We start from the raw sequence: 225,601 nt of genomic DNA on the forward strand, positions 1-225,601 counted from the left end.
GGAGGCGACGTTCCGGGCGAACGCGGATGTGGACGGCGGCGCGACGTTCCTGGCGGCCGACGGCATGTCCGGTGTGCCGACGGGCACGGTGGATCTGGTCCTGACCAACCCGCCGTTCCACACGCACCGCGCGAGGACCGACGCGACGGCTTGGCGCATGTTCAACGGGTCACGCACGGCACTACGGCGCGGTGGCGAACTCTGGGTGGTCGCCAACCGGCACCTCGGCTATCACGTGAAGCTGCGCCGGCTGTTCGGCAACTGCGAGGTCGCCGCGAGCGACCCCAAGTTCGTCGTCCTGCGCGCCGTCAAGCGCTGACTGTCGACGGATCGGCTCGACGACTCCTCCCGAGGTTGCCGCCCAGACCGCAGCAGCCGCTCGGGTTCCTGTACTGCTGGTGGCGGCGCTCCGCTCCCGGCACCAAGTCCTCAGGACTGGAAATCGTTGGAGAGGTTGATCCGGATCTCCGTGTTCCGGTATCCGGCGCGCAGGAACGCGGCCGCCATCGGCGCGTTGCCCACGTCGGTGGTGGCGGTGATGCGCGACTCTCCGTTGGCCGCGTGCATGCGGGTGATCTCGGCGAGAATCTCGTCCACGTATCCGCGCCCCCGGAACTCCGGGACCACCCCGAGATACCCCACGTTCACGCTGTACGGCGTCGCCGAGGGGATCGCCATGCCCGCCACCTCGCCCTCGTGCGTACAGGCGATCCGCCACCACTCCCGCTTGCCCGGCGCTCCGAGATAGAAGTCCATCTCCTCGCGCGCGGCCGCGTCCACGCCCTTGGCCGCCACGCTCGTCCGGGTATGGAAGTCCAGGCTGCCCTCGGCGATTCGCGTGAACACCGCCAGGAACTCCTCGTCGGACGCCTCGGCGAACCGCAGCGCCCCGGCCGCCGGGGGCACTCCGTCGGCCGGGGCCCACTCGAACTGCAGCCGCTCCACCTCCCCGGTGAGACCGGCCGCGTGTGCTGCCGCCCGCCGCCATTCCACGGCCGCCGAGGTGGCCGGATCGTCACGCCAGCCGCCGGCCGCCTTGATCGCGTACTGCACCGGCCGCGGGAACACTGCCAGCGCGGCCCTGATCAGTTCGGCGGCGACCTCGGTGCGCTCACCCACCGCGGGATCCACGTCGAGGCAGTCGAGCGCGACCGGGTACGCGCTGTCCCTCGGCCCCCACCACAGCGCCCGTCCGACGACCCGGTCACCGACCTCGGCGATCCACGTCCACTCCGGCCGGTACATGTTCTCGGCCAGTTCTGCGAGGTAACGGTCGGCGGCGATCCAGCCGACGGGCTCGGTCACGACCCACTCGGTCACCCGGTCGAGCTCCGCGGGGACGATCGCACGGTAGGAAATCACCTGAAGAGGTTAGCGGACCTTTTGTCGCACCCAAGGCTGAATGTCCGATGCCAACTACTGGTCCTCGTGACGTGAATCACCGTCACCGGTGCCTCATCGCTGTCACAGAAGCCGGCCCGATTCCGTCATATGAGTAGGCAAGGTTAGGGGGCCATCATGCGTTCGTTGTCAGCCAGACGCCGCTCGTTCCAGTTCTCCCACTGGTCTTTCATGTTCGCGGAGATCGCCGTCTGGTCGTTCGTCGTTCTGGTGGTGACCGGGGCTGTGCTGATGGTGTTCTACGACCCCGGCATGTCCCAGGTGACCTATGACGGTTCGTACGGCCCGCTGCGGGGGCTCTTCGTCAGCAAGGCCTTCGACTCCACCATGCATGTGAGCCTGGAGGTGCGCGGCGGCCTGCTCATCCGCCAGGTCCACCACTGGGCGGCGCTCGTCTTCGTGGCGGCCGTCGTGTTGCAGCTGCTGCGCATGTTCCTCACCGGCGCCTTCCGCCGTCCGCGCACCGGGCAGTGGCTGATCTGGGTGACGCTGCTGGCGCTCGGCATGGCCGCGGGCGAGACCGGCAACGCTCTGCCTGACGACATGCTGTCGGGTGGGAGCCTGTGGCTGATCGTGTCGGTGGTGCAGTCCATCCCCGTGGTGGGGACCTGGGTGCTGTCGCTGCTGTTCGGCCCGGACTTTCCCGGCGACAGGGTCATCCCGGTCATGTACGCCGGGCACCTGCTGATCCCGATCGTCATGGCCGCGCTGCTGATCGCCCGGGAACGGCTGGTGCGGCGGCACGGCCACTCCCGGTTCGCCGCCTCGCTCCCCACGCGGCGGAGCGCACGCCCGACGATGGCGGTCGCGACGACGGGCATGCTGATCATTCTCGGGTTCGGGTTCCAGATCGCCCCTGTCTGGCTGTACGGCCCTGCCAGGCCCACACAGATCTCGGCGGGCTCGGTGCCGGACTGGTACATGGGGTTCCTCGACGGCGCCCTCCGCATCATGCCCGGGTGGGAACTCACCATCGGGAACCACACACTCAGCCTCGCGGTCCTCGTCCCCACCCTGGTGATACCCGGCCTCTTCTTCACCGCCCTGGCGGCCTACCCGACGGCCGAGCGCTTCCTCGCCTCCCGACGCGGCCGCCGCGACACGCTGGGCCGCCCCAGGACCAGGAGCCGTACAGCTCACGAGACGCCCGCGCATGACGTGCTCGACCGGCCACATGAGACGCCGGTGAAGACGGCCGTCGCCGTCGCGGGCATCACGTTCTACGGCCTGCTGTGGGCAGCCGCGGCCAACGACCAGATCGCCCACCAGTTCGACCTCACCGTCGACGCCGTGACGATCCTCTTCAGGTACGCCGTGGTCATCGGCCCCGTCATCGCCTTCGTGGTCACCCGGTGGATCTGCCTCGCGCTCCAGGAGACAGATCACGACGTGGCCGAGCACGGAGTGGAGACGGGGATCATCACGCGGTCCCCGGACGGCGGATTCCACGAACGGCTGGTGCCGGCGCGGCAGGAGCGGCGAGAGCCGGCCATCACCTCAGGGAGATGACGGTGGGGCGAGACGCTGCCGGGTGTGCGGTTGGTGCTGGGCACGGTCACCAGGGCTTTCTGGCGCCGGTAGAAGTCCCCGGACGACCTCTCCCCGGCTCAGGATCAGGAGGTCTCGCAGTCGGCTGCCCGCCAGGCGTCTGGGGCGCGGTAGTGGTTGCGGTGCCCTGCTTGAAGGACCGCGCGTAACCGGGCGAGCCCCTCGATGCCCGGCGGGAGATCCAGTCGCTGCAAGAGAGCACGGGCCGCATGGGGCTCAAGGTCGCCATGGAAGTCGTGGTAGCTGCTGAGCAGGCCTTGGAACAGAGCGGGATGGAGGGCCGGTACTTCCACGACTGCCTGGTAGACGGGGTGTTTGAGCGGCCAGGGCACGGGACCGGAGATCTCCAGAACTCGTTGGGCACGCCGAAACAGTGGATCTTGAGTCAACGCGTGCAGCCGATCCTCGGTCCGCAACTCCTCGATGTCGTTGCCCAGCACTTCGGCGAAGGCGACCTCCACTGTGCCGCGGTCCTCGAACCAGTCGACCCACAGCGAATAGGTGACCGGCTCGGGCGACTCCGAAGCCTCCAACCGCCGACGGTAGGCGTCCCACAGGAGTTCAGCTCGCAGATCTTGCGCAGCGACTACGGCGAAGCGAATCTCGCACGTCACCCAGTAGTCGTCGAGAAGGTCCAGGAGGCCGAGGGCGAGTCGTAGCCGGCCGGTCGCGTCGAGGTCAGGGTCCTCCAGCGCCACGCTTGTCCACGTGTGGGCCACGTCGTTGGCCGTGAGCGGTTCTTCCCCCGATGTTTCGTCGCTCGCCCATACGCCTTCCCGGACCTGGGTGACGCCTACTTCTGCCAGCCAACACCGCGCGTCCTCTGCCGCCTCGTCATCCACAGTCCAGAGTGTCGGCCATCCGGAATGACGGGTGCGTACGAGGGTGGGGAGGCGTGCCGCCTACCTTGCGCATGCCCTCTCTCGTAATGAAGCGCCTTCAAAGCCCGACAATCTTGACGGTTTTCCCGCAGAGCTTGCTCATGTCGTCTTCGTCAGAGGTGAGGATGAGAACCGGTTTCATCGCACGGAGCGCCGTAGCGGCCACGACAGCGTCGATGGCGTACTTATGGCCGTGAAGCCGACTGCCGCGCAGCAACTCAATCGCACGCGAACAGATCTCCTCGGTCACCGGCTCGACCCTCAGCCGTGACAGGTACCACTTGAGGCGTTCAGTTTTCACACGTACGTCTTGAGCCTCGATCGGCGTCATCGCACTGACGACGACCCGAAAGTCGTTGTCCTGCGCCTCCCGTACGATCGCGGTCACCCGCCGGTCGGCCTCACACCACTTGACGAGCCCCTCGCAGTCCAGGACGACGGTGCCCGCACTCAGCTTTCTTCGTGCGCGCGCCACCCGTCCTCCTCCAGCAGCTCGGGTGCGGACTTCACACTGCGGAACAGCTCAGCCGCCTCATCGCGAAACGCCTGCGGGATCGGCCCCGAGGCTGCCTCGTTCGCCTGCAGTGCCTCCTCCAGCAGATCACGCTCAATCTGACGTTCCACGGCCGCATCCACGTACGCGGAGAATCCGCGCGCTCCAACACGCTCCCTGACCGCCCGGATGTTCCCCGAGCGCAGGGAGACGCTTACCTTGGCCGCCGGACCATCCCCCGGCCCGAAGTCCCGCTCAGGCATGCTCATACGCCTAGTTTACTACTCGAAGTAGCAATCCATTCTGATGTTGAGCCTACTCCTCTGCAATCGTCAGCCCGATCGCACAGAACCACTCGGACGGGTCACCCAGCTTGACGTCGGTGCCGCCGATCCCGCAGTAGCCGTCCGGGCTTCGGAGACGCCACGCCGCAAGCGCCTCCGGCTGGTTGTTCAGGAAATCCCATCTCTCCGCCTGCAACGGAGTCAGGATTTTTCCGAACGCCGAGGGACTGGGGAGCACCATGGAGGCCAGGTGGCTCTGCGGGCCGGCGAACTCCCCAACGGCACGGCAGTACAGGGGCTGTGATCTTCGCCGAAGACCGCCTCGCCCGGCGTCCTGGGACTACGAGCGCTTCGTCGAAGCGATCACGTACCAGGACGGCCGAGTGTTCGCCGACGCGCGCGGCGCGACGGACCTCTACAGCGACGAGTCCAGACGCCGGACGTTCTCGACCCTCAAGATAGTGCGGTTCCCGCCGCTACGCGGCGGGCTTGACCCTGTAGGAAGATTGTCGCCGTGACTACTCTCCGCGCCCGGAAGGGCGGTGGCCAGGACGGCTCCAGCTCTGCCGACTGAGCCACTGCTCGTAGTCAGCACGAATCATGTCCCGCCCAGCTGGCCGGCCGTCACGATCGTCCAAGAACCCTTCAAGCGTGTCGAAGAGAGTCCTCACAACGACTGTGTTCCGCTCGTCGTCCATCCGATCGCGGCAAAAGCGCAAGCTCTCGCCGGGCAACGCCAGCATGAACACCAGCGCCTCCCAGACGAGGTTGTCACCGCCGTCCACGCGCACGACCAACCATTCCCTGAAGCCGTCGAGGAAGGTGTGACCGCTGCCCGCGTGGAAGCCGGCAATGTACGTCGTGAACAACCGATACGAGCCGTCCAGCCCGTACGCCCCAGGCCGCCTGCGCACGTCCTCCAAGTGCTCCCGGGGCGTCCGTAAGAGCACTGCTCAGGCCTCGCCAGAGGTCAGGCCGACCGGACAGGAGACGCCCGTTCCGCCGATCCCGCAGTAGCCGTTCGGGTTTTTGAAAAAGTACTGCTGGTGGTAGCGCTTCGCTTCAGGTCGCAAGTCAGAGCGCTTCCGGAAGAAGGAGCAGCGCGCTGGTGTGGTTCGGCCGGACCACCGTGAAGTGACGGCGGTCAAGTGTGGCCACCTCTGAGATCTTGAGCCGTTCGGTAACCGCGATCACGGACGCGTCCACTGCGCCCAGGGGAAGGCTCGCGTACATCTCGACCAAGGCGCTCATGCGATCCAGATCTGACGCGATGAGATCCACAAGCGTCAGTCCCGCCCCGAAACTCCGCAAGAAAGCCGCTTCCGCCTTACCGCCCTGTCGCCTTTCGACCAACTGGCAGACTTCTACGACGACAGAGGACGGGACCAGCAATGGACCAGGGTGCGTCCTCAGCAAGCGTCCGCATACGTCGTGGTGCTTGTCTTCGTGGTTGAGCGCCGCAACCAGTGGGCCTGTGTCAAGGACGATCACAGGCAGTGATTGTCCTCCGACTTCAAGATCTCTTCGCTGCGTTCGGCAAAATCCGGCTCAGCCGCCAGCATGCCAATGAATGGCAGGTCGCGGACGGCCGGCGGCTCATCGAGCTGATCTTTGACCAAGCGCAGCAGAGGCGCGACCTTCTCGTCGGGGAGCCGGTCCACCAGGTGATGAAGTTCCTCGCGCATCACGCTCATGACATCAGTGTATAGACAAGGCTTCCCAGGAGCCCGGGACACCTTGTCAACATCTCAGCGATGTGCTCAAGCCTCGCCGGAGGTCAGACCCACCGGGCAGGAGACCCCGGTGCCGCCGATCCCGCAGTAGCCTCCGGGGTTCTTGAAGAGGTACTGCTGGTGATACTCCTCCGCGAGGAAGAACGGGCCCGCCTCGGCCAGCTCCGTCGTGATGTCCCCGTACCCCGCCTCCGACAGCACCTTCTGGTACGACTCCCGCGACCCCTCCGCCGCCTTCCGCTGCTCCGGCGAGTGGTAGTAGATGGCCGAGCGGTACTGCGTCCCGACGTCGTTGCCCTGGCGCATGCCCTGGGTCGGGTCGTGGGCCTCCCAGAAGACCTTCAGGAGGTCCTCGTACGACACCTTCGACGGGTCGTACACGACCCTGACGGCCTCCGTGTGGCCCGTGCGGCCGCTGCAGACCTCCTCATACGTCGGGTTGGGCGTGTAGCCGCCCTGGTAGCCGACGGCCGTGGTGATGACGCCGGGCGTCTGCCAGAACGTGCGCTCCGCGCCCCAGAAGCAGCCCAGGCCGAAGTCGGCGACCTGCGCGCCCTCCGGGTACGGCGGGGCGATCGGGGCGTCGAGGACCGCGTGCCGGGCCGGGGCCGGCGTCTCCTCCGGGCGCCCCGGCAGGGCGTCCTCCGGCCGGACCATGCTCGTCTTGTTGCCGCCGAACAACCAACCCATGGTGCACCTCCGCAGACTCTGCCTACGATACAGAACGCCTAACGCTTAAGGGTCGCTACATAGTCCCGCATAGCGATACACATTTGTGTTTAAAGGTGGTAAGGCGCGACTATGGGGGACATGCCTGACGTTCGCCGCGGTGTGCTGTTCGGAGTCGCCGCCTACACGATGTGGGGGCTCTTCCCCCTGTACTGGCCTCTCCTCAGGCCCTCCGGAGCCGTCGAGATCCTCGCCCACCGCATGGTCTGGTCGCTGGTCGCGGTCGTGGCGGTGCTCGCGGTGCGCCGTCACTGGTCGTGGATCAGGACGATGGCCCGCCAGCCGCGCAAGCTCGGCCTCCTCGCCCTCGCCGCCGCGATCGTCACGGTCAACTGGGGCGTCTACATCTACGCCGTCAACGCCGGCCACGTCGTCGAGAGCGCCCTCGGCTACTTCATCAACCCCCTGGTCAGCGTGCTGTTCGGGGTGGTGCTGCTGCGTGAGCGGCTGCGGCCGCTGCAGTGGGCGGCCGTGGGGTTCGGCGCGCTGGCCGTCCTCGTGCTGACCATCGACTACGGCCGGCTGCCCTGGATCGCGCTCACGCTCGCCGTCTCGTTCGGCGTGTACGGGCTGATCAAGAAGCAGGCGAACGTGGGCGCGGCCGAGAGCCTGACCATCGAGACCCTGGTCCTGCTCCTGCCGGCCTTCGGCTACCTCGTGTACCTGGAGACGGCCGGGCAGGCGACGTTCGGCCACACCGGGACCGGGCACGCGGCGCTGCTCGCGGGCGCCGGCATCATCACCGCCGTGCCGCTGCTGTGCTTCACGGCCGCCGCCATCCGGGTGCCGCTGAGCACGCTCGGCCTGCTCCAGTACATCGCGCCGGTCCTGCAGTTCCTGTGCGGGGTGCTGGTCGCGAAGGAGACGATGCCGGCCAGCCGCTGGATCGGCTTCTCGATCGTGTGGCTGGCCCTGGCCGTCTTCACCTACGACAGCATCCGTACGGCCCGCGCCACCCACCTCCGCAACCGGGAGGCGCGGCCCGTCACGGCTCAGCCGGAGCGCTCCGCCACGTAGTCGCACAGCGCCATGAACGCGGCCTTGGCCGGGATGTCCGGCAGGGCGGAGATGTCGTCGCGGGCCCGGTCCACCCAGGCCACCAGCTCGTCCCGGGCCCGCACCATCGCCGGATGCTCCCGCAGCAGCGTCAGCGCCTCCTCCACGTCCGCCTCGGCCACCGGGCCGGACAGCAGCTCCATCAGCCGCGACGGCGTGCCGGAGGCGAGCGCGTACAGGGACGGCAGCGTGTGGACGCCCTCGCGCAGGTCGGTGCCGGGCGTCTTGCCGGACTCGGTGGAGGTGGAGGCCACGTCCAGCAGGTCGTCGCCGAGCTGCCAGGCCACGCCGATCGCCTCGCAGGCCCGGCTGAGCCGCTCCTCCACGTCGGCGGGCGCGCCCGACAGCAGGGCGCCGAAGCGGCCCGAGGCGGCGATCAGCGATCCGGTCTTGTCGGCCAGGACGCTGATGTAGTGCGCGACGGGGTCGTCGTCGCCGCGCGGCCCGATCGTCTCGCGGATCTGTCCCTGCACCAGCCGCGAGAACGTCTGCGCCTGGATGCGGATCAGCTCCGGTCCGAGGTCGGCCAGGATGTCGGACGCCTGGGCGAACAGGTAGTCGCCCGTGAGGATGGCCACGGTGTTGTCCCACCGGGCGTTGGCCGACGGGGAGCCCCGGCGGACCGGGGCCTCGTCCATGACGTCGTCGTGGTAGAGCGACCCGAGGTGGGTCAGCTCGATGACCACGGCGCCGGGCACGACGCCCGGCGCCGACGGGTCGCCGAACTGGGCCGCCAGCAGCAGCATCAGCGTGCGGAAGCGCTTGCCGCCCGCCTCGATGAGGTGCTTGGACGCCTCCGTGACGAAGGCGTCCTCGCTCTCCACCGACGAGCGCAGGAGCTTCTCCACGGCGGCCAGGCCGGTGGCCACGTCCTGCGCCAGCCGCTCGTCCTCAATGGGAAGGTCAACAACGGGAGGCGCGGACATGGCATATCCCCTTATCGGATGAACAGGTTGGCCGCGGCCTCGTTGGCCACGTCCAGCATGGGCTGCGGGAAGATCCCCACTCCTACCGTAACGAGCACCGCCACGGCGATGACGGCCACGGTGCCCATACTCGGCTGGGCGATCGACGGGCCGTCGGCCGCCGGCTCGCTGAAGAACATCAGCACGATGACGCGGACGTAGAAGAACGCGGCCACCGCCGAGGCGACGACGCCCAGCACGACCAGCCCGGTCATCCAGCCGCCCATGGAGTCGCCCCGCTCGGAGCCGCTGGCCAGGGCCGCCGCGAACACCGCGTACTTCCCGAAGAAGCCGCTCGTCAGCGGGATGCCGGCGAAGGCGAGCAGGAAGAAGGCGAAGATGCCCGCCAGCAGCGGCGACCGCTTGCCCAGGCCCGCCCAGCGCGACAGGTGGCCCGCCTCGCCTCCGGGGTCCCGGATCATCGTGACGACCGCGAACGCGCCGACCGTCGTGAAGCTGTAGACCAGCAGGTAGAACAGGATGGCCGACAGCGAGCCGGAGTTCTGCTGGCTCTTGTCGAACGTGGCCATGACGCCGATGAGCAGGAACCCGGCGTGCGCGATCGAGGAGTAGGCCAGCATCCGCTTGATGTCGGTCTGCGTGATCGCCAGCACCGCACCCACGATCATGGTGAGGGCCGCGACGGCCCACATGACCGGGCGCCAGTTCCAGTCGAGGTTGCCCAGGCCGACCCAGAACACCCGCAGCACGGCGCCCATGGCCGCGACCAGCGTGCCCGAGGCCATGAGGGCGGTGATCGGGGTCGGTGCGCCCTGGTAGACGTCGGGCTTCCACGCCTGGAACGGCGCCGCGCCGATCTTGAACAGCAGGCCGACGCCCAGCATCGCGAACCCGATCAGCAGCAGCGGGTCGAGCAGCGAGCCGCCGGCCAGCGCCTTGTTGATGCCCGGCAGCGACACGGTGCCGGCGTAGCCGTAGAGCATGGCCGTGCCGTACAGGAAGAACGCCGAGGAGAACGCGCCCAGCAGGAAGTACTTCATCGACGCCTCCTGCGACAGCAGGCGGCGCCGGCGGGCCAGGCCGCACAGCAGGTACAGCGGCAGCGACATGACCTCGAGGCCGACGAACATGGTCAGCAGGTCGTGGGCGGCGGGGAACAGCATCATGCCGCCCACCGCGAACAGCAGCAGCGGGTAGACCTCGGTGTGGCCGCCGCCGCTGGCCTCGGCCTCCTCCTCGTCGGAGCTGCCGGGCACCGCCGCCGCCGAGGCGACGAAGTGACCCTCGTCGTTGACGAGCAGCACGCACACGAACGACAGGACCAGGATGATGCCCCAGATGAACAGCGAAGGCCCGTCGACGGCGACCGCGCCCATGGCCACCGCCGCGCTGGGCGTGCCACGCATGATCACCTGGACGAGCACCAGGGCGAACGCGCCGCCCAGGGAGATCAGCGTGAGCGGTACCTGCATCACCTTGCGCAGGTAGCGGGGCGCGAACGCCTCCACGAGCACGCCGAGCACCGCCGCGCCGAAGACCAGCAGCATCGGCGCCAGCGTGCCGTACTCGATCGTCGGCGCCTGCATGATGTCACTCACTGACCGGCCCCCTTCTCAGCGATAGCCGGGTTGTCCACCTTGACGTTGACCAGCGTCTGGGTCACCGCCGGGTTGATCACGTCGAGCAGCGGCTTGGGGAAGAAGCCGAAGCCGATGATCAGCGCGACCAGCGGCGCGAGCACGACGATCTCGCGCACGTTCAGGTCCTTGAACGCCTTGACCGGCTCGGCGGTGGGCCCGTTGAGCGTCCGCTGCACCATCCACAGGATGTAGACGGCCGCCAGGATGACCGCCACCGCGGACACGACGGCCGCGACGGTCAGCGCCCCGGACCCGTGGGCCGAGCTGGAGTACGTACCGGTCATGACCATGAACTCGCTGACGAAGGACGACAGTCCCGGCAGCGAGAGCCCGGCCAGACCGGCGATCAGGAAGAAGCCGGCGAGCAGCGGAGCCACCTTCTGCACCCCGCCGTAGTCGGCGATGTGCGGCGAGCCGCGCCGGGCGATGAGGAACCCGGCGGCCAGGAACAGCGCGCCGGTCGCGAAGCCGTGGTTGACCATGTACAGCGTGGCGCCCGACTGGGCGACCTGCGACATGGCGAACACGCCCATCACGATGAAGCCGAAGTGCGAGATCGACGTGTAGGCGATGAGCCGCTTCATGTCGGTCTGCCCGATCGCCACGATCGCGCCGTAGATGATGCTGATGACCGCGAGCACCACGATCGGCATCGTGAACGCCTTGGCCGCGTCGGGGAACAGCTCCAGGCAGAAGCGGAGCATCCCGAACGTGCCCACCTTGTCCAGCACGCCCACGAGCAGGACGGCCGCGCCGGCCGGGGCCTGGGCGGCGGCGTCGGGCAGCCAGGTGTGGACCGGCCACAGCGGCGCCTTGATGGCGAAGGCGATGAAGAAGCCGGCGAACAGCCACTTCTGCGTCGCCGGGTCCTGGATGGCGCCGACGAGCTCGGGGAACATGAAGGTGCTCTTGCCCGCGACCACGTACAGCCCGATGACCGCGACCAGCATGAGCAGGCCGCCGAACAGCGAGTAGAGCAGGAACTTGACGGCCGCGTACGACCGCTGCGCCCCGCCGTACGACCCGATCATGAAGTACATCGGGATGAGCATGGCCTCGAAGAACACGTAGAACAGGAAGATGTCGGTCGCCGCGAAGACGCCGATCATCATCGCCTCGAGGACGAGCAGCAGCGAGAAGTACGTCTTGACCGACCGCTTCGGCGTGATCAGCGTGCCGTCGGCGGAGCGGACACCGTCGGCGTCGTGCCACGAGGCCAGCACCACGATCGGCACCAGCACCGCGGACAGCACGATGAGCACCAGCGCGATGCCGTCGACGCCGACCCCGAAGTGGACGCCGAAGCTCGGGATCCAGTCGTAGACCGCGGCGAACTTGAACCGCTCGCCCTTGGCCGACGGGAACTGGAACGCCATGACCAGCGTCAGCACCAGCACGACCAGCGAGACCGCCAGCGTGACCTGCTTGGCGACCTGGTCGGCGCCCTTGGGCAGCAGGGCCACCACGACGGCCCCCAGCACGGGCACCGCCAGGAGTATGGGGAGCCAGAGTGACGACATCAGATGTTCCCAACGAGGAGCAGGGCGCCGGTCAGCAGGGCGGCACCGATCAGGATGGACAACGCGTAGGTTCTGGCGAAGCCCGTCTGGATCCGCCGCAGGCGGCCCGAGGTCCCGCCGATGCCCGCGGCCAGCCCGTTGACGACTCCGTCGATGCCGCGGTTGTCGAAGAACACCGCGATCCGGGTGAGCCACTGACCGGGCCGCATGAACAGCGACTCGTTCAACGCGTCACCGTACAGGTCGCGCCGGGCGAACGTGGTGAGGAACGAGCCGCGCGGCTGGACGGCGGGCACCTCGGCCCGGCCGTACCGCACCCAGGCGAACGCGGCGCCGACCGCCACCAGCGCCAGCGTGGCGAGGCCGGGAACACTGGCGAAGTGGAACGTGGGCAGCTCTTCGGGACGCCCGACCGCGGGCGCGAGCCACAGCATCAGCCTGTTGCTCAGGATGAGGTAGCCACCGAGGAAGATCGAGCCGATCGACAGGATGATCAGCGGCCACGTCATGACGGCCGGCGACTCGTGCGGGTGCGCGTCCTCCGCCCACCGCTTCTCACCGAAGAACGTCATGAAGATCATCCGGGACATGTAGAAGCCCGTGATGCCCGCACCCGCGACGGCCAGCCAGCCGAGCACCTGGTTGTGCTCCACGGCCGTCTCGATGATGCCGTCCTTGGTGAAGTAGCCGGACAGCAGCGGGAACCCGATGATCGCCAGGTAGCCGATGATGAACGTGACGAAGGTGACGGGCATGTACTTGCGCAGCCCGCCGTACTTCCGCATGTCCACCTCGTCGTTCATGCCGTGCATGACCGAGCCGGCGCCGAGGAACATGTCGGCCTTGAAGAAGCCGTGCGTGATCAGGTGGCCGATGGCGAAGGCGTAGCCCGCCGGGCCGAGGCCCGCGCCGAGCATCATGTAGCCGATCTGCGACATCGTCGAGCCGGCCAGGCCCTTCTTGATGTCGTCCTTCGCGCAACCGATGATCGCACCGGCGAGCAGCGTGGCCGCGCCGACGATCGCGACGGCCAGCGCCTGCGCCGACCCCTCGGGGAAGAAGAACGCGCCCGAGCGGACGACCAGGTAGACGCCGGCGGTGACCATGGTGGCGGCGTGGATGAGGGCCGAGACCGGGGTCGGGCCCTCCATCGCGTCGAGCAGCCAGGACTGCAGCGGGAGCTGCGCCGACTTGCCGCACGCGCCGAGGAGCAGCAGCAGGCCGACCGCGGTGAGCGTGCCCTGCGACATGCTCCCGACCTTCTCGGTCAGGTCGCCGAAGGCGAACGTGCCGGTCGCGGTCCAGATGATGAACATGCCGACGAGCAGCCCGAAGTCACCGACGCGGTTGACGACGAACGCCTTCTTGGCGGCGACCGCGGCCGACGGCTTGAACTGCCAGAAGCCGATCAGCAGGTACGAGGCCAGGCCCACGCCCTCCCAGCCGATGAACAGGCCGACGTAGTTGTCGGCCAGCACCAGCAGGAGCATCGCGGAGACGAACAGGTTCAGGTACGCGAAGAACCTGCGCCGGTCGGGGTCGTGCGACATGTAGCCGATCGAGTAGATGTGGATCAGCGATCCGACACCCGTGATCAGCAGCGCGAAGCTGATCGACAGCGGGTCGACGAGCAGCCCCATGTCGACCATGCCGGGGATGAACTCGTACAGGCGCACGGCCTGACGCCGTTGCTCGGCGGGCAGGCCGATCATGTCGAAGAACGCCAGCACCGCCACGACGAACGAGGCGAGGGACATGGCCACGCCCAGCAGATGGCCCCACCGGTCGGTCTTGCGCCCGAGGATCAGCAGGATCGCCGCGCCCAGGAGCGGGAAGGCGATCATGAGCCACGAGACGCCGATCACGCCGCCGGTGGTGTGCTGGACGATCTCAGCGGGAGATTCCACCAGTCACCTCTTAGTACTTCAGCAGGTTGGCGTCGTCTACGGACGCGGACCTGCGGGTTCGGAAGATCGTCACGATGATTGCCAGGCCGACGACGACCTCGGCCGCGGCCACCACCATCACGAAGAACGCGATGATCTGGCCTTCGAGGTTGCCGTTCTGGCGGGCGAAGGTGACGAACGCGAGGTTGCAGGCGTTGAGCATGAGCTCGACGCACATGAACACCACGATCGCGTTGCGCCGGATGAGCACGCCCATCGCACCGATGGCGAACAGCAGGCCCGAGAGGACCAGGTAGTGCGTGGTCACTTGGAGTCCTCCTCGGCCTTGTGCTGGGTGGCCTCGGCCAGGCGCGGGTCGTCGGGGAGGTGGCCCTCCTCGACGTCGTAGCGCGCGATGTAGCGGTTGACCGAGTCCCCCGCGACGGTCCCGTCGGGCAGCAGCGCCGGCATGTCGATGGCGTTGTTGCGCGCGTACGTGCCGGGGCCGGGCAGCGGGGACGGCCGGTCGCCGCGGAAGCGGGCCCGGGACAGGTCCTTCTGCGTGGCCTTCTCGGTGAGCCGCTCGCGGTGCGCCAGCACCATCGCGCCGAGCGCGGCGGTGATCAGCAGCGCCGAGGTGATCTCGAACGCGAACACGTACTTGGTGAACAGCAACAGCGCCAGCGACCGGATGTAGCCGGCCGTGCCGACCGCGCCCTCCAGGCCCGCCTGCGGCGCGAAGACCGCGTTGCCGAAGGCCAGGATCACCAGCACGGCGAACCCGATGGCCGCGATCGCCGCCCAGAACCGCTGGCCCTTGATCGTCTCGACCAGCGAGTCGGACGAGTCGACGCCGACCAGCATGAGCACGAACAGGAACAGCATCATGACGGCGCCGGTGTAAACGATGATCTGCACCGCCGCCAGGAACGGCGCGTCCTGCACCGCGTACAGGACGGCCAGGCAGAGCATCACGGTGCCGAGCATCAGCGCCGAGTAGACGGCCTTCCGGTTGAAGACCATGCCGAGCGCCGCGCCGACGGATACGACGGCGAGCACCCAGAACGTGACGGTCTCACCCATTGGTCCGTCCCAGCCGGTAGTAGTCCTCTTCGGTCTCGCCGAGCCGCATGGGGTGCGGAGGCTGCTCCATGCCCTGGGTGAGCGGCGCGAGGAGCATCTCCTTGGTGTAGATGAGGCTCTCGCGGCTGGTGTCGGCCAGCTCGTACTCGTTGGTCATCGTGAGCGCCCGCGTGGGGCACGCCTCGATGCAGAGACCGCACAGGATGCACCGCAGGTAGTTGATCTGGTACGTGCGCCCGTAACGCTCGCCCGGGGAGAAGCGCTCCTCCTCGGTGTTGTCCGCGCCTTCGACGAAGATGGCGTCGGCCGGACACGCCCAGGCGCACAGCTCGCAGCCGACGCACTTCTCCAGGCCGTCGGGCCACCGGTTGAGCTGGTGACGGCCGTGGAAGCGCGGAGCCGTCGGCCGCTTCACCTCCGGGTAGTTGACCGTGACAGGCTTCTTGAACATCGTGTGGAAGGTGACCCCGAAGCCCTTGACGGGGTTCAGCCAATCAGTTAGTCCCACTGGGAATCTCCTTGTGCTGCACCCCGTGGTAGTGCGGCAGATCGAGCGGCGGCACCGGGAAGCCACCTGCCGCCGGTTCGCTGGTCAGCTCCTCGAACTCGGCCTCCACCTGGGCCTTCTTCGCTTCCCTGCGCCGCTGGTTGACGGTGTCGAACCGGAGCCAGATGGCGATGGCCCCGATGACGATGACCACGCCGAGCCCGATGGACGGCATCGAGGTGTCCTTGTTGACCACCACGTTGCGGACCGCCGCGACGATGAGGATCCAGGCCAGGTTGACCGGGATCAGCACCTTCCAGCCCAGGGACATGAGCTGGTCGTAGCGCACGCGCGGCAGGGAGGCCCGTACCCACACGATGAAGCAGAACGTGAGCACGAACTTGATGAAGAACCACAGGACCGGCCACCAGCCCTGGTTGGCCCCCTCCCAAAGGGAGATGGGCCAGGGCGCCCGCCAGCCGCCGAGGAACAGCGTCACCGCGATGCCGGAGGCGGTGAACGTGTGAAGGTACTCGCCCATCATGATCAGGGCGAACTTCAGGGAGGAGGAGTACTCGGTCTGGAAGCCGCCGACCAGCTCGCCCTCGCCCTCGGGCAGGTCGAACGGGATGCGGGCGGCCTCGCCGAACATGCAGACCACGTACACGAGGAACGACGGGATCAGCAGGACCGCGTACCAGGTCTGCTCCTGCGCCTTGACGATCTCCGAGGTGGACAGCGTCCCGGCGAACAGGAAGACGCCCACGAAGGACAGCCCCATCGCGATCTCGTACGAGACCACCTGCGCCGCCGACCGCAGACCACCGAGCAGCGCGTACGGCGAGCGGGACGACCAGCCGGCGAGCACCACGCCGTAGACCGAGATGGCGCCCATGGCCAGCATGAACAGCACGGCCACCGGCAGGTCCACGAGCTGCAGCGGCGTCTGCACGCCGAACAGGTTGACCACCGGCCCGATGGGCACGATCGAGAAGGCCAGGAACGCCGGGACCACCATGATGACCGGGGCGAGCAGGTAGAGCACCTTGTCCACGGTCCGCGGGAAGAGGTCCTCCTTCAGGCCCATCTTCAGGCCGTCGGCCACGGACTGGAGCAGACCGAACTTGCCGGCCCGGTTGGGGCCGTAGCGGTTCTGCATCCGCGAGATGAGCTTGCGCTCGAACCAGACGCCGAACAGGACGCCCAGCATCAGGAAGACGAAGAGCAGCACGGCCTTGATGATGGTGATCCAGAGCGGGTCCTTGCCGAAGTCGGCGAGGGTCGGATCGGCCGCGAGAACGTGGTTCATGAGGCGCTCCCGATGGTGACGATGTCGCCGGCCACCGCGCGCAGGTCGCGGGTGACCGAGCAGCCGCCGGAGTTCGCCGGCACCCAGATCACGCGGTCGGGCAGGTCCGCGACGCGGACCGGCAGCGTGACCGGGTTCGGGCCGGGGCCGCCGACGACGAGCTTGTCGCCGTCCACGACGCCGATCTCCGCCGCCGTGCTCTCCGAGACCAGCGCCTCGGCGGCGCGGGCGGTGCCCGCGAGGTAGGGCTCGCCGTCCTGCAGCCGGCCTTCGTCCAGCAGCAGGTGCCAGGTCGCCAGCACCGCCTGGCCGGCCGCCGGGGCGGCCTGCGAGCGGGTGGAGACTCCGGGGGCGGCGACGCGGGTGCCGCGCCAGGCGCCGATGGCGCTCAGCTCGCGCCGGACGGTCTTGGCGTCCGGCAGGCCGAGGTGCACATCCATGCGGTCGGCGAGGTTGCCGAGGACGACCAGCTCGCTCTGCAGGCCGGGCACCTTGAGCGGCGCCTCGAACGAGCGTCCGCGGCCCTCCCAGTTGACGAACGTGCCGCCCTTCTCCTGCACGGCGGCGACCGGCAGGACGACGTCGGCCCGGTCGGTGACCGCGCTGGCACGGATCTCCAGGCTGACGATGAACGGCGTGCGCTCCAGGGCGTCCAGCGCGGCGGCCGGGTCGGCCAGGTCGTAGGGGTCGACCCCGGCGACGACGAGCGCGTCGAGGTCGCCCTGCGCGGCGGCGGCCAGGATGCCGGCCGTGTCGCGGCCGGGGACGGCGGGCAGCGAGGCGACGTTCCACGCCCGGGCGATCTCCGCCCTGGCGCTCTCGTCCTCGACCGGCCGGCCGATCGGCAGCAGGTTGGGCAGCGCGCCCGCCTCGACCGCGCCGCGCTCACCGGCCCGGCGCGGCACCCAGGCCAGCCGGGCGCCGGAGGCGGCGCTGAGCCGGAGGAGGGCGGACAGGGCGCCCGGGACGGTGGCGAGCCGCTCACCGGCGAGCACGACCGTGCCCTCGGGGAGGCTGCCGACCAGGTCGCCGATCGCGTCGGCCTCGCCGCCCGGCGCGGTGCGGATGAGCGTGCCGCCCATCTTGGCCAGGCCCGGGGTGGCGAACGGCGCGATGGCGGTGACCTTGAGGCCGCGCTTCGTCCACGCCTTGCGCAGGCGCAGGAAGACGATCGGCGACTCCTCCTCGGGCTCGAACCCGACGAGCAGCACGCCGGGCGCGCTCTCCAGGTCGGCGTAGGAGATCTCGATGCCCCGACCGGCGACCGCGTGGGCCAGGAACGCCGCCTCCTCGGCGGAGTGCGGCCGGGCGCGGAAGTCGACGTCGTTGGTGCCGAGGGCGACGCGGGCGAACTTGGAGTAGCCGTACGCCTCCTCGACCGTCACGCGCCCGCCGACGAGGACGCCGGCCCTGCCGCGGGCGGCGGCCAGGCCCTGGGCGGCGACACTCAGCGCCTCCGGCCACGAGGCGGGCACGAGCACGCCCTCCTCGTTGCGGACCAACGGGGTCTTGAGGCGGTCGGGCTGCGTGGCGTAGGTGAACGCCCAGCGGCCCTTGTCGCAGTTCCACTCCTCGTTGACCTGCGGGTCGTTGCCGGCGAGGCGGCGGGTGACCCGGCCGCGCCGGTGGTCGGTGCGCAGCGAGCAGCCGGACGCGCAGTGCTCGCACGCGCTCGGCGTGGAGACCAGGTCGAACGGCCGCGCCCGGAACCGGTAGGCGGCGCCGGTCAGCGCGCCGACCGGGCAGATCTGCACGGTGTTGCCGGAGAAGTAGGACTGGAACGGCGCGCCGTCGGCGACGCCCACCTGCTCCTTGGCGCCGCGCTCGAAGAACTCGATGAACGGGTCGCCGGCGATCTGGTCGGAGAAGCGGATGCAGCGGGCGCACTGGACGCACCGCTCACGGTCGAGCAGCACCTGCGTGGACAGCGGGAGCGGCTTGGGGAAGGTCCGCTTGTGCTCGTGGAAGCGGGACTCGCCCTGGCCGTTGGACATGGCCTGGTTCTGCAGGGGGCACTCGCCGCCCTTGTCGCAGACCGGGCAGTCCAGCGGGTGGTTGAGCAGCAGGAACTCCATCGCCGCGCGCTGCGCCTTCTCGGCGACCGGCGAGGTGAGCTGGGTCTGCACCACCATGCCCTCGGCGACCTCGATCGCGCACGACGGCTGCGGCTTGGGGAAGCCGCGACCGTTGCCCGCGTCGGGGATGTCCACGAGGCACTGGCGGCAGTTGGCCGCGGGGTCGAGCAGCGGGTGGTCGCAGAAGCGCGGGATCTGGATGCCCAGCAGCTCGGCCGCCCTGATGATCAGGGTGCCCTTGGGGACGCTGACCTGGAACCCGTCGATCGACAGGGTCACCAGGGTGGTCTCTACGGCGGTTGTTGTCACTGGTCACCCCAGAGAGTGGACTTCTTCGCGTCGAACGGGCAGCCGCCGACCTCGAAGTGCTTGAGGTACTCGTCGCGGAAGTACTTCACCGAGGAGTGAATCGGGCTGGTCGCGCCGTCGCCGAGGGCGCAGAAGGAGCGGCCCAGGATGTTGTCGGCGATGTCGGTGATGGTGACCAGGTCGTCCTCGGTGCCCTGTCCGGCTTCGAGCCGCTTGAGCACCTGCTTGAGCCAGTAGGTGCCCTCGCGGCACGGCGTGCACTTGCCGCACGACTCGTGGGCGTAGAACTCGGTCCAGCGCAGCACGGTGCGGACCACGCAGGTGGTCTCGTCGAAGATCTGCAGCGCGCGGGTGCCGAGCATGGATCCCTTGGCGCCGACCGCCTCGAAGTCGAGCGGCACGTCCAGGTGCTCGTCGGTGAAGATCGGCGTGGAGGAGCCGCCGGGGGTCCAGAACTTGATCTGGTGCCCCTCGCGGATGCCGCCCGCCATGTCGAGCAGCTCCCGCAGGGTGATGCCCAGCGGCGCCTCGTACTGGCCGGGCCGGGTGACGTGGCCGCTCAGCGAGAAGATGCCGAAGCCCTTGGACTTCTCGGTGCCCATCCCGGCGAACCAGTCGGCCCCGTTGGCGATGATCGAGGGAACACTCGCCACGGACTCCACGTTGTTCACGACAGTAGGCGAGGCGTACAGGCCCGCCACGGCCGGGAACGGAGGCTTGAGTCGAGGTTGGCCCCGGAAGCCTTCGAGCGAGTCGAGCAGCGCCGTCTCCTCGCCGCAGATGTACGCCCCGGCGCCGCTGTGCACGACGAGCTCCAGGTCGTAGCCGGAGCCGAAGATGTCGGTGCCCAGGTAGCCCTTCTCGTACGCCTCGCGCACGGCCGCGTGCAGCCGGCGGATGACGTGCAGCACCTCGCCGCGCACGTAGATGAAGGCGTGGTTGGCGCGGATGGCGTAGGCCGTGATGATGACGCCCTCGACCAGCGAGTGCGGGTTGGCCATCATGAGCGGGATGTCCTTGCAGGTGCCCGGCTCCGACTCGTCGGCGTTGACGACGAGGTAGTGCGGCTTGCCGTCGCCCTGCGGGATGAAGCCCCACTTCATGCCGGTCGGGAAGCCCGCGCCGCCGCGGCCGCGCAGGCCGGAGTCCTTGACGGCCTGGATGACCGCGTCGGGGTCCATGCCGAGCGCCTTCTTGGCCGCCTCGTACGGGCCGTAGCCGTCGAGGGTGAAGGAGTCGGGACGGTCCCAGTTGGCGGTCAGGACGGGAGTCAGGGTGACGCTCATGCCTCTGGGGCCTTCCATCCGTTGGCCTTGGCGACCTTCAGGCCCTCCAGCGAGGCGCCGGCGGCCGACGGGCCCTCGCCCGCGAGGTCGTCGGGCAGGCCGGCGAGCACGCGCGAGGCCTCCTTGAAGGTGCACAGCTTCTTCGGGCCCCGGGTCGGCCGCACGTCCTTGCCGTCACGCAGGTCGTCCACGAGCTGCTTGGCGGAGTCGGGCGTCTGGTTGTCGAAGAACTCCCAGTTGACCATCATGACCGGGGCGAAGTCGCAGGCGGCGTTGCACTCCAGGCGCTCCAGCGAGACCTTGCCGTCGGAGGTGGTCTCCTCGTGACCGACGCCGACGTGCTCGCTCAGCTCCTCCCAGATCTGGTCGCCGCCCATGACCGCGCACAGCGAGTTGATGCACACGCCGACGTGGTAGTCGCCGGCGGGCCTGCGCTTGTACATGGTGTAGAAGGTGGAGACGCCGACGACCTCGGCCTTGCTGAGGCCCAGCATCTCCGCGCAGAACTCCTGGCCGGCGTCGGAGACGTAGCCGTCCTCCGACTGCACCAGGTGGAGCAGCGGCAGCAGGGCGGAGCGCGCCTTGGGGTAGCGGCCGATGATCTCCTTGGCGTCCCGCTCGAGACGCTCACGGACTTCCGGTGAATAAGTCACCGGTCCACACCTCCCATGACGGGGTCGATAGAAGCCACCGCGGCGATGACGTCGGCGATCTGGCCGCCCTCCGCCATCGCGGGGAAGCCCTGCAGGTTGCAGAAGGACGGCTCGCGGAAGTGCACGCGGTAGGGGCGGGTGCCCCCGTCGCTGATCACGTGGGCGCCGAGTTCGCCCTTCGGCGACTCGATCGAGGCGTACGCCTGCCCGGCCGGCACCCGGAAGCCCTCGGTCACCAGCTTGAAGTGGTGGATGAGGGCCTCCATGGAGCTGCCCATGATGTGCGCGATGTGATCGGGCGAGTTGCCGAAGCCGTCGGGGCCGAGCGCGAGCTGCGCGGGCCAGCCGATCTTCTTGTCCTCGATCATCACGGGGTCGCCCTTGAGCGGGCCGGCGATGCGGTCGAGGGCCTGCTCGACGATCTTGAGCGACTCCTCCATCTCGCGCATGCGCACGAGATAGCGGGAGTACACGTCGGCGCCGCGCTCGGTGGCCACCTCGAACTCGTAGGTCTCGTACCCGCAGTAGGGCTGCGACTTGCGCAGGTCCCACGGCAGGCCGGCGGCGCGCAGGATCGGCCCGGTGATGCCGAGGGCCATGCAGCCGGTCAGGTCGAGGTAGGCGACGTCGCGGGTGCGGCTGAGGTAGACCGGGTTGGCGTCGAGGAGCTTGCGGATGTCCTTGATCCGCTTGGGCATCTCCTTGAGGAACTCGCCGACCTTGTCGACCGCGCCCGCGGGCAGGTCCACGCTCACGCCGCCGGGGCGGATGTAGGCGTGGTTCATCCGCAGACCGGTGATGTACTCGAAGAGATCCATGATCATCTCACGGTCGCGGTAGCCGAAGAGGAACGGCGTGGTCGCGCCCAGCTCCATGCCGAACGTGCCCATCGCGACCAGGTGCGAGGAGATGCGGTTGAGCTCCATCATCATGACCCGGATGGCCTGGGCCCGGTCCGGGATGCGGTCCTCGATGCCGAGGAGCTTCTCCACGCCCAGGCAGTACGCCGTCTCGTTGAAGATCGGCGACAGGTAGTCCATGCGGGTGACGAACGTGGTGCCCTGGGTCCACGTCCGGTATTCCATGTTCTTCTCGATGCCGGTGTGGAGGTAGCCGATGACGCCGCGCGCCTCGGTGACCGTCTCACCGTCGAGGGTCAGGACCAGGCGGAGCACGCCGTGCGTGGACGGGTGCTGCGGGCCCATGTTGACGACCAGGCGCTCGGTGTCGGAGTCGCGCACCCCGGCGGTGACGATCTCGTCCCAGTCGGCGCCGGAGACCGAGTAGACCTTGCCCTCGGTCGCCTCGTCGTAGCCAGTGGTCACGAGTATGCCCTCCTGTGGTCCGGCGAAGGCACCGTGGCGCCGCGGTACTCGACCGGGATGCCGCCGAGCGGGTAGTCCTTGCGCTGCGGGTGGCCGTCCCAGTCGTCCGGCATCATGATCCGGGTCAGCGCGGGGTGGCCGTCGAAGACGATGCCGAAGAAGTCGTACGTCTCACGCTCGTGCCAGTCGTGGCCCGGGTAGACGCCGACCGTCGAGGGGATGTGCGGGTCGGAGTCGGGGCAGCTCACCTCGACCCGGACGCGCCGGTTGTGCGTGATCGAGCACAGGTGCAGGACGGCGTGCAGCTCCTCGCCCGCCAGGTGCGGGTAGTGGACGCCGGACACGCCGAGCGACAGCTCGAAGCGCAGGGCCGGGTCGTCGCGCAGCTTCTGGCAGACCTCGACGAGGCGCTCGCGCTTGACGTGCAGGGTCAGCTCGCCCCGGTCGACCACCACGCGCTCGATCGCGTCGTCGAGGGCCAGGGTGTCGACGATCTCGTCGAAGTAGCTCCCGTACGGGCGGGGCGTGGACAGCTGCGGCGCCCGCCGCACCACCAGGCCGCCGTAGCCGGAGGTGTCACCCGAGTCGGACGTGCCGAACATGCCGCGCCGGACGACCGGCGCCTCGGGCACCTCCGGAGCCGCCGGGACCTCGGCCCCGGGGACCTCGGGGAGGTTGTCTGGGGAGGTCACTTGGCAGCCCCCTGGTCGATCAGCGGAAGCTGGCGCAGGGCCCGCAGTTCGAGCTCGTCGATCTGCTTGGCCCGGTGCGCGCCGAACTTCATGTTCTGGATCTTGTCGTGTAGCTTGACGATCGCGTCGATCAGCATCTCCGGCCGGGGCGGGCAGCCCGGCAGGTAGATGTCGACCGGCACGACGTGGTCGACGCCCTGCACGATCGCGTAGTTGTTGAACATGCCGCCGCTGGAGGCGCACACGCCCATCGCGATGACCCACTTCGGCTCGGCCATCTGGTCGTAGATCTGCCGCAGCACCGGGGCCATCTTCTGCGACACGCGACCCGCGACGATCATCAGGTCGGCCTGGCGGGGAGACGCCGAAGCGCGCTCCATGCCGAAGCGCGCCAGGTCGTAGTGGGGGCCACCGGTGGCCATCAGCTCGATGGCGCAGCAGGCGAGGCCGAAGGTGGCCGGCCACACGGAGTTCTTGCGCGCCCATCCCGCGGCCTGCTCGACCGTGCTGAGGATGAAGCCGCTGGGGAGTTTCTCTTCAAGTCCCATTTTCAGTCCCAGTCCAGACCCTTGCGGCGCCACACGTACGCGTAGGCCGCGAGCACGGTGACGATGAACAGCAGCATCTCGACCAGCGCGAAGATGCCGAGGCCCGAGGCGAGCACACGGCCGTCGTCGCCGTGCAGCGGGGCGAACGACACGGCCCACGGGTAGAGGAAGATGATCTCGATGTCGAACACGATGAAGAGCATCGCGGTCACCATGTACTTGAGCGGGAACCGTCCGCCACCGACCGGCTGGGGCGTCGGCTCGATGCCGCATTCGTAGGCGTCAAGCTTGGCGCGGTTCCAGCGCTTGGGTCCGGTGAAGGGGGCGATGGCGACCGAGAAGATCGCGAAGCCCCCCGCGAGAACGGCGAGCACCAGGATGGGCACGTAAAGGTCCATCGCTACGCCTCCTCTGGAGTCGCCGCGCGCGCGGGCGCGCAGCCTGGTCTATGGATGTGCCGGGTGTGTGCGGGATTCATGCTGGCGGCGCGACCTTCGAGAGTGCGTTGATGATCTTGTCTGACGCATTGCCCCGCCGGTCGGTGAGATTACCAAGGAGTTTGAGCGCGAAGCGCATCAGCCTCGGGTGCGGCAGACCATGGCGGGTGCCGAAGCTCATGACGCCGGGTTTGCCGATGGCCTCGACGAACCACCGGCCAAGGGTGAAGTACCCGCCGTAGGCGTCCTTCAGCACGTCAGGATAGGCGCGCAGGGTGCGCTCGCGCTGGGCGGGCGTCGTGTCCCTGCGCAGGGCCCGCTCGATGACCTCGGCCGCGATCTCGCCGGTCTCCATGGCGTACGCGATGCCCTCGCCGTTGAACGGGTTGATCGCGCCGCCGGAGTCGCCGACCAGGACGAGGCCGCGCGTGTAGTGGGGCTGCCGGTTGAAGGCCATGGGGAGCGCGGCGCCGCGGATGGGGGCCGTCATGTTCTCCTCGGTGAAGCCCCACTCGGCGGGCATCGCCCTGCACCACCGCTTGAGCAGGTCGCGGTAGTCGATGTTCTTGAACTGGGCGCTGGTGTTGAGCAGCCCGAGGCCGACGTTGGCGGTGCCGTCGCCGACGCCGAACACCCAGCCGTAGCCGGGCAGCAGCGTCTCGTCGTCCCAGAGCTCCAGCCAGGTCTCCAGGTAGTCGTCGTCGTGGCGGGGGCTGGTGAAGTAGGTGCGCACGGCCACGCCCATCGGGCGGTCCTCGCGCTTGTGCAGCCCCATGCCGAGGGCCAGCCGGGTGCTGTTGCCGTCGGCGGCCACCACGATCCGGGACCGGTAGGTGGCGCCGTCCTTGGTCGTCACCCCGACCACGTGGCCGCTGCGGTCGTCGAGGACCGGGCCGCTGACGTTGACGCCCTCCATCAGCCGCGCCCCGGCCTTGACGGCGTTGGCGGCGACGATCTGGTCGAAGTCCTGCCGGGTGCGCACGAGGCCGAAGTCGGGGAAGCGCTCCAGCTGGGGCCAGTCGAGCTCGAAACGCAGGCCGCCGCCGACGACCCGCAGGCCCTTGTTGCGCACCCAGCCGGGGGCGTCGATGTCGATGCCCATGTTCATCAGCTGCTTGACCGCGCGGGGCGTCAGCCCGTCGCCGCAGACCTTCTCCCGGGGGAAGGTGGTCTTCTCCAGAAGCAGCACGTCGAGCCCGGCCCGGGCGAGGTGGAAAGCGGTGGCGGAACCGGCGGGACCGGCGCCGACGACGATGACGTCGGCATCGTCGTCAGGCTTTCTGGCTGTGGGCACGGTCACTGGACTGTTCCTGTCCTACACGCTCGAAGGCCTCGGGGTGTCTGGCGCCTTCGTTCCTTTGTGAACCCCTTCACAAACTTGTCGGCCCGCAGTCTAACGCTTTTCCGGTACATAGTGGCAGTCGGGGCCTGCCGCTTTGACCAAACCGTCGCCGGAAGCGAATTTCGCTCAACCCCGTCCCGGCGTGTCCCGCATCGTGGACCCGGCTCAGGCCGGTTTGAACCCCCGGTGGATGGCCACGATCCCCAGGTCCAGGTTGCGCCAGGCCACCCGCCCCCAGCCGGCCCCCTGCATCGTGCGGGCCAGGGTCGCCTGGTCGGGCCAGTCCCTGATCGACTCGGCGAGGTAGTCGTAGGAGGCGCCGTTGGAGCCGAAGACGCGGGCCACCACGGGAAGAAGCCGCATCAGGTACTGGCGGTAGACGAGATCGAAGGCCGGCACCGTCACGCGGGAGAACTCCAGCACCACGAGGCGCCCGCCCGGCCTGGTGACCCGCAGCATCTCGCGCAGCGCCTGGGCGGTGTCGTGGACGTTGCGCAGCGCCACCGAGATGGTCACCGCGTCGAAGGAGTCGTCGGCGAAGGGCAGCCGCATCGCGTCGCCCGCGACGAACGGCACGCCCGGCCCGCTCAGCGCGTTGCCCCCGCGCCTGCGCACACCGGTGTGGAGCATGCCCAGCGAGAAGTCGCAGGCGATCGCGCGCGCTCCCAGCGTGGTGAAGGTGTCGGTCGAGGTGCCCGTGCCGGCGCCGAGGTCGAGGACCAGCTCGCCGGGTCCCGCGTCGACAGCGTGGGCGACGGCCTTGCGCCACAGGCGCACCTGGCCCAGCGTGAGCACATCGTTGACGAGGTCGTAGCGCCGGGCGGTGCGATCGAACATCGCGGCGACCTGGTCCGGCTGCTTGTCCAACTGAGCACGCGTCATGGGACCAAGCCTATGGCCACGGCGACAAGCAACGGAAAGTAAGCGTATGACCACGAAGAGTCTGCTAAAACTTGGCGAATGTTTTCCCGAGTCACACTCGCGGCGCTCCTCGCGACCGCCCCCGTCGCGCACGCCCGGGTGGTGTCGGCCGACCCGGTCGACACCACGCCGCACGTCCTCGACGGCATCGTGAACGCGATCGCGCTGGTCGGCGGCACCGTGGTGGTGGGGGGCTCGTTCACCGAGGTCTCCGGCGCCGACCGGTCCGGCACGGTGGCGCGCGACAACCTGTTCGCCTACGACCTGGCCACCGGGCGGATCCTGCCCGGCTTCGCGCCGGAGGTCGACGGCCCCGTCCACGCCCTGGCCGCCGGCGACGACGGCACGGTCTACGTGGGCGGCGACTTCCCCGAGGTCGACGGCGCCCCCCTGGGGCCGCTGGCGCGGCTCAGGCTGGCCGACGGCTCGGCGGTGCCGGGCTTCGCGCCGCGGGTCACGGGCGGCATGGTCACCACGCTGGCCCGGCGCGGCTCCCAGGTGTACGCCGGAGGCGACTTCACCGGGCCCCGCACGGCGCTGGCGCGGCTGGACGCCGTCACCGGGGCGGCCGACCCGCGCTTCGCGATCACACCGGGGGCTCCGCTGACGCCCAAGGTGAAGGTCACCGCGCTGGCCGCGTCGGCCGACCGGCTGGTGGTCGACGGCAGCTTCACCACCCTGGGCGGGCGCTCACGGCCCCAGCTCGGGCTGATCGACGTCGCCGGCGCCACGGCCCGGGTCGCACCCTGGCGGACCACCGCGTACGCGCCCGCGTGCATGCGTGCGTTCCCCTCGTACGTGCGGGGGCTCGACGTCTCACCGGACGGCCGCTACTTCGTGGTCGTCACCACGGGAGGACCGCGCAGCGGCCGGCTGTGCGACTCGGCCGCCAGGTTCGAGACGTACGCGACGGCCTCCGAGGTGCGGCCCACCTGGGTCAACAGCACCGGCGGCGACTCGCTCTACGCGGTGTCGGTCACCGGGGCGGCCGTCTACGTGGGCGGCCACCAGCGCTGGATGAACAATCCCGGCGGCCACGACTCGGCCGGACCGGGCGCGGTGCCCCGTGAGGGGATCGCGGCCATTCATCCGATGACAGGTAAGGCGCTCAGTTGGAATCCCGGGCGGGAGCGCGGCATCGGGGTGAAGGCGTTTCTGGCCCACCCCGGCGGACTACTGGTTGGTAGCGACACGACGAGACTCGGACGGGAGTACCATGCCCGGATTGGCATGTTCCCCCTGCCCTAGTCGTCGTGCGGCTTCGGCCGGTTGATCTTGTTGGACAGGCGCGTGCTCATGGCGTCTCGCTGCTTGGACAGCACCACCAGGCTTGCGAAGCCGCTGACGAAGAAAGACGCCAGCAGCAGCAAGAAGATGTTTTGCAGGCCGAGCAGGTACAGCAGACCCATGGTCACGATAAACAGACCGATCCGCGACGCGGTGTAAACGAGAACGGGACGCACACGTCGAGGTTACTCGCCGGCTAGTGCGGTCGCTCTTCGCATCCGGCGCGAGCGCTGCTACTGTTCCCAGTCAGGGAGTTTCGTAAAGAAACACCCACGAGAGCCCCAAAGAGGCTCTATCATATAACAATCGGGCAGTCAGCTGATAACAACCCGTGATCTTTGTCGAAAACCACGGATAAATCAGGCTTCGCTCGACACACTTGTTACCTGTCCGCCCGCTGGCAGGAAGCGGGATGCGAGGGGGAGAGATTGGTGGAGAGTAGCAGCGAGCGTCTGCTGACCCCAGGAGAGGTTGCCGCCCTCTTCCGGGTAGACCCAAAGACGGTTACGCGCTGGGCTGCGGCAGGCCGCATCAGCAGTATCCGCACCCCCGGAGGGCACCGGCGCTTCCGCGAGTCGGAAGTGCACGCCCTTCTGCGAGGCGAGGACGTCCTTACGGCCGATCGGCCGGCAGGCGAGTCCCCGCGCGTCTGACGTTCCGTCTTCGGTGATCCTGCGCGCCAGGATCACCGCGGCGGGATGCCGTTCTGGATAGGTACGGCACGCCGGGCGCCAACCGCTGACCGTGGCTGGCGCCTGTCCAGGACCGTCCTCCCCGGCCACCGGCCGCGCGGCTAGGTCTCCTCCTGCTCCATCCTGGCCCGCCCCGCGTTCTCCGCCCCGACTTGCTCCGCCCGGCCCGCGTTCTCGGCCCCCAGCTGCTCCGCCCGGGTCCGCCCCGCGTTCTCCGCCCCCAGCTGCTCCGCCCGGTACGCCAGGAACTCCCGCTCCAGCTCGTCGTTGCCCGCCTGCCACCTGCCGCGCCGCTCGGCCAGCTCGTCCTCGGTCAGCGACTCCGGCAGCCACCGGTCGTAGTCGGGGTCGCCGGGTTCGAGGTCCACGTACGCGTTCGCGATGAGGCGCCCGTCTTCGCTGGTCAGGGTCCGCGGCACGCGCAGGGTCCCGTCAGCGAGCCGGATGACGTACATGGCTGATCACCTAGATTCCGTAGCGCCGGTTGAAGAACAGCATGACGTCGAGCGCCATCCGCGTGTCGCCGTTCAGCATGTCGACGAGCGCCGGGCGCTGCCGCGAGGCGATCGCGGCGAAGGCGTCGGCGAAGAACTCCTTGCGGCCGAGGCCGCCTCCCTGCCGGTGGAAGGCCGAGGCCAGCAGCGGCGTGGCCTGCTCGTACAGGGCCACGAACTCCGCCGAGTCGGACACCCAGTCACCGTACGTCGAGTCGATGTCGTCGATGGCGTGACCCACCTCGTGCATCATCACGTCCGGCGTCGGCGACGGCCGGTCCCCCACCACGATCTTCCGGTCGCCGTACGCGCCGGCGCAGATGTCCCAGGTGGCGCGGCCCGAGGGCAGTGGGGCGCCGCGCAGGTAGCCCATGTCGTCGAGGTCCGGGACGCCGCCGTGGCCGACGTAGATGCCCTCCAGGCCGTCGGCCAGCAGGTCCTTGAGCCGTTCCGGGAGCCTGGCGAGGCTCTCCACGGCCCGGATCACCTCCGGCGTCGGCGGGCCGAGCCGGGCGTCCCACTGGCGGTGCAGGACCGCCTCCAGCCTGCCGCAGTGACGCAGCCCGTCGCCCAGGGACGGGGCGTCAGGCCGATTCGGCTGGGCCCTGGGCGGCAGGTCGTCGAGCTCGAAGTCGTACCAGGTGTACTGGGGGCGCTCCACCACGGCGGCGGGCAACCGCTCGGGCGCCTCCCACCTGCGCCGCCGCTCCCACAGGCGGGACGTCTCGCCCTGCCCCGGCGGCGCCCGGTGCGCCTCGCGAGCCGCCCTGTCACGCTCCAGACGGTCCCGCTCCAGCCGGTCACGTAAGGAGCGGCTCTCGGGCCCGCGGGAGGACTCGCGTGGCGACTCCTGTACCGGGCGGTCCGGGCGGCGGAGGGACGGGGCGCCGTAGGCCCAGAAGGAGCGGTCGGCGTCCGGGGGCGCCTCGCTGCGCCGGGAGAAGAGGTACGAGCCACGCCGCCACCAACGACCCCGCCGATGGCGGCCCTTGTCGTTAGAAAAGGCCATCGCACCTCTCCACGCGCACCTCTCCACGCCGTGGCGCCCGCGCGAGCCGCCGGACGGCCGTGGGGCGCCGCCCGGCGAGGGGCTCCGCCGAATCTGTTCCACGGTACGACGCGGATCATCGCGAGTCACCCGAAATGGTGCATGTGGCTGACACGATCACGTCGCAGATGGCTTACAGTTCGGGCATGGCAGGTGTCGTAATCGGCCTGGCGCTGCTGGCCTTCTGGCTCTACTCGCTGTTCGACCTCATCACCACCCCCGAGGAGGAGGTCAGGAACGTCCCCAAGACCCTCTGGCTGCTGATCGTCGTGCTGGTGCCCTTCGCGGGCGGGCTGTTCTGGATGCTGCTCGGCCGCCCCCAGAGCGCGCGTACGGCGGAGCGGGCGCCCCGGCGGCGGCCCGACGCGGCTCCCGCCCCCATCCCCAAGGGCCCCGACGACGACCCCGATTTCCTGCGCGAGCTCGACCGCCGCATGCGCGGCGACGACTGACCGCCTGACGGCTGACCGGCTCAGTGATCGGCCGGCTCAGTGATCGGCCGGCTGATTCATCGGCCGGCCGGCTGACGGGCCGGTCGGCGCCCCCGCGAAGCGAAGGCACCCCCCTCCCGCCCGCCCCTCCGGCTCACGAACTCACGTCGGCGTAGCTGTGCAGCCCGCTGATGAAGATGTTCACGCCGATGAGGTTGAACAGCAGGCAGGCGAACGCGATGAGCTGCACGATCGTCGCCGCCCGGCCGCGCCAGCCCGCCGTGACCCGCGCGTGCAGGTAGGCAGCGTAGGCGACCCAGGTGATGAACGCCCAGACCTCCTTGGGGTCCCAGCCCCAGTAGCGGCCCCACGCCTTGTCGGCCCACAGCGCGCCGGCGATGACGGCGAACGTCCACACCGGGAACGCCAGGACGATCACCCGGTGCGCCACCCGCTCCAGGTCGGCCCGCGACGGCAGCCGTGACAGGCCGTCGCCGCGCACCAGGTAGAGGATGCCCGCGACGCCCGCGAGGATGAACAGGCCGCTCGCCAGGATCGCCGCCGTGACGTGGATGGCCACCCAGTACGAGTTGAGCGCCGGCACCACCGGGCCCGCGGCCGTGTAGAGGACCTTGACCGCGAAGCCGAGCCCCAGCGTCGCCGTCACCATGACGAACGCGCCGAGGAAGCGCGCGTTCTGCCGGAACTGGATGGCGAGGAACGTGGTCACCGCGGCGAAGCAGATCGCCACCACGAACTCGTACATGTTGCCCCACGGCCACCGGCCCACGGACAGGCCGCGGGTGACGATGGCGGCGAGGTTGGCCGCCCAGCCCAGCCAGCCCAGCCCGAGCGCGGCGACGCCCGCCTTGGGCGCCCAGCTCGGCGGCTCCACCCCGGCGGGTACGGCCGCGTCCGCGTCGCCGGTGTCGCCGCCGCCCACGGTGACGGGCACCTTGGCGCGGGCGGCCGGAGCGTCGGCCCGGGCCCGCCCGAAGGCCAGCTCCAGCGCGAAGCCGACCATGGAGAACAGGTAGAGCAGCACCGCGGCGACGACGAAGAGGTCGCTCACCTCGGCCAGTCGGTCAGCGGACATCCTTGTCTCCAGCAGATAGAACCTTCACGATGTCGTCGAACTCCTCGGCGAAGCCCGCGGCGGAGCCCTCGGTGCGGGTCAGGCCGCCCACCTCGACCGCGCCCTTCTCGCCGGAACCGTCCGTGCCGCCGATCCGCACCCACACCCTGCGGCGGCGCATCGTCAGCGACGCCGCGATGGACACCGTCGCGAGGGCGGCGGCCAGCAGCGCGGGCACCCGGCCGGGGTCGTAGGCGACCTGGAGGGTGATCCATTCCTTGACCCCGGTGAACTGCAGCTTGCCGGCGCCGTTCGGCAGGTCGAGCGACTGGCCCACGGGCAGCGGCTTCGGCACGGAGGTGCCCATGACGAGCGGCTTGAGCTTCTTCATGAGGTCCTGCGGCGCCAGCTGGTACACCGACTGGGGGCGGCCGGAGCGCACGCCGAAGTCGCCGGTGAACGCGCCGAGCACCTGCACCTCGGGCTGGAGCTCGCCGGGGAAGGCGGAGGCGTAGGTGCCGTCGGTCAGCGGCACGCTCGTCGGCAGGAACCTCAGCAGGAAGCCGAGCTGCCCGGGCCGGGCGTCGGGCGCCTTGACCACGCAGCCCGAGGTGAGGGTGGGCTTGTGCTCGATGAGGCACGGCACCGGCCCGTCGAAGGCGACCTGCCCCTGGCCGTCGGTGACCTTGAAGACGGGCGCGTAGCCGTGCCCGATGAGGTACGTCTGCGTGCCGTTGATCTCCAGCGGCTCGTTGACCTTCAGCTCGTAGTCGCGCGCCGGCGCCGTCGGCGAGTCGTTGACCCGCAGGTACGCCGAGTAGTCGAGCTCCTGGCCGCGCTTGTCGCCCTGGACCTGGTAGGTCGCCCTGAAATCTTTCAGCTCGAACGAGAACGGCTCCAGCGACTCGGCCGACACCTCGCGGCCCGGGATGAACCGGTCGTAGTTGGCGACGGTGTTGGCGAAGCCGTCGCCCTCGACGACGAGCACGTTGCCCCGGTAGCCGTACAGGGAGCCCATGCCGACCGCGACGAGCAGGCCGAGCAGCGAGATGTGGAAGAGCAGGTTGCCCGTCTCCCGCAGGTAGCCCTTCTCGGCGGCCACCCACCCGTCGCCGGTCTCGACCCGGAAGCGGCGGGCGCGCAGCCGCCGGGCCGCCTCCTCGACCGTCAGGTCGCCGGCGAAGGCGGCGTGGTGCGGCAGCCGCGCCAGGTTGCGCGGCGCGGCGGGCGGCCGGCGGCGCACCTCACGGAAGTAGGTGGCGGTGCGCGGAATGATGCAGCCCACCAGCGAGGTGAACAGCAGCAGGTAGATCGCGGCGAACCAGACCGAGGTGAAGACGTCGAAGAGCTGGAAGCGGTCGTACCACTCGGCGAGGGCCGGGTTCTGCTGGAAGAGCCGCGCGACCTTGTCGGGCTCGACGCCGCGCTGCGGCACCAGCGAGCCGGGCACCGAGGCGAGCGCGAACAGGAACAGCAGGATGAGGGCCGTCTTCATGGAGGTGAGCGTGCGCCAGGCCCAGCGCGCCCAGCCCAGCGCGCCGAAGCCGGCGGGCCGCGGCGCCTGCTCCTTCTCCAGCTCCTTGACCGCCATCAGATCACCGGCCTGAACCCGCCGACGAGCCCCTGCATGCTTGCGATCATCTCTCCCCACAGGCCGGTCACGAGCAGCAGCCCGACGGCGACCATCATGCCGCCGCCGATCCGGGTGATCAGCCGGCTGTGCCGGCGGACGGCGCGGAACGTGCGCAGCGCCTTGCTGTAGGCCAGGGCGGCGGCCACGAACGGCAGCCCCAGCCCCAGCGCGTACGCCACGGCGAGCAGGGCGCCCCGGGACGCGCTGCCCTCGTTGAGCCCGAGCGCCAGCACCACGGCCAGCGTCGGGCCGATGCACGGCGTCCAGCCCAGCCCGAACACCACCCCGAGCAGCGGCGCGCCGGCCAGCCCCGCGGCCGGCAGCCGGTGGATGCGCACATCGCGCATGAGCCCGGGCAGCACGCCCAGGAAAGCCAGCCCGAGCAGGATCGTGACGACGCCGAGCACCCGCGTGATGACGTCAGCGTTGACCATCATCATCGAGCCGAGCCCGCCGAACAGCGCCCCCCCGGCGACGAACACCACCGCGAACCCGGCCACGAACAGCGCCGTGCCCAGCACGAGCCGCCCCCGCTTCGGGTCGGCGCTCATGCCGGTCACGTACGACAGGTAGCCCGGCACCAGCGGCAGCACGCACGGCGACAGGAACGACACGACCCCCGCGAGGACCGCGATCGGCACGGCCAGCAGCAGCGAGCCGGAGGCGACGACGTCACTCATCGCGCACCTTGGTCACGGTGTCCATCAGGTCCTGGTAGCGCACGGCGCCGAGCGCGCGGGCGGCGATGCGGCCCTGCTCGTCGATCACCAGCGTGGACGGGATGGCGGCGGGCGGGACCGTGCCCTGGAAGGCCAGCGCCACCTTGCCCGGCTGGTCGAAGATGCTCGGGTAGCCGGTCTGCTCGGTGCGCTCGAAGGCCAGCGCGTCGGCCTGGCGGTCCTTGAAGTCGATGCCGACGAACTCGACGCCCGAGCCCTTGGTCTTGGCGGCGACGTCCTTGAGCACCGGCGCCTCGGCCCGGCAGGGCCCGCACCAGGACGCCCAGAAGTTGAGCACCACGACCTTGCCCTTGTGCGCGGCGAGGGAGGCGGTGCCGCCGTCGAGCGTCTGCCCCTGGATCGCGGGCGCGGCCTTGCGCTCGGCGGCGGCGAACACCTGCATCGTGCCGTCGCCGGCGACGAAGCGCGTGTCGCCCGCCTGGGGCTGCCCGTTCTGGCTGCCGGCGCAGCCCGTGGCCGTTACGGCCAGGACGGCCACGAGGGCGAGCGGGCCGGCGGAACCGATGGAGACGGACTTCGCGCGCACGGGGAAGATCTCCTTGCACTACAAGCGGTAGAGCTTGCAACTCTACCGGCGGGGCCGGCCGCCCAGGACGCTGGGGCGCCGCGAGAGGATCAGGCCCCCGGGATCGTCGGCCCCTTGACGAGCGAGCCGGCCGGCTCGCTGTAGCCGACGCTGACCAGGCGGTTGCCCTCGAACGTGAATGTGGTGAGGCTGGCCAGCGCGCACTGCCTGCGCCGCGGGTCGTGCCAGAGTCTGCGGCGCCCCTCGGCCGCCATCCGGATCGCCCAGATGGGGAGCTGGTGGCTCACCAGGACCGCCTCGTGGCCGCGGGCCGCGTCCCTGGCCTCCTCCACGATCGAGCGCATCCGCTTGATGATCACGGGGTACGGCTCGCCCCAGGACGGGCGCATGGGGTTCCAGAAGTAGCGGTAGTTGCGCGGGTTGCGGAGGATCGTCAGCCCCTGCCCGACCATGCGGCCTTCGAGCAGGTTGGCGGCCTCGATCAGCCGCTCGTCGGTCGTGACCTCCAGGCCGAGCGTCGCCGCCAGGGGTGCCACGGTCTCCTGGGCGCGCTCCAGCGGGGAGCAGTAGAGGGCGACGATGTCACGTGAGGCCACCGCCTTGGCGACGGTCTCGGCCATCAGCCGTCCGGTGTCGGACAGGTGGTATCCGGGGAGCCGGCCGTAGAGGATGCCGTTGGGGTTGTGCACCTCGCCGTGACGCATCAGGTGGACGACGGTGGTTTCAGCCATGATGAGCCACAGCCTATCCGCTCCGCCCTTGACGCCGGCAGCGTGGTTCCCGGCGTTTCAGACGGTGGCCCAGGCGTTCTCGTGGGTGCGGCTGGCGTGGGTCAGGGCGTCCACCGCGGCCCTGATGGCGGGGCGGCGGGCCGCGTCCGTGCGCCAGATCGCGTAGATCCGCCGCGACTGCCGGGGCAGCAGCGGCACGACGGTGGCCCCTTCGGGCACGAGGTCCCGGCCCAGCCTGGGGATGATCGCGCACCCGAGGCCGGCCGCGACGAGGGCCATCTGCGTCGGGTACTCGTCGGCCATGCAGGAGATGTCCGGCTCCAGGTCGGCGCTGCGCAGCGTGAAGACGAGCCAGTCGTGGCAGACCGTGCCGGGCGAGGAGCTGATCCACTGCTCTCCGCTCAGCGCGGCCAGCTCGATCTCCCTGCTGCCCGCGAGCGGGTGGCCGCTGGGCAGCACCACGTCGGCGATGTCGTCGAGCAGCGTCGCCTTGGACAGCCCGTCGGGGATGGCCATCGGGCGGTTCATCCAGTCCTGGATGACGCCGAGGTCCAGCTCGCCCCGCGCCACCTCGCGCACCACGCGCTCGGGCTCGCGCTCGTTGAGCACGACCTGGAGGTCGGGGTGGCGGGCGCGCAGTCCCGTGAGCGCGCCGGGCATGAGCCCGCGGGTCGCCGTGGGGAAGGCTCCCATCTGCAGGCGGCCCACGACCGCGCCGCGCAGCGCCTCGAAGTCGGCCTCGGCGGTCTCCACGAGGGCGAGGATGCGCTCGGCGTGCTCGGCCAGCAGGCCCGCGGCGTCGGTGAGCCGCACCCCCCGGCCGTTGCGCTCCACCAGGCGGGCGCCGGTCTCGCGTTCGAGCTTGGCGATCTGCTGGGACACCGCCGAGGGCGTGACCATGAGGGCGTCGGCCGCCGCGCCCACCGATCCGTAGACGTGGACGGCGTGCAGAGCCTTGAGCCGGTTCAGGTCCAACATGTAAGCCAGCCTAAAGGGTTTAGCGTAGAAAGTCTCGCTTGTCCTTCACTCTGTAGCGTTGGAAAATATATGCATGCGAATCCTTAAGCAGAAGAAGCAGTCCGCCCCCTCGTTCTCCTACCTCCAGACCCTGGCCGAGCAGGCCAAGGAGCAGCGCGTCCGCTACCGGAAGCCGCGCGCTGCGTGACCCCGCGTCACCTGGCGCTCGCCATCGGCCTCGCGGCCGTATGGGGCGTCAACTTCGTGGTGATGCAGGTGGGCCTGCGGCACTTCCCGCCGCTGCTGTACGCCGGGCTCAGGTTCGCCCTCGCCGGGTACCCCGCCCTGCTCCTCGTGGGGCGGCCCCAGGTGCCGTGGCGCTGGGTCGCCGGCGTCGCCGCGGCCATCGGGGTCGGGCAGTTCGGCCTGCTGCTTATGGGCATGCGGGCCGGGATGCCCGCCGGGTTGACCTCCCTGGTCCTTCAGGCCCAGGTGGTCTTCACCGTGATCTTCGCGGTGCTGCTGCTGGGCGAGCGGCTCACCGCGCGGCGCGCGACCGGCCTGGCCGTGGCCTTCGCCGGGCTCGCCCTGGTCGCCTTCGACTTCGGCCTCTCGGGGCCCGCCGGCGCCTTCGCCCTGTGCGTGGCGGCCGCGGCGGCCTGGGGCCTCGGCAACGTCATCCAGCGCAAGGCCGCGCCGCCCGACTCGCTGCGGTTCATGGTGTGGGTGAGCGCCCTGTCGGCGCCCCCACTGCTCGCGCTGTCCCTCCTCGTGGAGGGCCCGCCGCGCCTCGCCGTCCCGGCGGAGGGCTGGCTGTCCCTGGCGTACGTGGCCTTCGTGTCCACGCTGGGCGGATTCGGCGTGTGGGGCTACCTGCTGCGCCGCTACGACGCCTCGACCGTCGCGCCGTACACACTGCTCGTGCCCGTCTTCGGCCTGTCGTCCGCGGCCCTGCTGACGGGCGAGCCGCTGTCGTGGCCCAAGCTGGCCGCCGGGGCGCTGATCGTGGCGGGCGTCCTGTACGCCGGGAGCCGCCCCCGTTCCCGGGGGCACGCCTCCCTGTCGCCGGCGCCCTCCGCGCTGCGGACGCCGGCGCCACGCCCCTGACCCCCGCTCGGCCGAGCCGGCCGGGGTCCCGCGGCGGGGTCATGCCGTACGGGCACGGTCCCAGGTCTCGCTGGTCCTGAAGTACGTGTCGTAGAGCTCCTGGACCTCCAGCAGGCTCTCCGGCGGCACCTTGCCGTACGCGATGCGCTCCAGGTGGCGGAAGTACTCGAACCGCTCGACGCCCGGCGTGATGACGATGAGCAGGTCCGCGTCCTCGCCCGGCGCGGCGGCGAAGGCGTGCGCGACGTTCGGCGGCACGACGACCAGGTCACCGCGCTCGGCCGTCACGACCTGCTCGCCGGACAGGAGCTGGGCGGTGCCGTCCAGCACGTAGAACAGCTCGGCCGATCCGGCGTGGTGGTGCGGCTTGGCGCCGTCGGCGCCGTCGGCCAGCGTGACGCGCTGGGTGGACAGCGCGCCGCCGGTGGAGCCGCTGTCGGCCAGCAGGCGGATGGTGGTCGGGGCCCGGCCGATCACCTCGGCCTCGGCGGAGCGGACGATCACGGACTCGCTGAAGCTGGGGACGACGAGAGACATCTGGGGACTCCTTGCGTGGCGTAGGGGGGTTGCGACTCAGACGAGGAAGAGCAGGACGGCGCTGACGAGCACGGCCACGGCGGTGGCGAAGTGGATGCCGAAGGCCACCGCCTTGGTGCCGCCGTGACGCAGGACGATGACGGTGTCCACCAGCGGCAGGAGCGCGACCACGAGCATGAACCACGCCTCGGCGCGGACTCCCACGAAGAACAGCAGGGCCAGACCCACGAGGCCGTAGGTGGCGTCACGCATGCCCTTGATCGTCAGGTAGGCGGAGTCGCCGTCCTTGGCCGGGACGCCGTAACCCGCGGCGGCGGCCTGGGGCTGCGTGAGGAAGCGGATGCCGATGAAGAGGATGAGCAGGTCGAGGACGACAGCGAGCCCGTAGGCGATGGGGGTGAGCACGGCGATCTCCGTTCGATACGCTTTCTAGCGGCGCTAGCAACGAGATCGACACTATCAGAGCGTAGACAGAAACGCTAGCGGCGCTAGAGTCGAGGTATGTCGATTCGGACGCGCCGAGAGCGCGAGCGTGCGGAACGCGAGCGGCTGATCATCGAAGCGGCCCGGGAGATCGTCGAGACCGAGGGATGGGCGGCGGTGACCACGCGCCGCCTCGCCGAGCGCGTCGAGTACAGCCAGCCGGTGCTCTACAGCCACTTCAAGGGCAAGGACGCCATCATGGCCGCGGTCGCCGTGGAGGGGTTCGCCGACCTGGCCGCGGCGTTGCGCGCGGCCCGCGCCACGGCCCGCGAGCCCACGCGGGCCCTCGCCGCCGTCGCCTCCGCCTACTCCGCGTTCGCCGAGCAGCGGCCCGCGCTGTACGACGCCATGTTCAGCCAGGCCGTGGACCTGCCGTTCGCCACGCTTGAGGCGCCGGCCGCCCTGCACGCCACCTTCGACGAGCTGCTCGAAGCCGTCCGGCCCGTGGCGGGCGACGACGACCCGGGCCTGCTGGTGGAGACGCTGTGGAGCGGCCTGCACGGGCTGGCGACGCTCACGCGGGGCGGCAGGCTGCCCTGCGAGCAGCATCCCCAGCGGGTCGCCCTCTTCCTGCGCCGCTTCACCCGCTGAGACCCCGCGCGGGCGCGGTCGGCAACAAATGCCCTTTACGGGTTAGGCGGCCATTCATTCGCCGACAGCGGCCTTCGCGAATATGGTCGGCAATCAAGGTCATCTGAGCCTAAGATGCCCTTCATGCGTTTAACCCCCCTTGTTGTGGCATGCACGCTTTTCTCCCTTCTGCTGTCCGGAACGGCTCAGGCATCCGTTTACCCCATCAGGGACCCGGACCTCACCAAGAACAAGCTGTACGCCACCGGCGACCTCGAACCGAGCCGATGCCGCGAGCGGGACGTCAAGCGCAACGACGTCCCCTCCGCCAAGCGGTACCTCACGACCGTGCTGAACTGCCTCAACGCCTCCTGGGAGGCTCATTTCGAGCGCGCCGGCCTGCCGTTCAGGAAAGCCCGGATCGGATTCATCACCAAGCCGCGGCGATACTGCGGGCACGCCTGGGGCAAGTACACCGCGGCGACATACTGCGGCGCCGAGCGGCGCTTCGTCGTCCTCCTCGATGACGACACCCTCGACGATCCCTGGGACCTGTTCCTGTTCCAGGTGGCCGCGCATGAATACGGCCACCATATTCAGAACATCACCGGTATGGACGCGGCGTTCGACCGCTACCCGTACAAGGGGAAGAAAGAGCTGAACGAGCAGATCCGGCGCTACGAGCTCCAGGCCGAGTGCCTGGGCGGCGCGTTCGTCGGCAGCGTCTGGGCGTCCCTGGACCGCACGGAGGACGACTGGAAGGACCTCCTGTACGTGACCCGGCAGAGCGGCGACGAGTGGACCAAGGCCGCCGACCACGGCAAGGGCCGCAACATGGCCGCCTGGCTCGACAAGGGCTTCCGCGCCGCCTCGCCGCAGGCGTGCAACACCTGGACGGCACCGAGTTCCAAGGTCTCCTGACCGGCCGCCCCCGATGATCGCCTGCGACGCTCCGTCGGCGGGCGCCGAGAAGAGCCCCACCCGCGGGTCGCGACGCAGGTTGCGGGCCCTTCGGTAGCCGGACCGGGCGAGGGCTACCGGGTGGCGGCGGCGGCCTTGGCGGCGACGGGCAGGGCCTCGGCCACCCGGCCCACGGCCTCCTCGTCGTGCGACGCCGACAGGAACCACGCCTCGTACGCCGACGGCGGCAGGTAGACCCCCTGGTCCAGCATCGCGTGGAAGAAGGCGCGGTAGGCGGCGACGTCCTGGGTGCGGGCCTGGTCGAAGTCCGTCACGTCGGCGTCGGTGAAGAAGATCGAGAACAGGTTGCCGGCCCGCTGCAGCCGGTGCGGCACGCCCTCGGCGGCCAGCGCCTCCGAGGCCGCCCGGCCGACCTCCAGGGCCGCGGCGTCGACCCTGGCGTAGACGGCCTCGTCGAGGAGGCGCAGCGTGGCCAGGCCGGCGGCGACGGCCAGCGGGTTGCCCGACAGCGTGCCCGCCTGGTAGACGGGCCCCTCCGGCGCGAGGTGGGCCATGACGTCGGCCCGGCCGCCGAAGGCCGCCGCCGGCAGCCCGCCGCCCATGACCTTCCCGAAGGTCATCAGGTCGGCCTCGACCGGGTCCAGGCCGTACCAGCCGGCGGGTGAGACGCGGAAGCCGGTGAGGACCTCGTCGACGATGAGCAGCGCCCCGTGGGCGGTGCACAGCTCGCGCAGCCGCGCGTTGAAGCCGTCGCGCGGCGGGACGACGCCCATGTTGGCGGGGCACGCCTCGGTGATGACGCAGGCGATCTCGGCCGCCGCGAACGCCGCCTCCACCGCCTCGATGTCGTTGTACGGCAGCACGATGGTGTCGGCGGCCGACGCCCCCGTGACGCCCGGCGTGTCCGGCAGCCCGAACGTCACGACGCCCGAGCCGGCCGCGGCGAGCAGCGCGTCGACGTGCCCGTGGTAGCAGCCCGCGAACTTGATGATCTTGGAGCGGCCGGTGAAACCGCGGGCCAGGCGCACGGCGCTCATCGTCGCCTCCGTGCCGGAGCTGACCAGGCGGACGCGCTCGACCGGGCCGACCCGGCCGACGATCTCCTCGGCCAGCTCGACCTCGCCCTCGGTGGCCGTGCCGTACCCGAAGCCGTGCGAGACCGCCTCCGACACCGCCTCCACGACGGCCGGATGGCGGTGGCCGAGGATCATCGGCCCCCAGGAGCAGACGAGGTCCACGTAGCGGTTGCCGTCGACGTCGGTGACGTAGGGGCCCTCGCCGGACGCCATGAATCGCGGGGTCCCGCCGACCGCGCCGAACGCGCGGACCGGCGAGTTGACGCCTCCCGGCACGAGGGCGCGGGCGCGGTTGAACAGGTCCTCGGACTTCTGTGTACGGCTCACGCGCTCCAGGTTAGCCGTGGGGGGCGGTGGTGCCAGCCCCGGCAGGCCCGTCTCCTCGTACCCCGAAATATGTAGACGTGATCGGCCGGTGAGAGGAGGACACCAGCGCAGCGCGTCCGCGACGATCGGCACCGTGACCACGCCCGCATCCCGCCTCTCACCCACCGGCCTGTTCACCGGCCTGGCCCTGGCTGCCTTCGCCGCGGCGTACGCCGGGCTGATCGCGACCGGCCACACCGGCGTGACCCCCTCCGCGGACCCCGGCGCGTCCCGGCTCTCCCTGTGGGGCGCCGCGCTGCCGCCGCTCGCGGCGATGGCGCTGGCCCGCCTGGTGCCGCCGAGAAGGGAGCCGCCGGCGCCGCTGGCCGAGCTGCGCAGGGACCGGCTGCTCAAGGAGGCGTGGGCGCTCGTGGCCGCGGCCGTGCTCTTCGCGTGCGTGGCCCCGATCGCGCGCGGCGGCCTGGACCTGCTGTATCCGCCGGTCAAGGTCCTGCTGCTGCTCGTCGTCCCGCTGGTCGTCTTCCGGGTGTTCCGCGGGGACGGCCCGAAGGCCAGGGCGATCCCCGCGCCGGTCACCTGGCTCGCGCCGCTGCCCGCGATCGTCGCGTGGTTCCTGCTGGCGCAGGTCAGCCCGCTCGCCGTGCCCCTGAGCCAGAACCTGCCCGACCCGGTCACCCTCGCCGTGGCCTCGCTCGTCACGCTGCTCACCGCGAGCGTGCTGGAGGAGATCTTCTACCGGGGCTGGCTGCAGACCCGACTGGAGGCGCTGTACGGCCGGTGGCCGGCCGTCATGGCGTCGTCCCTGCTGTTCGCGTCCCTGCACACCAGCCACATCCCGCCCGCGGCGCCCGCGCTCGGCGTGGCGACCATCGTGGCCTTCCAGGGCGTGTTCGGGCTCATGCAGGGCTACCTGTGGGCGCGCTACCGCAACATCTGGGCGGTCATCCTGATCCACACGCTGGTCAATCTGGTGTACGTGCCGATCCTGCTGGGCCGCTGACCCGCTCGCGGCGTTGCCGACGCTACGTTCAACGGAATAACGTCCCCTCATGCCCAGAGGAACCTCGGAAGTCAGCGAGCCGATGTACTTCGTGCTCGCCGCGCTGCGCGGCGGCCCGCTGCACGGACACGCCATCAGCAAGTCGATCAAGGATCTGTCGGGGGGCCGGGTCCAGCCCTCGGTCGGCACCCTCTACGGCATCCTGGAGCGGCTCAACGAGCGCGGCGTCATCACCGTGGACCGCGAGGAGACGGTCAACGGCCGCAACCGGCGCTATTTCAGGATCACCGACGAGGGTCAGGCGCTGGTGGAGGCCGAGGCCAGGCGGATGCAGGCGGCCGCCTCCCTCGTGCTGCGGCCGTCCGGCGCATGACGGCGTTGGAGCGGCGTTACCGCAGGCTGCTGCTCGCCTATCCCAGGAAGTACCGCGCGGCGCACGGTGACGAGCTGCTGGACGTCCTGCTGGAGTCCGCCGGGCCCGGCCGCTCGTACCCGGAGCTCCGGGAGACGTGGGGCCTGCTCGTGGGCGGCGTCCGCAGCCGGATCGTCCACCAGGCGACGGGCAGCGCGTGGGCGGACGGACTGCATCTGGGCGTCACGGCCGTGGCCGCGACGAACCTGGCGGCGCTGCTGCCGTACGTGGGCTCGCTGCCGGCGTGGACGCTGCTGTCGGCGCTGGCGCTGCTGGCGACCCTGCGCGGACGGGTGCGCGCGGCGATCCCGCTCACCGCTGTCGTCGCCGTCAAGGCGGTCGCGATCGCGGGCGGCCGGGCGATGCTCGACCTCACCCTGCTGCCGGTCTCCCCGTCATGGCTCGCCGACCGGGGCCTGTTCGCGTCGAGCAGCCCGTTCGTGGTGGGAGCGGGATACGCGGTCGCGCTGTCCGGCCTGGTGGTGCTCGCCTGGCGCGGGCAACCGCTGAGGGCCAGGTCATGGTGGTGGTGGGCCGCGGTCGTGGCCGTCGCCTGGGCCGGGCCGCAGTGGCTTCCTGAGGACAACACGGTCCCGCTCAGCCTGAGCCGGGTGGCGGTGGAGCTGGCGGCGCTCGGGCTGGCCGCGACGGGCGCGTACCTGGCCCGCGACCTGCGCTGGGCACTGGCCTCGGGCGTCTACCTGCCGGTCGCCTCCGGCGAGCTGATCCTGCACGTGAACGGGCTGACCAGGCAGCACATCGCGTACTGGGGCCTGCTGGTCCTGCTGACCCTGGTCTCCGCCCTCGCCCCGTACCGGCAGCGGAGGCATTGCCTGGATTGACCATACTCCGTTTAACGGAGTATGGTCCTCGCCATGCTCACACGATCCCGTCCGGCTCTCGCCGTGCTCGGCGTGGCCGCGCTGGCGGTCCTCGGCGGCTGCGGGAGCGCCGCCGAGAGCGCCCGCCCCGCCCCGTCGAGCACGCCAGGCGCCGCGTCTCCCATGGACAAGCGACACCAGCTCGAAGCGGCCAAGGCCGACTGCATGAAGCAGCAGGGCTTCAAGTACGTCCCACACGTGACGTCGCAGGGGCCGGACACCGAGGAGTCGCGCAAGCGCACCTCCGGCGACTACCAGGCGCTGCGGAAATACCGCGAAAAATACGGTTTTGGGGTGTTCGCCATGCACGTCTACCCCAAGGAGATGGGCAACCCGCAGGTCAAGCCCGACGACGCCGAGATCGACCCCAACATGAAGATCCAGTCCGGGCTCTCCGAGGCGCAGACGAAGGCTTACCGGAAGGCCAAGGACACCTGCATGACCACGGCGGTCGGCCAGGTGCTCGGCCTGAAGGTGAAGTCCGAGATGGATCTGTACAACGCCCAGAACCGGGCCATGAACCGAGCGCTCAAGGGCGCGATCAACGGTGACCCCGACATGGTGGAGCTGGCCGCCGCCATGGCCACGTGCCTGAAGGGCAAGGGCTACACCGTCGGCGACACCTCGCCGGTCGCCATGAACGAAAGCGGCCAGAAGGCGTTCCTCGCCCAGGAGGACAGGCTGGGGCGCGAGCAGCTCGACGACGTGCCCGACGTCGCTCCTCCGGCGAAGGACGGTGAGCTGCCGATGACGTACGCGCCGACGCTCACCCCCGAGCAGGCCAGGCCGTACCTCGCCAAGGAGATCAAAGCGGCCCTCGACGACCTGGAGTGCGGCAAGGACTTCTACCGGGCGTACATGCCGAAGCAGGCCGCGATCGTCCAGCGGATCAGCGACCAGTACGGCACGTGACGCGCCCGTGAAGTCCCCCCGCAAGCTCCTCGCCGGCGTCCTCACCGGCGTCGTGGTCGTCGCCGGCGCCGGTTGGGCGGTCAGCACCCGGCTGCGCTCCCCCGCCGACGAGGCGGCCCGCCGCGCCGCGCCGAACCCCTCGCTCGTCACCGCCGCCGTCGAGCGCCGCAAGCTCGTCAGCACCGTCGTGGTCAGCGGCACCCTGGAGTACGGCTCGCCGCTGCCGATCAGCCTCGCCGGAGTGGTCGGCGGCACCGCCGAGCTGCAGCGGGTCACCCGGGCTCCCCGGCAGGGCCGGCTGGCCGAGGGCGCGGTGCTGATGGAGGTCAACGGCCGGCCGGTGTTCGCGCTGCGCGGGTCCGTGCCCATGCACCGCACGATGGCGCCCGGCACGAAGGGCGACGACGTCGAGCAGTTGCAGCGGGCGCTGCGCAGGCTCGGGTACGGCGCGCGGGTCTCGGGCGTCTTCGACCGGGCGACCGCCGCCGCGGTGACCAGGATGTACGCCAGGAAGGGGTACGAGGCCCAGCGGCCCACGCTCGCCGACCGGCAGGCGTACGACACGCTGCGCCGCGCCGTGCAGACGGCGGAGGAGACGCTCGCGACCGAGAAGCAGGCGCTCGACCAGGGACGTGACGTCCTGCCGCTGAAGCTCAAGGTCCGCAACGCCGAGGCGGACCTGACGTCGGCGCAGAGCGCGCTGAAGGCGGCCACGGGGCGGCGGCTGACGCCCGAGGACGACGCCAGGCTGGCGGCGGCCGACGCGGCCGTGCGCGCCGCGGAGGAGAAGCTGCTGGAGGCCCGGCAGGCGCTCGCCGCGGCCAGGAGCCGGCCCACCGGAGCCCCGACCGGCGCCCCGTCGGGCACCCCGACCGGCACTCCCGCGGCCACGCCGCAGCCCACCACCGCACTCACCCAGCCCCCCGCCGACACGTCGCTGCCGGAGCTGAGGGTGGCCAACGCCGAAGCCGATCTGGCGGCGGCCCGCGAGGCCCATGGCCGGATCCTGGAGGAGGCCGGGCTGACCCGCGAGACGAAGGCGGAGGAGCTGCGCAAGGCCGTGCGCGTCGCGAAGGAGACGCTGGCCACGGCCCGGCAGGCGCTGCGCCAGGCCAGGCAGCTCTCCCCCACCAGGCTCAAGGTGTCCAACGCCCGGAAGGACGTGGCGGCGGCCCGGGGGATGCTGGCCGAGTTCGCCCGCACGTACGGCACCTCCGTCCCGCCCGGCGAGGTGGTGTTCCTGCCGAGGCTGCCCGCCCAGGTGCGGAAGACGTCGGTGAAGGCCGGGCAGCAGATCGAGAAGGAGGTCGCCACGGTGACGGGCTCGACCTTCACGGTGACGGGCTCGGTCGAGGCCGCCGAGTCCGGCCTGCTGCGCGCGGGCATGGAGGCGGCCGTCGAGCTCGACACGGGCAGGACGTACCCGGCGACGCTCACCGCGGTCGGCGAGGAGGCGAAGCAGCCCGGCAAGGAGGCGCCGGCGGACGGCGCGCAGCCGGTGCTGCTGACGCCGGCCTCGGCGAAGGGGCTCAAGGGCCTGTCGGGCACCGCGGTCACGGCCAGGGTGACGGTCGGCGCGACCGGCGAGCCGGTGCTGGTCGTGCCGGTGGCCGCCGTGACCACGTCGGCCGACGGCAGGGCCCGCGTACGGGTCGAGTACGCGACCGACCGGACCAGGGACGTGGAGGTGCGCACGGGCCTGACCGCCGACGGCGACGTCGAGGTCACCGGCGCGCTCAAGGAGGGCGACCGGGTGGTGGTGGGCGTTGCCTGAGCAGGTCAGCGAGCAGCCGGGCAGCAAGCAGCCGGCCATCGAGCAGCCGGTCATCGAGCTGGCGGGCGTGTGCCGGGACTTCCCGGCGCAGCCGCCGGTCCGCGCCCTGTCGGACGTCTCGCTCCGGGTCGGCCGGGGCGACCACCTGGCGATCATCGGCGCCTCCGGGTCGGGCAAGTCCACGCTGCTCAACGTGCTGGGCCTGCTCGACCGGCCCACCTCGGGCAGCTACCGGCTGGACGGCACGGAGACCACGACGCTGCGGGAGGCGGCCAGGACCAGGCTGCGCGGCGAGCGCCTCGGCTTCGTCTTCCAGGCGTTCCATCTGCTCGCCCACCGCAGCGTCCTGGAGAACGTCATGCTCGCCGAGATCTACACCAGGCGGCCGCGCGAAGGCCGGCGAGACCGGGCCCTGGCGGCGCTGGAGCGTGTCGGCCTCGGGCACCGGGTGGACTTCCCGCCCGGCCGCGTGTCCGGGGGCGAGCGCCAGCGCACGGCCATCGCCAGGGCCCTCATGGCCGAGCCGTCGCTGCTGCTGTGCGACGAGCCGACGGGCAACCTCGACAGCCGCAACACCGAGGCCGTGCTGGACCTGTTCGACGAGCTGCGGGCGGAGGGCCTGACGATCGTGGTCATCACGCACGAGCAGGAGGTCAGCGAGCGGGCCGGGCGCCGGGTCCGGATCACCGACGGCATCCTCGTGGAGGAGTGATGGACGTCCGCGACCTGATCGGCGAGGCCGTCGCCGGCCTGCTCGCCAGGCCCGTGCGCTCGGCGCTCACCACGCTCGGCACCGTGCTGGGCATCACCACGCTGGTCGTCACGCTCGGCGTGGCCGCCACCGCGGGCAACCAGATCGTCGGCCGCTTCGACGAGCTGGTGGCCACGGCCATCACGGTCGAGGTGCCGGCGGCCGGGCACGTGCCCCTGGTGGAGTGGGACGCGATCGACCGGCTGACCAGGCTGCGCGGCGTGGTCTCCGCCGCCGCGCTGGCCGAGGACAGGGACGGCGCCAACCGGTCCGTACGCTCCAACGACCTCGTGGACCCGGCCAGGGTCACCACGCAGAGCCTGACGGTGCTGGCCGCGTCCCCCGGGCTGCCGGAGGCGGTGCGCGGCCGGATGGTGCGGGGCAGGTTCTACGACGCCGGGCACGTCGCGCGCGGCGACAGGGTCGCGGTGATCGGCGACCAGGCGGCCAGGATGCTCGGCGTCACCCGGCTCGACCGCGCTCCCGCGATCTTCATCGACGGGCACGCCTACACGGTCGTCGGCGTCCTCGGCGACCTGCGCCGCGAGCGGAACCTGAGCACCTCGGTGATCGTGCCGCCGACGGCGGGCCGGCGCTTCGGGCTGGGCGACGTCTCCCGGGTGCTGGTCAACACCGAGCTGGGCGCCGCGGGGCTCATCGCCCGGCAGGCCCCGGCCGCGCTCAGCCCCGGCAACGGCGCCATGCTGCAGGTGGTCGCGCCGCCCAGTCCGACGAGGGCCAGGGACAAGGCGCAGGAGGACGTGAACGCGCTCTTCCTCATCCTCGGCCTGGTCTCGCTGCTCGTCGGCGCGGTCGGCATCGCCAACGTCACGCTCGTCACCGTCATGGAGCGGGTCGCCGAGATCGGCCTGCGCCGCTCGCTCGGCGCGGCCAGGCGGCACATCGCGGCCCAGTTCCTGCTGGAGTCGACGCTGACCGGGCTGACCGGCGGCGTCATCGGGGCGAGCGCGGGCATGGTCGCCGTCGTGGCCGTCTCGGCGGCCAAGGAGTGGACGCCGCTCCTGGACGTACGGCTGGCGGTCGCGGCGCCGGTGGCGGGCGCTCTGGTGGGCCTGCTGGCCGGGCTGCACCCCGCGCTGCGGGCGGCCCGGATGGAGCCGGTGGACGCGCTCAGGTAGCGGCCGGCCGGGTCAGTCGGCCAGCCACTCCAGCACGCGCAGCGGGTCGGGCAGCGGGCGGCCGTCGGGCGGGCGCAGCCAGGAGACGGACCGGCCGTCCGGCAGCGAGGACGGCGGGGCCAGGACGTAGCTGTCGCGGCAGTGCCAGCGCAGGCCCGGCGTGTCGTCGATGGTGGCCGGGTCGCAGTCGAGGTGGCAGGACCACCACTCGTCCTCGTCGTCCGGGTTGCCGCGGGTGGCCACATAGAACAGGACCCGGTCGCCGTTCGCGGCGACCGGGCCCGAGTGCGCTTGCGCGTCGTCGATGCGGGACAGGGCCGTGAGGCCCGTCGTGAGGGGTACGTCGAAGACGTCGAACACGCGTCCGGTGGGCAGGATCACGTTGGCCTCGGGCTCGTGCTGCCACCAGCGGGTGAGCTGGGCGGTGTCCGTCGTGGCCTGGAGGTGCCAGGCGGGCGAGAGCGGATGCGCCCCGGGGTCGGGACAGCCGACCCGGTCGCACGAACACGCCCGGGCGCCCTCCCGCAGGGGGTAGGCGCCCGGCACGCTCGGCCACCCCAGGGCCGCGTAGCCCAGGACCGAGTCGATCCGAGCCGGCATCGACCGTTTTCTGGTACGCCGAGTCAGCGGTGCCCCCACCATGGTGTCTCCCGTCGCGTCGTGCCTGAAGGGATCCCGGCTCCTGGCCCGGCTTCTCGACAAGGGCTCACGCGGGACACACCAGCACTAGTCGTCACAGTTTATCGCACTGACCACAGGACACGACGGAAAACCCCACGTTAGAGACGGCGCGCCACCTCGGTCGCCCAGTAGGTCAGGATCAGGTCGGCCCCGGCGCGCTTGATCGACACCAGCGATTCCATGATCATCCGGTCGCGGTCGATCCAGCCGTTGGCCGCGGCGGCCTCGACCATCGCGTACTCGCCGCTCACCTGGTAGGCGGCCACGGGCACGTCCACCTCGTCGCGGACGCGCCTGATGACGTCCAGGTAGGCCAGGGCGGGCTTGACCATGACGGCGTCGGCCCCCTCGGCCAGGTCGAGGCGCACCTCGCGCAGCGCCTCCTCCAGCGGCCCCGCCGGGTCCTGCTGGTGGGTGCTGCGGTCGCCGAACTGCGGCGCGCACTCGGCGGCGTCACGGAACGGCCCGAAGAACGACGAGGCGTACTTCGCGGAGTAGGCCAGGATCGGCAGGCCGGAGAACCCGTCGGCGTCGAGCGCCGCGCGGATGGCGGCCACCTGGCCGTCCATCATGCCGCTCGGCGCGACCATCTGGGACCCGGCGCGGGCCTGGGCGACGGCGATGGAGGCGTAGCGCTCCAGCGTCGCGTCGTTGTCGACATCGCCGGAGTCGGTGAGGACGCCGCAGTGACCGTGGTCGGTGAACTCGTCGAGGCACGTGTCGGCCATCACCACCAGGGCGTCGCCCAGATCGGCCGTGACATCGCGCAGCGCCACCTGAAGGATGCCGTCGGGGTCGTCGGCGGCGGAGCCGCGCGCGTCCTTGACGGCCGGGATGCCGAACAGTATGACGCCGCCCACTCCGGCCTCGGCCGCCTCGTGGACGGCCTTGCGCAGCGAGTCGCGGGTGTGCTGGAACACGCCCGGCATCGACGCCACCGGCACCGGCTCCTCGATGCCCTCCTTGACGAACAGCGGCAGGATCAGATCGGCAGGGTGCAACCTGGTGCCGGCCACCATCCGCCGCAGGGCGGGGGTGCGCCGCAGCCTGCGGGGGCGGGCTGTCGGGTACTCGGCACTCACTTCGCTCTCCTCCTGGCTCCTCTGCGGTTCTGGGACGGCCGCCGGGGCGCCTCACCGGCGCCCAGGGCGGCCTGACGCTGCTTGGCTCCGTACTCGGCCAGGGCGGCCGCCAGGGCCGACGCCGAGGGCTTGTCGGCCATCACGTCGACGCGCAGCCCGAACTCCTCGGCGGTGCTCGCGGTCTGCGGCCCGATGACCGCGATGACCGTGACGTTGTGCGGCTTGCCGGCGATGCCGACGAGGTTGCGCACCGTGGACGACGACGTGAACAGCACGGCGTCGAACCCGCCGCCCTTGATCGCCTCGCGGATCGGCGCGGGCGGCGGCGCGGCCCGGACGGTCCGGTACGCGGTCACGTCGTCGCACTCCCAGCCCAGCTCGGTGAGCCCGGCCACGAGCGTGTCGGTGGAGATGTCGGCGCGCGGCAGCAGCACCCGGTTGATCGGGTCGAGCATGGAGTCGTACGGCGGCCACTCGGCCACGAGGCCCTCCGACGACTGCTCGCCCGAGGGCAGCAGGTCCGGCTTGACCCCGAACTCGACCAGCGACCGCGCGGTGGCGTCGCCCACGGCGGCCACCTTGAGCCCGGCGAAGGCACGCGCGTCGAGCCCGTACTCCTCGAACTTCTCGCGCACCGCCTTGACGGCGTTGGCGCTGGTGAAGGCCACCCACTCGTAGCGGCCGGTGACCAGGCCCTTGATGGCGCGGTCCATCTGCTGCGGTGTGCGGGGCGGCTCGACCGAGATGGTCGGCACCTCCTCGGGCACCGCGCCGTAGGAGACGAGCTGCTCCGACAGGCTCCTGGACTGCTCCTTGGTACGCGGCACGAGCACCCGCCAGCCGAACAGCGGCTTGGTCTCGAACCACGACAGCTTGTCGCGCAGCCCGACGGCGTCGCCCACGACGATGAGCGCGGGCTCGGTGAAGCCGGCGTGCTTGAGGTCGGGTTGGAGCCGGCCCAGCGTGGAGACCACGGTGTACTGCTCCGTGGTGGTGCCGGCGCTGCTGACCGCCACGGGCGTGGAGTCGGGCTTGCCGCCGGCGATCAGTGCCTTGGCGATGGGCACGGCCTCGCCGATGCCGTTGTAGATCACCAGGGTGCCGGGGCAGGACGCGTGGGAGGACCAGTCCTGGTCCTCGGCGGCGTCCACGATCCGGAACTCCGGCACCGAGGCCGCCGGCGGGATGCCCGCGTAGGTGAGCACGGCGGTCGCGGGCGGGACGCCGGGGACGATCTCGAAGTCCACCTCCGCCGCGGAGCACGCGGCGACCTCCTCGGCGACCGAGGAGAACAGCATCGGATCGCCCTCGCACAAGCGCACGACGAACCGGCCCGCCTTGGCGTGCGTGACGAGGTCGCCCGAGGCCACCTCGACGCCTTCGCGGCAGTGGCGCAGCAACGGGCCGAACTGGTCTTCGTCGAGCACGACCAGGTCGGCCTTGCCGAGCAGCTCTGCGCCGCGGAGCGTGAGCAGGTTGGGATCGCCGGGGCCCGCGCCGACGAAGGCGACGAAGCCGGAGGCTGGACTATCGGGGCTCAATGGGAATGCTCCCCCATCAATCTGTCGGCCCCCTCGGAGATCATCTCGTCCGCCAGATTGCGGGCGAGACACACGGCCTCCGAGGGAGAGCCGGCGGTGGACTTGCGGACCGCCCGGCGGCCGTCGATGGCGACGACCGAAGCGGTCAGGTTGAGAGTCTGCCCGTCATCGCGGGCGAAAGCACCCACGGGGGCCGAACAGCCCGCCTCCAGGGCGGCCAGCACCTCCCGCTCGGCCGTCACGGCGGAGCGGGTGCGCGGGTCGTCGAGGACGGCGAGGAAGTCGATCAGGTCGGCCCGGTCGGACAGGCACTCCACGGCGAGGGCGCCCTGGCCGGGGGCCGGCATCAGCTCCTCGACCTCGAAGATCTGGGAGATCTCGGAGGTCCTGCGGATCCTGGTCAGACCGGCCGCGGCGAGCACGACGGCGTCGAGCTCGCCGGAGGTGACCTTGCCGATCCGGGTGTCGGCGTTGCCGCGGATCGGGACGTAGTCGAGGTCGGGGCGCATGGCGCGCAGCATGGCGACGCGGCGCGGCGATCCGGTGCCGACCTTGGCGCCGGGCGCCAGGTCGGCGAAGCGGACCCGGCCGACCAGCGCGTCGCGGTGGTCGTGCCGGGCGGGGATCGCGGCCAGCGTCACCGCCGGGTCCTGCTTGGTGGGCAGGTCCTTCAGCGAGTGGACGGCGAAGTCGATCTCGCCTTCCATGAGCTTGTCGCGCAGCGCGCTGACGAACACGCCCGTGCCGCCGAGCTGCGCGAGGTGCGCCTTGCTGACGTCGCCGAACGTGGTGACGCCCACGAGCTCGACGGGCCTGCCCGTGCGCTCGGTGTAGGAGTCGGCCACCATCTGCGACTGCGTGGTCGCCATCAGGCTGCGCCGGGTTCCCAGTCGCAACGTCACAGGTCCACCTCCCTCACGGCCTCGGGCATCTTGGGATCGAGATCGAACAGCTCCCGGAGAGCTTCCGCATAATGATCGCCTCCTGGCGAGGTGGCGAGCTGCTTGACACGCACGGTCGGCTCGTGGAGGAGCTTGTCGACGACGCGCTGCACGGTCAGGGCGACCTCGTCGCGGGTCTTGTCGTCGAGCCCGGGGATGCGCATCATGAGGCGGCCCAGCTCGGCCTCGACCACGTTCGCGGCCTTGCCGCGCAGCGCCACCACGGTCGGGGTGACCTTGGCGGCACGCTCCGCGTCGAGGTAGGCGGTGAGCTCTTGGGAGACGAGCTCACGTACCGACCGCACCGCGTCGCCCTCGCGGGACCCGATGCCGGACTCCTGGATGGTCTCCAGGTCGACCAGCGTGACGCCGGGCACGGAGCGCACGGCGGGGTCGATGTCGTGCGGCAGCGCCAGGTCGAGCAGGAACGCGCCACGGGTCAGCATGCCGGGCGTGATCACGTGGTGGCCGGCGCCGATGCAGGTGATGACGATGTCGGCCTCCGGCAGCTCTCGGGGAACCGCGGAGAACTCCACCGCCCTGCCGCCGACCGACTCGGCCAGCCGCCGGCCGCGCTCGAACGTGCGGTTGGCGACGACGATGTCGGTGACGCCGGCGCGGGCCAGCGTGGTGGCGGCCAGCGAGCTCATCGAGCCCGCGCCCACCACCAGGGCCCGCCGGCCGGGCAGCTCGCCGGCCAGCGCCAGGCCCGCGCTCACCAGGGAGGCGCCGGCCTTGTCGATGCCGGTGTCGGTGTGCGCGCGCTTGCCGACCCGCAGCGCGTGCTGGGTCAGCTCGTTGAGTACGGCGCCGACTGTGCCCTGCTTCTGGGCCAGCTTGAGCGCCTGGCGGACCTGGCCGAGGATCTGGCCCTCGCCCACCACCATCGAGTCGAGGCCGCACACCACCGAGAAGAGGTGCTCGACGGCACGCTCCTCGTAGTGGACGTACAGGTGCGGCGTGAGCTCCTCCGAGGCGACGCCCGTGTGGACGCTCAGCAGGTCGCACACCGAGGTGACGGCGGCGTGGAAGCGGTCGACCGTGGTGTAGACCTCGACCCTGTTGCAGGTCGAGACCACCATGGCCTCCGCCACCGATGTGTCCTGCTGCACGTCGTGCAGGAGCTTGACGAGCGCGTCGCCTGTGAGCGAGACGCGCTCCAGCATGGCCACCGGCGCGGTCCGGTGGCTGAGTCCGATCGCCAGAACACTCACTGGCTGTCCACGGCCATCAGCGGCCCCCCAGCTTTGCGTTGCTCATGGAACGCAAGGATCTGCAATTCAATTGATAGGTCGACTTTACGGACATCGACGCCATCCGGCACTGACAGGACGACGGGAGCGAAGTTGAGAATGCTGGTCACCCCCACCGCCACGACACGGTCGCACACTTCCTGAGCTGCCGCAGCCGGTGTCGCCAGAACCACGATCGAGACTCCACGCCTCTTGATGACGGCTTCCAGCTCGTCGATGTGCTCAACATTCAACCCCGCGATGTCGTCGCCCACCACCTCGGGGTCGGCGTCGATCAGGGCCGCGACGCGGAAACCCCTGGAGACGAAGCCGCCGTAGTTGGCGAGCGCACGGCCGAGGTTACCTACTCCGACGATGGCCACGGCCCAGTCCTGCGTCAGGCCGAGCTCCCGGGAGATCTGGTAGACGAGGTACTCGACGTCGTAGCCCACGCCGCGCGTGCCGTACGAGCCGAGGTGGGACAGGTCCTTGCGGAGCTTGGCCGAGTTCACCCCGGCGGCCACGGCGAGGTCCTCGGAGCTCACGGTCGCGATCGCCCGCTCCGCCATCCCGTGCAGCGCCCGCAGGTACAACGGAAGCCGGGCCACCGTGGCGTCGGGGATGCCGCGGTCACGGGGTTGGGACGGGCTCTTCACGTGCCAGAGCTCCAGGGAACGGGCGGCGTGGGCCGCGTGAGTGGAACGAACCGCCTTTCAGGTTAATCCCTTTGTGAACCGATGCACAAAGTCGGACGGTCTGTGACGCTACGGTGGGGCCATGCATCGCATCACGTTGCTCGGCAGGCCCGGATGTCATCTCTGCGACGACGCCCGCGAGGTCGTCGCGCGAGTGGCGGCGGAGCTGGGCGTGCCGTGGGAGGAGGTCGACATCGACTCCTCGCCCGAGCTCAGGGAGAAATACGGCGAGATGATTCCCGTCACACTCGTCGACGGGACGCAGCACGACTTCTGGCGCGTCTCGGAGGAGCGGCTGCGCGCCGCCCTCTCCTGACCCGGCTCAGAGCCGTCAGAACATGGCCGTGGGGAGCGGCACCACCTTGGCGGCGTTGACGTTGAGCTCGATGACGTTCGTGGCCAGCACCATGGCCTGGCGGTCGTTGACGAACCGCTCCACGTGCGGCTGGCGCTGGTGGTCGCGGTAGGCGACCTCGTCGCGGTACAGCTCGTAGACGATGCGCTGCAGCGGGGCCGACTTGACGGCGTGGCAGGCGTAGACGAGCGTGTCGGGCTCGCCGCGGCGCACGGCCTCGACGGTCTGGTCGGCGAGCCGGTCGAACGCCTCCCCCGAGCCGTCCATGAGCGTGAAGACGGTCAGGAGGCCGTAGATGCTCGGGGAGGGCTTGCCCGAGCCGGGCTGCGCCTGGGGCTGGGGTTGGGGCTGTGCGTGGCGCTGGGGGCCCTGGGCGGCGTGTGAGCCGCCGCCGAACAGCTCGGCGCCGGAGTACAGCGCGCCGGTCTCGGGGCCGGACGGCGGCAAGCCGAGGTCGCCGCCGAAATCACCGCCGAAGTCGCCACCGAAGTCGGCGCGCGGGTCCCTGCGGTCGCCGCGCGGGTCCCTGAGGTCGTCACGGGGACGCCCGAACTCGTCGGGACGGCCCCCGAAGCCGGGGTCCTGAGGGCCGCCGAAGCCCGTGTCCTGGGGGCCGTGCCGGCCGTTCATGATGTAGCCGGTCGAGGGGCCCTGCTCGGGCGGCGGACCCATGCGGGCCGCGTAGTCGGGGTCGCGGTCGCCCGCGCGGTACTCGGCGACCAGGTCGCCCAGGCCCGCCGGTCGCCGGGCCGGCTGGGTGGGCGGCGCCTCGGCGCCGGAGACCGCCATGGCGCCCGTGGCCGCCCCGGCCATCCCCGAGCCCAGGGGCTCGGGCCGCACGCCGGGCGGAGCGTCCAGGCCCGGCTCGCCACCGTGGCGGGAGGCCGCCCGGCGGCCGCCCGCGCGACCGCCCTCGGCCCGGCCGGAGTCCAGGTCGCGCTCACCGGCGCCCCGGCCGCGGTCGTCGCGGCCCCCCGTGGCGTCGTCGAAGTCGTCCTCGTCGTCGTCCTCGTACGGGGCCAGCGGACGCAGCACGCAGTACCAGATGCCGGCGGCGGCCACCACGAGCAGCGCCGCCGTGAAGAACCCCGGCACGGCGAAGCGCATCGCCCCCAGGACGGCCAGCGCGGAAGGCACGACGACCAGCACCGCGTGGAGGTTGTCGGTGTCGTACTCGTCGCCGTTGCGCCAGCGCAGCGCGGCCACCACCAGCGCGCCCAGGAGGAGCGCCGCCACGACGGCGTGCGCGCCGAGGAGCAGCCCGTTGGGGATGAGTCCCCAGTGCGCGCCGCCCGCGGGCAGCACCTTGGTCATCTCGTCGCCGATGATCGGGTCGACGAGGAGGATGACGCCCGCCACGATCGTGAACGCGGTGCCGAACAGCCAGGCGGCGAACTTCGGCGGCACCTTCTCGGCCAGCAGCTGGACCAGGCCGACGGCGAGCCAGAGCGGCGCCAGCAGGGACCCGGTGAGCTGGTAGAGCTTGAAGGTGACGGTGCCGAAGCCCGTCAGGTAGCCGACGCCGATCCCGGCGAGTGAGAGGCAGAGCGCGACCGCCGCGACGGTCCAGGCGATCAGCCAGCCCTCGGTCTCCTCACGCAACCGGCGGACGAGGGCGCCCGTGGCGATCGCGGCGAGGAGCGCACCGGCGAAGGCTATGACAGCAACAAGGATCTCCATGGTGACTCCCATGCTGCCGGACTATGCCTCCCAGCCGGTAGCCGAAGAGGGAACGGGTCGGTCCACACGGTATCCGCCGATTACGGCAAGTCATGCCTGCTGCACCTGGATTGTGGATTTTGCAGTTGATTTCTAGAGTGTTCGAGCACGCCGCACCCCTTACCCGTAGGGATACCGGATGCCTGACTCGTGGCCGTTCGCCGAGCTGCTCTCACCAGCGGTCTCCGGCGCCGCCCGGACGTCCGAGCTCGCCGTACGCGAGGAGCTCCCCGACGACCTACGCCTGCTGGTGCTGCGCGCCAAGACTGGTGACACGGATGCTTTTGGCACGCTCTATGACCGTTACGTAGAGCTGGTCTACCGTTACATCTACTTCCGGGTGGGCTCCCACCCGCTCGCCGAGGACCTGACCAGCGAGACCTTCCTGCGCGCGTTACGCCGCATCGCCGACTACACCTGGCAGGGACGCGATTTCGGCGCCTGGCTCGTGACGATCGCCCGCAACCTGGTGACCGACCACTTCAAGTCGGGCCGCTACCGGCTGGAGATACCGACGGGAGAGGTGATCGACGTCCCGCTCGACGGGGCGCACATCCCGGAGAACGCCGTGGTCACCGCCATCGTCAACGACCGGGTGCTGCGCGCGGTGCGCGACCTGGGGCCGGAGCAGCAGGAGTGCGTGGTGCTGCGGTTCCTGCACGGTCTGTCACTGGCGGAGACGGCGTTGATCATGGGGAAGAAGAGCGGAGCGATCAAAGCCCTGCAGTTCCGGGCGATCAAGGCTCTGGCGCGGGCCCTCCGTCATGACCTTGCGTAACCTCCCATTGCGTCACTTCGTTAGGCATTTGTCACGACTGAAGGTTTTTCGGGGGAGGTCAGGGAGCTGTCATGGGTAGGTCGCGCAGATCGCGCGAGCGCGTGGTGGGTCACCTCACCGAGCTGCGGGAGCTCCAGCTCGGCGGTGGGCCGAGCGACGCGTTCCGCCACAGGCTGCGCGACGAGCTCCTCGCCGCCCGCGCCTCCACTCCCGCCACGGGTGCCCCTGCCGGCGCCAACTCCCCGCGACACGCCCAGGGCTCCCGCTCCGGCTCCGCCCGGCGGCGCGGGCGGGCGCGGCCGTGGCTGTCGCAGCTGGCCACGCTGAGCCTGGCGGCCGGCCTGATGCTGTCCGCCTTCTCGACGTACCGGTCGGTGCCCGGCGACACCCTCTACCCGCTCAAGCGCGCCGCCGAGAGCACGCTCGTGCGGCTCAGCGGCGACGACGTCGAGCGCGCCGAGCGCGAGCTCGACTCGGCCAAGGCCAGGGCGGAGGAGGTGTCCGAGCTGCTCGGCTCCTCCGCCGACGACGCCCTGGTCACCAGGACGCTCAGGGACATGGAGGAGTCCACCCGCTCCGGCATCAGCAGGCTCGAACGCGTCCGCCCCCGCTCACCGAAGATCAGGACGTTCGCCGAGAACCAGCGCGACATGGTGCAGCCCATGCTGGAGCGCATGGCCGACGACGATCACGACAAGGCCACCGGGTACCTCGACTACATCGAAGGTCTCGTGGCTCCGCCTGGGTAAGCTGAACGGCATGAGGCGGCTTATCCGACGACGGCACGAGGTGGAACCGGAGCTCGCCGGAGAGGCCGCGGCGGCGGCCGCCGTGACGACTCCCCCGGCCGATCCCGACCTGGAGGCGGCGGCCTTCTTCGACGTCGACAACACGATGATGCGCGGCGCCTCGATCTACCACTTCGCCCGGGGACTCGCGACGCGCGGAATGTTCACGACGTCCGACCTGTTCAAGTTCGCCGTCGGCCAGGCGGTGTTCCGCCTGCGCGGCAACGAGAACCCCGAGCACATCGCCGTGGCCCGCGAGACCGCCCTCGCCTTCGTCGCGGGGGCCAAGGTCGACGACGTCGTACGCCTCGGCGAGGAGATCTACGACGAGGTGATGGCCGACCGCATCTGGGGCGGCACCCGCGCGCTGGCGCAGAGCCACCTCGACGCCGGCCAGCGCGTCTGGCTGGTGACGGCCACCCCCGTCGAGCTGGCCAGGGTGATCGCCCAGCGACTCGGCCTGACCGGCGCGCTCGGCACCGTCGCCGAGACCGCCGACGGCGTCTACACCGGGCGGCTGGTCGGCGACCTGCTCCACGGCCCGGCCAAGGCCGAGGCGGTGCGGGCGCTGGCCCGCCGCGAGGGCCTCGACCTCACCCGGTGCACCGCCTACAGCGACTCGGCCAACGACCTGCCCATGCTGTCGCTGGTCGGCCGGGCGGTGGCCATCAACCCCGACACGGAGCTGCGCGAGCACGCCAAGAAGGTCGGCTGGCAGGTCAAGGACTTCCGCACCGGCCGCAAGGCGACGCTGACCGCGCTGCCCATCGCCGCGGGCGTGGGGGCGGTGGCGGGCGGCGTGGCCGCCGGCATCGCGCTGCGCCGGCACTACCGCCACCACCTGTAGGACACCGCCTGTAGGGCACGGTTACCTGAACGTCTCGAAGAGCTGCTTCGCCTCCGGCTGCTTCCAGACGACCCGGTTGGGGTCCTTCGGGTCGGGCTTCCAGGGCACGGAGACGAGCATCGGCCGGCTCTTCTCCACGCTCCGTGCGATGTCCACCATGGTCTCCAGGCCCAGCCCCTCGTCCGTCTTGATCGACTTGGTGCTGACGGCCAGGAAGGCGCGGACCTTCGCGGGATCGGTCAGCGTCCTGCGGGCCTTGGCCAGCATCGCGATGAGCATCACCTGCTGCCGCTTGATCCGCTGGATGTCGGAGCCGTCGCCGTAGCGGCGCAGCCGGACGTAGCCCAGGGCCTGCTCGCCGTTCAGGAGGCTCTTCCCGGCGGGCAGCTTCAGCTTGGACGCCTTGTCGTCCACCGGCCGCGGCAGCGTGACCTCGACCCCGCCGAGGGCGTCCACGACGTCCTTGAACGCGTCGAAGTTCACTTCGGCCATGTGGTCGATCCGCACGTTCGTCAGCGTCTCCACGGCCTTCACCGTGCACGTCAGCCCGCCCTTGTAGAAGGCGGAGTTGATCATGTCTCGCCGGGCCGGCTGGGAGCCGCACGCCGGGAGCCGGACCATGGAGTCCCGCGGGATGCTGACAGCGGTGATCTTCTTGCGGTCGGCCGGCAGGTGCAGCAGGATGATCGTGTCGCTGCGCGCCCCCTTCTCCGCCCGGAATCGCGCGGAGCCGGCCCTGTCGTCGGTGCCGACGACCAGCACGTTGAGCGCGCCGGTCACCTTCGCCGGCCGGACGCCGGCCGGCGGGGGCACAGTCTGGTGGCCGCGCAGCACCACCGTGGGCACGGCGACCGCGGCGGCGGTGGCGACGGCGGCCAGGCCGGTCAGCAGCAGGCCGGTCCGGCGCCGTCGTGGCCTGGCCTGGGTCAGGCGGTTGCGCTGGCGCGCCAGCGTCGCGGGCGGCTCGTGCTCCAGCGCCGCGCCGAGGTCGCGGAGCAGCTTCAGGTCGTCCATCGTCACGCCTCCTCGTCGAGCAGCGGGTTCGTGTCGCCCAGCGCGGCGCGTACCTTCCGCCTGCCCCTGTTGAGGCGGGAGCGCACGGTGCCGATCGGGGTGCCGAGGGCCTGAGCGGGCTCCTCGTACGAGAGATCGCCCCAGGCGATGAGCAGCAGCACGTCACGGTCCTTCGCGGGCAGCGCCGCCAGCGCGCTGGCCAGCTCGGGCCGCGACGCCTGCGCGGTGACGCCGGCCGCGACCCGGTCGGCGGGCGAGTCCACGCGGTCCTCGACGGGCGCCCGCAGCAGGGCCCGGTATCGGGCCGCCTCACTGCGGTGATGGCGGGAGATGAGCTTGGTGAGAATGCCGAAGAGCCACGGCCTGGCGTCGGCGTAGGCCAGGTCGTAGCTCTTCCTGCGGGAGAAGGCGACCAGGAACGTCTCGCCGACGAGGTCCTCGGCGGGCTCAGGGCCGAGGCGTTTGGAGACGTACCGGTAGAGCATGCCGGAGTAGCGGTCGAACAGCTCGGCGAACGCCTCCGGTTGTGTCCAGGAGGCGCTGACGAGGTCGGCGTCAGGCCCCCTGGTGGCGGGTTGCGTGATCATCTCCGCCCTTCTGCGGGGAAGTAGGTCGCAGATGTCTCGCCACAACCCGCCTTACGGGTTCACGACTTACGGGTTCACGACGCCGGGAGCCGGGTCACAGCTCCTTGAGGAATCCGCCGTCCACCGCGATCTGGGCGCCCGTCGTGCTGCCCGAGCGCGGCGACACGAGCAGTGCCACCGCGTCGGCGATCTCCTGCGGGTCGACCAGGCGGCCGGTGACCATCCTCATCATCTGGGGGGCCACGGTGGAGATGACGCTGTCCTTGTCGGCGCCGGCCATCCCGGCGATGACGTCGGCCGCGCCGCCCTCCTTGGTCCACCAGTCGGTGAGCACGGCGCCGGGCAGCACCGTGTTGACCCGGATGCCCTGCGGGCCGTACTCCTCGGACAGGGCCTTGCTCACGTGGTCGAGCGCCGCCTTGGCGGCGCCGTAGTCGACGTTCATCGCCGACGGCTGCTTGCCCATGGTGGAGGAGACGTTGACGATCGCGCCGCCGCCGCGCTCCAGCATGACCGGCACCGCCGCGCGGATCATCCGGACCGCCGCGTACAGGTTCAACTCGAACATCTCCCGCCAGGCGGCGTCGTCGGCCGCCAGGAAGCCGACGCGGGGCAGCGTGACGCCGGGCGGCGGGCCGCCGGCGTTGTTGACGAGGATGTCCACGCCGCCGAACTCCTCGACGGCGGCGGCCACGACCCGGGCGGGCGCCTGCGGGTCCATCAGGTCGGCGGCCACGTGGACCACCTTGTCGGGCAGGTCGCCGGTACGGGTCCGGGAGACGGCCACGACGTGCGCGCCCTCCTCGTGCAGGGTGCGGGCGACGGCCAGGCCGATGCCCTTGGACGCTCCGGTGACGACGGCCACGCGGCCGGAAAGCTGCAGATCCACGATGTTCCCTCGGGGTTCGGTGTTACTTACCTCCGGAGAACACCGGCCGGACCGGAGCGGTTGCGGTCGGTCAGAGGAACGGCGGGAAGGCGTGGCCGCGGCGCAGCCTCAGCTCGTTGAGCATCTGCTGGATGACCTCGCGCACGTGGTCGGTCAGCTCGAAGACCACCATGGGGTCGTCGGCGGCCGACGGGTCGTACTCGTCGGTGCGGATCGGCTCGCCGAACTCGATCATCCACTTCGACGGCAGCGGCACCAGCCCGAGCGGGCCCAGCAGCGGGAAGAACGGCGTGATCGGCAGGTAGGGCAGCCCGAGCAGCCGCGCCAGCGTGGGCAGGTCGCCGATCTTCGGGTAGATCTCCTCGGCCCCCACGATGGCGGTGGGCACGATCGGCACGCCCGCCCGGATGGCGGAGGCCACGAAGCCGCCCCTGCCGAACCGCTGCAGCTTGTAGCGGTCGGAGTAGGGCTTGCCCACGCCCTTGAACCCCTCGGGGAACACCCCGACGAGCTCGCCCTTGCGCAGCAGTCGGTCGGCGTCCTCGGGGCAGGCCAGGGTGTGGCCGGTCTTGCGCGACAGGTGCCCGAGCACGGGGAGCTGGTAGACCAGGTCGGCGCCGAGCAGGCGCAACGGCCGGCCCGCCTCGTCGTGCAGCGCCACCTGCATCATGAGCGCGTCGAGCGGCAGCGTGCCGGAGTGGTTGGCGGCGACGAGCGCGCCGCCCTCGGCGGGCACGTTCTTCAGCTCGACGGTCTCGACCCGGAACCAGTGGCGGTACAGGGGCCTGATCAGCTCCAGCATCACCTTGTCGGTGAGCTCGGGGTCGTAGCCGAACTCGTCCACCTCGTACTCGCCGGTGATGCGGCGGCGCAGGAAGGCCAGCGCCTGCGCGAGCGGCTCGGCCCGGTCCGACTGGTCGTAGGAGGGAGCCGAGGTGATCGGGATCACCCTCGCGTCCTCGTGGTCCGAAACGCTCACCTGCGGACACCTCCGAGCGGACGAAGCCCTCGCGACCGCAGATAGTCGTCGAACGCCGCGCCGGTCGTGAACTTGGGCTTCCAGCCGAGCTCCGCCTCCAGCCGGGAGCAGTCGACCACGCGGCCATGACTCATCAGGCGCACCTGCTCGGGCGAGTAGTCGACCAGCCCGGCCCGGCGGGCCGCGTCGCCCAGCATGCGGAAGGCCGGCGCGAGCAGCGGCATCGACGCCCGGCCCGCGCGGCGCGCGCACTGCGACAGCAGCAGCACGCCTGCCCCGGCCACGTTGAACGTGCCGGGGTGGTCCTCCGTCGCCATCCGGCGCAGCACCTCGACCGCGTCGTCCTCGTGGACGAACTGCAGCCGCGGGTCGAAGCCGAACACCGTCGGCAACACCGGCTGGGTGAAGTAGCGGGTCAGCGGCGAGTCGACGCCCGGACCCATGAAGTTGGCGAAACGCAGCAGCGACACCGTGATGTCGGGGCGACGGCGCGCGAATCCGCGCACGTAGCCCTCGACCTCGGCGGCGTCCTTGGCGTAGCCGTGGACCGGGCCGTCGTGGGGTTCCAGGTCCTCGGTGAAGACCGCGGGATCCCGGGGCGACGACCCGTAGACGGCCGTGGTGGAGCGCACCACGACACGCCGCACGGTGGCGGACCGCTGGCACGCGCCGAGCAGTTGCATGGCGCCGATGACGTTGTGCTCCTTCATCAGCGCCCGGCCGGTGGTGCGCGAGGGAGCGCTCACCAGGCTCATGTGCACGACGGTGTCGATGTCAGCGGCCGCGATCACCTGGGCGATGTCGGGGCTGCGCAGATCCACCCGGACGAACTCCGTCCGGCCGAGGGAGATGCCGCCGTCCCGCGTGAGGGAGGGGGGCGGCACGGTGTCGACTCCGATGACACGGCTGATGTCCGGGTCTGCCGCCAGGACGCTCGCCACCCGGGCGCCGATATGGCGCGAGACCCCGGTGACGAGCACGGTGTGGGTCATCAGCGCCTCGCAGCTGCGTGTGTCTTACTTCTTGTTACGCCGCTGGATGCGCGTCTTCTTGAGCAGCTTGCGGTGCTTCTTCTTGGCCATCCGCTTGCGGCGCTTCTTGATCACAGAGCCCACGGGACCCCCAGTGCTGGTAGCAAGTCTGAACGGTGTGCGAGCGCACACCGGCTCATACACTACCGGCGATCCACGGTAGATCGCCCCAGGGGGGGTAGAAGCCCGGCCGCGTGGCGCCGGCCAGGCCTCTCCCGCGTCGGCATTCGCGGTGTGATCACGGCGTGCCCCACACCGCTACTCCAGCATCAGCCTGCCTCGATGTAGGCCTCCCGCAGATAGTCGTGGACCGCCTGCTCGGGCACTCTGAAGGACCGGCCTACTCGGATGGCCGGCAGCTCGCCGGAGTGCACCAGGCGGTACACGGTCATCTTGGACACCCGCATGACCGTGGCCACTTCCGCCACGGTCAGGAACTTCACCTCGCTGAGAGGTCTTTCGCTGCCTGCACCCATCGGACGCCTCTTCCGCACGTGTTTCCGGGTTATCCCCACTGGTGCCATTGCTCACGCACGTGTACTGCTGTCAGCGTAAGTCGCGACTCCGAGTCGGCAAACCCCCTAGTTTCTCAGTTCGCGGAGCCACATGTCAGCCAGACCAGCGAAATCGCTGGCCAGCACCGTTGCCGAGCACCTCGCCTGGACCTTGGAACCGTCCAACTTGTCACACATAGAGTCGCCCAGGGTGTGCCAAAAGTTGGCAAAGGGACAGCGAGCCTCTTGGAATGCAGGCGCGAAAAGACCGTATCGGGAGGGCCGAATTGAACTCAGAGGGCGCGTGAGACCAGAGTGACGAGCCGCTCGGTCAGCGGCGCGTAATAGCGCGGCAGCACGTTGTCATCGAGCGGGACCACCACGTCGATCTTGCCCTCGGCCTCGCCGACGAACAGGCCGGGGTCGTTGCTGTCCGCGAAGGCCACCGTCGGCACGCCCGCCTGCCCGGCGGCGCCGGCCCAGCCGTGGTCGGCGATGACGAGGTCCGGCGGGTTGTCGCCCAGCTCGGCGAGCATCCACTCCATCGGGGCCGCGTCGTGGGTGTGGACGAAGCCGCCCTTGTCGTCGAGCATCGCCACGTCGTCGAGGTAGCGCAGGCGGCGCGGCCGGCCGAAGCCCGACCCGGAGTACGTCCAGCCCTCGGCGGGCGTCAGCAGCGTCGCGCCGCGCTCGGCGGCGAAGCGGGCCAGCGGCAGGTGGACGGCCAGCAGGCCCGTGGGGTGGCCGGTGGCGAACAGCAGCCGCGGGCTCCCGTGCGACAGCGCCGTCGCGATGCGCTCGGCCATGGCGTCGAGCGCGTCGATCGTGAGCTCGGGGTCGATCGTGTCCTGTCCCCAGCGGTGCCCCGGGTCGGCGACCACGCCCGCGGACTTGGCCATCAGCTCCAGGACGTCCCTGAACGCCCAGGGCTGGTCACTGGTCAGGCCCAGCATGTAGTACGGGTCGCCGTTGGCCAGCGAGCTGTAGTGGTCGAGGTTGTTCTCGCGGGGGGTCGCGACATCGCCGGCGATGCGGGTGCGCACCAGATGCTCGCGGAGTTCGTCGCGGCTCAGCACTGCTCTTCCTCGTCAGGACAGGGGGCTCAGGGCATCGGATCGAGGCCGTGCAACGGGAAGACCGCTTTGCGGGTCGCCATGATGGCACGGTCTATGGGGTCTCCTGGGTCATAACCACCGGATAGGGGACGAAATTCCGGATTGCGACCGTCTGTCATGGTAAGCGGCGGGGTCTCACCCGTGCGCTCCCGCGCCAGGCGCCGCCACTCCTCGCCGGTCGGCGTGGCGGGGTCGAGCGGGTGCCCCGCGACCTCGGCGATCAGGTGCGTCCACGCCCGCGGCACCACCTGGACCAGCTCGTACCCGCCGCCGCCGGTGACGATCCACCGGCCGCCCGCCGTCTCGTGGGCCAGGCGGTGCAGCGCGGCGTAGGCCGTGCGCTGCCCGTCGATGCTGAGCATGAGGTTGGCCAGCGGGTCGAGGGCGTGGCTGTCGCAGCCGTGCTGGGTGACGAGGATCTCCGGCCGGAACTCGCGCAGCAGCGGCGGCACGACCGCGTCGAACGCCCGCAGCCAGCCGGTGTCGCCGCAGCCCGCCGGGAGCGCCACGTTGACGGCCGTGCCCTCGGCGCCGGTCTCCTCGGCGAAGCCCGTGCCGGGGAAGAGGGTGCGCGGGCTCTCGTGCAGGCTGATCGTCAGCACGCGGGGGTCGTCGTAGAAGGCCGCCTGGACGCCGTCGCCGTGGTGGACGTCGACGTCCACGTACGCGACGCGGGTGGCGCCCTGCCTCAGCAGCCAGGCGATGGCCAGCGCCGGGTCGTTGTAGACGCAGAAGCCGCTGGCCGTGGCGGCCATCGCGTGGTGCAGGCCGCCCGCCACGTTGACCGCGTGCTCGGCCGTGCCCTCCCAGACCGCGCGGGCGGCTGCCAGCGAGGCGCCGGCGATGAGCGCGGACGCCTCGTGGACGCCCACGAAGGCGGGGTTGTCAGCCGTGCCGAGCCCCGCCGACAGGTCGGGCGCGCCGGTGGCCGACACCCGCTTGACCGCCTCGATGTAGCCGCGGTCGTGGACCATGGCCAGCTCGTCGTCACCGGCGGGCTCGCACCCGGCCACCTCCACCTTGTCGAGCACGCCGAGCTCGCGGGCCAGCGCCATCGTCAGCTCGACCCGGACGGGCGCGAGCGGATGGCTCGGCCCGAAGTTGTATGAGGTGAGAGCGTCGTCCCAGATGACCCGTGCTGTCCGACTCATAGCTCTCCCGTTTCCTCGCCTTGGGGCGACGTTACCGCAGCGTCAACGGGGGCCGTCCACGCGGTGGCCTCCGTTGATCAAGGTGAAACACAGCACGTCGGACACGAGTCCGCATACCCATGCATATGCCGCAATAAGGTCAGGTCATGGCTCTCCCCCGGCCGACGGCCCGGCGCGCCGCGGCCGTGTGGCGCTTCCTCAGGCGGCCGCCCGTCCTCGACGCCGCTTTGGTGCTCGCGCTCGTCGCCGCGGCCTGTCTGGGCCTGGTGGCGGTGCTCCTGCAGGGTGATCGCGAGGCGGCCGCGGGCGCCGCGCACTTCATGATCACCACGGTCCCCCTCCTCGTACGGCGCCGCCACCCGGTCGCCGCCGCCGCCCTGGTCGCCGCGCTCGACCTGATGGGCCTGGCGACCGGCGTCATCGAAGGCGCGAACGCGTCCGTGGTGATCGCCCTTTACAGCGTCGGCCGCTACACCGGGGGCAGGCCGGCCGTCCTCGTCACCACCGCGGCCACGATCGTCTACAACGTCGCCGACGCGATCGCCGTGGACGGGCCCAGCACCGTGCTGCCCACCGCTTTCCTGTTCTTCGCGTCCATGGGGGTGGGGCAGTTCGTCCGCGTCCGCGCCCAGCTCAGGGAGCGCGATCAGACGGAGGCGGCCGAGGCCGCGGTCCGCGCCGAGCGGCGGCGCATCGCCCGCGAGCTGCACGACGTCGTCGCACACCATCTCAGCGTCATCAACGCCCTGGTCGGCGGCGCCCGCGCGACGCTACCGCCGGGCCACGACGTCACCCGCGACGCCCTGTCGAGCGCCGAGGGCACCGCCCGGCAGGCGCTCGCCGAGATGCGCCAGCTCCTGTACGTGCTGCGGGCCGACGGCGACGGCTCCGACGCCGCCACGGGCGTCGGAGCGGACCGCCTCCCCGCGCTCGTCGAGGAGGCCCGCATCGCCGGGCTCCCCGCCGAGCTGACCGTGATCGGCACAGCCGTGCCCCTGCCGGCGGCCGTGGACCACGCCGTCTACCGCATCGTCCAGGAGGCGCTGACCAACACCCGCAAGCACGCGCCGGGCGCGCGGGCCCGGGCGCTGCTCGCGTACGAGCCGGACGCGGTCGAGGTGGAGGTCCTCGACGACGGCGCCGCCGGCGCGCAGACGGACCGGCCGCCGGGATTCGGGCTCGGCGGCATGGCCGAGCGCGTGGCGCTGTGCGGCGGCGAGTTGCGCGCGGGCCACCGGCCGGAAGGCGGCTTCCGGGTGCACGCGCGCATCCCCCTGGAGATCCCCGTGGAGCAGGCATGATCACGGTGTTGCTGGCGGACGACCACGCGCTGGTGCGCAAGGGCTTCCGGCTCATGCTCGACGCCCAGCCGGACATGACCGTCGTCGGCGAGGCGGCCGACGGCGAGGAGGCGGTCGAGCGGAGCAGGCGGCTTCGCCCCGACGTGGTGCTGATGGACCTGCACATGCCGGGCCTCGACGGGGTGCGCGCCACCGAGCTCATCACGGCGGAGCTGCCCGGCGTGCGGGTGCTCGCGCTCAGCACGTTCGACCTCGACGAGAACGTGCTGGCCGCGTTGCGGGCCGGCGCCAACGGGTTCCTGCCCAAGGACGTCTCACCGGAGGAGCTGGTGGAGGGCGTGCGCGTGGTCCACCGGGGCGAGTCGGCTGTGGCGCCGAGACTGCTGACCCGCCTCATCGGCACGTTCGTCCGGGCCGCGCGCCCCCGCCGCCCGGGCCGGCGCTCCACCCTGACCGGGCTGACCGAGCGGGAGCGCGAGATCCTCGTGCTGATCGGCCGGGGCCGCTCCAACGGCGAGATCGCCGCCGAGCTGGGCGTCTCCCCCTCGACCGTGAAGAACCACGTGACGAGCCTGTTCGGCAAGCTCGGCGTCAGGGACCGGGCCCAGGCGGTGATCGTGGCCTACGAGTCAGGGGCGATCACCCCAGGAGAGTAGGACCGCGCTCCCAGAGGCCCCGCCCGCGAACGGTCCTCCGGCAGGAGGTCCGCCCGCCGCCGCGCGGCCAGGCTGGACACATGACCGCGATAACCGCGACGAACCTGACCAAGAGCTACGGCCGGACCGTCGCCGTGGCCGGCCTCTCCTTCGACGTCAGACCCGGCCACGTGACCGGCTTCCTCGGGCCGAACGGCGCCGGCAAGTCCACGACCATGCGCATGATCCTCGGCCTCGACCGCCCCACCGGCGGCTCGGTGCTCGTCGACGGCACGCCGTACCGGGAGCTGCGGCACCCGCTGCGCAAGGTGGGCGCGCTGCTCGACGCCAAGGCCGTGCACGGCGGGCGCAGCGCGCGCGACCACCTGCTGGCCATCGCGCAGGCCAACGCGATCCCCGCGAGCAGGGTCGGCGAGGTGCTGGAGACCGTCGGCCTGCGCGAGGTCGCCAGGAGGCGCGTCGGCGGCTTCTCCCTCGGGATGTCGCAGCGGCTCGGCATCGCCGCCGCGCTCCTCGGCGACCCCGAGATCCTCATCTTCGACGAGCCGGTCAACGGGCTCGACCCCGACGGGATCCTGTGGATCCGCACGTTCATGCGCGACCTGGCCGCCGAGGGGCGCACGGTGTTCGTCTCCAGCCACCTCATGAGCGAGATGGCGCAGACCGCCGACCACCTCGTCGTGATCGGCAGGGGCCGGCTGATCGCCGCCACGAGCATGACGGAGTTCATCGGCCGCAGCTCCCAGGCGTACGTGCGGGTGCGCTCGCCGCGCCTGGCCGAGGTGGCCGAACTGGTCAAGGTCGGCAGCCTGTACGCCGACCACCTGCGCGTGACGGCGATGTCGCCGCTGGAGATCGGCGCCCTCACCGCCCGGGCCGGCCTGCCGCTGGAGGAGCTGACCCACGTGCAGCCCTCGCTGGAGGCGGCGTACATGGAGCTCACCAAGGACAGCCTGGAGTACTCGTCATGATCGACATCATCCGCTCCGAATGGACCAAGATCCGATCGGTCCGCTCGACGGTGTGGACCCTGGCCGTCACCGCCGTACTGATGCTGGGCCTGTCCGCCCTCTTGAGCGCCTCGGCCAGGAACGCGGCCGACGGGCCGATCGCGGGCGAGGAGGCGATCATGCTGAGCCTGACCGGCCTCATGCTGGCGTCGCTGTCCATGGCCACCCTGGGTGTGCTGGTGATCTCCAGCGAGTACCGCACCGGGGGCATCCGCACCTCGTTCATGGCCGTGCCCCGGCGCATGAGCCTGCTGACCGGCAAGATCACGACGTTCGTCGCGATCTCGCTGGTCGTCTGCACCGTCGCCTCGGCCGGCGCGATCGGCGTCGGCGTGGCCATCTCCCAGCCGCCGTCGATCGAGATGGGCGACGTGGCGCGGTCCGCGCTCGGGTCCGGTCTCTACCTGACCGCCTGCGGGCTGTTCGGGCTGGGACTGGGCACGCTGGTCAGGCACACGCCGGGCGCGATCGTGTCGGCCATCGCGCTGATCCTGGTGCTGCCCTCGCTGGCGAACCAGCTTCCTGGCGAGTGGGGGCGGACCGTGGCCGAGCACTTCACCACGAACGCCGGCCTGCTCGTCGTGTCCGGCGCGGGCAACGGCTCCCTGAGCTCGTGGAGCGGGTTCGCCGTCTACCTCGGCTGGATCGCCGTCACGCTGGCCGTCGCGGCCGTCCTGATGCACCGCCGCGACGCCTGACCCACCGGGCGGCCTCCTCGGCGTACCCGGCCTCGGCCGGTGGGTGCCTGGAGGCCGGGTCGCGGCGGCGTCAGCCGGAGGCCAGCTCGCGGCCGCGGTCGCGGGCGGCCTCGATGGCGGCCAGGAACGCGGCCCGCACGCTGTGCCGTTCGAGCTCGGCGATCGCGGCGATGGTGGTGCCGCCCGGCGAGGTCACGGCCTCGCGCAGGATCACCGGGTGCTCGCCCGAGTCGCGCAGCATCACGGCCGCGCCCACGATGGACTGGGTCACCATGTCGAGCGCGGCGGCCCGCGGCATGCCGAGCAGGATGCCCGCGTCGACCATGGCCTCGACCAGGTAGAAGAAGTAGGCGGGCCCGGAGCCCGACAGGGCGGTCGCGGCGTCCTGCTGCGCCTCGGGGATGCGCAGCACCTTGCCGACCGGCTTGAGCAGGTCCTCGGTGTGCCGCAGGTGCTCCTCGCCCGCGTGGGCGCCGGCCGAGATGACGCTCATCGCCTCGTCGAAGCGGATCGGCGTGTTGGACATGACGCGCACCACCGGCACCTCGACGTCGAGCCGCTGCTCGACGAACGCGGTGGTGATGCCGGCCGCCGCGGTGATCACCAGCCGGTCGGCCGGGACGTGCGGGGCGATCTCGGCCAGCAGCGTGGCCATGTCCTGCGGCTTGACGGCCAGGACCAGCGTCTCGGCGACCTTGGCCGCCTCGGAGTTGGACAGCGTCCGCACGCCGTACGTCTCGCGCAGCACGCGCGCCCGCTCGGGCCTGCGCGTGGTGGCGACGATGTCGTCCGGCTGGCGCCCCGCCCGCAACAGCCCGGACAGCAGGGCCTCGCCCATCTTGCCGGTGCCCAGAATCGCGATCACGTCGCACCTCCCGCGAGCAGCCTACCCGGCGCCCCGCCGGCCGCCCGCACGCCAGGTCTCCGCCCGGCGGCGACCCGGCGGGAACCGCTCAGCGGCGGCCGAGCAGGGAGCGCAGGAAGAAGGCGAGGTTGCGGGGACGCTCGGCCAGGCGGCGCATCAGGTACGGGTACCAGTCGAAGCCGTACGGCACGTAGACGCGCATCTGGGCGCCGAGCCGGGCCAGCCGGTCCTGCTCGCGGGGCCGCACGCCGTACAGCATCTGGAACTCGAACCCGGAGTGGTCGCGGCCGTGCAGCACGGCGAGCGCCGAGGCGATCTCCACCAGCCGGGGGTCGTGCGTGGCGACCATGGGGTAGCCGGCGCCGGCCATGAGCACCTTGAGGCATCGCACGTACGCGCGGTCGATGTCGGCCGGCGCGGTGAGGGCTCCCGGCGCGCTGTAGGCGCCTTTGCACAGCCGCACCCGGACGCCCTCGGACTCGGCGAGCCTGGCGCAGCGCTCCACGGCGCCGGGAAGGTACGACTGGACGACCACGCCGACCGTGGGCTGCTCCTTGAGCAGGGTGGCGTGCACCGAGTGGAGCTTGCCGATCGTGTCGTGCTCCTCGGCGTCGAGGGTGACCGTGATGCCGCGGGCGGCGGCGTGCTCGCAGATCGTGGCGGCGTTGTCGAGCGCGAGCTGCTCCGACAGGCGCAGGCCCAGCGCGGTGAGCTTGACCGACACGTCGGCGCCCTCGGGCAGCTGGGTGAGCAGGGCCAGGTAGGCCCGCACCTCGCGCTCGGCCTGGGCCGGGTCGGCGACCTCCTCGCCCAGGTGGTCGGCGCTGACGAGCAGACCCTCGCGGGTGAGCCGGGAGACGACGTCCCGCACGTCGCCGGCGACGTAGCGGCTGACCACGTCCCTGGTCAGCGGCGAGGTGGACACGACCCGCTCGACGCGGTCGCTCCTGGAAGCTGCGAGCAGCACCTGACGAAGCACGTCCCCAACCCTAGCCCGATGCCCCCGCCCCGCGGCGGATCGCCGTCCGCCCCGGTGCGCGATCCGTTCACGCCGCTTGAACCGGGCGGGCGTGCCGTCCGTCGTAGGGGTATGCGGACCTTGAAAGCGACTCTTCTGGCCGGATCTGTCGTGCTCGCGATGGGATGCGGCACGGTGACGCCCGCCGGGCAGGCCGGACCGCCCTCCCGAGGGCAGGCCGCCTCTCCCGCTCCACACATCCCCGTCTCCGTCCCCGCGGCGACCACCCCGCCCAAGGGCCCCCAGCCGGTCAAGCCCACGGGCGACGCGGTGAACGTGCGCAAGGTGCCCTGGCAGACGGCCCGGGCCGTCAACAAGAGCCGCACGATCCGGCTCGTGTGGTCGTCCGGCGTGGAGCCCTGCACGGTGCTGGACCGGGTCAAGGTCAAGGAGACCGCGAAGACCGTGACCGTCACCCTGTACGAGGGCGCCTCCCCCAAGGCGAAGAACGTGGCCTGCATCATGATCGCCATCGAGAAGACCACGACCGTCAAGCTCAAGGCCCCGCTCGGCAAGCGCAAGCTCGTGGACGGCGCCAAGCACTGACCCCAGCGGCCCCGCGACCCCTGACAGGCCCCGCCCCGGTACGGACATCCGTGCCGGGGCACTTTCTTGGAGGAATGTGCGTTCTGTCGGAATGCCGGGCGAGTCATCTAGGTTGAGTCCAGTAGGCTCAAGTCGTTTGACAAAGCCTCCCGGCATTCGTAGCTTGAGTCTGACCGACTCAACTTTGACCACAAGGACGTACTCATGGCACGTGCGGTAGGTATCGACCTTGGGACGACCAACTCCGTCGTCTCGATCCTCGAGGGCGGTGAGCCCACCGTCATCGCCAACGCGCAGGGCTCGCGGACCACGCCGTCCGTGGTCGCCTTCGCGAAGAACGGCGAAGTCCTGGTCGGCGAGGTCGCCAAGCGCCAGGCCGTCACCAACGTGGACCGCACCATCCGCTCCGTCAAGCGCGAGATGGGCACCAACTGGTCCCAGGAGATCGACGGCAAGAAGTTCTCCCCGCAGCAGATCAGCGCCTTCGTCCTGCAGAAGCTCAAGCAGGACGCCGAGGCGTACCTGGGCGAGAAGATCACCGACGCGGTGGTCACCGTCCCCGCGTACTTCAACGACGCCCAGCGGCAGGCCACCAAGGAGGCCGGCACCGTCGCGGGCCTCAACGTGCTGCGCATCATCAACGAGCCCACCGCCGCGGCCCTCGCGTACGGGCTCGACAAGGAGCAGGACCAGACGATCCTGGTCTTCGACCTCGGCGGCGGCACCTTCGACGTGTCCCTGCTCGACGTCGGCCAGGAGGACGGCCACGGCTTCGTCGAGGTGAAGGCCACCTCCGGTGACAACCACCTCGGTGGCGACGACTGGGACCAGCGCGTCGTCGACGAGCTCGTCAAGCGCTTCCAGAACGCCCACGGCGTCGATCTGTCCAAGGACAAGATGGCTCTGCAGCGCCTGCGCGAGGCCGCGGAGAAGGCGAAGATCGAGCTGTCCAGCCAGTCCGAGACCAGCATCAACCTGCCCTACATCACGGCCTCCTCCGAGGGCCCGCTGCACCTCGACGAGAAGCTGACCCGCGCCGAGTTCCAGCGGCTGACCGCCGACCTGCTCGAGCGGACCAAGGGCCCGTTCCACCAGGTCATCAAGGACGCCGGCATCAAGGTCTCCGACATCGCCCACGTGGTGCTCGTCGGCGGCTCGACCCGCATGCCCGCGGTCACCGAGCTGGTCAGGGAGCTGACCGGCGGCAAGGAGCCCAACAAGGGCGTCAACCCGGACGAGGTCGTCGCCATCGGCGCCGCCCTGCAGGCCGGCGTGCTCAAGGGCGAGGTCAAGGACGTCCTGCTGCTCGACGTGACCCCGCTGTCGCTGGGCATCGAGACCAAGGGCGGCATCTTCACCAAGATCATCGAGCGCAACACCACGATCCCGACCAAGCGCTCCGAGGTCTTCACCACGGCCGAGGACAACCAGCCGTCGGTGCAGATCCAGGTGTTCCAGGGTGAGCGCGAGATCGCCTCGTACAACAAGAAGCTCGCCACGTTCGAGCTGACCGGCATCGCCCCGGCGCCGCGCGGCATCCCGCAGATCGAGGTCACCTTCGACATCGACGCCAACGGCATCGTCAACGTCTCCGCCAAGGACCTGGGCACGGGCAAGGAGCAGTCGATGACGATCACCGGCGGCTCCGCGCTGCCGAAGGACGACATCGAGCGGATGATGCGCGAGGCCGAGTCGTACGCCGAGGAGGACAAGAAGCGCCGCGAGGAGGCAGAGGTCCGCAACAACGCGGACGGGCTCGCCTACCAGACGGAGAAGTTCCTCCGCGAGAACGACGACAAGGTCCCGGGCGACATCAAGACCGAGGTCAACGACGCGCTCGGCGAGCTGAAGAAGGCCCTGGAGGGCACGGACACCGACACGATCCGCACCTCCGCCGAGAAGCTCGCCACCGTCAGCCAGAAGATGGGCTCGGCGATCTACGCCCAGAGCCAGCAGCAGGCCGGCGGCGAGGGCGCCCCGCAGGGGGCCGCGCCCGGCGACGGCCAGCAGCAGCAGAAGGCCGACGACGACGTGGTCGAGGCCGAGATCGTTGACGACGACCAGCCGAAGAAGGACCAGTGATGCCGCCGCGTGACAACGGGCACGAGCACGGTGAGCCGGTGATCCGCGACAACCGCAAGATCGACCCGGAGACGGGGCTGCCACGCGTCAGCTCGGAGGGCGGGGCCGAGGCCCGTTCCGAGCAGGCGCCGGCCCCCGACCAGGCCGGGACGACGACCGACGGCGAGCTGGAGGCCCAGCTCGCCGAGCGGACCGCCGACCTCCAGCGGCTCCAGGCCGAGTACACCAACTACCGCAGGCGCGTCGAGCGTGACCGCGTCGCGGTGCGCGAGCAGGCCGTCGCGGGGGCGCTCATGGAGCTGCTGCCCGTGCTCGACGACATCGGCCGGGCCCGCGACCACGGCGAGCTGACGGGTGGCTTCGCGAAGGTGGCGGAGTCCCTGGAGGCGGCGGTCACCAAGCTCGGGCTGAGCGCGTTCGGCCAGAAGGGCGAGCCGTTCGACCCGATGGTCCACGAGGCGCTGATGCACAGCTACTCGCCGGACGTGACCGAGCCGACCGCGGTCGAGGTCCTGCAGTCCGGCTACCGGATGGGCGAGCGGGTGCTGCGCCCGGCCCGGGTGGCTGTGGCCGAGCCCGAGGACGCCCCCCCGGCGTCCGGCGACATCGCCGACTGACTCCGGCGACGACAACTCCACGAACATGGACGAAGGGCTGTAGATGAGCACCAAGGACTACCTGGAGAAGGACTACTACGCCGTCCTTGGTGTGCCCAAGTCCGCCACCGCCGATGAGATCAAGAAGGCGTACCGGAAGCTGGCCAGGCAGTACCATCCCGACACCAACCAGGGCGACACCGCCAAGGAGACCAAGTTCAAGGAGGTCTCCGAGGCGTACGACGTCCTGTCCGACGGCAAGCGCCGCAAGGAGTACGACGAGGCGCGGACGCTGTTCGGCTCCGGTGTCGGCGGCCAGCGGCCCGGCGGCGGTGGCGGGTTCCCGTTCGACTTCGGCGACCTCTTCGGCGGCACGGCCGGCCCCCAGGGCGGCCACGGCGCCGGAGAGCGGCTCGGTGACCTGTTCGGCGGGCTGTTCAACCGCACGGGGGGTGGTGGTGCGACCCGCACCACCAGCACCACCAGGCCCCGCCGCGGACAGGACATCGAGTCCGAGGTCACGCTCACGTTCACGGAGGCGGTCGAGGGCACCACGGTGTCCCTCCGGCTCACCAGCTCGGCCGCCTGCGCCGCGTGCAGCGGCACGGGAGCCAAGGCGGGCACCACCCCGCGGGTCTGCCCCACCTGCGAGGGCACCGGCGCGGCCAGCCGCAACCTGGGCAACTTCGCCTTCTCCGAGCCGTGCCGCGACTGCAAGGGCCGCGGCCTGCTCGTGGACGACCCGTGCCCCGTGTGCGACGGCAGCGGCCGGGCCAGGAGCACGCGCACCATCCAGGCGCGCATTCCCGCGGGGGTGGCCGACGGCCAGCGGGTCCGGCTCAAGGGCAAGGGCGCGCCGGGCGAGAACGCGGGACCCGCGGGCGACCTGTACATCCTCACCCACGTCAAGCCGCACGCGGTCTTCGGCCGCTCGGGCGACAACCTGACGATCACCGTGCCGGTGACGTTCACGGAGGCCGCGCTGGGCGCCGAGATCAAGGTGCCCATCCTCAAGGGGATGCCGGTCACGCTGCGCATCCCGCCGGGGACCCCGAACGGCCGCACCTTCCGCGTCCGCGGCCGGGGCGCCGCCCGCAAGGACGGCACGAAGGGCGATCTGCTCGCCACGGTGGAGGTGGTCGTCCCGCAGAGCCTCGACGACAAGTCGCGCGAGCTCCTGACGGAGTTCGGCACCGCGACGGCGGGTGACGACCCGCGAGCTGATCTCATTCAGAGAGCCAGAAGCGAGTAGCCGATGGACGCCAACTATTTCGATCTCTCAGACGACACGCCCGTCTACGTGATCTCGGTGGCCGCGCAACTCTCGGGGCTGCACCCGCAGACGCTGCGGCAGTACGACCGGCTGGGGCTGGTCAGCCCCGGACGTACGGCGGGGCGCGGCCGCCTCTACTCGACGCGCGACATCCTCCAGCTCCGCGAGGTGCAGCGGCTCTCCCAGGAGGAGGGCATCAACCTCGCCGGCATCAAACGGATCCTGGAGCTGGAGAACGAGGCGTTGCGGCTGCGCGAGGAGGTCCACCGCCTGCGCGCCGAGATGCAGATGGTCAAGGCGCTTATCCGCTACGAGCTGCCACCGGGGGCCTAGAACAAGATGGACTACAAGCTCACTCAGAAGAGCCAGGAGGCTCTCTCGGGGGCCATGCGGCGCGCCGCCGCCGAGGGTCACCCGGAGATCTCCCCGGCGCACCTGCTGACCACGCTGCTCGGCCAGACGGGCGGCACCGCGGTCCCGCTGCTGGAGGCCGTGGGCGCCGACTGGAAGGCCGTGCGCGCCAGGGCGGAGGAGCAGCTGGCGGCGCTGCCGAAGGCGCAGGGCTCCACCGTGAGCGCGCCGACGAGCTCGCGCCAGCTTCTCACCGTCATCAACACCGCGGCGCAGCGCGCCAAGCGACTGGAGGACGAGTACGTCTCCACCGAGCACCTGCTCGTGGGCCTGGCCACCGACGGCGGCCAGGTGGCGGAGCTGCTCAAGGGGCAGGGGGCCACGCCGCAGGCGCTGCTGGACGCGTTCGAGAAGGTGCGCGGCCACGCCCGCGTCACCAGCGAGACGCCCGAGGACACCTACCAGGCGCTGGAGAAGTACGGCGTCGACCTGACCGAGCGCGCCCGCGCGGGCCGGCTCGACCCGGTCATCGGCCGTGACTCCGAGATCCGCCGCGTGGTGCAGGTGCTGTCCCGGCGCACCAAGAACAACCCGGTGCTGATCGGCGAGCCCGGCGTCGGCAAGACCGCCGTCGTCGAGGGCCTGGCCCAGCGGATCGTGGCGGGCGACGTGCCCGAGTCGCTGCGCAACAAGCGGCTCATCTCGCTCGACCTGGGCGCGATGGTGGCGGGCGCGAAGTACCGCGGCGAGTTCGAGGAGCGGCTGAAGGCCGTGCTGTCCGAGATCAAGGAGAGCAACGGCCAGATCGTCACCTTCATCGACGAGCTGCACACGGTCGTCGGCGCGGGCGCCGCCGAGGGCGCGATGGACGCGGGCAACATGCTCAAGCCCATGCTGGCCCGCGGCGAGCTGCGCATGATCGGCGCGACGACGCTCGACGAGTACCGCGAGCGCATCGAGAAGGACCCGGCGCTGGAGCGCCGCTTCCAGCAGGTGTACGTCGGCGAGCCGACGGTCGAGGACACCATCGCGATCCTGCGCGGGCTGAAGGGCCGCTACGAGGCCCACCACCAGGTGCAGATCGCCGACAGCGCGCTGGTGGCCGCCGCCGCCCTGTCCGACCGCTACATCACCAGCCGGTTCCTGCCCGACAAGGCCATCGACCTGGTCGACGAGTCCGCCTCGCGGCTGCGCATGGAGATCGACTCCCGGCCCGTGGAGATCGACCAGCTCCAGCGCAACGTCGACCGCATGAAGATGGAGGAGCTGGCCCTCTCCAAGGAGACCGACGACGCCTCGCTCCACCGGCTGGAGCGGCTGCGCAAGGAGCTGGCCGACCGCCAGGAGGAGCTGAGCGCCCTCGTCGGCCGCTGGGAGCGGGAGAAGGCCGGCCTCAACAAGGTCGGTGAGCTGAAGAAGCAGCTCGACGAGGCGCGCGGCTCGGCGGAGCGGGCGCAGCGCGACGGCGACTTCGAGGCGGCGTCCCGGCTCATGTACGCCGAGGTGCCGAGGCTGGAGCAGGCGCTGCGGGAGGCGTCCGAGGCCGCCCAGCCCGACGACGCCATGGTCAAGGAGGAGGTCGGCCCCGACGACATCGCCGAGGTCATCTCGTCCTGGACGGGCATCCCGGCCGGCCGCCTGATGGAGGCCGAGACGACCAAGCTGCTGCGCATGGAGGACGAGCTGGGCAGGCGCCTGGTCGGCCAGCAGCAGGCCGTCCGCGCCGTGTCCGACGCCGTCCGGCGCAGCCGGGCCGGCATCGCCGACCCCGACCGGCCGACCGGCTCGTTCGTGTTCCTCGGCCCGACGGGCGTGGGCAAGACCGAGCTGGCCAAGGCGCTGGCGGAGTTCCTGTTCGACGACGAGCGGGCGATGACCCGCATCGACATGAGCGAGTACTCCGAGAAGCACAGCGTCGCCCGGCTCGTCGGCGCCCCTCCCGGCTACGTCGGCTACGAGGAGGGCGGCCAGCTCACCGAGGCCGTGCGGCGCAGGCCGTACACCGTGGTGCTGCTGGACGAGGTGGAGAAGGCCCACCCCGAGGTCTTCGACATCCTGCTCCAGGTGCTGGACGACGGTCGGCTCACCGACGGGCAGGGCCGCACGGTCGACTTCCGCAACACGATCCTGATCCTCACCTCCAACCTGGGCTCCCAGTTCCTGGTGGACCCGACGCTGGAGGGCGACGCCAAGCGCGAGGCCGTGATGGGCGCGGTCCGCGGCGCCTTCAAGCCGGAGTTCCTGAACCGGCTCGACGACGTGATCCTGTTCGACGCGCTCGGCTCGGAGGAGCTGGCCCAGATCGTCGACCTCCAGGTCGACCGGCTGGCGAGGCGGCTGGCGGACCGCAGGCTGACCCTGGACGTCACTCCGGCGGCCCGCGAGTGGCTGTCGCTCACCGGCTACGACCCGCTGTACGGCGCCCGTCCGCTGCGCCGCCTGGTGCAGTCGGCGATCGGCGACAAGCTGGCCAAGGCGGTGCTGTCGGGCGAGATCGTGGACGGCGACAAGGTGCTGGTCGACCTCGGCGACGACGAGCTGACCGTCAAGCGCGCCTGACGCGCGACGTACCGACGACAAGGCCCCGGGGCCGGTCTTTCCGGCCGGCTTCCCGGGGCTTTCGCGGGCCCGGGTCCGTGTCGCGGCCCGCTCGCCGGTAAGGGCTGGTCCACCGTTCGGCCAAGCCCGCCCCGGCGCACCGCTTCCCTGGCTAGCTTCGGCCTTCGTCCGAGATCCGCCCGGCGTCCGCCCGGGCAGCCGTACCGACGAGGGGGACGTCCAGTGTCAGTGTCATCCCGGTCCTATCCCAGGTCATCCCGGTCCTGTCCCGGCTTTCGGGCCGTCGCGGCGGCCACGCTGAGCGCCGGGGTCATCTGGATCATCGCGGCGCCGCCTCCCGTCCTCGCCCTCACCCATGCCCTCACCCCCGTCCCGGCCGGGGACGAGGGCGGGGCGGCCGGCGAGGAGAGCGCCGCCGCGGTCGCGGCGCGGACGGCGGAGCGCCTCGGCCTGACCGGCCCCCGCGGCGCCGGCTCCCCGATGGTCGCCCCCGACCTGACGGCCACGGCCGCGGGTGTGCCCGTCCTTCCTCCCGGCGCGCGCAATCCCTCGGGCCTGTCCGACGTGTCCACGATGGCCGCCGCGCCCGACCTGCCCGGTCTGCCGGCGGCTCCGGCCCGGCCCGTCCGGACGTTCGACGGGGTGCCCGTCTCGGGGGCCCCGGAGCCGGCCGTCCGCCGTCAGCACGCGCACGAGGCGCCGGACCGCGCACCGAGCCGCCGGGACGCCGCCACCCACGCGGAGGGGCCGCGCACCGGGGCCTCCCGCGTCGCGGAGCCCGGCGTCACCTCGCTCGGCGACGTCGGCACCCTCCTCCCGAGCCTGCCGCTGGGATGATCCCTGTTACGGTGGACCGTGACGCGGGGTGCCCGGAGGGCCGGGCTGAGATCACACCCGTCGAACCTGATCTAGTTCGTACTGGCGAAGGGACGTCGACGTTGTCGTTCTGCGACGAGGTCTGGGCGAGCACCGCCACGCTGCTCGACGCCATCCATCGGCACCCGTTCAACACCGCCCTCGGCGGCGGCACCCTGAGCCGCGACCGGTTCACCTTCTACCTGGTGCAGGACGCCCGCTACCTGGCGGCGTACGCGAAGGTGCTGGCGACGGCGTCGGCGCGCGCCACCGAGCCCGCGGACGCCATGTTCTTCGCCCAGAGCGCGCACACGGCGCTGGCCGTCGAGCGCGCCCTGCACACCGGCTACCTCGACGGGTTCGGGCTGAGCCCCGAGCACGTGGCCGGCATCCGCACCTCACCGACCTGCCTGGCCTACGCGTCGTACCTCCAGGCGACGGCTCTCAGCGCGCCCCTCCCCGTGCTGGTCGCCGCGGTGCTGCCGTGCTTCTGGGTCTACCAGGACGTCGGAACGGCCCTGCTGGAGCGCACGGCCGGCCGGTCCGGCCACCCGTACCAGGCGTGGATCTCCACCTACTCCGACCCGTCGTTCGCCGCCTCGGTGACACAGGTGCGCGCCATCGCCGACCGGCTGGCCGGGACCGCCGACCCCGCCACCCGCCGGGCCATGGCCGAGGCGTTCTGCCGGGCGACGGAGTACGAGTGGATGTTCTGGGACAGCGCGTGGCGGCTGGAGACGTGGCCCACCGGCCAGTGGCTGGCGACCGGCGCGGAGGCCACGGCCGCCCTCTGACCCCGGATCACCCGTACGGCCTGATCGCGGGCATGCCGACGGCAGCGAGCGCCCCTCGGGGCGCACCCCGGGCCGGACAGGACGCCCGGCCCCGGAGAGCCCGGCTCAGGACACCAGGGCGTCGAGCTCGTCCTCGGGCAGGCCCAGATCGACCCGGATGCGGTAGCGCGTGCGCAGCAGCGCCACATGCTCCGGGTCGTCCTCGTCACTTGCCAGCACGGCCTGGGTCACCCATTCGAGCCCGGCCGGCAGATCGCCGTACGCGACGAGCGTCTCGGCGATCGTGTGGGAGGTCGCCGTGGTGATCCCGCCCTCCGCGCGGATCGCCTCGATGACCTCCCTCGCCTCAGCGGGACGGTCGAGCTCGAAGAGCGTGTCGGCGATGCCGGCGCGTGGGTCGATGAGCGACTCACCGCCGTCCTCCACCGCGCGCTGGAAGCACTCCAGGGCCCGGGCGGGCTGCCCGGCGGAGCGCCATTCCTCGGCCGCGAGGACCAGGATGGACGCCCTGGAGACGTCGCCCGAGGAATAGCCGAGCGCGACGTCGTACAGCCGCCTGGCAAGGGAGCTGTGGTCGTCGGCCAGCAGAGCCTGCTCGAGCAGGCGATCAAGGTGCTCACGGGTCACATGCGCCACACCGCGAGACTACCGAGCCAGGTGCCGGTTTGCCCCGGCAATGCACATCGCCGATCCGGCACGACTTTGGCAAGGTCATGTCAAAGGATGCCCGCTTCCGGCGTGTCTTCGCAGGCCGTAGGGCATATAGCGGTCGCGCGCACCGGCGAGGGGGAGGGGCTGCGATGGGCATCTCCAAGCAGACGACCTTCACACTCTCCTGTGCCGTGGCGCTTTCGGTCCTGGTTCCGGGTGCGGCCGGATACCTTTCCGGACGGCTCGCCGCCGTGGAATCGGCCGAGCGCGAACTCCACGCGATCGAGACCCGGCTGGACGCCCGGGAGGCGCGAGAGGACCGCCAGGCGTGGCCGGTGGCGCTCCCGGCGCCCTGCGACGGTGCCCCGACGGCCAAGGACCGCGAGGGGCGCGCCCCCGCGCCCCGGCAACGCGTGACGCCCTCGCAGGCGCCCCAGGCCGGCGAGGCACGCCCGCCGGCCCCCGACACGCGCCCGCCGGCCCCCAAGGTCCAGCAGCCGCACCCGGCGCTCGGCTGGCTCCCCGAGCTCATCCAGCGCCTGCGCCTGAACGACTGACCACTCGGGGAGTCAGGCCGTCTGCGGCGTCCAGGAGCGGAGCTGGCGGGACAGGAAGCCGCGGATGAGCTGCTTGGCCGCCGCGATGATCTCCGGCTCGCCGTTCGGGTCGCGGCGGAAGGCGAGCTTGAGCACCGCGTCCCCGGCCTCGACCGCCACCAGGACCGCCACGTCCAGCTCATGGCTGTCGGCCAGGCCGAACTCCTGGAGCAGCAGCCCGCGCAGCCGTCCGGCGATCACCGTGTTGTTGTCGGAGTCGGAGTCGAGGAGGTTGAGGTCGACCACGTCGCCGAAGTGCAGGCTTCTGAAGCCCCGGACGGTCCGGTGCATGTCGACGTACTCGTCGATGATCGCGTCGACGGCCTCCCACCAGCCGACGTAGTCCTCCTCCAGGAACCTGCGGCCGACCCTGGAGACGAACTGCTCGACGTTGCGCCGGGTCAGCTCCTGGGTGATGGCCCGCTTGTCGGGGAAGAACTGGTAGACCGACCCGATCGCGACCCCGGCCCGGTCGGCGATGCGGGTGGTGGAGAGCGACTCGTAGCCGATCTCGTCGAGCAGCTCGGCGCAGGCGTCGAGCATCCGCTCGACCCGGCGCGCGCTGCGGCGCTGCGCCGGCCGTCGCCGTAACGGCTGGGGTCGCACGCATTCGTCCATCTGGGGTGACAGCACGAGTTCCATCTTTCCCCCAAGGACACGATCGTTATCTGGCAATCAGTGGATTTCTCACGGCTCCAGGTGAGCCGTATGAGAGTTCGGCCGGTGGCCGAGGCGGCGGGCCGTGCCGGAGAGCCGGGCCAGCACCCGGGCGGCGCCGGGCGAGAGGCGTGACAGGGCGTACCCGAGCTTGCCCTCGGCGTTGACCAGGACGACGGCCTCGTTCCGGTGGACGGCCCGCAGGATGTGCGCGGCGACGCGCTCCGGCGGGTAGCCGCGCCGCTCCAGCGCCGTCACCGAGATGTCGCGGAGGTCGGTGCCGACGTACGTGGCGTGACGGGCGATGTTCGTGGAGACGAAACCGGGACAGATCGCGCTGACCCCGATGCCCTGCCCGGCCAGCTCGGCCCGCAGGCAGTCGCTGAGCGTCTTCACCGCCGCCTTGACCGTCGAGTACGCGGGCAGCAGCATCGTGGGCGCGAACGCGGCCAGCGAGGCGACGTTGACGATGTTGCCGCCTTCGCCGCGTTCGACCATCTGCGCCGCGAACAGGCGACAACCGTGGACCACGCCCCACAGGTTGACGTCGATCATGCGCCGCCAGTCCTCCACGGAGTGGTCGAGGAAGGCGCCGGCGACGAGGATGCCGGCGTTGTTGACCACGATGTCCGGGACGCCGTACTCGGCGCGGACCTGCTGGGCGAAGCTCTCCATCCGGGCGGCGTCGGCGACGTCGACCTGCTGGGCGTGGGCCGTGCTGCCGAAGTCCTTGGCGATGCCGGCGGCCGTGCGGGCCGCCGCCGCCTCGTCCACGTCGGCGCAGACCACCTCGGCCCCGTGGGCGGCGAAGGCTCGGGCGGTGGCGCGGCCGATCCCGCTGCCCGCGCCGGTGACGACCGCCAGCCGCCCCGCGAACGCCTTCTCCCTCCCCGGGGAGGACTCCTGCCGGGCGCGGCGCAGCCCCGGCGGGGCCTCGGCGCCGTCCACGTGCGCGGCGAACTCGGCGATCATCCTGGCCACCACGTCCGGCCGGCCGCGCTGCGCCCAGTGTCCCGCCACGATCCTGCGATGCCAGAACCTCGGCGCCCACCGCCCGAGCGAGGCCAGCAGCGCCGGCGAGACGAACGGGTCACGGGTGGTCTCGATGAGCTGCACCGGCACGTCCACCACCGGATCGCCGTGCGACGCGGTGTGGCGGGGCCGCAGCCCGGGGCCCATGTTGCGGCGGTACATCCACAGCCCGTTGGCCGCGTCCCTCGACAGCGTGTCCGCGGGGTGCCCGGCGCGCGGCTCGACGCCGTCGCGGACCCGCATGCTCCGCTCCAGCACCGCCGGCATGAACGTCCGCCATGCCGTCTCCGGCAGCGCCGGGGTCTGGAACACGCCGATGTACCAGGACCGTGCGAGCTGCGAGGCGACCTCCGCGGGGCTGCCCTCCCGCATGAACCGGCCGGCCTGGGCCAGCCCCGGCCCGCCGAAGCTGGTGAACGACGCCACCCGCTCCCGGATGCCGGGCCTGCTCACCGCGTCCCAGCCCTGGAGCGAGCCCCAGTCATGGCCGACGAGGTGGACTGCGGGCTTGCCGATCGCGTCGAGCACCGCCGCGAGGTCGCCCGCGAGGTGGTCGAAGGTGTAGTCCGCGTCGTCGGCCGGCGCGGTGGAGCGGCCCGCGCCGCGCACGTCGTAGCGCACCACGTGGAAGCGGTCGCGCAGCCGCTCCGCGACCTCGTCCCAGACGCGCTGGGTGTCGGGATAGCCGTGAACGAGCAGGATCGTCGGGTGGGCCGGGTCGCCCTCCTCGACCACCCACAGCCGTACGTCACCGGACTCCACCCACCGCATGGCGGCCTCCTCCACGTCGCCGGCCCGTCCAGGAGACATGACCGGCCACGCCGCCCGCAAACGCCGGTCAGGGGCGGGTGGACAGGCCCGTGCAGGAGCGCAGCGCCTTCCAGTCGGCCACCGCCTGCGTCCTGGCGGCGCCGGTCATCGGCACCGGGATGCCGCCCTGGATGGTGGCCGGGGTCCACTGGTCCTTGAGCACCTTGCGCCCGTTGATCGTGAGCGTCAGCACCCCGGTCCGTCCGGTCGTGCCCGGAGTGGAGTTGTAGAAGACGAAGTTGCCCAGGCCGTAGCTGATGTAGGAGCTGCCCAGGTAGCCGGCGCCGAGCAGGATGTGCGCGTGGCCGCCGACCACCACGTCCGCGCCGGCCTTGACCAGCTTGGGGGCCAGGGAGAGCTGCGCCGGGTTCGGGCACTTCTGCATCTCGGTGCCCCAGTGCAGGTGGACGATCACGGTGTCGGAGTTCTTGCGGGCCTGCCGGACGGCCCGGAGCAGGCGGTCCTCGTTCTTGGCCGAGGCGAGCCCGCCCTTGCCGGGCGTCGCCGTCCAGGCGTTGACGAACTCGGCGTCGAGCACCTGCGTGGCCCCGATGACCGACACGCGGTTGCCGTTGACGACCTTGCGGAACGGCCGGTACGCCTCGGTGTCGTTCGCGCCGATCCCCACCACGGGGAACCTGGACTTCTTGATGGCCGCGAGCGAGTCGGACAGGCCGGTCTCCATGTAGTCCATGCCGTGGTTGTTGGCCATGGACACCACGTCCACCCCGGCGGCCTTGAGCGCGGTGAAGGCGCTGGCGGGCGCCCGGAAGGTGAACTGCTTGCCCGGCGCGGGCGTGCCTCCGGTGGTGATGGCCGTCTCCAGGTTGACCATGGCAAGGTCGGCGCGGCGCAGGACGGACGCGATCGGCCCGAGGGTGGTACGCGGGTTGTTCAGGCGGGGACGCAGCACGCCCTCGAAGTGCACGTCACCGCCGAAGGAGATCGTGAACGGCCGGCGCTCCGGCGACGGCGTGGAGTCCGCCACGGCGGGCTTGTCGAGGGCCTGCTTGCTCTGGGCACTGGGCTGGGGGTCCGGCTCGTCCGCGGCGCACGCGGTGGAGGCGGTGAGGGCTGCGGCGACGGCCACGGCCGCGGCGGCACGACGGGGGAGTCTCATTTGTCGCCACTTCTGCTCGTTCCTGACATTCAGCCAACGAGCATGCCATGGGTGGCGACGCGGCGTGCCCCAACTTCCGGACGGTCAGCGGGACATGAGCCAGGTGACGGCCTCGCGGCTGGCGTCGTCCACCGGGGTGTAGACGACCATCCGCGTCTCGGGCGCCGCCGAGGAGTTGAAGCTCACCGTGCTGAAGCGGAGCCTGCCCACCTCGGCGTGCTTGAAGATCTTCTCGCGTGGCCCCGGCTCGGCCACGTCCTGGCGCGCCCACAGGCGAGCGAACTCCGGGCTCTCCCGGGTGAGCCGGCGGACGAAGTCCTGCCAGCACGGGTCGTCGGCGTGACGGCTGTAGGCGCCGCGGAAGACGGCCACCGCGCGGGCCAGCTCCTTGTCGCGGTTGACCAGCACGCAGGCCAGCGGCCCCACACAGCTCTGCCAGAGGGTGTTGCGCTCGCCGTCGGGCGCGCCGACGACCTCGGGGAACAGCACGGCGTAGGCGGGGTTCCAGGCGAGCACGTCGCAGCGGCTGTTGGACAGGCAGGCGGGCATCGGGCCGAGCTGGTCGAGGATGGCCTGGACCTGCGGGGTGACGCGCGTGGTGTCGTCGTTGGGCACGCCCGTGGTGTGTCCGGCCAGCCGGTAGAGGTGCTGCCACTCGGCGTTGTCGAGCCGGAGCGTGCGCGCGATCGCGTCGAGCACCTGGGTGCTGGCGTTGATGGGACGACCCTGCTCCAGCCACGTGTACCACGTGACGCCCACGCCGGCGAGCTGCGCGACCTCCTCGCGTCGCAGGCCGGGCGTGCGCCTGCGCGGCCCCGGGGCCAGGCGTACCATCTCGGGGGTGATCCGCTCGCGCCTCGTGCGCAGGAACGCCGCCAGGTCGGTCCGCTTGGTCTCCGCCATCGTCATGTCTCCACTATGGTCCGCCGGGCAACGATGATCCAGGTGGTGCCAGTACCAGTATAAAGAGGCTCTCGTTACTGGTATCGAAATGCCCTCATCCTAGGAGCATGACCCAAACAGCCGTTTCCCCCTCTCTGGCCGGACAGCCGGAAAGGACCCGGGCCGGCGGGCTGCTCCTCACAGTCATCCTGGTGGGGCAGTTCCTGGCCATCCTCAACGTCAACATCGTCAACGTGGCCACCCCCACCATCCGGGCCGACCTGCACTCCTCCGGCGCGGGCCTGCAGATGATCGTGGCCGGTTACACCATTGTCTATGCCGTCCTGTTGATCACCGGTGCCAGGCTGGGCGACCTGTTCGGCTACCGCAACGCCTTCCTCGGCGGCCTGGCCGCGTTCGGCGTCACCACGCTCGGCGCGGGGCTGGCCCCCTCGACGGGCTGGCTGGTCGCCTTCCGCCTGGCCCAGGGCGCCGGCGCGGCGATGATGATGCCTCAGGTGATGACGCTCATCCAGCGCAACTACCAGGGTGCGGCCCGGGGACGGGCACTCGGCCTGTGGTCGGCGGTGATCAGCGGCGGCATCGTCGTCGGCCAGGCGATGGGCGGCATCCTGCTGGGGCTCGGTGCGGGCTGGCGGATCGTGTTCCTGGTGCTGGTGCCGATCGCGGTGTTGCTGCTGGCCGCGGGTGTGAAGGTGCTGCCCGCCGACGACGGCGGCGGAGGGCGGGCCGGGCTCGACCCGCTGGGCCTGGTCACGTTGTCGGCGGCCGTACTGCTGATGATCGTGCCGATGGTGCTGGGCAGGGACCTGGGCTGGCCGGTGTGGGGCTGGATTTCCATGGCGTTCAGCGTCGTGATGTTCGGGGTGTTCGTCCAGGTCGAGCGCTGGGTGACCGCGCGGGGCGGCCGGCCGTTGGTGGACGCGGCGGTGCTGCGGGCGCCGGGCATGCGGCCCGGGCTGGGCGTGCTGCTGTTCGGGCCGGCGACCTGGGGCGCGTTCCTGTTCACCTCCGCCCTGCACCTCCAGGGCGAGCTGCACCTGACACCGCTGGCCTCCGGCATGATGCTGGTGCCGTGCGCGCTCGCGTTCGCACTGGTCGGGCTTGGCTGGCCACGCCTGCCCGCGCGGTTGCAGCGCCGGTTGGTGCCGTTCGGGTACGTGGTGGCCGCGCCCGCGTACGTCGGCCTGGGGCTCGCGGCGGCGGGCGGACTGCCGTACGCGGTCATGAGCGCCCTCATCGGCGCCGGCCTCGGCGTGCAGGTCGCCGTCACGAACCTGGCGACCGAGCAGGTGGCGGACGAGTACGCGGCGGACGCCAGCGGCGCGCTGCTGACCGTCATGCAGCTCGGTCAGGTGATCGGCGTCTCGACGGTCGGCACGCTGTTCGTCTCGCTCCAGGGCCGCGCCTCGGCCTCCATGTCCACGGCGATCGCCCTCGCGGCGCTGGCCGTCCTGGCCGGGATCAGCTCCCTCTTCCTCGTACGGCGCCGTGCGGCACCGGCGGTTTGAGCGGCACGTGCAACGGCCCCTGTCCCCCGAATGGGAGGGGCAGGGGCCGTTTCGGCATGTCAGGGAAATTTCCGAGCCCGTACCCGGCCGGTGCGTACGCGGCGGCCACAGATCCGACCTTGAGCAGGGAAAAGGGGAACGGCCCTGGATCATCCAAGGCCGTTCGGCGTCATGCGTCTGGCCCCAGCGTGGCCGGATCGAATTCACCGTCGCGGACCCCGGCCACGAAGGCCGTCCATTCTGCTTCGGTGAAGACGAGAACCGGGCTGTCGCCGATCTTGCCGTCCCGCAGTGCGACACTGCCGTCGCCCAGCGGGGCGACTTCCACACAGGTGCTCGAGCCGTTGCAGAAGCTGCTCTTCCGCCATGCCGCCGAGCTTATGTTGATGTGCATTATCTCCCCATATGGGCAAAAAAGGGCGCCATTGCCCTTTTCTTGTGCTAATTTCGCCACAGCATGGCTTTTCGCTGGATCAGCACGCGGGAATCGTCCTCATCGAGCGCTTCCGCGCCCAAGTACTCGAAAGCCGCCTCGTATCCAGCGACCCGTCCGAGGTCTTCGACGAAGCCACCCGCGTAGAGCTGCTCCAGGTAAACGACGTCATCGAAGCCCGCGAACTTGAGATGTACGAATCCTCCAGTGTTGACCGGGTGCAGCGACTCCATGGTGAGAACGCGAATGCTGACGTGCGGGAGCAGTGAAGCCTCCAGGAGATGCTCCATCTGCGCCTGCATGACCGAAGGCTCGCCGAATTTGCGGATCAGGACTGATTCGTCCAACACGAAACGCGCATCCGGCGGATCGGGCCGGTACAGGACGCGCTGCTGCCGATCCATGCGCGCCTCCACCCGGCTCCGCACGCCACTATGAGTGATGCGGACGATGCTACGAGGCGCCGAGACGACTTCGCGCGCATAGTCCTCGGTTTGCAGAAGACCGGGCACGACCTGGGGTTCCCAGTTGCGCTGGCACACGGCCTCCGCCTCCAGCCCGAGGAATCTTGTGTACTCCCCGGGCAGGGAGTCTTCGTAATCCTCCCACCACCCCCGTTGATCCGCATCTCGCAACAGGCCGAAGAGTTCGTCAAGCTTGGCCTCGGCCACGCGGTAGAGCTTGGCCATGGACTCGATGTCCTCGGCGCTGGGCATGGTCTTGGCGGCCTCGATGCGGCTGACCTTGCTGGGCGACCAGCCGAGCTCCCTGGCGGCCGCGGCGCCGGTGAGCTTGTGACGCTCACGGAGGAGGCGGAGCTCCTGGCCGAGCCTGAGCCTGCGGACAGTCGGGCTGCCCTGTTGCGATGACACCGTCCACTCTCCTCGTCGGAAGGAAGGTGTAGCCGGAAAGGTCGTTTGGACGCCCGGGGCGGTGGACCGTCCGCCCAATCTTACACTGCAAGTTGCACGCGTCACGGTGGGAGGCCCCCGGGAGACGCACCGACGAGCATGTAACCCCCCTCGTCAAACCCATGACAGCACGTTGCGGTGCAACTTGCACGGCAATTAATCCGGCAAGGTGCGAAGAAATCGAAATCTTCTCTTGCGCAAGCTCTTGCAGGGGAAGAAAGCCGGAGGGACCATCAAGGCCTGGAGGGACATCGAGCGCACAAGGAGGCCGGGATGAACGTCACGCGGCCTGGCGCTCAGGGATCTTCCCTCGCGATCACGCGCGGCCACGCGGGCCGCACCACCGGCAACGGCGCCGTCCCGGATACGCAGATCTACGCCAGGGAGGCCGTTTGCCGGAAGGACCCCGCATTCATCTGAACGCAAGCCGCGACCGCAGCAGCTCCGCCCGATCGTCCGCCACGAGCGCCGCTCACATGAGCACAGGTCAGGGGAGCACCGAAAAGCCGGACCGAGGCCGGTCACCGAATCGCCGCATATGGGCTGCCACCCTGCGACGACGTGGTCACCAGCCTGCAGTCCGGCGTAAGAAGCCACCTCGAGTAATGCCGCGAAAGGGGTCTTCTATGTACTCACAAGGTACCAAGGGACTCAAGCGAATCAAGTCCCGAATCCGGGAGCTCATCGCCTGGGCCGACCGCGAGATCTGCATGGAGCCGGACGAGTTCGCCTACCGGCGAGGCTGGGCCGTGACCCGGACCGGGTTCGGCTGCCGCGTCTACCGCGACCCCCGGTTCGACCAGCTCAAGCTTCCCGCCAAGGTGGCCGAGGAGGTGTCGTGAGCATGCCGCGCAACCCCCGCAACCAGATCTACCCGGCCAACGAGGACCTGCCCGGCGCCGGCCGGAGCGGCCTCCTGGCCCGGCTGTGGCGCTGGCGCGCGGAGCTGCTGCTGCTCGCGCTGGCCGTTCTGGTCACGTTCATGCTGCTGGGGGCGGCGCGGGGCGGCCACTGGACGCCGTTCGCCCTGACGGCCGGCGCGATCTCCGCGCCGGCGGTCACCCGGACGGGCCGCAACTGGGTGGTGGCGCACTTCTGGTGCGTCGTCTCCCGGCACCGCCTCCAGCGGACCTGCCTGGAGACGACCATGCACACCCGCTCCGGCAGGATCCCGCTGGTGCTGTGGATCACCCCGACGCGCACGGGCGAGAAGGCACTGATCCTGACGAGGGCCGGCATCAGCGCCGCGGAGTTCGAGGCGTACGCGGAGGAGATCGCCGCGGCCTGCTGGGCGCGCAGCGCCAACGTCTACCGGCACCGCAGGCGGGCGCAGCTCGTGGTGGTGGAGGTGGTGCGGCGCGAGGAGCTGCCGGGCGTCCTGTCGCCGGGGTTCGACCGCCTGTACGGCAGGCGCGCGTGGATCTCGCTGCGCCCGGACCTCGAGGAGCCGCCTGATCTCCTCCACCGCGAGCGGGCCCTGACAGCGGCCTGACCAGGTGACCCAGGGAGCGCCCACCGCGCCGGGCGCTTCCTGGCCGAAGCCCCGGAGACAGCGCGGGGGCTCCGGGGCTTCCCCCTCCGGCCGGCACGAGCCAAGATGAGTTCATTCCACGAACCCAGGAGTGGCGATGACGGCGACCGTCCACCGGACCTGTCCCCTGTGCGAGGCCGTGTGCGGCCTGGCCCTGACCCTCGACGAGGGAGGGCACGTCACCGGGGTCCGGGGCGACAAGGAGGACCCCTTCAGCCGGGGCTTCATCTGTCCCAAGGGCGCCAGCTTGGGGCGCCTGGACGAGGACCCCGACCGGCTGCGCAAGCCGCTGATCCGCGAGGGCGACCTGTGGCGCGAGGCCGGCTGGGACGAGGCGTTCGCCCTGGTCGGGGAGAACATCGACCGGGTCGTCGAGACGTACGGCCGGCAGGCCCTCGGCGTCTATCTGGGCAACCCGGTCGTCCACAGCATGGCCGGCTCCCTGTACGGCGGGCCGCTCGTCAAGGCGCTCGGCACCCGCAACGTCTTCAGCGCCAGCACCGCCGACCAGATGCCGAAGCACGTGTCCAGCGGCCTGATGTTCGGCCACCCGCTGGCCATCCCGGTGCCCGACCTGGACCGCACCGACTTCTTGCTCATGCTGGGCGCGAACCCGCTGGAGTCCAACGGCTCCCTGTGCACCGCGCCGGACTTCCCGGGCCGGCTCAAGGCGCTGCGCGCCCGGGGCGGCAGGCTCGTGGTGGTCGACCCGCGCCGCACCCGTACGGCCGCGCTGGCCGACGAGCACGTGTCCGTCCGGCCCGGCACCGACGCCTACCTGCTGTTCGGCCTGGTCCACACGCTGTTCGCGGAGGACCTGACGCGGGTCGCCGCGCCGGTCGACGGCCTGGACGAGGTACGGGAGGCGGCCAAGCACTTCCCGCCCGAGGTGGTGTCCCGCCGCACGGGCGTGCCCGCGGACGTCGTCGCACGGCTGGCCAGGGAGCTGGCCGCGGCCCCGACCGCCGCGGTGTACGCCAGGATCGGCACCTGCACGGCCGAGTTCGGCACGCTGGCCCAGTGGCTGGTGGACGTGCTCAACGTGCTGACCGGCAACCTCGACCGGCCGGGCGGCGCCATGTTCCCCAAGGCCGCCACGGAGTCGCCGGGGCGGCGACGGGCGTACACGGTCGGGCGCTGGAGGAGCCGCGTCCGCGGCCTGCCCGAGGCGAACGGCGAGCTGCCGGTGGCCACGCTCGCCGACGAGATCGAGACGCCCGGCGAGGGGCAGATCCGGCTGATGGTGACCGTGGCCGGCAACCCGGTGCTGTCGGCGCCCCACGGGGACCGGCTCGACGCGGCCTTCGCCGGGCTCGACTTCATGGTGAGCGTCGACCCGTACCTCAACGAGACCACCCGGCACGCGCACGTGATCCTGCCCCCGCCGCGCGTGCTGCAGTCGGGCCACTTCGACTTCTCGCTGCTCGGCCTGGCCGTGCGCAACTACGCGCGGTACTCCCCGCCGTCGCTGCCGCTGGACGGCCGGCCGTCGGAGGCGCTGATCCTCTCCCGGCTCGCCCAGATCGCCTCGGGCCTGGAGGGCGACCTCGATGAGTTCGTCATCGGCGGGATGCTGGCCAAGGCGGTCGAGACGCCGGGGTCGGCGGTGGCGGGCCGTGACCCGGCCGAGCTGCGGGCGGAGCTGGACGGCGAGACGGGCGCCGAGCGCAGGCTCGACGTGATGCTGCGGCTCGGCCCGTACGGCGCGTGGGCGGGCAAGGGCGACCTGTCGCTGCGCAAGCTGCTCGACCACCCGCACGGGCTGGACCTCGGGCCGCTGGAGCCCCGCCTCGGCGAGGTGCTCAGGACGGCGTCCGGGGTGGTGGAGCTGGCCCCGCCGCAGCTCATGGAGGACGTCGAGCGGCTGCGCGGCCGGCTGGAGGAGAAGCCGCCGGAGTTCGTGCTGATCGGCCGCCGGCACCTGCGCTCCAACAACAGCTGGATGCACAACGTCGCGCCGCTCGTCGGCGGCAGCAACACCTGCACGCTGCAGATCCACCCGGCCGACGTGGCCCGGCTCGGCCTGGACGGCGTCGCCGTGGTGCGCTCGGCCAAGGGCGAGGTCACGGTGCCGCTGGAGCCGACCGAGGCGATCATGCCGGGCGTGGTGTCGCTGCCCCACGGCTGGGGTCACGCGGACAGCACGCAGACGGTGGCCGCCGAGCACGCCGGGGTGAGCGTGAACGCCCTGACGGACGAAACGGCGATCGATGTTCCGTCCGGAAATGCCGTGTTCAACGGGGTGCCGGTCACGATTTTGCCAACCGGGGTGATCACCGCACATTAAGGTGTCGCGCGTGACTATCGCACCAGATGAGGACCGCCTGACCGCCCAGATCGCCTTCGCCGTCGAGATCGACAAGTTGAAGCGGGTCATCCGCCGCAACCTGTTGATGGACGGCTCGCGGCGGGAGAACGACGCCGAGCACTCCTGGTACGTAGGCATGCTGGCCCTCGTCTTCGCCGAGCACGCCCCACCGGGGACCGACATCCAGCGGGTCGTGGCCATGCTCCTCGTGCACGATCTCGTGGAGATCGACGCGGGGGACACGTTCATCTACGACCCGGTGGCGGTGGCCGCGCAGGTCGAGGCCGAGCGGGCGGCGGCCGAGCGGATCTTCGCGCTGCTGCCCGCGGACCAGGCGGCGTCGATGCGCGCGCTGTGGGAGGAGTTCGAGGCGCGGGAGACGCCGGAGGCGAGATTCGCCAAGGCGCTGGACCGCTTCGCGCCGATCCTGGCCAACCACAACACCGAGGGCGGCACCTGGCCGCTGTTCCGCGTCACCGCTTCGCAGGTCAAGGAGAAGGTGCGGCTGATCGAGGACGGCTCGCCGTCGCTGGGCGCATACGCCATGGAGCTGGTCGAGCTGTCCGTCGCGAGAGGTCACCTGTCCGAGTGATGCCCTCACGCGTGGGGTAGGGGACTTGTCGTGAAAGAGATAGTACGACCGAGACGTAGGCAGATGCGGGTTTTGGGGGGACCGCTGGACCTGGCCGACCGACTGGAGAAGTCCAAGGCCATGGACAAGCCGATCCAGCGACTCGCCAAGGCCGTACGTGACCGGATCCGGCCGGGCCTGTTGCGGGACGTGCTCCACGGCGTTCCCACGGGCAAGCCCCTGCACCCGCCGATGGCGACGGTGAGCCTGGGCTGCTGGGCATCGGCCGGTGTGCTCGACCTCACCACCATCGATCCCCGCGCCGCGCGGCTGCTGCTGGCCGTCGGCATCGGCAACGCCCTCCCCACGGCCGCCGCCGGACTGACCGACTGGTCCTCGCTCCACCGGGAGCAGCAGCGCGTCGGCTTCGTGCACATGCTGTCGAACGTGACGGCGCTCGGCCTGTTCACCGCCTCGCTGGCGACCCGCCTGTCCGGCCGCGAACGGGTCGGCCGCATGCTGTCCTGGGCCGGGCTCGGCGTGGGCAGCGTCGGCGCGTACCTGGGCGGCCACATGGCCTACCGGCAGGCGGCCGGCGCGAACCACGCGCCGCAGGTGGCCCACCTGGTGCCGCTCGGCTGGCACGACCTGTGCCGGCTCAGCGACCTGCCCGACGGCCGGCCGGTGGCCCGGCGGCTCGGCTACATCCAGCTCTTCGTGCTGCGGCAGGGCGAGGGCGTCACCGTGCTGGCCGACCGCTGCCCCCACCTGGCGGGCCCGCTCCACCAGGGCCGGCTGGTCACGGAGGGCGGCGAGGCGTGCGTGGTGTGTCCCTGGCACGGCAGCACGTTCCGGCTGGAGGACGGCTCGGTGCGGCACGGCCCCGCCACGGCGCCGGCCCCCGCGTTCGAGACACGGGTCAGGAAGGACGGCACGCTCCAGGTACGGCCGGGCTTGCTATGAACCTTGGTTGAGGTTCTACGGTCGGAGGCATGAACGACATCCTCGTGACCGGTGCGACCGGCAACGTCGGCAGACACGTCGTCTCCCAGCTCGCGGAGGCAGGCATCCCGGTGCGCGCGCTGGTCCGCGACCCCTCCCGTGCCACACTGCCCGACGGCGTCCAGGCCGTGCGCGGCGACCTGACCGCCCCTGAGACGCTGGAGCCGGCGCTGCGCGGCGTGGACGCCGTCTTCCTGATCTGGCCCGGCTTCGCCGCCGAGACGGCCGAGCCGGTGGTGGAGGCCGTCGCCAAGCACGCCCGCCGCGTGGTCTACCTGTCCGCCCACGTGCCGGCGGCCGGCGACGACGACGAGCCGACGATCTTCCACCAGCAGGTCGAGCGGCTCATCCGCCGGACCGGGATGGCGTGGACGTTCCTGCGGCCGAGCGGGTTCGCGGTCAACACCCTCGGATGGGCCGACCAGATCCGGCAGGGCGTGGTGCGCTGGCCGTTCGGGGCGGCCTCCAGGTCGCTCATCCACGAGAAGGACATCGCGGCGGTCGGCACGCACGTGCTCACCTCCGCGGGCCACGCCGGGGCGGCCTACGTGATCACCGGGCCGGAGCGGCTGACGCAGGCCGAGCAGGTGCGCGTCATCGGCGAGGCGGTCGGGCGCGAGGTGCGCTGGGAGGACATGCCGCCGCAGGAGGCGCGCGAGCTGCTGCTGGCCTCGTGGGGTGACCCGGGCTTCGTGGATGGGGCGCTGCGGGGCTGGGAGTCGTTCGTGACGTCGCCCGAGACGATCACGGACACGGTGGAGGGGCTGCTGGGACGGCCCGCGCTGGCGTTCCGCCAGTGGGCGGAGGACCACGCCGCCGACTTCCGCTGAGGCTCCGTACGGCCGGGGCGCGGGCCGGGCCGCGCCCCGTCGTCAGTCGTCGTCCCGCGCGCCCCCGCCGTGGGAGTTCTCGTCGGCGGGGTGCTCGACCAGGGCGAGGATGCGGCTGGACATGAACCGCGCGGTCCGTACGGTCGTGCCGCCGCGGGTCACCTCGCTGACCTCGACCAGGCCCCGGCGCGTGGCCACCTCGACGCGGCGGCCCGCGCGGGTGGCGATCACTTCGTAGGTTCGCGGGGTGCCGCCCGCGTCGATGACGATCTCCACCCGATCACCCTTCATGTACGGATTTATACCCAGAAAGACGGGAATTTATCCGTACACTAGTTTGATAATCGCCGCGATCCCCACCACCACGATGATGCCGCGCAGCACCGGAGCCGGGATGCGCCGCCCGATCCGGGCTCCCAGGAACCCGCCGGCCGTGGCGCCCAGCGCGACGGCCAGCACCGCCCACCAGTCGATGTCGGCGATGAAGAAGAACAGGACGGCCGCGGTCGCGTTGACGATCAGCGAGAGCACGTTCTTGGCGGCGTTGACCCGCTGGATGCCGTCGTCGAGGAAGCTGCCGAGCAGGCCGATCAGCAGCACGCCCTGCGCCGCGCCGAAATAGCCGCCGTACAGGCCCGCGCCGAACACGCCCAGCCAGAGCGCCACCCCGCCGTGCGGATGGGCGTCCTCTCGCCGCGCCGCCAGCCAGCCGTTGAGCTTGGGCTGCACCACGACCAGCACGCAGGCCAGGCCGATCAGCACCGGCACCACGACGTGGAACACGGCCGGGTCGAGGAACAGCAGCAGGATCCCGCCGATGAGCGAGCCCAGGCAGGAGGCCGGGGCCAGCCGCAGCAGCCGCTCACGCTGGCCCTTGAGCTCCTGGCGGTAGCCGTAGGCGCCGGTGAAGGAGCCGGGGACGAGGCCGATGTTGTTGGACACGTTCGCGACCACGGGATCGACGCCCACGGCCACGAGGGTCGGGAAGGTGATGAGCGACCCGGATCCGACGACCGCGTTGATCGCCCCGGCCGCGACACCGGCCGCGCACACCGCGACCCCTTCCCAGAACATCACCCGCCCGAGCCTAGAGGGCCCGATTCCGGGTGACCCTCCGGGGGTGCCAGGTCAGAGCGCCCGCGCGTACCAGCGGCCGTCGGCGCTGCGGTCGAGCGTCAGCGGCACGCCGAACGTCCGCGACAGGTTGTCGGCCGTCATCACGTCGTCGAGCGAGCCCTGCGCCACCACCGAGCCGTTGCGCAGCAGCAGCCCGTGCGTGAACCCCGGAGGCACCTCCTCCACGTGGTGCGTGACCAGCGCCAGCGTGGGCGAGCGGTAGTCGTGGGCCAGCACCGACAGCCGGCGCACCAGGTCCTCCCGGCCGCCCAGGTCGAGGCCGGCGGCGGGCTCGTCGAGCAGCAGCATCTCCGGGTCGGGCATCAGCGCGCGGGCGATCTGCACCCGCTTGCGCTCCCCCTCGGACAGGGTGCCGAACCGGCGGCGGATCAGGTGCGCCGCCCCCAGCATGTCGATGAGCTCCACGGCCCGGGTCACGTCGTTGGAGTCGTACTCCTCCGTCCAGCGGCCCATGATCCCGTACGAGGCCGTGAGCACGAGGTCGATGACCTTCTCCTCCGGCGGGATGCGCTCGGCCAGCGCGGAGCTCGCCAGCCCGATGCGCGGCCGGAGGTCGAACACGTCCGTCTGACCCAGCCGCTCGCCCAGCACCTCGACCACGCCCTCGGTCGGGAACAACAGCGTGGCCGCCACCTGCAGCAACGTGGTCTTGCCCGCGCCGTTCGGCCCGATGACGACCCAACGCTCGTCCTCGTTGACCGTCCAGTCGATGCCGCGCAGCAGGGCCGCTCCGTCGCGCCTGACGGCGACGTCCTGGAGCCGCAGCACCTGACCACCCATCCTCGGATCCCTCCTTAGGAGAACGCTCGGGACAAACCTATTGCAGGGCGAGCGCATATCGTGGACCGGTGCACCCTGAATCACCTGTCTGCCGGGTTCTTGTCGTGTGGGGCAACGCCTGGCTCGCCGGCCACGTCGGCCTGGACGAGGCCGCCGACCGGGTGGAGAGCGCCGGCGGACCCACCGTCGTGGGTGAGGTGCCGCTGCGCGAGCACCTCGCCGTCCTGCGCCGCGACGGCCTGAGCGAGCTGCGGCTCGCCCTGCCCGCGCCCGGCGACCCGCTCGGGCTGTCCGGGCCGCCGGAGTTCAACGCGGCCGCCGTCGAGGCGGGGCAGGCGGCCATCGCCGTGCTGTCCGACCGGCGCCTCGGGCTGGTGCCCTCACCCGACCGGCGCGGGTCGTCGTACGCGGGCGTGCGGCTGTCGGTGTACGAGGCGGGGCCCGTACGCCACGACCTGCCGTCGCTGGCGGAGGCCGAGCAGGAGCTGTCGGCCGCGATCCGCGCGGCCACCGAGTCGCTGGACTCGGCCGACGGGCCCATGGCCGGCCGTCCGGAGCGGCTGGGCGCCGCGGGCGGCGACCTGGCCCCCGGCTACCCGTCGCGGGCGCACCGCGTCTCCGCGCTGGCCGCCCGGCTGGCGACCGTGCTGCGGCTGGCCGGGGAGCGAGGGCTCACCTCGGGGCAGGTCGCCGTCCGCGACGCCGCGCTGCGCGAGCTGGACCGTGCCGTACGGCGGGCGCTCCTGGCCTCCTGCCACGCCATCCTGGAGCCCTCCCCCGACCGCTCCTGACGCACCGGGGATCAGGCCAGGCCGTGGCGGACGGCGTACAGCGCGGCCTGGGTGCGGTCCTGGACGCCCAGCTTCATCAGCACGTTCGACACGTGGGTCTTGACCGTCTTCTCGGCCACGGCGAGGCTCCGGGCGATCTCCCGGTTGGACCGGCCCGCCGCGATCAGCGCGAGCACCTCACGCTCCCGCTCGGTCAGCGGCGCCGGCCCCGGCACGCCGCCCGGGCTCCCGTACGGGCCCGCGCTCCCGGTGGCGCTCAGGACCGCCTGGGCCGCCTCGGCCGCCAGCAGCACCTGCCCGCCGTGCACCGCCCGCACGGCCTGTGCCAGCGCCGACGGGTCCACGTCCTTGTAGAGGAACCCGGCGGCGCCCGCCCGCATCGCCGGCGCCACGTCCGACCGGTCGCTCACCGACGTGAGCACCAGCACCCGGACCGGCGACCCGGCCAGCCGCTCCAGCGCCCCCAGCCCGTCCAGGACCGGCATCCGCAGGTCGAGCAGCATCACGTCCGGGGTCAGCTCCGCGGCCAGCTCGACCGCCCGCGCCCCGTCACCCGCCTCACCCACGACCGTCATGTCGTCCTGCAGGTCGAGGAAGGTGCGCAGCCCCTGCCGCACCACCGGATGATCGTCGACGATCAGCACCCGGATCACACGCCCACCTCCACGCGGACCGTCGTGCCCCGGCCCGGCGCCGAGTCCACGGTCATCACCCCGCCCACGGACTCCGCCCGCTCCCGCATCGACACCAGCCCGAGCCCGCGCGAGACGCCCTGCTCGAAGCCGTCGCCGTCGTCCGTCACCGACAGGGTCAGCTTGCCGCCCGCGTGGTCCAGCCGTACCGACACCTCGCACGCGCCCGAGTGACGCAGCGCGTTGTGCAGCGCCTCCTGGGCCACCCTGAGCAGCGCGACCTCCACGGCGGAGTCGAGCGGCGGCGGCTCGTCGCAGTCGAACGCCACCCGCGCCGGATGCAGCCGGTCCAGGAGACGCACATGCTTGCGCAGCGTCTCGGCCAGGCCGTGACGGTCCAGCTCGGCCGGGCGCAGCTCCACGATCACCGCGCGCAGCTCGGCCAGCGCCTCGCCGGCCAGCCGCTGCACCCGATCCAGCTCGGCCGCCGCCTTGTCGGGCGCCTTCTCCAGCAGAGTCACCGCGGCCTGCGCCGTCAGCCGCAGCGAGAACAGCTTCTGCGTGACCGCGTCGTGCAGCTCCCGGGCCATCCGGTTGCGCTCCTCCAGCATGGCCAGCTCGCGTCCGCGCTCGTACAGCCGGGCGTTGGTCAGCGCGATCGCCGCGTGCGCCGCGAACATCGTCAGCAGCTCCTCGTCGGCCTCCGTGAAGCCGCCGGGCGTGCGCTTGTTGGCCAGGAAGACGATGCCGAGCACCTCGTCGCCGTCGCGGATCGGCATGCCGAGGAAGTCCTTCATGACCGGATGCGCCTTCGGCCACCACTCGAACCTCGGGTCGTCCCGCAGGTCGGCCAGCCGCACCGGGTCGCCTTCGCGGAGCATCGCGCCGAGCATGCCGTGCTGGCGCGGGAGCGGGCCGATCGCGTCCCACTGCTTGTCGGTCAGCCCCTCGGCGACGAACTCGGCGAACGAGCCGTCCTCGTCGGGCACCCCCAGCGCGGCGTAGCGGGCGTCGAGCAGCCGCTGCGCCGAGCGGACGATGACCTGGAGCACCTCGCGCACCGACAGGTGCCGGGTGACCGCGAGCACGGCGGAGCTCACCGCCTGCAGGATCTCCTCCCGGTCCGACATCACGGACACACTCTATGGTCCCCGCCCAGCGCTGCCGGGACGAGACGGTCCTAGGACGAAGTGCCCAGACGCGGACAGGTCCGAGGTCCGATGTGCCGGGGACGCCGTTTTCCTACCGTCGAGACATGACGAACACCGCACTGATCACCGGCGCCTCCCGCGGCCTCGGCCTCGCCCTCGCCCGGTCGCTGGCGGAGTCGGGCTGGGACCTCGTCCTCACCGCCCGCGGCAGGGACGACCTCGACCGGGTCGCCGCCGAGCTGGGCGCCACGGCCGTCCCCGGCGACGTGACCGACCCGGCCCACGTCGAGCGGCTGTCGCTGGCCGTACCGGAGCTGGACCTGCTGGTCAACAACGCAAGTGACCTCGGCGTGACGCCGCTGCCGCCGCTGGCCTCGTACCCGCTGGAGGCGTTCAAGGCGCTGCTGGAGACCAACGTGACCGCGCCGCTCGCGCTCGTCCAGGCCACGCTCCCCGCGCTGCGCCGGCGGCGCGGCGCGATCGTCAACGTCACCTCCGACGCCGCCACGGGCGCCTACCCCGGCTGGGGCGGCTACGGCGCCACCAAGGCCGCGCTGGAGCAGCTCTCGAACGTGCTGGCCGCCGAGGAGGACGAGGTCGCGGTCTGGTGGGTGGACCCCGGCGAGATGAACACCCGGATGCTCGCCGACGCCGTGGGCGAGCAGGAGGCCGCCGGCGCCGCCGACCCCGCGAAGGTCGCCGCCGCCCTCCACGACCTCGTCAAGGCCCGGCCCGCCGCCGGACGGGTGAGCCTCCAATGACCGCCGCACTGGACTTCGCCCTCCCCGACGCCCTGTCCGCGCACGAGCCGCCCGAGGCCAGGGGGCTGCCCCGCGACGGGGTACGCCTGCTCGTCTCCCGCGGCGACGAGCAGCCCGCCCACCACCGGTTCACGGACCTGCCCGCGCTCCTCGCGCCGGGCGACCTCGTCGTGGTCAACAACTCGGCGACGCTGCCCGCCGCCGTCCGGCTCGACCGGCTCGCCGTCCACTTCTCCACCGCCCGCGAGGACGGCACGTGGCTGGTCGAGCTGCGCCGCCGTACGAGCGCCGCCTCCGAGCCGTACGCCGGAGGGGAGCCCGGCGAGTGGCTGCCGCTGCCCGGCGGCGCCACGCTGCGGCTGCTCGGCCGGGAGACGCCACGGCTGTGGCGGGCCCGCCTCGACCGGGACGTGGAGGCGTACCTGCGCGAGCACGGGACGCCGATCCGCTACTCCTACGTGGCCAGGGACTGGCCGATCGACGCCTACCAGACCGTGTTCGCCACCGTGCCGGGCAGCGCCGAGATGCCCAGCGCGGGCCGGCCGTTCAGCGCCGCGCTGGTGACGGCGCTGGTGTCACGCGGCGTGCACATCGCGCCCGTCACGCTGCACACCGGCGTCGCCTCGCCCGAGAAGGACGAGCCGCCCTACGCCGAGAGGTACGAGGTGCCGGCGCCCACCGCGAGGCTGGTGAACCTCACCCGGCGGAACGGCGGCCGGGTCGTGGCGGCCGGCACCACCGTGGTGCGCGCCCTGGAGACGGCCGTGGACGCGGACGGGCAGGTGGCCGCCTCCGCCGGCTGGACCGGCCGCGTCGTCACGCCCGAGACCGGGGTGCGCGCCGTCACCGGCCTCCTCACGGGCCTGCACGAGCCCCGGTCCAGCCACCTCATGATGCTGACCGCCATCGCGGGTACCGGCCCGCTGGCCCGGGCGTACGAGGCGGCGCTGCGGGAGGGGTACCTGTGGCACGAGTTCGGCGACACCCACCTGCTGCTGGCAGAGTGAACAGGAGTGAACGACGGGACTGTTCGTGGAGTGATCCGGGTCATGAACACCCACCCTGGTCCGCGACCATCCCGCCGGGCACAGTAGCGTGACTCGATGTGGACCAGCGGACCCTCCTGATCACCCTGAACGGCCCGGACCGGCCCGGCGTCACCTCCCGGCTCTTCTCCGTGCTGTCGAACTTCCCGGTCACCGTCTCCGACATCGAGCAGGTCGTCATCCGGGGGCGGCTCACCCTCGGCGTTCTCGTCGCCTACGCGGGCGGGCCGTCCACCGGCACGGGCAGCACCCTGGGCGCCCTGTGGACCTCCGTGGAGCGCATCGGCGAGGACCTCGGCATGGAGGTGGAGCTCTCCACCGGCTCGCAGGCCAAGGAGAAGCGCCGCCGCGGCCGGCTGTCGGTCAGCGTGCTCGGCGCCACCCTCCAGCCCGCCGCGATCGCCGGCATCGCGGGCCGCATCGCCGCCGCGGGCGCCAACATCGACCGCATCGAGCGCCTCGCCCAGTGGCCCGTCACCTGCATCGAGCTGTCCGTCTCCGGCGCCGACCCCGACGCGCTGCGCGTCGAGCTGGCCGCCGAGGCCGCCGCCCAGCAGGTCGACGTGGCCGTGCAGCGCACGGGCCTGTCCCGGCGGGCCAAGCGGCTGATCGTCATGGACGTCGACTCGACCCTCATCCAGGGCGAGGTCATCGAGCTGCTCGCCGCCCACGCGGGCTGCCTGGACGAGGTGGCCCGGGTCACCGAGGAGGCCATGCGCGGCGAGCTGGACTTCGCCGAGTCGCTGCGCCGCCGGGTCGCCCTGCTCGAAGGGCTGCCGGCCGACGTGCTGGAGCTGGTGCGCAAGGAGGTCGTGCTCACTCCCGGCGCGCGCACGCTCGTCCGCACGCTCAAGCGGCTCGACTACCGCTTCGCCATCGTCAGCGGCGGCTTCACCCAGATCACCGACGCGCTCGTCGAGGACCTCGGCATCGACTACTCCGCGGCCAACCTCCTGGAGATCGTCGACGGCCGGCTCACCGGCCGGGTCGCCGGCGAGATCGTCGACCGGCCGGGCAAGGCCAGGGCGCTCGAACGGTTCGCGCGGGAGGCCGGGCTGCCGATCAGCCAGACCGTGGCCATCGGCGACGGCGCCAACGACCTGGACATGATCGCGGCGGCCGGGCTGGGCATCGCCTTCAACGCCAAGCCGGTGCTGCGGCAGGCGGCCGACACGACGGTCAACACGCCGTACCTGGACTCGATCCTGTACCTGCTCGGCATCTCCCGGGACGAGGTCGAGGCGGCCGACGCCGAGGACACCGCGCTCACCCGCTGACCTCTCCGTCCAGGCGGCGGCTTCTCTCAGGCGGTGACCGGCCTTTCGCGCGCAGGTTCGAGGGCTTCTGTGGTCTTACGGGCGAGTTCGAGGGCGTCGGAGCAGAGGGAGCGCAGCGCCGGGTGGGCCGTCACGGTCAGCCGGAGCTGGCGGCGCACCGCGGACGTCTCCTCGGCCGCCACGTCCTCGGCCGCCTCCTTCGCCACGGCCTTCTCCATGAGGGAGCTGACCTCCCCGGCCAGCTCGGCCAGCCGCGCCTCCAGCTCGTCGGCCTCCGGGGCGGGCTCCCGGGTGCGCACGGTCTCCGCCACGGCGGCCAGCCGGTCCGCCACCGCGTCCAGCACGGCGACGGTGGCGTCGGAGCCCACCTGCGAGCCGCGCAGCACGGACGCCACCACCAGCGCGTCGTCCCGCAGCTTCCGGGCCGCCGTCACCGCCTCGCGCAGCTCCGGCGGGCCCCGCCCGCCCGGCTCCTTGCCCAGCTTGTCCAGGGACGCGGTCAGCTCGTCGGCCGCCTGACCCGCCGCGTCCGCCCGCGCCAGCACGGCGTCGAGGTCCCGCTCGGCCAGCGCGTCCACCAGCGACGCGTGCTCCTCCAGCAGCTCGGCGGGACGGCCGCGCAGCCGTCCCCCCTCGCCGCGCGGCCACAGCAGCCGCGCCGCCGCCAGCGCCAGCAGGCCACCCGCCACGGTCAGCAGCAGCCGGGCCCCGGCCGCCCGCCAGTCGAGCCGGGTCGAGAAGTCGGCCAGCATCATGGCCAGCGGCGTCGCGAACACCATCCAGTACCCGAAGCTCACCTCCCGCAGCGCGTACCCGACCGTGGCGAACACGAGCACGGTGACCGCGATCGTGTACGGCCCCGGGACCGCCGCCAGGATCAGCGCGGCGACCGCCGCCCCCAGCACGGTCCCCGCCACCCGCAGGACCACCCGCTCCACCGTGTCGCCGTACGTGGACCGCAGGGCCAGCATCACGGTGATCACGAACCACTTGCCGTACACCTCGTGCGTGCCGATCACGAGCGCCATCGCCACGGTCACCGCGATGCCCAGCCGCCCCGAGTGCTCGGCCACCCCACCGGCCCCCAGCGCCCGCCATGTCGCCCGGAGCACGCGGGACACCCACCGCCGCGCCCCACGCCATCCCCGCCGCCACGCCCTCTCCAGGCTCGCCGGCCGCCACAGCACGGGTTTCCACACCACGGGCCGCCACACCACGGGCTTCCACAAGACCCTCGGAGGCATGGCCGGCACCCGGATCCCCCGCGCGGCGAACACCCCGATCCCGCGCACCGCCACCACGAGCCGGTCGAGGCAGCGCCGCACCTGCCCCACCCCCGCGACCCGCCGCAACGACGCCGGATCGGCGCCGGAGCGGGACCGCACCTCGCTTGCGTGCTCGCCGAAGCGCGCCGCCGCGTCCAGCGCCGCCTGCACGTCCTGCGGCGCCTTCGTCCGCAGCGCCACGGTCAGGGCCCCTACGACCTCGTCGATCTCCCGCCGGTCCGCCGCGGCTTCCACGCGCAGCCGGCGCAGCGCCACCGTCTCGGCGAAGACGCGCAGCAGCATCCGCACGTACGCGTCGGCGGAGCGCGTGGTGTCCTCACCCGCGTGGAACGAGGCCGACGCCGTGGCCGCCCCCTCCAGCGCCTTCGAGGCGCGCTCCCGGAGCCGGCCCCATGCCTCCTCGTCCAGGTCGACGCCGTCGAGCAGCGACGCCAGCGCCTCCCGTGCCCCGCCGAGCGCGTCGCGCAGCGGGTCCAGCCGCCGCACCGGCCACGGCGCCATCGCCAGCAGCACGAACACCGCCCCGCCCAGCGCCATCTCCAACGGCCCCGCCAGCCCGACCGGCCCGTGCAGGTAGAACGCGACGATCGCCGCGATCGCGGGCGGCGTCCCGACGAGCTTCCACCGCCCGGCCGCCGCCACCAGGCCGATCACCACGGCCCCCCACCACGGGTACGGCGCCAGGAACAGCCCCAGCCACGCCCCGGCCGCCACCAGGACCAGCTTGACGACCAGGTTCCAGGCCCGCTGCGCGTACGGCTTGCCGTACGCGTCGCCGAACGCGGTCAGGTAGGCGCCGAGCGCCACGAACGCGCCGCTGTGCGGCAGTCCCGCGGTCACGCCGGCGAACAACGGCCACGCCACGGCCACCCCGCACAGCAGCCCGTACTTCCACGGCGGGCGCGCCGGCAGCGCGAACCCGTCGCGCAACGCTCTGGCGGCCCCCCGCATGCGTGTCGCCCCTGGTCGGTGTTCCTTCAGATCTGGTGGCTCTTCCCTGGGACCTGGTCGGTCTTCCCCGGCATCCGGTCAGTTCCCCGCGTCCTGGTCGGTCTTCCCTGGGATCCGGTCAGTGTTCCCTGGGATCCGGTCAGTGTTCCTTGGGATCCGGTCAGTGTTCCCTGGGATCGGGTCAGTGTTCCTTGGGATCCGGTCAGTGTTCCTTGGGATCCCAGCGCGAGACCAGGTGTCCCTCCCCTGGGCACAGGTCTACCCAGGAGGAGCCCGTCCGGATCACCGCGAACGACCCCGGCCGGAACCCGTAGTCTCCGCCCGCCAGCCCGAGCGCCAACTCGTGCACCCCCGGGTTGTGCCCGCACAGGACGAGCGTGCCCACCTCCGGGCCGGTCCTCCTGACCAGCTCCAGCAGCTCGTCCGGGTACGCCTCGTAGATATCGCGCTCGTAGCTCACCTCGACGTCGGGGAACGCCAGCTCGGCGGTGCGCCTGGTGCGCTCGGCCGGCGAGCACAGGACCAGGTCGGGGACGAGCCCCAGGTCCCGCACCTCGTCACCGGCGCGCCCGGCGTCGCGCTCGCCCCGTTCGGTCAGCGGCCGCTCGCGGTCACTCAGCCCGGGCACCTGCGCGGCCTTGGCGTGACGGAGCACGATCAGCGTGGGCATCCGATCACACTCCCCTCGACGCCCACACGCCCATGGCCACGATGACGGCCAGGATGACGAGCATCGCGATCAGGATGAGGGCCAGCGTCTTTCCACCGGTGGGCCGCTTGTCGTCCATCCGCACAGTTTCCCACCGGGGCGGTCAGGTGTCCCGTACGGGTCCGATCACCCGGCCCGCCGCAAACAACCCCCGCCTCTCCTCCCTACGACCACCCCGCCACCACCACACCCGCCCTCACCGTGTGCCCACCACAGCTGCCTCCCGCCCGAGCCGCCAGACCAGCCCCCTCCGTGGCCGCCACAGCCGCTTCTCACCCGGGGCCGCCGCAGACATCTCTCCCCCAGGGCCGCCGCAGACGTCTCTCCCCCGGCGCCGTGGAAGGAGAGCAGCCCTCGTCCCGAAACGCGAGCGCCCGCCCTCCCCACACCGGGAAGGACGGGCACATGCGGACTACGAGAGTGTCGGGCCTACGACGCGACCGGGGTGTGCTCCCGGTTGTTGTTGTTGGCCGGCTCGCTGGTGACCGAGCGCCGCTTGGAGACGACGATGGCCACGACCACCACCGCCACCGCGAACACCGTGACCCCGACCCGCAGGACGGTGTTGCCCGCGTACAGCACCACGGCGGGCGCCACCAGCAGGGCGACGAGGTTCATCACCTTGATCAGCGGGTTGATGGCCGGACCGGCGGTGTCCTTGAACGGGTCGCCCACCGTGTCGCCGATGACGGTCGCGGCGTGGGCCTCGGAGCCCTTGCCGCCGTAGTGGCCGTCCTCAACCAGCTTCTTCGCGTTGTCCCAGGCGCCACCGGAGTTGGCCAGGAACACCGCCATCAGCGTGCCGCAGGCGATCGCGCCGGCCAGGAACGCGCCCAGCGGCGCGTACCCGAGCGCGAAGCCCACCGCGATCGGCGTCATGACCGCCAGCAGACCCGGGGTGGCCAGCTCGCGCAGCGAGTCACGGGTGCAGATGTCGACCACGCGCCCGTACTCGGGCTTCACGGAGCCGTCCATGATGCCCGGGTTGTTGCGGAACTGGTCGCGCACCTCGAACACCACGCGCATGGCGGCCCGCCCGACCGCCATGATCGCCAGCCCGGCGAAGAGGAACACCACCGCCGCGCCGATGATGAGCCCGACCAGTACGTTCGGCTGGTCGATGCTGAGGCTGAACGAGGTGGCCTGCGCGAGCTGCGACTCCACCGCCGTGCGGAACGCGCCGAACAGCGCGGTCGCCGCGAGGACGGCCGTGGCGATCGCGATGCCCTTGGTGATGGCCTTGGTGGTGTTGCCGACGGCGTCGAGGCTGGTCAGCACCCGGGCGCCCTCGCCCTCGACGTCCCCGGACATCTCGGCGATGCCCTGCGCGTTGTCGGAGACCGGACCGAAGGTGTCCATGGACACGATGACGCCGACCGTGGTCAGCAGGCCGGTGCCGGCCAGCGCCACCGCGAACAGCGCGATCGTCACGTTCCCGAAGCCCAGCAGGAACGCGCCGTAGACCGCGCCCGCGATGATCAGCGCGGAGTAGACGGCCGACTCCAGGCCGACGCTGATGCCGGCCAGGATGACGGTGGCGGGGCCGGTGGCCGAGCTCTCGCCGATCTCCCGGACCGGGCGGCGGTTCGTCTCGGTGAAGTAGCCGGTCAGGAGCTGGATGGCGCTGGCCAGGACCAGCCCGATGAGCACCGCGCCGATGGCGATCAGCCTCGGGTCCGCGTCGGACTTCACCGCTGAGCCGCTCAGGCCGCTGAAGCTGTCCGGCAGGTACCAGAACGCGGCCGCCGCGACCAGCACCGCGGAGATGGCGGCGGAGATGAAGAAGCTGCGGTTGATGGCGGACATGCCGCTGCGGTCGCGGTCGCGCTTGCCGGTCACGAAGATGCCGATGATGGCGGTGACCACGCCGATCATCGGGACGATGAGCGGGAAGATCAGCCCCTGCTCGCCGAAGGCCACCTTGCCGAGGATCAGGCTGGCGACCAGCATGACCGCGTACGACTCGAACAGGTCGGCGGCCATGCCGGCGCAGTCGCCGACGTTGTCGCCCACGTTGTCGGCGATGGTCGCGGCGTTGCGCGGGTCGTCCTCCGGGATGCCCTGCTCGACCTTGCCGACCAGGTCGGCGCCGACGTCGGCGGCCTTGGTGAAGATGCCGCCGCCGACACGCATGAACATGGCGAGCAGCGCCGCGCCGAAGCCGAACCCTTCGAGCACGCCCGGCGCGTCCCCCTGGTAGAGGAAGACGACGACGGCCGCGCCCAGCAGGCCGAGCCCGACGGTGAACATGCCCGCCACGCCACCGGTGCGGAAGGCGATGCGCATGGCGCGCTTCTCGCCCGAGTCACGGGCCGCGGCGGCGACGCGCACGTTTCCGCGCACGGCCAGCCACATGCCCATGAACCCGGTCAACGCGGAGAACACCGCGCCGACCACGAAGAAGATGGAGCGGCCGATGCGGACATCGGTCTCGCCCGGCAGCAGAAGCAGCAGGAAGGGAATCACGACAACGAAGATCGCCAGCGTGCGGAACTGCCGCGTCAGATAGGCGGCGGCGCCTTCCTGCACGGCTCGGGCGATGTCCTGCATGCGCTCGGTACCCTGGTCAGCGCGCAACACCTCGCGCACCAGGCCGCCGGCGACGGCCAGAGCGATCAGTGCGATCGCGGCGACCACGATCACGATGGTGAGATTGTTACCGTTCAGGGCCAGATTGGACGCTGGCTCGGCGGCCAGCACGTGCCTAAACATCGGGTTCTCCTCGGCAAGACCGGTCGTCCTGCCCGGGCGGTGCTGCGAACGTCGGCTGGCGGTGCGGCACCATCCGGGTTGTGGGTGCCGCTTCCGGTTGAGTCCGCAGTTCCGCCGGATCACCTTGGCCGGTGCCGGGAGTCTACGCAGCGTCTGCCAGGATATGAAGGCTCTGCAGCCGGTTAATTGTGCGCGCGTCCAGTAAACCGCTGACAGCGGGGCGATTTGGGATCTGACACGGCAAATTTCCGGCGGTTTACGGCCCTGACAACAAGAGATAACGACACGCCCGAAAGACCCACCAGCCCCAGCAGCCTCCTGACCACCGGATCTCCCTCAGGCCGCACCGTGGATGTCAGGGCACGAGCGAGACAGGCGTACGGAAGCCACGGCCCATGAATGGCCGGCATGCCCGGGGTCCACGGCGTATGAAAACCCCGGGGATGAGGGTCTGCCGGCACCTCTCGGGACCACGGCACGGGGAAGCCTCGGGTTCGATGCGCACGCGGAAGCCCCGGGACCACGGCACGCGGAAGCCTCGCGTTCGGTGCGCGCGTGGCGGCGATCGACCCGCGCCGCTGGAGGTGCGTGCCCCTGGACAGAGCCCGGCCCCGGTCGGCGGGTGGGGCCCACCGTGCTTTGCCGTAAAGGATGGACGTCAGACGGAAACAAAGGACGGACGTCAGGCGGAAAGACACGCATCGCCACGCACTACGCCATCACCCAACGGCACCATCGCCCAATGGCACCATGATCCAACGGCGCAATACCCGCCGCGTGCGCCCCGGACGTGCTTGGCGGCCGTCGTCAACGGGTCGCCGCGCACGCGCCGGGAGCCGCGCAAGCGCCAGAACAGAAAGGGGATCTACACGGGAAGGCGGCCGTTGGGAGCGGCGGGCCAGCTCATGCGGATGCGCATGCCCTTGGGACTGGGAAAAACCTCGACATCGTCGGCCAGGCCCGCGATGACCGCGATGCCGAAACCCGTCGTGAACGAGTCGGAGAGCATCCCCAGATCCAGGGGTTGCTCCGGCTTGATCTCGTCACTGGGGGCCTGGTCGCTTACTGTTACCTCGAAACGTCCGGAGTCGTCACGTAGCTCGATGCGGATGGGCTCGCCCGGGCAGTGGGCACGGTGGGCCTCCACCGCCCGAGAGCACGCTTCACCCACGGCGAGCCTGACCTCGTCCAGCAGCGACTCCTCCACGCCGGTGCGCCGGGCGATCGCCGTGGCCACCAGCCGGGCGGTCCGCACGTGTGCGGGGAGGGCACTGAACGTCAGCTCGACAGTGGCCATCTACTTGTCTTTGCCGTGAGCTTCCTTGGCTTCGTCGACAGAAGCGTAGATCCCGAAGACCTTGGTCAGTCCGGTGATCCGGAAGATCTTGAGGATGCGCTCCTGCGTGCAGACCAGCTCCAATGAGCCGTCGTGCGCCCGAACCCGCTTGAGCCCCCCGACCAGCACACCAAGGCCGGTCGAGTCCAGGAAGTCAACCTTCTCCATGTTCACGAGAAGGTGGAAGTTACCCTTGTTCACCAGATCGATGAGGAGCTCACGCAATCTCGGCGCGGTGTAGACATCGATCTCACCCTCGACCTCAACGATGGTGAGTCCGTCTTCGGTGCGGTGATCCAACTTCAGATCCACAGATCCTCCAGCGCCTCGCCTGCGAAAGTACCCTTATGAGCCTGGTCGTCCGGAGCTTAGCCGCCCGGCCGACCGACCCTGACGCGCGGCATTCAACCATGCGTCTCGCTTGTGTCTACACGAAATCACGATTCCCGACGACTTTGCCCACGGATGCAGACTGGAAACAGTGACTTCCACCGCTTCCTCCCCACACCGGCCAGGTCCACTCCTGCGGCACCTGCTCGGCGTTCCCGCACGTCACGAGCGTGTCACCCATGTGGAGCATGTTCCAGCACGTCAGGCCGGTCAAGCCAGATGGCCGAAATGGGCGCCGGAACTCCTGGTTACGCGCTTGGCGAACCGCGGCATCACCGGCATGTGGCCCCATCAGTACGAAGCCGCCGACCTGGCCCATCGTGGCCGAAACGTGATCATTTCCACGGGCACGGCCTCGGGCAAGTCGCTGGCGTACCTGACCCCGGCGGTCTCCTCCTGTCTCGACGGAGGCACGGTCCTGTATCTGACGCCGACCAAGGCGCTGGCCGCCGACCAGCTCCGCGGGCTGCGGGAGCTGCGCATCGCGCAGGTGCGGGCGGCGACGTTCGACGGTGACACGCCGTTCGAGGAACGCACATGGGTGCGCCAGCACGCCAACTATGTCTTGACAAACCCGGACATGCTGCATCGCGGCATCCTTCCTCGGCATGCCCAGTGGTCCTCGTTCTTCCGCCGGCTCCGCCTCGTGGTGGTGGACGAGTGCCACGGTTATCGGGGGGTGTTCGGCTCGCACGTGGCCCAGATCCTGCGCCGCCTGCGGCGGGTCTGCGCCCGGTACGGGTCGCATCCGGTGTTCCTGCTGGCCTCGGCGACGGCCAGCGAGCCGGGGACGTTCGCCAGGCGGCTGACGGGGCTGGAGATGGACGAGGTGACCGAGGACGCCTCCCCCAAGGGTGCGACCACGTTCGCCCTGTGGGAACCGCCCCTGACGGAGCTGCGCGGTGAGGGCGGCGCTCCGGTGCGCCGCACGGCGACGGCCGAGGCCGCCGACCTGCTGGCCGACCTCGTCCTGGCCGACGTCCGGACGCTGGCCTTCGTCCGCTCGCGGCGCGGCGCTGAGACGGTCGCGCTGACGGCCCGCGCCAAGCTCGCCGACGTCGCCTTCTCCCTCTCCACCCACGCCCGCCGCCCCCTCCACTCAACCCCGTACCCCACCCACCACACCGATGCCCACCTCACATCACTAACTGAGCCACATCTCCACCCCGACTCCCAGCACTCCACCAAGCCGCAGCCCCAGGCCGGCCACCACCCCGTGAGCCCCCGTCACCTGCACAACGAGCTCCCCGACCGGCAAGACCCGGCGGACGCCCCCACCTCCCTCCCGCCGGATTCCTGGCCGCTCCCCGACGACGAGTCCGACTCGGCCGATCTCCCGGACAAGGTGGCCGCCTACCGGGCCGGCTACCTCGCCGAGGACCGCCGCCAGCTGGAGAAGGCGCTCCGCTCGGGCTCCCTCATGGGTCTGGCCACCACGAACGCCCTCGAACTCGGCGTCGACGTCTCCGGGCTCGATGCCGTACTGATCGCCGGCTGGCCCGGCACCCGCGCCTCCCTCTGGCAGCAGGCGGGCCGAGCCGGACGCGACGGGCAGGACGCGCTGGCCGTCCTCATCGCCCGGGACGACCCGCTCGACACGTACCTGGTGCACCATCCGGACGCGCTCTTCGGCCGGCCCGTCGAGGCCATCGTGCTCGACCCCGACAACCCGTACGTCCTCGGCCCGCATCTCTGCGCCGCGGCCGCGGAGATCCCGCTGAGCGAGGATGACCTGCCCATCTTCGGACCCACCGCGGCGGAACTCCTCGACGACCTGGTGGCCCAGGGCCTCCTGCGGCGGCGCCCCACCGGGTGGTTCTGGACCCGGCGGGAGAGGGCCACCGACCTGGCCGACATCAGAGGCTCGGGCGGCGCCCCGATCCAGGTGGTCGAGTCGTCCACCGGCCGCCTCCTCGGCAGCGTCGACGAGCCGTCGGCGCACACCACCGTCCACACGGGCGCGGTGTACCTGCACCAGGGCGAGACGTTCCTGGTCGAACTGCTCGATCTTGAAGCCGGGGTGGCCCTGGTCAGCAGCAGCGAGCCGGACTACACAACGTTCGCCCGGGATGTCACCGAGATCTCCGTACTGTCCTCCCTTCGCTCGCACGCCCTGGGGCGGGGCGAACTCCACTTCGGCGAGGTCGAGGTGACCCGGCAGGTCGTCTCGTACCTCAAACGACGCCTCCAGTCCGGCGAGATGCTCGGCGACGAGCCCCTCGACCTTCCGCCGCGCACCCTCCGCACCAGGGCGGTGTGGTGGACGCTCCCCGCCTCGGAGCTGGTGCCGCTGGCCGAGGACGGCATCGACCTCGGCGGCGCCGCCCACGCCGCTGAGCACGCCTCCATCGGCCTGCTGCCCCTGTTCGCCACCTGCGACCGCTGGGACATCGGCGGCGTCTCCACCGAACTGCACGCCGACACGGGCCTGCTGACCGTGTTCGTGTACGACGGCCACGAAGGAGGCGCGGGCTTCGCCGAGCGCGGGTACGCCCGGGCAGCCGACTGGCTGACGGCGACCCGTGAGGCGATCGCCTCCTGCGAATGCGAACGCGGCTGCCCTTCCTGCATCCAGTCCCCCAAGTGCGGCAACGGCAACGAACCCCTGGACAAGCGCGGCGCCATCCGCCTCCTGGACACCCTCCTGGGCACGTCGCCGAACTGACCGCGGGGTTGTTCGACGCGGGGTTGTTCGACGCGGGCGACCGGTAGTGGCCTGCGCAGGTGTGTTGGCGCGGGATGCCGGCGGTGAGTCTTCTTGAAGTCACTGCTCGTGCCGCTGTTCCTCCTGATCGCCGGGTCCGGGGCGTGGAAGTCGGCCGGGGATCCGATCAGGGTTCGTCGCGCTCGCGCGGCTGGGGATGAACCGTCCCAGTCATCGCCTGAACCCTGGTCAACGGGCTGGCCGGCACGTCGCGGGCCCGCACGGGAGCGACCCGTCATTGATCGGGTCCCTACGAACGGGAACCGGGCCGTAAGGGATGTCCAGACGTCGGCGATCTCGTCACTCACTTGGCATCTGACCAGCTTCGTGCCGTTCTCTGCTGCCACGGCGGCCGCTGCTCGGCACGCCTCGCCCGGGTCCGCGATCGCCAACCGGGCCGCCGCCAGAGCACTCAGATCCGCTGCGGCGTTGACGCGGTGGCGGGCCACTCGCGCGGACGCCACGGTGGCCAGCGCCACGGCGACCACCATCAAGATCCCCATGAGCGCGACGCCCCACAAGGTCGCCGAGCCTCGGTCGCGTCCATGGGGGCGTCGGTCTGGAGGAACGGTAGACGACACTTCAGACCTTTCTCGGCCAGTCTCTTTAGTTGCGCCTATTGCGTATGTTGCGTCTGCTGCTCTGCTGCGTCGGCTGCGCCAACAATGTCGGCAGGTCGGACACCGGGTCTCTCAGTGACGTGCTGGTGTCGATGGCTCGCGCTCGTGGATTGCCGGTCTCCAGCCTCTGGAGAGCCGATGTGTGTTCGCTGGTGTCTCCTGCCCTTCGCCTGCCCTTCGCCGGTTCCTCGTCTTCGTCTTCGTCTTCGTCTTCGTGCGTTCGTCGTCGTCGCGTTCGTACGGTTCATCGCGGCGGTGGCAATGTGCCCGTCTCGGGGAGGTGTCGGGGCAGGGAGGTGTGCGGTTCCTTTGCCGGCTCCTGCAATGCCGGCTTTGGCCGGCCCATTGGTTCAGTGCTCGGTGGCAGCCGAGGCGGAGGCCGACACACGTATCGCGGGGAAGGCCGCGCCCCCTGCTGGGCGCACGTCCACCGCGACCTTCACGTGGGTACGTTCCGGGCCTCGGCTCACCTCCACCTGGGCGTCCGAGCGGGTCGCCGACCTGACCAGTTCGCGTACCTGGTCCAAGGGCTCCCCGCGGGCGGCGGCCCGCGCTCCCACGCGGGCCGCGTCCACGCATTCGAGTTGGGCTCCGACGGCCTGGACCGTCCACAGAGCGGCGGCGAGCACGACCATCAGAGCGGGGAGGACGGCGGCCGTATCTGCCGTCACCGAACCTCTGGACCCTGATCGCCCGGCGCGCCACGCGGCGGACCTCCGGGTCAAGGTCATGTGGTGGTCTTGAGGGCGCGGTCGATGAGTGCCTTGAGCATCTCCTGCACCTCCGGGCTGCTCACCACCTTGAACAGCAACGCCGCGAAGGCGCAGGCCGCGATGGTGCCAACGGCGTATTCGGCTGTGGACATGCCTCGGTCGCGGTTGGCCGCCCCGTAGCGCGCCCACGTGGCGATCCACCGACCGGCACGGCGGCGCTCTTCCGCGCCCGCCGGAGGAGCGGTGGGGGGCTCCGCGGTCGCCGTAACAGCGGTCTCTCGGAAGGTGAGGGGGTCGCGCATCATGCCTCCAGGTGGCTCGGTGCCGGGGCGATCCGGCGTTGCGGACCAAGCGTCGCGGGAAGGGGTGGGTGGCCGATCCGCCGAATGGCGTTCTGTGGATATCGCGGGGTGGGCGGGGTTCCCTGTGGATGCGGGCCGATCGCGGGCGTAGAGATCCGAACGATCCGCGGAGGTGGAGGCCGGGCGGGATGACGCTTGGGCGGGAGCCGTGGATGCAGGTCGTCTGTCGCGGATCGTGCGGCGACGGGCTGGGTCGGTGGCGACCTGGCGGCAGGCGCAGATGGTGCTGCTGTCGGCTCAGACCTGCTGGTGGCCCGACTTGCGAGGGGTGGTGAGCGTCGTCACCCAGGGGCCGCGTTCGCGATGGTCGCCTCGATCATCCTGCTCGGCACCCAGAGCCTGGTCGCCTACATCGGTTGCCGATGCGGGGCCGAAAAGCGATCGAGCAGCCCGATCTCGCCATGTCGGCGGTAGCGATCCATCCACTTCGCCGGGGTGGCGGGAGATCCCATCCCTGCTGCGACGTGGGCGATGGGACGGGTGCGACATCTCTCGACTGGCCGACGTCGTCCTTCGGGATGAGCGTTGCGATGCGTCATGCCGACCGGACATCTTCGGCCGGCGCGGCAACCGCGGGATCAGGCATGTGTGTTCCCTTGGGCAGCAAGAGCGGAGTCGCAAGCAGGAGAACGCCGGAGATGGTGATCGCGGTGAGCGGGCTGGTGAGCGTCGCGAGGAAGCCCCAGATCGCCATGAGGGCGGCCTGAGCGAGTTTGCTGCTGATGCTCCATGCGCTGAGAACTTGCGCGGTGTGATCGGTGGGAGTGCGTTGCAGGCGTTCTGTCGCGTAGATGGGGTTGAAGACACCCATACAGGTGATCAGCAGGCCCTCGACGACGATGACCGTGAGGAGTCCGGGGATGCCCGGCTGGGTGAAGGCGAGGCCGAGCGGGAAGACAGACCGCAGCCAGCCGGAGACGATCATGACTCGGTACCGGCCGTGGCGGGCGACGAGGCGCGCGGAGAGGCGGGCGCCGACGAAGCCGCCGATCGCGGGGACCCCGAAGGCGAGACCGTACTGCCAGGCCAGGAAGTGGTACTGGCCCAGCAGGAGGACGGACAGGAGCGGGACGGTGGCCATGATCAGACCGCCGACGGTCACGGAGTTGAGGAACAGACGTCGCAGTACGCGGTCGTGGAGGATGAACCGCCAGCCGTTGAGAAGGTCGGCTCCCCGCAATCTGGTGGCCGGGTCGCGAGGTGCCGCGACGTCGCCTCCACGGATGCGGAGCACTCCGAGCGCGGACAGCAGGTAGCTGAGGGCGTCCGCCGCGACCGTGATCATCGGGCCGAGCAGTCCGATGAGCGCCCCACCGAGAGGCGGTCCTGCCGCGGTCGCCACCCACGCCGTGCCCTCGAATCTGCCGTTCGCGACGAGGAGATGGTCGCTGCGGACGAGGTGTTTCAGGTAGGCGCCGGAGGCGGCGGTGAAGGCGATGCTCGCCGTTCCGGCGATGACCGACACCACAAGCAGTTGGCCGTAGGACAGTAAGCCGAGGAGGTATGTGATCGGGACGCTCGCCATGGCGAGGAAGCGGGCCAGGTCCATCGCGATCATCACCGGGCGCTTGGCCCGATGCTCGACCCACGGCCCGAGCGGGACGGCAACGATCGCCGCGACCACAAGTCCGGCGGCATCGAGGAGCGAGACGGCGAATGCCGACGAATGCAGGACCCGAACCGCGATGAGCGAGAACGCCCCGAAAGCGATCCACGTGCCGTATGTGCTGACGGCGTAGGCCGACCACAGCCACCCGAAGCTGGGCACCAATCTCACGCGCACGTGACTCCTTAGCGACAACCGATGTTTGGCTGCCTGAATCACACCAGCCGCACTGCACCAGGATCAAACAACCGATTCGCGGCGAGCCACAACTGTTAGTTGGGCGTACATATGCTGATGCGATGGATACGGAAGCGGTGCGATCCTTCGTCCGGGCGGCCGAGCTCGGACAGTTTCAACATGCGGCCGACGAGCTGGGCGTGACACAGCAGGCGGTCTCGAAGCGGATCGCCGCTCTTGAGCGCGAGCTGGAGGTCCGCCTGTTCACCCGTACCGCCCGAGGGGTCGAACTGACGCTCGACGGCCAGGCGTTCCTCCCGCACGCACGGAGCATCGTCGCGGGTGTCGAGCGCGCCATCACCGCGATCAGGCCGAACTCACGGGCTCTGCGGATCGACGTCCTCGGGTTTCGGAGCGGACAGGCCATCGTCCTCCACGACTACTGGCGGTCGCATCCCGAAACCGACCTCGACGTGGTGACCTTGAAAGCCAGCGACCCGCACGTGGCGGTTGCCGCTATCCGAGCGGGCGATATCGACGCCTCGTTCCGCACCGTCACCGACCCGGCCACGCTGCCAAGCGACGTCGAAATGATCCATGTACTGGACTTCCCTCTGGAGCTCCTCGTGGGCCCGGGACATCCGCTTGCCTCCGCGCGAACGCTGACACCTACCCGGCTGCGCCGGCATCGGATCTGGGTGCCAGGTATCGCACCACGGAGCGAATGGGCGGAGTTCTACGACCAGCTCGCCACTGCCTTCGACCTCCGCATCGACGGGGCAGGCCCGAACTTCGGCGTCGAAGCACTCCTCGACACCCTCGCGGAATCCGCGGACGTGGCCACCCTGGTCGGCTCGCGCGACCGCCTCGTCTGGCCGACGAGCTACGACCTACGCCGCATCCCTGTTGTGAACCCAACGATCGCCTACCCGCAATCGCTCATCTTCCCCAGGACGAATCCACACCCTGGGCTTCGGGCGATCATCGACTACTTCCGAAGCCTGGCGACCCTGCCCGAGACGGCCTGGCTGCCCTCTTGGGCAACGTCGCGCCGCAACAACGCCGCCCCCTTGGGCAACGCCGCGCCGTAACAACGCCGCGCCGTAACGACGGGGACGTTGCGCACCACCCGACGTTGAGAGTCGTCTTCAACGGTGCGCTGCCGGCATGACGAAGCGTGGGGCCAACGGGCCGATTGGTTGCGGGAGGTCGTGGAAAGGCGGGAGTGCCGGGCGGTGTGGTGGTTCAGGGCAGCACGATCGTCGATGCCAGGCCGGCTATCACGGGGATGATGCCGAGCAGGACGAACGCTGGCAGGAAGCACAGGCCGAGTGGTGCCACCGCCTTGACACCGACGCTTCGGGCCGCCGCGACCGACGTTGCCCGGGCGGCCTCGCGGGCGTCGTCCGCCACGCGCATGAGGACGTCCGCGACCGGGGCGCCGCTCTGCGCGGCACGGCTCATGGCGCGCGCCAGCTGGCCCGTGGACGGGTCCCTGGCGAGGTGGGCCCACGTCGGCTCCGGATCGGCGCCGAGGCGGAGCTGGCTGCTGACCCAGGAGAGGCGTTGGCCGAGAGGGCCCGCGACCGCGTTCGCGGCGATCTCGGTCGCTGCGCCGACAGGCCGGCCCGCGCTGAGGCAGGCGGCCATCAGGTCGGCGGTGAACGGCAGGTCGGCGATGATCCGCTCACGAACGCGCCGGGTCGCCGGGTCCTGCCTTCTCTGCAGCGCGAAGGCCACCATGGGCATGGTGAGCAGGCCCGCTACGACCCCTGGGACGCCGCCGATCATGAGGATGGCGAGGCCGCCCGCTGCTGCTGAGGTGATCACGGTGCGCCGGTCGAGAGGGCGAGCTGTCGGTCGGGCCGGAGCCAGCCAGGCTGGGAGGGACTCCTCATGGTGGCCTGATCTGTGGTGCGCGTTTGTTTGCGAGGACGAGGGCGAGGGCGCCGGCGTCCTGTCCGTCAGTGAACCGTCTGCATTCAGGGGCCTGGGTGCTCCGGCTGTATCTGGCGGTGTCGATACTGCGGTCGTGGAGGTGCCGGGCCCGGGGCGCAGCCTGGCCAGCCGCTCAGCAGGGGTGGTCGGTGACATGCACAGCCACGTGGAGAGGCCGGCACAGAGTGCCGAGAGGAGGGCGAGCATTGGCTGGTCCGATTCGTTGGTCCGCTGTCGGTTCGGGGATGGCGGGCCTTGAGTGGGTGGGTGGTGGCGTGTTCTGCGGGCCGGTGGAGTGGATGGCTGCCGCCGCCGGGACGATCCGGGAGACGTGCATGGATCGGAGGCGAGTGGCGCCGGGCGTCACACTGGTACGGACCGGCCTTCACGAAGCCTGGGCTCGCAGGGCCATGCGGTGGGTCCACCACAGGCCGCAGGCGTCAAGGGCGATGCCGGCCATGAGGCACGCGAGGCCGGGGAGGCTGCCGAACAGGAAGTCCAGCGGATGCATGTCCAGGGTGGCGGCCATGAGGAGGCCGAGGGCCGGGAGGGCGGCGAGCATCCTGGCCGTCGTGCGTGGGCCGGCGAGCTGGGCGGCGACGTCCTGCCGGTGGACCTGGGCTGCGCGTAACGTGCCTCCGACCCGCTCCACCAGCGCGGCGAGGCCTGCTCCTGCCGTCACGCTGACCTCCCAGCAGGCGGCCAGGCGGCGCAGTCCCTCACCTCCTTGAGCCGGTGCGACCGCCGCAAGGGCGCTCGACACGTCCCCGCCGTCACGGGCCGCCGCCGCGACTGGCCGCATGGCGTCCGCGTCGGGGAAGTCCACGGCTTCGAGGGCTCTCGTCAGCGCCTCGCCCGGGGTGCGACCGGCCGTGAGTTCAGCCGTCAGGGACTGGCACAGCTCGATCGTGGCCCGGCGCCAGGCGTCGGCTCGGCGGGCCGGGCTGGGGCGCGCCGCCAGCCGTCGTAGGGACTGCCACGGGAACGACCGCTCGGGCGAGGTCATGCGGCGCAGTCGTGCCACCGCGATGTCGGGGCCTGTCCACAGCCAGAGGGCGAGGGTTGTGAACACCGCGGCCGTGAACGCCGTCATCGCCTTCTCCTGCCTGCTGCTCGTCGCATGCCGCGGAGTCACTCCGTTGTTCTGTCGTCCGGTGTGGGGTGATCACTGCTGCTGCTTGAGGTCGACGCTCGGTCATGACGGTGTTCTCGCTGCGAGGGCGTCGTAGCCGGGGCCGAAGTGGGAGCGGCCGTGTGCGTCGAAGCTCAGAGCCGGGACCGCTTCCACCAAGCCCGCCGGAGTGCGGGACAGGAGGCAGATCTCCGCCACGCGGCGGCGGCCGTCCGTGCGTCCGCGCGTCAGATGCACCACCACGTCGAGCGCGGCGGCGAGCTGGCTGTGAACGGCCTCCCGGGTGAGTCCGGCGGCGCAGCCGAGCGCCTCCAGGCGTGGGGGCACGTCCGCCGCGGTGTTGGCGTGCAACGTGCCGCAGCCGCCCTCGTGGCCCGTGTTGAGCGCTGCCAGCAGGTCGACCATCTCCGCGCCTCGTACCTCGCCCACGACGACCCTGTCCGGGCGCATGCGCAGCGCTTGCCGTACGAGATCGCGCAGTCCCACGCCTCCCGCTCCCTCCAGGTTGGCGGGACGCGACTCCAGGCGGACGACATGAGGGTGCAGGGGGCGCAGCTCGGCCGAGTCCTCCACGAGGAGCAGGCGCTCACGGGGGTCGGCCAGCGACAGCAGGGCCGAGAGCAGGGTGGTCTTGCCCGTACCCGTCCCGCCCGTCACCAGGAACGCCAGCCTGCCCGACACCATCGACGTCAGCACCGGGACCGCCGCGGGCGGTATGGTCCGCGCGTCCACGAGGTCCACCAGCGTGAACGTGCGTTTGGGTGGGAGGCGCAGCGAGAGGCAGGTGCCGCCCGGAGCCACCGGGGGCAGGACGGCGTGCAGGCGGACGCCCCCGGCGAGTCGGGCGTCCACGTACGGCGAGGCGTCGTCGAGTCGTCTGCCCGCAGCGGCGGCCAGCCGCTGCGCCAGCCGTCGCACCGCGCTGTCGTCGGTGAAGGCGACCGAGGTGCGGCGCAGCCCTTGGCCCGCGTCGATCCACACCTCTCGTGGGCCGTTGACCAGGACGTCGGTGACATCGGGCTCGGCCAGCAGCGGCTCCAGCGGGCCCGCGCCGATGAGGTCGGCGCAGAGAGCGCGGGCCACCGCCAGGATCTCGGCGTCGCCGTACACGGACTTCTCCGCCCGGAGAGCCACGGCGACCTGCGCGGCGCTGGGTTCGACGCCTGTGCGCGCCAGGCGCACCCGTACGGCTTCGACCAGTTCGGGGGACACGGTGGGGTTGGTGGTGGTCATCTTCTCTCCCTGGGGTTGCCGTCGTGTATGCGTGCCGCACCGTCGGACGGCCGCGCCGCCATACGTGTGTGCCGTCGTACCTACGGGCGTGCCGTCGTACGCACGGGCGTGCCGTCGTACGTACGTGTATGCCGTCGTGGATGCGTGCGCGCCGTCGGACGCCCGCGCCGCCGTGGGTGCTGTCTTTGTGCCTGTTCTGGCCTGGCGTGAGGGGCTTGCCGGCCATGCCGGTCGTCGTGCCAGCCGTCCGGCTCAGGTGGGGAGGAGGTCGCGGAGGAGGGAGGCGCACGCGGCGCCCAGGGGGGTGCGGGGGCCGAGCTTCGGGAGCTCGCCGTGGTTGAGGGTGGTGGTCAGGCGGGGGTGGTCGGGGAGTCGGCCGGCCACGGGGATGTGGAGTGAGGTGGTGATGACCTCCTCGTCCAGGACGCCCGGGCGGACGACGGCGCGGACGTCCGCGGTGTGGTGGGTGATTTCCGCGAGCACCTGGGCGGCGGCCAGGACGCCGCGCACGTCCGCGGTGACCACCAGGAACGTGGTGCTCGCCCTGACCAGGGCCTCGGCGGCGGCGGGGTCGACGTGGCGGGGCAGGTCCACGACGACGAGGTCGAAGCCTCGATGGCCGGCTTCGAGGACCGAGCGCATCGCCTGCGCGGGGATGGGCTGCACCTCGCGACGCGGGAACGAGAGCACACTGAGCTCTCCGAACGCCGGTAGGGCCGTCTGGAGTGCCGTCGAGCTGACCCGGCCTTCACGGGCGACCAGGTCCCCCCAACGGGCGCCTCCCGACTCCTCGTGGCCGAGCAGGGCGTCTATGCCGCCGCCCAGCGGGTCGGCGTCGATCAGGAGCGTGCGCAACCGCTCCTGGGAGGCCTTGAGCGCCAGGCAGGAGGACAGGACACTCGCACCGGCGCCTCCCCGGCCGCCGATCACGCACAGCACGACGCCGGCGCGCGGCTCCGGCTCCATGGCGTCGGCGAACTCCTCCATCAGCCGGCGCTCCCCCGACGGCAGCGCCACGAGAGCCTGAGCGCCCACCGCGACGCACTTGCGCCAGTTGTCCGGGTCGTCAGGCTCTCGGACGACCAGCAGGACGCGATCCCTGGCGGGGGGCGCGGCGGCGGCCACCGAGTCGGCCACGTCGTCTCCGACAGCCACCAGCGAGGCGAGATTCCACAACGGCCTGGCATGGGTGGGGGTGTGGGCGACGTCCAGTTGTGCGCCGGCTGCGGCTGCTATGCGGACGAGGTCGTCGAGGAGGTCGTGGTCCTCGGTGATGACCAGCGGGCGGTGCATCTGGGCCTCCCTGGGCTCGGGAGGTCCACCTTGCCGACGTGAGTGGGTGCCGGGTCGGAGCGAACGGCATTCTGTGGATGAGGGTGGGTTGCTGGGTGGTGCCTGTGGACAACTTTCGCCGTAGCCGCCGATCGGCAGAGGCGGAGCAAGGTGATCAGGTGTCCCGGGGCGCTCCGTGAGCGGGCAGCCGGACGGTTGAGGCGGGCCGCCGGTGGAGGGCGACGAGGGGAGACGAGAGAAAAGGGGCGACCCCCGCCGGGGGGGAGAGCGGGGGTCGCCTGATCGGTCCGGCTCCGGGGGGGTAGAGCCGGTCCCGTTTCAGAAGAAAGCTTTCATCACATGACCGGAGCATGGCAAGGGAGTCGCAAAGCAATCCCGTGCGCAGTCACTCCAGTTTCTGGGATACCACCGTATGCTGCCCGATCAACTCGAGTTACGTCGAGGAGCAAACTCGCATTTTCGCCAAGTTTTTTCCGCCAAGCATAACGATCACATAAAGGACGTCACCCTAAGTGATGGTCACCGGCCGGCAATCGAACGGTGTGCGCCCCTCCATGGAGGGGTCTTCCCCGACTCGGCAAAGGTCTTGTTCCAAGGGGTTCCCATCAGGGCGGATCCGACGTACAAAGGTGACACGGACCACTTGTCCGGGTGCGTCAGCAGGGCACCCACGCGCGACCAGCCGCGGGAGGCGCGTCGAGACGGGCTTGACCCGTCCGACGAACAGAGATGCGCGCTTGGTAACCCTGTGTGACGCACCGGCAGACGGCGTCTCATATCGGGACGCCGTCCGCTATGTGCGCAGTGACACCGGTCGCGCTCAGCCGCGCTGGAGCGCCTCGCAGATGGCGGTCGCTTCCCGCACCCCCAGGGTCACCGCGGAGGCACACTGCCGTACCCACTCCGCCACACCCTCGCCCGTGCCCGTCAGGTAGGCGCGCAGCCCGTCCGTGTACGGGAGCTCCAGGTGCCCCACCTCGACGGCCGCCAGCGACTTCGGGTCCAGCCCGTACTCCACCAGCGTGAGGCGTTCGGCCGCTCGGGCCACCACGCCGTCCGCGACACCGAACGGCCGCAGGACCGCGAGCTCGGCGTGCACCACGGCGGCCAGCACGAGCGCGGGCGCCTTCGTCGGCGTCCCCAGCAGCTCGAACAGGGCCTCCATCCGCGCGCCGGTCTCCTTGGCGCCCGGCGCGGGGCCCAGGCCGAGGGGGTCGGGGACCTCCGCTTCCTGATCCGGGGACTCCGTGCGCGGACGGCCGAGGTGCGCAGGGTCGGCCAGGCCGGCGGCGGCCGCCGTGTGGAGCCGGGCCAGGACCTGCCGCGGAGCCTTGCGCCAGGTGGGGCCGAGGCGGCCCATCTCGGCCGACGCGCGCAGCGCCCCCTGGACGACCGGGTCGTGCACCTCGTCGCGCCGGAGCGCGTCGAGCGGAACGTCCACGCCCTCGATGGCCGCCGACGCCCGCGCGCCGCGCAGCGACGACTCCGCGGAGACCGCCGGGCCGGCGCGGCGCAGGACACGGTGCCGGTACAGCAGGTCGACGGCCCGCCGAGCCTCCTCCACCGCCTCGGGGACGCCGGGGAGCCGCGCGATGACGGCCAGTGGGTCACTCACGGAACCCGACCTTACCCGTGAGTACTACTGGTCCGACCGGCCATCCGACCTGTTTCGAGGAGCCAGGGGAACGGCAGCGCGGAGTGATCGCCGGACCGGCGCGGCCCGGTCGGCGCACGGCATGGCGCCGGACCGCACGACCCCGCCCCGGGGCCCATAAAGCCCTGCCCGACACCGCCATTTGGCCCGTTCCAGCTTTGCTCCCTTTCGATGCGGCACCATTTCAATAGCTTTTGTCCGGCCAATCTGGATAAAAGGCCGGCCCGTCGGGCCATGAGGTACAGACCTGTCTAGACCTCTTGTGTGCGCCCCCTATGAGCTGGTGAAGTGGGACACGACCTAACAACCTGGCCATAGAAGGAGCACGAGGTGGCCCCGGAGACCCCTGGCACCGAGCCGCAGGCGCTGTCGAACCTCCTGCAGGAGAATCGCCGGTTCGCGCCCCCAGCCGAGCTCGCGGCCGCCGCGAACGTGACCGAGGCGGCCTACGGCGAGGCCGCCGCCGACCGTCTTGCCTTCTGGGAGGGTGCCGCCGGCAGGCTGGCCTGGGCCAAGCGCTGGGACACCGCACTGGAGTGGAACCCGCCTTTCGCCAAGTGGTTCATCGGCGGTGAGCTGAACGTCGCCTACAACTGCGTGGACCGTCACGTCGAGGAGGGCCGCGGCGACCAGGTCGCCTACTACTGGGAGGGCGAGCCCGAGGGCGACACCCGGGTCCTGACCTACGCCGACCTCCAGCGGGAGGTCTCCAAGGCGGCCAACGCGCTGCTGGAGCTGGGCGTGGGCAAGGGCGACCGGGTGGCCATCTACATGCCGATGATCCCCGAGCTGCCGATCGCGATGCTCGCGTGCGCGCGGATCGGGGCGATCCACTCGGTGGTGTTCGGCGGCTTCTCCGCCACCGCGCTGAAGAGCCGCATCGACGACGCCGACGCCAAGCTGGTCATCACCTCCGACGGCGGTTACCGCCGTGGCGCGCCCAGCGCGCTGAAGCCGACCGTCGACGAGGCCGTCGCCGAGTGCCCGCAGGTCGAGCACGTTCTGGTGGTACGGCGGACCGGGCAGGACGTCGCCGTCAACGAGCGCGACGTGTGGTGGCACGACGTGGTGGAGCGGCAGAGCGAGCAGCACACGCCGGAGGCGCACGACTCCGAGCACCCGCTCTACATCCTCTACACCAGCGGCACGACCGGGCGGCCGAAGGGCATCCTGCACACCACGGGCGGATACCTGACGCAGACGGCCTGGACGCACCACGCGGTGTTCGACCTCAAGCCCGAGAGCGACATCTACTGGTGCACCGCCGACATCGGCTGGGTGACCGGCCACTCCTACATCGTGTACGGCCCGCTGGCCAACGGCGCCACGAGCGTGATCTACGAGGGCACCCCCGACACCCCGCACCGCGGCCGGTTCTGGGAGATCGTCCAGAAGTACAAGGTCACGCTGCTCTACACCGCGCCGACGGCCATCCGGACGTTCATGAAGTGGGGGGACGACATCCCCGCCAAGTTCGACATGTCCAGCCTGCGCATCCTCGGCTCCGTCGGTGAGCCGATCAACCCCGAGGCGTACGTCTGGTACCGCGAGCACATCGGCCACGAGCGTTGCCCCGTGGTCGACACCTGGTGGCAGACCGAGACGGGCGCCATCATGATCAGCCCGCTGCCCGGCGTGACCCACGGCAAGCCGGGAGCCGCCATGCGCCCGCTGCCGGGCATCGTCGCGGACGTGGTCGACGACCAGGGCAACAGCGTCCCGAACGGCGGCGGCGGGTTCCTCGTCGTCCGTGAGCCGTGGCCGGCGATGCTGCGCACGATCTGGGGCGACGACCAGCGCTACATCGACACGTACTGGAGCCGGTTCGAGGGCATGTACTTCCCCGGCGACGGCGCGAAGAAGGACGAGGACGGCGACCTGTGGCTGCTCGGCCGCGTCGACGACGTCATGCTCGTCTCCGGCCACAACATCTCCACCACCGAGGTGGAGAGCGCGCTGGTCAGTCACCCGAAGGTGGCCGAGGCCGCGGTGGTGGGCGCGACCGACCCGGTGACGGGGCAGGCCATCGTGTCGTTCGTGATCCTGCGGGGCGGGGCCGAGGAGGGCGACGACATCGCCGCCGACCTGCGCGCCCACGTGGCGAAGACGCTCGGCCCGATCGCGAAGCCGCGTCAGATCCTGGTCGTGCCGGAGCTGCCGAAGACCCGCTCCGGCAAGATCATGCGGCGGCTGCTGCGTGACGTGGCCGAGAACCGCAGCATCGGCGACGTCACCACCCTGGCCGACAGCACGGTGATGAACCTCATCTCCGAGAAGCTGCCCAGCGCCAAGGCCGAGGACTAGCCCAAGAGGCCGCAACGGCCGCAAACATCCCGAAGGGCCGCTGATCCCGAAATTTCGTGCGATCGGCGGCCCTCGCCGTGCCCCGGCCGGCCCCGGGAAGAGCCCCGCCCGCCCGCGGGAACGAGCCCGGCCAGCCCCCGGGAAGAGCCCCGCCCAAGCCCCTCCCCGCCCGCGGCGTTATCTTCTCCGATTGGGTAAGAACCGTCACCAGCGGGTTCACCCGGCCGGCGGCACCGGCCGGGCGGCGCCACCGCCGGGCAGACAAAGGTATGCAAGCGGCGCTTCCCGTACGGACCCGCATGCGGCACGTATGGGTACGCAACCGGCGCAAAGCGCTGGATGATGTTTGACACGGCCACCAGGCCTCGATAGGAGACGTTCATGCCGCAGACTCCCGAGGAAGAATCCCTGGGCTCGCTGGTCGCCCAGGCGAGCAATCACATCTCGACCCTGGTCCGATCCGAGATCGAGCTGGCCAAGGCCGAGTTCAGGTTCGACGCCAAGCGGGTGGGCACGGCCGGTGGGCTGTTCGCCGCCGCCGCGTTCATGGCGCACCTGTGCCTGATCCTCGCCTCGTTCACGATCGCGTACGCGCTGTCCCACTGGCTGCCCGACTGGCTGTCCTTCCTCATCGTGACCGTCTTCTACCTGCTGGTCGCGGCATTGCTGGTCTTCATCGGCATCCGCCGGCTCAAGGGACTGGCCGGGATGAAGCGCACCGCCCGCTCGATCAAGGGCCTCAAGGAGATCGCCTCGCCGGAGGAGGAGGCGATGACGCCGGCGGTCGCGACGGGGCCGTCGGCGGGCCAGGTGGGGCTGCACCGGGAGCCGGTGAGCCGCGATGGCACCTGACGAGTCAGCCGTCCACATCGACGGTCCCTGGAAGCACCGGCAGGTCCACGCGGGCGGCACGCGCTTCCACGTCGTGGAGGCGGGCGAGGGGCCTCTGGTCCTGTTGCTGCACGGGTTCCCGCAGTTCTGGTGGACGTGGCGGCACCAGCTCCGGTCGCTGCCGGCGGCCGGCTACCGGGCGGTCGCGGTGGACCTGCGCGGCTACGGCGGCAGCGACAAGCCGCCGCGCGGCTACGACCTGCCGACGCTGGCGGCCGACGCGACAGGCCTGATCCGGGCGCTGGGCGAGACGGGCGCGATCGTGGTCGGCCACGACTGGGGCGGGCTGCTCGCGTGGACGATGGCCGTGCTCGACGCCAAGTGCGTGCGCCGCCTGGTGACCGTCTCCGCCCCCCATCCCGTACGGCTGCGCGGCGCCCTGCTCACCGACCCGCTCGGCCAGCTCCGGGCGAGCAGCCAGCGCCTCGGCTTCCAGCTGCCGTTCCTGCCGGAGCACCGGCTGACCCGCAACGGCAGGGCCATGGTCGGGCGGCTGCTCGACGAGTGGTCCCGGCCGGGCTGGCCCGACGCCGAGACGGCCCGCGTCTACCGCGAGGCGTTCGGCATCCCGACCGTCGCCCACTGCGCGCTGGAGTATCACCGGTGGTTCGGCCGCTCCCAGCTGCGCCCCGACGGGCGGCGCTACGCCCGGGTGATGCGCACCGAGATCGAGGCGCCCACCCTGCAGATCCACGGCGCGCTCGACACGTGCCTCCTCCCGCGCACCGCCCAGGGATCGAGCCGCTACGTGGCCGCCCCCTACCGGTGGAGGCTGCTCGAAGGCGCCGGCCACTTCCCGCACGAGGAAACCCCCGACCTGTTCGACACCGAGCTGACCGGCTGGCTGTCGGATCCGGAGCCCGACCGATGAGAGATCGCGATCCCGAGGGCAGGCCGCGCAACGCCCGGCCGCGCGACGCCTACGGCAGGCCGCTGCCGCACGGCTCGTCCGGCGGCATGCCGCGCGTGCCCGACGACTACGCCCCCACGACCGAGCAGGCGCTGGCCGACGGCCGCCGCTTCCTGCGCGAGGGCCTGCCGTTCAACGCCCACGAGGTGTTCGAGGGCCGCTGGAAGTGCGCCCCCGAGGAGGAGCGGGAGCTGTGGCAGGGGCTGGCGCAGATCTGCGTGGGCCTGACGCACCTCCAGCGCGGCAACGGCCGCGGCGCCCTGACCCTGTTCGAGCGGGGCGCGGCCCGGGTGCAGTCGTACGGCGAGCCGTACGACGCGGTGGGCCGCGGAGCCTCCGCCCTGAGCCCTGACAGCGACCCCGAGCAGGCGATCAGGCTCATCCTGGGCGAGCTGCCCGCGGCGCACTGACGCCTCAGTCGCACTCCTGGGTGCCGGCGGGCGAGGTGTCGTTGCGGCCCTGGTCGGCGTCGGGCCGGACCTCGCCGGCGGTCAGCACGTAGCCGGTGTCCTCCTGGCTGACCGCGGCGGCGAAGATCACGCCGTACACCTTGCCGTCGACCGTGAGCAGCGGCCCGCCCGAGTTGCCCGGCAGCACCTTGCCGCGGATCGCGTAGACCTGCCGGTTGACGTTGCTGGCACGGTAGATGTCGGGCCCCTCGGCTTCGAGGCGGCTGCGGATGCGGGCCGGCTCGGCGGTGAAGCCCTGCCCCTTGGGGAATCCGGCGATGATGGCGTTGTCGCCCTTGTCGGCCTCGCCCTCGAAGGTGAGCTGCGGCAGGCCGAGGCCGGGCACGTACAGGATGGCGATGTCGCGCTTCGGGTTGTAGCGCACCACGGTCGCGTCGTGGCGCTGGTTGGCGGAGTCGATGACGGTCAGGTCCCGCGTCACGCCGGCCACGACGTGCGCGTTGGTCATGATCCGGTCCCTGGCGTAGACGAAGCCGGTGCCCTCGATGTGCTTGTTGCAGCTCTCGGCGTTGCCCTGCACCTTGACGATGGCCCGCTGCGCCCGGCCGAGCCCGGCGCCCTTGAGGATGCTGCGCGGCGCGGGCGGCACGTCGATGATCTGGCCGGCGCCGATCGCGTCGAAGACGGGCGGGAACTCCGAGCGGTCGATGAACTTCTTGAACGGCTGCTGCCAGTTGCGCGCGGCCTGCGGGATGGCCTCGTCCACGGTGCTCAGCAGCATCGACTGCTTGACCTGCTCGACCAGCAGCGAGAACGACGTGGAGACGACCAGCGACCCGATCAGCCAGGCGATCACCAGCACCGACAGGGCGCTGGCGAACGTGCCGCCGACCGCGTCGGCCACCTTGGCGGGCTCCCAGGTGACGTGGCTGCGCACGACGGCGCCGATCGTGGAGGAGGCGAACTGGCCGATCGTCGCGGACAGGAACACGATCACGATCGCGAGCAGCGCCTGCGGGGTGTCGCCGTCGACCACGGCCTTGGAGACGGGAGGCGCGATGAACACCCCGAGCACGGCCCCGCCGATGAACCCCACGAAGCTCATGACGCCGATGATGAACCCCTGCCGGTAACCCGACACGCCAAAGGCGATCACAAGGCCGATCAGGATGAGGTCGAGCAGATCACCGCGCACGCTTCAAAGGTAACCAGCGACAGGGTCAAGTGTGCACGTCTTGCCGGAGCGCAGCGTCCCGTCCTGACTACCTTGAGCGCTATGCCGCCGCTGGACGGGACCGTCCGCAGCCTGGTCGAGACGGCTCTCCGTGACGCCGATCCCGACGGGCCGCTGCGCTGGCACGTGATCTCCGAGCTGTGGCAGCGGAGCGACCTGGAGTCGTTCGTCGAGGCCAGGCGGCTGTGCGAGTCCGGCACGCTGAAGGAGCGCCTGCTGGGCGTCGACGTCATGGGCATGCTGCGGCCGTTCGTGGACCGGGCCCTGCCGGTGCTGCGCCGCCTGGCGGCCGGCGAGGACGACCCGATGCTGCTCTACTCGGTGCTCATCGCCTTCGGCCACCTCGCCGACCCGCGCTCGCTGCCGTCGGTGATCGACCTCGCCGCTCACCCCGACGCCAGGGTGCGGTACGGCGCGGCGTACGCGCTCCAGCACGTCCTGGGGGAGCCGCCGGAGCAGGCGGGGCTGGACGCGCTGCGGATGCTCGCGGCGGACGGCGACGCCGACGTGGCGGCCTGGGCCGAGCTGGGCCTGGCCCTCGCGAGAGGCGACGAGCCGTAACCACCCGGACGAACCCAGACGAGTCAGCCGCGCGCGAGGACGTCCGGGGGCATGGGCTCCACCCGGTCGCGGTCCCACGGCCGCTCCAGCCCGGCCTCGCGCAGCACCACGTCCAGCACCATCGCGGTGAACCCCCACACCAGCATCCCGCGCACCCGGAACGCCGGCCCGGCGAACCCGCTCGGATGCCGCAGCGTGAACCGGTTGTCCGCGTCGACCAGCTCGGCGATCGGCACCCGCTCCACGGAGTCCACCTCGTCGGGCGAGGCCGCGTGGACGGCCGAGGGCTCGTGCCACCAGCCGACGACGGGGGTGACGCGGTTGTCGCTGCGCCACACGTACAGCTCGGGCATGGAGCACAGCACGGTGACGCCGGCGGGTTCGAGGCCGGTCTCCTCGGCGGCCTCGCGCAGGGCCGCCCGGACCGGCCCGCCGTCGTCGGGGTCGACGCCGCCGCCGGGGAAGGCGGGCTGGCCCGCGTGCCTGCGGCCACGCGTGCTGCGCTGGATGAGCAGCACGTCGGGGCCGAGCGGGCCCTCGCCGAAGAGCAGCAGCACCGCGGCACGACGACCGCCCCGCTCGGGCGGGCGCAGCCCTTCGGGCACGGGAATCCGTACGGCCTGCGCGGCCAGTCTGTCGAGCCAGTCGGGGACCACGATCACGCCATCTCCAACACGCCGGCCGCCGCGGGGCTTCCCGGCGGGGGAGCCGGTCACGAGAAGGGGCCGGGGCGGACGAGTTTGGCGGCCTGTCCGGCGTCGGTCGGGCCGGTGCCGTACGACGGGCAGAGCGTGGCGAGCGGGCACACGCCGCAGGCGGGCCGGCGGGCATGGCAGATGCGGCGCCCGTGCCAGATCAGCCGGTGGGAGAACACCGTCCACTCCCGCTTGGGGATCAACTCCCCCACGAAGTGCTCGATCTTGACCGGGTCGGTCTCGTCGGTCCACCCGAAGCGGCGCACGAGCCGCTGGAAGTGGGTGTCCACGGTCAGCCCGGGGACCCCGAACGCGTTGCCGAGCACCACGTTGGCGGTCTTGCGGCCGACGCCGGGCAGCGTGACGAGGTCCTTGAGCTTGCCGGGCACCTCGCCGCCGTAACGCTCGGACACGGTGCGGGCCATGCCGATGATGCTGTTGGTCTTGGCCCGGAAGAACCCGGTCGAGCGGATGATCTCCTCCATCTCGGACGGGTCCGCTGCGGCGTAGTCCTCCACAGTGGGATACTTCGCAAAGAGGATGGGAGTCACCATGTTGACCCGTTTGTCCGTGCACTGAGCGGACAGGATCGTCGCTACCAGCAACTCGAGCGGGGTACCGAAGTCGAGCTCGCAGTGTGCGTCGGGATAGGTTTCCGCAAGGACGCGATTCATCCTGCGGGCGCGACGGACAAGGGCGAGCCTTGACTCTTGGGGCATTCCCCTAGCCTATGTGCGGCGCCTTCAGTGGGGTGCGTCACAATGGCAGCAGAGGAGGCAGAGTGAACACCGAAGATGTGCTGGGCAAGGCCCCCCTGTTCGCCGCGCTCGACCGCGAGAGCGCAGCGGCGCTGCGGACGAGCATCACCGAAGTCCAGCTGTCGAAGGGACAGACGCTCTTCCACGAGGGCGAGACGGGTGACCGGCTCTACGTCGTGCTCGAAGGCAAGATCAAGCTCTCGCGTCAGTCCCCGGACGGCCGCGAGAACCTGCTGAGCGTGCTCGGCCCCAGCGAGATGTTCGGGGAGCTGTCGCTGTTCGACCCCCGCCCGCGTACGGCCAGCGCCACCGCCCTGACCGACGTGCGGCTGGCCGGGCTCGGCCACGACGACCTGCGGCCCTGGCTGACCGGCCGGCCGGAGGTGGCGCTCCACCTGCTGCGCGCCCTGGCCCAGCGGCTGCGCCGTACCAACGACGTGCTGGCCGACCTGGTGTTCACCGATGTGCCCGGCCGGGTGGCCAAGCAGCTGCTCGACCTCGCCGAGCGGTTCGGCACCAAGGCCGAGGACGGCCTGCGCGTCCACCACGACCTCACCCAGGAGGAGCTGGCCCAGCTCGTCGGCGCCTCCCGCGAGACCGTCAACAAGGCCCTGGCCGACTTCGCGCAGCGCGGCTGGCTGCGCATCGAGGCCAAGGCCGTGGTCATCCTCGACATGGACCGGCTCTACAACCGCTCCAGGTAGTCGAGCTGGGCCCGTACCGACATCTCGGCGGCGGGCCAGAGCGACCGGTCCACGTCCGCGTACACGATCGCGACGATGTCGCGCGGCGTGCGCGCGCCCTGCGCCATCGCCGCCCTGATCTGGTCGAGCCGCTGCCGCCGGTGCGCGAGGTAGCCGTCGAGCGCCGCGATCGGGTCGGGCAGCACCGGGCCGTGGCCGGGCAGCAGCGCTTGTGCCTCCAGGCTCTCGGCGGCCGCCCTGAGCCGGTCGAGGCTGCGCAGGTAGTCGGCCAGGCCGCCGTCCTGGGCGATGACGGTGGTGCCCCTCCCGAGCACGGTGTCGCCGGTCAGCATCGCCCGGTCGGCCGGCAGCCAGAAGCAGAGCGAGTCGAACGAGTGCCCCGGCGTGCCGTACACGTGGAGCTCCACGCCCCCCGCGCTCACCACGTCGCCGTCGGCCAGCCCCTCGCCGCCCAGCCGGTGCCGCGGGTCCAGGGCCCGTACGGGGGCGCCCACCATGGCGCTGAAGCTCCTGGCGCCGCCGCTGTGGTCGACGTGGCCGTGGGTGAGCAGGATCTCGCTGACCCGGCGCTCCCCCAGGCTCTCCCGGACCCGGCTCAGGTGCCCTTCGTCATCCGGGCCCGGGTCCACGACGATCACCTCGTCGGGGCCGCCGACGACCCACGTGTTGGTGCCGTCGAGGGTCATGGCCGACGGGTTGGGCGCGAGCAGGTTCTGGGCGTGCTCGGTGCGGGAGCCGTCGGGCGTGCCGATCGGGATGCGCAGGCCGCTCACGCGACCACCAGCCGCAGCTCGCCGCCGACGTCCACGACCCGCGGCATGATCGTGACGATCTCGCGCGGGGCGGCCAGCACGGCGTCGACGCCGTCGTGGGCGGCCAGCTCGCTCAGCGTGCGGTACGTGGGCGGCATGAGGAAGATCGCCCCGCTGCGGGCCAGGTCGAGGGCCTCGTCCGGGCGCCGCCACGTGGCGTGGTCCGCCTCGCCGCCCACGTCGCGGGCGCGCTGCCCCTCGGGGAGCACGGCGACGAAGAACCGGGTGTCGAAGCGCCGCGGCTCGATCTCCGGGGTGATCCAGTGCGCCCACGGCTTGAGCAGGTCGGACCGGAGCACCAGGCCGCGCCGGGCCAGGAAATCGGCGAAGGCCAGACTCCGGTCCACGAGCGCGAGCTGGTCGGCCTCCCAGTCGTCGCCGGTGGTGTCGGCGACCACGGAGCCCTCGTCCGGCCCGGCCAGCAGCACCCCGCACTCCTCGAACGTCTCCCGTACGGCCGCGCACACCAGCCCCCGCGCGACCGCCTCGTCCGCCCCGAGCAGCCGCCCCCACTCCGCGGTGGACGGCCCGGCCCAGGCGACGGCCTGGTCGGTGTCGCGCGGGTCGACGGTGCCGCCGGGGAAGACGTGCGCGCCCGCCGCGAAGGCCATCGTGGACTTCCGCCGCAGCAGGTAGACCTCGGTGCCCTCCCGCACCTCGCGCAGGACGACCACGGTGGCGGAGTCGCGCGCCGGCGCGGGGGCGACGCGACCCGACAGAACATCCCTGGCACGGGCGGCGAGGTCGCTCGGAAGCGGAAGACCAGTCACATGACCTCCTTCAGAACATCACTCGGTCATCGTGACATATCCGTATTCGGGAGGTCTGTGGCGATCCACCGGTGTCAGGAGACCTCGGCGATCAGCTCCACCTCGACCGGCGCGTCCAGCGGCAGCGACGCCACACCCACAGCGCTGCGCGCGTGCCTGCCCGCGTCGCCGAGCACCTCGGCCAGCAGCTCGCTCGCGCCGTTGGCCACCTGCGGCTGCTCGGTGAACCCCGGGTCACTGGCCACGAACACGACCGCCTTCACGACGCGGACGACCGACGCCAGCTCGCCCACCTCCGACTTCAGCGCGGCCAGCGCGTTGAGCGCGCAGATGCGGGCCATCTCCCGGCCCTCGTCCACGGTCAGCTCCGCACCCAGCTTGCCGGTGCGCGCCAGCTTGCCCTCGACCATGGGCACCTGACCCGAGGTGTAGACGAGGTCACCGGTGCGCACGGCCGGCACGTACGCGGCCAGCGGCGGCACCACCTCGGGCAACGTCAGCCCGAGATCGACGATCTTCTGCTCCGGGGTCACTGCTTCTCCCTCTTGAAGTAGGCGACGAGCTGCTCCGGCGAGGCACCCTGCACGATCTGGACCAGCTCCCAGCCGTCGGCGCCGAAGTTGTCCAGGATCATCTTGGTGTTGTGGATCAGCACCGGCGCGGTGAGGTACTCCCATTTCTTCATGGGGGTCAGCGTAGGCGCTGAGAACCGCAGCTTGTGGTGCACCGCTGAACGCGGCGCACCGCAGTGTGAGCAATCTCAAACGGTGGTCGTGGGCTGGCCGCAAGTGACCGTTCGGTAGCCTCGAATCGTGGAGTCTCGGGACACCGATTGGGACGGCGTGCGGCTGCACGTCGTCACCGGCAAGGGCGGCACCGGCAAGACCACGGTCGCCGCGGCCCTCGCTCTCGCCCTCGCCTCCGGTGGCCGTAAGGTGCTGCTGGTCGAGGTCGAGGGCCGTCAGGGCATCGCGCAGATCTTCGATCTGCCGCCCCTGCCGTACGAGGAGCGCAAGATCGCCGTCGCCCCCTCGGGGGGCGACGTCTACGCGCTGTCCGTCGACCCCGAGGAGGCCATGCTCGAATACATGGAGATGTTCTACGGGATGCGCCGGGCCGGCCGGGCGCTGACCAAGATGGGCGTCGTCGACTTCGCCACCACCGTCGCCCCCGGCTTCCGCGACGTGCTCGTCACGGGCAAGACCACCGAGGCCGTGCGCAGGCGCGGGAAGAACGGCAAGCGGGTGTACGACGCGGTCGTGCTGGACGCCCCGCCGACGGGCCGCATCACCCGCTTCCTGAACGTCACCCAGGAGGTGGCGGGCCTGGCCAAGGTCGGGCCGATCAAGAACCACTCCGACCTGGTCAGCGGTGTCGTGAAGTCCCCGGAGACGGCGGTCCACTTCGTCACCCTGCTGGAGGAGATGCCCGTGCAGGAGACGCTCGACGGCGTCGCCGAGCTGCGGGAGGCCGGCCTGCCCGCCGGGGGCGTCTTCATCAACATGGTGCAGGAGTCCCAGCTCCCCCGGACCGCCCTTGACAAGGCTGTCAAGGGCAGGTTCGACGTCGCCGAGCTGACGCTGGGCCTCAAGGCGGCCGGGCTGGCCGACGGGACCGACGCCGCGTCCGTGGCCGAGGCCCTGGCCGACGAGGTCGTCGAGTACGCCCGCCGCGCCGCGCTCGAACACGACGAGCGCGCGTCACTGGCCGAGGTGGCGCTGCCGAGCTACGACCTGCCGCTGCTCGCCGACGGCGTCGACCTGGCCGGCCTGTACGAGCTGGCCGAGAGCATCCGCACCCAGGGAGCAGCGTGAAGGACGTGAAGAGGGGCCCGGCGAAGCCCGCCCCCCTCGACATCGACGCGATCATCGACGATCCCGGCACCCGGATCATCGTCTGCTGCGGCGCGGGCGGCGTGGGCAAGACCACCACGGCCGCCGCCCTGGGGCTGCGCGCCGCCGAGCGCGGCCGGTGCGCGGTCGTGCTCACGGTCGACCCGGCCAGGCGGCTCGCCCAGTCGATGGGGCTCACCGAGCTGGACAACACGCCCCGGCTGGTCAGCTCGCCCGAGGGCGGCGGTCAGCTCTACGCCATGATGCTCGACATGAAGCGGACGTTCGACGAGATCATCGAGGCGCACGCCGACCCGGAGCGCGCCCGGCAGATCCTGTCCAACCCCTTCTACCAGTCGCTGTCGTCCAGCTTCTCCGGCACGCAGGAGTACATGGCGATGGAGAAGCTCGGCCAGCTCCGCCGTTCCGACGAGTGGGACCTGATCATCGTGGACACGCCGCCGTCCCGCTCCGCGCTCGACTTCCTGGACGCGCCCGAACGGCTCGGCAGGTTCCTCGACGGCAGGTTCATCCGGCTGCTGACCGCCCCGGCCAAGGCCGGCGGCCGCAGCGCGTTCAAGCTGCTCAACGCCGGGTTCGGGCTGGTGGCCGGGGCCATGACCAAGCTGCTCGGCGCGCAGGTGCTCAAGGACCTGCAGACGTTCGTCTCGGCGCTCGACGCCGTCTTCGGCGGCTTCCGGCAGCGCGCCGAGCTGACGTACAAGCTGCTGCAGGCGCCCGGCACCGCGTTCCTGGTGGTGGCGACGCCCGAGCGCGACGCGATGCGCGAGGCGTCGTACTTCGTGGAGCGGCTCGCCGAGGAGCGCATGCCCCTCGCCGGCCTGGTGGTGAACCGGGTCCACGACACGCCCGAGAACGGCCTGTCCGCGGCCCGCAGCGCCGCCGCGGCCGAGGACCTGGAGTCGCGTGGCGAGCACGAGCTGACCGCCGCCGTACTGCGGCTGCACACCGGCAGGATGCAACTCGTGGCCCGCGAGCACCGGGAGCGGGAGCACTTCGTCTCCGCGCATCCCACGGTGCCGGTCGTCCAGGTCCGCGCCATGTCCGAGGACGTCCACGATCTCACGGGTCTGCGCCAGATCGGAGAGCTCCTGGCGAGCGCATGAGTACGGCCGGCGTGGTACGCCGGCCGTACTCCGGGCAGCTCAGCCCGCGATCAGCTCATTGGTGCGTTCGTACTCTTCCTTGGCGGACTCGAGCAGCTCTCGCCACGAGTCCACGTCAGGCCGTCGCCGTAGCAGTGCCCGGCGTTCCCGCTCGGTCATACCGCCCCACACCCCGAACTCGATGCGGTTGTCCAGCGCATCGGCGAGGCATTCGGTACGGACCGGGCATCCTCGGCAGATCAGCTTGGCCCTGTTCTGGGCGGCACCCTGGACGAACAGCGCGTCCGGGTCCGCACCACGACAGGCGGCACGGGAGGTCCAATCCGTGATCCACATTTTCGACCCCACTCCCCTTAGGTGGTCAGTCGTCATTTGGGGCCGACGGGCGCGGGCGCCGAGCCTCCGTATTCAGTTGCCGCAGAGGAGAACGTACGCAACGAGACGTTCGGGCCGACAGACCCCAGAGGACCAATTTCTCGCCGCCCCGTTGACCGGGAATGACTAGTCACCCCCGTCAGTCAAGGCGAAATGGTGCCGAGTTACCGATAAGGTCACCCTTTCGACGTACCCTGGATGCTGTGCAAGCTCAGGGTAAAGATCATTCCTCGCCGTTCGTGAACATCGTGCGCCTGATAGCCGCCGGTGCGGCCGCGGGCGTGCTGACGGCAGCCATCGCGCTGCCGGCGGTAGGTGGCGCGGGCGTCACCGCGAACACGGCGATGAAGGAGATCAACCTCAAGCCGGAGAACCTCGAAGAGCCTCCGCTGCCCGAGCGCACCACCCTGCACGACACCAACGGCAAGCAGATCGCCCAGTTCTACTTCGAGAACCGCCAGTCGGTGTCGCTGGACAAGGTCGCGCCGATCATGCAGACGGCGCTGATCTCGATCGAGGACTTCCGCTTCTACCAGCACGGCCCCATCGACGTCGAGGGCACCGCACGCGCGCTGGTCAAGAACATGACGACCGGCGGCGTCACCCAGGGCGGCTCGTCAATCACCCAGCAGTACGTCAAGCAGGTGCTGGTCAACGCGGCGGAGACGCCCGAGGAGCAGCAGGCGGCCATCGCCCCGACCGTGTCGCGCAAGCTCAACGAGCTGCGCTACGCGATGGCGATGGAGAAGAAGTACTCCAAGAACCAGATCCTGGAGAAGTACCTCAACATCGCGTACTTCGGCGCCGGCGCCCACGGCGTCCAGGCCGCGGCCAGGAGGTTCTTCGACAAGCCCGCCTCCGAGCTCAACCTCGTCCAGGCCGCCACCCTGGCCGGCGCCGTGCAGAACCCGGCGCGCACCGACCCGAGCGTCGGCAAGAAGGCCCAGAAGGCGCTCATCGACCGGCGCAACACGGTGCTCGACCGGATGGCCCAGCTCGGCAAGATCACGCCGCAGGAGGCGGCTGAGGCCAAGACCAAGAAGCTCGGCTACAAGGGCGTCGCGGCCCCGGGCGGCTGCGAGGAGAGCAAGTACCCGTACTTCTGCCTCTACGTCCAGAACGAGATCCTGAACAACGAGAGCTTCGGCAAGACCCCGCAGGAGCGCCTGAAGCTGCTCCAGCGCGGCGGCCTCAAGATCAAGACCACGATCGACCCGAAGATGCAGGCGGCCGCCGAGAAGGCGATCAAGCAGTACGTCAGCACCAAGGACAAGCCCGCCGCCTCGCAGGCGATGATCGTGCCGGGCACGGGCGAGATCAAGGCCATGGCCGCCTCGCGCAAGTTCGGCGGGAACAAGAAGAAGAACGAGGTCAGCTACAACATCGTCGCCGACGCCAAGCACGGCGGCGGCGTCGGCTTCCAGCAGGGCTCGACCGCCAAGGCGTACACGCTGGCCACGGCCCTGGAGGAGGGCTACAAGTACGGCGACGGCTTCCCGTCGCCGGCGGGCTACAGCGCTCCCAGCTTCGGCTCGTTCCGCGACTGCAAGGGCAACCGGGTCGGCGACCCCAGCCACGAGGTGCACAACTCCAGCGAGGGCGGCGGCGGCTTCAAGACCCTGCAGACCGGCACCTGGGGCTCGGTCAACACGTTCTTCATGAAGCTGGAGGAGCGGGTCGGCCTGTGCAAGGTGGTCGAGCTGGCCAAGCGGCTCGGCCTCAAGCGCGCCGACGGCGGCAAGCTGGGCGAGTACGAGACCTTCACCCTCGGCATCAACGAGGTCGACCCGGTCACGGTGGCCAACAGCTACGCCGTCTTCGCCTCCCGCGGCCAGTACTGCAAGCCGCTCGCCATCACCGAGATCACCGACCGGTACGGCAAGGCCAAGCAGTTCAAGCCGAAGTGCTCCAAGGTCATGGACCCGGAGGTCGCCGACGCCGTCAGCGGCATCCTGTCCGGCGTGTTCACCAAGGGCACGATGCAGGAGGTCGGCGGCATCGGCCGTGACGCCGCCGGCAAGACCGGCACCACCGACGACTACACCGCCGCCTGGTTCGCCGGCTACACGCCGAACCTGGCCAGCGCGGTCAGCCTCGGCGACCTGCGCGGCGCGTTCAAGCACAAGCTGATCGGCGTCACCATCGGCGGGCGGTACTACTCCTACGTGTACGGCGCGACGATCTCCGGCCGCATCTGGAAGACGGCCATGCTGGGGGCGCTCAAGGGCGTGGAGGCCGCCGGCTTCAACCCGGTCAACCAGGAGCGCTTCGGCGGCTGCGGTGAGAACTGCGCGCCCAAGCCGAAGAAGAAGCGGGACGACGGGCCGCCGGACGTCCTCGACCAGCTGCGCGACCAGTTCGACAACCCCGACGACCATGGCGACCAGGGCAACGGCCGGCGGCGCGGCCGCGGCGGCGAGACCGCCCCGGCCGACACGAGGACGGGCCCGATCACCATCACCGAGGACCAGCTGAGGCGCGGACGCTGACCTCGGCGCCACACTGATCTCACCTGAGGCCTCCGCTCCCGCGCGGAGGCCTCTCCCGTCACCCGGCCCGCCCGCCGCTGAGCCGGCGCTGCTGAGCCGGCGATACTGAGCCGGCGCTGCTGGGCCGGCTTTACTGGGCCAGGCGGGCGCGGACCGCGGCGGCCACGCGGCCGCCCTCGGCCCGCCCGGCGACCTTCGGGTTGACCGCCTTCATGACCTGCCCCATCGCCTGCGGACCGGCCGCGCCCGTCTCCGCGACGGCCTCCGCGACGAGCGCCTGGAGCTCCTCGTCGGTGAGCTGCGCGGGCAGGTACTCCTCCAGCACCGCCATCTCGGCCAGCTCGGCGTCGGCCTGCTCGTCCCGCCCCGCGCCGCGGAACGCCTCCGCCGCCTCGCGCCGCTTCTTGGCCTCCTTGGTCAGCACCTTGACGACCTCGTCGTCGGAGAGCTCCCTGGCCTCCTTGCCGGCGACCTCCTCGACGTTCACCGCGGCCAGGGCCATCCGAACCGTCCGGAGACGTACCTCGTCCCGGCTCTTCAACGAGGCCGTCAGATCGGCCTTCAGCTTGTCCTTCAATGCGCTCATGACGTCCATCTTGCCGTCTGGCCGGACAGCACGTGCCCGTTGTCGGGCATCATGAGTACGTGAGGAAAGCCGTCGCTGTCCCCCTGTCCATGCTCGGTCTCGGCCTGGCCGGGCTGGGTTACGCCTCCGTCGTCGAGCGCAACTGGTTCCGGCTGCGCCGCTTCGACGTGCCGGTCCTGGAGCGCGGCCGGCGACCGGTGCGCATTCTCCACCTGTCGGACCTCCACCTGACGCCGCGCCGCGACATGCTCATCAACTGGGTGCGCTCCCTCGGGTCGCTGGAGCCGGACCTCGTCGTCAACACCGGCGACTCGATCGCCCACCCCGACGCGGTCCCCTCGCTGCTGCACGCCCTGGAGCCGCTGCTGTCGCGCCCGGGCCTGTTCGTCTACGGCTCCAACGACCTGTACGCGCCGAAGCCGAAGAACCCGGTCCGCTACCTGTGGCGCACCTCCAAGAACGACCGCAGGCAGCACATCCCGTCGCTGCCGTGGGAGGAGTTGGGCGCCGGCATGGCCGCCGAGGGCTGGCTCGACATGAACAACACCACGGCCCGGATCAAGGTCGGCGACCTCGACGTGGCGGTGGCGGGCATCCACGACTCCCACATCGACCTCGACCGCTACGACCGGGTGGCGGGCCCGGCCCCCGCCGACGCCGACCTGCGGCTCGGCGTCATGCACTCGCCGGAGCCGCGCAACATGACCCGCTTCGCCGCCGACGGCTACCAGCTCCTGCTGGCCGGCCACACGCACGGCGGCCAGCTCTGCGTCCCCTTCTACGGCGCGCTGGTCACCAACTGCGGCATCGACCGGGCCCGCGTCAAGGGCCTGAGCCGGCACGACTCGGCCTGGCTGCACGTCTCGGCCGGTCTGGGCACCTCGCCGTACGCCCCGGCCCGCTTCGCCTGCTTCCCGGAGGCGTCCCTGCTCACCCTCGTCCCGCGCCGCTGACCCACCGCCCACGGGGGCTCCGGCGGCGACGGCGTCACAAGCACCCGCGAAGTCCGCTAGACTTTCCCAAGCACGCGCAAGACGGTGTGCACCGGGGTGTAGCGCAGCTTGGCAGCGCGCTTCGTTCGGGACGAAGAGGTCGTGGGTTCAAATCCCGCCACCCCGACAGAGTTTGGCCAGGTAGAGGGTCTGATCCGCTAAGCGGGTCGGGCCCTTTTCCGTTTCCGGAAGTCGATGGGAGCCAATCGGGGAGCCAACTCACTCGGACTCCACCCGTCGGCTTGTCGCCGAAGATTGCGTTCATGGTGTGGGCGCCCTTGGTGATCACCGGCTTGAGCTGGTGCCGGTAGACCGCCTCTGTGACGCTCGTGCCGGCGTGCCCGACGAGATCGGCGAGCGCATGCTCGCCGCTGTCCCACTCACCGATGACGAACGCGCCGCGGTCGATGATGGCCACGCTGTCCTGGACCGGCTGCTCGGCTGGCTTGCCGACGTTTCCACCCCCCGGGCCCACTCCCCAGCAGATCAACGCCCCGGCTCAGGCGACCCTGCTGCCGGTCATCGAGATCAAATCGGGGGCCAACCTAATCAGGCTGGGTGCCAAGCTGAGGCGTCCGTCCAGGATGACCGGGACGAGACGGCCTGGTGGCCACCGTGCCGGTCGTGTACGAACCACGTGGCCGCACCCGGCACACGATCAGGACACGTCGCGGTTCAGCGGCCGGCGGCGGACTGCCCTCCGGGGACGCGCGCATGTCGGCAGGTGGCCGGAGTGCGGCCTGGAGCCGCGTCCTGGGTCGTCGGCATGGTCGCGTACGTTGACGGCTCCGAGCCGGTGTCCGCTCGGAGCCATCGAGGTACCTCTACTTGAATCGGCGTAGCCGCAGGCTGTTGCTCACCACGAACACGCTGGAGAACGCCATCGCCGCCCCCGCGATCATCGGGTTGAGCAGGCCGAGGGCGGCCAGCGGCAGGGCGGCCACGTTGTAGGCGAAGGCCCAGAACAGGTTGCTCTTGATCGTGCCGAGTGTCTTGCGGGAGAGCCTGATGGCGTCGGCGGCCACCCGCAGGTCCCCACGGACCAGGGTCAGGTCGCTCGCCTCGATCGCCGCGTCGGTGCCGGTGCCCATCGCGAGACCCAGGTCGGCCTGGGCGAGCGCGGCGGCGTCGTTGACGCCGTCGCCCACCATGGCCACGACCCTGCCCTCGCTCTGGAGCTCCTTGACGACGTCGACCTTGTCGGCGGGCAGCACTTCGGCGATGACCTCGTCGATGCCCACCTCGGCGGCCACGGTCTTGGCCACGGCCTCGTTGTCGCCGGTGAGCAGCACCGGGGTGAGCCCGAGGGACCGCAGCTGCGCGATGGCCTCCTTGCTGGTCGGCTTCACCGCGTCGGCCACCACCAGCACCGCCCGCGCCTGACCGTCCCAGCCCACCGCGACCGCGGTACGGCCGGTGGTCTGGGCGTCCTGGAGAGCCCGCTCCAGGTCAGGAGTGAGGTGCTGCGACCACTCCTCCAGGAGCCGGGGTCGGCCGACCAGGACCGCGTGGCCGTCGACGATCCCCTGCACGCCGAGTCCCTCGATGTTGGCGAAGTCCTCGACGGTGGCGTCGGAACCGGCGGCACGGGCGATGGCCTGGGCGATCGGGTGCTCGGAGGCGTGCTCCAGCGCGCCCGCCAGGCGCAGCACCTCCTCCCGGCTCTCGCCCTCGGCCACGTGCACGTCCACCAGGGTCATCTTGCCCTCGGTGACCGTGCCGGTCTTGTCCAGCACGACCGTGTCGATCTTCCGGGTGGACTCCAGCACCTCCGGCCCCTTGATGAGGATGCCGAGCTGCGCGCCCCGACCGGTGCCGACCAGCAACGCCGTCGGCGTGGCCAGGCCGAGCGCGCACGGGCACGCGATGATCAACACCGCCACCGCGGCCGTGAAGGCAGCCCCCACGCCGTCGCCGGTGCCGAGCCAGAAACCCAGCGTCCCGAGCGCCAGCGCGATCACGATCGGCACGAAGATGCCCGAGATCCGGTCGGCCAACCGCTGCACCGCGGCTTTGCCGGTCTGCGCCTCCTCCACCAGCTTGGCCATCTGCGCCAGCTGGGTGTCGGCACCGACCCGGGTCGCCCGGACGATCAATCGGCCGCCCGCGTTCACCGTCGCACCGGTCACCCCGTCGCCCGGCTTGACCTCGACGGGCACGGACTCACCGGTCAGCATGGAGGCGTCGACCGCCGAGGTGCCTTCCTCGATCACCCCGTCGGTGGCGATCTTCTCGCCAGGGCGGACGATGAACCGGTCTCCGACCGAAAGCGCATCGACCGGCACCCGCCGACCGTCTGCCAGCTCCACGTCCTTGGCGCCCAGCTCCAGCAAGGCTCGCAACGCCGCGCCCGCCCGCCGCTTGGAGCGGGCCTCGAAATAGCGGCCGGCCAGGATGAACGCCGTGACGCCCGCAGCCGCCTCCAGGTAGATGTTGCCGGAGCCGTCGGTGCGCTCGATGGTGAACGCGAACGGGTGCGTCATTCCGGGCGTGCCGGCGGTGCCGAAGAACAGCGCCCACAGCGACCAGCCCATCGCGGCGATGGTGCCGATCGAGATCAGCGTGTCCATCGTCGCAGCCCCGTGCCGCAGGTTGGTCCAGGCCGCCTTGTGGAACGGCCAGCCCGCGTACACCACCACAGGTGCCGCCAAGGTCAGCGACAACCACTGCCAATGGGTGAACTGCAACGGCGGGATCATCGCCATGGCGATCACCGGCACGGCCAGCACCACAGACGTGATCAGGCGTTGGCGAAGGGGCCGGAGCTCGTCCTCCGGTTCATGCTCGGCTGCCCCCGCCTCCGACTTGGGCGGTGCCGGCAGGGCGGCGGTGTAGCCGGCCTTCTCCACCTCGGCGATGAGCTGCTGCGGGTCGACGCCTTCGGGGAAGCTGACCTTCGCCTTCTCCGTGGCGTAGTTGACCGTCGCGGTCACGCCGTCCATCTTGTTCAGCTTGCGCTCGATGCGGTTGGCGCACGAGGCGCAGGTCATGCCCCCGATCGAGAGCTCGACCGCGTTCTGCCGGTCATCGGTGACCTGAGACATCAGCGCTCTCCTTTCTCTCGCTCAGTGGCTGTGGTCGCCGTGCTCGGTCGAGGTGGGCGTGGGTGTCGGGATCGCCGGCCGCCCGCCCGCGCCGACGGTGAAGTCGGCGGTGCGGACCTTGCCGTCGTGCTGGAAGTCGAGGAACAGCCGGTAGTCGCCGACGCTGGGCACCTCGGCGTAGAAGACGATCTCGGGTCCGGGTTTGGTCTTGCCGTCGCCGGGTTCGCCGTCCGGGTGGACGTGCAGGTAGGCGAGGTCTCGGGCGCGCAGGGCCACCAGGTGGCCGTAGGCGCCGAGGTACGGCTGGAGGTCGGTGACCGGCTTGCCGTCCTTGCTGACCTTGAGAGTGAGCTTGCTCGCCTGTCCTGGCGCCAGCTCGCCGTCGAGTGTGACCTCGTATCCGTCGACGCCGGCCGTACGGCTGATCTCGGGAAGCGCCTTGGGCTCGTAGTCGCCGGCGACCAGCACGTCAGTGCCCAGGGTCAGAGCGCTGCCGCCGGTTGGGGCGAAATCGGCGAATGCGCGATACGTCCCCGCGTCGGGAAGGGTGAGCTTGACCGACCAGACGCCGTCGGACGCCATCTCCGGGTGCAGGTGCTGGAAGCTGGTCAGGTCACGGGAGACGACGATGAAGTGCAGCTTTTTGTCGTGCTCGACCTGGTAGTCGGTGACCGGCCGGCCGTCCGGAGCGGTCACGGTGAAACGGTAGTCGGTGGGCTCGTCCGGCTTGATCGCCGCGGTGAGCGGGGTGAGGGTGTAGCCGTTCTCGGACACTTGAAGCCCTCCGGGGGTATCCTTCTTCACCTGCTCGGTGGCGTGCTGTCCGTGTCCCTCGCTCGCCGTCGGCGTCGCCGTGGTGGTCATGGCGGCATGGTCGTCTGCCGGGGGCGCCCCCACGGGTCCCACCGCCTTGCCCACGCCCAGAGCGCCGCCGAAGACGACGGCCAGCCCCAGAACGTAGGAACCGAGCTTGGCCGCGGCGTTCACGGGTTCACCACCTCATATCCGGCCTCCTCGACGGCGGCGACGATCTGCGCCGAATCGATGGGGGCGTCGCTGTCGACGGTCAGCAGCCCGGTGGCCAGCTCCACCTCGACGTTGGTCACGCCGGACACTTCGCTGACCTCTTCCTTGACTGAGCTGACGCAGTGACCGCAGGTCATGCCCTTGACGGTGTAGGTGGCGATGCTCATAACGATCTCTCCTTCAATGCGTCCCATGCGGTCACGAACGGACGAGTCTTGCGATGGCGTCCGAGGCTTCCCTGACCTTCGCCTTGGCCTCCGGGCCGCCCTTCAGCGTCGCTTCCGCGACGCAGTGGGCCAGGTGCTCTTCGAGCAACGACAGAGAGAACGACCGCAGCGCGCTGGTGGCCGCCGACACCTGGGTCAGGATGTCGATGCAGTACTGGTCCTCGTCGACCATGCGCTGGAGGCCGCGGATCTGGCCTTCGATGCGGCGCAGTCTGACCGCATTGTCGTGCTGGGTGGTGGCGTGTCCGGGCATGTCGTTCCTCCCTCGAGCTCTTCACTCATGAGGAGACTATACCCCCCTATGGTATTACGGAAGCCTGGGGCATCTTCCGGGCAGCTTGCCCGAAACCGAGGAACCAACGTGGTGATCACACAAGGCCTCGCCCCGGGAGGCCAACCGGCGCGGCCGACGTTTGCGCTGGTCATCCCGGATGCGGCGATCGCTCTAGGAACGCCGTGGGGATACCGCGAGTCTGATCCCGCTTGACATATACCCCTGGGTGGTATTGATTACCGGTCACCTCGATACCCCCGCTGGGTATCGAGGTTCAGTCGGAGACATACCCTACCCTCGTAGGGCTCATCGTGGAGAGTGCTCATGTCCGCACCATCCCCCAGGCGATGGACCGCCCTGGCCCTGATCGCCACCGCACAGTTCATCGTCATCATGGACACGTCGATCATCGGCGTGGCCCTCCCCCGTATCCAGGAGGACCTGGGCTTCACCCAGGAGAGCCTGTCCTGGGTGTTCAACGCCTACGTCGTCGCCTTCGGTGGCCTGCTGCTGCTGGGTGGCCGCCTGTCCGACCTGTTCGGCGCCCGTCGCCTGTTCGGGGCGGGCTGGCTGATCCTGCTGGTCGGCTCGCTCGTCGCCGGCATCGCGCCCGAGGTGTGGGTCGAGCTGACCGGCCGCGCCGTCCAAGGAGTGGGCGCCGCCCTGATCGCTCCCTCCGCGCTCACCTTGCTGATGATGCTGTTCGGTCACGACCCCAAGGAGCTGACCAAGGCCCTGGCGCTGTACGGTGCCGCCGCGCCGGCGGGCGGCACGGCCGGGGTGTTCCTCGGCGGCGTCATCACCGAGTACCTGAGCTGGCCGTGGGTCTTCTACATCAACATCCCCATCGCCCTGGTCGCGCTGCTGGCCACCGGTCCGCTGATGCCCGCCGCCGAGGCCCGGCGCGGCTCCGTCGACGTCGCCGGCGCCCTCACCGTCACCCTGGGCCTCGGTGCCGCCGTCTACGCCATCGTCCGCGCGCCGGAGATCGGCTGGGGCTCCGCGCAGACCTGGCTCGTGCTGGCCGCCGCCGTGGTCCTGCTGGGCGCGTTCGTCGCCATCCAGGCCCGCCGCCGCGAGCCGCTGATGCGGCTGTCCATCTTCCGCACCCCGAACCTCGCCGCCGCCAACGTCACCCAGCTGCTGCTCGGCGGCGCCTGGATCCCGATGTGGTTCTTCCTCAACCTCTACCTGCAGCAGGTTCTCGGCTACAGCGCCTTCCCGAGCGGCGCCGCCCTGCTCCCGATGACCGTTCTCATCATGATCGGCATGATCGTCCTGGCACCCCGGACCATCAACCGGTTCGGCCCCAAGACCACGACCGTCATCGGCCTGGCCCTGCTGGCCGCCGGCATGGGATGGCTGTCGCTGATCAGCCCGGACGGCAGCTTCGCCGCCGACGTCCTGCCCGCCAGCCTGGTGGCCGCCCTTGGCATGTCGCTGGCCTTCATCCCCTCCCTCGGCACCGCCATCTCCTCCGCCCCACCGCAGGAAGGCGGCCTCGCCTCCGGCATCGTCAACACCAGCTACCAGGTCGGCTCCGCGCTCGGCCTGGCCGCGATGACCGCCGTCGCCGCCGCCAACGGCGCCGCACAGCTCGGCAATCTCCCGGCCATGACCAGCGGCTTCTCCGCCGCATTCGTCGGAGCCGCCGGCGTCGCCCTGGTGGGTGCGCTACTGGCCGCGGCGACCCTGCGCTCGCACACGTCCGTGCCCGCCGACGAGGCCGCCACCTCCCGCAAGTGACACTCGACGCGTGAAAGGAAGATCCCCATGTCCACGCCCATCCTCATCGCCTACGACGGCTCACCCGACGCGAGGCATGCCATCGAGGAGACCGCACGGCTCTTCCCGGGCGCCTCCGCGGTGGTGCTCTACGCCCGCCGGCCCTTGGAGAGCCTGGCAGCCCACCTCGAGGGCCATTCCGCCCTGGAAGAGCTGCGTGACATCGACGCCAAGACCTTCGACGCCTCAGAACGGCTCGCCGCCGAAGGAGCCGAGCGCGCCCGCAGCCTCGGGCTCAAGGCCCAACCTCGCGTCGCCTCGGTCCCGGAGGAGGTCGTCGCCGACACCATCGTCGACGTCGCCGAGGAGCTCCACGCCTCGCTGATCGTCCTCGGCTCCCGCGGGCGGCACGGAGTGCGGGCGGTGCTGTCCGGCAGCACTTCCACCCGCGTCATGCACTCCACCGGCCGGCCCACGCTGGTCATCCCGTCCACACCATTCGCGGCTGCCCGCCGCGCCGATCGCTGAGGCGGCGTGCCCCCGGCCCGGTCCTGTCGCGGAACCCGGGGGCACGCCGCTGAACGCCACAGAGCGAGCACGCGTATCTCCCTGCGAGAGGTGCTATCGCGGCTAGTAGACATCAGCTTCTTGAGGCGACTTACCGCGATCGCGCCAGTAGCGCCTTGCACTTCTGTACCATTTCCTCCCAGGTTGCAGACTTACGATGAGGCATCGTAGTGGGCGTGCCGGCGAGGCTTGGTCGAACGGCGTTGGCCGCAGCGCTCACCCTGATCGCATTGACCACGAACGCCCATGCCGAGCCGTCACCCGTCAAGGCCAGGGCCAAGCTGGTGAAGCTGAACGAGAAGGCCGACCAACTCGTCGAGCAGTACAACCAGGCCACGGAGACGTACAAGAAGGTCAAGAAGAAGTACGACACCGTCAACGCCGAGTACGGCAGCAAGGGGGCGCAGGCCGACGCCCTGCGCCGAGACCTTGTCACGGTGGCCGTCAACGACTACCAGTTCGGTTCTTGGATGGGCTGGGAGCGCTTCGTCGCTGAGGGCAGCCCCGAGCAGGTCCTCACCGGCATGGTCACCGTCCAGCAGATCACCCAGGCCAGGGCGGAGAAGGTGCGGGCCTTCAGGGCGGCGACCCCACCAGCCCCGACATCCGGTACACCGGACCGGCCTCCGGCAATGCCCGCTCCGCGCTGGAGTTCGCCTTCGCCCAGATCGGCAAGCCCTACCGGTACGGCGGGCACCGGGCCAGGTTCCTTCGACTGCTCGGGCCTGACCCAGGCCGCCTGGCGCACCGCAGGAGTCGAACTGCCCCGCACGACCTACACACAATGGGCATGGGGCGCCGGCCGGCGCGTCTCGCTGGACGCCCTGCAGCCTGGCGACCTGCTGTTCAGCAAAGGGCTGGGACACATGGGCATGTACGTCGGCAACGGCAAGATGGTGCACGCGCCGCAGACCGGCGACGTCATCAAGGTGTCCGACCTGGACGACTACTGGCGCAACCGCCTGCTCGGCGCGATCCGCCCATGACACCGCCGACGAGCCGGTCCGAATGCAAATGGCTTGCAGCCCGGCCACGGCCTCGGGCGATCGATCGAAGGCTTGAGCAGCACTCGTCGCGCGGAACGATTCCGGATCTGCGCCGGGCATGCGGTTGCCGCCCAACCGGTACCCGGATGTCGGCGGCCGGTCGGAAGGCCATGGCGTACCCGGCCTCGTCTGGGTAGCCCCGCGGTCTCTCTCAGTAGCTGATCTTGAGGGTGCGCGCGGGCTCTGGCTACAGTGGCGGCGGCCGAGGGTCGAGTGCAGCCTAGGCCGGGTCAAAAGCTGGAGGAGAACAGGCATGCGAAAAACTTGGCCGGTGGCGTTGGTAGCCCTCGCCACTGTCGTCATGGGCGGCGCGACGCCGGCGAGTGGCGACGCGGTCGATCGGGCAACCGGTTCGACGACAGCAAAGGCAGCGGTCTGCGGCAGCTCGTCGCTGAACGGCCCGACCACACCGCCCGCCGGCGCGGTCGTGGTCCCCGCGGGCGACAACAGCGGCGTGGACTTACGCCAGGCGAACACCACGTACTACTTCCAGACCGGCACGCACACGCTGGGCACCGGCGAGTACGCCCAGATCCTGCCCGGCGACGGCGCGACGTTCATCGGCGCGCCCGGCGCGGTACTGGACGGGAAGGGGCTGAACAAGTACGCGTTCGGCCAGCAGGCGACCGGCGTCACGATCCGGTACCTGACCATCACCGGGTTCATCCCGCCGCACGATGAGGGTGCGGTCAACCATGACTCCGGCGACGGCTGGGTCGTGGAGCACAACACGATCCGCAACAACTCCGGCGCGGGGCTGATGGCCGGGGCCACGAACAAGATTCGTGGCAACTGCTTGAAGGACAACGGGCAGTACGGCCTGAACGCGTACAAGGCCGGCAACACCATCACCGGCCTGGTGGTGGCGGACAACGAGTTCACCGGCAACAACACCGGGGACTGGGAGCACCAGATCCCTGGGTGCGGATGTACCGGTGGCATGAAGTTCTGGGCGGTGAACGGTGCCGACGTGACCGGCAACTGGGTCCACGGCAACCACGGGCCGGGGGTCTGGGCGGACACCAACAACAACGACTTCCTCATCGAGAACAACCTCATCGAGGACAACGAGTCGCTGGCGATCTTCTACGAGATCAGCTACAACGCCGTGATCCGGAACAACACCATCCGCGGCAACGCCGTGGCCTCCGGCGCCGAGCGGGCGACGAAGGGCGACCCGTTCCCCGAAGCGGCGATCTACCTGTCCGAGGCGGATGGTGAGCCCCGCGTGAAAGCGCGGACCAGCAAGATCGAGATTACCGGCAACCTGCTCGAGAACAACTGGGGCGGGATCACCGCGTGGGCGAACGCCGACCGGTTCTGCAACAGCCCGGCCTCGACGACCGGTGACTGCACGCTGATCGTCGGGCCGACCAACACCTCACAGTGCTCGGCTCCTGCCATCAACAACGAGCCGCTCAAGACCGACTGCCGCTGGTGGACGAAGAACGTCGACGTTCACCACAACACGTTCGCCTTCAACCCCAGCGCCGTCAACGGCGGCTGCCCGACGCAGTACTGCGGGCACATGGCCCTGCTGTCCAACTGGGGCACGTACCCGGACTGGTCCCCGTACAAGGGCTCCGTGATCCAGCAGTCGATCGTGTACGGGTCGCACAACTCCTGGCACGACAACACCTACACGGGACCGTGGCAGTTCAGGGTCAGCGACATGGGCAATCGCATCTCGCCCGGACAGTGGGCCGGCCCCCAGTACGGCCAGGACGCCGGCAGCACGTTCGACGGCGGCGCGCCCGTCCCGCCGGCGATCACCGAGCAGGACTTCGAGTCCGGCTCGACGACCTCGCCCTACTCCGCGTGGTACGGGGCCAGTGTGGCGCACCAGAGCGGCGGCGCGCATGGTGGCACCGGCTCACTGCAGATGACCAGCAGCCAGGCGTCCGGCAGCGCGGTGGCGCTCGACAACTTCCCCGGATACAGCGGTGTGGTCGCCGGTACGAGCTACAAGGTGTCGCTGTGGTACCGGGAGGCCGTGGCGACCATGCCCGCCGTCACGTGGAACGTCCGGTGGCGCGACGAGTCCGGCACGGTGCTGCGTACGGACGCCATCTCCCTGGCCCGGAAGACCGCCTGGACCGAAGCGGCCGGCACGTTCACCGCGCCCGCGGGCACGACCCGCGTCGACTGGACCTTCGTCTGGAACGCGAGCGCCCCCGGGCCGGCGTTCCAGATCGATGATGTGGCGATCCGTCCTGGAGCGCTCAAGCAGTAGGCCTGAGCCGGCTGGACCGACATTGACGGGATCCCGTCCGATCTTGGTGATTGGGCGGGATCTCGTCGTTCCAGGAGGCTTTCGAGCCGCGTCGGGCGTCTCCGGGGCCGGTGATGGTGGTGGCGCCGTAAGGATCAGACCATCGCCTCGATGGTGACGCCGCGGTCAGGTGTCAAGGCAGCCGATCCTCCTGTTGTATAACGCGGGTGCTAGGTGCTCGCTTTGCCATTATGTGGAGCTATTTGGGCGTTTTTGATGGCCTATGCTCAGTAATCATGAGCGTTCTGGTACGCAACAACGTCAGAATTTCCGGCCGGCCGGACGGCAAGCCGCTCGTGTTCGCCCACGGCTTCGGTTGCGACCTGAACATGTGGCGCCTCGTCGCGCCCGCCTTCGAGGACGCGTACAAGGTCGTGGTGTTCGACTACGTCGGCGCGGGGCGGTCCGACCTGTCGGCCTACACCCCCGAGCGCTACTCCAGCCTCCACGGGTACGCGCAGGACGTTCTCGACATCTGCCACGAGCTGGACCTCACGGAGGTGAGCTTCGTGGGCCACTCCGTGAGCGCCCTCATCGGCGTGCTCGCCGCCAACGCCGAGCCGGACCGCTTCGCGAACCTGGTGCTCATCGGCCCCTCGCCCCGCTACGTGGACGAGGGCGGCTACGTCGGCGGCTTCAGCGCCCAGGACATCGAGGAGCTGCTGGAGTCGCTCGACAGCAACTACCTCGGCTGGTCCAGCCAGATGGCGCCGCTCATCATGGGCAACCCGGACCGGCCGGAGCTCGGCGAGGAGCTGACCAACAGCTTCTGCCGGACCGACCCGGAGATCGCCAGGCGGTTCGCCCAGGTGACCTTCCTGTCCGACAACCGCGCCGACCTGGAGAAGTGCCGGACGCGGTCCCTCGTCCTGCAGTGCTCGAACGACGTGATCGCGCCGGAGGTCGTCGGCCGGTACGTCCACGCGGCGATCCCCGGCAGCGAGCTGGTCCTCATGCGCGCCACCGGACACTGCCCGAACCTCAGCGCACCCGAGGAGACGATCGCGGCGATCAAGGGCTTCCTGTGACGCGGCGGGCGGGGTCCCCGTGGGCCTGACGAGCGGCTTCGAGGAGCTGTTCGAGGACGCGCCGTGCGGGTTCCTCGTGACGGACGCCGACGGTGTGATCCGCCGGGCGAACCGGACCTTCCTCACCATGACCGGCCACCGCGCCGAGGACCTGGTGGACCGGGTTCGACTCCAGGAGCTGCTCGTGGTCGGCGACCGGATCTTCTACGAGACGCACTTCGCCCCTCTGCTCGCCCTCCAGTCCTCCGCCCATGAGATCGCCGTCGACTTCCGTGGCGCGGCCGGCGACCGGCTGCCCGTTCTGCTCAACGCCGTCATGAAGGGCGAGCCGGCCGGGCCGCGGGAGATCTGGGTGTGCGTCTTCGCCGCCACGGACCGGCGTGGCTATGAGCGCGAGCTGCTGCTCGCCCGGCAGCGGGCCGAGCAGTCGGAGAAGGAGGCCCGCGAGCTGGCCGGCGTCCTGCAGGCCAGCTTCGTGCCGCCCACCCTGCCGCAGATCGACGGCATCGAGCTGGCGGGCGTCTACGCACCCGCCGGCCTCGGTGAGGAGGTGGGCGGCGACTTCTACGACATGTACGAGACCCGCGACGGCTGGGCGCTGGTCATCGGGGACGTGTCCGGCAAGGGCGTGGCCGCCGCGGTGGTCACCAGCCTGGCCCGCTACACCCTGCGCGCCGCGCCCGCCCGCGAGACCAGCCCGTCGGCGGCCCTGGCCTCGCTGCACCGGGCGGTGGTGAAGGAGCGGACCGACCGCTTCGTCACGGCCGTGTACGCCCAGGTGTCGCCCTCGCCCGGCGGGGGCTGCCTGCTCACGCTGAGCCTGGGCGGGCATCCGCAACCGGTCCACCTCACGGAAAAGGGCCCGTCGCGGATCGGCAACCCCGGCACACTGCTCGGCATGCTGCGGAAGCTGCGGCTGAGCGACGTCACCGTGGAGGTCCTCCCCGGAGAGAGCGTCGTGTTCTTCACCGACGGCGTCATCGAGGCGCGGCGCGACGACGAGCTGTTCGGCGACGAGCGGCTGGAGCGGGTGCTGGTCGAATCACGGGACGAGAGCGCCTCGGGCATGGCCGGGCGGCTCCTGCACGAGGTGTCCGCGTTCCAGTCCGGCGTGCTCAGCGACGACGTCGCCATCGTGGCGCTGAAGGTGCCGGAGGTGCTGGAGGCCCCGCAGGAATCGACGGCCCCGTGAAGGGCGTCGTGCTGATCACCGGCATCATGCCGGCCTGAGCCCCGGCGGGCGGGCGGTGGGCGTGCGGGCTCAGCGGGATCTGCGGCCCGTGCGGGGGTGCTTGCTCGGGCCCTCCGGCGGCAGGACCTCCATCGAGGTCTTGCGGATGTGGTCGTAGACGAGCGAGGTACGCACGTCGGCGATGTTGCGGTGCCGCGACACATGGTCCAGGACGAAGTCCCGCAGGTGCCCGGTGTCGCGTACGGCCACCTGGACGATGAAGTCGTCGCCACCCGACACCACGAACACCGCGAGCGTCTCGGGCAGCGCCGCTATGTACTCGCGGAATCCCTCGACCGCCTCGCGGATCTTCGGGTGCAGCCGGACGTTGATCAGCGCCTGGACCGGGCGGCCGATCGCGGCCAGGTTGACCTCGGCGTGGAAGCCCTCGATCACCCCGTTCGCGCGCAGTGACCGTACGCGCTCCAGGCAGGTCGAGGGGGCGATGCCGATGCGCTCGGCCAGCTCCCTGTTGGTCTGGCGGCCGTCGCGCTGGAGCTCGGCGAGGATGGCCGTATCAAGTTCGTCCACGTACGCGCTCCCTGACGAATTTCCGAACTTCCTTCGGAAACAGCGTAGTCATGTTGTCACGTCAGCGGAGTATCTGTGATGGTCGCTCCATAAGTTCGGAGAAAGGATCGTTCATGACCGCGCTGGCCGACCTCGACCGCCGTCCCGACCTGCCGACCAGGGAGCTCCCGGTCAAGTGGGTCATCGTGATGGACCGCGACCTGCCCCGCGGGCTCCAGGCCAACGCCGCGGCGTGCCTGGCCGCGTCCACGAGCCAGGCCGTGCCGTCGATCCTGGGCTCGGGCGGAGCCGACGCCTCCGGTCAGCCGCACGCCGGGCTGCCGTGGACGGGGTGCACGGTGCTGGCCGCGCCGTCCGCGATCGTCCGGTCCGTCAGGGACGAGGCCGCCCGGACGGCCGGCGTGGTGGTCGCGGACATGGCCGCCATCGCGCAGCGGACCAACGTCTACGACGACTACCTCGCGGAGCTGGCCCGTACCGGGGCCGAGGAGCTGTCGTACTACGCCGTGAGCCTGCTCGGGCCGCGCGCGGACGTGGAGCGCCTGACCGGCCGGCTGCCCCTGCTTCGCTAGAGGCGCACATTCGACAGGCGAAGTCAAGGTCGTCGGACAAGGCCCCGCAACCCCTGCGCCGCGAGTGTGTCACCAGGTCACAGGATGATGAACACGCCCTGATGAAGCAGGGATTACCATGATCTCTGCAAGGCGAAGTCAAGCGGCTTGCATGTGCCGGGTTGCACGGTCTAGGCATGAACAAGGGGCCATTCACCGCCAGTGTCACCGTCGTCGTCCCCGCGATGAACGAGGCCGACAACCTGCCACACGTGTTCGCGACCCTGCCCGCCTGGATCGACGAGGTCGTCCTCGTCGACGGCAACTCCAGCGACGACACCGTCGCCGTGGCCCGTCGGCTGCGCCCCGACCTCCGGGTGGTCACCCAGACCGGGCGGGGCAAGGGCAACGCCCTGATCGAAGGCTTCGCCGCGGCCGGCGGCGACATCATCGTCATGATCGACGCTGACGGCTCCACCGACGGCCGGGAGATCTTCTCCTTCGTCGCCGCGCTGGAGGACGGGGCCGACTTCGCCAAGGGCTCCCGGTACGCCCCGGGCGGCGGCTCCGACGACATCAGCCCGCTGCGCTCCCTGGGCAACCGGGCGCTGACCGGGCTGACCAACTGGCTGTACGGCACCCGCTACACCGACCTGTGCTACGGCTACAACGCCTTCTGGGCCCGGCACCTGGACGCGATGGCGCTCGACTGCGACGGTTTCGAGATCGAGACGCTCATGAACGTCCGCGCCGCCCAGGCCGGCCTGGCCATCGCCGAGGTCCCCAGCCACGAGCGCAGCCGCATCCACGGCGAGAGCAACCTGCACGCGGTGCGCGACGGCTGGCGGGTGCTCAGGACGATCGTGCGTGAGCGCTTCCGCGGCGCGGCCACTCCCCGCACCCAGGTGGCGCTCGCGAAGTAGCCTCGCCGAGCGCGACGGGGCCGGTGGCGCCGGCGGTGACGAGGGTGACATCCTCGAACGCATGCGTTACATCGTCATAGGAGCGGGAGCGGTCGGCGGCACCATCGGGGCCCGCCTCTTCCAGGGCGGCCACGAGGTGCTGCTGATCGCGCGGGGCGGCCACTACGAGGCGCTCAGGACGGGCGGGCTGCGCCTGATCACCCCCCAGTCCGACGAGACCCTCCCCATACCCGCCGCCGACGGCCCCGTTCCCACCCGCGACGACGACGTGCTGGTCGTCGCGACCAAGTCGCAGGACACGGTCGCCGCGCTGGACCCCTGGCCGCGGCACCTGCCGGTGGTCTGCGCCCAGAACGGCGTCGAGAACGAGCGGACCGTGCTGCGCAGGTTCGAGCACGTCTACGGCATGTGCGTGTGGCTGCCCGCCCTGCACCTGGAGCCCGGCACGGTCGCCGCCTACGGCCATCCCCACTCGGGCCTGCTGCACGTGGGCCGCTATCCCCAGGCTGTGGACGACCAGGGTGTGGGCGACCAGCGTGTGGACGACCTGACCCGCCAGATGGTCGCCGACCTGACCAAGGGCGGCCTCGTCGCCCTGGCCCAGAGCGACGTGATGCGCTGGAAGTACGGCAAGCTGATCGGCAACCTCGGCAACGCCGTCGAGGCTCTGTGCGGTCACCGGCCCGGCGCCGACGCGGTGTACGAGCGGGCCCGCGCCGAGGGCGCAGCGGTGCTGAAGGCGGCGGGCATCCCCTTCAGCGGCCAGGAGGAGGAGCGCGAGCTGCGCGGCCATCTGGTCGACCTGCTGCCCATCGACGGGGTCACCCGCGGCGGCGGCTCGTCCTGGCAGAGCCTCGCCCGCTCCAGCGGCTCCATCGAGACCGACTACCTCAACGGCGAGATCGTCCTGCTCGGCCGCGACCACGGCGTGCCCACTCCGGTCAACGAGGTGCTCCAGCTCGAAAGCGGCCGCTACGCGCGCGAGAAGCTCCCGCCCGGGTCGATGCCGGTGGAGCGCCTGACCGCCCTCATCGACGAGCGTTCCGCAGCCGTATCCCGCTGAACCCGAGCGTGCTGGACGTCACCTCGTCCCAGAACGGCCAGAGCCGGTCGAGGACGCGGAGCTGGATTCCGGCCCGTTCGTGCAGCTCCAGCAGGTCGCCCACGGGCTCAGGAGGGCCCAGGGGCTCCACCGGCACCCGTGCGACCACGGCGTGGGGCGGGTCGCCGATGGGCGCGAACGGCTCGGCCGGCAGCCGGTACGCGTACAGGCTCGTCTCCATGATCGCGCGCAGCCAGCCGTACTCGACGGCGTGGACCCGGTCGCCGCAGCCGGCGCCGATGACGCGCTCGGCGTCGGCGTCGGCGGTGTCCGGGACGCGCCAGGCCATCGCGCGGGGGCACTGGCGCGGGAACCAGTAGTCGGGGCAGCGCTCGGGACCGACCGCCCAGACGTACGGCTCGGAGAGCGCCGACGTCGGCGCGACGTGCGGCACGAACCGCTCGATGGCCGGGTCCTCGGAGAAGTGCAGCACCTGTCCTGGCTCGGGTCTCATGAACGCCATCATGGCCTGGAACCCTTGCCGGATCGGGCCTGTGCGGCATACCAGGGCCGCTTGGGGGCAGGGGGAGACTCGCTCAGACGACAAGGGGTGAGTTCGGATGACCTTTCTTGGGCTGGTCCTGGTCCTGCTCGCCGGTGGTGCCGTCATCCTGGTGGCCACCGAGGAGACGTCCAGGTACATCTTGTTCGGTTACACGTTAGAGCCCGACCATTTCCAGATGTTCGTGGCCGGAGCCGTCACCGCCGCGGTGCTGCTCCTGGGCATCGCGCTGATGGTGGCGGGCACGCGCAGGTCCGCGCGCAAGCGCCGGCAGATGCGCAGCGCCCGTGCGCAGACCTCCGACCGGGTCGCCCGGCTGGAGGACGAGAAGCGGGAGCTGGAGCGCCGGCTGGAGACCGAGCGCGCCGCCGAGGACCGCGTCGCCGCCGAGCGCGCGACCGCCGACCGTGCCGCCACCGACCGTACGGCCGCCGGCGACCGGGCGGTGGAGCGGGACGAAGAGGACCGCGACACCGCTCCCTTCCGCCGCGACGGCGCGGGCCGGGAGCCGGCGTACACGGAAGCGCGGGCACACGGCCCCGCCCACGCGCGCATGCCGGGCGACCGCCTGGTGGCGCGCGGCCGCGAGGACAGGATGCCCTGACCGGGCCCCTCGAAGCCGGGTGCCTCGAAGGACACGACGGGCCGTGGTGCGGCGTCCAGGACGCCCCGCCACGGCCCGACGCCGTGAGGCCGGAGAAATCCCCCCAAAGAGGTGTACTCTGCGAGGCGATCTCACCATGCCTCCGGAGGTCGCATGCCCCCCACACGTGGCCGTCCCATCGCGCTCAAGCTGCTGGTCCTGCTGCTCGTCCCGCTCACCTCGCTCGTGGGCCTGTGGGCGTTCGCCGCGTCGCTGACCGGCGGCGACGGGCTGCGCCTCCTCCAGATCAACGAGCTGGTCACGAACCTGTCCGACCCCGCCGAGCAGATCAACGTGCAGCTCCAGAACGAGCGCCTGGCCTCGGTGGAGTACCTCACCAGCAGGCAGGGCCGCCAGCGCCTGACCACCCAGCGGGCGCTCACCGACCGGACCGTGGCCACGTTCCGGCAGCTCGCCGGCCGTGAGCGCGGCCTGTCCCCGCAGATGGCCACCCAGCTCACCGCCCTGTACGGCGAGCTCGGCAAGCTGGACAAGCTGCGCCACAGGGTCGACGGCTCGGACGCCGCGCCGCTCCAGGTGATCGATGGCTACAGCCGGATCGTGGACGCCGCGTTCCGCATGCTCGACGCCATGGTGCTGGTGCCCGAGCAGTCGCTCTACCGGCAGGCCAGGGCCGTGACCATGCTCGGCGAGGCCAAGGACATCCTGTCCCGGGAGCGCGCGGTCATCGTCGTGGTGCTGGCGCGGGGGCGGATCACCAAGGCCGAGCGCGAGGCGTTCATCGGCATGGTCGCCACCCGCCGCCTCCTCTACACCGAGGCGCTCTCCCACCTCGACGGGAAGCTGCGCGGGCCGTACGACAAGCTGGTGGCCTCCCCCGCGTACCAGGAGTTCGTGCAGGCGGAGGACGCCATCCGCGGGCAGGCCGCGACGAACGGGCTGCCCGCCTCGGCGGCCACGTGGCCCGTGGACGGCGCCAACCTGTGGGCCGCGACCGAGCGCGACCACTCCCAGGCCGTGCAGGGCTTCGTGCGGCGCGTCACGCCCGCCGCCAACGGCATCCTCACCAAGATCGGCGTGGCGGGCGGCGCTGGCCTGCTCGCGGTCGTCGCCTCGATCCTGCTCTCGCTGCGCTTCCGCCGCCGGCTGGGCGAGGAGCTGGCCGGCCTGCGTGACGCGGCGACGGAGCTGGCCGAGGTGCGGCTCGCCGGACTGGTCAAGCGGCTGCGCGCCGGCGGCGGCGATCCCACGCCCGAGGAGCTGGCGCCGCTGGAGGTCAAGGCGGAGACGGCGGAGGTGCGGGACATCGTCACGGCGTTCAACAGCGTGCAGCGCACCGCCGTCGAGGCGGCCGTGGACCAGGCGCGGCTGCGGCACGGCGTCAGCCACGTGTTCGTCAACCTGGCCCGGCGCAACCAGACGCTGCTGCACCGCCAGCTCATCCAGCTCGACAGCATGGAACGCCACACGGAGCAGCCGGAGATCCTGGCCGACCTGTTCAAGCTGGACCACCTCACGACCCGCATGCGCAGGCACGCCGAAAGCCTCATCATCCTGTCGGACCAGGCGCCGGGGCGCGGCTGGCGCAACCCGGTCCCGCTCATGGACGTGCTGCGGGCCGCCGTGGCCGAGGTGGAGGAGTACCCGCGGGTGGAGGTGCTGCAGCCGCCGCAGGTCTCCGTCCTGGGCGGCGCGGTCACCGACGTCGCGCACCTGGTGGCCGAGCTGGTGGAGAACGCCACGCTGTTCTCGCCGCCGCAGACGCGCGTGGACGTCCGCTCCACGATCACTCCGCACGGGGTCACGGTCGAGATCGAGGACCGCGGGCTCGGGCTCGCGCGCGCCGAGCTGGACGAGCTGAACGCCCGGCTGGAGGAGGTGCCGGAGTTCGACCTGGCGCAGAGCGACCGGCTCGGGCTGTTCGTCGTGAGCCGGCTGGCGGCCCGGCAGGGCATCCGGGTCAGGCTCGGGGCCTCGCCGTACGGGGGGCTGACCGCGATGGTCGCGCTGCCCGCGTCGATCCTGTCCGGCCGGCCGGCCATGGCCGACCACTGATCCGGCCCCGGACGTCACGCCGGGACCGGAGGGGTCACAGCCGGATGAACGGGTCCGCGAAGTGGGCCGTGGCCAGGACCGCGCGGTCGGCGCGCAGCCCGTCGAGGACCCTGGCGCGCGTGGCCGCCGCCTGCTCCTGGTCGTCGTCGTAGACGTAACGCACGGCGGGGTCGGCGAGCTGCGCCGGGTGGAGCACCAGGTCGCCCGTCATGGCGACCTCGCCGACGCGGGCGATCTGGTGGCCCGGCGTGTGGCCGGGGGTCAGGTGGACCCGCACGCCCGGCGCGACCTCCGCGTCGCCGTCGACGACGTGCAGCAGGTCCTTCAGGGGCGTGATCACCTGATCCAGCACCTGCCCGCCGGCCACGTCCAGGTCGGCGCGCTGGAGGACGTGGCGGGCGTCCGCGAACACGGGCGTGCCGTCGTCGCCGACCGCGCCACTGGCGTGGTCGCTGTGCAGGTGGGTCAGGATCACGGTGCCGACGTCGGCGGGCGAGACGCCCACGGCGGCCAGCTCACCGGTCAGCGAGCCGGGCACCGGCGCCCAGCTGGACGCCGGTGAGCCCGCGGCGCCGATGCCGGTGTCGACGAGCGTGAGCCGGTCGGCCGGGTCGCGGATCAGGAAGCAGTGGAAGTGGAGGGTCCACGGCTCTTCGGGGAGGTCGGCTCCCGGGAACATCTCGGCCATCGGGCGCAGGATGCTCGCGCCCATGGGTCCGACCGCGTCGCAGAGGGGCGTGACCTCGACGCCTGAGACGATGAGGGGCTGGTGTGGCACCAGCCCAGACTAGAGTGCCGCGACATGACCGTGGGCTCTGCCGGGCTTGCCCGCACGGGCCGAAACCTTCGAATCGATCGCCCACCGGTTCAGCGAACACCGAAAGCCTGGCGACGTGTAGACGCAGCCAAGGCGGCGCTCATGGGGCCGTGCCGGCCGCACGCAGTCGCCGGATGGCCAGTTCGGCCAGCAGCCGCGCGCCGTCGTCCAGCACCACGTCGTCGAACTCCGCCAGCGGAGAGTGGTTCTCCTGCGCCTCGTCGCGGCCCAGACGCGCCGGGCGCGCGCCCAGGAACACGAAAGCCCCGGGCACCTGCGCCAGCACGCGCGAGAAGTCCTCGGAGGCGGGGTGCGGGTGGGGCATCGCGGCCAGCCGTTGCGCGCCCCACAGCTGTTGGATCGTATCGCCCGCGAAGGCGGTCTCCGCCGGGTCGGTGACGGTGACCGGCAGCTCGGCGTCGTACTCGATCTCCGCTGTGGTTCCGTGCGCCGCCGCGATACCTGTGACGAGCTCGCGCAGCAGGCGGCGGGCCGCCACGCGGTTGCGTTCGGAGTAGGTGCGGACCGTGGCCTCGAAGAACGCCGAGGCGGGGATGGCGGTTCCGTGCGATCCGGCCGACACGTGGCCGACCGTCACGACCACCGGGTCGAAGGCGTCGAACCTGCGGGTGACCAGGGCGTGCACGGCTGTGATCATTTCCGCGAGCGGGGGCACGGGATCGAGCGCACGATGCGGCACGGCGCCGTGGCCGCCCTTGCCGTGCACGGTGACGCGCATCCGCGCGGTGCCCGACAGCACGGTGCCTGAACGGGTGGCGAACACGCCGGCCCGCCGTACGGACTGCATGTGCAGCGCGTACGCCGCGAGCGGCGGAGTGCCGGCCGCTTCCAGCACCCCTTCGGAGAGCATCACCGCGGCCCCGTCATGCCCCTCCTCGCCCGGCTGGAACATGAGGATCACATCGCCCGGCAGCTCATCGCGCGCGGCGCACAGCAGGTGCGCCGCGCCCACGAGCATCGCGGTGTGCAGATCGTGGCCGCAGGCGTGCATCACGCCCGGTTCGCGGGAGGCGTACGGCAGGGCCGTCTGCTCCTGGACCGGCAGCGCGTCCATGTCGGCGCGCAGGAGGACCACCGGTCCCTCCTCCGCGGGACGCTTCCCTCGGCCGCGCAACACCGCGGTGACCGAGGTCGAGGCGGCTCCCAGGGCGATCTCCAGGGGGAGCCCGCCCAGTGCGTCGAGCACCCGCCGCTGGGTCAAGGGCAGCGCGAGCCCCAGCTCTGGGTCGGCGTGCAGCGCTCGGCGCAGGGACACCAACAGGCCGGTGGGTATCACGGATCGTCCTCCTGCTTGGATGGGCTTCGTCGCTGGAGTGCAGCAGATCCACCCATCCGGTAGCCGCTATCGTCAGCGAATCGGCAAATCCAGGGCTGGAGGTGACGGATCCGTGCGGCAGGAGCTCAGCGAGCAGGATCTCCGGCTGATCCACGCGGTCCAGCTCGCGCCGCGAGCCCCCTGGACGACGATCGGCCCCGCCTGCGCCCTGCACCCGATCACCGCCGCCCGGCGCTGGCAGCGGCTGGTGGACCGCGGCCTGGTGTCGGTGCTGGTGACGCCCGGTCCCGCGCTCCTGCGCCGGCTCGCACCCGCCTACCTCGACGTGGAGTGCCGGCCGTCCGACCGCGAGGCTGTGATCGCCGCCCTGCTCGTCAACCCGCGGGTGGCCTCGATCACGATCGTCGGCTCCGGCCGCAGCCTGTTCCTGACCTTGATGGCCGCCTCCCACCAGGCCCTGGCCGACCTCGTCCTCGCCCGGATCGAAACCCTGTCGGGCGTGCTGCGCACCGAGCTCTACCCGATCACACAGGTGTACGGCGAGGGCAGCTCCTGGCGCCTGGACGCGCTGGCACGCTCCGAGATCAGCGGCCTCGACCGCCGCTCCGAACGCGCGCCCCGGCCGTTCGCCGTCTCCGAACGGCACCGGACGCTGTTCCGCGCGCTCAGCCTGGATGCCCGCGCCCCGGTGGCGGCGCTCTCCGAGCAGGTCGGCGAGAGCCCTTCGACGACCAGCCGGCGGGTGGCGGCGATGATCGCCGCCGGGCTGGTGTCGATCAGGTGCGACGTCACACAGGAGGCCGCGGGCTGGCCGATCCTCGTCAACTACTTCCTGCGCGTGCCGGCCGTCGAGCTGGACGCCGTCGGGCGGGCGCTGGCCGCCCTGCCGGAGAACCGGGGCAGCTTCGCCGTCGCCGCGCGGCCGAACCTCTTCGCGAGCCAGTGGCTGCGCCACGTGTCCGACGTCCCGTACGGCGAGGCCCGCATGACGGGGGCGATCCCGTCCCTGGAGGTCCTGGACCGGATGGTCGCCCTGCGCGTCGTCAAGCGCATGGGCCGCGTGCTGGACGCGGACGGGCGCTCGATCGGGGTGGTCCCGCTCGACCCCTGGCACGAATCCGTCGTCACGCCGCCCGCCGTGACGGATCGCTCATGATTCGGCCATCCGTCGCCGTACCGTGCTTTGGTTCCGTTCAGCCAGACAGGCGAGCGAGAAGGGGAGACCGGCGACATGGGGGACGACGTGCTCAGCCCGGGCATCAAGGCTCTGTTCGAGTCGGACGATCCGGTCGGGAGCGAGGCGCGGTTGTGGACCGAGCTGCGGTCAGGCGGCACGCCGCTGATCGAGACGTGCCCCGACGACCCGCGGACCCGCCTGGTGACTTTCCTGTGGAAGGCGGACCGGCCGGTCGAGCGGGTCACGGTGAACGAGACGGTCAGCGGGCTCCCGCCGCACCGGCGCTCTCTGCTGCCGGTGCCGGGCACCGCCACCTGGTTCCTCACCTGGAGGATCAGGGCGGACGTGCGCACCACCTACAGCTTCGAGGTCGCCGACGCGTCCGGGACCGAGCGCGTCCCCGACCCGTACGCCCGGGTCCGCGAACCGCATGACTTCGCCGCTCAGATGGCGCGCGGCGTGCCGCCGCTGGAGTCGGTGCTGGTGTGCCCGGACGCCGAGCCGCTGTCGTGGACCGACCTGCGCCCCGACGTCCCGAGGGGAACGGTGACCGAGGGGGTGTACGACGACGGCAGGAAGGTGTGGACGTACATCCCGGCGGGCCACGACGAGCCAGGCGCTCCCCTGGGCGTTCTGGTCGTGCTCGACGGTTACGCCGGCCACAGTGCGAGCACCGTCCTCGACAACCTGCACGCCGAGGGACTGATCCCGCCGACGGCGGCGCTGTTCGTCCAGAACGGCGACCGTGGCAAGGAACTCTCCTGCAACCCGGAATGGTCTCGCCACCTGGCCGAGGACCTGCTGCCCTGGGCGCGGCGGCGCCACCCCCTCACCGAGGACCCGGCGGCTACCGTCATCACCGGCCGCAGCCTGGGCGGGCTGTGCGCGGCCTACACCGGGCTCAAGCACCCTGACGTGTTCGGAGGCGTGCTCATGTTGTCGGGATCGGCCTGGTGGGACCCGGACACCCTGCGCGCCTACCTCTGCCTCGCCGACCCCGCCTCCAATCCGGCCGACACGGTCGTCGGCGCCAGGTCCAGGACGCCCGCGCTCATCGACGAGTTCCGGCGCGCCGACCGCGTGCCCATCCGGATCTACCAGGAGGTCGGTGCGTTCGAGACGGGGCCGCCGCCCGCCACGCCCGGCCAGATCCACGCCAGCAGGCACCTGCGCGACGTGCTCGCGCTCAAGGGCTACGACCACCGCTACCGCGAGTTCGCCGGCGGCCACGACGAGACCTGGTGGCGCAGCCGTCTCGGCGACGGGCTGATCTGGCTGAGGGGGGACGGCGCCGATGCCTGAGGTACGCCTTCCCCGCCCCACCGGCCCTCGCCTGGCCGGCGTCCGGGACATCGAGACGGGCCCGCTGCTGATGCGAGTCTGGTACCCCGCGGCGGCGGCGACGGGCCGGCCCCGGCCGTACGCGGTCGGCAGCGAGCGGGACCTGCTGCTGGAGTGGACCGCCCGCCGCAACCCGACCTGGCCGCCCGACACCACCACGGCCCTGCTCGCCGCGGCGCTCACGCACGACCACCGCGACGCACCCGCCGTGCCGGGACCCCATCCGACGATCGTGTACTCCCACGGCGCCGACCTGTACCCCGCCCAGAACACCGCGTTGATGACCGAACTCGCCTCCCACGGTTACGTCGTCGTCAGCGTGCTGCAACGCGGCGGCGGGTTCGCCGCGCGGCCCGACGGATCGCGGCTCGGACCGAGGGAGCCGATCTTCGCCGCGGCCGTCGACCTGTTCTCTCGGCTGGAGCGCCTCACGTCGCTCGGCGCCGACCTCGACGCCCGCCATGACTGGTACGCCGACCTCTGGGAGAGCGGCAAGATAGTCCCGCTCGTACGGCAGTGGCGCGATCGCATGATCGCCGTCGGCGACGCGCTGTCGGCCGCGACACCGGACGGCCCCTTCGGCGACCTCGCCGGAGCCTGCGACCTGGCGCGGCTGACGTACATGGGAATGTCCCTCGGCGGGAGCGCCGCCGCGAGCGCCGCGCAGGCAGACCCGCGCGCCCGCGCCGCCGTCAACCTCGACGGCATGCACCTCGCGGCCGACCTCTTCGGCCGCCCCGCCCGCGTCCCGATCCTCGGGCTGTACGCGGACTTCCAGGGCCGTGTGCACCACAGCCACCTGTTCTACGAGGAGTTCGGCCGGACGGGGCTGCGCGGAGACGTAGTACGGGTCAAGATCGCCGACGCCGCGCACCGGGACTTCACGGACCTGGCGCTGCTGCCCGGCAAGCAGCGCCTCGACCATCTCGGTCCCGTGGACGGGGAGGGCGTCACCCGGCTCGTGGGGGCTCTCACGCTGGCGTTCCTCGACCGGTTCGTCGAGGGCAGGACCTCCGCGGCGCTGCCGCTCGGAGACGGGGCCGAACTCCTCGACGCGTCGCACGTGCGCGCATGGAGCGGTCGCCGGACGACCTGACGGCTTCGGCCGCGTTGGGCCTCGGACACCTGCTCCTAGGCGGCGACGGGCGTGCGCGGCACGTACTCGTTGTCGAGGTCGGCGGCGTAGACCGTGCGGCGGCAGTGCGCGCACCGGTACATGATCGGGCCCTCGTCGAGCTCGTGGTGGCACTGAGGGCAACAGGTGCTGGTCTTCATGGGATCCCCCTTGGAATGCTGCTCGCCTACAGGAAAACCTGGCCGGATTGCAGGAGCCCTGCATCACGCTTGACACGATGCCGCGGCACGGCCGGGCGTTCCATGTCGTCGTACACGCCGCATGGGCGTCGTTCGACGGCCTCGGTGTCGTTCGACGGCGTCGCGAGAAGAACATTGTTACGGCCGCGCAGGTCGTCCGGCGTGCTACGACACGAGAACAGCCCGGGAATAGCCCATGCGGGCTAGGCGTTGCATGGCTCAGAACGTGTGATACGTTCCGATTGGCGTTGAGCTACCGCTCCGCCGGTTTTTCTCCGCGAACCGCCCTCTTTCGTCGGGCCGGATCGCGACCATCCCACCCCGCCGGGTCACACGGCGTTTCTCCGTGTACGAGCCCTGGCCGCCGGACCTCCGTCCTGCCTGCCCTTGAAAGGGGCCCCATCATGTCTGTTCACACCCTCCCCCAGCAACGTTCCGTTCCCCAGCAGCGTTCCGGCGCACCCGTACGGCAGGTCACCGGCCTGCTCGACCTGCGGGAGCGCGACGCCTTCATCCGCGCCGGGCACGTGCCCGGCCCCGGCGACGTCCGCGTCCTCCCGGACCGGGCCCGGCAGCTCGGCCTGCGCCACGGCGACCATGTCGCCGCCTCCGTCGCGGGCGGCAAGCTGGTAAGTGTCGAGTCGGTCAACGGCGCCGCCGAGTGGCGCGACCGGCCGGCCTTCGCCGACCTGACCCCCGTGCACCCGTCCGAGCGGCTGCGCCTGGAGACCGAGTCGCTCAGCACCCGCGTCATCGACCTGTTCGCGCCGATCGGCAAGGGGCAGCGCGGGCTCATCGTGGCCCCGCCGAAGGCCGGCAAGACCATGGTCCTGCAGGCCCTGGCCGCCGCCGTCGCCCGCAACCACCCGGAGGTCCACCTCATGGTCGTCCTCGTCGGTGAGCGGCCCGAGGAGGTCACCGAGATGCGCGCCTCGATCCGCGGCGAGGTCTTCTCCTCGACCTTCGATCACCCCGACCGCGACCACGCCGCCGTCGCTGAGCTGGCCGTCGAGCGCGCCAAGCGGCTCGTGGAGGCCGGCCGGGACGTCGTCCTGCTGCTCGACTCGCTGACGCGGCTCGGGCGCGCCTACAACAACCTGGCGCCCGGCGGCGGGCGCGTCCTCACCGGCGGCATCGACGCCTCCGCGCTCTACCCGCCCAAGCGTTTCTTCGGCGCCGCCCGCAACGTGCTGGAGGGCGGCTCCCTCACGATCCTCGCGACCGCGCTCGTGGACACGGGCTCGCGCATGGACAACAGCCTGTACGAGGAGTTCAAGGGCACCGGCAACATGGAGCTCCACCTGGCCAGGGACTCGGCCGAGCGCCGCCTGTACCCGGCCGTGGACCTGGAGGCGTCCGGGACGCGGCGCGAGGAGCTCCTGCTGCCCGGCGACGAGCTGCGGGTCGTGTGGCGGCTGCGCCGCATGCTGGCCGCGCTCGACCGCAACCAGGGGCTGGAGCTGCTGATCGGCAAGCTCCGCGAGACGACGAGCAACGCCGACTTCCTCCACGCGGCGGCCGCCTGACCCCTCCCCTCGGAGGCGGCCCCGGCCGGCAGCCGGAAGAATAGCGGCATGCTCGCTGACATCATCGAATTTCTGGCCTGCCCTATTTGCCGGGAACCGGTGACCATTGACCGGGGTGCCGTCCGATGTGGCGACGGGCACGCGTTCGACATCGCCAAGCAGGGATACGTGAGCCTGCTCGTGGGATCACGCGTACCGGGGACGGCCGACAGCGCCGAGATGGTCGCCGCACGCGCGGATTTCTTGAGCACTGGGCATTTCGCGCCGCTTGTCGAAGCTGTCGCCGAATGTGTAGATATGCGGATTACGGTCGGCCGGGAGAGCGCAGGAACGGCGATTCGTGAGAAAAGCTTCGCTGAGCCGGAGGACGGGGCGACGGCGAAGGCGTACGGTGGTCCCGGAATGGATCCCGGTCACCGGGCGGAGCCGGTCGGGCAGGTGCCCGGCGACGCGCCGAGGCCGGTGATCGTGGACGCCGGAGCGGGCACCGGGCACTACCTGGCAAGCGTGCTCCAGGCGGTCGACAGAAGCATCGGAGTGGCGTTCGATGTGTCCAAGCACGCCGTCCGGCGGGCGGCGCGAGCGCATCCGAGGCTGGGAGCGTTCGTGGCTGACGTGTGGCGGCCGCTGCCCATCCGGAGCGGGGTGGCCGACGTGGTGATGGATGTCTTCGCGCCCAGGAACTCGGCGGAGTTCCTGCGGGTCCTGCGGCCCGGCGGAGCCGTGGTCGTCGTCACGCCCGCGCCCGCGCATCTCAGCCCGCTCGTCGAGGAGCTGGGGCTGCTCTCCGTCGACGAGGACAAGGAGCGGCGGTTGGCGCGTGGCATGGAGGGGTTCGCCGAGGTGGATCGGCGCTCCATCACCTTCGACATGGAGCTGGACCGCCACGGCGTGGCCGAGGTCGTGCGGATGGGCCCGAGTGCGTGGCACACGGACCCCGCGGAGCTGGACGAACGAATCGCCGCATATATCGCGCGCGGCACCGGGACAACGGCGGGAGCCACGGCGAGAGCCGCGGGAAACCCGGGAAAAGCGGTGGCGCGGGCCGCCTTTCACCTGTCCGTCTTCGAGGCGGCGCCGAAGTCAAGGACCATTCCTTGACGGACATGTGGGGCTGGTGTTGCTCATGAGGCATTTAACCCGAAATTCCCCTACATTCGGCGAGTATTTCCGCGATACAGGAGCAATACTGGACGGCAACCCGCGGCCGGAGGCGGGCGGCAGAGGGAGGGGGCGCGCCGGATGAAGGCCGAGGAACGCTGGCAGGCCAGGTTCCGAGCGTCGCGCATGACGCTGCCGATCTGGGCGCGCCAGGCACCGAGCAGGTCCGTCTACCGCTCCAACGCCACGGGCACCTGGGAGGTCTACACCTGGGACCGCGCCAACGGCGCCACCCGCCAGGTCACCGAGCGGCCCAAGGGCACCGCCCACGCCACCATCGACCCCACCGGCCAGTGGATCTACTGGTTCGCCGACACCGAGGGCGACGAGTTCGGCGTGTGGTGGCGGCAGCCGTTCAACGGCGGCCCGAGCGAGCTCGTGGCGCCGGGCCTGCCGCCCGGCCAGCCGGGCGGCATCGCGCTGTCGAGCACCGGCTTCGCCGCGATCAGCCTCGCCAGCGAGGGCACCTTCCGCATCCATCTCGTACGGCCCGGCGAGCCCTCCCACCTGCTCTACGAGCACCCCGAGGCCGCCTGGGTGGCGGACATGTCCCTCGACGGGGAGCTCATCGCCATCAACCACGGCGAGTACGGCGACTTCCGGCACCCGGCGCTCCGTGTGGTGCGCCAGAGCGGCGAGACGGTCCGGGAGCTGTACGACGGGCCGGGCAAGGGCGTGATCGGCCTCCGCTTCGCCCCCGTGGCCGGTGACCGCCGGCTGCTCGCCCTGCACGAGCGCCGCCACCGGCAGGAGCCCCTGGTCTGGGACCCGGTGACCGGCGAGCAGCGCGAGATCTGGCTGCGCGACTCGGGCGACCTGGCCGCTGAGTGGTACCACGACGGGCGGGGCCTGCTGATCCTGCGCGACAACCGGGCACGCACCTACCTCCACCGCTACGACCTGGGAGGCGGCGGCCTGACGCCGATCGAGACGCCGCACGGCGTGATCGAGGAGGCCGCGCCGCGCCCCGCCGGTCACGTCGAGTACTCCTGGTCGAGCGCGTCCCGCCCGCCGGTCATCAAGTCGACCAACGGCCAGGTCGTGATCAACGCCGGCGGCCCCGCCGCGCCGCCCAGCGTGCCCGTGGAGGACCTCGACATCACCGGCCCCGGCGGGCGGATCCACGCGCTGGTCTCCCGGCCCGAGCACGGCGGCGGGCCGTTCCCGACCATCTTCATGCTGCACGGCGGCCCCACCGCGCACGACCGTGACGCCTTCTCCCCCGAGGTCGCGGCGTGGGTGGACGCCGGGTTCGCCGTGGTGCGGGTCAACTACCGCGGCTCGACGGGCTACGGCTCGGCCTGGCGCGACGCCCTGCGAGGCGACGTCGGCCACATCGAGTTACAGGACGTGGCGGCCGTCCGGGAGACGGTGGTCGGGCGCGGCGTCGCCGACCCTGACCGGATCCTGCTGAGCGGCACCGCGTGGGGCGGCTACCTCACCCTGCTCGGCCTCGGCACCCAGCCGGGCCTGTGGGCCGCGGGCATCGCGGCCGTCCCGATCGCCTGCCACCAGACCTCGTACGAGGACGAGGCCGAGAGCCTGCGCGCCTACCACCGCGCCCTGCTCGGCGGCTCGCCCGACGAGCAGCCCGAGCGCTACGCCGCCAGCTCCCCCATCACCTACGTCGACCGGGTCGAGAGCCCGGTGCTCATCCTGGCCGGCGAGAACGACACGCGCTGCCCGCTGCGCCAGATCAAGAAGTACGTGGCCAAGCTGGCCGAGCACGGGCGGCCGTACGAGGTCTACACCTACGACGCCGTGCGCGGCTCGCTGGTGGTGGCCGAGCGGATCACGCAGATGAGCCTGCAACTGGAGTTCGCCCGCAAGCACCTGCGCCACTGACCGCCCGACCCGGGTGCGGCGGCTCAGCGGGCGCGCAGGACCACGATGGCGAGGTCGTCGGCGCTCGGCTCGACGGCGAAGTCGGCGACCCCCCGCCGGATCCGCTCCGCGACCGCCCGCGCCGACAGGCCCGCGCACTCGCCCAGCAGCTTCGCCAGGCCGCCGTCGTCGTCGAGCAGGCGGTCGCCGCAGCGGCGCTCGGTGACGCCGTCCGTGACCGCGAGCAGCACGTCGCCGTGGTCGAGGTGCATGGTGTCGGCCTCGAACACCACCTCGGGGAAGACCCCCAGCAGCGACTGAGGGGTGGTCACCGACTCGACCTGGCCGTTGGCCTTGAGACGCAGCGCCTCGGGATGGCCGGCCGACACCATCCGGATCTCCAGGCCCGTCTCCACCGGCGTGATGTCGCCGTGCAGCAGGGTCAGGAACCTGGCCCGCTCCCCCTCCTCCAGGATCGCCTGGTTGAGCCGGCCCAGCACGGCGGCCACGCCGTACCCCTCGCGGGCGAGCAGCCGCAGCGTGTGGCGCGCCAGGCCCGTCACCGCCGCCGCCTCGGGGCCGGTGCCGCACACGTCGCCGATCGCGAACCGCCACGAGTCGTCGCCGGCCTTGAACAGGTCGTAGAAGTCGCCGCCGACCTCGTTGACCTCGCCGGCCGCCTCATAGATGACGCCGTAGTCGAGGCCGGGCACCTCCGGCTCGTTGGGCGGCAGCAGGCTGCGCTGGAGCGCCCGGTTGGCGGCGGCCTGCTGCGCGTACAGGCGGGCGTTGTCCATGGCCAGGGCCGCGCGCCTGCCGATGTCCTCGGCGAGCTGGATGACCTCGTCCGGGAAGCGGTCGGAGCGGCCCAGGCACATCACACCGAGGCTGCGCCCGCGGGCGGTCAGCGGGACCGTGAGCACCTGGGAGTCACCCAGGTGCAGGATGAACGGCTGCGTGCCGGCCGAGTCCACGTCCACGCCGTCCAGCTCCTGGCGCAGGCCGTCGATGCGGGCCTCGTCGGCGTGCCAGACGTAGACGAGGCGCATGGGCCCGGTTGCGTTGTCGGCGGTGTAGACGGCGCACCAGCTCGACAGCCTGGGCACCACGACCTGGGCGACGATGGCGGGCACCATGTCGGGGTTGAGCGTGCCCGCGAGCAGGTCGCTCGCGTCGGCCAGGAACCCCAGCCAGTGCGGCCCCCGCGAGCCCTCCGACGGGCGATCGGAGACGACTGTTTCCGTGAAGCCGGGTAGCGTGAGACGTGCCCAGTGGACGTGCCCATCCCGAGAGAAGGTGATCCCCCATTCCGCCACCGCCGCAGAGGGCGCCTTCGGATCACCTTGGGGGGCGTTGCGCTGCTTCAGCTCCACCTGCACGGCGTCGCCGAAGTGCTTCCACACGACCTCGAACGGCTCGTCGACCACCTGCTCCGCCAGATCGCCGGTGACCTGCTCGGCCGTGTTCAGCAGCACGCCGCCGACGGCCCAGGCGGTCATCACCTCGCGCGTGAACCGCATCGCGGCCGGCACGGCGGTCTCGCCGGGCGCGAATGTGGCGGCCAGCACGGCCTGAGGAGAAGCAGTCATCCCCACGTGCCTACCACACTTCCCGGTGACTTGGGGTAAATCCAAGGACAGGACTACGGGCTACACAACGTGACAGACTTGAACCACTCAAGCGGCACCCCGCGCGTCAAGGAGGGCCTATGACCACGGTCAGGACCGCACCTGTATCTGAGGAGAAGGTCTACAGCGAGGCCGATCTCGTCCCGATCCTGGAGACCCTGTTCTCCTGGCGAGACGGCGACTTCCGGCGGCGTGTGCCCCACGCCAAGCCGGGGATCCTCAGTGAGGTCCGGTTGCTCCTCAACGAGGTGGCCGATCGCCGTGAGCACCTGGCGAACGAGCTGACCCGGGTGCGCAAGGAGATCGTCAAGGAGGGCCGCTTCGGCGAGCGGCTGACGCCGGGGCCCGGCGTGGGCGCCTGGTCCGAGGGCGTCGAGTCGGTGAACATGCTGATCGAGGCCCTGGTGAGCCCGGTCAGCGGCGCGGCCGACGTGATCGACGCCGTGGCCAAGGGCGACCTGTCCCGGCGCATCGACCTCGACCGGTCGGCCCGCGGCGAGGTGCGCCGCCTGGGCAAGGCGATCAACGGCATGGTCGAGCAGCTCGCCCTGTTCAACTCCGAGGTGACCAGGGTGGCGCGCGAGGCGGGCACCGAGGGCCGGCTGGGCGGCAGCGCCAACCTGCGCGGCATGTCGGGCAGCTGGCGCGACCTGACCGAGGCCGTGAACACGATGTCCTCGCGGGTGGCCGCGCAGGTGCGCGACATCGCCGTGGTGACCACCGCCGTGGCCAGGGGCGACCTGAGCCGCAAGGTGACGGTCGACGCCGTGGGCGAGATGTTCGAGCTGAAGAACACCGTCAACACCATGGTGGACCAGCTCTCCGGGTTCGCCGAGGAGGTCACCCGGGTGGCCCGCGAGGTGGGCACCGAGGGCCAGCTCGGCGGCCAGGCGCAGGTGACAGGCGTGTCGGGCGTGTGGAAGGACCTCACCGACAACGTCAACTTCATGGCCAACAACCTCACCAGCCAGGTGCGCAGCATCGCCACCGTGGCGACCGCGGTGGCCCAGGGCAACCTGTCGAAGAAGATCACCGTTGACGCGCAGGGCGAGATCCTCCAGCTCAAGGACACCCTCAACACGATGGTGGACCAGCTCTCGTCGTTCGCCGACGAGGTGACCCGCGTCGCCCGGGAGGTGGGCACCGAGGGCAAGCTGGGCGGCCGGGCCGAGGTGAAGGGCGTGTCGGGCGTCTGGAAGGACCTCACCGACAACGTCAACTCGATGGCCAACAACCTGACCTACCAGGTGCGCAACATCGCCCAGGTGACCACCGCGGTCGCCAACGGCGACCTGACCCGCAAGATCGACGTCGACGCGCAGGGCGAGATCCTGGAGCTCAAGTCGACGATGAACACGATGGTGGACCAGCTCTCCTCGTTCGCCTCCGAGGTGACCCGCGTGGCCCGGGAGGTGGGCACCGAGGGCCAGCTCGGCGGGCAGGCGCAGGTCCGCGGCGTGTCGGGCGTCTGGAAGGACCTCACCGACAACGTCAACTCGATGGCCAACAACCTGACCTCCCAGGTGCGGCAGATCGCGGCCGTGTCGTCGGCCGTGGCCCAGGGCAACCTGTCGAAGAAGATCACCGTTGACGCGCAGGGCGAGATCCTCCAGCTCAAGGACACCTTGAACACGATGGTGGACCAGCTCTCGTCGTTCGCCGACGAGGTGACCCGGGTGGCCCGGGAGGTGGGCACGCAGGGGCAGCTCGGCGGGCAGGCGCGGGTCCAGGGCGTGTCGGGCGTCTGGAAGGACCTCACCGACAACGTCAACTTCATGGCCAACAACCTGACGTACCAGGTGCGCAACATCGCCGAGGTGACCACCGCGGTCGCCAACGGCGACCTGACCCGCAAGATCGACGTCGACGCGCAGGGCGAGATCCTCGCCCTGAAGACCACCATCAACCGGATGGTCGACCAGCTCTCCTCGTTCGCCTCCGAGGTGACCCGCGTGGCCCGCGAGGTGGGCTCGGAGGGCCAGCTCGGCGGCCAGGCCCGGGTGGAGGGCGTCGAGGGCACGTGGAAGCGCCTCACCGAGAGCGTCAACGAGCTGGCCGGCAACCTGACCACGCAGGTGCGCGCCATCGCCACCGTGACCAGCGCCGTGGCCCGGGGCGACCTGACCCGCTCGATCGCCGTCGAGGCCCAGGGCGAGCTGGCCGAGCTCAAGGACAACATCAACTCGATGGTGGCCAACCTGCGCGAGACCACGCAGGCCAACCAGGAGCAGGACTGGCTCAAGTCCAATCTGGCCCGCATCTCGCGGCTCATGCAGGGCCACCGCGACCTGTTCGAGGTGGCCAAGCTGACGATGAGCGAGCTGACGCCGCTCGTCTCCGCCCGCTACGGCGCCTTCTACAGCGTCGATCCCGAGGGCGACCACGAGCTGCTGCTGATCGGCGGCTACGGCGTGCGGCCCGACCGCGGCCCGCGCCAGCGCTTCGCCGTCGGCGAGGGCATCGTCGGCCAGGCCGCCGCCGAGGGCCGGCACATCGTGCTCGACGACGTGCCGCCCGGCTACGTCACGATCGACAGCGGGCTCAGCTCCTCGACGCCGGCGCAGATCGTGGTGCTGCCGATCCTGTTCGAGAACCGGGTGCTGGGCGTGCTGGAGCTGGCCTCGTTCACGCCGTTCGGCGAGGTGCACCTCGACTTCCTGACGCAGCTCGTCGAGACCATCGGCGTCACGATGAACACGATCATCGCCAACTCCCGCACCGAGGACCTGCTGACCGAGTCGCAGCGGCTCACCCGGGAGCTCCAGGAGCGCTCGGACGAGCTCCAGCGCCAGCAGGAGGAGCTGCGCCGCTCCAACGCCGAGCTGGAGGACAAGGCGGCGCTGCTGGCCAAGCAGAACCGCGCGATCGAGATCCAGAACTTCCAGATCGAGCAGGCCCGCCGCACGCTGGAGGAGCGGGCCGAGCAGCTCGCCGTGTCCTCGCGCTACAAGTCCGAGTTCCTGGCGAACATGTCGCACGAGCTGCGCACGCCGCTCAACAGCCTGCTGGTGCTGGCCAAGCTGCTGACGGAGAACGCCGAGGGCAACCTGACGCCGCAGCAGGTCGAGTTCGCCCGCACGATCCACGGGGCCGGCTCGGCGCTGCTCCAGCTCATCAACGACATGCTCGACCTGTCCAAGGTCGAGGCGGGCCGGATGGACATCCACCCGATCCAGGTGTCGCTGCCGAAGATGGTGGACCTGCTGGAGGCGGCCTTCGCGCCGCTGGCCGCCGACAAGGGGCTGGCGTTCACCGTGGACGTGGCCGAGGACGTCCCGAGGGAGCTGCTGGCCGACGAGCAGCGCCTGCAGCAGGTGCTGCGCAACCTGCTGTCCAACGCGGTGAAGTTCACCCCCAAGGGCGAGGTCAGGCTGCGGGTCGCGGTCGCGCCGCGCGGCGTGGTGTTCGACGACGAGACGCTGCGCGAGGCCCCGGACCTGCTGGCGTTCCAGGTGGTCGACACCGGCATCGGCATCGCGCCGGACAAGCGGGAGCTGATCTTCGAGGCGTTCCGGCAGGCTGACGGCACCACCAGCCGCAAGTACGGCGGCACGGGCCTGGGCCTGGCGATCTGCCGCGACATCGCCCGGCTGCTGGGCGGCGAGATCCACGTGGACAGTGAGCTCGGCGAGGGCAGCACGTTCACGCTGTACCTGCCGGCCTCCTACAGCGGCCCGCTGGCCGCCGCCGAGGGCGACGCGAGCCGCCGGCAGCTCATGACCACCCCGGTCGAGGAGCCGGCGCCGGAGCCGCCGATGCCGATGGAGCTGCCCGAGCTGGTCGAGACGCCGTCCGAGACGCCGCAGTGGCAGGGCGAGGACCCGCTCAACAACGCGAAGATCCTCATCGTGGACGACGACATCCGCAACGTGTTCGCGCTGACCAGCGTGCTGGAGCGGCACGGCTCGACGGTCGTCTACGCCGAGAACGGGCGCGAGGGCATCGAGCAGCTCGAACGCAACGAGGACGTCGCGCTGGTCCTGATGGACATCATGATGCCGGAGATGGACGGCTGGGCCACGACGTCGGCCATCCGCCGCATGCCGCAGTTCGCCGATCTGCCGATCATCGCGTTGACCGCTAAGGTCATGCGGGGCGATCGTGAGAAGAGCATCGCCTCGGGCGCGTCCGACTACGTGCCCAAGCCAGTCGACGTGGACCGCCTGCTCGAACGACTGCGCGGTTGGCTCAGCCGTGGGCGGGTGTCCACCACCACGGACTCAGCCGAAGGGGCGTGATCCATGACGGATCGAGCCAACATCCTCCTTGTCGACGACCGCGAGGAGAACCTGATCGCCCTTGAGGCCATCCTCAGCTCGCTCGACCTCGTGCCGGTGCGCGCCCGGTCGGGCGAGGAGGCGCTCAAGGCCCTGCTCAACACCGAGTTCGCGCTCATCCTGCTGGACGTGCGGATGCCGGGCATGGACGGCTTCGAGACGGCCGCGCACATCAAGCGGCGCGAGCGGACGCGCAACATCCCGATCATCTTCCTCACGGTGGTCGACAGCGCCCCCGACTACGCCTTCCGGGGCTACGCGGCGGGCGCCGTGGACTACCTGACCAAGCCGTTCGACCCGTGGGTGCTGCGGGCGAAGGTGGCGGTGTTCATCGAGCTGTACAACATGAACAAGCGGCTGGCCGAGCAGTCGTCGATGCTGCGCGAGCGGATGGCGGGCGAGCTGGCGCCGGGCGCGGGCGACCCCGCGGCGGTGCTGCCCGAGCTGTCGCGCCGGCTGACCGCCGTGGAGGAGGAGCTGGCCAGGGTACGGGAGCTGGCGCGCAAGTCGCAGGACCCGGCGCTGACGATCCCGCTGGGCGATCTGGCCGAGCGGGTGACCAACCTGCGGGCCGGGTTCGACGCGCTGTCCTGACATCCGTAAAACCGGGGACAATATCCCTTAACGTGGGGATTTGTGCCTTTTCGGGTTCTCTAGAGTCGGAATGAGGCCGACGCAGAGGAGAACCGACGTGCTGCACGATCATGGCTTCCTCCATGAGCTTGTCGCGATGAAGGACGAGATGGGCGTCGTCTCGCTCTACGTGGACGCGGGGCCGCGGGTGGACCCGGGGATCAGGCCCGCGTGGGAGATCCGGCTGCGTGACGACCTCGCCGCGATACGCGCCAGGGTGTCGGCCTGGCCGGAGCGGGTCCGGCGCGCCACCGTCCTGGAGCACCTGGAAGCCCTCGAACCCGAGATCGCCCGGCTGGTCGACCCGGCCTCGCCCGGCCTCGGGCGGGCGCTGTTCGCCCCGGTCTGCACCGGTGAGATCCACCGGACGTCGCTCCAGGTGCCCGTGGGCACGTGCGCGGTGCTGGAGTCCACGGCGTACGTCCGGCCGATGATCGCCGCGATGGCGACCAGCGCGCCCGCCGGCGTGGCCGTGGTGAGCCGGGACGGCGTCCGGCTCATCGACTACCGGTACGGCATGGCGGAGGACGTGTACCGGTCCTCGTACGAGCTGGACAGCGACGACTGGCGGGAGATGCGCGGCCCCGGGCGGGCCGGCACCGAGCAGCGCTCGTCGGCGCACCACGAGCGCTTCCGGCGGCGCGCCGAGGAGAGCCTGGTCCGCTACCTGCAGGGGATCGCGCCCGAGATCAGCAACCGGATGGGCGCCCTGCGCTGGGCCGACGTGCTGCTGGTCGGCGATCCGCGGCTGACCTCGACGCTGGCGGAGGCGCTGCGCCCGCTCGACCTCGTCCAGGTGGACAGGGTGATCTCCGACGGCCCGGCCGGGGACGTGGTGAGCCGCGTCTCGGCGGAGCTGGTCGCGGTGCGCGTCCGCAGGGACACCGCGCTGGTCCGGCGGGTCGTGGACACGGCGCGGTCCGGCGGGCGCGCCGTGCTCGGTCTGGGGCAGACGCTCGCGCTGCTGAACGAGGGGCGGGTGGACTGCCTGCTGATCGACGAGAACGGGCGGTGGCGCGGCGCACGGGGGCCCGACGGCTTCCTCTACCCGGCGGAGCAGGTACCGCACGGCACGGTCACCACGGACGAGCCCGACCTCGGGGAGCGGATGATCGAGCGGGCGTTGGAGAGCGGGGCCGAGGTGACGGTCGTCCACGCCGGCGCGGCAGGCGCCCTGACGGCGTACGACGGGGTGGGCGCGCTGCTGCGCTGGTGAAAAAGGCCGGGTCAGTGGCGGGCGCGCTCCAGTGCGTCCCAGAAACCGCGGCGCAGGGCGTGGCGGACCTCGTCGTGCAGCAGGAAGTCGATCGGCAGGGAGGAGCCCTGCAGCAGCCTGGCCTCCAGGTCGGAGGGCATGCGTGGCTTGCGTGCCAGCACGGCCTCCAGCCAGAGCGCGGGCGCGTCACGGGCGACCGACTCGCCGAAGTCGTGTCCCTCGCGGTGCGCGGCCTTCACGGCGTCGGCCAGTGTGGTGGCCTGCGAGCTGGACGGCGGCGTCGGCGTCACCCCGGACTGCGGCCCGGTGAAGGCGCCGAACTGCGCCGGTTGGTAGCTGCCGTTGGCCGGCTGCGAAGGCTGCGGGGGCTGTGACGGCTGTGGCGGCTGCTGGTAGGCGCCGTTGGACGGCTGCGCGGCGAACTGCCCGGTGGACGGGGACTGCGACGGCTGCTGCGGGACGGGGCCGGTCGCCGGCGCCTGCGGCTCCTGGTGGTAGTAGGTGGGCATCGAGGGCGGCGGCGCGGCCTGGCCCCGTCCGGAGGGCGGCTGGCCGTCGCCCGCCGGGAGCGAGGGGGACGGGGTCGTCGGCGGGGCGGCGTGGCTGCCGCTCGGCTTCGGAGCCGGCAGCGGCGTCGGCAGGGACGAGGACGGCGGCGGAGCGGGCGGCAGCGAGTGGGTCGCGGCGTGGGCGGCGGAGCGGCCGTTGGACAGCGAATGGTGGCCGTTGCCGGCCTCGCTGACGCCGCTCACCAGGTTGACGTAGGGCCGCAGGTGGGTGTTGCCCAGCTCGATGAGGTCGTCGCCCTCCTGGCGCAGGGCGCGCGAGACGGCCCAGCCGTCCTCGGTGGCGATGGGCACCACGGTCACCCGGATGCCGAGGTCCTGCGCGTCGCAGACGACCTGGGCGAGGTCCTCGTCGCCGCTGACGACCACGGCGTCGCAGATCGCGTTGTTGCGGGCCAGCGTCATGAGGTCGCGGTGGACCTGGGCGTCCACGCCCTCGCGCCGGCCGGGCCGGATGCGGGACAGGCGCAGCTTCAGGCCGGGGATGTCGGCGAGGACGTCGTGCTCGGGGGTGCGGCGGCCCTCGACCGTCGCCTCGTACCAGTAGCAGCGCAGCAGCGGCAGCCCGGTGCGCTCGCGCGCGAGGTTGCTCATGAGCTGGAGCAGACCCGGGTAGTCCCACGCGACGGCCTCGCGATGACGGGTCCCATGCACGGCCATCGCGCCGTCAGCCAGCAGATAGCCGGCGTCCACGAACAGCGCGCAGCGATCCACTGACACCGCCCCTTTCCTGATGGTCCGCCCTCAAAGGCTCTGCACCGTCAGAGCCGGACTCGGCGGCCCTTTCTCAGGGTAGTGAAAGCAGGTGATCGTCCGAGGTTAATCCCGACGATTCGCCACCGCCCCGGGCATAGGCCAGACGATTCAGGGAGACCGTACCAGTTTGTCCCGGTTTATGGTTACTGACGCGTACGGGTGCTGACTGCGGCAATTCCAAACAGAATCGCATCTTTCTCGCTGGCAATGGTGAGGGCGGGATCGTCGCCCAGCTCCGCCTCGAACGTGTCGACGTCCACCCCGAACGTCGTCCCCGTGGCCCCGCCGGACGAGCCGTCGAACGGGTTCGCGGCGTCGCGGTCGCCGCCCTCCGGCACCAGCGGGCCACCGCCGGCGGACACCGTGTCGCCGCCGAGCTCCGCGTCCCCCTCCCACGTCACCAGCCGCACCCGCGCCGGCGCGCGGCCCGGCGTCAGGCCGTCCAGCGGCAGCCGCAGCGGCCCCTTACCGTCGCCCGTCACGGCCGCCCCGTCCAGGACGACGGTCCTGGTGTACGGCTTGGCGGGGTCGGTCGAGATGACCAGGAGGCTCCACCCGGCGTGCCGGGACACGCCGCGCTCCATGGGCGCGTCGGCCGCCCACCAGTCGCCGTCCTTCCTGGAGTTGGCCACCAGGCCGGTGACGTCGGCGAACGCCTGGTACGCCGTCCCCGACGGCAGCCTGCCGGCCACCACCTGGTCCGGCCGCACCGGCTCGTACCTCCTGTGACCGGGCGGCCTCAGCCTGATCGGCCCCGGGACGCCGCCGCCCGCCGACCAGTACAGCCCCGCCCACACGACCCTGCCGCGCCCCGGCATGCGCAGGCGCGCGGCGCTGGACGCGGCGGTGGAGGCGGTTCGGTCGGCGTCGAGAGGGACCATCGACCACAGGTCGTTGTCGCGTCTGGTGCCCTCGCGCCGCCTCGCCTCGGGGCAGCCGGTCTGGCCGTCGGGGCAGGTGAGCAGGGAGTTGCCGACCGCCATGACCGACACCTTGCCCTCCGTGGCGAACCTCGCGGGCGCCCCGGACAGCCGCACGCCCGCCGCGGCGCGCGCCGCCGTCCTCTGCCGACCGGCCCGCACCCGTACGGCCGGAGCCGCGCCCTCCCGGGCGTCGGGGGCCACCTGGACGCGGAGGAACAGCACGGTGCTCTCACCGGCGCGCAGTGCTCCCCGGACGCACCGCGCCCCCTCGGGGACGGCCCGGCACACCCACCCGCCGACCGCACTGCCCGCGCCCGTCGCCCCTACGGCCTCCCGCGAGCCCGGAGGGACGGCTGCGCGACGCCCGTGGCGCTTGGCCGCGCCGCCCGGCGTCACGTCCCGGCCCGCCGTCGCATCGCGGCCCGAGGTCGCGTCGCGGCCCGAGGTCGCGTCACGGCCCGGCAGCGCGCCGCGACCAGGCAGCAGGTCGCGGCCCGTGGCGGGGCCGAGCACGGCGCCGTGGCCGCGGCTGCCCGGCGGCATCATCGTGACGCCGGGAGGCAGGTCCACCAGTGCCTTCACGCCCGCACTCGGCCCCCCTCCGGAGTTGCGGACTCGTATCGCGACGATCCCGGGGCGGGCGCGGACCAGGGCGCCGAGCGGGTCGATCGTGGCGTGCAGCCGGGCGCCCCCGCCGGCCGTCCACCCGGGCTCCGGGCCGGGCGGCGACACCGGGTTCGGCTCCGTCACGGTCAGCGGGGAACGCCCCGGAGTGAGCGGGTGGGCCATGGGGAAGGTGGCGGGCCGGTCGACCGCGTGGCGGCCGGAGGCGACGGCGAAGGTGGTGGCGGCGGCGACGGCCACCGCCGCACCGCCCGCCACGGCCACCCGCCGGCTCGCGGCCACGCGCTGGAGCCAGGCGAGCGGGTACGGGGTCCGGCGCGCCCCACAGGCGCCGGCCTCCCGCTCCCCACCCGGCCGTCCTTCCTCTGCCGAGCCCTCGCCCGCCCGACCGCCCGGCCGCTCCTGGACCGGGTCCTCGCCATCCCGATCCCAGCCCGCCCGGTCCTCGCCGCCCCGATCCCGGCCCGCCCGGTTCTCGCCGTCCCGGTCCCGGCGCGTCCCATCGTCGTGGTCCTCCCCGAGTTCGAGGTCCTCGTCCGCGTCCGCCAGACCGCCGTCCTCCTCCCAGAACGCGGTCTCCTCCTCCGCGCGCCCGGCGGCCACCGGCGTACCGAACGGCGCCTCGACCGCCGCCGTGTCCGGCCCGACGGGTGCTGCGGAGCGGCGGGGAGCCGGAGTGACGCGGACCAGCGCCGACGACGGAGGCGCCGGTGCAGGCCGGGACAGGGCCGAGGCGTAGCCCGGGAAGACCGGGCCGAGCAGCAGGGGCCCGATGACGACCCGCAGCCCCCCGTTGATGTCCGCGAGCTCCGTCATGACCGCGTGGCAGCGCGGGCACCCGTTCACGTGCCGCGTCACCGTCCTGGAGTCGCGGCGCGACAGCGCGCCCCGGACATGCGCGCCCAGCCTGAAGAGCACCGGCTCGCACGCCGAGCCCGAGGAGGCGGACAGGTGCATCTGGACGTACGCCTGTCTCAACCCTTCGCGGGCCCGGTAGGACAGCGCCGGCACCCCGTTCGGCGAGAGTCCCAGCAGCGGCGCCACCTCGGCGGGCTTGGCGCCTTCCACCTCCGTGTGCCAGAGCACCGCCCGCCACCGCTCCGGCAGCGACAGGAACGCCTGGGCGATCATCGACTTCTCCAGCCCGACGAGCGCCGGGTCGATGAAGGGCACACCCGGGTCGAACCGCTCCGTGTCGTCCGCCGACACCTGCCGGCTCTCGATCCGCGCCCGGTCGTAGACCGTGCGCCGCACCACCGTCAGCAGGTACGTGCGGAAGGCGTCCCCGGGCCCGCCGCCCCGCCCCACCAGGTCGAGGATCTTGGTGAACGCCTCGGCCACCACGTCCTCGATCTCCTCCTCACCCCGTACGAGCTGGCGGGCCAGCGCGCGGGCGGCGGTGGCGTGCCGCTCGTGGAGCCGCCCGTAGGCGGCGGCGTCGCCCTCTCTGACGGCTTCGAGGAGCTCGGCATCGCTCTGTGGTGATTCGATACACATGGTCACCTCGCGATTACGGTTCGTTGCCTCGCCGAGTCATTCCGCAGCCATGGGCATGGCCAAACCCCTCGCGAGCCTTTACCTCGGACGGGCCGTCGTCCGGCGCGGAGGGCCGGCCCCTAAGCTTGGGCGCATGACGGATCGCGACGACCTGCTGGCCCAGATCAAGAAGAAGGCCGTGGTCCACGGCAAGGTGGTGCTCTCCTCCGGCCGGGAGGCGGACTTCTACCTGGACCTGCGCCGCATCACGCTCGACGCCGTGGCGGCGCCGCTGGTCGGCAGGGTGATGCTGGACCTCACCGAGGATCTCGGCTACGACGCCGTGGGCGGGCTCACGCTGGGCGCGGACCCGGTGGCCGGCGCGATGCTGCACGCGGCGGCGGCCCGGGGGCGGGAGCTGGACGCGTTCGTGGTGCGCAAGGCGCAGAAGGTGCACGGCCTCCAGCGCCGCGTCGAGGGCCCCGACTTGAAGGGCCGGCGGGTGCTCGTGGTCGAGGACACCTCGACGACCGGTGGGTCGTCGATGACGGCCGTGGAGGCCCTGCGCGAGGCGGGCGCCGAGGTGGTGGCGGTGGCCACGATCGTCGACCGTGGCGCGGCCGCGCGCATGGCCGAGGAGGGCCTGGAGTACCGCACCGCGTACACGCTCACGGACCTGGGGCTCTGAGCCGCCCGGACGGACGGCGCGGCGCTACGGCGCCTTGACCGTGAACGCCTCCCGCTCGCCGGCCTTGCCCTGGGCGCGCGGCCTGCCGTTCTCCGTGACCCGGACCGTGGCCGCGTCGCTGAGGACCACGTCGAGCTCGGGCTGGAAGTAGCTGACCTCCTCGCCCCTGCTCATGTCGCGGTACTGCAGGACGTCTCCGCCCGGCACCCGGACCGTGACGAGGGGGCAGGTGTCGGCCACGCACTCGATGCGCACGGTCGGCACCTGGGCGCCGGCCGACGGCTCGGTGGTGGCGCGGTGCGGCTCGGCCCGCTCAGGGGCGTCGAGCGACAGGAACAACGCGCGCCCGCCGATGACGAGAAGCGTCGCGATCCCGGCGACCGCCAGAACGGCGACCGCGAGGCGGGCGAGGCCCATCGGATCTGACCTGTGGCGTCCCACACACCGGAGAGTACTCCCGAAACGGGCCGGTTCCGGTTACGGGCCGTCAGTGCCCGTGGGGACGCGGTGGTGCTTGCCCGTGGGCGCCGGCCCGGCGGGCTTGGGCGACCTGCGGCGCTTGACCACCTCGAAGATGATGGGGATCAGCGAGATCAGCACGATGAGGAAGACGCCCGGCAGGATGTACTTGTCGATGGCCTTGGGATCGACCTTGTCGCCGAGGTAGTGGCCGAGCAGCAGCATGCCCTCGACCCAGACCACGCCGCCGATGACGTTCCAGAGGAGGAAGCGCTTCGCGGGCATCTCCAGCACGCCGGCGACCGGGTTCATGAACGTGCGGATGATCGGCACGAACCGGGCCAGCACCACGGCCTTGGCCGGGCCGAACTTGTCGAAGAACTCCTCGGCGCGCAGGACGTGCTCGCGCTTGAACAGCCGCGAGTCGGGCTTGTCGAACAGCCTCCGCCCGAACCTCGCCCCGAGGAAGTGACCGAGCTGCGCGCCCGCGATCGCGCACAGCGGGGCGCCGATCAGCAGCATCGGGAACGACAGCGGCTCGATCCCCATGCCGGCGGCCACCGACGCGGAGCTGAAGATACCGGCCGCGACCAGCAGAGAGTCGCCCGGCAGGAAGAAGCCGAGCAGCAGACCCGTCTCGGCGAAGATGATGACGAGCACGCCGATCGTCGCGAAGGCGCCGAAAAGGGTGAGCCACCACGTCGGATCGAGAAGGTTCAAGAGCGAGTCCACAGGCTGAGCCTACCTGGAGAGCGGGGGCTCGACGGGTGGTCCGAGGCGCGTTGTCACTACCACATGGGGTAGCTGACGGTAATACTGGGCAGCGCGCAGCCTTACTTCTCAGGGAGACGATCATGCCGATAGCCACTCCAGAGATCTACGCCGAGATGCTCGACCGGGCCAAGGCTGGCGGATTCGCCTACCCGGCCATCAACGTGACCTCCTCCCAGACGCTCAACGCCGCGTTGCGCGGTTTCGCCGAGGCCGGGAGCGACGGCATCGTTCAAATCTCCACGGGCGGCGCCGAGTTCCTGTCGGGCGCGTCGGTGAAGGACATGGTGACGGGCGCGACGGCGCTGGCCGAGTACGCCCGGGTGGTGGCCGCCAAGTACCCGGTGACCGTGGCCCTGCACACCGACCACTGCCCGAAGGACAAGCTGGACGGTTTCGTGCGGCCGCTCCTCGACATCTCCCTCGAACGCGTCTCACGCGGCCTCGACCCGCTCTTCCAGTCGCACATGTGGGACGGCTCGGCCGTGCCGCTGGAGGAGAACCTTGAGATCGCGCAGGAGCTCCTGGAGAAGTGCGCGCGGGCGCGGGTCGTCATGGAGATGGAGATCGGCGTCGTCGGCGGCGAGGAGGACGGCGTCGTCGGCGAGATCAACGAGAAGCTGTACACCACGCCCGGCGACGCGCTCGCCACGGCCGAGGCGGTCGGCATCGGCGACAGGGGCCGCTACCTGCTGGCGGCCACGTTCGGCAACGTGCACGGCGTCTACAAGCCCGGCCACGTCAAGCTGCGGCCGGGCGTGCTGAAGGAGCTCCAGGACGCGGTAGCCGCCAAGTACGGCAAGGAGAAGCCGTTCGACCTGGTCTTCCACGGCGGCTCGGGCTCGTCGCTGGAGGAGATCCGGGAGGCCATCTCGTACGGCGTGGTCAAGATGAACATCGACACCGACACGCAGTACGCCTTCACGCGGCCGATCGCCGACCACATGTTCCGCAACTACGACGGCGTGCTGAAGGTCGACGGCGACGTCGGCAACAAGAAGAGCTACGACCCGCGCTCGTACGGCAAGGCCGCGGAGGTCGGGATGGCCACCCGCGTGCGTGAGGCGTGCGAACACCTCGGAAGCGCTGGGACGAAGATCTCCTAGCCACGTCAGGGGCCCGGCGGGTATGACTTGTCCTATGGACAACCTTCTCGCCGGGCCGCCCCCGACGTACCTTCCGGACCTGCCCGAGGCCAGGGAGGCGCTGGAAGCCGGGGCCAAGCCCTCCGACGTGGCCGCGCGGTTCCCGGCCTACCCGACGGCCTGGGCCGCGCTCGCGGAGGAGTACTTCGCGCAGGGGCACGCCGTCACTTCCTACGCCTTCGCCCGTACCGGCTACCATCGCGGGCTCGACCAGTTGCGCCGCAGCGGCTGGAAGGGGCACGGGCCGATCCCGTGGGAGCACGAGCCGAACCGCGGCTTCCTGCGCTGCCTGTACGCCCTGGCGAGGGCCGCGCAGGCGATCGGCGAGAAGGACGAGGCCGAGCGGTGCGTCCAGTTCCTCAAGGACAGCGACGAGGCCGCCTATGACGCGTTGGCCGGGTAGCCCTTGGGACGAATAGGCATACTCGGGTAGTCTCTCTACGCAAGAGCCCCTGTCGCGCTTGCGCCAGGGGTTTCGTTTTGTGCTCGGGAGACTAGAACCATGCCGGCTGTCGTTCTCGTGGGCGCCCAGTGGGGCGATGAGGGCAAGGGCAAGGCCACCGACCTGCTCGGTGGCGATGTCGACTACGTCGTCCGCTACCAGGGTGGCAACAACGCGGGCCACACCGTGGTCATCGGCGACCAGAAGTACGCTCTGCACCTGCTGCCCACGGGGATTTTGTCGCCCGACGTGGTGCCGGTGATCGGCAACGGCGTGGTCATCGACCCGCGCGTGCTGCTGGACGAGATCGACGGGCTCGCCGCGCGGGGCATCTCCGCCGAGCGGCTGTTGATCTCGGCCAACGCGCACCTGATCATGCCCCACCACCGTGCGCTCGACAAGGTCACCGAGCGCTACCTGGGCAAGGCCAAGATCGGCACGACCGGGCGCGGCATCGGGCCCGCGTACGGCGACAAGGTCTACCGCATGGGTGTGCGGGTCCAGGACCTGCTCGACCCGGGCATCCTGGCCAAGAAGATCGAGGCCGCGCTGACCGAGAAGAACCAGGTGCTCACCAAGGTCTACAACCGCCGCGGCATCGAGCCGGAGCGGGTCCTGGAGGAGTACCTCGGCTACGCCGAGCGGCTCAAGCCGCACATCTCCGACACCTCGCTGGTGTTGTCGAAGGCGCTGGACGAGGGCAAGTTCGTGCTGCTGGAGGGCGGCCAGGGCACGCTGCTGGACCTCGACCACGGCACGTACCCGTTCGTCACCTCCTCCTCGCCGACCTCGGGCGGCGCCTGCGCCGGCTCCGGCATCCCGCCGACCCGGCTGACGAAGGTCATCGGCATCCTCAAGGCGTACACGACCCGGGTGGGGTCGGGCCCGTTCCCGACCGAGCTCGAGGACGAGATGGGCGACTGGCTGCGCACGACCGGCGGCGAGTACGGCGTCACCACCGGCCGCAACCGCCGCTGCGGCTGGTTCGACGCGGTCATCGCCCGGTACGCGGCCCGCATCAACGGGGTGACCGACTTCTTCCTCACCAAGCTGGACGTCCTGTCCGGGCTGGAGCGGATCCCGGTCTGCGTGGCGTACGAGGTGGACGGGGTGCGGCACGAGGAGATCCCGATGACGCAGACCGACTTCCACCACGCCAAGCCGATCTACGAGGAGCTTCCGGGCTGGCAGGAGGACATCTCGGGCGCCAAGACGTTCGAGGACCTGCCGCGCAACGCGCAGGACTACGTCCGGGCGCTGGAGAAGATGAGCGGGGCCCCGATCAGCGCGGTGGGCGTGGGCCCGGCGCGTGACGCGACCCTGGTGCTGCGCCCGCTCACCTGAGCGACCCTGGTGCTGCGCCCGCTGACCTGAGCGGCCGTGGGCGCGCCCGCTCACCTGGGCGCCCCCCGGTCAGCTCGTGAGGACCGCGGCCGTCATGGGGGTGTGGACGGCCCAGCCGAGAGTCTCGTAGAGGGAGCGGCCGGCGGGGGTGGCGACCAGCACTCCGTCGGTGGCTCCGCCGGCCGCGGCGGTCGCGGTGAGGGCGCCCATGACGATGGTTCCGAGGCCGCGCCGCCGGTGGTGCGGCGCGGTCTCGACCTGGTCGACTACCGCCGTGGTGCCCGCGATGGCCATCTGCCCCCGCGCGGCCATCTCGCCGGCGGCGGTGAGCAGGCGCGCGACGGTGACGCCGGCCCGCGTGGTGACGGCCAGCGTGTAGCCGTCCGGCGCGACCACGCCGGCCCGCGCGGCCGCCGTCGCGCCGGTCAGGCCCCTGGTGCGCGGCGCGGGGTCGAGCGAGGCGGTCATCATGAACTCCGGCTCCTGTACGTCCCACGGCCGCGGCAGCCAGGGCGCGACCTCCTCGTACGGCGCGCAGAGCTTCAGCCACGTGCCGGGGGCGCTGGGCAGGGCCGTCAGGTGGCGCAGGGTGGCCGGGGTGGGAGCCGGGACGACGTGGCGGACCACGTGGCCGGGCAAGCCGACATCGACTCTCAGGCCCCAGGGCTCGCGCACGGGGGTGGGGGCGTTGCGGGAGACGACCCAGCCGTCCACCCAAGCCCGTACGGTCGCGGGCCGGACCGTTTTGAGAGCCCGTGTCATGGCGGTCAGCTTATTGCAGGAAGATTGCAGCTATCCAGGCAAAAAAGGCATGCGACGGCTCACACCGGACATCTAATCTCGACCCCATGGACATCCGCCGGGTCACCGCGTTCGAGGCCGTCGAGGCCGCCGGCCACCTGTTCGACACGCCGCCGCGACGGGAGGCGACCGGCAGGTTCCTGGCGGACGAGGGGCACCACCTGCTCATCGCGTACGTGGACGGCACGCCCGCCGGGATGGTCACCGGGGTGGAGATGACGCACCCGGACAAGGGCACGGAGATGTTCCTGTACGAGCTGGGCGTGGACGAGCGCTTCCGCGGCCAGGGGATCGGGCGGGCACTGGTGCTGGCGCTGGGCCGGCTGGCCCGGGAGCGCGGCCTGTACGGGCTGTGGACGGCGACGGGCAAGGACAACGCGGCGGCCCAGGCGACGTACTCGGGCACGGGCGGCGACCCGGAGTGGGAGCAGGTGATCTACACCTGGGCCTTCGACGGTCCGATGTAGGGATTTTGCGGGCAAAAGGGATGCGGCGTGGCGGCGCGGGAAGGCGGCGGGCGCCCGGTAGGGTCCGGGTGTGCGCGTCGAGATACATGGCCACCGGGGGGCTAGGGGCCTCTGGCCCGAGAACACGCTGCCTGGCCTGAGCCGCACGCTGGAGCTCGGGGTCCACGCTCTGGAGCTGGACGTCGCCCTCACCGCGGACCAGCGGCTCGTGCTCACGCACGACCTCACGGTCTCGGCCGTGACCAGTGCCGACACGCGGCCGGTCCGGGCGGGCGACCCGGCGTACCCGTACGTCGGCAAGCCCGTCAACTCCCTCACGCTCGCCCAGCTGCGCACGCTCGACGTGGGCGTGCGGCTGCCGCGACACCCCGACGACCCGTTCGCCATCACGCAGGTGCCCGTCCCGGAGACCCGCATGCCCACGCTGGGCGCGGTGCTCGGGCTGGTGAACGCCTACGAGGCGGACGCCGTGCGCCTGCACGTGGAGCTCAAGTCCGACCCGACCCGGCCCGAGCTGACCCCCGACCCGGAGCTGTTCACCGGGCTCGTGATCGAGGAGCTCGACCGGCACGGCAGGCTGGACAACGTCGCCGTCCTCAGCTTCGACTGGCGGATCATCACGCACGCGGCGGCGATGGCGCCCGGGACGCGGCGGTTCGCGCTGATCGAGCCCGACACGCTGCACTGGCACGACGACCTGGGCGACGACGTCCCGGCCGCCGCCCGCGACGCCGGCGCCACCACGCTGTCGCCCGAGCACGTGATGGTGGACGAGCGCCTGATGTCCCAGGCCACCGCTGCCGGGCTCGACGTGGCGGTGTGGACGGTCAACGACGCCGCGCTCGCGGCGCGCATGCTGGATCTGGGCGTCTCCGGCATCGTGACCGACTACCCGGACCGGATGCGGGAGCTGTGGCGCGAGCGCGGGCTGCCGCTGCCCGCCCCGGTCGAGCCCCTGAGGCCTGTCCCCGCCTGAAACCCTTCAGGGGAGGACGGCTCAGGGGAGGACGGCGCCCACCCGCTTGACGGTGCGGATGACCGGCGACGTCTCCACCTCCCGCACGCCGTCCAGGGGCGCGACCCGCTCGGTCAGGTACCGGTACAGGTCCTGGGTGTCGCGGCACGTCACGCCGGCCATGAGGTTGCTCGGGCCGGTGATGGCCGCGGCCACGTCCACCTCCGGATGCTCCGCCAGCGCCGCCCCCACCTCCGCCAGCCGCGCGGGCCGCACCTTCATCCACAGCCACGCCTCGGCCCGGTAGCCGAGGGCCCGCGGCGGGATCTCGACGTCGAACCTGAGCGCGCCGGCGCCGCGAAGCTGCTCGACGCGCCGCCGTACCGTCGACTGCGAGCAGCGTCCCGCCGCCGCCAGGTCGCCGTACCCGGCGCGTCCGTCCTGGGCGAGCACCCGCAGCATCGCGAGGTCCTGCTCGCTGAAGGAGACCTCCGTCGTGGACGGCGGGGCGGGGCTGAGCCGTGCGACCTGTTCCTCGGAGAGGACGGCGATCCGCGAGCGCCATCCCGCGTACATGTGCAGGGTCGCGTGCGCGGTCATGGACACGACGCGCGGCGTGCGCGGCAGCTTCTTCAGCAGCAGCGCGTCGCCGTCCTCCTCGCCGCCGGCGTGGACGCCGCAGACGATCTCGGTGCCGCCGGACAGCAGGCGCACCCACACCGTGTCGTCACGCCGGGCCAGCGCCTCGGCCACGGGCCCGGCGGCGTCGGGCGTGCAGACCAGCCGGACGGCCCACGAGGTGTGCCCGAGCAGGGTGCCGTCGAGCGTGCCGACGATGCGCAGCAGCCCCTGCGCGCGAAGCCTCCGGTAGCGCCTGGCGATCGTGTGCTCGGAGACGCCCAGGACCTCGCCGATCCCGTTGAACGGGGCCCGCCCGTCGACCTGGAGGGCATGCACGAGAGCGAGGTCGAGCGCGTCCATCGAGCCGCTGCTCATGGTCGCGGAGCCGGGGAGGGGAGACCCGAGATGATCATATCGGCGAGCAGGGCGTAGCTGGCGTCAAGGTCCAGCGGGAGCCCGAACGCGCCCCCGCTCTCCAGAACGGCGAAGCCGTGGACGGCCGAGCGCAGGCACCGCGCCGCGTGGATGGCGTCCGCGCCCTCCAGCCCGTACCCCCGGAACGTGGCGAGCATGATGTCGATCACCCGCTGGCCCGCCTTGGCCATCTCGTCCTGCTCAGGGCGGGCGGCCTGGATGACGGCGGCGTACCTGCCGGGGTTGCCGGTGACGTAGTCGCGGTAGGCGGCCATGCAGGCGCGCAGCGCCTCGTCCCCCGAGCGGCCCAGGACGGCTTCGCGCAGGCGGTCCGCCAGCTCGTCCATCACGCGTACGGACACGAGGGTGTTGAGCTCGGCGAGGTTGCGCACGTGCTTGTAGAGGGACGGCGTGGCGACGCCCGCGCGGCCGGCCACCGCCGCCAGCGTGACCGCGGCCGCGCCTTCCTCGTCGATGATCCGCAGGGCGAGATCGACCACCGCGTCCCGGGACAGGCCGGCCCTAGCCACGGGCGTGCTCCTTGAGGAAGGGCAGCATGGCCTCGGCGACCTCCTCGGGGAACTGGGTGTGGGCGTAGTGGCCCGCGCCCTCGACCATCACCACCGTACCCAGCCCGGCCGGCATGCCGGCGACGATTCCCTTCGCCTCGGCCTCGGGGTCGGCCCAGTCGGGGTCGAGCGTACCCATGAGGACCAGAGCGGGGACGCGGAGGTTCGCGAGCTGGGCGCCGGCGTCGGTCGGAGCGGACATGCCCATCTTGGCGACCACGCCCATCCGGCCGGGACGGCTGAGCGCGGCGACGAGCGCGGACATGTACGCCTCGTGGTCCGCGGGCCTGGCGCCCGGGTACGCGTGGTCGAGGTAGCTGCGCCACAGCTTCACGCTGCGCAGCATCCCCGCGCTCATCAGCAGCCTGATCCCCTTGCGGTGCCGGCCGTTGCGCAGCAGGCCCCCGAGGTCGGACTTCTGCGCCCGCGTGAACGGGGCGATCTCGACGACGGCGCTGACCAGGTCGGGCGCGAGCGCCGCCGCGATGGTGGCCGCGCCGCCGGCGAAGGAGTGGCCGGCGATGACGGCCGGGCCCCCCAGGTGGCGTACCAGGGCCAGCAGGTCACCCGCGACGTCCATGCGGGTGTAGGACGGCCAGTCGAGGCTGGACTCGCCGTGACCGCGCATGTCGACCGTCACGACCCGGTAGCCGGCGGCCACCAGGAGGGGCGCCAGGAAGCGGTACGCCTCCCGGCCGTTCCCGATCCCGTGCGCCAGCACGACGAGCGGCCCCTCACCGGCCACGTCGTAAGCCAGCCGACCGCCCTCGATCTCCAGGTACTGGGTCATGCCGTCCTCCTGTTGGCTAATCTCTATTGCCTTAAAGCTACTGTTATTAGCCAACGCCTGTCAACAGCCGATCAGCCGGGGGCGGCGCGCCCATCGAGTCGCCGAGCATGCACGAGAGCTGGGCCGATCGCCGCGACTTAGCCGCTTTTCGCCAAATTTCCCGATCTCGTGCCGGAAATCATCATTAGACCGGCTCCGAGCTGCGTCACCCGTGCTACCGGGACGATTGTTGAGCCATGAGCACATATCTGGTTTTCGGCGCCACCGGTAACGTCGGCAGGCGAGTGACTGAGCGACTTTCCTGGTCAGGGGCCGCCGTGCGCGCCACCAGCCGCCGCCCCGAGTCGGCGCGACTGCCCGAGGGAGTCGAGGTGGTCGCCCCCGACCTGACCGCGCCCGGCGTCCTGGAGGACGTCGAGGCGGTGTTCCTGATGTGGCCGTTCCACTCGGCCGAGCAGGCGGGCCCGTTCGTCGAGGCGATCAAGCGGAACGTCCGCCGCGTGGTCTTCATGACCGGCGGCGGCGTGCGTCCCGGGCTGCCGCCGGAGGAGCAGCCGAACCCGGTCGCCCGCTGGCACGCCACCGTGGAGCACCTGATCGAGCAGTCGGGCGTGGAGTGGACGGTGCTGAGCCCCAGCACGTTCATGACCAACACCCTGTGGTGGAGCGACCAGATCAGGGCCGGCGACACGGTCCGGGGAGCGTACGGCTCGGTGACCATGACGCCGATCCACGAGGACGACATCGCCGCGGTCGCGGTCGCGGCGATGACCGGGTCCGGGCACGGGGGACGCCGCTACGACCTGACGGGCCCCGAGGCGCTGACGCAGGCCGAGCAGGTACGGGTGATCGGCGAGGCGATCGGCCGCCCCCTGCGCTGGGTGGAGCTCTCCGTGGCTGAGGAGCGTGAGCGGCTGCTCGCCGATCCGTCCTTCCCGGACTCCTTCGTGGACGAGCTGCTCGCCGGGTACGCGAAGATGACCTCTGCCCCGCCCCCGGCCCCCACCACCACGGTCGAGGACGTCACGGGGACGCCCCCGGCGACGCTGGCCGCCTGGGCCGCCGAGCACGCCGGCGCGTTCGAGAGGTTCCCCGCGTGAAAGTGATCGTCGCCGGCGCGGGGCTGGGCGGGCTGTGCCTGGCCGGCGCGCTGCGCCGGGCCGGGATCGAGGTGGCCGTCCACGAGCGCGACCCGGCGCTGAACACCCGCCGGCAGGGCTACCGCCTGCACCTGGGCGAGACGGGCATCCAGGCCCTCACCGCCGTGCTGCCGCCCGACCGGTGGGAGGAGTTCCTGGCCACCGCCCACGTGCCGCGGCCGCGCTTCGTCCGGCTCGACCCGGCGCTGAAGGTCCTCGACGTCGTGGAGATGGGGCAGCACGGCCGGCACCTGGCCGTCGACCGGGAGACCCTGCGCCGGGCGCTGCTGGCCGAGGTGGAGGACGCGGTCACGTTCGGCCGGCGTCTGACGGCCTTCGACGCGCGGCCGGACGGGGTGACGGCGCTGTTCGCCGACGGGTCCGCCGCCACGGGCGACGTGCTCGTCGGCGCCGACGGCGTCAACTCCGCGGTGCGCCGGCAGTACCTGCCGCATGCCCGGGTCGTCGCCACAGGCCTGGTCCAGCTCTACGGCAAGATCCCGCACGGCCTGGCGGACGACATGGGCAACGTGTTTACCGCGATCTCCGGGTCCGGCCACCGGGTGGTGGGCGTCGCGCCCACCCGGGACTACACGACCTTCTCGTTCAGCGCCCGCGCCGAGGACCTCCCGGCCGGCCTGGACGAGCTGAGCCAGGAACAGCTCCGCGCCATGGTCCTGGCCATGACGCCCGGCTGGCACCCCCGCGTCCACGAGATGATCGCCCGCTGGACGGAGGTCTTCCCGCTGGAGCTGCGCACCAGCGTGCCGGTCCCGGCGTGGCCGACCACCCGGGTCACGCTGCTGGGTGACGCCGCCCACGCCATGAGCCCGGCGGCGGGGGCGGGAGCCGGCATCGCCCTGCGCGACGCGACCGCCCTCGCCGCGGCCCTGGCCCGCGGCGGCGATCCTCTGGACGCGCTGCGGGCGTACGAGGGGGAGATGGTCGAGTACGGCTTCGCGGCCGTCCGCGACTCGGCCGCCAACGGAGCCCGCTTCCTCGGCCAGGACCCCCTTCCGGCCCTCCTCGGGCCGGCTCATTCGCCGGGCGGCAGGCGGGGGATGTCGGCCCGGTAGAGGCCGAGCAGCAGCCTGTACGGCTCGGTGTGCGTGATGCCGCCCGTCCGCGACGGCATCACCCTGGCCCGCAAACGCTGACCTCGCCGGGCCATGAAGGCGTTCGGCCGGTGGAGATGTCAGCCGGTTTCGCGCAGCGGCTCGAACGTGACGCTCAGCCGCAGCTCCAAGGCCTCAGCCAGGCGCTCCAGGAGGGGGATGGTAGGCATGCTGCCGCCCGCCTCGAACCGCGCCACCGCAGGCTGGAGAAGGCCTGCCCGCTCAGCGAGCTGAGCTTGTGTGAGGTCGAGCTCTTCACGGCGGCGCCGGACCGCCTCCCCAAGCTCGAATCGAATCCTGGCGGCTTCGTAACCCTCTCGGGCTCCAGGGTGGCTCATGATCTCGGCGCGCTTGTCGGACCACGCCTTCCGTTCGGCCATACCGCTCACTCCTCGTCCGCTGTGTGGGCCTCGGCCAGGCAACGCCACATTGCCCTCATCGCCGCTCATCGCCCGCTCAACCTCAGCCTTCTCACGCACCCGCTGCTTTCGGAACACCTTCAGCAAGATGGTGCATCTGCCTGGCGCGATCCAGTAGCTGATCCGTACGGCCTCACGATCGAGATGGAAGCGGAGCCCCCTAAGCTTTCTCTGCCCAGTTCATGACAGCAACGTCATAAGCGCCGCATCCCGTGAATGTCGGCTGGACCGAATCTTGCTCTGGTGCACCGCGCCGAACAAAGTCGGCCAGGACCGGGGGTGTGGGGGCCGGTAGGCCCCTGCCTGGGGCGTAGCCCCCGGTGGGGCGTCCGAGCGGAGCGAGGGCCATGCCCTTTGGCCCCACCCGCTGACCCCGCCCACCGGCCCTGTCACGGCTGGAGGAACTCCCGTGCGCCCCGCAGCCGCGTCCTCAGGAACCGCTGCGTCACCGTGCAGTCCAGTCGTACGTCGAGCGGCCCCGTCAGGTCCGTGTCGGCACGTCGCCCCCGCGCCAGACGGGACGGATCGAGCCCGTCTCGGCGCGCGACCAGGCAGCCGAGCTCGTACCGGCTCACCGCGTCGCTTCCGGCCACGTGGTGGACCCCCTGACGGCCGGAGGTCGCGAGCTCCAGCAGGGCGGCGGCGAGATCGCCGACGTGCACCGGGCAGCGTACGTCGTCCGCGAACAGCGTCCCCTGCCTACGGCCGGTCGCCAGGTCGCGCACGAAGGACTCATGCCCGGACCGCCCGTCCCCGAGTATCAGAGACGTACGGACGATCACCGCCGCCGGCGCGATCGCCCGGACGGCCACTTCGGCCGCCGCCTTCGCCGCCCCGTACGGGGAGACGGGATCCGGCACGCACTCCTCCGCGTAGGTGACCGCCCTCCCCGAGAAGACGGCGTCGCTGGACACGTGCACCAACCGCCCACCGGCCGCCGAGACCGCGAGGGCCACATGAGCGGCGCCGTCCGCCGTCACCGTCCAGTCCGCCTGCCGGAACGCGGCGTTGACCACCACATCAGGCCGGAAGGCGCCGACCAGAGCGGCGACGGCCTCCCGGTCACGGACGTCCAGCGCCGACCACTCGACGCCTTCCACCTTCCCGGGACGGGACAGGCAGGTCGCAGCCACCACGTGCCCTCCGGCGACGGACTGCCGGGCCAGCTCACTGCCGAGGAAACCACTGCCCCCGACGATGAGAATTCTCATGGACGATCACCTGTCGCTCGGTCACTCAGTCCGAACTCGTCCTACCCGGACACGCGCTCGCCCAGGCTGTCGACCCAGCCCATGTCCTCGTAGGTGACCTGCATTGTCGGCGACGATTCCCCTCGCGAGCGGAACTCGAAGGAGAGCAGCTCCGCCGTGCCGTCGTCCACGATCAGTCGGGACTCGCCCTCACCCTCCCCTGCTACCGTCCTGGCCAGGGCGGTCCCGGTGCGGCCCTGCGCATCGGTGACCCCTCCCAGCGACCTGATCGCGGGCTGTTCGGCGAGCACCCGGTAGAGGGCGGAGCGGGTCCCGGGACTGATCGGCCCGGCCAGCAGGTCCTGCGCCGTCGACCACACGTAGTCGGTGAACTCCGGCTTGGCGGGCGACCATTCGTCTGGGGGCTCCTCGTCGTACAGCCGCCGCAACCGGCTCTCCAGGCTGTCCTTCTCGGCCGGCAGTTCGAGCAGTTGCCGGGCCGTGAAGCGGTGTGTGCCGATCTGGAAGAACAGTGCCATGTCGTAGTCGTTGGTCGACGGCTTCTCCTCGACCAGCGCGGGCGAGCCCAGTCGCCTCCACTTCGCCTCGTCCTCCGGGGAGGCGAAGGCAGCCTTCGGGTTCTGGCCGGTCACGGTCCGGCTGGGCGCGCCTCTGTCGCTCGCGTACCAGCTGTCCTGGGTAGTCGCCACGGTCGCCGAGAACGGTATCTCCTGGCGTCCCGGCTTTCCGATGTCCTTCGGCAGGCGACGCACCGGCTGGGAGATGCGCTGACGGGTGTACCAGTAGTGGCCCGACGTGGCCGGCTCACGGGCGGCGGTCTCGGCCGCGGCCAGCAGCACGGAGCGGGCGTCGAGAGATCTCGAACCGGGGAGGCGCGAGGGCGGCGAACCGTCTCCGGAGCGCGGCCCACTCGCCACCGGAGCCGTACTCGGCGGCGTGGCGGCAGGGCCGACCCCGCCGGCGCCCAGAGCCACGACGACGGCTGCCGCGGCAAGACCCGTTCCCGCGATGGCGCCCACCACAGCACGGGTCCTCCTGGCTCGGCGTCCCCGGCGTACCAGGTCCGACGGGCAGGATTGTTGTCCGCTTCCGCCGGGGCGGCGCAGCGACGGTGCCAAGGCTCCTTCTGAAGCACACCGTCACCGGTAGACGGTCGGCTCCTTCCGCTCGCCGGGGAACACCATGATCAGCAGCTCGACGGCGCCGTCCGGAGGGTAGGGAACCTGGTGGACGAGGTCACGGCCGCGTAGGTGGACCCGAACCCGGTAGGACCCGGGGCCGCTGGTCGTCAGCTTGGGCGATGTCTCCCCCTCGCCGTCGACCAGGGTCAGCGAACCGGTCGGGCTTTCGTAGGCGACCTCGACCACTTCCTTCCACCCCTTGGTCTCCAGCGGCGGCCGCCGGGTGTAGGACTCGGTGGTCACGCAAGCGTGGCCGATCTCGTCGGCGGCCCAGACGGCCAGCGCGCCCGGTTCGCTTCCGACCAACTCCTTGACCAGGTCGGGGACGCTGTCTTCGTATCCGTCCTCCCATCCGCCGATATTCCAGAACTCGGTCCACATGGTGGCGCGGTGCTGCCGGACCGGTTTGATCTTCGGGCGGTGGGCGGGGTGCGCGGCGCAGGCCTTCTCCTTCTCGGCGAAGTACGCGGCATGTGCCGCCTGTTGGCGCTGGCCGGCCAGCTCCTGGGCGCGGGCCACCGCGGGGCACAACGGTGCCAGTGCGCCGGCCAGCGCCGCGTGGGGTGCCTCGCGCACGGCGGGGGCGCCGGTGTCGCCGCCGTGCTGTTCGGCGAGACGGCACAGGTGACGACCCTGCGTCAGGACCACCCGATCGGGAACCTGCGCCCAGCTTTCGATGCCGTCGTCCATGAACGAGTCGTAGCCGCGGACCCGGCACAGGAAGTCCTTTTCCGCCTTGGTCACGTCATGGACGGTGCCGTTGCCGAAACCGCCGCAGTCGAGCTCCCGGTCGCTGCTCACCCTGCCGGAAGCGGCCGCCTGGTCCACGACCAGAAGGGTCGTCATCAGCGTCAGGACCGCGACCACCGTACGGGCGAAGCGGCCTCTCCTGACGAAACCGCGGCGAGCGGGGCGCACCGCGAGCAGGACCAGGATCGGCGGCACCAGGAAGTAGAGGTCCATGCCCGCGTTCCGGGTCGCTATCTCGGGTGGGCCCCACGCGTCCATGCATTCCTGGCCCAGCGCCCCGTCGAGCGTGAACAGCAGCAGCTCGGGGAGTCGCAAGAGGAGAAGGGTCACGGCGCCTGAGCGGGCGATGATCCTGCCGAGCCGGTCACGCCCGGTCCGCACGCTCACGTGCCAGCAGGCGAAGGTCACGACGATCATCGGCGCGCCGCCGTACCAGAAGAGGGGCAGAATCCTGGCCATGCGTTCCGGTGATCTGATCAGCTCGTTGATCTGGTCGCCCAGGCACGAACCCCCCGACATCCACACGTAGCCCCGGCCACCCTCGTCTCCGGTCAGGAGCGATCGGATCCAGAAGAAGACTCGGGGAGTCAGGGTGACCAGTAATGCCGCACTCCACAAAATCCATGATCGTCGAGACACGACACCGAACCCTAGGACACCACACGGCCGGGTCGAAGGTTGTGCAGCGGCTTGCGAGGACTGCGCGGGTCATCGGCTGAGCGACTGGAGCGGGCTACCGGTCGTTGATTGCCGCCAACCTCCTGTAGTCCGCGATCGCGCCGTAAACTCGACAGCATGACGGCACCGCAGGAAGAGTACGAAGATCTTCACCGGCTGGTCGACCAGCTCCGGCCAGATCAGGTGCGTGAAGAGCACGCGCGGCTCCTCCAGCTCGTCCATTCACGCACCGAGGAGCCGGAGCTCGGCCCTGACGGTCTGCCGACCCTCTTCGGCGCCTTTCAAGCAGGCCGGAGCGACGCCTCCGAACGGGTGGAAGAAATCATTGGGGAGGGCTACGGTCACGAAGCGTGATCGTAGTCGACACGGGCCCGATCGTGGCCGCCACCTTCCGGGACGACAAGAACCACGAGCGTTGCGTACATGAGTTCACGCGGCTTCGCAGCGCCGACCGGCCACTGCTCGTCCCCAGTTTCGTCGCCGGCGAGAGCTGCTACATGATCGGCAAGCTTGGCGGCGCGAGAGCGGAGGCGGCGTTCCTCCGGCTCCTTGAGTCCGGCTGGTTTCGGCTCGTCGATCTCACGGAGTCAGATCTTTCGAGAATCGCGGTCCTCGTCGAGCGGTATAACGATCTTCCCCTGGGCTCCGCAGATGCCTCAGTAGTGGCCGTGGCGGAGCGGATGCGGGTCACCGACGTGATGACGATCGATGTCCGGGACTTCTCCGTGGTCCGTCCGATCCACGTGCCCGCCCTGACCTTACTCCCCGGGTAGACCGATCTGCGGTGCAGCACCATGGGCGAAACTTCGGCTCGTGCGCGCCCCCTCTCGTTTCTTCAATTGCGTGCGCACCGGGATGCCGGATCGCAGGTCGGTCGCTCAGAATTCGTCGTACCCGGAGACCTGGCCGATCGGGAAGACGTGCCGGTTGGCGGCGCAGATGGTCTCCAGTACGTGGACCGGCGTGTCCTCGATCGAGTAACTCGCACGGAGCACCTGGACGATCCACTCGCCGGGCTCAAGCTCCAGCGTCTCGCGCTCGAACGAGGTCGGCGCTGTCGGAGCACGGTGCTGGAACACCGCCGACAGACGAGGGTCCGAAGCGCATTCCGCCGGTGCCCAGAGCCACGACGACGGCCGCCGCGGCGGAGGGACAGTTGAGGGCTGCGTAGGCTGACGCTGCGGAGTCAAGCCGCCGAACCACGCAGCGCGGCGGGGATCGTGGAGCGGAACGTGGTCTCGGCCGTGGCGGTGTCGAGGGCGCCAGCCAGTTCGAGAGTCACCAGCCCGTGCAGGGTCACCCAGAGTGAGAGCGCGATGGAGGTCGCGTCGCCCGAGAGCACGGAGGCCGACAGAGCGCGGTCTATCGCCTCGATGAGCGGCCTGACGGGATCTGCGGCACCCACGTCGCCGGACGGTTCGAAGCTCTGCACGCCGCCGAACAACGCCGTGTAGATGTGGCGGTGCTCGCGTCCCCGCCGCATCCTCATCGTTCTCACGGACGGCGCGCGCTCCGGGATCGCCGCCGTCCCCACCATCGAGCGAACCCAGTACATGCCCGGTGTCGGACACCATATGTGGAACGGTCTCGACGACAACAACGAGCGCGCCGCCGCCGTCATCACGGCGTTCCTCCAGGGCGAGCCGTCGCCTCAGCGGAACTACCCGACCCCCGCCGACATCTCCGCCTTCCTCCGCGACCACAGGTGAGGTCCGCAACGGACGTGGATCGGCGTTCGTGCGGCCACATCACGTCCACGGCGAGTTTCACAACGCCGACATCAGAACGTGTTCTGACTTAGCATGATGGGGTGAGCACCAGCCAAGCCGACTCAGTGACCTTCTCCGACCTCTCCCGCAACCCCCGAGCCGTCGCTCAACGCGCAGTCCGCCTGGGCCGCGTACGCGTCACCCATCGTGACGCTCCGGACTTCTACTTGACCGCCGCGGACCGCGAGGAGCGGCGCGAGGAGACCCTGACCACGGCATCCCGGCTGTTCCTCGCGCTGCTCAAGCACGATCCGACAGCCCGCATGCTGGTCATCGCCATGCCAGAGGTCTTTCCATGGGTTCGCCACCTCACCTCCGACGAACTCCGCGCATTCACTCTCGAACTGGTCGAGGCCCTGTCCGATGCCGTCGAACTCGACGTGGATGCCACTACACAGGAGGTCATCGCCGGCTGGCGCGCCACCGCTCGGATCAAGGCCGATCCCGCGCACTATGCCGAGGCCCGCAAGGCGACGAGCGGTGACTACGGGCCGGTAGAGATTTCGGCATGAGCCCGAAACGCGGGGATCGGGTCACGGTGCCGCCCTCTGGCGACGAGTGGGATCTACGGTTCGGCGACAGTGACGCCGTCACAGGGTGGGAAGAACTGTGCCGTCACGCCCTGACCAATACACGCCGATGCTTCGAGGCGCTACGCGCCGACCCGCGCTCTCGCGCGAATCATGAGCGGCAGCATCGTCTGCGCGGCGATATGGCGACACATCGTCACAATGGCAAGAACCTGGAGCAGTGGGAGTTCGAGGTCACCAACGGCGGCCGCGTTCGCTATGTCATAGACGACGCCGCCCGCACTGTTTGGGTGATCTACGCATCCCCCCGACATCCGAAGGATACCGATTGATCAATATCTGAAGCGGTGCCACGACAAACAGCCGTTTCCATCGGCAAGGGCCGGGGGTGTGGGGGCCGGTAGGCCCCCACCTGGGGCGTAGCCCCCGGTGGGGCGTCCGAGCGGAGCGAGGGCCATGCCTTGAGTGCCCCCGTCAGCGAGGGCCTTGCCGAGAGGGTCCCTTCAGAGCCAGCCGTTGCGGCGGAAGCCGCGGTGGAGGAGGACGCAGGCGGTGATCATGATGGCCAGGACCGCCGGGTAGCCCCAGACCTGCTTGGTCTCGGGCATGAAGTCGAAGTTCATGCCGTAGATGCCGGCGATCATCGTGGGGACGGCCAGGATGGCGACCCAGGAGGAGATCTTGCGCATGTCCTCGTTCGCGAGGGCGTTCGAGCGGGCCAGGGCGGCCTGGAGGATGGAGCTGCACAGCTCGTTGGAGGACTCGACCTGCTCGCAGACGCGGGACAGGTGGTCGCCGACGTCGCGGAAGTACTCGCGCATCTCCGAGGGGATGACGCGCCGCTGGGGCAGCGCCGCAAGCGGGTGCTGCAGCGGCGTGACCGCGCGCTTGAGCTCCAGCATCTCCCGCTTGAGCTGGTAGATGCGGTTGATGTCGCGGGAGCTGACGTCGGCGAAGACCGTGGCCTCGACCTCCTCCAGCTCCATCTGCATGAGGTCGGCCACCTGGAGGTAGCGGTCGACGACGTGGTCGGAGATGGCGTGCAGCACGCCGGCCGGGCCGCGGGTGATGAGCTCGGGACGCTCTTCGAGGCGCTCGCGCACCTCGGTGAGGGGGCAGTGCTCGCCGTGCCGTACGGTCACCACGAAGTCGGCGCCCAGGAACACCATGATCTCGCCCGTCGCGATGATCTCGCTGGTGGCGGTCAGCTCGTCGTGGTCGAGGTACGCGATGGTCTTGAGCACCATGAACAGGGAGTCGCCGTAGCGCTCGACCTTGGGACGCTGGTGGGCCTTGACGGCGTCCTCGACGGCCAGCGGGTGCAGTCCGAACACCCCGGCCAGCCACTCGACCTCGGGCGCCTCGGGCTCGTGCAGGCCGACCCAGAGGAAGGCGCTGGGCTTGGCGGCGCCGGCGTTGTGCTCGCGGACGAGGCGCAGCGACTCGGGGATGCCGACGGCCCCGGTCTTCTTGCCGTCGATGTAGGCGCCGTACTCGACGATGGAGTGGGGCACGCGGACCTCAGGCAGCAGCTTGGAGTGCTGGCGCTGGGAGTGCGGCTGAACCGGGTGACGGTTGATGCGACGGAAAAGCGTGGACGAGCGCATGGCAGTCCCTTTCCGCCCGACCTGGCACGCTCCACGCGCGACGAAAAGTCACCTCAATCAACACAAATGCGTGGAGGCACGATCAGGCTGCCGGATTGGAGTGGTCGGGGGTATTGATGGTGTACGTGAACGAGCACGTACTGCTGGGATCACCAGGATTCATCCCGGACCACCTCCAATCACACGAGACGCACATAGCCGCCCCAAGCTACCACAGGCGGTGAGAACCAAGCCGACGATACCCGCATGGCGGCCCGGCCATCAGGGAAGTTCCCCATACGGCCTCCGGCCCACGTGGATGCGGGGCGGACGGCGGTAGCTGCGAGAATGGGCGCGTGCGCGTTCTAGTCATCGGATCCGGCGGGCGTGAGCACGCCCTGTGCCGCTCACTCAAACTCGACCCCCAGGTCACCGACCTCCACTGTGCCCCGGGCAATCCGGGCATCGAGGAGGTCGCCACCCTGCACGCCGTCACCCCCACCGACCCGGAGCAGGTGGCCGATCTGGCCACCCGGCTCGGCGCCGACCTCGTGGTCGTGGGTCCCGAGGCTCCGCTGGTGGCAGGGGTGGGCGACGCCGTGCGCGCCGCCGGGATCCCGTGCTTCGGGCCGTCCGGGGACGCCGCGATGATCGAGGGCTCCAAGTCGTTCGCCAAGGACGTCATGGCCGCCGCCGGCGTTCCCACGGCCCGGGCCCGTACCTGCTCCACGCCCGAGGAGGCGGCCGCGGCGCTCGACGAGTTCGGGGCGCCGTACGTGGTGAAGGACGACGGACTGGCCGCCGGCAAGGGCGTGGTCGTGACGGGCGACCGCGACCACGCGCTGGAGCACGCGCGGGCCTGCGAGCGGGTGGTGGTCGAGGAGTTCCTCGACGGGCCCGAGGTGTCACTGTTCGCGCTGTGCGACGGCACGACCGCGGTGGCGTTGCAGCCCGCCCAGGACTTCAAGCGCGCCTACGACGGCGACCAGGGCCCCAACACCGGTGGCATGGGCGCCTACACGCCGCTGCCCTGGGCGCCCGAGGGGCTGACCGAGCAGGTGATGCGCGAGGTCGTCCACCCGACGATCGGCGAGCTGGCCCGGCGCGGCCTGCCGTACCAGGGCGTGCTGTACGTCGGCCTGGCGCTGACCGCCAAGGGCCCGAAGGTCGTGGAGTTCAACGCGCGCTTCGGCGACCCGGAGGCGCAGGTGCTGCTCGACCGGCTGGAGACGCCGCTCGGCGCGCTGCTGCTGGCCTGCGCGACCGGCACGCTGGCCGAGCACGCCGCGCCCACCTTCCGCGAGGGGTCCGCGGTGACCGTGGTGGTCGCGGCCGAGGGTTACCCGGAGGCGCCGGTCAAGGGCGACCCGATCAAGGGGCTGGAGCCCACGGACGACGCGTACGTGATCCACGCGGGCACCCGGCGGGTGGACGGCGAGGTCGTCTCCGACGGCGGGCGCGTGCTCAGCGTCGTCGGCACCGGGCCCGACCAGCGCACCGCGCGGCGCCACGCCTACGACCTGGTGGCCCGCATCGAGCTGCGCGGCTCCTTCCACCGTACGGACATCGCCGGCTCGGGCATGGAGGACGTGTGATGAGGCACCTGCACTCGGGCAAGGTTCGCGACCTGTACGAGGCGCCCGACGGGCTGCTCCTCATGGTCGCCTCGGACCGGATCTCGGCCTTCGACCACGTGCTGGAGCCCGGCATCCCGAACAAGGGCGCCGTGCTCACGCAGCTCTCGCTGTGGTGGTTCGAGCAGCTCGCGGACGTGATCCCCAACCACATCGCCGCTCCCGGCCCCGACGCGCGCAGCGTGCTGTGCCGGCCGCTGCGGATGGTCCCGGTCGAGTGCGTGGCCCGCGGCTACCTCGCGGGCGGCGGCCTGGCCGACTACCGGCGCGACGGGGCGGTGTCGGGCGTGCGGCTGCCCGAGGGCCTGGAGGACGGCTCCCGGCTGCCCGAGCCGATCTTCACGCCGTCGACCAAGGCGCCGATGGGCGAGCACGACGAGCCGATCTCGTACGAGCAGGTCGTCGAGCAGGTGGGCGAGGAGACGGCGGCGGAGCTGCGCCGCATCACGCTGGCCGTCTACACGCGCGGCGCGGAGATCGCGCGGGAGCGCGGCATCATCCTGGCCGACACCAAGATCGAGCTGGGCTGGGACTCCGACGGCGTGCTCACGCTCGGGGACGAGGTGCTCACCCCCGACTCGTCGCGTTTCTGGCCGGCCGACGGATGGACGCCCGGGCGTGCGCAGCCGTCATTCGATAAGCAATTTGTCCGCGATTGGCTAATGTCGCCCGAATCAGGATGGGACAAATCCTCGGGGAACCCGCCGCCGCCTCTTCCGGACAAGGTGGTCGAGCAGACGAGGCAGCGCTACCTGGAGGCGTACGAACGCATCACCGGCAGTTCCTTTAACAGGTGATTCGGCTGGGGCAGGTGGTGCGAGCGGCTACTGTTGGCCCGATCCCCCGCCCCCACCGATGACTTCCGAGGAGCCGCCGGAAATGGTCCGTTACCGCGTGCGCGGTGGCAACGCCCTGCGTGGAACCGCCTTCATCCAGGGCGCGAAGAACGCCGTGCTGCCCATGATCGGCGCCGCTCTTCTCGTGCCGCAGGGCCGCACGGTCCTGCGCAACGTGCCGATCATCGAGGACGTGCGCCGGGCCGTCGAGCTGGCCGAGGCCGTGGGCGCCCATGTGGAGCTGCACGAGGCGGAGCGGACGCTGGTCATCGACGCCTCCAGGCTCGACAAGGCCGTGCTGCCGGCCCGGATCGCCCGGCGCTTCCGCGGCTCCGTGCTGTTCACGCCCGCGCTGCTGCACCGGCTGGGCGAGGCGATCGTCGAGGGCGTCGGCGGCTGCAACCTGGGCAGCCGCAACCTCGACTTCCACTACCTCGGCTACAAGCGCCTCGGCGCGGTCGTGGACGAGGGCGAGACCGTCATCCACGTGAAGGCGTCGGGCCTGACGGGCGCCACCCTCTACCTCGACACGCCCTCCCACACCGGCACCGAGAACCTCATCATGGCCGCCGCCCTGGCCAAGGGCACCACCGTGATCGAGAACGCCGCGCTGGAGCCCGAGGTCCTCGACGTCATCGACATGCTGACCAAGATGGGCGCCCGCATCAGCGGCGGCGGCACCGGCTTCATCACCGTCGAGGGCGTCGAGGAGTTGCACGCCGTCGAGCACACCGTGATGCCCGACCGGCTCGACGCGGGCGTGTTCGCCATGGCCGCGGCCATCACCGGCGGCGAGCTGAGCCTCGTCGGCACCGGCCTCGACCTGGGCGTGGTCCGCTACAAGCTGGAGCAGATGGGGGTCGACTTCGCCCGGCAGGGCGCGGTGCTGAAGGTGCGCTGCGACCGGCCGCTGCGCCCGATCAACATCATCACCGACACCTACCCCGGCTTCGCCACCGACCTCCAGTCGCCCATGATGACGGTCGCGGCGCTGGCCGACGGCACCAGCTACATCCACGAGCGCATCTTCGACGGCCGCTTCGCGCTGGCCGGCGAGCTGAACAAGATGGGCGCCGACGTGGAGGTCGACGGCAGCCGGGCGATCGTGCGGGGGGCGACCCCGTTGACGGGCGCGCGGGTGACCGCTCACGACCTTCGCTCGGGCATCGCGCTGGTGCTCGCGGGACTGGCGGCCGAGGGCGAGACCCTCATCGAGTCGGGATACCTCATCGACCGCGGCCACGCGCATCTCGCCGACCGAATGCGGGCACTCGGAGCGGACATTACACGAGAGATTTCTGAAGGTTGAAAATGGCCGGGAAATCCTCTCTGAGCTGCTAGAACTTCTTCCCACGCGGCCAAGCTGAACGACTTTCCGGAAAAGTCGGGCGTGACATTACGGCCCTCGCGAGCGATCGTTCCAAAAGAGAGCACTGCAACTTTACGGCAGGATGGGACGAACATTGGTCGAGAGGGCCGAAGAAACAACTCGAGTGTCGCGCCCGGGCGCCATGACACCGGACCTCACCATTGGCGTGGTCGGGCCCCACGATCTGGTCGAGCGCGTCATGTTGATGGGGCACGCAGCCGCGCCTCTGCCCTGTCGCCTCGTGGCCGCGGCGTACCGCGATGAGCAGGAGGCGCCCGACAAGGTGACACGGCTCGGTCCCGGCGTGGACGCGTGCCTGTTCGCCAGCCCGGTCCCCTATGACCTGGCCAGGCGTTCGGGTGTGCTGACGATGCCGGCGACGTACGTGCAGCTCGGCGGCGCGGCCCTGGTGGCGGCGCTGGCCAAGGCGGCACTGGATCCGCGCATCGAGCCGCAGCGGGTGAGCATCGACGTGGTGTCACGTGCGGACGTGGAAGAGGCGTACACCGACCTCGGCATACCCGCGTCCGACGTGCACAGCCGCGACGAGCCGGGAGCGACCGGCACGATCGCGGCCTACCACGAGCGCCTGAACCGGCAGGGGGCCACGACGGGGGCGCTGACGTGCCTGCCGGCGGTGGCCGACCGCCTGCAGACGGCGGGCGTGCCCGCCATCAGGATCAGGCCCACGTCGGCGGCCGTGCGCAGCGCGCTGCACACGGCGGCGCTGCTCGGCGCCCACCACCGGCTGGAGGAGTCACAGCTCACGGTGGTGCTGGTGGAGGTGCCGACGCTGCGTGAGCCCGTACGCCGGGCCGCGCCGCGTTACTGGCGCGACGAGCTGCGGCTGTCCCTGCACCGGTTACTGGTGCAGGAGGCGAACCGCATCAACGCCACGGTGTGGCCGATCGACGATCACAGCTACCTGGTCACGGCGACCCGGGGCTCGATCACGGCGGCCACCGACGGGTTCAGGGTGCTGCCGTTCGCCGCCAGGATCCGCGAGGAGCTGGGGCTGGCCGTCGAGGTGGGGGTGGGCATGGGCCGCACCGCGCACGACGCGGAGGCGCACGCGCGGGCCGCGCTGGCGCGCACCCAGGCGGGCAAGCAGGCCCAGGGGTTCGCGGTGGACAGGGAGGGCCGAGCGCTGATCCCGGCCCCGCGGATGCCGCCCACGGGCGCCGGGACGCTCAAGCCCAAGGGCGTCGAGGTGCTGGCCCGCCTGGCGGCCAAGCTGGAGGGCGGGGACACGGTCGTGGACGCGGAGGGCGCCGGCAAGATGCTGGGCGTCACGCCGCGTACGGCTCGGCGGTTGCTGCGCACGCTGGTTGACGAGGGACTCGCGTGGCCGCTTCCGCCGAACCGCACGCCGCAGCCGGGGCGTCCGCGCCAGCTCTACCGGCTCATCGTGGAGAAGCTCGGGCCGCGCTGACCGCGCGCCGACCCCACCGAGCACCGGGCCCGCCGTCCTTCCGGGCGGCGGGCCCGCCGCGTTCACCCACCCATCCGTCACGGCACAGCCGCCTTGCCCCCACCCACCGCACAGGGCTGAGGGCCTCCAGGGAGACGCCCTCTGACCGGGTGGTGGCGGGGCGCCGTCACGACGTCCCGTGGGCCGTGGCCTCCGAAGAACGAGACCGGCGTAACCGGACTTTGCCCCCCAATGGGCTGTCCCCTGGATTTTTGGGGCCTTGGTGGCGAGGCTGTTGGTTGACCGTTGCGGATCGGGGTATGTTCTCGGTCGCCCCCGATCGACGGGATTCGGACGGGGGCGCCAACATTTCCTGGCCTCCCGGGGGCCGCACCGGTTTGGACCGGTTCATCCCCACAGTTCGGCGATGCGGGCCGCCAGAGCGGCGCCCTGGGCGTATCCGGCCTCGGCGGCGGGGCCTCGCACTTCGGGAGCCAGGGGGTCGGCGCCGAATGCCGCCAGTGACGCCTCGTCAGGTCCGACCACCTCGACCTTGCCGCCCGTGGCCTCGAAACCTTCGACCGGCTCCGGCATCGGCGCGATGACGAGGATCCGGTCGTGGCCGGAAGCGAGGTCGGCGTTGGCGGCCGAGCGCACGCCGCCGTCGATGTACCGTACGCCGTCGATGGTCACCGGCGGCCAGACGCCCGGGATCGCGCAGCTCGCCGCGACCGCGTCGACCAGCTCCACGCCCGAGCCGGGGCCGAACAGGGCGGTCTCCCCTGTGAGCGCCTCCACCGCCACGATGACGAGGTCGCGTTCCGGCCAGGTGTGGACGGGCAGGCGGCCCTCGATCACCCGGCGGCGTTCGGCCTCCGGGACCGTGTCCGCGGCCAGGGCCATCGCGCCGAACCCGCGCAGCCGCTCCACCCGGTCCCTGGAGCTCTCGTAGATCTCCTGCATGACGGCCCAGAGCTGGTCCATCTCCACGCCACTCCTGAGCTCGGGGGCTTGGAGTGCGGGGTTCGTCTGGCGTTCGAGGAGCTCCGGCATCGAGAGACCGCTGGTGATCTGGGCGGCTACCGCGGAACCGGCCGAGGTGCCGATGATCTTGTCAGCGGTGGCGGGAACGTCCACTCCGTCGGCGGCCAGGGCTGCCAGGACGCCGGTGGTCCAGGCGATTCCGGCCACGCCTCCGCCACCCAGCACCAATGCCCGCTTGATCTCGCTCATGACGTTCCTCACCCATCCGAAGAAGGCGGCGATATCTGACAGCTGTCCACTATGACATCGTCATCCGCCGTCGAAGATGGTGGCGTCGCGGGCGCCTCCCGGTTCGGCGGTCAGCACGCGCAGGCGATGCCCGTGACCGGGGCCGTGAGGGCGTCCACGGGGCGCCGGGCGACCCCTGAGGCGGTCTCCACCGGGAAGCCCTCCCTCGCCCAGTACTCGAAGCCGCCGATCATCTCCTTGACCGGGTGGCCGAGCTTGGCCATCTCCAGCGCGGCCCGCGTCGCGCCGTTGCACCCGGGGCCCCAGCAGTAGGTCACGACCGTGGCGCCCGCGGGGATCACCTCCGCGGCCCGCGCGGCGATCTCCGCGGTGGGCAGGTGGACGGCGCCCTGGATGTGGCCCTGCTCCCAGCTCTCCCGGCTGCGGGAGTCGACGACGACGATGCTGGGCACGGCGGCGGCCAGGTCGGCGGCCACGTCCGAGACGTCGGTCTCGAAGGCGAGGCGGCCGGCGAAGTGGGCGAGCGCCGCGGCGTTGGCGGCGGGCGGTACGGCGGTGACGGCGGACATGGTGCGTGGACTCCCATCGTCGGGCGGATGCGTCGTCGGGGCGGACGCATCCGATGCATCGGATGCGCGGAGCCGGCTCCCGGCCAGGGGTCCGGCTTCAGCGGAATCCTCGCAACGACCGGGTGTCCCGCGACAGTGGCGGACAGGTCCGCGACCGATGAGATCCCGCCAATTGGTTGTCCGATATCTGCGGGTTTTCTGTCGGTGCCGGCCGCTATCGTCATGACCCATGAACGAGAACACACCTGACCGCCGGGCTCCCCTCCTCATCTGGGGCGCGCTCGGCATCGTCTACGTGGTGTGGGGCTCGACCTACCTCGGCATCGCCGTGGCCGTCGAGTCCATCCCGCCCATGCTCAGCGGCGCGATGCGGTTCCTCGTCGCCGCGCTGCTCCTCGGCGGGATCGTCCTGGCCAGGTCGGGGACCGGGGCGTTCCGGATGACCCGGCGGGAGTTCCTCGGTGCGGCCGGTGTCGGGCTGCTGCTGCTCACGCTGGGCAACGGCATGCTGGCCGTCTCGGAGCAGTACATCAGCAGCGGCCTGGCCGCGCTCCTCGTGGCGTCGGTGCCGCTGTGGCTGGTCGTGTTCAGGTTCGTGGTGCGGGACCGGCCGAAGACGCTGACGCTCGCCGGCGTCCTGGTGGGGTTCGCCGGGGTGGCGGCGCTCTCGCTCACCGGCGGCCAGGCGGGCAGCACGACCGGGATCGTGATCGTCCTGGTGGGCTCGCTGTCGTGGTCGGTGGGATCGTTCCTGTCGAGCCGCATCGCGATGCCGGCCAACGCCTTCGCCGCGAGCGCCGTCGAGATGCTGGCGGGCGGCGCCGGGCTCCTGCTGCTCGGCGTCGCGACGGGCGAGCGGCTGGACGTCTCGGCGGTCACCGGGAGGTCGTGGCTGGCGCTGGTCTACCTGGTGCTGGTGGGGTCGCTGGTCGGCTTCACGGCGTTCTCGTGGCTGCTCGGCAACGCGCCCATCTCACTCGTGTCGACCTACGCGTACGTGAACCCGGTGGTGGCCGTGGTCCTGGGCGCCCTCGTGCTGAGCGAGCAGGTGACGGTCCAGATCATCGCGGGCGGCCTGGTGATCCTGGTGGGGGTCGCGCTGGTCATCTCGACCGAACGCAGGGGCCGCCGGACGGAACACGAGGAGACCACGCCGCGCGCGGACGCCGTACGGGACGCCCGGCAGCCCGCCGAGGCCCCGCACGACTGACGAGTCCGAGGAGCGGACGGCCCCGGCCAGGGAGGGATCAGAGCCGGGTGTGGAAGGCCGCCGCCGCCTTCAGGAAGGCGTCGTTGGCCTCCGGGTCGCCGATCGAGACCCGGGCCCCCTCGCCCCCGAACGGCCGCACGGCGACGCCCTCCACCGCGCACGCGGCGGCGAAGTCGAGCGTGTGCTCGCCCAGGCGCAGCCAGACGAAGTTGGCCTCCGTGGGCGGCACGGTCCAGCCCTGGGCGATGAGCGCCTCCCGGACCCGGGTGCGCTCCTTGACCACCCGGTCCACCCGCTCCAGCAGCTCGTCCTCCGCCCGCAGGGAGGCGACCGCCGCGACCTGCGCCAGATGGTTGACCGCGAACGGCACCATCGTCTTGCGCACCGCGTCGGCGACCGGCTCGTGCCCGATCAGGTAGCCGACCCGCAGCCCCGCCAGGCCGTACGCCTTGGAGAACGTGCGCAGCACGCAGACGTTGGGCCGGTCGCGGTAGAGGGTCAGGCCGTCGGGGACGTCCTCGTCGCGGACGTACTCGCGGTAGGCCTCGTCGAGCACCACCAGCACGTCACCGGGCACCCGGTCGAGGAACGCCGCCAGCTCGGCGCGGCGGATCGCGGTGCCGGTCGGGTTGTTGGGGTTGCACACGAACACCATGCGGGTCCGCTCGGTGATGGCCTCGGCCATGGCGTCGAGGTCATGGTCCTCCCCCGCCAGCGGCACCCGTACGGAGGTGGCGCCGGACAGGTCGGCCAGCAGGGGGTACGCCTCGAAGGAGCGCCAGGCGTACACCACCTCGGCGCCCGGCTCCCCCACGGTCTCGAAGAGCTGCTGCGCCACGGTGACGGACCCCGCGCCGAGCGCCACGTGCCCCGTGGGGACGTCGTACCGCTCCGCGATGGCCTCGGTGAGGGCGACGGCGGCCGGGTCGGGGTAGCGGTGGACCTGGCGGGCGCCGGCGGCGATGGCCTCGACCACGGACGGCAGCGGGTCGTAGGGCGACTCGTTGGAGGACAGCTTGTACGACCGTCCGTCGGCGGTGGCCACGGCCTTGCCCGGCCGGTAGGGCGGCATGGTGTCGAGAATGGGGCGGAAACGAGGCATGCCCTCACTCTAACGACGTCCGTGCCTACTCCTTCAGGGAGCGCAGCATGGGCGGATGGAGCAGCTCGGCGGGGCCGCGCCGGTAGAGCTTGGCGGGGCGGCCGCCGTCACGCGTCGTCGACGCGCCCGTCTCCACGAGGAAGCCCTCGGCCTTGGTCACCTTGCGGTGGAAGTTGCGCGGGTCGAGGGTCCGCCCCCAGACGATCTCGTAGACCCGGCGCAGGTCGGCCACGGTGAACTCCGGCGGGCAGAAGGCCGCCCCGAGCGAGGTGTACTCCAGCTTGGCGCGGGCCCGCTCGATGCCGTCGAGCATGATGCGCCGGTGGTCGAAGGCCATCACGGCCAGCTCGGTGGCCGGCCGCCAGCTCATGTGGGCCTTCTCCGAGGCCGGCAGGTCGGGGGCCAGGCCGAGGTAGGCGACGCTGACGACGCGCTGGCGGGGGTCGCGGTCGGGGTAGCCGTAGGTCTGGAGCTGCTCCAGGTGGACGGGCGCGCCCGGCAGGCCGGCCCGTTCGGCCAGGATGCGCTGGGCCGCGGCCGGCAGGTCCTCGTCGAGCTGGACGAACCCGCCCGGCAGGGACCAGCGGCGCAGGAACGGCGGGTTGTCGCGCCGCCACACCAGCGCGCACAGCGCCTGGCAGCGCACGGTCAGCACGACCAGGTCGACGCTGACCGGGACGCTCGGGACCATGGCCTGCACGTTACACGCCCCCGCCCGGCCGCGTGACGGCATGACGGGCTGACGTCACGAGGTGATGCGGACGTGCAGGCGTTCGCTGGTCTCCTGGCCTGACGGCAGCTTGACCCCGACCTGGACCCACGCGCCCGGCGGCACCTGCGCCCAGTCGAACGGCACCCATGCCGTCTGCATGCCCTCGGGCAGCTCCTCCAGCGGGTCGTCGTCCAGCCAGCCGACGGCGGCCACGTCCAGGTCCCGGGCTCCGCTCTCCCACTCCACGGTCACGGTGCCGCCCTTGAGGTGGTAGCCGCGCACCTCGATGCCGTCCTGGACGTCGCGCCCGCGCCGGATCGCGTCGACGGCGATCGGCCGGGCCCAGTCCTTCATGACCTCGCTCTCCAGGGACGGCGAGCCGCAGGTCATGAAGTCGCTCCACATGTAGGAGACGATCTTCTGGACGTACCGGCCGGCCATGGTGACAGCCTGGTCGAGCCGCTTCTTGTCGGTCTTGCCGCGCGAGCCCTGCGCCGCGCACGGCTCCTCGCCGGAGGGCTCGAACGCCTCGACGTTGGCCCACAGGTCCACGTCGCGGCCGCCCTTGACCAGCTCCTCGCGGACGAGCGCCATCTCGCGGTAGTAGTCGCGGGTGGAGCCGTGGTACGCCGTGCCGTACGTGCTCTCGCCGACGACGGGCCGCAGCCGCTCGTCGACCTCCTGGTCGCGCTCGTCCGGCCAGAACAGGCCGACCTTGCCGGTGCCGCGGCTGTCCTGCGGCGCGATGATGCCGACGCCCGTCAGCGCCAGCGCCTTGAAGGCAGCGGCCACCTGCTTGGGCGTCTGGCCGAAGGGGACCCGCTTGCGGGCGTCCAGGTACGGGCTGATGAGGATGGGCTTGCCGGGCAGCTCCTGCTGGACGATGTCGTGCTGGCCGGCGTACACCTGCAGGGTGGGGTTGGTGGCGAGGGTGGCGGCCATCTGCACCTCGAACGGCTGGTAGACGCCGCCGAGCGAGTCGCGGCCGGCGAAGCGGACGCCGTAGTCCTGCAGGATGCGGCGGGTCAGCGTGGTCAGCGTGTCGATGTGCTCGGGGTTGGCCCTCGTCTGGTTGTCCCGCTGGCGCGGCGCCAGCGGCAGCGCCGGGAAGATCCGGATGCCGAACTGGTCGCCGAGGTCCAGCAGCGTGGTCAGGCTGTCCTTGACCTCGCCGTCGCCCTTCCTGGTCGCGCCGGCGACGATGATCAGGTCGTACGGCCGGGGCTTGGTGAAGTCGCAGGTGGCGTCGTCGGAGCCGTCCATGGGGGCCAGCAGGCGGTAGTAGACGCGCTTGGCCGACATGACCCGGTGCTCCATCGTGGCGCAGCGGAACAGGTCGTCGCCGAACGCCTCGTCGGTCCGGTAGACGTAGGTGCGGGCCACCCGGTTGCCCGCGCCGGCCTTCTTCAGGTCACGCTCGGCCGCGTCGTGGCAGGACAGCCCGTCCTCCTCGCAGTCCCTGTAGAGGGGGTCGAGCTCGCCGTCCTTGTCGAGGACGCGGCCCTCGTCGTCCACCGCGCGGTACTGCAGGCCGTACCCGATCCTGATGACCGTGTCGCCGCCGACGTTGTGGATCTCCTGGAGCTGCTTGCGCCAGGTGCACGGGTTGGAGGTGGGCGTCACCCAGTAGCCGGTGACCGCGTACGGGGCCTTCTCGCCGGTGTCGAACGTGCCGCAGGAGTCGGTGACCGCGCTGACCTGCGGCGTCGGGAAGGTGGCGGAGGGCGTCGGCACGGTCTGCCGGCTGACGGGCCTGGACGGCCGATCCGACGGGAGGACGACGACCACGGCCGCGACGGCCGCCAGGATCGCCGCGCCCACGAGCACGAAGAGCCAGCGCACGTTCAGGAACCTACCGCCCTCGGGATATACCGGATGTCAGCCGCTAGCGCAGGCCCGCGGCCCAGGCTTCGAGCTGGGCGACGAACCGCTTGGCCGAGTTGGGCCAGTGGTGGTTGGACCGGGCCGCCGCGTAGCCGCGCGCGCCCTGCGCCCGCCGCTCCCTGACGTCGTCCCGGAGGGTGAGGACGGCCCGCGCCACGGCCTTGGGGTCCTCCCAGGGGACCACGACGCCGCTCTCGTACCGCTCGACCAGCTCGACGGCGCGGGGCGAGGGCGTGGTGATGACGGGGATGCCGTGCGCCATGTACTCCATGATCTTGGTGGGCATGGAGTGCCGGTAGTTGGGCTCGTCGTGCAGCAGCGACAGGCCCGCCAGGGCGCCGTCGAGCCGCTTGAGCGCCTCGTCGTTCGGCATGAAGTCGCGCCACTCCAGCAGGCCCTCGGTGACGGCCTGGTTGAGCAGCGGGCGGCTCTGCGGGTCGGCGTAGCCGATCAGCTCGACGGACACCCGGTACGGCTGGAGCAGCCGCGCCACCTCGATGGCCTCCATGACGCCGCGCGCCCTGGACAGCCAGCCGAGGTAGACGACCCGGTCGTCGCCCGGCGGCGTGACCGAGTCGGGCACCCACGTCTCGTTGGGCACGATGAGGTGGGCGTGCTTGAACCTGCCGGCGTAGGCGGTCTCGGCCAGCAGCAGGTGCATCCGGCGCTCGGCCATGCTCTCCAGCATGCGGGCGAGGAAGCGGGCCGGCGGGCGCAGCAACGACGGCAGCCACGGCTTGAGCGACAGCGTCGCCGGGGTGTCCTCGTGCACGTCCCACACCACGGGCGGGCTGTTGCGCACCCCCCAGACCGCGAACAGCAGCTCGGGGTCGTGGATGAGCACGAGGTCGACCTTGTCGCGCATCCGCTTGAACAGCCTGCGGGCAGCCCAGACGGCCGCGAGGCGCTTGCGCTGCGCGGCCCGGGGCAGGTCCACGCCGTTGACCCACGGCCGGGGCACGATGCCGTGCGCCGTGAAGGACGCCGCATACGTGACCTCATGACCGGCGTCCACGAGGGCGCGGATCTGCCGATGCAGGATCCGCGCGTCCTCGGGGTTATGCACCACCGTCATGACGAGCACGTGCACAGCGCGCAACCCTCCGTCGCTACAGCCGCTCGACGCGTTCACCCTCGGCGAGCACGCCGCGGGTGTCGAGAACGAGCCTGGCCTTCGCCTCGACCATGTCGAGGTCGAACGCGGCGTGCTGCTGGAGCAGCAGCGTCACGTCGGCGCCGACCACGGCCTCGGCCAGATCCTCTTCGCGCGGCACGGGTGTGCCGTCGACCGACCATTCCTTGACATACGGGTCCACGAACGAGAGATCGGCGCCCAGTTCCAGCAGCGCACGGGCCACGGGGAGGGCAGGAGTCTCGCGTTCGTCGGCGATGTCCGGTTTGTAGGTGACGCCGAGCATAACCACTTTGGCGCCGTTCACGGGCTTCTTATGCCGGTTCAGCAGTCGCTGTACTCGTGCGACCACGTACGACGGCATCCGCTCGTTGATCTCCTGCGCCAGCTCGACGAACCGGAACGGGTACCCGAGCTTGCGCACGGTGTACGAAAGGTACGACGGGTCGACGGGGATGCAGTGGCCGCCCACGCCGGGCCCGGGCAGGAACTTCTGGAAGCCGAACGGCTTGGTGGCCGCGGCCTCGATCGACTCCCACAGGTCGATGCCCAGCTCGTCGCAGAAGATCGCCATCTCGTTGACGAGGGCGATGTTGACGTGCCGGTAGGTGTTCTCCAGCAGCTTGGCCATCTCGGCCTCGCGGGTGCCGCTGACCGGCACGACCTGCTCGATGAAGCGGCCGTAGAACGAGGTCGCCTGGTCGCGGCAGGTGGGCGTGTAGCCGCCGACGACCTTCGGGGTGTTGCGCAGGCCGAACTTGGGGTTGCCCGGGTCGATGCGCTCGGGCGAGAACGCCAGGTGGAAGTCCTCGCCGGCGACCAGGCCGGAGGTCTCCAGCAGCGGGCGGGCCACCTCGTCGGTGGTCCCCGGCCAGGTGGTGGACTCCAGGACGACCAGCGTGCCCTTGCTCAGGTTGCGCGCGACGGTCCTGGTGGCGCCCTCGACCGCGGACAGGTCGGGGCGGTGGTCCTCGTCCAGCGGAGTCGGCACACAGATGACGATCGTGTTGCTCCTGGCCAGGACGGACTCGTCGAGCGTGGCGCTGAAACCGTTGGCCAGCATGTGCTCGAGGTCGGCGTCGGACAGGTCGTCGATGTAGGACCGTCCGGCGTTGAGCGCGTCGACCTTGGCGGGGTCGACGTCGACGCCGACGACCTTCAGTCCGGCGGCCACCGCCTCCTTGGCGAGCGGCATGCCGACGTACCCCAGGCCGATGACAGACAAGTCTATTTCTGTCACAGCAGTGCCTTGGAAAGACGGAAACAACACTTCATGGTCGCAAAGGTTATCTCAAGTCCACCTAGCTCACGCCTAATGCCGCTGAACCTGTCGTAACAGACAGGCAATCCGGAGGCCGGCATCAGGTGAGCGACCGGTAAAGGTCCCGGTAGGTCTCGGCCACGCGGCCCCAGGTCCGCTTGGCCGCGACCTCGGCGCGACCGGCCTCGCCCATCTCCGCGCGCCTGGCCGGATCGTCCCTGAGCCCGGCGATGGCCTTGGCCAGCTCCGCCGGGTCGCCAGGGGGCACGAGCATCCCCGCGCCGTCGGAGCCGACCAGCTCCGACAGCGCGGGCAGGTCGCTGAGGACGACGGGCTTGCCGAGGGCCATCGCCTCGACCGGCTTGAGCGGCGTCACGAGACGGCACACGCGCAGGTCCTCGCGCGGGCAGATGAAGATGTCGATGGCCTCCTGGGCCTGGAGCGCCTCGTCGGGCCCGACCCGGCCCGGCAGGACGGCGCTGGTCAGCGAGAGCTCCTCGACGAGCTCCAGCAGGTTGGGGCGCTCGGCGCCGTCGCCGACGATGAGGACGCGCACCGGCGCGCCCTGGTCGCGCAGCAGCGCCGCGGCCCGCAGCAGGGTGGCGAAGCCCTCGTAGGCCACGATGCTCGACACCGAGCCGACCACGATCTCGTCGTCACCGATGCCCATGCTCCTGCGGAAGGACGCGCCGTCGTAGTGGGTGCTCAGGAGCGAGTCGTCCACCGCGTTGGGGGCCAGGAAGATCCGCTCTCTCGGCACGCCGCGCTCGACGATCTCCGCGGCCATCGTCTCGGCCAGCGTGACGACGGCGTCGGCCTCGCGCATGAGGAACGCCTCACGCTCGCGCTGGAGCACGTGCCGCTCGCTGCCGACGCGGATCGGGTCGCGGGAGGCCCAGGTCTCCTCCAGGAAGCCGCGCACCTCGTAGACGTACGGGGTGCCGGTGCGGTCGCGGACAGCGTGCGCCACCGAGCCGTTGCGGTGGTCGGTGGCGGCGTGCAGGAGCTGCGGGCGCAGCTCCTTGACCAGGTCGGTGACCGCGTCGGCGCCGCGCACCATCCGGCCGCGCATCTCGAACGGCATGTCGCCGTGCCCGTCCGGCAGCAGCCGGTGGTACGGGATGCCGTCGATCTCCTCGTACGGCGTGGCGTCGGCGTGGCCCTGGAACATCGGCCAGCCCCAGCTCGTCACCACGTGCGGGTCGAGCCCCGCGGCCTGCTGGGCGGTGACGATGCGGTGGGTGCGGACGGTGTAGCCCGCCTGGGTGTACGGCAGGGCGTTGGTGACGCAGTGCAGCACCCGGCCCTCGACGCGCTCGCCGACGGACACCTTGGCGCCGGGCGGGATGGGGCCGGGGCTGATGGCGGCCAGCTCACCCCGGTAGTAGGCGGCCCGGCGCTTGACGAAGGGGTACTTGGTGTGGGCTTCGAGCACCTGCGCGGCCATGCTGACCCGGCCGGCGTTCCAGTGCTCCTTGGCCTCGTCCCACGGCGCCCTGATGACCCGCATGCCGAACTTGCGCACGGCCCGGCGGGCGCGGCGCGCGGCGGGCCAGGCCACCTTGCCGACGACGGGGCGAAGGCTCGGCGGAAGGGCTTCGGCGGCGGCCTGCGCGACCCGCACCGGGTCGGACTTGACCTTGGTGTAGACGACCCTGGAGACGAGGATCGGGTGCTGGACGAAGCCCTTCAGCAGCCCACCGACACCGGCACGCGCGGACTTGGCGGAAACCTTGGAGGAGTCTGGTCGACTGGCGTCGGATACCACGCGGTGACCGTACCATAGGCAGCGTTTTTTCCCTTCCGCACCGAAAGGCGAGGTCAATGAGGGAGAACCCCCTGGTCCTGCACGTCCTGGGCGCCCGGCCCAACTTCGTGAAAGCGGCCCCGGTGGTCAGAGCGCTCGGCGAGCTCGGCGTGCGGCAGGGCATCGTCCACACCGGTCAGCACTACGACGCGCTGATGTCCGACGTGTTCTTCGCCGACCTCGGGCTGCCCGAGCCGGTGGCCAACCTGGCCGTCGGCTCCGGCACCCACGCCAAGCAGACCGCGGCCCTGCTCGTCGGCCTGGAGGAGGTCGTGCTGGAGCACGCGCCGGACCTGGTCGTGGTCTACGGCGACGTCAACTCCACGCTGGCCGCGATCCTCGTCTGCGCCAAGCTCGGCGTCCGCACCGCGCACGTGGAGGCGGGGCTGCGCTCGTTCGACCGCGGAATGCCGGAGGAGGTCAACCGGATCGTCACCGACTCCCTGTCGGACCTGCTGTTCGCCACCTCCCCCGAGGCGCTGTCGTACCTGGCGGCCGAGGGCGTACCGGCCTCGAAGCTGCACCTGGTGGGCAACCCCATGATCGACAGCCTGTTCGCGGCGCTGCCGTCGCTGGACCCGGCGCCCGTGGTGGCGCGGCTGGGCGCGCCCGAGCGCTACGCGGTGGCGACGCTGCACCGGCCCGCCAACGTCGACACCCCGGAGGCGGCGGCCGAGCTGGTCTCGGCGGTGCTGGAGGTCTCGCGGCAGATCCCGATCATCGTGCCGATCCACCCGAGGGGGCGCACCCGGCTGGCGGAGGCCGGACTCGTGGACGGCCCGTCGGTCCAGGTCGTGGACCCGCTCGGCTACGTGGACTTCCTCTCCCTCGTACGCGGGGCCGCGCTGGTGGTCACCGACTCGGGCGGCGTGCAGGAGGAGACCACCATGCTCGGCGTGCCGTGCCTGACGGTGCGGCCGAACACCGAGCGGCCGGTCACGATCACCCACGGCACCAACCGGCTGGTCACGCCGGCTCTGCTGCCGGCCGCCGCGGAGAAGGCGCTGGCCGACGGCGCCTCGACGCCGTCGGGGGAGTTGCCCCCGCTGTGGGACGGCGCCGCCGGGCCGCGCATCGCCCGGGTGATCTCGGCGTGGCTCAAGGGCGACAACCTCTCGCCGGCTTCCCAGGGCATCCGGTCGGAATAGCCCCTTTCGTACGGCTTTTGGCCGCTTCACCGGCGCGCTCCCCCACGCTCCGCGTACCATGACATCTCTCCGCTAGCGATAGGCGAGCATCCCCATGGCCGAAACTCCCGAAGAGCCTGCCTTCCAGCGGCTCGGCCCCGTCAACTGGCTCCCGGAAGAGCGCAAGGTCGTCGAGCGCTACGAGACCGAGCTGAGGGAGCTGCGCCGGCGCCTGGAGATCGCCGAGGCCAGGGCCGCCTACGCCACGTGGAAGCTGGAGGCCACCCAGGCCAAGCGGACGTTCAAGCTGGGCGAGGCGATCGGGACCAAGCGGCCCGGCAAGGTGCTGGAGGCGGTCAGGTCCAAGGACCGCGCCCCCAAGCCGCCTGTCCCGGTCAGCGAGGCGATCGAGACGGCCAACCACCGGCCGCCGCTCGTCGACGTGCCCGCCGTCAAGTGGCCCTCCGGCCCCGTCAACCGGCCCGACCTGAAGGTCGCGGTCATCCTGGACGACTTCTCCCGGATGGCGTTCCGCTACGAGTGGGACCAGATCGAGTTCGGGCTCAAGGACTGGCCGGAGATCTTCGCCGAGAAGCGGCCCGACGTGCTGTTCTGCGAGTCGGCCTGGCACGGCAACCAGGGCCGCTGGCGCTACCAGATGACCGGCACCAACGCGCCCAAGGAGCCGCTGCGTGACCTCGTGGCCTGGTGCAGGGCGGAGGGCATCCCCACGGTCTTCTGGAACAAGGAGGACCCGCCCAACTTCGACTTCTTCATCGACACGGCCAAGCTGTTCGACTACGTCTTCACCTGCGACGGCGACATGGTGCCGAAGTACCGCGAGGTGCTCGGCCACGACCGGGTGGACGTCCTCCAGTTCGCCGCCCAGCCGCGCGTGCACAACCCCATCCAGCAGAAGGAGGGGCGGCTGCACGACGTGGTCTTCGCCGGCATGTACTTCCGCGACAAGCACCCCGAGCGGCGCGAGCAGATGGAGGTCGTGCTCGACCCGGTCCGCGAGCTGGGCCTGCACATCTTCGCCCGCAACGGCGAGGTGGACGAGAAGTACGCCTGGCCGGAGAAGTACCGTCCGCACATCGTCGGCGAGCTGCCCTACGACCGGATGCTCGCCGCGTACCGGATGTACAAGGTCTTCCTCAACGTCAACTCCGTGCTGGACTCGCCGACCATGTGCGCGCGCCGGGTCTTCGAGCTGTCGGCCTGCTCCACCCCGGTCGTCTCCGGCTGGTCACGGGCCATCGAGGAGACCTTCGGCGACCTGGTGCCCATCGCCCGCGAGCCGATCGAGTCGTACAACCAGGTGCTGCACCTGATCAACAGCCCCGAGCTGCGCGCCCGGATGGGGCACCTGGCCATGCGGGAGGTGTTCGACAAGCACCTGTTCTCGCACCGGGTGGACCAGATCCTGGGCTTCCTCGGCCGGCCGGTGCCGTCGCGGTCGCGCTCGATCTCGGTGGTGCTGCCGACCAACCGCGCCTCGCAGATCGAGCACGCCATCTCCTCGGTGGCCCGGCAGATCCACCGGCCGCTCCAGCTCGTCATGGTCCTGCACGGTCTCGACATCGACCCGGTCGTGGTGGCGGACAAGGCGCGCATGGCGGGCATCACCGACGTCGTGGTCCTGCCGGCGGCGCCCGAGCTGTCGCTCGGCGCCTGCATGAACCTCGGCATCGCCGCCGCCGAGGGCGAGCTGATCGCCAAGATGGACGACGACAACCTGTACGGCGAGCACTACCTGTCGGACCTGGTGCGCGCCTTCGACTACACCGACGCCGAGCTGACCGGCAAGGGCGCCCACTACTCCTACTTCGAGGGCAGCAACACCACCATGCTGCGCCTGCCCGGCCTGGAGCACCGCTACTCGTTCCTCGTGCAGGGCGGCACGTTCCTCGGCAAGGCGGACATGTTCCGCTCGTACGGCTTCGCCGACATCACACGGGGCGAGGACACCCACCTCGTGCGGCGGCTGAAGGAGGACCGCGTCAAGATCTACTCGGCCGACCGGTTCAACTTCGTCTACTGGCGCAGCGCCGACGCGAGCATGCACACCTGGCAGGCCGACCACATCAAGCTGACCCGCAACGCCCAGTTCTCCTTCGTCGGCCGCCCGGACGACCACGTCCTCATCTGAAGCCCGAAGCCCCAAGGCCGAAGCCCGAAGCCGCGCGGCCGGCCCCGGCTGTGCGGTGGCGGGGGCCGGCGGGCGGCTCAGCCGTGCAGTTTCGCCAGACGTTCGTCGGCGAGCCGGCCGAGCTCGTACAGGCCCTCGCGTTTGACCTTGTGGCCCACCACGAGCAGGCTCATGACGGCCTTGCCCCGGCGGACCAGCACGGTGCCCACCTGGACGTCCTGGCCGCCGCCCGCGGCGGTGGTGAGGTAGGCGCGCGACTGGTCGCCGCGCCGCGGCATGGACAGCTCCCGTGTGCGGTAGGTCACCTTCGTGCCGTTGACGGCCGCCGTGTAGGAGGTGCACTGCTTCGGCAGCGGCGCCGGGAACCCGGGCGTGGGCATCGACACGATGGCCTCGGTGATCGAGCCCTTGTCGGAGGCGAACGCGACGACCGCGGCGGGGGCGCTCGCCACGGTCGGCTCGGTGGCGTCGAGCTGCGCCGCCTTGGCGCACTCCGGCCGGTCCGCGCTCGCGGCGCGGACCGCGGCCAGCCCCTTGCGGGTCGACTCCAGGGAGCCGAAGAACCCGGTCTCGGGCCCGTGGACCACCCGCATGCCCTGCGGCGGCGGCAGCAGGATGGCGCGGAGCCTGCCCGCCTCGGCGGTGGCGGCGGCGACCCGCGCCGGATTGGACCCGGACGCCCCGGCGCTCTCCCCCGCGGCGCATCCCGCCACGAGCGTCACGCCCGCGCATATCCCTGAGAACACCTTGAAGGTGGACTGACGATTCGACTCTCCCAGCATATTTCCGAACGCTAGAGGAAAGGGCTCGGGCGGGGCCGGGCAACAGCGCTATTCACGGAATCGCGCGGTTTCATGGCGGCCATATGCATTCACCCCCATTCCGGGGCGAGTTCCGGGCGACTTCCCGGGCGAGTTCCGGGCGAGTTCCGGGCGGGGGCGTCACCGTACGGTCGCCACCAGCGACGACCGGCGCCTCTTCCCCTCACCGGGCCGGAACGGGTGCACGCCCCGCAAAGCGGCAATTCACCGTGACAGGTCGCGCAAAATGTTTCTCGGGGCGCTGCGCGGCGTAGCGCCGCATTTGCCCGGCGTCATCATCATCCAGCACATGGGCGACATCGACCCGCGCCGGGCGCGCGACCTCGGGATGGACCGGCTGATTTCGCGCCGCGACTTCTTCGACGGAGTCGCCGTGACCGCGGGCGCGGCGGCGGTGGGCGCGGTCACCGGGATCCCGCTCCTGCGCGGCGGGCACGGCGGGGGCGGCCCGGAAGGGCGCGCGGAGATCCCCTACCCGCCGGCGCTCACCGGGCTGAGGGGAGACGACCCCGACGCGCTCAGCGTGCCGCACGCGCTGCGCGACGGCCGCTTCTGGGAGCACGCGGGCGCGCCCCACCCCACGGGTGAGGCCTACGACCTGGTGGTCGTGGGCGGCGGCGTCAGCGGGGTGGCCGCGGCCCACGAGTGGCTGCGGCGCGACCCCGGCGCCCGGGTGCTCATCCTCGACAACCACGACGAGATCGGCGGGCACGCGCGGCGCAACGAGTTCCGGGGCGGCGGGCGGCCGGGGCCGCTGATCGGGCCGGGCGGCTCGCCGTCGCTCGGGTCCCCCGAGGCGTGGACGCCCGAGGGCAAGGAGCTGCTCGCGCTCCTCGGCGTCGAGCCGGACACGCTCGCCGGCTACACCGACCGGACGCTCTATCCGGGTCTCGGGCTGCGCAGGGGCGTGATGTGCGACAAGGAGACGTTCGGGCACGACCGGCTGGTGCGGTTCGAGGCCGGTGTGCAGGCCGAGGAGTGGGTGAGCCGCCTGCCGATCGACGAGCGGGCCCGCCAGGACCTGGTCATGCTCTACACCGACCCGCCGGACTGGCTCGCGGGCCTGTCGCGGGAGGAGAAGGAGGGGCGGCTGGCGGAGCTGACGTACTCGGCGTTCCTGCTGGAGGTGTGCGGGGTCCACCCGGACGTGGAGCGGTTCTGCCGCACGATGCCCAGCGCCCGGTGGGGGTACGGGGCCGACTCCTTCGGCGCGATCGACGCCTGGGGCACCGCCCGCCACTGGGACTATCCGGGCTTCCAGGGGCTCGGGCTCGGCAGGGGCAAGCCGTCGCGGTTCAACTCGCCCACGGTCCGCAAGGAGTGGGACGCGGGGGCCCCGCTCCGCTTCCCCGAGGGCAACCAGGCGCTGGTGCGGATGCTGGTGGGCCGGATGATCCCCGGCTTCGCGGGGTCCACCTCCGCGGACGGCGTCACGGCGGCCTCCTACGACTACGGCCGGCTGGACCGGCCCGGCAACCGGGTGCGCTTCCGGCTGTCGAGCCCGGTCGTCTCGGTGCGCAACGACGGCGATCCGCGCGGCGCGGATCCGGAGGCCGCCTCCACGGCGACGGTCGGCTACTTCGACGGCTACCGGCTCCGGACCGTCAGCGCGGGGGCCGTGGTGCTCGCCTGCTGGCACACCGTCATCCCGTACCTCGTTCCCGAGCTGCCCGAGGACCAGCTGCGCGCGCTGCGGGCCGCGGTCAAGACACCCGTGCTGCACGCCACCGTACGGCTGCGCGACTGGCGGGCATGGCACGCGGCGGGGCTGCGGGCGGTCCGCTGGACGGGCGCGTACTGGTGTCAGACGGAGCTGGGGAGGCCGGTGAGCACTCCCGGCTACCAGAGTCCCAGGGACCCCTCTGAGCCGATCCTGGCGCATCTGGTGGCCGCGCCGTGCCGGTCGGAGCTCGGGCCCGACCGCGGGGCCGCCGCGGGCCGTCAGGCGCTGCTCAAGACCTCGTACGAGCATCTGGAGTTCACCGTGCGGGATCAGCTCACCCGGCTGCTGGAGCCGCACGGGTTCGACCCGGCCGCCGACATCGAGGCCGTCACGGTGAACCGGTGGGGACACGGGTACGCGCCCGAGTACCGCAGGCCGTGGCACGACTTCTACCCGGACGGGCCGTTCCCGGCCGAGGCCGCCCGGCGGCCGTTCGGGCGGATCGCGATCGCGAACGCCGACGCGGTGCCGGGCGCGGGGTTCGACGCCGCGGTGGCCGCCGCCCACCGGGCCGTCAGCGAACTGTCCCGTTGACCTCCACGGCCGCCAGGCTGGCCTCCCAGAGGCGCTCGGCCAGGGCCGGGTCGGCCATGGCGGCCGGCCCCCGCCGGGGCGCCCCGCCGGCGAAGTAGCGGCCCGCGCGCTCCGCCCCGTCGGCGTGGGTGGCGAGGTGGACGAGGGACCGCGCGCCGTGCTCCGGTGGTTTGGCGTACCCCGGCATGGCAAGGAAGATCCGCATGAGCAGCGAGCCGGAGGCGAACCCGGTGCGGATCACGCCCGGGTGGAAGCAGGTCGCCGCCACCCCGCGCGCCGCCAGCGCGACCGTGAACAGCGCGTTGGCCTGCTTGGTGTCGCCGTACTGGAGCCAGCCGTTCCACCGCCGCCGCTCCCGCGACAGGTCCGAGGGGTCGAGCCGGCCGGTCCTGCCGGCCCGCGACGAGGTGGTCACCACCCGGTCCACCCGGCCCGTCAGCGCCCGGGTCAGCACGAAGGGGGCCAGGTGGTTGACCTGAACCATGAGCTCGTGCCCGTCGGGCGTCACCTTCCGCTCCGTGCTCATCACCCCGGCGTTGTTGGCGAGCACCGCGATGCGCTCGTAGCGCTCGGCGAGCCGGTCGGCCAGCGCCCGCACGTCGTCGAGCGAGGTGTAGTCGCACGTCAGCACGTCGGCCCTGGGGCCGGGCAGCCCGCCCGCCACCTCGTCGAGCCGCC

The 225,601-nt window shown here is 71.1% G+C and carries 222 protein-coding genes, 1 tRNA gene, 4 pseudogenes and 1 riboswitch (2 of these 228 cut by a window edge); of the genes and pseudogenes, 99 read left to right on the top strand and 128 right to left on the bottom strand.

Annotated features, from left to right (window positions below):
* Positions 1–319, top strand: partial view of a methyltransferase gene (locus MTP10_RS02080; RefSeq protein WP_310707210.1) — the end only. The gene continues 836 nt to the left of window position 1, outside the view; 319 of the gene's 1,155 nt are visible here — the last part of the coding sequence; the start codon falls outside the window, past its left edge; its stop codon occupies positions 317–319.
* 110 nt (positions 320–429) lie between these two features.
* Here MTP10_RS02080 and MTP10_RS02085 read toward each other — a convergent pair whose 3' ends face one another.
* Positions 430–1,362 carry a GNAT family N-acetyltransferase gene (locus tag MTP10_RS02085; RefSeq protein ID WP_310707211.1) on the bottom strand — a complete coding sequence of 311 codons (933 nt, stop codon included), beginning with the start codon at positions 1,360–1,362 and terminating at the stop codon, positions 430–432.
* 165 nt (positions 1,363–1,527) lie between these two features.
* Here MTP10_RS02085 and MTP10_RS02090 point away from each other — a divergent pair, with 165 nt between their 5' ends.
* Complete coding sequence (locus MTP10_RS02090) at positions 1,528–2,910, top strand: cytochrome b N-terminal domain-containing protein (RefSeq protein ID WP_310707212.1); 1,383 nt, start codon at positions 1,528–1,530, stop codon at positions 2,908–2,910.
* Positions 2,911–3,014: 104 nt separating this feature from the next.
* On the opposite strand, the gene MTP10_RS02095 is transcribed toward MTP10_RS02090, so the two are convergent.
* The 9 genes and pseudogenes from MTP10_RS02095 to msrA form a co-directional block, all read right to left on the bottom strand.
* A complete protein-coding gene (locus tag MTP10_RS02095) occupies positions 3,015–3,791 on the bottom strand; it encodes a hypothetical protein (protein ID WP_310707213.1) in 777 nt (258 codons plus the stop codon).
* 97 nt (positions 3,792–3,888) lie between these two features.
* Complete coding sequence (locus MTP10_RS02100; protein ID WP_310707214.1) at positions 3,889–4,305, bottom strand: PIN domain-containing protein; 417 nt, start codon at positions 4,303–4,305, stop codon at positions 3,889–3,891.
* Positions 4,281–4,592 carry a hypothetical protein gene (locus MTP10_RS02105; RefSeq protein WP_310707215.1) on the bottom strand — a complete coding sequence of 104 codons (312 nt, stop codon included), beginning with the start codon at positions 4,590–4,592 and terminating at the stop codon, positions 4,281–4,283. The genes MTP10_RS02100 and MTP10_RS02105 overlap by 25 nt, the downstream gene beginning before the upstream one ends.
* Positions 4,593–4,638: 46 nt before the next feature.
* Complete coding sequence (locus tag MTP10_RS02110) at positions 4,639–4,848, bottom strand: hypothetical protein (protein WP_310707216.1); 210 nt, start codon at positions 4,846–4,848, stop codon at positions 4,639–4,641.
* A gap of 277 nt (positions 4,849–5,125) precedes the next feature.
* Positions 5,126–5,530: a hypothetical protein gene (locus MTP10_RS02115; protein WP_310707217.1), complete on the bottom strand. Its 405-nt coding sequence runs from the start codon at positions 5,528–5,530 to the stop codon at positions 5,126–5,128.
* Positions 5,531–5,560: 30 nt separating this feature from the next.
* A pseudogene (locus tag MTP10_RS02120) lies at positions 5,561–5,668 on the bottom strand (peptide-methionine (S)-S-oxide reductase); the annotation flags it as partial.
* Positions 5,669–5,681: 13 nt separating this feature from the next.
* Positions 5,682–6,098, bottom strand: coding sequence for a PIN domain-containing protein (locus MTP10_RS02125; protein ID WP_310707218.1), 417 nt, complete (start codon positions 6,096–6,098; stop codon positions 5,682–5,684).
* Positions 6,095–6,301 carry a hypothetical protein gene (locus MTP10_RS02130; RefSeq protein WP_310707219.1) on the bottom strand — a complete coding sequence of 69 codons (207 nt, stop codon included), beginning with the start codon at positions 6,299–6,301 and terminating at the stop codon, positions 6,095–6,097. Before MTP10_RS02130 ends, MTP10_RS02125 begins: the two co-directional genes overlap by 4 nt.
* A 66-nt stretch (positions 6,302–6,367) precedes the next feature.
* A complete protein-coding gene (gene msrA / locus MTP10_RS02135) occupies positions 6,368–7,030 on the bottom strand; it encodes a peptide-methionine (S)-S-oxide reductase MsrA (protein ID WP_310707220.1) in 663 nt (220 codons plus the stop codon).
* A 120-nt stretch (positions 7,031–7,150) separates the two neighbouring features.
* On the opposite strand from msrA, the gene rarD reads away from it, so the two are divergent.
* Positions 7,151–8,086, top strand: a complete 936-nt coding sequence (gene rarD / locus MTP10_RS02140; protein ID WP_310707221.1) for an EamA family transporter RarD — start codon at positions 7,151–7,153, stop codon at positions 8,084–8,086.
* Here rarD and MTP10_RS02145 read toward each other — a convergent pair.
* From MTP10_RS02145 to MTP10_RS02225, 17 genes are all read right to left on the bottom strand, one after another.
* Positions 8,062–9,051, bottom strand: coding sequence for a polyprenyl synthetase family protein (locus tag MTP10_RS02145; protein WP_310707222.1), 990 nt, complete (start codon positions 9,049–9,051; stop codon positions 8,062–8,064). The two genes, rarD and MTP10_RS02145, sit on opposite strands and share 25 nt — an antisense overlap.
* An 11-nt stretch (positions 9,052–9,062) precedes the next feature.
* The gene (gene nuoN / locus MTP10_RS02150; RefSeq protein ID WP_310707526.1) at positions 9,063–10,637 is read right to left on the bottom strand and encodes an NADH-quinone oxidoreductase subunit NuoN; all 1,575 of its coding nucleotides are present in this window, start codon (positions 10,635–10,637) and stop codon (positions 9,063–9,065) included.
* Between the two features lie 8 nt (positions 10,638–10,645).
* The gene (locus MTP10_RS02155) at positions 10,646–12,211 is read right to left on the bottom strand and encodes an NADH-quinone oxidoreductase subunit M (RefSeq protein ID WP_310707223.1); all 1,566 of its coding nucleotides are present in this window, start codon (positions 12,209–12,211) and stop codon (positions 10,646–10,648) included.
* A complete protein-coding gene (gene nuoL, locus MTP10_RS02160) occupies positions 12,211–14,055 on the bottom strand; it encodes an NADH-quinone oxidoreductase subunit L (protein ID WP_397334412.1) in 1,845 nt (614 codons plus the stop codon). The genes MTP10_RS02155 and nuoL overlap by 1 nt, the downstream gene beginning before the upstream one ends.
* Before the next feature lie 73 nt (positions 14,056–14,128).
* A complete protein-coding gene (gene nuoK / locus MTP10_RS02165) occupies positions 14,129–14,425 on the bottom strand; it encodes an NADH-quinone oxidoreductase subunit NuoK (protein WP_310707225.1) in 297 nt (98 codons plus the stop codon).
* Positions 14,422–15,180 (bottom strand): NADH-quinone oxidoreductase subunit J, encoded by a 759-nt coding sequence (locus MTP10_RS02170; RefSeq protein WP_310707226.1) that lies wholly within the window; start codon positions 15,178–15,180, stop codon positions 14,422–14,424. The genes nuoK and MTP10_RS02170 overlap by 4 nt, the downstream gene beginning before the upstream one ends.
* Positions 15,173–15,688 carry an NADH-quinone oxidoreductase subunit NuoI gene (nuoI, locus tag MTP10_RS02175; protein WP_310707227.1) on the bottom strand — a complete coding sequence of 172 codons (516 nt, stop codon included), beginning with the start codon at positions 15,686–15,688 and terminating at the stop codon, positions 15,173–15,175. The genes MTP10_RS02170 and nuoI overlap by 8 nt, the downstream gene beginning before the upstream one ends.
* Positions 15,675–16,976 (bottom strand): NADH-quinone oxidoreductase subunit NuoH, encoded by a 1,302-nt coding sequence (gene nuoH, locus MTP10_RS02180; RefSeq protein ID WP_310707228.1) that lies wholly within the window; start codon positions 16,974–16,976, stop codon positions 15,675–15,677. The genes nuoI and nuoH overlap by 14 nt, the downstream gene beginning before the upstream one ends.
* A complete protein-coding gene (locus MTP10_RS02185) occupies positions 16,973–19,360 on the bottom strand; it encodes an NADH-quinone oxidoreductase subunit G (protein WP_310707229.1) in 2,388 nt (795 codons plus the stop codon). The genes nuoH and MTP10_RS02185 overlap by 4 nt, the downstream gene beginning before the upstream one ends.
* Positions 19,357–20,646 carry an NADH-quinone oxidoreductase subunit NuoF gene (nuoF, locus tag MTP10_RS02190; protein ID WP_310707230.1) on the bottom strand — a complete coding sequence of 430 codons (1,290 nt, stop codon included), beginning with the start codon at positions 20,644–20,646 and terminating at the stop codon, positions 19,357–19,359. The genes MTP10_RS02185 and nuoF overlap by 4 nt, the downstream gene beginning before the upstream one ends.
* Entirely contained in the window at positions 20,643–21,299 is a 657-nt protein-coding gene (nuoE, locus tag MTP10_RS02195) for an NADH-quinone oxidoreductase subunit NuoE (RefSeq protein WP_310707231.1), read from the bottom strand. Before nuoE ends, nuoF begins: the two co-directional genes overlap by 4 nt.
* Complete coding sequence (locus MTP10_RS02200; protein WP_310707232.1) at positions 21,296–22,624, bottom strand: NADH-quinone oxidoreductase subunit D; 1,329 nt, start codon at positions 22,622–22,624, stop codon at positions 21,296–21,298. The genes nuoE and MTP10_RS02200 overlap by 4 nt, the downstream gene beginning before the upstream one ends.
* Complete coding sequence (locus tag MTP10_RS02205) at positions 22,621–23,316, bottom strand: NADH-quinone oxidoreductase subunit C (RefSeq protein WP_397205554.1); 696 nt, start codon at positions 23,314–23,316, stop codon at positions 22,621–22,623. The genes MTP10_RS02200 and MTP10_RS02205 overlap by 4 nt, the downstream gene beginning before the upstream one ends.
* A complete protein-coding gene (locus MTP10_RS02210; RefSeq protein ID WP_175591133.1) occupies positions 23,313–23,864 on the bottom strand; it encodes an NADH-quinone oxidoreductase subunit B family protein in 552 nt (183 codons plus the stop codon). The genes MTP10_RS02205 and MTP10_RS02210 overlap by 4 nt, the downstream gene beginning before the upstream one ends.
* A 2-nt stretch (positions 23,865–23,866) precedes the next feature.
* Positions 23,867–24,262, bottom strand: coding sequence for an NADH-quinone oxidoreductase subunit A (locus tag MTP10_RS02215; RefSeq protein WP_310707233.1), 396 nt, complete (start codon positions 24,260–24,262; stop codon positions 23,867–23,869).
* A 76-nt stretch (positions 24,263–24,338) separates the two neighbouring features.
* Positions 24,339–25,601, bottom strand: coding sequence for a geranylgeranyl reductase family protein (locus MTP10_RS02220; protein ID WP_310707234.1), 1,263 nt, complete (start codon positions 25,599–25,601; stop codon positions 24,339–24,341).
* A gap of 207 nt (positions 25,602–25,808) precedes the next feature.
* On the bottom strand, positions 25,809–26,525 hold the full coding sequence (locus tag MTP10_RS02225) for a demethylmenaquinone methyltransferase (protein WP_310707235.1): 717 nt from the start codon (positions 26,523–26,525) through the stop codon (positions 25,809–25,811).
* A gap of 78 nt (positions 26,526–26,603) precedes the next feature.
* Here MTP10_RS02225 and MTP10_RS02230 point away from each other — a divergent pair, with 78 nt between their 5' ends.
* A complete protein-coding gene (locus MTP10_RS02230; RefSeq protein ID WP_310707236.1) occupies positions 26,604–27,812 on the top strand; it encodes a hypothetical protein in 1,209 nt (402 codons plus the stop codon).
* Here MTP10_RS02230 and MTP10_RS02235 read toward each other — a convergent pair.
* On the bottom strand, positions 27,809–28,027 hold the full coding sequence (locus MTP10_RS02235; RefSeq protein WP_310707237.1) for a DUF4229 domain-containing protein: 219 nt from the start codon (positions 28,025–28,027) through the stop codon (positions 27,809–27,811). The genes MTP10_RS02230 and MTP10_RS02235 overlap by 4 nt on opposite strands.
* A 255-nt stretch (positions 28,028–28,282) precedes the next feature.
* Between MTP10_RS02235 and MTP10_RS02240 the strand changes: the two genes are divergently transcribed.
* Positions 28,283–28,504 carry a BldC family transcriptional regulator gene (locus MTP10_RS02240; RefSeq protein WP_026214226.1) on the top strand — a complete coding sequence of 74 codons (222 nt, stop codon included), beginning with the start codon at positions 28,283–28,285 and terminating at the stop codon, positions 28,502–28,504.
* A gap of 140 nt (positions 28,505–28,644) precedes the next feature.
* Here the strand turns inward: MTP10_RS02240 and MTP10_RS02245 are convergent, their stop codons facing one another.
* Together MTP10_RS02245 and MTP10_RS02250 are read right to left on the bottom strand one after the other, a co-directional pair.
* Positions 28,645–28,998 carry a hypothetical protein gene (locus tag MTP10_RS02245; RefSeq protein ID WP_310707238.1) on the bottom strand — a complete coding sequence of 118 codons (354 nt, stop codon included), beginning with the start codon at positions 28,996–28,998 and terminating at the stop codon, positions 28,645–28,647.
* Positions 28,999–29,008: 10 nt separating this feature from the next.
* Positions 29,009–30,046, bottom strand: a complete 1,038-nt coding sequence (locus tag MTP10_RS02250) for a hypothetical protein (RefSeq protein WP_310707239.1) — start codon at positions 30,044–30,046, stop codon at positions 29,009–29,011.
* A 185-nt stretch (positions 30,047–30,231) separates the two neighbouring features.
* On the opposite strand from MTP10_RS02250, the gene MTP10_RS02255 reads away from it, so the two are divergent.
* Positions 30,232–30,537: a PLD nuclease N-terminal domain-containing protein gene (locus MTP10_RS02255; protein ID WP_310707240.1), complete on the top strand. Its 306-nt coding sequence runs from the start codon at positions 30,232–30,234 to the stop codon at positions 30,535–30,537.
* Positions 30,538–30,670: 133 nt separating this feature from the next.
* On the opposite strand, the gene ccsA is transcribed toward MTP10_RS02255, so the two are convergent.
* The 6 genes from ccsA to MTP10_RS02285 form a co-directional block, all read right to left on the bottom strand.
* Entirely contained in the window at positions 30,671–31,612 is a 942-nt protein-coding gene (gene ccsA, locus MTP10_RS02260) for a cytochrome c biogenesis protein CcsA (RefSeq protein WP_310707241.1), read from the bottom strand.
* Positions 31,602–33,182, bottom strand: coding sequence for a cytochrome c biogenesis protein ResB (locus MTP10_RS02265; protein WP_310707242.1), 1,581 nt, complete (start codon positions 33,180–33,182; stop codon positions 31,602–31,604). The genes ccsA and MTP10_RS02265 overlap by 11 nt, the downstream gene beginning before the upstream one ends.
* Positions 33,182–33,904 carry a cytochrome c biogenesis protein CcdA gene (locus MTP10_RS02270; protein ID WP_310707243.1) on the bottom strand — a complete coding sequence of 241 codons (723 nt, stop codon included), beginning with the start codon at positions 33,902–33,904 and terminating at the stop codon, positions 33,182–33,184. Before MTP10_RS02270 ends, MTP10_RS02265 begins: the two co-directional genes overlap by 1 nt.
* Positions 33,897–34,490, bottom strand: coding sequence for a TlpA disulfide reductase family protein (locus MTP10_RS02275; protein WP_310707244.1), 594 nt, complete (start codon positions 34,488–34,490; stop codon positions 33,897–33,899). Before MTP10_RS02275 ends, MTP10_RS02270 begins: the two co-directional genes overlap by 8 nt.
* An 89-nt stretch (positions 34,491–34,579) precedes the next feature.
* The gene (locus tag MTP10_RS02280) at positions 34,580–35,221 is read right to left on the bottom strand and encodes a histidine phosphatase family protein (protein WP_310707245.1); all 642 of its coding nucleotides are present in this window, start codon (positions 35,219–35,221) and stop codon (positions 34,580–34,582) included.
* 57 nt (positions 35,222–35,278) lie between these two features.
* Positions 35,279–36,199, bottom strand: a complete 921-nt coding sequence (locus MTP10_RS02285) for a LysR family transcriptional regulator (protein ID WP_310707246.1) — start codon at positions 36,197–36,199, stop codon at positions 35,279–35,281.
* Positions 36,200–36,382: 183 nt separating this feature from the next.
* On the opposite strand from MTP10_RS02285, the gene MTP10_RS02290 reads away from it, so the two are divergent.
* Entirely contained in the window at positions 36,383–37,285 is a 903-nt protein-coding gene (locus MTP10_RS02290; RefSeq protein WP_310707247.1) for an EamA family transporter, read from the top strand.
* 39 nt (positions 37,286–37,324) lie between these two features.
* On the opposite strand, the gene MTP10_RS02295 is transcribed toward MTP10_RS02290, so the two are convergent.
* Both MTP10_RS02295 and MTP10_RS02300 read right to left on the bottom strand, forming a co-directional pair.
* Entirely contained in the window at positions 37,325–37,822 is a 498-nt protein-coding gene (locus tag MTP10_RS02295) for a cupin domain-containing protein (protein ID WP_310707248.1), read from the bottom strand.
* 36 nt (positions 37,823–37,858) lie between these two features.
* Positions 37,859–38,227 (bottom strand): DUF4267 domain-containing protein, encoded by a 369-nt coding sequence (locus tag MTP10_RS02300; RefSeq protein WP_310707249.1) that lies wholly within the window; start codon positions 38,225–38,227, stop codon positions 37,859–37,861.
* Positions 38,228–38,323: 96 nt separating this feature from the next.
* On the opposite strand from MTP10_RS02300, the gene MTP10_RS02305 reads away from it, so the two are divergent.
* Both MTP10_RS02305 and MTP10_RS02310 read left to right on the top strand, forming a co-directional pair.
* Complete coding sequence (locus MTP10_RS02305; protein WP_310707250.1) at positions 38,324–38,896, top strand: TetR/AcrR family transcriptional regulator; 573 nt, start codon at positions 38,324–38,326, stop codon at positions 38,894–38,896.
* Positions 38,897–39,040: 144 nt separating this feature from the next.
* Positions 39,041–39,796, top strand: a complete 756-nt coding sequence (locus MTP10_RS02310; RefSeq protein ID WP_310707251.1) for a neutral zinc metallopeptidase — start codon at positions 39,041–39,043, stop codon at positions 39,794–39,796.
* A 113-nt stretch (positions 39,797–39,909) separates the two neighbouring features.
* Here the strand turns inward: MTP10_RS02310 and hemL are convergent, their stop codons facing one another.
* Positions 39,910–41,199: a glutamate-1-semialdehyde 2,1-aminomutase gene (hemL, locus tag MTP10_RS02315; RefSeq protein WP_310707252.1), complete on the bottom strand. Its 1,290-nt coding sequence runs from the start codon at positions 41,197–41,199 to the stop codon at positions 39,910–39,912.
* Between the two features lie 133 nt (positions 41,200–41,332).
* Here hemL and MTP10_RS02320 point away from each other — a divergent pair, with 133 nt between their 5' ends.
* Genes MTP10_RS02320 through MTP10_RS02350 form a run of 7 tightly spaced genes read left to right on the top strand, consistent with a single transcriptional unit; the run spans position 41,333 to position 48,068 of the window.
* Positions 41,333–42,199, top strand: a complete 867-nt coding sequence (locus MTP10_RS02320) for a CPBP family intramembrane glutamic endopeptidase (protein ID WP_310707253.1) — start codon at positions 41,333–41,335, stop codon at positions 42,197–42,199.
* A 49-nt stretch (positions 42,200–42,248) separates the two neighbouring features.
* On the top strand, positions 42,249–42,572 hold the full coding sequence (locus tag MTP10_RS02325) for a PadR family transcriptional regulator (RefSeq protein WP_310707254.1): 324 nt from the start codon (positions 42,249–42,251) through the stop codon (positions 42,570–42,572).
* Positions 42,569–43,453 (top strand): hypothetical protein, encoded by an 885-nt coding sequence (locus tag MTP10_RS02330; protein WP_310707255.1) that lies wholly within the window; start codon positions 42,569–42,571, stop codon positions 43,451–43,453. The genes MTP10_RS02325 and MTP10_RS02330 overlap by 4 nt, the downstream gene beginning before the upstream one ends.
* 33 nt (positions 43,454–43,486) lie before the next feature.
* A complete protein-coding gene (locus MTP10_RS02335; protein ID WP_310707256.1) occupies positions 43,487–44,404 on the top strand; it encodes a hypothetical protein in 918 nt (305 codons plus the stop codon).
* Positions 44,405–44,411: 7 nt separating this feature from the next.
* On the top strand, positions 44,412–46,178 hold the full coding sequence (locus MTP10_RS02340) for a peptidoglycan-binding protein (RefSeq protein ID WP_310707257.1): 1,767 nt from the start codon (positions 44,412–44,414) through the stop codon (positions 46,176–46,178).
* Positions 46,171–46,890: an ABC transporter ATP-binding protein gene (locus tag MTP10_RS02345; protein ID WP_310707258.1), complete on the top strand. Its 720-nt coding sequence runs from the start codon at positions 46,171–46,173 to the stop codon at positions 46,888–46,890. The genes MTP10_RS02340 and MTP10_RS02345 overlap by 8 nt, the downstream gene beginning before the upstream one ends.
* Complete coding sequence (locus MTP10_RS02350; RefSeq protein ID WP_310707259.1) at positions 46,890–48,068, top strand: ABC transporter permease; 1,179 nt, start codon at positions 46,890–46,892, stop codon at positions 48,066–48,068. The genes MTP10_RS02345 and MTP10_RS02350 overlap by 1 nt, the downstream gene beginning before the upstream one ends.
* A 12-nt stretch (positions 48,069–48,080) precedes the next feature.
* Here MTP10_RS02350 and MTP10_RS02355 read toward each other — a convergent pair whose 3' ends face one another.
* From MTP10_RS02355 to MTP10_RS02380, 6 genes are all read right to left on the bottom strand, one after another.
* On the bottom strand, positions 48,081–48,710 hold the full coding sequence (locus MTP10_RS02355) for a bifunctional DNA primase/polymerase (protein WP_310707260.1): 630 nt from the start codon (positions 48,708–48,710) through the stop codon (positions 48,081–48,083).
* A 137-nt stretch (positions 48,711–48,847) separates the two neighbouring features.
* Complete coding sequence (gene hemB, locus MTP10_RS02360; protein WP_310707261.1) at positions 48,848–49,831, bottom strand: porphobilinogen synthase; 984 nt, start codon at positions 49,829–49,831, stop codon at positions 48,848–48,850.
* Positions 49,828–51,372 carry a bifunctional uroporphyrinogen-III C-methyltransferase/uroporphyrinogen-III synthase gene (locus tag MTP10_RS02365; protein ID WP_310707262.1) on the bottom strand — a complete coding sequence of 515 codons (1,545 nt, stop codon included), beginning with the start codon at positions 51,370–51,372 and terminating at the stop codon, positions 49,828–49,830. The genes hemB and MTP10_RS02365 overlap by 4 nt, the downstream gene beginning before the upstream one ends.
* Positions 51,369–52,241, bottom strand: a complete 873-nt coding sequence (gene hemC / locus MTP10_RS02370; protein WP_397205717.1) for a hydroxymethylbilane synthase — start codon at positions 52,239–52,241, stop codon at positions 51,369–51,371. Before hemC ends, MTP10_RS02365 begins: the two co-directional genes overlap by 4 nt.
* Positions 52,242–52,270: 29 nt before the next feature.
* A complete protein-coding gene (locus tag MTP10_RS02375) occupies positions 52,271–53,527 on the bottom strand; it encodes a glutamyl-tRNA reductase (protein ID WP_310707264.1) in 1,257 nt (418 codons plus the stop codon).
* Complete coding sequence (locus tag MTP10_RS02380) at positions 53,524–54,201, bottom strand: redox-sensing transcriptional repressor Rex (protein ID WP_310707265.1); 678 nt, start codon at positions 54,199–54,201, stop codon at positions 53,524–53,526. Before MTP10_RS02380 ends, MTP10_RS02375 begins: the two co-directional genes overlap by 4 nt.
* Positions 54,202–54,322: 121 nt before the next feature.
* Here MTP10_RS02380 and MTP10_RS02385 point away from each other — a divergent pair, with 121 nt between their 5' ends.
* Positions 54,323–54,556, top strand: coding sequence for a glutaredoxin family protein (locus MTP10_RS02385; protein ID WP_310707266.1), 234 nt, complete (start codon positions 54,323–54,325; stop codon positions 54,554–54,556).
* A gap of 15 nt (positions 54,557–54,571) precedes the next feature.
* Here MTP10_RS02385 and MTP10_RS02390 read toward each other — a convergent pair whose 3' ends face one another.
* A complete protein-coding gene (locus MTP10_RS02390; protein WP_310707267.1) occupies positions 54,572–56,287 on the bottom strand; it encodes an antibiotic biosynthesis monooxygenase in 1,716 nt (571 codons plus the stop codon).
* Positions 56,288–56,453: 166 nt separating this feature from the next.
* Here MTP10_RS02390 and MTP10_RS02395 point away from each other — a divergent pair, with 166 nt between their 5' ends.
* The 3 genes from MTP10_RS02395 to MTP10_RS02405 all read left to right on the top strand — a co-directional run bounded on the left by MTP10_RS02395 (position 56,454) and on the right by MTP10_RS02405 (position 58,727).
* Positions 56,454–57,092, top strand: coding sequence for a sigma-70 family RNA polymerase sigma factor (locus MTP10_RS02395; RefSeq protein WP_310707268.1), 639 nt, complete (start codon positions 56,454–56,456; stop codon positions 57,090–57,092).
* Between the two features lie 71 nt (positions 57,093–57,163).
* Positions 57,164–57,841 carry a DUF5667 domain-containing protein gene (locus MTP10_RS02400; protein WP_310707269.1) on the top strand — a complete coding sequence of 226 codons (678 nt, stop codon included), beginning with the start codon at positions 57,164–57,166 and terminating at the stop codon, positions 57,839–57,841.
* Positions 57,842–57,851: 10 nt separating this feature from the next.
* Complete coding sequence (locus MTP10_RS02405; protein ID WP_310707270.1) at positions 57,852–58,727, top strand: HAD-IB family hydrolase; 876 nt, start codon at positions 57,852–57,854, stop codon at positions 58,725–58,727.
* 21 nt (positions 58,728–58,748) lie between these two features.
* Here the strand turns inward: MTP10_RS02405 and MTP10_RS02410 are convergent, their stop codons facing one another.
* The 9 genes from MTP10_RS02410 to MTP10_RS02450 form a co-directional block, all read right to left on the bottom strand.
* Positions 58,749–59,741, bottom strand: a complete 993-nt coding sequence (locus tag MTP10_RS02410) for an LCP family protein (RefSeq protein WP_310707271.1) — start codon at positions 59,739–59,741, stop codon at positions 58,749–58,751.
* Between the two features lie 2 nt (positions 59,742–59,743).
* Positions 59,744–60,328, bottom strand: coding sequence for an RNA polymerase sigma factor (locus tag MTP10_RS02415; protein WP_310707272.1), 585 nt, complete (start codon positions 60,326–60,328; stop codon positions 59,744–59,746).
* Between the two features lie 94 nt (positions 60,329–60,422).
* Positions 60,423–61,217, bottom strand: coding sequence for an SDR family NAD(P)-dependent oxidoreductase (locus MTP10_RS02420; RefSeq protein WP_310707273.1), 795 nt, complete (start codon positions 61,215–61,217; stop codon positions 60,423–60,425).
* Positions 61,218–61,287: 70 nt separating this feature from the next.
* Positions 61,288–62,166: a lysophospholipid acyltransferase family protein gene (locus tag MTP10_RS02425; protein WP_310707528.1), complete on the bottom strand. Its 879-nt coding sequence runs from the start codon at positions 62,164–62,166 to the stop codon at positions 61,288–61,290.
* A gap of 26 nt (positions 62,167–62,192) precedes the next feature.
* Positions 62,193–63,188 carry an NAD-dependent epimerase/dehydratase family protein gene (locus MTP10_RS02430; protein WP_310707274.1) on the bottom strand — a complete coding sequence of 332 codons (996 nt, stop codon included), beginning with the start codon at positions 63,186–63,188 and terminating at the stop codon, positions 62,193–62,195.
* 24 nt (positions 63,189–63,212) lie between these two features.
* Positions 63,213–63,311 carry a 30S ribosomal protein bS22 gene (locus MTP10_RS02435; RefSeq protein WP_018654693.1) on the bottom strand — a complete coding sequence of 33 codons (99 nt, stop codon included), beginning with the start codon at positions 63,309–63,311 and terminating at the stop codon, positions 63,213–63,215.
* A 185-nt stretch (positions 63,312–63,496) separates the two neighbouring features.
* Positions 63,497–63,703, bottom strand: a complete 207-nt coding sequence (locus MTP10_RS02440; RefSeq protein ID WP_310707275.1) for a helix-turn-helix domain-containing protein — start codon at positions 63,701–63,703, stop codon at positions 63,497–63,499.
* A 311-nt stretch (positions 63,704–64,014) separates the two neighbouring features.
* Positions 64,015–64,797 (bottom strand): phosphatase, encoded by a 783-nt coding sequence (locus MTP10_RS02445; protein ID WP_310707276.1) that lies wholly within the window; start codon positions 64,795–64,797, stop codon positions 64,015–64,017.
* A gap of 26 nt (positions 64,798–64,823) precedes the next feature.
* Positions 64,824–65,987 carry an acetoin utilization protein AcuC gene (locus MTP10_RS02450; RefSeq protein WP_310707277.1) on the bottom strand — a complete coding sequence of 388 codons (1,164 nt, stop codon included), beginning with the start codon at positions 65,985–65,987 and terminating at the stop codon, positions 64,824–64,826.
* A 146-nt stretch (positions 65,988–66,133) separates the two neighbouring features.
* On the opposite strand from MTP10_RS02450, the gene MTP10_RS02455 reads away from it, so the two are divergent.
* The 4 genes from MTP10_RS02455 to MTP10_RS02470 all read left to right on the top strand — a co-directional run bounded on the left by MTP10_RS02455 (position 66,134) and on the right by MTP10_RS02470 (position 69,652).
* Positions 66,134–67,288 (top strand): histidine kinase, encoded by a 1,155-nt coding sequence (locus MTP10_RS02455; RefSeq protein ID WP_310707278.1) that lies wholly within the window; start codon positions 66,134–66,136, stop codon positions 67,286–67,288.
* The gene (locus MTP10_RS02460; RefSeq protein WP_310707279.1) at positions 67,285–67,944 is read left to right on the top strand and encodes a response regulator transcription factor; all 660 of its coding nucleotides are present in this window, start codon (positions 67,285–67,287) and stop codon (positions 67,942–67,944) included. Before MTP10_RS02455 ends, MTP10_RS02460 begins: the two co-directional genes overlap by 4 nt.
* An 80-nt stretch (positions 67,945–68,024) precedes the next feature.
* The gene (locus MTP10_RS02465; protein WP_310707280.1) at positions 68,025–68,915 is read left to right on the top strand and encodes an ABC transporter ATP-binding protein; all 891 of its coding nucleotides are present in this window, start codon (positions 68,025–68,027) and stop codon (positions 68,913–68,915) included.
* Positions 68,912–69,652, top strand: coding sequence for an ABC transporter permease subunit (locus MTP10_RS02470; RefSeq protein WP_310707281.1), 741 nt, complete (start codon positions 68,912–68,914; stop codon positions 69,650–69,652). Before MTP10_RS02465 ends, MTP10_RS02470 begins: the two co-directional genes overlap by 4 nt.
* 70 nt (positions 69,653–69,722) lie before the next feature.
* Here MTP10_RS02470 and proC read toward each other — a convergent pair whose 3' ends face one another.
* Both proC and MTP10_RS02480 read right to left on the bottom strand, forming a co-directional pair.
* Entirely contained in the window at positions 69,723–70,517 is a 795-nt protein-coding gene (gene proC / locus MTP10_RS02475) for a pyrroline-5-carboxylate reductase (RefSeq protein WP_310707282.1), read from the bottom strand.
* Between the two features lie 88 nt (positions 70,518–70,605).
* Positions 70,606–71,496, bottom strand: coding sequence for a proline dehydrogenase family protein (locus MTP10_RS02480; RefSeq protein ID WP_310707283.1), 891 nt, complete (start codon positions 71,494–71,496; stop codon positions 70,606–70,608).
* A 120-nt stretch (positions 71,497–71,616) separates the two neighbouring features.
* Here MTP10_RS02480 and MTP10_RS02485 point away from each other — a divergent pair, with 120 nt between their 5' ends.
* The 8 genes and pseudogenes from MTP10_RS02485 to tenA all read left to right on the top strand — a co-directional run bounded on the left by MTP10_RS02485 (position 71,617) and on the right by tenA (position 80,591).
* On the top strand, positions 71,617–72,081 hold the full coding sequence (locus MTP10_RS02485) for a hypothetical protein (RefSeq protein ID WP_310707284.1): 465 nt from the start codon (positions 71,617–71,619) through the stop codon (positions 72,079–72,081).
* Between the two features lie 204 nt (positions 72,082–72,285).
* The gene (gene dnaK / locus MTP10_RS02490; protein WP_310707285.1) at positions 72,286–74,163 is read left to right on the top strand and encodes a molecular chaperone DnaK; all 1,878 of its coding nucleotides are present in this window, start codon (positions 72,286–72,288) and stop codon (positions 74,161–74,163) included.
* Positions 74,163–74,780: a nucleotide exchange factor GrpE gene (gene grpE / locus MTP10_RS02495; protein WP_310707286.1), complete on the top strand. Its 618-nt coding sequence runs from the start codon at positions 74,163–74,165 to the stop codon at positions 74,778–74,780. The genes dnaK and grpE overlap by 1 nt, the downstream gene beginning before the upstream one ends.
* 43 nt (positions 74,781–74,823) lie before the next feature.
* Positions 74,824–76,011 (top strand): molecular chaperone DnaJ, encoded by a 1,188-nt coding sequence (gene dnaJ / locus MTP10_RS02500; protein WP_310707287.1) that lies wholly within the window; start codon positions 74,824–74,826, stop codon positions 76,009–76,011.
* 3 nt (positions 76,012–76,014) lie between these two features.
* Positions 76,015–76,338, top strand: a pseudogene (locus MTP10_RS02505) (heat shock protein transcriptional repressor HspR); the annotation flags it as partial.
* A gap of 33 nt (positions 76,339–76,371) precedes the next feature.
* Complete coding sequence (gene clpB / locus MTP10_RS02510; protein WP_310707288.1) at positions 76,372–78,942, top strand: ATP-dependent chaperone ClpB; 2,571 nt, start codon at positions 76,372–76,374, stop codon at positions 78,940–78,942.
* 222 nt (positions 78,943–79,164) lie between these two features.
* Complete coding sequence (locus MTP10_RS02515; protein WP_310707289.1) at positions 79,165–79,779, top strand: hypothetical protein; 615 nt, start codon at positions 79,165–79,167, stop codon at positions 79,777–79,779.
* A 14-nt stretch (positions 79,780–79,793) separates the two neighbouring features.
* Positions 79,794–79,889: riboswitch (TPP riboswitch) on the top strand.
* Positions 79,881–80,591, top strand: a complete 711-nt coding sequence (gene tenA / locus MTP10_RS02520) for a thiaminase II (RefSeq protein WP_310707290.1) — start codon at positions 79,881–79,883, stop codon at positions 80,589–80,591. (Overlaps the previous riboswitch by 9 nt.)
* Positions 80,592–80,696: 105 nt before the next feature.
* Here tenA and MTP10_RS02525 read toward each other — a convergent pair whose 3' ends face one another.
* The gene (locus MTP10_RS02525) at positions 80,697–81,227 is read right to left on the bottom strand and encodes a hypothetical protein (RefSeq protein WP_310707291.1); all 531 of its coding nucleotides are present in this window, start codon (positions 81,225–81,227) and stop codon (positions 80,697–80,699) included.
* Between the two features lie 206 nt (positions 81,228–81,433).
* On the opposite strand from MTP10_RS02525, the gene MTP10_RS02530 reads away from it, so the two are divergent.
* Positions 81,434–81,799, top strand: a complete 366-nt coding sequence (locus MTP10_RS02530; protein WP_310707292.1) for a hypothetical protein — start codon at positions 81,434–81,436, stop codon at positions 81,797–81,799.
* 12 nt (positions 81,800–81,811) lie between these two features.
* Here the strand turns inward: MTP10_RS02530 and MTP10_RS02535 are convergent, their stop codons facing one another.
* From MTP10_RS02535 to MTP10_RS02550, 4 genes are all read right to left on the bottom strand, one after another.
* Positions 81,812–82,456, bottom strand: a complete 645-nt coding sequence (locus tag MTP10_RS02535) for a TetR family transcriptional regulator (RefSeq protein ID WP_310707530.1) — start codon at positions 82,454–82,456, stop codon at positions 81,812–81,814.
* A gap of 69 nt (positions 82,457–82,525) precedes the next feature.
* The gene (locus tag MTP10_RS02540; RefSeq protein WP_310707293.1) at positions 82,526–84,337 is read right to left on the bottom strand and encodes an SDR family oxidoreductase; all 1,812 of its coding nucleotides are present in this window, start codon (positions 84,335–84,337) and stop codon (positions 82,526–82,528) included.
* 28 nt (positions 84,338–84,365) lie between these two features.
* The gene (locus MTP10_RS02545; protein ID WP_310707294.1) at positions 84,366–85,457 is read right to left on the bottom strand and encodes a CapA family protein; all 1,092 of its coding nucleotides are present in this window, start codon (positions 85,455–85,457) and stop codon (positions 84,366–84,368) included.
* Between the two features lie 84 nt (positions 85,458–85,541).
* A complete protein-coding gene (locus MTP10_RS02550; RefSeq protein WP_310707295.1) occupies positions 85,542–86,366 on the bottom strand; it encodes a helix-turn-helix transcriptional regulator in 825 nt (274 codons plus the stop codon).
* A gap of 101 nt (positions 86,367–86,467) precedes the next feature.
* On the opposite strand from MTP10_RS02550, the gene MTP10_RS02555 reads away from it, so the two are divergent.
* Positions 86,468–87,871 (top strand): MFS transporter, encoded by a 1,404-nt coding sequence (locus MTP10_RS02555; RefSeq protein ID WP_310707296.1) that lies wholly within the window; start codon positions 86,468–86,470, stop codon positions 87,869–87,871.
* A 169-nt stretch (positions 87,872–88,040) separates the two neighbouring features.
* Here MTP10_RS02555 and MTP10_RS02560 read toward each other — a convergent pair whose 3' ends face one another.
* Positions 88,041–88,265 carry a DUF397 domain-containing protein gene (locus MTP10_RS02560; RefSeq protein ID WP_310707297.1) on the bottom strand — a complete coding sequence of 75 codons (225 nt, stop codon included), beginning with the start codon at positions 88,263–88,265 and terminating at the stop codon, positions 88,041–88,043.
* Positions 88,266–88,312: 47 nt separating this feature from the next.
* Entirely contained in the window at positions 88,313–89,176 is an 864-nt protein-coding gene (locus MTP10_RS02565) for a helix-turn-helix transcriptional regulator (protein ID WP_310707298.1), read from the bottom strand.
* A gap of 312 nt (positions 89,177–89,488) precedes the next feature.
* Here MTP10_RS02565 and MTP10_RS02570 point away from each other — a divergent pair, with 312 nt between their 5' ends.
* The 7 genes from MTP10_RS02570 to MTP10_RS02600 all read left to right on the top strand — a co-directional run bounded on the left by MTP10_RS02570 (position 89,489) and on the right by MTP10_RS02600 (position 95,457).
* On the top strand, positions 89,489–89,635 hold the full coding sequence (locus MTP10_RS02570) for a hypothetical protein (protein WP_310707299.1): 147 nt from the start codon (positions 89,489–89,491) through the stop codon (positions 89,633–89,635).
* Positions 89,636–89,841: 206 nt separating this feature from the next.
* The gene (locus MTP10_RS02575; RefSeq protein WP_310707300.1) at positions 89,842–90,057 is read left to right on the top strand and encodes a hypothetical protein; all 216 of its coding nucleotides are present in this window, start codon (positions 89,842–89,844) and stop codon (positions 90,055–90,057) included.
* Positions 90,054–90,707 carry a hypothetical protein gene (locus tag MTP10_RS02580; protein WP_310707301.1) on the top strand — a complete coding sequence of 218 codons (654 nt, stop codon included), beginning with the start codon at positions 90,054–90,056 and terminating at the stop codon, positions 90,705–90,707. The genes MTP10_RS02575 and MTP10_RS02580 overlap by 4 nt, the downstream gene beginning before the upstream one ends.
* 136 nt (positions 90,708–90,843) lie before the next feature.
* Positions 90,844–93,033, top strand: a complete 2,190-nt coding sequence (locus MTP10_RS02585) for a molybdopterin-dependent oxidoreductase (protein WP_310707302.1) — start codon at positions 90,844–90,846, stop codon at positions 93,031–93,033.
* 1 nt (position 93,034) lies between these two features.
* Entirely contained in the window at positions 93,035–93,646 is a 612-nt protein-coding gene (locus MTP10_RS02590; protein WP_310707303.1) for an HD domain-containing protein, read from the top strand.
* Positions 93,647–93,709: 63 nt separating this feature from the next.
* Positions 93,710–94,588, top strand: coding sequence for a Rieske 2Fe-2S domain-containing protein (locus MTP10_RS02595; RefSeq protein ID WP_310707304.1), 879 nt, complete (start codon positions 93,710–93,712; stop codon positions 94,586–94,588).
* 29 nt (positions 94,589–94,617) lie between these two features.
* Positions 94,618–95,457 carry an NAD(P)H-binding protein gene (locus MTP10_RS02600; protein ID WP_310707305.1) on the top strand — a complete coding sequence of 280 codons (840 nt, stop codon included), beginning with the start codon at positions 94,618–94,620 and terminating at the stop codon, positions 95,455–95,457.
* 42 nt (positions 95,458–95,499) lie between these two features.
* Here the strand turns inward: MTP10_RS02600 and MTP10_RS02605 are convergent, their stop codons facing one another.
* From MTP10_RS02605 to MTP10_RS02615, 3 genes are read right to left on the bottom strand one after another with little or no spacing between them, the layout of a single operon-like run.
* Positions 95,500–95,748, bottom strand: coding sequence for a hypothetical protein (locus tag MTP10_RS02605; protein ID WP_310707306.1), 249 nt, complete (start codon positions 95,746–95,748; stop codon positions 95,500–95,502).
* A gap of 30 nt (positions 95,749–95,778) precedes the next feature.
* Complete coding sequence (locus MTP10_RS02610; protein ID WP_397205720.1) at positions 95,779–96,531, bottom strand: sulfite exporter TauE/SafE family protein; 753 nt, start codon at positions 96,529–96,531, stop codon at positions 95,779–95,781.
* A gap of 54 nt (positions 96,532–96,585) precedes the next feature.
* Positions 96,586–97,374, bottom strand: coding sequence for an ABC transporter ATP-binding protein (locus MTP10_RS02615; protein WP_310707308.1), 789 nt, complete (start codon positions 97,372–97,374; stop codon positions 96,586–96,588).
* A 68-nt stretch (positions 97,375–97,442) separates the two neighbouring features.
* Between MTP10_RS02615 and MTP10_RS02620 the strand changes: the two genes are divergently transcribed.
* Positions 97,443–98,165, top strand: a complete 723-nt coding sequence (locus MTP10_RS02620; RefSeq protein ID WP_310707309.1) for a hypothetical protein — start codon at positions 97,443–97,445, stop codon at positions 98,163–98,165.
* An 11-nt stretch (positions 98,166–98,176) separates the two neighbouring features.
* On the opposite strand, the gene MTP10_RS02625 is transcribed toward MTP10_RS02620, so the two are convergent.
* Positions 98,177–98,818, bottom strand: coding sequence for a response regulator transcription factor (locus MTP10_RS02625; RefSeq protein WP_310707310.1), 642 nt, complete (start codon positions 98,816–98,818; stop codon positions 98,177–98,179).
* The gene (locus MTP10_RS02630; RefSeq protein WP_310707531.1) at positions 98,815–99,927 is read right to left on the bottom strand and encodes a GAF domain-containing sensor histidine kinase; all 1,113 of its coding nucleotides are present in this window, start codon (positions 99,925–99,927) and stop codon (positions 98,815–98,817) included. The genes MTP10_RS02625 and MTP10_RS02630 overlap by 4 nt, the downstream gene beginning before the upstream one ends.
* A 125-nt stretch (positions 99,928–100,052) precedes the next feature.
* Between MTP10_RS02630 and MTP10_RS02635 the strand changes: the two genes are divergently transcribed.
* From MTP10_RS02635 to serB, 3 genes are all read left to right on the top strand, one after another.
* Positions 100,053–100,709, top strand: a complete 657-nt coding sequence (locus tag MTP10_RS02635; RefSeq protein ID WP_310707311.1) for an SDR family oxidoreductase — start codon at positions 100,053–100,055, stop codon at positions 100,707–100,709.
* A complete protein-coding gene (locus tag MTP10_RS02640) occupies positions 100,706–101,716 on the top strand; it encodes an S-adenosylmethionine:tRNA ribosyltransferase-isomerase (protein WP_310707312.1) in 1,011 nt (336 codons plus the stop codon). Before MTP10_RS02635 ends, MTP10_RS02640 begins: the two co-directional genes overlap by 4 nt.
* 98 nt (positions 101,717–101,814) lie before the next feature.
* Positions 101,815–103,032, top strand: a complete 1,218-nt coding sequence (gene serB, locus MTP10_RS02645) for a phosphoserine phosphatase SerB (protein ID WP_310707313.1) — start codon at positions 101,815–101,817, stop codon at positions 103,030–103,032.
* A gap of 26 nt (positions 103,033–103,058) precedes the next feature.
* Here the strand turns inward: serB and MTP10_RS02650 are convergent, their stop codons facing one another.
* From MTP10_RS02650 to MTP10_RS02670, 5 genes are all read right to left on the bottom strand, one after another.
* Complete coding sequence (locus MTP10_RS02650; RefSeq protein ID WP_310707314.1) at positions 103,059–105,269, bottom strand: FUSC family protein; 2,211 nt, start codon at positions 105,267–105,269, stop codon at positions 103,059–103,061.
* 202 nt (positions 105,270–105,471) lie between these two features.
* Entirely contained in the window at positions 105,472–105,939 is a 468-nt protein-coding gene (locus MTP10_RS02655; protein ID WP_310707315.1) for a histidine phosphatase family protein, read from the bottom strand.
* Positions 105,940–106,407: 468 nt separating this feature from the next.
* Positions 106,408–108,690, bottom strand: a complete 2,283-nt coding sequence (locus MTP10_RS02660; protein WP_310707316.1) for a sodium-translocating pyrophosphatase — start codon at positions 108,688–108,690, stop codon at positions 106,408–106,410.
* Positions 108,691–109,555: 865 nt separating this feature from the next.
* Positions 109,556–109,987 carry an ATP-binding protein gene (locus MTP10_RS02665; protein ID WP_310707317.1) on the bottom strand — a complete coding sequence of 144 codons (432 nt, stop codon included), beginning with the start codon at positions 109,985–109,987 and terminating at the stop codon, positions 109,556–109,558.
* Positions 109,988–110,338, bottom strand: coding sequence for an STAS domain-containing protein (locus tag MTP10_RS02670; RefSeq protein ID WP_101786510.1), 351 nt, complete (start codon positions 110,336–110,338; stop codon positions 109,988–109,990). It lies immediately after the preceding gene.
* Positions 110,339–110,747: 409 nt separating this feature from the next.
* Between MTP10_RS02670 and MTP10_RS02675 the strand changes: the two genes are divergently transcribed.
* The gene (locus MTP10_RS02675; RefSeq protein WP_310707318.1) at positions 110,748–113,081 is read left to right on the top strand and encodes a DEAD/DEAH box helicase; all 2,334 of its coding nucleotides are present in this window, start codon (positions 110,748–110,750) and stop codon (positions 113,079–113,081) included.
* A 263-nt stretch (positions 113,082–113,344) separates the two neighbouring features.
* Here MTP10_RS02675 and MTP10_RS41885 read toward each other — a convergent pair.
* The 5 genes and pseudogenes from MTP10_RS41885 to MTP10_RS02695 form a co-directional block, all read right to left on the bottom strand.
* A pseudogene (locus MTP10_RS41885) lies at positions 113,345–113,701 on the bottom strand (Rv3654c family TadE-like protein); the annotation flags it as partial.
* 389 nt (positions 113,702–114,090) lie between these two features.
* Complete coding sequence (locus MTP10_RS02680; protein WP_310707319.1) at positions 114,091–114,411, bottom strand: TadE family type IV pilus minor pilin; 321 nt, start codon at positions 114,409–114,411, stop codon at positions 114,091–114,093.
* A 56-nt stretch (positions 114,412–114,467) separates the two neighbouring features.
* Positions 114,468–114,605: a DUF4244 domain-containing protein gene (locus tag MTP10_RS41890; protein ID WP_397334409.1), complete on the bottom strand. Its 138-nt coding sequence runs from the start codon at positions 114,603–114,605 to the stop codon at positions 114,468–114,470.
* 563 nt (positions 114,606–115,168) lie between these two features.
* Positions 115,169–115,354, bottom strand: a pseudogene (locus tag MTP10_RS02690) (leucine zipper domain-containing protein); the annotation flags it as partial.
* Positions 115,351–116,583, bottom strand: a complete 1,233-nt coding sequence (locus MTP10_RS02695) for an MFS transporter (protein WP_310707321.1) — start codon at positions 116,581–116,583, stop codon at positions 115,351–115,353. The pseudogene MTP10_RS02690 and the gene MTP10_RS02695, both read right to left, overlap by 4 nt.
* A 137-nt stretch (positions 116,584–116,720) precedes the next feature.
* Here MTP10_RS02695 and MTP10_RS02700 point away from each other — a divergent pair, with 137 nt between their 5' ends.
* The gene (locus tag MTP10_RS02700) at positions 116,721–117,689 is read left to right on the top strand and encodes a LysR family transcriptional regulator (RefSeq protein ID WP_310707322.1); all 969 of its coding nucleotides are present in this window, start codon (positions 116,721–116,723) and stop codon (positions 117,687–117,689) included.
* A gap of 154 nt (positions 117,690–117,843) precedes the next feature.
* Here MTP10_RS02700 and MTP10_RS02705 read toward each other — a convergent pair whose 3' ends face one another.
* The 5 genes from MTP10_RS02705 to MTP10_RS02725 form a co-directional block, all read right to left on the bottom strand.
* Entirely contained in the window at positions 117,844–118,428 is a 585-nt protein-coding gene (locus MTP10_RS02705; RefSeq protein WP_310707323.1) for a type II secretion system F family protein, read from the bottom strand.
* 493 nt (positions 118,429–118,921) lie between these two features.
* Positions 118,922–119,629 carry a type II secretion system F family protein gene (locus MTP10_RS02710; protein WP_310707324.1) on the bottom strand — a complete coding sequence of 236 codons (708 nt, stop codon included), beginning with the start codon at positions 119,627–119,629 and terminating at the stop codon, positions 118,922–118,924.
* Between the two features lie 102 nt (positions 119,630–119,731).
* Entirely contained in the window at positions 119,732–120,901 is a 1,170-nt protein-coding gene (locus MTP10_RS02715) for a TadA family conjugal transfer-associated ATPase (RefSeq protein ID WP_310707325.1), read from the bottom strand.
* Between the two features lie 252 nt (positions 120,902–121,153).
* Positions 121,154–122,194, bottom strand: coding sequence for a septum site-determining protein Ssd (gene ssd / locus MTP10_RS02720; protein ID WP_310707326.1), 1,041 nt, complete (start codon positions 122,192–122,194; stop codon positions 121,154–121,156).
* 820 nt (positions 122,195–123,014) lie between these two features.
* Positions 123,015–123,809: an oxidoreductase gene (locus MTP10_RS02725; protein ID WP_310707327.1), complete on the bottom strand. Its 795-nt coding sequence runs from the start codon at positions 123,807–123,809 to the stop codon at positions 123,015–123,017.
* A gap of 369 nt (positions 123,810–124,178) precedes the next feature.
* Here MTP10_RS02725 and acs point away from each other — a divergent pair, with 369 nt between their 5' ends.
* The 4 genes from acs (at position 124,179) to MTP10_RS02745 (ending at position 128,363) form a co-directional block, all read left to right on the top strand.
* A complete protein-coding gene (gene acs / locus MTP10_RS02730; RefSeq protein ID WP_310707328.1) occupies positions 124,179–126,152 on the top strand; it encodes an acetate--CoA ligase in 1,974 nt (657 codons plus the stop codon).
* A gap of 381 nt (positions 126,153–126,533) precedes the next feature.
* Positions 126,534–127,004 carry a phage holin family protein gene (locus MTP10_RS02735; RefSeq protein WP_310707329.1) on the top strand — a complete coding sequence of 157 codons (471 nt, stop codon included), beginning with the start codon at positions 126,534–126,536 and terminating at the stop codon, positions 127,002–127,004.
* Positions 126,994–127,914: an alpha/beta hydrolase gene (locus MTP10_RS02740; protein WP_310707330.1), complete on the top strand. Its 921-nt coding sequence runs from the start codon at positions 126,994–126,996 to the stop codon at positions 127,912–127,914. Before MTP10_RS02735 ends, MTP10_RS02740 begins: the two co-directional genes overlap by 11 nt.
* A complete protein-coding gene (locus MTP10_RS02745) occupies positions 127,911–128,363 on the top strand; it encodes a DUF309 domain-containing protein (protein WP_310707331.1) in 453 nt (150 codons plus the stop codon). Before MTP10_RS02740 ends, MTP10_RS02745 begins: the two co-directional genes overlap by 4 nt.
* Before the next feature lie 4 nt (positions 128,364–128,367).
* On the opposite strand, the gene MTP10_RS02750 is transcribed toward MTP10_RS02745, so the two are convergent.
* Positions 128,368–129,558 carry a MarP family serine protease gene (locus MTP10_RS02750; protein WP_310707332.1) on the bottom strand — a complete coding sequence of 397 codons (1,191 nt, stop codon included), beginning with the start codon at positions 129,556–129,558 and terminating at the stop codon, positions 128,368–128,370.
* A gap of 81 nt (positions 129,559–129,639) precedes the next feature.
* Here MTP10_RS02750 and MTP10_RS02755 point away from each other — a divergent pair, with 81 nt between their 5' ends.
* A complete protein-coding gene (locus MTP10_RS02755; protein ID WP_310707333.1) occupies positions 129,640–130,158 on the top strand; it encodes a HEAT repeat domain-containing protein in 519 nt (172 codons plus the stop codon).
* Positions 130,159–130,181: 23 nt separating this feature from the next.
* On the opposite strand, the gene MTP10_RS02760 is transcribed toward MTP10_RS02755, so the two are convergent.
* Together MTP10_RS02760 and nth are read right to left on the bottom strand one after the other, a co-directional pair.
* A complete protein-coding gene (locus MTP10_RS02760) occupies positions 130,182–130,820 on the bottom strand; it encodes a CoA pyrophosphatase (protein ID WP_310707334.1) in 639 nt (212 codons plus the stop codon).
* 50 nt (positions 130,821–130,870) lie between these two features.
* Complete coding sequence (gene nth / locus MTP10_RS02765) at positions 130,871–131,572, bottom strand: endonuclease III (protein WP_310707335.1); 702 nt, start codon at positions 131,570–131,572, stop codon at positions 130,871–130,873.
* An 11-nt stretch (positions 131,573–131,583) separates the two neighbouring features.
* On the opposite strand from nth, the gene MTP10_RS02770 reads away from it, so the two are divergent.
* On the top strand, positions 131,584–132,315 hold the full coding sequence (locus tag MTP10_RS02770) for a Crp/Fnr family transcriptional regulator (RefSeq protein WP_310707336.1): 732 nt from the start codon (positions 131,584–131,586) through the stop codon (positions 132,313–132,315).
* Here the strand turns inward: MTP10_RS02770 and MTP10_RS02775 are convergent.
* The 4 genes from MTP10_RS02775 to MTP10_RS02790 form a co-directional block, all read right to left on the bottom strand.
* Positions 132,297–133,088 (bottom strand): MBL fold metallo-hydrolase, encoded by a 792-nt coding sequence (locus tag MTP10_RS02775; RefSeq protein ID WP_310707337.1) that lies wholly within the window; start codon positions 133,086–133,088, stop codon positions 132,297–132,299. The two genes, MTP10_RS02770 and MTP10_RS02775, sit on opposite strands and share 19 nt — an antisense overlap.
* Positions 133,085–133,897, bottom strand: a complete 813-nt coding sequence (locus MTP10_RS02780) for an NUDIX hydrolase (protein WP_310707338.1) — start codon at positions 133,895–133,897, stop codon at positions 133,085–133,087. The genes MTP10_RS02775 and MTP10_RS02780 overlap by 4 nt, the downstream gene beginning before the upstream one ends.
* Before the next feature lie 74 nt (positions 133,898–133,971).
* On the bottom strand, positions 133,972–134,430 hold the full coding sequence (locus MTP10_RS02785; protein WP_310707339.1) for a RidA family protein: 459 nt from the start codon (positions 134,428–134,430) through the stop codon (positions 133,972–133,974).
* Positions 134,427–134,582, bottom strand: coding sequence for a DUF4177 domain-containing protein (locus MTP10_RS02790; RefSeq protein WP_217708645.1), 156 nt, complete (start codon positions 134,580–134,582; stop codon positions 134,427–134,429). The genes MTP10_RS02785 and MTP10_RS02790 overlap by 4 nt, the downstream gene beginning before the upstream one ends.
* 127 nt (positions 134,583–134,709) lie before the next feature.
* Here MTP10_RS02790 and MTP10_RS02795 point away from each other — a divergent pair, with 127 nt between their 5' ends.
* Positions 134,710–135,711 carry an ArsA-related P-loop ATPase gene (locus MTP10_RS02795; RefSeq protein ID WP_310707340.1) on the top strand — a complete coding sequence of 334 codons (1,002 nt, stop codon included), beginning with the start codon at positions 134,710–134,712 and terminating at the stop codon, positions 135,709–135,711.
* Positions 135,708–136,856 carry an ArsA family ATPase gene (locus MTP10_RS02800; RefSeq protein ID WP_310707341.1) on the top strand — a complete coding sequence of 383 codons (1,149 nt, stop codon included), beginning with the start codon at positions 135,708–135,710 and terminating at the stop codon, positions 136,854–136,856. Before MTP10_RS02795 ends, MTP10_RS02800 begins: the two co-directional genes overlap by 4 nt.
* 39 nt (positions 136,857–136,895) lie before the next feature.
* Here MTP10_RS02800 and MTP10_RS02805 read toward each other — a convergent pair whose 3' ends face one another.
* A complete protein-coding gene (locus MTP10_RS02805) occupies positions 136,896–137,192 on the bottom strand; it encodes a WhiB family transcriptional regulator (RefSeq protein ID WP_148036282.1) in 297 nt (98 codons plus the stop codon).
* Between the two features lie 278 nt (positions 137,193–137,470).
* Between MTP10_RS02805 and MTP10_RS02810 the strand changes: the two genes are divergently transcribed.
* Positions 137,471–139,720 (top strand): transglycosylase domain-containing protein, encoded by a 2,250-nt coding sequence (locus MTP10_RS02810; protein ID WP_310707342.1) that lies wholly within the window; start codon positions 137,471–137,473, stop codon positions 139,718–139,720.
* 130 nt (positions 139,721–139,850) lie between these two features.
* Here MTP10_RS02810 and MTP10_RS02815 read toward each other — a convergent pair whose 3' ends face one another.
* Positions 139,851–140,306, bottom strand: a complete 456-nt coding sequence (locus MTP10_RS02815) for a GatB/YqeY domain-containing protein (protein WP_310707343.1) — start codon at positions 140,304–140,306, stop codon at positions 139,851–139,853.
* Between the two features lie 89 nt (positions 140,307–140,395).
* Between MTP10_RS02815 and MTP10_RS02820 the strand changes: the two genes are divergently transcribed.
* Positions 140,396–141,259, top strand: a complete 864-nt coding sequence (locus tag MTP10_RS02820) for a metallophosphoesterase (protein ID WP_310707532.1) — start codon at positions 140,396–140,398, stop codon at positions 141,257–141,259.
* A 92-nt stretch (positions 141,260–141,351) separates the two neighbouring features.
* Positions 141,352–141,425: transfer RNA gene (locus MTP10_RS02825), tRNA-Pro, on the top strand.
* Positions 141,426–142,122: 697 nt separating this feature from the next.
* Here MTP10_RS02825 and MTP10_RS02830 read toward each other — a convergent pair.
* Genes MTP10_RS02830 through MTP10_RS02845 form a run of 4 tightly spaced genes read right to left on the bottom strand, consistent with a single transcriptional unit; the run spans position 142,123 to position 145,848 of the window.
* Positions 142,123–144,342 (bottom strand): heavy metal translocating P-type ATPase, encoded by a 2,220-nt coding sequence (locus tag MTP10_RS02830; RefSeq protein WP_310707344.1) that lies wholly within the window; start codon positions 144,340–144,342, stop codon positions 142,123–142,125.
* A 21-nt stretch (positions 144,343–144,363) separates the two neighbouring features.
* Positions 144,364–145,329 (bottom strand): hypothetical protein, encoded by a 966-nt coding sequence (locus tag MTP10_RS02835; RefSeq protein WP_310707345.1) that lies wholly within the window; start codon positions 145,327–145,329, stop codon positions 144,364–144,366.
* The gene (locus MTP10_RS02840) at positions 145,326–145,535 is read right to left on the bottom strand and encodes a cation transporter (protein WP_310707346.1); all 210 of its coding nucleotides are present in this window, start codon (positions 145,533–145,535) and stop codon (positions 145,326–145,328) included. The genes MTP10_RS02835 and MTP10_RS02840 overlap by 4 nt, the downstream gene beginning before the upstream one ends.
* 31 nt (positions 145,536–145,566) lie before the next feature.
* Positions 145,567–145,848 (bottom strand): metal-sensitive transcriptional regulator, encoded by a 282-nt coding sequence (locus MTP10_RS02845; RefSeq protein ID WP_310707347.1) that lies wholly within the window; start codon positions 145,846–145,848, stop codon positions 145,567–145,569.
* Between the two features lie 345 nt (positions 145,849–146,193).
* Between MTP10_RS02845 and MTP10_RS02850 the strand changes: the two genes are divergently transcribed.
* The 6 genes from MTP10_RS02850 to MTP10_RS02875 all read left to right on the top strand — a co-directional run bounded on the left by MTP10_RS02850 (position 146,194) and on the right by MTP10_RS02875 (position 153,699).
* Positions 146,194–147,615, top strand: coding sequence for an MFS transporter (locus MTP10_RS02850; protein ID WP_310707348.1), 1,422 nt, complete (start codon positions 146,194–146,196; stop codon positions 147,613–147,615).
* A gap of 27 nt (positions 147,616–147,642) precedes the next feature.
* Positions 147,643–148,122, top strand: coding sequence for a universal stress protein (locus MTP10_RS02855; protein WP_310707349.1), 480 nt, complete (start codon positions 147,643–147,645; stop codon positions 148,120–148,122).
* A 269-nt stretch (positions 148,123–148,391) separates the two neighbouring features.
* Positions 148,392–149,147: a C40 family peptidase gene (locus MTP10_RS02860; RefSeq protein WP_310707350.1), complete on the top strand. Its 756-nt coding sequence runs from the start codon at positions 148,392–148,394 to the stop codon at positions 149,145–149,147.
* A 331-nt stretch (positions 149,148–149,478) separates the two neighbouring features.
* Positions 149,479–151,440 (top strand): right-handed parallel beta-helix repeat-containing protein, encoded by a 1,962-nt coding sequence (locus MTP10_RS02865; RefSeq protein ID WP_310707351.1) that lies wholly within the window; start codon positions 149,479–149,481, stop codon positions 151,438–151,440.
* Between the two features lie 275 nt (positions 151,441–151,715).
* Entirely contained in the window at positions 151,716–152,507 is a 792-nt protein-coding gene (locus MTP10_RS02870; RefSeq protein WP_310707352.1) for an alpha/beta hydrolase, read from the top strand.
* 19 nt (positions 152,508–152,526) lie between these two features.
* Positions 152,527–153,699, top strand: coding sequence for a SpoIIE family protein phosphatase (locus MTP10_RS02875; protein ID WP_310707353.1), 1,173 nt, complete (start codon positions 152,527–152,529; stop codon positions 153,697–153,699).
* A gap of 69 nt (positions 153,700–153,768) precedes the next feature.
* Here the strand turns inward: MTP10_RS02875 and MTP10_RS02880 are convergent, their stop codons facing one another.
* A complete protein-coding gene (locus tag MTP10_RS02880; protein WP_310707354.1) occupies positions 153,769–154,269 on the bottom strand; it encodes an Lrp/AsnC family transcriptional regulator in 501 nt (166 codons plus the stop codon).
* Positions 154,270–154,382: 113 nt separating this feature from the next.
* On the opposite strand from MTP10_RS02880, the gene MTP10_RS02885 reads away from it, so the two are divergent.
* From MTP10_RS02885 to MTP10_RS02895, 3 genes are all read left to right on the top strand, one after another.
* The gene (locus tag MTP10_RS02885) at positions 154,383–154,841 is read left to right on the top strand and encodes a DUF2000 domain-containing protein (protein WP_310707355.1); all 459 of its coding nucleotides are present in this window, start codon (positions 154,383–154,385) and stop codon (positions 154,839–154,841) included.
* 176 nt (positions 154,842–155,017) lie between these two features.
* The gene (locus MTP10_RS02890; RefSeq protein ID WP_310707356.1) at positions 155,018–155,743 is read left to right on the top strand and encodes a glycosyltransferase family 2 protein; all 726 of its coding nucleotides are present in this window, start codon (positions 155,018–155,020) and stop codon (positions 155,741–155,743) included.
* A 61-nt stretch (positions 155,744–155,804) separates the two neighbouring features.
* Positions 155,805–156,806 (top strand): 2-dehydropantoate 2-reductase N-terminal domain-containing protein, encoded by a 1,002-nt coding sequence (locus MTP10_RS02895; RefSeq protein ID WP_310707357.1) that lies wholly within the window; start codon positions 155,805–155,807, stop codon positions 156,804–156,806.
* Here MTP10_RS02895 and MTP10_RS02900 read toward each other — a convergent pair.
* A complete protein-coding gene (locus MTP10_RS02900) occupies positions 156,772–157,299 on the bottom strand; it encodes a DUF6886 family protein (protein ID WP_310707358.1) in 528 nt (175 codons plus the stop codon). The genes MTP10_RS02895 and MTP10_RS02900 overlap by 35 nt on opposite strands.
* Positions 157,300–157,405: 106 nt before the next feature.
* Between MTP10_RS02900 and MTP10_RS02905 the strand changes: the two genes are divergently transcribed.
* Positions 157,406–157,951 (top strand): hypothetical protein, encoded by a 546-nt coding sequence (locus MTP10_RS02905; RefSeq protein WP_310707359.1) that lies wholly within the window; start codon positions 157,406–157,408, stop codon positions 157,949–157,951.
* A gap of 153 nt (positions 157,952–158,104) precedes the next feature.
* Positions 158,105–160,006 carry a nitrate- and nitrite sensing domain-containing protein gene (locus MTP10_RS02910; protein ID WP_310707360.1) on the top strand — a complete coding sequence of 634 codons (1,902 nt, stop codon included), beginning with the start codon at positions 158,105–158,107 and terminating at the stop codon, positions 160,004–160,006.
* Between the two features lie 34 nt (positions 160,007–160,040).
* Here MTP10_RS02910 and MTP10_RS02915 read toward each other — a convergent pair whose 3' ends face one another.
* Positions 160,041–160,784 (bottom strand): MBL fold metallo-hydrolase, encoded by a 744-nt coding sequence (locus MTP10_RS02915; protein WP_310707361.1) that lies wholly within the window; start codon positions 160,782–160,784, stop codon positions 160,041–160,043.
* 139 nt (positions 160,785–160,923) lie between these two features.
* Positions 160,924–162,120: a M20 family metallopeptidase gene (locus MTP10_RS02920; protein ID WP_310707362.1), complete on the bottom strand. Its 1,197-nt coding sequence runs from the start codon at positions 162,118–162,120 to the stop codon at positions 160,924–160,926.
* Between the two features lie 112 nt (positions 162,121–162,232).
* Between MTP10_RS02920 and MTP10_RS02925 the strand changes: the two genes are divergently transcribed.
* From MTP10_RS02925 to MTP10_RS02935, 3 genes are all read left to right on the top strand, one after another.
* Positions 162,233–163,276 (top strand): Lrp/AsnC family transcriptional regulator, encoded by a 1,044-nt coding sequence (locus tag MTP10_RS02925; protein WP_310707363.1) that lies wholly within the window; start codon positions 162,233–162,235, stop codon positions 163,274–163,276.
* Positions 163,277–163,351: 75 nt separating this feature from the next.
* Entirely contained in the window at positions 163,352–164,599 is a 1,248-nt protein-coding gene (locus MTP10_RS02930) for an alpha/beta hydrolase-fold protein (RefSeq protein WP_310707364.1), read from the top strand.
* Positions 164,592–165,734, top strand: coding sequence for a hypothetical protein (locus tag MTP10_RS02935; protein ID WP_310707365.1), 1,143 nt, complete (start codon positions 164,592–164,594; stop codon positions 165,732–165,734). The genes MTP10_RS02930 and MTP10_RS02935 overlap by 8 nt, the downstream gene beginning before the upstream one ends.
* A 35-nt stretch (positions 165,735–165,769) precedes the next feature.
* On the opposite strand, the gene MTP10_RS02940 is transcribed toward MTP10_RS02935, so the two are convergent.
* Complete coding sequence (locus tag MTP10_RS02940) at positions 165,770–165,913, bottom strand: hypothetical protein (RefSeq protein ID WP_310707366.1); 144 nt, start codon at positions 165,911–165,913, stop codon at positions 165,770–165,772.
* A 443-nt stretch (positions 165,914–166,356) separates the two neighbouring features.
* On the opposite strand from MTP10_RS02940, the gene rho reads away from it, so the two are divergent.
* The 3 genes from rho to MTP10_RS02955 all read left to right on the top strand — a co-directional run bounded on the left by rho (position 166,357) and on the right by MTP10_RS02955 (position 170,484).
* Positions 166,357–167,478, top strand: coding sequence for a transcription termination factor Rho (gene rho, locus MTP10_RS02945; RefSeq protein WP_310707367.1), 1,122 nt, complete (start codon positions 166,357–166,359; stop codon positions 167,476–167,478).
* Positions 167,479–167,526: 48 nt separating this feature from the next.
* The gene (locus MTP10_RS02950) at positions 167,527–168,579 is read left to right on the top strand and encodes a putative RNA methyltransferase (protein ID WP_310707368.1); all 1,053 of its coding nucleotides are present in this window, start codon (positions 167,527–167,529) and stop codon (positions 168,577–168,579) included.
* A gap of 141 nt (positions 168,580–168,720) precedes the next feature.
* Positions 168,721–170,484 carry a prolyl oligopeptidase family serine peptidase gene (locus MTP10_RS02955; protein ID WP_310707369.1) on the top strand — a complete coding sequence of 588 codons (1,764 nt, stop codon included), beginning with the start codon at positions 168,721–168,723 and terminating at the stop codon, positions 170,482–170,484.
* A 23-nt stretch (positions 170,485–170,507) separates the two neighbouring features.
* Here the strand turns inward: MTP10_RS02955 and MTP10_RS02960 are convergent, their stop codons facing one another.
* Positions 170,508–172,052, bottom strand: coding sequence for a SpoIIE family protein phosphatase (locus MTP10_RS02960; protein WP_310707370.1), 1,545 nt, complete (start codon positions 172,050–172,052; stop codon positions 170,508–170,510).
* 119 nt (positions 172,053–172,171) lie between these two features.
* Here MTP10_RS02960 and MTP10_RS02965 point away from each other — a divergent pair, with 119 nt between their 5' ends.
* From MTP10_RS02965 to MTP10_RS02975, 3 genes are all read left to right on the top strand, one after another.
* The gene (locus MTP10_RS02965) at positions 172,172–176,329 is read left to right on the top strand and encodes a HAMP domain-containing protein (protein ID WP_310707371.1); all 4,158 of its coding nucleotides are present in this window, start codon (positions 172,172–172,174) and stop codon (positions 176,327–176,329) included.
* A 3-nt stretch (positions 176,330–176,332) separates the two neighbouring features.
* Complete coding sequence (locus MTP10_RS02970) at positions 176,333–176,962, top strand: response regulator (protein ID WP_310707372.1); 630 nt, start codon at positions 176,333–176,335, stop codon at positions 176,960–176,962.
* Between the two features lie 97 nt (positions 176,963–177,059).
* Entirely contained in the window at positions 177,060–178,217 is a 1,158-nt protein-coding gene (locus MTP10_RS02975; protein WP_310707373.1) for a VLRF1 family aeRF1-type release factor, read from the top strand.
* 11 nt (positions 178,218–178,228) lie between these two features.
* Here MTP10_RS02975 and MTP10_RS02980 read toward each other — a convergent pair whose 3' ends face one another.
* Positions 178,229–179,497 (bottom strand): NYN domain-containing protein, encoded by a 1,269-nt coding sequence (locus MTP10_RS02980; RefSeq protein WP_310707533.1) that lies wholly within the window; start codon positions 179,495–179,497, stop codon positions 178,229–178,231.
* Between the two features lie 185 nt (positions 179,498–179,682).
* Positions 179,683–182,583 (bottom strand): sigma-70 family RNA polymerase sigma factor, encoded by a 2,901-nt coding sequence (locus MTP10_RS02985; protein WP_310707374.1) that lies wholly within the window; start codon positions 182,581–182,583, stop codon positions 179,683–179,685.
* 133 nt (positions 182,584–182,716) lie between these two features.
* Between MTP10_RS02985 and pyrE the strand changes: the two genes are divergently transcribed.
* Positions 182,717–183,250: an orotate phosphoribosyltransferase gene (gene pyrE / locus MTP10_RS02990; RefSeq protein WP_310707375.1), complete on the top strand. Its 534-nt coding sequence runs from the start codon at positions 182,717–182,719 to the stop codon at positions 183,248–183,250.
* A 24-nt stretch (positions 183,251–183,274) separates the two neighbouring features.
* On the opposite strand, the gene MTP10_RS02995 is transcribed toward pyrE, so the two are convergent.
* Positions 183,275–183,691: a hypothetical protein gene (locus tag MTP10_RS02995; RefSeq protein WP_310707376.1), complete on the bottom strand. Its 417-nt coding sequence runs from the start codon at positions 183,689–183,691 to the stop codon at positions 183,275–183,277.
* A 36-nt stretch (positions 183,692–183,727) separates the two neighbouring features.
* A complete protein-coding gene (locus MTP10_RS03000) occupies positions 183,728–184,441 on the bottom strand; it encodes a DedA family protein (RefSeq protein WP_310707377.1) in 714 nt (237 codons plus the stop codon).
* Positions 184,442–184,563: 122 nt separating this feature from the next.
* On the opposite strand from MTP10_RS03000, the gene fbaA reads away from it, so the two are divergent.
* The 3 genes from fbaA (at position 184,564) to MTP10_RS03015 (ending at position 187,411) form a co-directional block, all read left to right on the top strand.
* Positions 184,564–185,586, top strand: a complete 1,023-nt coding sequence (gene fbaA / locus MTP10_RS03005; protein WP_310707378.1) for a class II fructose-bisphosphate aldolase — start codon at positions 184,564–184,566, stop codon at positions 185,584–185,586.
* A gap of 34 nt (positions 185,587–185,620) precedes the next feature.
* The gene (locus MTP10_RS03010) at positions 185,621–186,028 is read left to right on the top strand and encodes a DUF3151 domain-containing protein (RefSeq protein ID WP_310707379.1); all 408 of its coding nucleotides are present in this window, start codon (positions 185,621–185,623) and stop codon (positions 186,026–186,028) included.
* 99 nt (positions 186,029–186,127) lie between these two features.
* Positions 186,128–187,411, top strand: a complete 1,284-nt coding sequence (locus tag MTP10_RS03015) for an adenylosuccinate synthase (RefSeq protein ID WP_310707380.1) — start codon at positions 186,128–186,130, stop codon at positions 187,409–187,411.
* 69 nt (positions 187,412–187,480) lie between these two features.
* Here the strand turns inward: MTP10_RS03015 and MTP10_RS03020 are convergent, their stop codons facing one another.
* On the bottom strand, positions 187,481–188,173 hold the full coding sequence (locus MTP10_RS03020; protein WP_310707381.1) for a GNAT family N-acetyltransferase: 693 nt from the start codon (positions 188,171–188,173) through the stop codon (positions 187,481–187,483).
* Between the two features lie 86 nt (positions 188,174–188,259).
* Between MTP10_RS03020 and MTP10_RS03025 the strand changes: the two genes are divergently transcribed.
* Together MTP10_RS03025 and MTP10_RS03030 are read left to right on the top strand one after the other, a co-directional pair.
* Positions 188,260–188,679, top strand: a complete 420-nt coding sequence (locus MTP10_RS03025) for a GNAT family N-acetyltransferase (RefSeq protein ID WP_310707382.1) — start codon at positions 188,260–188,262, stop codon at positions 188,677–188,679.
* Positions 188,680–188,749: 70 nt separating this feature from the next.
* Complete coding sequence (locus tag MTP10_RS03030; protein WP_310707383.1) at positions 188,750–189,655, top strand: glycerophosphodiester phosphodiesterase family protein; 906 nt, start codon at positions 188,750–188,752, stop codon at positions 189,653–189,655.
* A 21-nt stretch (positions 189,656–189,676) separates the two neighbouring features.
* On the opposite strand, the gene MTP10_RS03035 is transcribed toward MTP10_RS03030, so the two are convergent.
* Genes MTP10_RS03035 through MTP10_RS03045 form a run of 3 tightly spaced genes read right to left on the bottom strand, consistent with a single transcriptional unit; the run spans position 189,677 to position 192,028 of the window.
* On the bottom strand, positions 189,677–190,630 hold the full coding sequence (locus MTP10_RS03035; RefSeq protein WP_310707384.1) for an Lrp/AsnC family transcriptional regulator: 954 nt from the start codon (positions 190,628–190,630) through the stop codon (positions 189,677–189,679).
* Positions 190,627–191,199, bottom strand: a complete 573-nt coding sequence (locus tag MTP10_RS03040) for a TetR-like C-terminal domain-containing protein (RefSeq protein WP_310707385.1) — start codon at positions 191,197–191,199, stop codon at positions 190,627–190,629. The genes MTP10_RS03035 and MTP10_RS03040 overlap by 4 nt, the downstream gene beginning before the upstream one ends.
* A complete protein-coding gene (locus MTP10_RS03045) occupies positions 191,192–192,028 on the bottom strand; it encodes an alpha/beta hydrolase (protein WP_310707386.1) in 837 nt (278 codons plus the stop codon). The genes MTP10_RS03040 and MTP10_RS03045 overlap by 8 nt, the downstream gene beginning before the upstream one ends.
* Before the next feature lie 236 nt (positions 192,029–192,264).
* On the opposite strand from MTP10_RS03045, the gene MTP10_RS03050 reads away from it, so the two are divergent.
* Together MTP10_RS03050 and MTP10_RS03055 are read left to right on the top strand one after the other, a co-directional pair.
* A complete protein-coding gene (locus MTP10_RS03050; RefSeq protein WP_310707387.1) occupies positions 192,265–193,128 on the top strand; it encodes an NAD(P)H-binding protein in 864 nt (287 codons plus the stop codon).
* A complete protein-coding gene (locus tag MTP10_RS03055; protein WP_310707388.1) occupies positions 193,125–194,243 on the top strand; it encodes an NAD(P)/FAD-dependent oxidoreductase in 1,119 nt (372 codons plus the stop codon). The genes MTP10_RS03050 and MTP10_RS03055 overlap by 4 nt, the downstream gene beginning before the upstream one ends.
* Positions 194,244–194,362: 119 nt before the next feature.
* Here the strand turns inward: MTP10_RS03055 and MTP10_RS03060 are convergent, their stop codons facing one another.
* The 4 genes from MTP10_RS03060 to MTP10_RS03075 all read right to left on the bottom strand — a co-directional run bounded on the left by MTP10_RS03060 (position 194,363) and on the right by MTP10_RS03075 (position 198,368).
* The gene (locus MTP10_RS03060; RefSeq protein WP_310707389.1) at positions 194,363–194,662 is read right to left on the bottom strand and encodes a helix-turn-helix transcriptional regulator; all 300 of its coding nucleotides are present in this window, start codon (positions 194,660–194,662) and stop codon (positions 194,363–194,365) included.
* 428 nt (positions 194,663–195,090) lie between these two features.
* Entirely contained in the window at positions 195,091–195,912 is an 822-nt protein-coding gene (locus MTP10_RS03065; RefSeq protein ID WP_310707390.1) for a sugar nucleotide-binding protein, read from the bottom strand.
* Positions 195,913–195,953: 41 nt separating this feature from the next.
* The gene (locus MTP10_RS03070) at positions 195,954–197,030 is read right to left on the bottom strand and encodes a CU044_5270 family protein (protein WP_310707391.1); all 1,077 of its coding nucleotides are present in this window, start codon (positions 197,028–197,030) and stop codon (positions 195,954–195,956) included.
* 21 nt (positions 197,031–197,051) lie between these two features.
* A complete protein-coding gene (locus tag MTP10_RS03075) occupies positions 197,052–198,368 on the bottom strand; it encodes a hypothetical protein (RefSeq protein WP_310707392.1) in 1,317 nt (438 codons plus the stop codon).
* Positions 198,369–198,638: 270 nt separating this feature from the next.
* Here MTP10_RS03075 and MTP10_RS03080 point away from each other — a divergent pair, with 270 nt between their 5' ends.
* Positions 198,639–198,875, top strand: coding sequence for a hypothetical protein (locus MTP10_RS03080; protein WP_310707393.1), 237 nt, complete (start codon positions 198,639–198,641; stop codon positions 198,873–198,875).
* Complete coding sequence (locus tag MTP10_RS03085) at positions 198,872–199,294, top strand: PIN domain-containing protein (protein WP_310707394.1); 423 nt, start codon at positions 198,872–198,874, stop codon at positions 199,292–199,294. Before MTP10_RS03080 ends, MTP10_RS03085 begins: the two co-directional genes overlap by 4 nt.
* Before the next feature lie 105 nt (positions 199,295–199,399).
* On the opposite strand, the gene MTP10_RS03090 is transcribed toward MTP10_RS03085, so the two are convergent.
* Positions 199,400–199,600: a hypothetical protein gene (locus tag MTP10_RS03090; protein WP_310707395.1), complete on the bottom strand. Its 201-nt coding sequence runs from the start codon at positions 199,598–199,600 to the stop codon at positions 199,400–199,402.
* Between the two features lie 107 nt (positions 199,601–199,707).
* Positions 199,708–200,004 carry a TetR-like C-terminal domain-containing protein gene (locus MTP10_RS03095; RefSeq protein WP_310707396.1) on the bottom strand — a complete coding sequence of 99 codons (297 nt, stop codon included), beginning with the start codon at positions 200,002–200,004 and terminating at the stop codon, positions 199,708–199,710.
* 91 nt (positions 200,005–200,095) lie between these two features.
* Here MTP10_RS03095 and MTP10_RS03100 point away from each other — a divergent pair, with 91 nt between their 5' ends.
* The 3 genes from MTP10_RS03100 to MTP10_RS03110 all read left to right on the top strand — a co-directional run bounded on the left by MTP10_RS03100 (position 200,096) and on the right by MTP10_RS03110 (position 201,152).
* A complete protein-coding gene (locus tag MTP10_RS03100) occupies positions 200,096–200,230 on the top strand; it encodes a hypothetical protein (protein WP_310707397.1) in 135 nt (44 codons plus the stop codon).
* 101 nt (positions 200,231–200,331) lie between these two features.
* Positions 200,332–200,802: a hypothetical protein gene (locus MTP10_RS03105; RefSeq protein WP_310707398.1), complete on the top strand. Its 471-nt coding sequence runs from the start codon at positions 200,332–200,334 to the stop codon at positions 200,800–200,802.
* Positions 200,799–201,152, top strand: a complete 354-nt coding sequence (locus tag MTP10_RS03110; protein ID WP_310707399.1) for a hypothetical protein — start codon at positions 200,799–200,801, stop codon at positions 201,150–201,152. Before MTP10_RS03105 ends, MTP10_RS03110 begins: the two co-directional genes overlap by 4 nt.
* 171 nt (positions 201,153–201,323) lie before the next feature.
* Here MTP10_RS03110 and corA read toward each other — a convergent pair whose 3' ends face one another.
* Positions 201,324–202,427: a magnesium/cobalt transporter CorA gene (gene corA, locus MTP10_RS03115; RefSeq protein ID WP_310707400.1), complete on the bottom strand. Its 1,104-nt coding sequence runs from the start codon at positions 202,425–202,427 to the stop codon at positions 201,324–201,326.
* Positions 202,428–202,762: 335 nt separating this feature from the next.
* Between corA and purD the strand changes: the two genes are divergently transcribed.
* The 4 genes from purD (at position 202,763) to MTP10_RS03135 (ending at position 207,677) form a co-directional block, all read left to right on the top strand.
* Positions 202,763–204,001, top strand: coding sequence for a phosphoribosylamine--glycine ligase (gene purD / locus MTP10_RS03120; RefSeq protein WP_310707401.1), 1,239 nt, complete (start codon positions 202,763–202,765; stop codon positions 203,999–204,001).
* A complete protein-coding gene (locus tag MTP10_RS03125; RefSeq protein ID WP_310707402.1) occupies positions 204,001–204,837 on the top strand; it encodes a phosphoribosylaminoimidazolesuccinocarboxamide synthase in 837 nt (278 codons plus the stop codon). The genes purD and MTP10_RS03125 overlap by 1 nt, the downstream gene beginning before the upstream one ends.
* A gap of 82 nt (positions 204,838–204,919) precedes the next feature.
* Positions 204,920–206,185, top strand: a complete 1,266-nt coding sequence (gene murA, locus MTP10_RS03130) for a UDP-N-acetylglucosamine 1-carboxyvinyltransferase (RefSeq protein ID WP_310707403.1) — start codon at positions 204,920–204,922, stop codon at positions 206,183–206,185.
* A gap of 202 nt (positions 206,186–206,387) precedes the next feature.
* On the top strand, positions 206,388–207,677 hold the full coding sequence (locus MTP10_RS03135) for a GTP cyclohydrolase IIa (protein WP_310707404.1): 1,290 nt from the start codon (positions 206,388–206,390) through the stop codon (positions 207,675–207,677).
* Between the two features lie 387 nt (positions 207,678–208,064).
* Here MTP10_RS03135 and MTP10_RS03140 read toward each other — a convergent pair whose 3' ends face one another.
* Both MTP10_RS03140 and MTP10_RS03145 read right to left on the bottom strand, forming a co-directional pair.
* Complete coding sequence (locus MTP10_RS03140) at positions 208,065–208,889, bottom strand: patatin-like phospholipase family protein (protein ID WP_310707405.1); 825 nt, start codon at positions 208,887–208,889, stop codon at positions 208,065–208,067.
* 110 nt (positions 208,890–208,999) lie between these two features.
* Entirely contained in the window at positions 209,000–209,458 is a 459-nt protein-coding gene (locus tag MTP10_RS03145) for a rhodanese-like domain-containing protein (RefSeq protein WP_310707406.1), read from the bottom strand.
* Positions 209,459–209,687: 229 nt separating this feature from the next.
* On the opposite strand from MTP10_RS03145, the gene MTP10_RS03150 reads away from it, so the two are divergent.
* Positions 209,688–210,668: an EamA family transporter gene (locus tag MTP10_RS03150; RefSeq protein ID WP_310707407.1), complete on the top strand. Its 981-nt coding sequence runs from the start codon at positions 209,688–209,690 to the stop codon at positions 210,666–210,668.
* A 37-nt stretch (positions 210,669–210,705) separates the two neighbouring features.
* Here MTP10_RS03150 and hisC read toward each other — a convergent pair whose 3' ends face one another.
* From hisC to MTP10_RS03180, 6 genes are all read right to left on the bottom strand, one after another.
* Entirely contained in the window at positions 210,706–211,770 is a 1,065-nt protein-coding gene (gene hisC / locus MTP10_RS03155; protein ID WP_310707408.1) for a histidinol-phosphate transaminase, read from the bottom strand.
* Between the two features lie 25 nt (positions 211,771–211,795).
* On the bottom strand, positions 211,796–212,461 hold the full coding sequence (locus MTP10_RS03160; protein WP_310707409.1) for an NrtR DNA-binding winged helix domain-containing protein: 666 nt from the start codon (positions 212,459–212,461) through the stop codon (positions 211,796–211,798).
* Between the two features lie 54 nt (positions 212,462–212,515).
* Positions 212,516–214,324, bottom strand: a complete 1,809-nt coding sequence (locus MTP10_RS03165; RefSeq protein WP_310707410.1) for a DUF4434 domain-containing protein — start codon at positions 214,322–214,324, stop codon at positions 212,516–212,518.
* Positions 214,325–214,367: 43 nt separating this feature from the next.
* Complete coding sequence (locus MTP10_RS03170; protein WP_310707534.1) at positions 214,368–215,456, bottom strand: glycosyltransferase; 1,089 nt, start codon at positions 215,454–215,456, stop codon at positions 214,368–214,370.
* A gap of 19 nt (positions 215,457–215,475) precedes the next feature.
* Positions 215,476–216,723, bottom strand: coding sequence for a nucleotide sugar dehydrogenase (locus MTP10_RS03175; RefSeq protein WP_397334410.1), 1,248 nt, complete (start codon positions 216,721–216,723; stop codon positions 215,476–215,478).
* 136 nt (positions 216,724–216,859) lie between these two features.
* On the bottom strand, positions 216,860–218,527 hold the full coding sequence (locus tag MTP10_RS03180; protein ID WP_310707411.1) for a glycosyltransferase family 4 protein: 1,668 nt from the start codon (positions 218,525–218,527) through the stop codon (positions 216,860–216,862).
* A gap of 56 nt (positions 218,528–218,583) precedes the next feature.
* Between MTP10_RS03180 and wecB the strand changes: the two genes are divergently transcribed.
* Both wecB and MTP10_RS03190 read left to right on the top strand, forming a co-directional pair.
* Positions 218,584–219,714 carry a non-hydrolyzing UDP-N-acetylglucosamine 2-epimerase gene (gene wecB, locus MTP10_RS03185; RefSeq protein WP_310707412.1) on the top strand — a complete coding sequence of 377 codons (1,131 nt, stop codon included), beginning with the start codon at positions 218,584–218,586 and terminating at the stop codon, positions 219,712–219,714.
* A 94-nt stretch (positions 219,715–219,808) separates the two neighbouring features.
* Positions 219,809–221,845: a glycosyltransferase gene (locus tag MTP10_RS03190; protein ID WP_310707413.1), complete on the top strand. Its 2,037-nt coding sequence runs from the start codon at positions 219,809–219,811 to the stop codon at positions 221,843–221,845.
* Between the two features lie 77 nt (positions 221,846–221,922).
* On the opposite strand, the gene MTP10_RS03195 is transcribed toward MTP10_RS03190, so the two are convergent.
* Positions 221,923–222,567 carry a hypothetical protein gene (locus MTP10_RS03195; protein WP_310707414.1) on the bottom strand — a complete coding sequence of 215 codons (645 nt, stop codon included), beginning with the start codon at positions 222,565–222,567 and terminating at the stop codon, positions 221,923–221,925.
* Positions 222,568–222,955: 388 nt separating this feature from the next.
* Between MTP10_RS03195 and MTP10_RS03200 the strand changes: the two genes are divergently transcribed.
* Positions 222,956–224,923 (top strand): NAD(P)-binding protein, encoded by a 1,968-nt coding sequence (locus MTP10_RS03200; RefSeq protein ID WP_310707415.1) that lies wholly within the window; start codon positions 222,956–222,958, stop codon positions 224,921–224,923.
* Here the strand turns inward: MTP10_RS03200 and MTP10_RS03205 are convergent.
* A protein-coding gene (locus MTP10_RS03205) for an SDR family NAD(P)-dependent oxidoreductase (RefSeq protein WP_310707416.1) crosses the window boundary here: on the bottom strand, positions 224,904–225,601 show its 3' portion. The gene runs 103 nt beyond the window's last position; only the last 698 of its 801 coding nucleotides appear in the window; its start codon lies off the right edge, out of view; its stop codon occupies positions 224,904–224,906. The genes MTP10_RS03200 and MTP10_RS03205 overlap by 20 nt on opposite strands.

The sequence above is a fragment of the Nonomuraea sp. 3-1Str genome (assembly GCF_031570565.1).
Lineage (GTDB): Bacteria > Actinomycetota > Actinomycetes > Streptosporangiales > Streptosporangiaceae > Nonomuraea.

Bases quoted from the DNA above. Each gene is read 5' to 3' on its own strand.
- MTP10_RS02105 (WP_310707215.1), bottom strand. From the start codon at position 4,592: ATGAGCATGCCTGAGCGGGACTTCGGGCCGGGGGATGGTCCGGCGGCC.
- MTP10_RS02110 (WP_310707216.1), bottom strand. From the start codon at position 4,848: ATGGTGCTCCCCAGTCCCTCGGCGTTCGGAAAAATCCTGACTCCGTTG.
- MTP10_RS02130 (WP_310707219.1), bottom strand. From the start codon at position 6,301: ATGAGCGTGATGCGCGAGGAACTTCATCACCTGGTGGACCGGCTCCCC.
- msrA (WP_310707220.1), bottom strand. From the start codon at position 7,030: ATGGGTTGGTTGTTCGGCGGCAACAAGACGAGCATGGTCCGGCCGGAG.
- rarD (WP_310707221.1), top strand. From the start codon at position 7,151: ATGCCTGACGTTCGCCGCGGTGTGCTGTTCGGAGTCGCCGCCTACACG.
- MTP10_RS02145 (WP_310707222.1), bottom strand. From the start codon at position 9,051: ATGTCCGCGCCTCCCGTTGTTGACCTTCCCATTGAGGACGAGCGGCTG.
- nuoN (WP_310707526.1), bottom strand. From the start codon at position 10,637: ATGCAGGCGCCGACGATCGAGTACGGCACGCTGGCGCCGATGCTGCTG.
- MTP10_RS02155 (WP_310707223.1), bottom strand. From the start codon at position 12,211: ATGTCGTCACTCTGGCTCCCCATACTCCTGGCGGTGCCCGTGCTGGGG.
- nuoL (WP_397334412.1), bottom strand. From the start codon at position 14,055: ATGATCGCCTTCCCGCTCCTGGGCGCGGCGATCCTGCTGATCCTCGGG.
- MTP10_RS02170 (WP_310707226.1), bottom strand. From the start codon at position 15,180: ATGGGTGAGACCGTCACGTTCTGGGTGCTCGCCGTCGTATCCGTCGGC.
- nuoH (WP_310707228.1), bottom strand. From the start codon at position 16,976: ATGAACCACGTTCTCGCGGCCGATCCGACCCTCGCCGACTTCGGCAAG.
- nuoF (WP_310707230.1), bottom strand. From the start codon at position 20,646: ATGAGCGTCACCCTGACTCCCGTCCTGACCGCCAACTGGGACCGTCCC.
- MTP10_RS02210 (WP_175591133.1), bottom strand. From the start codon at position 23,864: ATGGGACTTGAAGAGAAACTCCCCAGCGGCTTCATCCTCAGCACGGTC.
- MTP10_RS02215 (WP_310707233.1), bottom strand. From the start codon at position 24,262: ATGGACCTTTACGTGCCCATCCTGGTGCTCGCCGTTCTCGCGGGGGGC.
- MTP10_RS02225 (WP_310707235.1), bottom strand. From the start codon at position 26,525: ATGACGCGTGCTCAGTTGGACAAGCAGCCGGACCAGGTCGCCGCGATG.
- MTP10_RS02230 (WP_310707236.1), top strand. From the start codon at position 26,604: ATGTTTTCCCGAGTCACACTCGCGGCGCTCCTCGCGACCGCCCCCGTC.
- MTP10_RS02245 (WP_310707238.1), bottom strand. From the start codon at position 28,998: ATGTACGTCATCCGGCTCGCTGACGGGACCCTGCGCGTGCCGCGGACC.
- MTP10_RS02250 (WP_310707239.1), bottom strand. From the start codon at position 30,046: ATGGCCTTTTCTAACGACAAGGGCCGCCATCGGCGGGGTCGTTGGTGG.
- MTP10_RS02255 (WP_310707240.1), top strand. From the start codon at position 30,232: ATGGCAGGTGTCGTAATCGGCCTGGCGCTGCTGGCCTTCTGGCTCTAC.
- ccsA (WP_310707241.1), bottom strand. From the start codon at position 31,612: ATGTCCGCTGACCGACTGGCCGAGGTGAGCGACCTCTTCGTCGTCGCC.
- MTP10_RS02265 (WP_310707242.1), bottom strand. From the start codon at position 33,182: ATGGCGGTCAAGGAGCTGGAGAAGGAGCAGGCGCCGCGGCCCGCCGGC.
- MTP10_RS02270 (WP_310707243.1), bottom strand. From the start codon at position 33,904: ATGAGTGACGTCGTCGCCTCCGGCTCGCTGCTGCTGGCCGTGCCGATC.
- MTP10_RS02280 (WP_310707245.1), bottom strand. From the start codon at position 35,221: ATGGCTGAAACCACCGTCGTCCACCTGATGCGTCACGGCGAGGTGCAC.
- MTP10_RS02285 (WP_310707246.1), bottom strand. From the start codon at position 36,199: ATGTTGGACCTGAACCGGCTCAAGGCTCTGCACGCCGTCCACGTCTAC.
- MTP10_RS02295 (WP_310707248.1), bottom strand. From the start codon at position 37,822: ATGTCTCTCGTCGTCCCCAGCTTCAGCGAGTCCGTGATCGTCCGCTCC.
- MTP10_RS02305 (WP_310707250.1), top strand. From the start codon at position 38,324: ATGTCGATTCGGACGCGCCGAGAGCGCGAGCGTGCGGAACGCGAGCGG.
- MTP10_RS02325 (WP_310707254.1), top strand. From the start codon at position 42,249: ATGCCCAGAGGAACCTCGGAAGTCAGCGAGCCGATGTACTTCGTGCTC.
- MTP10_RS02330 (WP_310707255.1), top strand. From the start codon at position 42,569: ATGACGGCGTTGGAGCGGCGTTACCGCAGGCTGCTGCTCGCCTATCCC.
- MTP10_RS02335 (WP_310707256.1), top strand. From the start codon at position 43,487: ATGCTCACACGATCCCGTCCGGCTCTCGCCGTGCTCGGCGTGGCCGCG.
- MTP10_RS02350 (WP_310707259.1), top strand. From the start codon at position 46,890: ATGGACGTCCGCGACCTGATCGGCGAGGCCGTCGCCGGCCTGCTCGCC.
- MTP10_RS02355 (WP_310707260.1), bottom strand. From the start codon at position 48,710: ATGGTGGGGGCACCGCTGACTCGGCGTACCAGAAAACGGTCGATGCCG.
- hemC (WP_397205717.1), bottom strand. From the start codon at position 52,241: ATGGCGACCACGCAGTCGCAGATGGTGGCCGACTCCTACACCGAGCGC.
- MTP10_RS02385 (WP_310707266.1), top strand. From the start codon at position 54,323: ATGCATCGCATCACGTTGCTCGGCAGGCCCGGATGTCATCTCTGCGAC.
- MTP10_RS02390 (WP_310707267.1), bottom strand. From the start codon at position 56,287: ATGGGAGTCACCATGGAGATCCTTGTTGCTGTCATAGCCTTCGCCGGT.
- MTP10_RS02395 (WP_310707268.1), top strand. From the start codon at position 56,454: ATGCCTGACTCGTGGCCGTTCGCCGAGCTGCTCTCACCAGCGGTCTCC.
- MTP10_RS02400 (WP_310707269.1), top strand. From the start codon at position 57,164: ATGGGTAGGTCGCGCAGATCGCGCGAGCGCGTGGTGGGTCACCTCACC.
- MTP10_RS02405 (WP_310707270.1), top strand. From the start codon at position 57,852: ATGAGGCGGCTTATCCGACGACGGCACGAGGTGGAACCGGAGCTCGCC.
- MTP10_RS02410 (WP_310707271.1), bottom strand. From the start codon at position 59,741: ATGGACGACCTGAAGCTGCTCCGCGACCTCGGCGCGGCGCTGGAGCAC.
- MTP10_RS02415 (WP_310707272.1), bottom strand. From the start codon at position 60,328: ATGATCACGCAACCCGCCACCAGGGGGCCTGACGCCGACCTCGTCAGC.
- MTP10_RS02430 (WP_310707274.1), bottom strand. From the start codon at position 63,188: ATGACCCACACCGTGCTCGTCACCGGGGTCTCGCGCCATATCGGCGCC.
- MTP10_RS02440 (WP_310707275.1), bottom strand. From the start codon at position 63,703: ATGGGTGCAGGCAGCGAAAGACCTCTCAGCGAGGTGAAGTTCCTGACC.
- MTP10_RS02450 (WP_310707277.1), bottom strand. From the start codon at position 65,987: ATGAGTCGGACAGCACGGGTCATCTGGGACGACGCTCTCACCTCATAC.
- MTP10_RS02455 (WP_310707278.1), top strand. From the start codon at position 66,134: ATGGCTCTCCCCCGGCCGACGGCCCGGCGCGCCGCGGCCGTGTGGCGC.
- MTP10_RS02460 (WP_310707279.1), top strand. From the start codon at position 67,285: ATGATCACGGTGTTGCTGGCGGACGACCACGCGCTGGTGCGCAAGGGC.
- MTP10_RS02465 (WP_310707280.1), top strand. From the start codon at position 68,025: ATGACCGCGATAACCGCGACGAACCTGACCAAGAGCTACGGCCGGACC.
- MTP10_RS02470 (WP_310707281.1), top strand. From the start codon at position 68,912: ATGATCGACATCATCCGCTCCGAATGGACCAAGATCCGATCGGTCCGC.
- dnaK (WP_310707285.1), top strand. From the start codon at position 72,286: ATGGCACGTGCGGTAGGTATCGACCTTGGGACGACCAACTCCGTCGTC.
- grpE (WP_310707286.1), top strand. From the start codon at position 74,163: ATGCCGCCGCGTGACAACGGGCACGAGCACGGTGAGCCGGTGATCCGC.
- dnaJ (WP_310707287.1), top strand. From the start codon at position 74,824: ATGAGCACCAAGGACTACCTGGAGAAGGACTACTACGCCGTCCTTGGT.
- clpB (WP_310707288.1), top strand. From the start codon at position 76,372: ATGGACTACAAGCTCACTCAGAAGAGCCAGGAGGCTCTCTCGGGGGCC.
- MTP10_RS02535 (WP_310707530.1), bottom strand. From the start codon at position 82,456: ATGGACGAATGCGTGCGACCCCAGCCGTTACGGCGACGGCCGGCGCAG.
- MTP10_RS02540 (WP_310707293.1), bottom strand. From the start codon at position 84,337: ATGTCTCCTGGACGGGCCGGCGACGTGGAGGAGGCCGCCATGCGGTGG.
- MTP10_RS02545 (WP_310707294.1), bottom strand. From the start codon at position 85,457: ATGAGACTCCCCCGTCGTGCCGCCGCGGCCGTGGCCGTCGCCGCAGCC.
- MTP10_RS02550 (WP_310707295.1), bottom strand. From the start codon at position 86,366: ATGACGATGGCGGAGACCAAGCGGACCGACCTGGCGGCGTTCCTGCGC.
- MTP10_RS02555 (WP_310707296.1), top strand. From the start codon at position 86,468: ATGACCCAAACAGCCGTTTCCCCCTCTCTGGCCGGACAGCCGGAAAGG.
- MTP10_RS02560 (WP_310707297.1), bottom strand. From the start codon at position 88,265: ATGCACATCAACATAAGCTCGGCGGCATGGCGGAAGAGCAGCTTCTGC.
- MTP10_RS02570 (WP_310707299.1), top strand. From the start codon at position 89,489: ATGAACGTCACGCGGCCTGGCGCTCAGGGATCTTCCCTCGCGATCACG.
- MTP10_RS02575 (WP_310707300.1), top strand. From the start codon at position 89,842: ATGTACTCACAAGGTACCAAGGGACTCAAGCGAATCAAGTCCCGAATC.
- MTP10_RS02585 (WP_310707302.1), top strand. From the start codon at position 90,844: ATGACGGCGACCGTCCACCGGACCTGTCCCCTGTGCGAGGCCGTGTGC.
- MTP10_RS02595 (WP_310707304.1), top strand. From the start codon at position 93,710: ATGCGGGTTTTGGGGGGACCGCTGGACCTGGCCGACCGACTGGAGAAG.
- MTP10_RS02600 (WP_310707305.1), top strand. From the start codon at position 94,618: ATGAACGACATCCTCGTGACCGGTGCGACCGGCAACGTCGGCAGACAC.
- MTP10_RS02605 (WP_310707306.1), bottom strand. From the start codon at position 95,748: ATGAAGGGTGATCGGGTGGAGATCGTCATCGACGCGGGCGGCACCCCG.
- MTP10_RS02610 (WP_397205720.1), bottom strand. From the start codon at position 96,531: ATGTTCTGGGAAGGGGTCGCGGTGTGCGCGGCCGGTGTCGCGGCCGGG.
- MTP10_RS02615 (WP_310707308.1), bottom strand. From the start codon at position 97,374: ATGGGTGGTCAGGTGCTGCGGCTCCAGGACGTCGCCGTCAGGCGCGAC.
- MTP10_RS02630 (WP_310707531.1), bottom strand. From the start codon at position 99,927: ATGTCGGACCGGGAGGAGATCCTGCAGGCGGTGAGCTCCGCCGTGCTC.
- MTP10_RS02635 (WP_310707311.1), top strand. From the start codon at position 100,053: ATGACGAACACCGCACTGATCACCGGCGCCTCCCGCGGCCTCGGCCTC.
- MTP10_RS02640 (WP_310707312.1), top strand. From the start codon at position 100,706: ATGACCGCCGCACTGGACTTCGCCCTCCCCGACGCCCTGTCCGCGCAC.
- MTP10_RS02650 (WP_310707314.1), bottom strand. From the start codon at position 105,269: ATGCGGGGGGCCGCCAGAGCGTTGCGCGACGGGTTCGCGCTGCCGGCG.
- MTP10_RS02655 (WP_310707315.1), bottom strand. From the start codon at position 105,939: ATGCCCACGCTGATCGTGCTCCGTCACGCCAAGGCCGCGCAGGTGCCC.
- MTP10_RS02660 (WP_310707316.1), bottom strand. From the start codon at position 108,690: ATGTTTAGGCACGTGCTGGCCGCCGAGCCAGCGTCCAATCTGGCCCTG.
- MTP10_RS02665 (WP_310707317.1), bottom strand. From the start codon at position 109,987: ATGGCCACTGTCGAGCTGACGTTCAGTGCCCTCCCCGCACACGTGCGG.
- MTP10_RS41890 (WP_397334409.1), bottom strand. From the start codon at position 114,605: ATGTCCACAGCCGAATACGCCGTTGGCACCATCGCGGCCTGCGCCTTC.
- MTP10_RS02700 (WP_310707322.1), top strand. From the start codon at position 116,721: ATGGATACGGAAGCGGTGCGATCCTTCGTCCGGGCGGCCGAGCTCGGA.
- MTP10_RS02710 (WP_310707324.1), bottom strand. From the start codon at position 119,629: ATGACGGCGTTCACGGCCGCGGTGTTCACAACCCTCGCCCTCTGGCTG.
- MTP10_RS02715 (WP_310707325.1), bottom strand. From the start codon at position 120,901: ATGACCACCACCAACCCCACCGTGTCCCCCGAACTGGTCGAAGCCGTA.
- ssd (WP_310707326.1), bottom strand. From the start codon at position 122,194: ATGCACCGCCCGCTGGTCATCACCGAGGACCACGACCTCCTCGACGAC.
- MTP10_RS02735 (WP_310707329.1), top strand. From the start codon at position 126,534: ATGCCGCAGACTCCCGAGGAAGAATCCCTGGGCTCGCTGGTCGCCCAG.
- MTP10_RS02740 (WP_310707330.1), top strand. From the start codon at position 126,994: ATGGCACCTGACGAGTCAGCCGTCCACATCGACGGTCCCTGGAAGCAC.
- MTP10_RS02745 (WP_310707331.1), top strand. From the start codon at position 127,911: ATGAGAGATCGCGATCCCGAGGGCAGGCCGCGCAACGCCCGGCCGCGC.
- MTP10_RS02755 (WP_310707333.1), top strand. From the start codon at position 129,640: ATGCCGCCGCTGGACGGGACCGTCCGCAGCCTGGTCGAGACGGCTCTC.
- nth (WP_310707335.1), bottom strand. From the start codon at position 131,572: ATGCCCCAAGAGTCAAGGCTCGCCCTTGTCCGTCGCGCCCGCAGGATG.
- MTP10_RS02770 (WP_310707336.1), top strand. From the start codon at position 131,584: ATGTGCGGCGCCTTCAGTGGGGTGCGTCACAATGGCAGCAGAGGAGGC.
- MTP10_RS02790 (WP_217708645.1), bottom strand. From the start codon at position 134,582: ATGAAGAAATGGGAGTACCTCACCGCGCCGGTGCTGATCCACAACACC.
- MTP10_RS02805 (WP_148036282.1), bottom strand. From the start codon at position 137,192: ATGTGGATCACGGATTGGACCTCCCGTGCCGCCTGTCGTGGTGCGGAC.
- MTP10_RS02815 (WP_310707343.1), bottom strand. From the start codon at position 140,306: ATGAGCGCATTGAAGGACAAGCTGAAGGCCGATCTGACGGCCTCGTTG.
- MTP10_RS02820 (WP_310707532.1), top strand. From the start codon at position 140,396: ATGCTCGGTCTCGGCCTGGCCGGGCTGGGTTACGCCTCCGTCGTCGAG.
- MTP10_RS02830 (WP_310707344.1), bottom strand. From the start codon at position 144,342: ATGTCTCAGGTCACCGATGACCGGCAGAACGCGGTCGAGCTCTCGATC.
- MTP10_RS02840 (WP_310707346.1), bottom strand. From the start codon at position 145,535: ATGAGCATCGCCACCTACACCGTCAAGGGCATGACCTGCGGTCACTGC.
- MTP10_RS02845 (WP_310707347.1), bottom strand. From the start codon at position 145,848: ATGCCCGGACACGCCACCACCCAGCACGACAATGCGGTCAGACTGCGC.
- MTP10_RS02850 (WP_310707348.1), top strand. From the start codon at position 146,194: ATGTCCGCACCATCCCCCAGGCGATGGACCGCCCTGGCCCTGATCGCC.
- MTP10_RS02855 (WP_310707349.1), top strand. From the start codon at position 147,643: ATGTCCACGCCCATCCTCATCGCCTACGACGGCTCACCCGACGCGAGG.
- MTP10_RS02870 (WP_310707352.1), top strand. From the start codon at position 151,716: ATGAGCGTTCTGGTACGCAACAACGTCAGAATTTCCGGCCGGCCGGAC.
- MTP10_RS02885 (WP_310707355.1), top strand. From the start codon at position 154,383: ATGACCGCGCTGGCCGACCTCGACCGCCGTCCCGACCTGCCGACCAGG.
- MTP10_RS02890 (WP_310707356.1), top strand. From the start codon at position 155,018: ATGAACAAGGGGCCATTCACCGCCAGTGTCACCGTCGTCGTCCCCGCG.
- MTP10_RS02895 (WP_310707357.1), top strand. From the start codon at position 155,805: ATGCGTTACATCGTCATAGGAGCGGGAGCGGTCGGCGGCACCATCGGG.
- MTP10_RS02900 (WP_310707358.1), bottom strand. From the start codon at position 157,299: ATGAGACCCGAGCCAGGACAGGTGCTGCACTTCTCCGAGGACCCGGCC.
- MTP10_RS02905 (WP_310707359.1), top strand. From the start codon at position 157,406: ATGACCTTTCTTGGGCTGGTCCTGGTCCTGCTCGCCGGTGGTGCCGTC.
- MTP10_RS02910 (WP_310707360.1), top strand. From the start codon at position 158,105: ATGCCCCCCACACGTGGCCGTCCCATCGCGCTCAAGCTGCTGGTCCTG.
- MTP10_RS02930 (WP_310707364.1), top strand. From the start codon at position 163,352: ATGGGGGACGACGTGCTCAGCCCGGGCATCAAGGCTCTGTTCGAGTCG.
- MTP10_RS02935 (WP_310707365.1), top strand. From the start codon at position 164,592: ATGCCTGAGGTACGCCTTCCCCGCCCCACCGGCCCTCGCCTGGCCGGC.
- MTP10_RS02940 (WP_310707366.1), bottom strand. From the start codon at position 165,913: ATGAAGACCAGCACCTGTTGCCCTCAGTGCCACCACGAGCTCGACGAG.
- rho (WP_310707367.1), top strand. From the start codon at position 166,357: ATGTCTGTTCACACCCTCCCCCAGCAACGTTCCGTTCCCCAGCAGCGT.
- MTP10_RS02950 (WP_310707368.1), top strand. From the start codon at position 167,527: ATGCTCGCTGACATCATCGAATTTCTGGCCTGCCCTATTTGCCGGGAA.
- MTP10_RS02955 (WP_310707369.1), top strand. From the start codon at position 168,721: ATGAAGGCCGAGGAACGCTGGCAGGCCAGGTTCCGAGCGTCGCGCATG.
- MTP10_RS02960 (WP_310707370.1), bottom strand. From the start codon at position 172,052: ATGACTGCTTCTCCTCAGGCCGTGCTGGCCGCCACATTCGCGCCCGGC.
- MTP10_RS02965 (WP_310707371.1), top strand. From the start codon at position 172,172: ATGACCACGGTCAGGACCGCACCTGTATCTGAGGAGAAGGTCTACAGC.
- MTP10_RS02970 (WP_310707372.1), top strand. From the start codon at position 176,333: ATGACGGATCGAGCCAACATCCTCCTTGTCGACGACCGCGAGGAGAAC.
- MTP10_RS02985 (WP_310707374.1), bottom strand. From the start codon at position 182,583: ATGTGTATCGAATCACCACAGAGCGATGCCGAGCTCCTCGAAGCCGTC.
- pyrE (WP_310707375.1), top strand. From the start codon at position 182,717: ATGACGGATCGCGACGACCTGCTGGCCCAGATCAAGAAGAAGGCCGTG.
- fbaA (WP_310707378.1), top strand. From the start codon at position 184,564: ATGCCGATAGCCACTCCAGAGATCTACGCCGAGATGCTCGACCGGGCC.
- MTP10_RS03010 (WP_310707379.1), top strand. From the start codon at position 185,621: ATGGACAACCTTCTCGCCGGGCCGCCCCCGACGTACCTTCCGGACCTG.
- MTP10_RS03015 (WP_310707380.1), top strand. From the start codon at position 186,128: ATGCCGGCTGTCGTTCTCGTGGGCGCCCAGTGGGGCGATGAGGGCAAG.
- MTP10_RS03020 (WP_310707381.1), bottom strand. From the start codon at position 188,173: ATGACACGGGCTCTCAAAACGGTCCGGCCCGCGACCGTACGGGCTTGG.
- MTP10_RS03025 (WP_310707382.1), top strand. From the start codon at position 188,260: ATGGACATCCGCCGGGTCACCGCGTTCGAGGCCGTCGAGGCCGCCGGC.
- MTP10_RS03035 (WP_310707384.1), bottom strand. From the start codon at position 190,630: ATGAGCAGCGGCTCGATGGACGCGCTCGACCTCGCTCTCGTGCATGCC.
- MTP10_RS03045 (WP_310707386.1), bottom strand. From the start codon at position 192,028: ATGACCCAGTACCTGGAGATCGAGGGCGGTCGGCTGGCTTACGACGTG.
- MTP10_RS03050 (WP_310707387.1), top strand. From the start codon at position 192,265: ATGAGCACATATCTGGTTTTCGGCGCCACCGGTAACGTCGGCAGGCGA.
- MTP10_RS03060 (WP_310707389.1), bottom strand. From the start codon at position 194,662: ATGGCCGAACGGAAGGCGTGGTCCGACAAGCGCGCCGAGATCATGAGC.
- MTP10_RS03065 (WP_310707390.1), bottom strand. From the start codon at position 195,912: ATGAGAATTCTCATCGTCGGGGGCAGTGGTTTCCTCGGCAGTGAGCTG.
- MTP10_RS03080 (WP_310707393.1), top strand. From the start codon at position 198,639: ATGACGGCACCGCAGGAAGAGTACGAAGATCTTCACCGGCTGGTCGAC.
- MTP10_RS03095 (WP_310707396.1), bottom strand. From the start codon at position 200,004: ATGCGGCGGGGACGCGAGCACCGCCACATCTACACGGCGTTGTTCGGC.
- MTP10_RS03100 (WP_310707397.1), top strand. From the start codon at position 200,096: ATGTGGAACGGTCTCGACGACAACAACGAGCGCGCCGCCGCCGTCATC.
- MTP10_RS03110 (WP_310707399.1), top strand. From the start codon at position 200,799: ATGAGCCCGAAACGCGGGGATCGGGTCACGGTGCCGCCCTCTGGCGAC.
- corA (WP_310707400.1), bottom strand. From the start codon at position 202,427: ATGCGCTCGTCCACGCTTTTCCGTCGCATCAACCGTCACCCGGTTCAG.
- MTP10_RS03125 (WP_310707402.1), top strand. From the start codon at position 204,001: ATGAGGCACCTGCACTCGGGCAAGGTTCGCGACCTGTACGAGGCGCCC.
- murA (WP_310707403.1), top strand. From the start codon at position 204,920: ATGGTCCGTTACCGCGTGCGCGGTGGCAACGCCCTGCGTGGAACCGCC.
- MTP10_RS03135 (WP_310707404.1), top strand. From the start codon at position 206,388: ATGACACCGGACCTCACCATTGGCGTGGTCGGGCCCCACGATCTGGTC.
- MTP10_RS03140 (WP_310707405.1), bottom strand. From the start codon at position 208,889: ATGAGCGAGATCAAGCGGGCATTGGTGCTGGGTGGCGGAGGCGTGGCC.
- MTP10_RS03145 (WP_310707406.1), bottom strand. From the start codon at position 209,458: ATGTCCGCCGTCACCGCCGTACCGCCCGCCGCCAACGCCGCGGCGCTC.
- MTP10_RS03150 (WP_310707407.1), top strand. From the start codon at position 209,688: ATGAACGAGAACACACCTGACCGCCGGGCTCCCCTCCTCATCTGGGGC.
- hisC (WP_310707408.1), bottom strand. From the start codon at position 211,770: ATGCCTCGTTTCCGCCCCATTCTCGACACCATGCCGCCCTACCGGCCG.
- MTP10_RS03160 (WP_310707409.1), bottom strand. From the start codon at position 212,461: ATGGTCCCGAGCGTCCCGGTCAGCGTCGACCTGGTCGTGCTGACCGTG.
- wecB (WP_310707412.1), top strand. From the start codon at position 218,584: ATGAGGGAGAACCCCCTGGTCCTGCACGTCCTGGGCGCCCGGCCCAAC.
- MTP10_RS03190 (WP_310707413.1), top strand. From the start codon at position 219,809: ATGGCCGAAACTCCCGAAGAGCCTGCCTTCCAGCGGCTCGGCCCCGTC.
- MTP10_RS03200 (WP_310707415.1), top strand. From the start codon at position 222,956: ATGGGCGACATCGACCCGCGCCGGGCGCGCGACCTCGGGATGGACCGG.